Here is a 224651-nt window from a genome sequence, read left to right as displayed (position 1 = left end):
ACGCGACACCTGGCTCTGGCCCATGCCGTCGCGGATGACCTTGCCGCCGCCGAATTTCACCTCTTCGCCATGAATGGTGAGATCCTTCTCGACCTCGATGAACAGTTCAGTGTCGGCAAGCCGCACTCTGTCGCCGACCGTCGGGCCGTACATCTGCGCATAGGCGGCGCGGGAAATCCTTGCTGGCATTTAGAGCTTCCCCATCACCTTCTGCTGAAACCCATAGACTTCGCGTTTTCCCCCGAGCGGCACCAGAGTGACGTCGCGCTCCTGCCCGGGCTCGAAGCGCATTGCGGTGCCGGCGGCGATGTCGAGGCGCATGCCCCGCGCCTTGTCGCGATCGAACTTCAGACCCTCATTGGTCTCGAAGAAGTGGTAGTGGCTGCCGACCTGGATCGGCCGGTCGCCGCTGTTGGCAACTTTCAGCGACACAGTCGGCAGGCCCTTGTTCAGTTCGATGTCGCCGCCTGCGGTGATGATTTCGCCCGGGATCATCAGAACCTCACAACACGCCGAAGACGAGGCCGACACCGACGGCCGCACAAGCGGCACCGGCGGCACGGGCAAAGCCGCGGAAACGCATGCCGAGAGCGAGACCGGCGGCGATGCCGACGGCATGGAGAGCCACAGTGGCGACGGCAAAGCCGGCCATATATTCGAGCCCGCCGGCATTTTCAGGCACTTCGGTGCCATGGGCGTGGCCATGGAACAGGGCGAACGCGCCGATAATGGCGACGCCGGCCGAGACCGGAAGGTCGACGGCGAGCGCGACCAGCAGGCCGAGCGCCACAACGGAAGCCAAGATGCCGGGCTCGACGAAGGGCAACGGCACTTGCAGCATGCCAAGCGCACCACCGACCAGCATGACGCCGACAAAGGCGGCCGGCCATGCCCAAATCGCCTTGCCGCCCTTGAGCGCTGCCCACAGGCCGACCGCGAGCATAACCGTCATATGATCGAGGCCGGAGAGCGGATGCGCGAAACCGGCGGCGAAGGACGAGGTCGTGCCGATGCCGACATGGGCATAGGCGGGCATGGAAGCGGCCAGCAGCAGGATCGCCGAGAGGGCGGTGCGTTTCATCGGAGCTGATATCATCGACGTGCCTTCCGTTTTGAAAATCGTCTGCAGTTCAAGCAGCCTTGCGGGGACCGCAGCCCTCGGCCTTGAGAATGCGTTTGGTCGAGGCGGGATATTTCTTCAGCATGGCTGCCGGCCGGATGGGGCGCATGGAGAAATTGCCGCCGCAATTCGGGCAGACGCCGCCCAGCACGTTTTCCGAGCAATCGGCGCAAAAGGTGCATTCGAAGGTGCAGATCAGCGCATCCGACGCTTCAGGCGGCAGGTCCTTGTCGCAGCATTCGCAGTTTGGGCGCAGCTCCAGCATCTTCGTCTCCTCACCTGATGGGTTCGTGCACGGTGACCAGCTTGGTGCCGTCGGGAAATGTCGCCTCGACCTGCACGTCGTGGATCATCTCGGCGATGCCTTGCATCACCTGCGCACGGGTGACGACATGGGCGCCGGCCTCCATCAGTTCGGCCACCGGGCGGCCGTCACGAGCGCCCTCGACGACAAAATCGGTGATCAGCGCGATCGCTTCTGGGTGGTTGAGCTTGACGCCGCGCTCCAGCCGCTTGCGCGCCACGATCGCCGCCATGGCGATGAGCAGCTTGTCCTTTTCCCTTGGCGTCAGGTTCATGCGTTTTCCCGGAGTGGCAGAATCAGAGTGACCATAATTTGGGCAGACCCGCCCGCCCATTGAGCAATTCGACGAGCAGAACCAACCGCTTGCGGAGCTGGTAGCCGTCCTCGGCAAACAGCCTCGCAAGAAGCTTGCCAGATTTCTGAACGCTCCAGGCGCTGGCGTCGCCCTGGCCGCCGATGATGTCACGGGCCGGATCGAGTAAGGCCTCCGCCTGCGGCGAGATCATCAGCAGCGTCGCCACCGCGATGGCACCGCCGGCCACCGCCGGACGGTTCAAGGCGGCCGCTATGCCGGGGCCGATGCGGAAATCCTCGGCATGGGCGAGCGCGCCATCCTGATGGACGCGCCAGCGGTCGTGGAAATGGCCTTGGGTTGTACTTTCGCCCATCGCGAGGCGGCCGAAGACGGTGGCCTCAAGCAGCAGCGCCTCAGCACCGCCTGCGAGCTCGACATCGAGCGTGCGGGCAAAGGCCGATCGGTCAAAGACGATGGTTTCCTGCGGCAGCCAAGCGATGCGGCCGTTTTCGCCAACTGTCAGCCTGACCCGCACCTCGGCGCGGTCGGAAGCGGCGCGATAGACCTTCTCGCAGGCCTGGGTGGTTATGGAGGCGGAGGCGCCGGCGCCGACATCGATCTCCCAGCCGATCCGGTCGCCGCCCGTCAGCCCGCCGGCGGTGTTGATCAACACGGCTTCGAGCGGGTCAGCCGCCACGGCCGGCATGCGGATCTTGGCGGAGCCGTCCTGATAGAGGCGCTGAAGGCGCGTGCGGCCGCCAGAGATGGCGCAGGCAAGCCGCGCCATTCCGGCAGCGCGCTGGGCCGGCAGCGCAGTCGTCAAGCCATGTTCCAGCGTGTCCATGGCGCCAACGTTAAGCACTCCGGCGGCTTTGTCGATATATAGCTTGTTGCTTGACAACGTTTCCGTTTCTATAGAGGGAGCCACCTTGGAACGGTCATACAGCGCCTTGCTGGGTAAAAGGCGACGAGGATTCGAATCCGGGGACAGAGGGGCGCTGATCAGTTGGCGTCGGGAAACGACAGAGTTGGGGAAGAAACCGAATGGCTGACCAGCTGGCAACGGACATCATCGCCAAGATTAGGGCGCACGCTGAGCCCGGCGGCGAAGAAATCACCACCAGTACCGAATTGACCGCGCTTGGCATCCATTCGCTGGAACTGACCGAGATCATCTTCGATCTCGAGGAAGACTATGGCATCGAGATCGAGATGAACACGGTCGATGCCTGGAGCAATCTCAGGAATGTCGGCGACATGGTCGAGGCGGTTCGCGCGCTGATCGCGAAAAAAGCCTGAGCTGAATGCGCAAGCGCGTCGTCATCACCGGCATCGGCGGCATATGCGGGCTCGGCACCAATGCGCCTGCGATCTGGGGCGAAATGCGCGCCGGCCGCTCGGCCATCGGCCCGATCGTCAATTCGCAATTGCATGACCTGAGGGTCAGGGTCGGATGCGAGATCAAGACGCTTCCCGATCATGGCATCAGCCACAAGCAGACGGTGTCGATGGACCGCTTCAGCCTGCTGGCGACGATCGCCGCGCGCGAGGCGATGCAACATGCCGGACTGGCTTCGGACGAGGCCACCACTTACCGCATGGGCGCCGTGGTCGGCGTCGGCGTCTGCGGCTGGGAAGCGATCGAAGAGGCCTATCGCGCCATCCTGCTCGAGGGCAAGAGCCGCGCCGGCATCTTCACCGTGCCGAAAGTGATGCCGAGTGCGGCTTCCGGCCATGTCAGCATGGCGCTTGGCCTGCGCGGACCGGTGTTCGGCGTCACCTCCGCCTGCTCTTCGTCGAACCACGCTTTTGCCTCGGCGGTCGACCAGATCAGGCTCGGCCGCGCCGACGTCATGGTCGCCGGCGGCACCGACGCACCGCTGGTCTGGGGCATCCTGAAAGGTTGGGAGGCGCTCCGGGTGCTGGCACCCGACACCTGCCGGCCGTTCTCGGCCGATCGCCAGGGCCTGTCGCTTGGCGAGGGTGCTGCCATGGCGGTGCTGGAAACCTATGAACACGCGATGGCACGTGGCGCCAACATTTTGGCCGAGATTGCCGGCGCCGGGCTGTCCGCCGATGCGTCCGACATCGTCGCGCCGACCATCGAGGGACCAACGGCGGCGATGCGTGCATGCCTGGCCGATGCCGAGCTCAATCCGGAAGATGTCGACTATCTCAACGCGCATGGCACCGGCACCAAGGCCAACGACCAGATCGAGACGGCGGCGATCAAGCGTGTCTTCGGCGACCATGCCTACAAGCTTTCGATCTCCTCGACCAAGTCGATGCATGCCCACTGCCTGGGCGCATCAGGGGCGCTGGAGATGATCGCCTGCGTGATGGCGATCCGCGAAGGCCTGGTGCCGCCGACGGCCAATTTTCGGCAGGCCGACCCGGACTGCGATCTCGACATCACGCCCAATGTCGCGCGCGAGCGCAAGGTACGCGCCGCGATCAGCAACGGTTTTGCCTTTGGCGGCACCAATGCGGTGGTGGCGTTCAGGGCGATCTGACCGCTCCCGCAGACTGTGTGTGCAGCGCGAAACTTTCCTCCCCATATTGATCGCAGTGGCGTGCCCGCCTAACTCTTGGCGACCCCTCCGCGCGATGCCCGCGTAAAATCCCCGCCCAGGAGTTTTCGATGACCGATCTGTCCGCTTTTCCGATCGCCACGCGCTGGCCGGCCAGCCACCCCGACCGCCTTCAGCTGTATTCGTTTCCGACGCCGAACGGGGTGAAGGTGTCGATCGCGCTGGAAGAACTCGGCCTGCCCTACGAGCCGCATGCGGTGAACATCGGCAAGAATGAAAGCTGGACGCCGGAATTCCTGTCGCTGAACCCCAATGGCAAGATACCGGCGATCATCGACCCCAACGGCCCGGGCGGCAAGCCGATCGGCCTGTTCGAATCCGGCGCCATCCTGCTCTACCTCACCGACAAGACCGGCAAGCTGATCCCCGCCGACCCGACGCGGCGCTACGAGACCATCCAGTGGGTGTTCTTCCAGATGGCCTCGATCGGGCCGATCTTCGGCCAGGTCGGCTTTTTCAACAAATTCGCCGGGCGCGAGATCGCCGACAAGCGGCCGCTGGAGCGCTATCGCGACGAATCGCGGCGGCTGATCGGCGTGCTCGAGACACGGCTGAAGGGCCGCACCTGGATCATGGACGACGACTACACCATCGCCGACATCTCGATGCTCGGCTGGGTGCGCAATCTGATCGGCTTCTATGAGGCGCGAGAGCTCGTCGGATTCGACGATTTTCCCATCGTGGCGGCGTGGCTGGAGCGCGGCCTGGCGCGCCCGGCGGTGCAAAGAGGCCTCAACATCCCGGCAAGGGGCTGATTCGCGACGGAGGCCGCAGGACGCGGCCTCGCCGGTTTGTTCAGGCCTACTTTGCCTTGGCTTTGGCTTTTGAACCGCCCTTGCCCATCATAGATGCCGCAAGCGATGCGGCGCCTCTGGCGGTGGCGACAACCGCGCCCGCGGCAACATTGGCCGTCGCCTTGACCCTGCGCATGGCGCTGCCGGCGATCGATCCGCTGGATGCCGCCTTCCTGGGCTTGGCTGCCTTTGGCGCGGTGGTTTTTGCCGCCGTTTTGGCCGCAGCCGGCACCACCTTCCTGGGGGCTGCCTTGCCGAAAGCCGGCTTTGCGTCCTTGGAACGCTCCGCCATGGCCGGGCCAGCGCCCGCCTTTGCCTGGGTTGCCTTTTGTTGAGCTGTCTTGCCCTTGACGGGTTTTCTTGCCTTGGTTGCCATTGGACGTTTCCCTCATGGCGGCACGATTGCCGGTTTGGGCGATAACGACCAGAAAGTCTTAAGGTTCCCGTTCGGAAATCCTGAGAATTACGCGTGATCGCCGATTACCAGGTCGGCTGGGCGCCGGCGGGCCAGCACGCGGTCGATGTTGGGCATGTCGTTGGAGGCGATCCAGGCGCGCGCATCGGCGTCGGAACGGCCGTGGCCGTGCCATCGCTCCAGCAGGCGGCGCTCGAGCTCGGCGCGCGGCACATCGACGTAGATCGTGAAATCGAACAGCGGCGCCAGGCGCGACCACGGCTCTTCGTCGAGCAACAGGTAATTGCCCTCGACCAGGATGAATTTGGTCTCGGCGGCGACGATTCCGGCGGCGGCGCGCGACAATTCCATGCTGCGGTCGAACACCGGAATGGCGATGTCGGGCTCGCTGGCGCGGATGCGCTTCAGCAGCGCCTCGAAGCCGGAGAAGTCGAAGGTTTCCGGCGCGCCCTTTCTGGAGCGAAGACCACGGCGTTCGAGCACGGTGTCGTCATAGTGGAACCCATCCATCGGCACGACTTCCGCCGCACCTTCCGGCAAAAGGTCATGCAGGCTGGCCGACAGCGTCGACTTGCCGGAACCGGGAGGGCCGGCAATGGCGACGATGAAGCGCCGCGCCTTGCCGGCACGCTTGAAGATGGTGGCGGCGAGATGGGCGATTTCGGACATTGGGCGCTTCCAGTTATTCTTCTGCATCTTGTCGGCAGTTTGCGGAAATTTCAAACCGCGATTTGGTCGATTGGGGCGACATCTGTCGACTCAGCGGCGCCCCTCATCCCCTCCCCGTATAGTGACGGGGAGAAGGGGTTGGCTGCGGCATTGGCGCTATTCCTGCAGTGCTGGCGATTGGCGAAACCGCAGGCGAGAGCGTCCCTCTCCCCGTCCCTATACGGGGAGAGGATGCCGGCAGGCAGGTGAGGGGCAGCGCCGGCTTTCGAAAATCAGCCAGGCTGGCCGATGCGCAGGAAATCGCTGTCGAAGGCGATGTCGCGGGTCGAGCCGTCGGCTGCAGCGAGGCGCATGCGTCCATCCGACGTCGCGATGTCGCGAGGCGGCTCGCCGCCGGACTGTGGCACCGCGCCGATGACATGGCGGAACGACACGCTGGCGCCCTCAGCCAGCGCAAAGGCGGTCGCGACGCCTTCGCGCTTCAGCCAGTTGTCGCCGATCGATGCTGCGTGGCCGACTGCGGCGCGGCCGTCCTCGATGCCGAGCACACCGCGATGGCGGCCGCTCCACGGCGCGTAGTCGCGGCCGCCGTTGCTGAACCACAGCATGGTGACCGGCAATTCCGCCGGGTTCTTCAGCACCAGCACGAGATCCTGTTCGGCCCGGCGCGCCAAGGCGGTCCAGCCCGGTCCGCCATGATCGGCCTCGACCAAAGTGAGGAAATCCTCGCGCAGCTGATCGTTGCGGTAGTCGGCAAGGTCCGTCGTGCCGCCATCGGCGGTGGGAAAGTGCCTGAGGTCGGCGGAACGTGCAGGATAGGCGAGCAGAAAACGGCCGCGGGCGGGATCGGTCTCCAGCGGCTCGTCCAGCGTCGCCGCAAAGCGTTTTGGCGAAAACGCCAGCCTGCCGCCGTCCTGCATCGCCGTCATCGGATGATGGGCGACGGAAATGGCGCCAGCTCCACCGGAAAAGACATGTTCCTGGTAGAGAAAGAGATGGCCGTCGCGCAACGTGAGGATCTTGTCGACCGTTGCGCCCATGACCTTGTGCTGCAGCCGGAAGGTGGCCCGCCAGCCATCCGATGTCGCTTGGCTGTCGACGACATCCCAGGCGCTGTTGGCCGGCCAGCCATGCAGTGGCGCTTCCTCGACATCACTACGTGAGAACGGCGCGCAGAGGAAATCGCCGGACAGGCGAACCGTGCCCTCGGGCAGGTTTTGCGGCAGCGTTTCGCCCGTATCGACCCAAGGTGCGCGATGCAGCGGCTTCAGGCGACGGCCATCGATGTCGACCACCATGTCGGCGAGATGGCCGACGGCGAGGTCGAGCGCAACCGAAATGCCTTTTGCCTTGATCGTGACCGTATCCATGCGCGCACCTGCTGATTCTGCCCGCGCCAGCAAAAGCCGCTCAGGGCGGATTGCGCAAGCGTAGGGGTCAGCATTTTGCATCAGATGTCGCTTCACCCTCCCCCTTGTGTGGAGGGTGAGCGCACCCTACTGCCGCTTGTACTCCCGCACCGGCGACTGGGTGCCGTCCATGTAGGTGACCTGCACCGACATCGACTTCACGCTGTCGGCGACCTTGAAATAGGGCTGGTAGTCGTAGGGGATGGCGTAGGGGTCCTTCTTGTCGCAAGGCGGCATCTTGATCTCCTTGTCGAGCGCCGCGCCATTCAGGCCATAATGCACCTCCTTGATGGCGCAGCGGAACGACAGCATCTGGCTGAAATAGACCAGGCCGTGATTGCCGCTGGCGTCAAAGGCGATCCACGAGGTCCAGAACTGGTCGAGAATCTGCTTCGAGCCTTGCTGGAGGGCTGCGTCCGGATCGAAGTTGATGTCGAACGGACCGGTCTCGCGTCCCCTCAGATCGAGATATTTGATGGCGATGGTGCTGGCCGCGGTGCTGTCCGGCAGCTCGAAGCTCGGATTGGGCATCGGCTTGCCGGTCCGCGGGTCGTTGGCCGACAGGAAGCCGGTGTCGGTGAATGGGCCGCTGTTGCCTAATCGCCAGGAAATGGCGGTTGCCGGCTCGGGCAGCGAGATGGTCATCGACCAGCCCTGGTTCGACCGCATCGGCGTCAGCGTCGGGGCGAAGAGCGCGGGATCAAGCACGTCGCCAAGGGCGGCCAGCCGGCTGCGGCTGCGGTCCAGCCAGTCGGCGAGCTGGGTCTGGTCGACGAAATATTTCAGCAGCCCGCCATCCTTTTCGTAGGAGACGAATTTGGTCAGCGCCTGGGCTTCGCTGCGTTTGTCGGACAGCGACTGGCTGCCAAGGCGATCCTCGGAAAACTCCTGCGCTAAGAGGTAATAGGCCGGCGCGAAATCGGGATGGGCGGCGATGAAGGCGTTGAGTTTTTCCAGGCGCTGGGCATCGTCGAACTGTTCGAGATGGACGAGCTTGATCGACAGCGCCTTGCCCTTGTCGGCCAGCGCGCCGAACACTTCGCGCGAACCCGCCTTGCCGTCCTGCACGCGCAGCAGCGTGGCAAAGCGCGTGTAGGGGTCGATGGCGTCGACATCGAAGCCGGCGAAGGCGAGATAGGAGCGCCGCGCATTGAGCATGTCGCCCGACAGTTCGTAGACGCGGGCATTGTGGTAATATTCGTCGGGCCGCTTGGGATCGGCGATCGCCCCGCCCTGTGCGGCCAGTGCGGCAAACCCCTTGGCGATGGTGTCGATCGAGACGGCGATCTGCTCGGTGGTCGCCTGCAGCTTCTCGGCCTGCGCCGCCTGCTGCTGCTGGCCGGCGGCGAGCGTGTCAGTGGTCTGCTTGACCGCTTCGACGGTCTTTTGCGTCTGCGCGCCCTGCTCCGTCTGCTGCTGCTGCGCCGAGGCGATCTCCTCGGTCGTCTTCGCCACCGTGTCGGTCGACTGCTTGACCGCTTCAACGGTCTTTTGCGTCTGCGCGCCTTGCTCGGTCTGCTGCTGCTGCGTCGAGGCAATCTCTTCGGTCTTCTTGGCCACCGTGTCGGTGGTCTGCTTGACCGCCTCGACCGTCTGCTGCGTTTCGGTGACGGTTTTCTCGATCTTGGCCACCTTGGCCGAGACGATACCCATGCTTTGCTGCAACTGGGCGATGGCCGGCACCAGGCCGGCGATGATGCCGTTTTGTGAATCGGTCTGCTTTTGCAGGCCGTAGACGCCACCGGCGACGGCCGCCGCACTGGTGGCGAAGATCAGCGCCGGCAACGCCTTGGCCGCCAACACCAGCCGCAGCACGATGGCGACGGCGATGATGACCGCGGCGACCGAAGCGACCAGCGCGATATAGGCGGCGAACGGCGCCAGCGGGTTGAGGATGTCGGACGCCGCGCCACCGATAAAGGCGACGCTGCCGGCCCATTTGCCGGTGCGGCTAAGAGATGCCCTGATCAGCGACGGCGCCTGCGCGCCGAGTTCCATGCTCATATTCAACCCCCAAGCCAAATGTCGCGCTGAGCAATCTGGTGAACCAGACTTGGCGACAGCGCAACCCCGCAGGGAAGACAGAACAGGAAACAGGCGATTTCGGGGCGGGTGGGTGCGGGACGAGTTCTGTCTCTGTGGGCGGCCACGGAGCATGGGGGTCGGCAGTGACCGCCAATTGCCGAACGTCAGCGCTGCCCCTCATTGCCCTGCCGGGCATTTCTCCCCGTATAGGGACGGGGAGAAAGGGCTGGCCGCAATCTCGGCGCCCTTCTTGCAACGCTGGCGATTGGCGAAATCATCGATGGCGGCGCCCCTCTCCCCGTCCCTATACGGGGAGAGGATGCCGGCAGGCAGGTGAGGGGCAGCGCGAGCGGCCGGTACGAATCGGAAAGCGTTGGGCGAACTCCGCTTCAAGACCACTGTTAACCAAATGGACGAAGCAATCGGGTTAGGCTAGGTTCCGGCCCTCTCAGCAACAGCTTGCTTCGGAACCGACTTGCCCGCTTTCCGCTTCCCTTCCCTCGTCCAGAGATTTGTCGCGGCCTTCCTGATGCTGCTGTTTGTTGCCGGCTGCACCACCGCGCCGCCCGACAGTGTGCTGGCGGTGCCGGCGGCGCCGCAGAAATATGCGGCCATCGTCATCGACGCCAGCACCGGCAGGCAGCTGTTCGAGGTCAATTCGACGGCGCAGCGTTATCCGGCGTCGCTGACCAAGATGATGACGCTGTATCTCTTGTTCGAGGCGCTGGAGTCCGGCCGCGTCACAAAGGAGACGCAGATCCCGGTTTCGGACAATGCCGCCCGGCAGCCGCCGACCAAATTGCGCTTCAAGCGCGGCGAGACCATCGATGTCGATTCGGCGATCCGCGCCATCGTCGTCAAATCGGCCAATGACGTGGCGGTGGCCATCGCCGAATATCTCGGCGGCTCGGAAGAAGCGTTTGCCGACGCCATGACCGCCAAGGCGCGCCAGATCGGCATGACCGGCACCGTGTTCCGCAACGCATCGGGCCTGCCCGACGACGGCCAGCACACGACAGCCCGCGACATGGCGGTGCTGGGCATGGCGCTGCGCGCCCGCTTCCCGCAGCAATTCCACTATTTCTCCGAAAGCGACTTTATGTTCCGGGGCCGGCTGGTGCGCGGCCACAACGATATGCTGGGCCGGGTGCGCGGCGTAGACGGCATCAAGACCGGTTACATCAAAGCCTCCGGCTTCAACATCGTCACGTCCTACGACGCCGACGGCCGCAGGCTGATCGTGGTGGTGATGGGCGCCGACAGCGCCAGGCAGCGCAACGACCATGTCGAAGCGCTGATCCAGCGCAGCCTGTCGCCGACGATGGACGGGGCGAAGACCAGGCTGATGTACGCAGGGCAGCAGCCGACCGCTTCGCCGCTACCCGGTTTGCCGGAACCATAGAAGCTTTGAGACGCTGGCCCGAGGCGCCCCCCTCTGGCCTGCCGGCCATCTCCCCCTCAAGGGGGGAGATTGGCAGCTCGGCGGTGGCTCTCCTCCCAGCTATGTTGGCGATTTGCGAAAGCCGTGGCGACATCCGATCTCCCCCCTCGAGGGGGAGATGTCCGGCAGGACAGAGGGGGCGCGAAGGATCACTGCCGATCTCACCCTTGCGCCGCCTGATTCCTCGACCACGTCGCGGTAGGGTTCCACCCGCAAGGGTAATCACAAGAACTTGTTCGGTCACACCAGCTTCACAGTCGCGATGGATATGCCGCGCCGGCTTGGCGTATCGTATCGGTGAGCCCGAGAAACAGGAGCACTGACCATGGCCGGCGACCCCAAGGCATCCGCGCAGAAGGCGGCAGACAAGGAGAACCAGTCGGGCGGCGAGTATCTCGAGGCGGACACCGTGGCGGACGACGCGCACGAGACAGCGGACGAGCACCTCGAATCCCCCGAAGTGCCGGACTCCGAACCGGCGCTCCCCGGCTCATCCAGGGTCAGGCCAAAGAAGAAGCCGTCGGCGATATCAGGCCGGAAATTCCACAAGCGCGACCTGGTGCGCATCGACACACTGCGCCCGAGCCTCGCCGACCGCATTCGGTCGGATCATCCGGACCTGCCGGCCGGCGCCCGCGTCAGCCGCGCCGAGCTCGGCCGCTACCGCATGCGCTACATGGAGGAATTGCTGCAGCAGGAGCACGGCGAATTCTCCGAACTCGACCGCCAGGTGGTGGAATCGATCGCCAGGCAGGACACGATTTCGGAAAACTCGGAAGAGGAGTTCGAGGAGCACCGGACGTTTCCCGACCGCGTCTCCGATAACATGGCGGCGTTCGGAGGCAGCTGGTGGTTCCTGATCTCGTTCGCCAGCGTGCTTCTGGTGTGGATCGGCATCAACCTGTTCGAAGGCATGGGGGGCGCTTTCGACCCCTACCCCTTCATCCTGCTCAACCTGCTGCTCTCCTGCATTGCCGCCATCCAGGCGCCGATCATCATGATGAGCCAGAAGCGGCAGGAAACCAAGGACCGGCTGCGCTCCTTCAACGAGTACCGGGTGAATTTGAAGGCCGAGCTGGAAGTGCGGCATCTGCACGAAAAGCTCGACTACCTGATCTCGCGCCAATGGACACGGCTGGCCGAAATGCAGCAGATGCAGCTGGATGCGATGAACGAGCTGACGGGAGCGAAGAAGCCGAAGCGGGCGACGCGGGGGGCTCGGCGGAGGGTGGTGAAGGGTGAGGCGGCGGGGTGAGGACGCGCAGCGGACGAAAGCCCTGGCTGTTCGAATGACGAACGCCGCCTTTGGGCGGATCAAAAGGTCCAGTGAACCTTTTGAAGGGGATGAACGCCCAAAGGGCAGGGAGCCTGCTAAAGCCAGGGCGCGGCCAATCGCCAATTGCCCGTTGAAGCCCGCGCCGGCTTCCGCTAAGAAGCCGTGGCTGGCCGGTTCACCGGCTGGTTCGTTTTCAAGATCGCCGATCCTGAAGGCACCCGTAGCTCAGCTGGATAGAGCGCTGCCCTCCGAAGGCAGAGGTCACAGGTTCGAATCCTGTCGGGTGCGCCACTGACTTCAATCACTCATGTCCTACTTGGTTGCTCGATAGCCAGTTCCCGCACGGCAATCCCGCCAATAGCCATTGACTATGCTAGCTCGGCTGACAGGCGTTTGGAATTATCGATTCTTTGCAGCAATCGTGAACTATCCATGTCAAACAATCGGAAATACAACAACAACGATTTCCAGTAACGTCAATTCGGCAAGAAACTAAAACCGCTGCACTGGCGTAGTGATGTTGGTAACCGATGTCATTCAGCCTGTACCCGGGTAACCAACACGGGGAGCGTCATGACTGGTTTCTTGCGGAATTTTACCAACACCTTGGCTTGCGGTGCGGTTGTCGTCGCTTTGTCTTTTCCCGCTAGCGCGGCCGGGCTCGGGTTGGGCCTTGGCCTCGGTGGCGGCGGTGGGGTGAATGCCGGGGCCGGCGCCTCGCTCGGTGGCGGCGGGATTGGCGTTGGCGCCGGTGTTTCTGTTAGCGGAACCAGCGGCGTCAACGCCGGCGCCGGTGCCACGGTTGGCGGGACCGGCGGTGTTTCCGCGGGTGTCGGTGCATCGGTGGGGGGCACAAGCGGGGTCAGCGCCGGTGTTGGCATTGGTGTCACCAGCCCGAGAGATCCCAACCAGCCCGCGATAGCCACGCCACCAGCGGTGGCTGCGCTTTCCGCCATGTCGCCCGGCCAGATCGCCCGGATGAAGAAACGCTGCGCCAGCGTGCTCAGCGGCCAGGGCACCTTCGATCGCGACCTGAAGCAGCTCTGCCTGCTGCTGGCGCGCCGCTGAGTGTTCGCCGTGTAGAACCGGCCGTGAGACTTTGACGGCTCCATCCCGACGGCATCGGGATGGGGTTTTGTTTTCTCCCTTGAGCAGGCCGGCCCGCACCCGCCGCGAACGCGACTATGCGTGTACCGTCGCCTGCAGCCACCCCGTGATGGCGTCGAAATCGATCGGCCTGCTGGTGTCGACGTCGAACAGCGGGCCGCGCCGCAGCGGCTCGGCGCGTTTGGCCAGCTCGATCAGTTCGGGGATGTAGGCAGCGCCGGGATGGCCGGGAAGGCGGCGGTCGAGCCGGGCGCGATAGCGTTCGGCCAGCACTGCGCCGGGGGCGTGGCACCAGATCTCGGCGGTCTCGACGATTCCTGCCTTTTGCAGGTGGTCCTCGAGCAGCTGGCGCGGCTGGAAGCCGAACCAGGCGTCGACGACGAAAATGCTGCCCGCAGGCGCTTCAGCGACGACCGACCAGATGGCCTGGTAGCTGGCGCGGCCGAGCGTGCGGTTGAATTCGCGGTCGCCGCCGCCGAGCGCTTCGAGGAACGGGTTCTTGATCGTATCCAGCGCCAGCAACGGCCAGCCCATGCGTTCGGCAATGCCGCGCGAGACCGTGCTCTTGCCTGAGGCAGGGATGCCGTTGACCAGCACGGCGCGCCGGGCGGGCACGGCAGGCCGGCCCGGGCCAGGCCGGCCCGGCCTGAGCCGGGGCAAGGCCGCTGGCGAGACCTTCACTTGTGCCGCCAGTGCTTGCAGGCCGGCGCCGACGACGCCGGCGTCGTCGCCGAGCTGTGCCGGCTCCACCGGGCATTGGTACCAGGGCGCCAAAGCCGGGGCGCAGGCGAGCGCCCTGTGCGCCGCGTGGCCGAGGCCGCCGCCGAGCAACACCCGATCGGGGGCGAACATGGCGACCGCGGTATCGATCGCGGCGCGCAGCGGCCTCGCCCATGCCTCCAATATGCCGCGCGCGACAGCGTCGCCATCGGCATCGCGGGCAAACAGCTGATCGACCGAAACGTCAGGGCCGAGGCCGGCGCGCGCAATGTGGCGGCCAAGTGCTGTGCCGGAGCTGGTGGTTTCGACGCAGCCGCGCCGGCCGCAGATGCAGAGTTCGCCGTTCAGGTCGACGGCGATGTGGCCGAGCTGCCCGGCCGTCGCCTTGCCGCGCACGATCTGCCTGTTTTCAACCACCGCACCGCCAATGCCGGTGCCGATGGTGAACATGACGATGTTGTCGTGGCCCCTGCCGGCGCCGCGCGCCATTTCGGCCGTCAACGCCATGTTGCAGTCATTGTCGATGATGACGGGCTTGCCGGCCATGCTTTCCAGCCGTTGCGCCAGGGCGACCGAAGCGAGATCGACATAGCCGCCGGACAAGACCGCGCCGCGCCGCGCATCGACGCGGCCGGGCACGCCGACGCCGATCGCCGCCACCTCCGGACCGTCCAGCTGGTGCACCATGTCGGCGATGCGGCCGAGCACGAGCTCCGGGTCGGGCGCGCTTTTCTCGGACAGGCGTTTGAGGATTTCGCCGGTGGCGGAAATGCGCGCGGCACGCAGATTGGTGCCGCCGATATCGATCCCTATGGCCATCGATCTTTGAGGCATGACGTTCCGTACTTGTCTGGCGCCGTTTCGCTGCGGGATGCTCCAAGGTGTGTTGAGATTCAGGTCAGGCCGAGTCGAGGATGGCTGATACCGAGAACCGGAGCGGAGCGTACTTGTAGTACGTGAACACCGGAAGCGCAGGTATCCGTCATTCGCAGGCCGGCATCACCTGAATATCGACACAGCTTAGGCGGCTTTCTGTCGGTAGTTGCCGATAACCGCCTGAAGCTCGCGCAATCTCGACACGGCGATCGTCCTAAGCTTTTCACGCTGGATGTCACGGTCGAGCGAGATGCAGTCCTTCCACAGCGAGCGGCCGGCGATGACGCCCGAGGCGCCGTTCTGCATCGCGATCTCGACCTGGCCGAGGAAGGTCGCGTGGTTGACGCCGGCCGACAGCACCGCCCACGGCACGTCGCCGGCCATGCTGGTGATCCGGGCACAGGAGTCCGGCGTGCCGGGATAGGGAAGTTTCAACACCTTGGCGCCGCAGTCCAGCGAGATGCGGGTGCCTTCCTCGACCAGCGAGGGGATCTTGGCCGTATAGTCCTCAAGGCTTTCGCCTTCGAGCTGATAGGTCAGGAACTCGACGACGAGCAGCAGGTCTTCCTTGCCGAAATCGGCGATGCATTGGCGCAGAATGGCGATGTTGTGCGCGTTCGCCTCCGGCCTGTCGGCCCTGAGATAGACCATGATCTTGCCGCCGGTGCCGCCGAGTTCGCGCACGCGGCGCGCGTCGATGCCGGGCACCAGGCGCGACAGACGGTAACCCTGCGGCGAGACATCGAAGCCTGAGGCGTCGAGGCCGATGAGCAGCGCCGTATCGCGGTTGAGCACGCCTTCATCGACGACGCGCGGCACGGCGCAGAGCGGGTCGAGCAGCACGCAGGAGGCCTGGCTGGCGAGGTAGCGGGTGATGTCGGCCTTGGTGTCGCCCAGCATGTCGTTGGTGATCTTGGCCTGCTCCTCCGGGTCCGACGCCAGAAGCGTGCGCATGCCGCCGCGCTGGTCACAGGCGATGGCCATCATTGCCCCGTCCTTGCCGCAGATCTGCTGGTAGCCGCGCAACTCCGCAGTCGTCATCTTGGTCATGGTGCTTTGTCCGATGTTGGCGCCCGGGGCGCAATTTTGTGGAACAGAAGGTTCAATTTTTCCGGCCGGCCCACACGGGTGTCGTGGGAACGAACTCACGTTGCAGGTCTGCCCGATTTGCGCGATAACTCGATCAGTCGCCGACCCTGTAACACATTGCTGAAAGGAATTGCAAGCTGTCTGTCCCCTTAGCAAACGATGCGGCCGCATCGCGGACGATGCTGCATACGGTCGCCAAGATGCATTACGAGGCGGAGATGTCGCAGGTCGACATCGCGCGGCGGCTCGGCGTCTCCACCGCGACCATATCGCGGCTGCTGCAGCGGGCCAGGGCAGAGGGCATCGTGCGCATCGAGGTTCTCGATCTGGCAACGCCCGAAATCATCACCACGCAGCTGATCGACGGGCTCGGGCTGCGCACCGCCGCGGTCGTCGAGACGCCGGCAGCCGGCGGGCTGGCGGCGCTCGCCGCACCGCTCGGCGCCTTGCTCAGGCAAGCCGAGCTGGCGGCCGGCTCGGTGGTCGCCATCGGCTGGGGGCGCGCCATCCGCGAGGTGATCCGCGCCGGCCTGCCGCGCATTCCCGGCGTGCTGACCGTCGCCGCCACCGGCGGCATGCAGCAGCAGGCGGCGCATTTCCAGATCAACGAGTTTGTCCGGCTGGCGGCGGAGGAATTCGGCGGCACGCCGCATTTCATCCATGCGCCCTATCTGCCGTCCAGCGAATTGCGCGAGGTTTTTCTTGGCGATGCGGCCATTGCCGACAGTGTCGCGCTGTGGGACCGCACCGATGTCGCGATCGTCGGCATCGGCCTGCCGCATGCCATCAACCCGCCCGAGGCCAGTGCCGCGACGCTGAGCGAGCAGGCGCTGTTTCATGCCGCCGGCGACGTCATCCGCCACTATTTCGACGCCGACGGCACGCTTATCCCGTGGGAAGGCGAGAGCCGGATGATCGCCATGTCGCCGGCCCAGCTTCGCGCGGTGCCGCTGGTCATCGGCGTCGCTGCCTCGCCGGAAAAGGCAAGCGCCATCATCGGCGCCGTGCGGGCCAAGCTCATCAATGCGCTGATAACCGACACCAAGACGGCGCAGGCCATCCTCGACGCCTTGCCGCGATAGCGCGCCGACGCGCTGCCTCGCCCCCGTTGCTCTGGCGGCGGCCTGGCGGCTATTTCTGGACCAAGATCTCTCCCCAAAACCGGTTTCCCCTTTTCCGGATCATGCTCTAGTCTCCCGCGGGGGCTGCGCGGAGCAGACAGATGCCGTCCGGTTTGAAAAGCGTTTCGGCCCGGGAAATACCCGGTTGCAATTTCTTTCAGCAAAGTGTTACAACCTTCCAGCCAGGCACGCGTCAGCGCCGGGCAGCGCGGTTCTCTGGACCTTGCGGAGGCAAGGAAACGGGACTGCCGATATCGGGCCGGTCGGTTTCGACCGGCTGACCCAACGACTTGGGGGCGCCTGGGAGGAGCTGCCCGTAACAGCAAGCAGGCGAAACCCGCTTTCCGGCCGTCAGCCCACCTGAACAGATCGACGGCCATTCCAATCGCAACGGCAAATCTGCCAACACCATGAGGAGGATGTCATGAAGAAGATTGTTGCCGCGCTCGCGGCTCTCGCCATCAGCGCAACGGCGCTGATCGGGTCGGCTCAGGCTGAAGACAAGAAGTTCACCATTGCGCTCGTTCCGGGCCTGACCACCGACGGTTTCTACATCACCATGCGCAAGGGCGCGCAGGCGGCGGCCGATGCGCTTGGCGTCAACCTGGTTTTCCAGGGCGCTCCGGATTTCAATCCGGTCACGCAGGTCCCCGTGCTTGACGCGGTCATCGCCAAGAAGCCGGACGCCATCCTGATCGCGCCGACCGACAAGGTTCAATTGGTCGAGCCGCTGCGCAAGGCCAACGATGCCGGCATTCCGGTGATCACCGTCGATACCTTCATCGGCAGCGGCGTCTACCAGACCGGCGCCGGCGATGCCGACTTCCCGCTGGCCTATATCGCTTCGGACAACGTCTTGGGCGGCGAGATCGCCGCGCGCGCCTTGGCGACCGCCATTGGCGACAAGGGCAAGGTCTACGTTTCCAACGTCAAGCCCGGCATCTCGACGACCGACCAGCGTGAAGAAGGCTTCAAGAAGGAGATGGCCAAGCATACCGGCATCACCGTGCTCGAGACCCAGTTCAACGAAGACGACGCCAACAAGGCGGCCTCGCAGCTGCAGGCGGTGTTCGCGCGCAACCCAGACCTGGTCGGCGTGTTCGGCGCCAATCTGTTCTCCGCGCTCGGTGCCGCCAACGGCGTCAAGCAGGCCGGACAGAGCGGTGTCGTCAAGGTCGTGGCGTTCGACGCACCGACCAGCATCGTCGACAACATCAACACCGGCCTGGTCGACGTGGCGATTGCCCAGCACCCGGCCGAGATCGGCTATTTCGGCGTCGTTTCGGCCTATGCCCATCTGACCGGCCATTCGATCCCGGTTGCGATCGGCACCGGCTTCACGATCATGGACAAGTCGAACATCGCGGATCCGAACATCTCGAAGTATCTTTACTCCGAATGAGTCCAGACGGCGCTGGTCTCCTTCCGGTTCGCCGGGAGGAGACCAGCGCCGGACCCCAGTCGAGGCCGCGCCGCGGATCGGAAACCATTTTATGACCTCAACCTCCCCAACCCAAGGCGAGACCCACGTCGCCCCCCAGGCGGACCATGGTGATCCCGCCAGAACCCTGATAGGCCGCATCGCCGAAGGCCGCGCCTGGCTGTTCCTTGCCGGCCTGATCATCTGTTTCGAGGTCTGGTCGCGGCTCTCCTTCGGCGCCACTTTCGTGCTCAATCCGTTCAACGTGCAGTCGATCGCGATCTTTGCCGTGGCGCCGCTGCTGCTGGCGACCGGACAGACATTCGTCATCATTTCGGGAGGCATCGACCTTTCGCTGGGCTTCATCATGGGCCTGGCGGCCGTCATTGCCGCCCACGCCACCAACATGGCGGGCGCCGCAATCCCGCTGCCGCTGGCCATGCTGGCCGGCATTCTGGCCGCCGTGCTTGTCGCCGGCGTGCCCGGCGTCATCAACGGCCTGTTGATCTCGCGGCTCAGAATCCCGCCCTTCATCGGCACGCTCGGCATGTTCGGCGTGGCGCGGGGTGCTGCCTTCCTGCTCGCCGGCGGCACCACGGTGCCGGTGCAGAATTCCTGGTTCGCGCTGCTCGGCAACGGCAAGTTATACGGCGTGCCCTACCTCGTCATGATCACCGCCGTGTTCGTCATCGTGATGCACTACCTCTTGAGCCAGACCCGCTTCGGCCAGCACAATTACGCCATCGGCGCCAATGTGCAGGCGGCGCGCCGCGCCGGCATCGACATCAGGGGGCACATACTGCGCCTCTATATGCTTTCGGCGATGTGCGCCGGCCTTGGCCGTGAGCCCATGCGCAAGGCGTTCGGCTTCCTGCCGGTGCTCGACCGCAAGGCGATGGCCGTCGCCGCCAAGCAGACCATGGGCCGGCTGGACTTCCATGTCAGCCGGCTGGAAGCGCCGGTCAGCAATTTCTCCGGCGGCCAACGCCAGGCGGTCGCCATCGGCCGGGCCGTCTATTGGGACGCGCAGATCCTGATCATGGACGAACCGACGGCAGCACTTGGTGTGCCGGAGCAACGCAAGGTGATTTCGCTCATCCACCAGCTCAAGGCGCAAGGCCGCGGCGTGATCTTCATCTCGCACAATCTGCAGGACATCTTTGCGGTGTCCGACCGCATCGTGGTGCTGCGGCGCGGCGTCCAGGCCGGCGAGCGCAAGATCTCGGAAACCAACCATGACGAAGTCGTCAAGCTGATGGTTGGCGGATAAGGCGGCCGGACGCTGCGTGGCATGTCGCGATCGTGTCAGGCCGGGCTCGCCTCGACGAGTTCGGCGATGACGCTGTCAGTGCGCGATGGGCCAGGAACGGACCTGCCCTCAAGCAACTCATTTTCGGGGCTTCATATTCAGGGTTATTGCCTCTCCTCGTGGCCTGCTGATATTCGAGCCCCAGTCGCGGCTATTTGGGCCTCCATCCGATTGACAAGCGCGACATAACGGGGATGAGCGCGGAGCGAGTCGAGGTCGCTATCCTGACGCATCCAAGGCATGCGCAAAATGAGGTAGGCATGTGATGCCGTTAGCTGACGTTCCAGGCAATCGATAGCCTGTTCCGCCTTGCCCAGCCTCGCATAAAAACAGCCTATGTTGTACTGAACCGCAATGTTGTCTCCGGCGAACATTTCAGCACGGGAGACCCACGACAGCGCGCGTTCAATCTCGCCAATTTCCGCCAGCATTGAGGCGCCGTAACATAGCGCGGTGGCATTGTCGGGATGCGCTTTGACTTCCTTTTCCACTCCCAGCACACCTTGCCTTGCAGCTTCCTTGGCGTCGTCGCTGCGGCCAAGTGAAACATAGACCATATTTAGATTGGTCCAGACCCGATAGTCATCGGGTGACAACGATACGGCACGCTGGTACAGCGCGGCAGCTTTCTCGTATTGACCTTGAATGAAACAATTCCGGCCGTAAGAGAAATAGGTATCGGAAGAACTGGCGTCTAACTCTAAAGCTCGCTCGAATTCCACTTCCGCCTCGGCATACCGGCCATTTACGAAAAAGGCCCCGCCGCGTGATGCGTGGGCGTCGGCGAGACCTGGCTCAAGTTCCAGCGCCCGTGTGCTGTTGGAAAGGACTGCCTCGAAGCTGGCGTCGGGATCGTTGCAAGTCAACAGAAGCCACTCACAATCAGCCAAAGCGGCATAAGCGCGCGCATAATTTGGGTCAATTTCAACAGCTCTGGCAAACAGTCGCTGCGCTGTTTTGATAAACTTGGTCTCGACTCCCCTATTGAGGAACGACCTGCCCATCAACAGCGTCTCGTAAGCCTCTGGGTTGTCGGTCGAGCGGTTTGTAATTGTCGCCAGTTCTTCGGGCAACAGCTTCACTTTGAGCACGTCGACAATGCTTTTGGATATCTCGTCCTGAAGGGCAAAGATATCGTCCAGCGTCCGGTCATACCGCTCGGCCCAGATATGGTCACCGCTATGACCATTGATTAGCTGAGCCGTGATACGCACTCGCCCTCCAGCCTTGCGTACACTTCCTTCCAGGACGTAGGCGACATTCAGCTTCTTCGCCACCTCCTCGATCAATACCGCCTTGCCCTTGAAGGTAAAGACGGTATTGCGCGCGACGACGGAGAGTCCGGACGCTTTCGAAAGGTCGGTGATAATGTCCTCCGTGATGCCGTCGGAAAAGTACTCCTGCTCGGGATCGCCGCTCATATTCGCAAAGGGCAGGACAGCAATCGAGGGTTTTTTCGGGAGTGCAGCCGCGGGTTGCGCCGCACGTCTGCCGGTCCCGCCTGTTCCGGCGCGATAAACCCGCACTGGCATTGCGATGTTCTTGAGCATGTGCTCGCCCAGATCATCGAACGCCAACGCCAGCTTGCCGGTGACATGATCGTGCACGGTGGCGGAGACGTAGATGCCGCCGGGCTCAGCCAGACCCTCCAGCCGCGCGGCCACGTTGACACCGTCGCCATAGAGATCACTGCCCTCGACGATGACGTCGCCCAGATTGATGCCGATACGCAGGACGATGCGGTAGGCCTCCGCCACGCTCTCGTTGGCCCCGGCAAAACCCTTCTGTAATTCGACGGCGCATTGGACGGCATCAACCGCACTGCCAAATTCCACCAGCACACCGTCGCCCATCACCTTGACCACGCGGCCGTGGTGCTGGGCAACCACTGGAACCAGAACATCGCGCCGCCGCGCTTTGAGAGCGGCCAGTGTGCCAGCCTCGTCGTGCTCCATGAGGCGAGAAAAGCCAACGACATCAGCAGCCAGAATCGCGGCAAGCCGGCGTTGAGTTCGAATCTCGGCCATGCGGGTTGAATACTTTCAGAAAGCCCGGCAGTTGGGATTGTATTGGTACTCTGGCCTAGAGTCTATCCGGCCCGACTCCCGAGATGGGTCAATCTGAGAAGTGGATGAATGCCGAAGCCACTTCCGCTATAGCTCGTAAAGCGGTCAGTCAGCGGAGGCTCGCAAGCCTGCTCCCCCCGGCTCATCAGCATTGTGATCCCAATTTTGCAACCCGTTGCATGGGGAAAATCACCGCTGAGGACAAGCTGTTCGCAGCAGCAAATTTTGTCTATCACAGAGACGCAATGAGCGGGGCTGAAGCAATGCTCTATGGAGCTGGCTTGTCGTATAATTTGGACACACAAGGCCTAAGTGCACTTAATCTGCCTACCAAAAAGGTGAAGATTACCAGACGGCGAAAGATACTGATGAGGTGCATCCGGGCTTGGAATCAAGTATTGACCTCAATAACGGCCCTACCCCTCAATAACGGCCCTACCAAAGCAGTGCTCGCATGAGCTGTCAGCAAGGCGATCGGCCCGTCCAATGCTTTAGCCCCGTTAAGATAAGCTCGCCACCGCACTGACCGACTCCCGCTCTACCAGCGGGCACTCCAGCTTGGTGATGGGATACCGCCCCCTGCCGGGCGGAGCTGGAATTTCCAGCTGCTCGATCGCCCATTGGCCCATCGCCATATGCGGCAGGATCGACGTCGTCAGCGGCGGGAACAAATGGCGGGCGATTTCCTCGTCGTCATAGCCGACGACGGAAATATCCTGCGGAATGTGCAGGCCGGCTTCCTTTAGCGCCTCGTAGCAGCCGATCGCGGTGCGGTCGTTCTGGCAGAAGATGGCGGTCGGGCGATCCTTCAGCGCCAAAAGCTTGACGGTCGCGGCATAGCCGGCGCTGGCCGACCAGTCGCCCTCGACCACCAGTTCCGGATCGAACGGGATGTCGGCTGTCGCCAGCGCCCGGCGGTAGCCCTTCAGCCGGTCCTGCGCCGCCTGCATCCAGGGCTCGCCGGTGATGGTGGCGATGCGGCGATGGCCATGGCTGATCAGATGGCGGGTGGAACTCTGGCCGCCGGCAATCTCGCTCGGCACCACGGCGGGGAAGGCATAGTCGGCGGTGTAGCAATTGAGCAGGATGACCGGAATGTCGAGACCGTAGAGATAGTCGGGGGCGACGATTTCGCGGGTGAAGATGGTCATGTAGATCAGCGCCGAAATGCCCCGCTTGGTGAGTGCTGCAATGGCGCGCGGCTCCATGACGGAATCGCCCAGCGTCTGCGCCACCAAAAGCACATTGCCGGCATTCCACGAGGCCTGGCGCGCGCCTTCGATGGCGACCACCGCTTCCGGGCTGGTCGCCAACTGGTCGACGGCGAAGCCGATCACCCCATCCAGCCCGTCAAAGGCGAGCACAGGGCGCTGCAAGGCGGAAAAGGCCGGCGGTGAATAGCCAAGCGTGCGGGCGGCCTCGATCACCCGCTCGCGGGTCTGCTGCGACAGCCGGATGCCCGGCGTGTTGTTGAGCACGAAGGAAACCGTCGCCTGCGAGCAGCCGGCGGCCCTGGCGATGTCGGTCATGGTGACACGGCCCTTGGGATTTTTGCCCGTTGGCTTGCGGCGCCGGGAAACCTCGGGCGAGGGATCGCGCAATTCCGTCGGTTCGCTCATTGCAGTCTCGTCCCCCATCCCAGCCTGTCTAACCACAGGCCGGCACAACAGCAAGATGGCCTGGCGGCGTGCATTTATAAACTGACCCTTGCGCCAATGATTATTAGCATTCCGGTCGCTCCGCTGCCGACCGCGACGCATGGGCAAGCCAGGCATCGAGCAACGTTTGATAGGGCAAGGCCTTGCGACGGCTCATCTTTTTCGCTCCATCGCTGCCCGCCTCGACCCCAAACCTCCCGTTCACCGCCACCATGCCAACAGCCGATCTCGCAATTTCCAACCGGAAACTAATACTATTTACTAATACCCGTAAGCGTTCTAACGTCAAATGGTCATGCACTGCTCGGGATCGAGTGGCGATGACTGGAAGCAGGCGTATGGCACGATATCGGGCAGGCTGCGGCCGGCAGGACAATGCCACACGATCACGGAAATGTCAGACAAATCGGACTATTTACGAACAGCAAATGAGTCTCTAAAGTCGACGTCGTGGCTGGAATGGTGCCGTTCTTTCGCTGCCCTAGAAGCGCCTCGAGGAGGGGGCGTCCAAGCCACAACGACAATTTTCTGATCAGCGAAAATGTCTAAGCCAAATGGGAGGTTGAACATGAAATCTGCAATACGAAACGCATCCGTAGCCGCGGCTGCCCTGCTGCTGGGATTGTCGGCGACGGTGATCGCGCGTGCCGATGACAAGCCGACGCTGGCCTTCGTCGTCAACGGCGCGTCCGACTTCTGGAAGGCGGCGGAAGCCGGCGTCAAGAAGGCGCAAGGCGAACTGCCCGACTACAATCTCGAACTCAAATATCCGGAGCAGTCGTCGGTCGCCATTCAGCAGCGGCTGATGGACGATCTGGTGACCGCCGGCGTCAAGGGCATCATGGTGTCCGCCGTCGACCCCAAGACCTCGACCGACGGCCTGAACAAGATTGCTTCCGAAACGGCGCTGTTCACCACCGACAGCGACGCACCGCAGACCAAGCGCGTCGCCTATATCGGGTCGTCCAATGTCGACGCCGGCAAGCAGGCGGCCGAGATTGCCAAGAAGGCGATGCCCGATGGCGGCAAGTGCCTGGGCTTCGTCGGCCTGCTCGGTGCCGACAATGCTAAGGAACGCATCCAGGGCATGAAGGACGGGCTCGCCGGCAGCAAGATCGAGCTGGTCGACGTGCGCGGCGACGATATCGACCAGGCGCGCGCCAAGAAGAATGTCGAGGACGCGCTGGTCGCAAGCCCCGACATCACCTGCATGGTCGGCTTCTACTCCTACAACACGCCGCGCATCTATGAAGCGCTGCGCGACGCCGGCAAGCTCGGCTCGATCACCGTCGTCGGCTTCGATGACGATCCGATCACGCTGGGCGGCGTCAAGGAAGGCACCGTGGCGGCGACTGTCGTGCAGCAGCCCTTCGAATGGGCCTATCAGGGCATGAAGCTGATGGCGGCCTATCTCAAGGGCGACAAGTCCGGCATTCCGGAAGGCGGCCTGATCATCGTGCCGACCAAGATCATCGGCAAGGACGATGTCGACGCCTACGCCGCCAATCTGAAGGCGATGTCCGGAAACTAAGCGAATGAATTGCGCCGGCTCGGGGTTGATCCCGGGCCGGCGGTTCGCATTGACGAACCCGGCAAGGGTCGTCAGTCTGCAGATGGGACTATTTTGGCCCACCGGCTGCTGTCAGGCATGATGAATTATTCCGACACATCCATCGTTGCATCCACCCCGTTCCTCAGCCTCGAGGGCGTGCGCAAGACCTATCCCGGCGTTGTCGCGCTGGACGGGTTTTCGATGGAGGTCAGGCCGGGCGAAGTGATCGGCCTCGTCGGTGAAAACGGCGCCGGCAAATCGACGCTGATGAAGATCCTCGGCGGCGTGACGACGCCGGACACCGGCACGATCACCGTCGACGGCGTCGCGCATCACGGACTGACCGTCGAAGGCAGCCTCGGTTCGGGCATCGCCTTCGTCCACCAGGAACTCAACCTGTTCGAAAACCTTGACGTCGCCGCCAACATCTTTTTTGGCCGTGAGCCGTTGCGTGGCGGCCCGCTCAGACTGGTCGACCGCGCAAAACTGCGCACGATGGTGGCGCCATTGCTGAAGCGGGTGGGCGCCAATTTCTCGGCCGACACGCCGGTATCGGCGCTGTCGCTGGCGCAGCAGCAGATGGTCGAAATCGCCAAGGCGCTGTCGATCAAGGCGCGGCTGGTGATCCTCGATGAGCCGACATCGAGCCTGCCGCTCGCCGAAACCGACAAATTGCTCGATGTCATTGCAGCACTCAAGGCCGACGGCATCAGCGTCATCTTCATCTCGCACCGCCTGCATGAGGTCGAGCGGGTCGCCGATCGCGTCGTCGTTCTCAGGGACGGCATGCTTGCCGGCACCTTGCCGAAGAGCTCGATCAATCACGACCAGATGGTCAAGCTGATGATCGGCCGCATGCTGAAGGAGCGCGAAAAAGCCTCCGAGGCGGCGCGCGCGCCCGGTGCCGTTGCCCTGTCGGCGAAGGCCATCCGCACTCCAGCCTATCCCAGCCGGCCGGTCGATCTCGATGTTAGGCGCGGCGAAATCCTTGGCCTTGCCGGGCTGGTCGGCTCCGGCCGCACCGAATTGGCACGAGTATTTTTCGGCATTGACAGCCGCCTTGGCGGCACACTGGAGCTCGACGGCAGGCCACTTGTCCTCGGCTCCGCAGCGGACGCTGTCGCGCAAGGTATCTTCCTGGTGCCGGAAGATCGCAAGCTGACCGGCATCCTGCTCGACCTGTCGATCGCACAGAACATTTCGCTGCCTAACCTGCCAGCGCATGCCAAACGTTCCCTGGTTTCCGCCAGCACTGAGGCCGCCACCGCCGAGAAGCAGAAAACCAATCTCGGCATCAAGGCACCGTCCGTGCAGACGCGCACGGGCACGCTGTCGGGCGGCAACCAGCAGAAGGTGGTGCTGGGCAAATGGCTGGCGATGAACCCCAAGGTGATGATCCTCGATGAGCCGACGCGCGGCATCGATATCGGCGCCAAGGCGGAGATCTACGGGCTGATGCGGGCACTGGCCGATGCCGGCGTCGCGGTGCTGATGATCTCCAGCGACATGGAAGAGGTGATCGGCGTTTCGGACCGCATCGCCGTCATGCATGAGGGCCAGATCTCCGGCATTCTCGACAAGGAACACTTCAGCCAGGAAAACGTGCTGTTGCTGGCGGTCGGCAAGAAGCCGAACTAGGCTTTGTTTTTGCCGCAGTGGCAAAACGGCGGAACAGTTTTGCAGAACCTGCTCAAGCGGGCATTGGGGAGAAGACGATGAGCAAGAAAGATCTTGGGCTGCTGATCCTGATCCTGGTGGTGGGAACGGTGGTGGCGATCATCAACCCGCGCTTCCTGTTGCCGATCAACCTTGCCAACACCTCCAACCTGATCGGGCTGTTCGGCATCCTGTCTATCGGCCAGGCCTTCGTCATCATCACCGGCGGCATTGAATTGTCTGTGGGATCGGTGGTTGCGCTGCTCGGCACGCTGTTCATCGACTTCATCGCCGTGCGTGGTTTGGGATGGCCGATCGCGCTGCCGCTGATCCTGGTGCTCGGCGCCATCATCGGCCTGGTGCATGGCTGGCTGATCACGCGGCTGAAATTGCAGCCCTTCGTGGTGACGCTCTGCGGCTTGCTGATCTATCGCGGCGTGGCGCGCTTCTACACCGCCGACGGCACGGCGGGCTTCGGCTTCGGGCAGAATTTTCCGGAACTCGAATTCCTGACCGCCGGGCGATCCTGGGGCGTGCCGAACAGCTTCATCGCGTTGATCGTGATCGCCATCGTCATGTGGGTGGTGCTGCACCGCTCGGTGTTCGGGCGCTATCTCTACGCCATCGGCAAGAACGAGGAAGCGGCCAAATATTCCGGCATCCGCACCGGGCGCGTCGTGATGGCGGCTTACGTCATCTGCGGTGTGCTGACGGCGCTGTCGGCGATCTATTTCGCCATGTACACGCGCTCGATCTCGCCGGCCAGTCACGGCCAGTTCTACGAGCTTTACGCCATTGCGGCGGCGGTGCTCGGCGGCTTCTCGCTGCGCGGCGGCGAAGGCTCGCTGATCGGCGTTATCCTCGGCACGGTGCTGCTGCAGGAGCTGCAGAACCTGGTCAATCTGCTCGGCATCCCCTCCTCGCTCAACTTCGCGGTGATGGGCGGGGTTATCCTGATCGGCGTGCTGGTCGACCAGCAATGGGGTGTGTTCCGGGCGCGGCGGCTGATGATGGACGCCACGCGCAAAAGCGTGGCCGGTGCGGCGGCGGAGTAGCTGCTCGCAGAGGGCTAAATCATCCCCGACATATCGGAAAAGGCCATCGCCTTGCGCAGCACGTCGGCGAAACGTTCGCCGGCTGCCTCGCGCGGACCGCTGTTGTCGATCGAGGTGACGCCGGGTCCCGACAAGGTGACATTGGCGCTGCGGGCCAGCCGCGCCAGCACCTCGCCGCGTGACTCGCGGCCGCGCATTGCCAGCCGCTCGGCCAGCACCTCCGGCGAGGCGGTGATCTCGACAATGGCCAGATTGGCATAGCGTTCGCGCAAGACCGGGATGATGGCGCGGGAGACATTGGCGATCGCAACACGCCCATTGGCGACCGACCAATCAACATCGACGGGGATGCCATAGCGCAGGCCATGCGCTTCCCAGGAGACGGCGAAGGCGCCGTCGGCTTCGGCCTCGACAAAGGCGGCGTCGGCCAACGTGTCGTGGTCTTCGCTGGTGATGTCGCTCGGCCGGGTGATGACCCGCCGCACGAATTCCAGCCGCGTCTCTTCGGTGAAGCGGGTGCGGGCGTAGCCGATCACCGTGTCCTTGCCGGCGCCGCTTGGGCCGACAACGGCTACGAAGACGCCGTCGCGGATCGGAAACGTCTCGGCGGACAATTCACGCTCGATCAACGCCGACACCATCATGCGACCCGACGCCCCTGGCGCCAGACTGTGCGCACGACGGGAACGTGGTCATCGACGCGGACGCGAACCAGATCGGCGCGCCGGCCTTGTTCGATGACGCCGCGATCGGTGAGACCGACCGCATCGGCCGGATTCTTGGAGACCATTGCCACCGCCTGCGGCAAGGAAATCCCCTCGACCATGTCGCCGAGGAAGAAGGCCGACTGGATCAGGCTGAAGGGGATGTAGTCGGACGACAGTATGTCGAGCAGGCCCTCACCAGCCAGCGTGCGGGCCGAGACATTGCCCGAATGCGAGGAGCCGCGCATGACGTTGGGTGCGCCCATCAGCACACCGAGCCCGGCGTCCTTCGAGGCCCTTGCGGCCTCTTCCGTGGTCGGGAATTCGGCGACGCGCACGCCTTGCGCGATCGCCTCGTCGACATGGCCTGCCGTGGCGTCGTCATGGCTGGCAAGCACGATGCCGCGCTCATGGCAGGCGGCGGCGATCACCGCCCGATTGGGGGCCGAGTTGCGCTCCGATTCGGCCATTCGCTTTTCGCAGAACAGCTTGAAGTCACGGTCGGTCAGCTTCAGCTTGCGCTGGTAGTAATAGGCGTAGGTTTCGAGATTGACGAACTGGCGCTGGCCCGGCGCATGGTCCATCAGCGACGCCAGTTTGACCCGTTCGTCGCCGTCGAAATTGGCGAAGGCGGCGAGGCAATCGGGCGCCGAAACCTCGCAGCGCAGATGAATGAAATGGTCGGCCCGCAGCCGGTCCTGCTGGACGCTGTCCTCGATGGCGTCGGCCAGCTTGCGGGTGTCTAGGGATGTCAGGTCGGCATCTTCATCCATGCCGACGCGCAAGGCATCGAGCACGGTGGTGATGCCGGCGGTCGCCACCTGCGCGTCATGAGCGAGTACGGCGGCGATCGGATTCCAGCGCACCTTGGGCCGCGGCGCATAGTGGCCTTCGAGATGGTCGGTGTGCAGTTCGACCAGGCCGGGGATGATGTAGTCGCCGCCCATATCCTCGCCGGTTCGCCCAGCGCCGGCCTCGATGCCGGCGATGAAACCGTCGCGCAGCACGATCGAGCCTTCGACGATCTCGTCGGCAAGGACGATGCGGGCATTGTTCAGAACGGTTTCGGCGGTCATTGCAGGCAGTCCTTGCTAGTTCAGCGTCAGGCAGTTTTTCTGGCGGCGCGGCGCCCGAGCGCGTGATGGGAAAGCACCATGAACGGAGCGCCGGGTTCGGTTTCGACAAACAGCGTCAGCGCGTCGACCACTACCGGCTGTTGCAGCACCTGCGCAAACAGGCTGTCGATTGCTGCACGCAAACGGGGGCTTTCCTGTGACCCGGCGCGGCCGGACAGCGTCATGTGGAAGCGAAAGGTCTCGAAGACGTAGGGGTAGCCCCACTGGCAGAGATTGCGGAACTCGGCCGGCTTCAGCGAATCGGGGCTGCGGCGTTCGATTTCCGCTTCGGTCAACGGCGCGCGAAAACGGTCGAAGCCAAGCACGACATCGTCGGCGAAGCGGTTGAGCGCCGGCAGCGGTCCTTCCGGCACCAGCGCGAAGAAGCTGTCGATCTGGCTGACGACCAGGCGCGGGATGGTCACCACCGACGTCGCTTCGGCAAAAGCGTCAAGAGCTGCGCGAAGCGAGGCTTCCGTTTCGTTAGGAGTCAGCCGGAAGGGTGCCTTCAGCGTCGCATGAAAACCGTAGCGGCGGGCCGACGCGGTGTGGAAGGCGACTTCCGCCGCAGAAAGGTCGGCAACGGCCTCAACCGGTCTTGTCGCAGCACCAAACGGGTCGCGGCCGAGCCAGTTGGCGGCGATCCGCGCCAGCGGCTCGTCCTGCCTTGGGGTGAAATAGATGGCGTAGCGCATGAGAAAAACCTCGTCAGCCCGCTGCCATAGGTGATTTCCATGACGGATTGACGAAGCTTTGAAGGGTTTTCGATGGCAAATCGACCCAGCCGGTCGTTAGCCGACGATTTTTCCTTGCTGGACCAATGGCTTCAGCGATCAGGCCTTCATCAGCCATTCGTGCTCGGGCGCGTTGTGGAATTTCCACGTCCGCTTCGGCCCGGCCATGACGTTGAGATAATAGAGATCGTAGCCGTGGCAGGCGGCACAGGGATGGTAGCCCTCCGGCACCAGCACGACATCGCCGTCCTCGATCGCCATCGCCTCGTCCAGCGCCCGCGCACCATTCTTGTCGGCATCGGTATAGACGCGCTGGAAGGCAAAGCCCTGCGGCGGGTTGAGGCGGTGGTAGTAGGTTTCCTCGAGATAGGACTCGGCCGGCAGATTGTCCTGGTCGTGCTTGTGCGGCGGGTAGCTCGATGTGTGGCCGCCCGGCGTGATGACCTCGACCACCAGCAGCGAATCGGCCGGCTTGCCCTCCGGCAGGATGTTGGTGACATAGCGCGTGTTGGTACCCTTGCCGCGCACTTCCTGGCCGAGATCGTCGGGCGCGATGACACGGACAGGCAGGCCGCCGCCGAGGCCGGGCGCCGAGCAGACGGCGAGTTCGAGTTCGGTGTCTGCGGTCACCGACCAGTCGGAGCCCGCGGGCACATAAACCGACCACGGCTTGCCTTCGAAAGGCGACATGCGCTCGCCAAGCAGGCCGAGCTCCTTGCCGCCGGCGCTGGCTTTGCCCTTGCCGGTGACGAACACCAGGCAGATTTCCCGGTCGCCCGTTTGCCCGGAGGCGCTCTCGCCGGGCTTCAGCCGATGCAGGTCGAAGCCGACATAGGTCCAGCCGGCGCTTTTCGGCGTGACATGGGCGACGCGGCCATGACCCTTGTTGGCTTTGACGAGCAGTTTCGACATCTGGTCTATTCCTTCGGTTCGGCGTCGGTCGATGCCTTGTCCTCATCGACCGGCTTGTAGAGGTAGAAGAACTGCCAGACGGCGTAGCCGGCGAAACCAAGCGCGAGCACGCCCCAGAATGGCGTGCCGGTGGCAAATTCGATCACCGACCAGGCGAGGCAGACCACGACAATGGCAACGCGCCGCCACAAGGGCCGGAAGAAGGGGTGCTCATAGTCTTTCATCGGGCCAATCCGGGTTTCACCAACTGGGCATCAGATAAGCTGCCCGCCGCCGGGAATCCAGCATTCATGCGTTTGGGAAACCTTGCGTTTCAACCGTGTAGCCAGCGGCGGTCATCACCCGCATCAGTTCCTTGTAACCAACCTGCGCCATCTTCAGCGGGGGGTTCTTCTTCGGATCCTGCTCGGCCTCGACCACGAACCAGCCTTCATAGCCATGGTCCGCCAGCTTCTGCACGATGGCGCCAAAGTCGAGCGAACCGTCGCCCGGCACGGTGAAGGCGCCGAGCGCAACGGCATCGAGGAAGGATTGCTTGCTGCGATCGAGCTTGTCGATCACCGGCATGCGTACATCCTTCACATGGACATGGCTGATGCGCTGGTGATGATTGTCGATGGCGCGCAAAACGTCGCCGCCGGCAAAGGCGAGATGGCCGGCGTCGAGCAGCAGCGGAATGCCTTCGCCGGAATGGCGCATGAAGGCATCGAGCTCCGGCTCGGTCTCAACCACGGCCGCCATATGGTGATGATAGGAAAGCGGCATGCCTTGTTCGGCGCACCATTCGCCGAATTCGGTCAGGCGCCGGCCATAGGCCTTCATCTCGTCACCCGACAGTTTTGGCTTGGTGGCGAGCGGCTTGGAGCGGTCGCCCTGGATGGAGCGGCCAACCTCGCCATAGACGATGCAAGGCGCGTTCACCGCCTTGAACAGGTCGATCATCGGCTGGATGCGATCCTTGTTCTTTGACATGTCCTCATCGACCAGCGTGCCGGAGAACCAGCCACCGCAAAGGGTGACGTCGGCCTCTCGCAGGATCGGCAGCATGATCTTGGGATCGTTGGGGAAACGGCGGCCCATTTCCATGCCGGTGAAGCCGGCCGAACGCGACTGGCGCAAACACTCTTCCAGCGACACGTCATCGCTGAGTTCCGCAAGATCGTCGTTCCACCATGCAATGGGGGACATGCCCAGTTTGGCTTTCAAGTCGTCACTCCAGATTAGAACTGCTTATTACCTGTTGGTGGGCGCTGCCCCTCATCCGCCTGCCGGCACCTTCTCCCCGTCTAGGGACGGGGAGAAGGGAGCTAGCATCAATCGCCGATGGTCTGCATCTGGCGCTTTTCATCATAGGCCTTGCGCGCCGCGTTGACCTGGCTGCGCGCGCTGACCTCGGGTACGGCGACATCCCACCATGTGCCGCCGGCGTCTGTCGAAACCAGCGGATCGGTGTCGATGACCAGCACCGTGGTGCGGGTGTTCTTCTTTGCCTTTTGCAGCGCGTTTTCCAGGCCGGCGATCGACGGCACTTTCTCGGCAATGGCGCCAAGGCTTGCCGCGTGCGCCGCGAAATCGATATCCGGCAGCACCTCGTGGTGCGAGTCCTTCAAGAGATTGTTGAAGTTGGCCCCGCCGGTCGCCATCTGCAGCCGGTTGATGCAGCCATAGCCCCTGTTATCGAGCAGCACGATGGTGAGTTTCTGGCCGAGCATCACCGAGGTTGCGATCTCGGAATTGAGCATCAGATAGGAGCCGTCGCCGATCATGACGACGACGTCCTCATCGGGCTTGGCCATCTTGACGCCCAACCCGCCGGCGATCTCGTAACCCATGGTCGAGAAGCCGTACTCCGCATGATAAGAGCCGGGCGCGCCGGCTTGCCAGAGCTTGTGCAATTCACCAGGCAGGCCGCCGGCGGCATGAAGCAGCGTCACGCCGGAGCCCATGGCGCGCTGCACGGCGCCGATCACCTGCGCATCCGAGGGATAGGCGGCGTTGGTCGACGCCGTCACCTTGCCGGCATCGGCCTGCCAGTCCTTCTTGCCCTTGGCCGCATTGTCGGTCCAGGCGGCAGGCGCCTTCCAGCCTTTCAGCGCGGCACCCAGTTCGGCGAGCCCCTCGGCGGCGTCGGCGACAAGTGGCAGCGCCCGGTGCTTGCCGGCATCGAAAGGCTGGACATTGAGGCCGATGATGGTCTTGCCGGAATTCTTGAACAGCGACCACGAGCCTGTAGTGAAATCCTGCAGCCTGGTGCCGACCGCCAGCACCACGTCGGCTTCCTCGGCCAGACGGTTGGCGGCCGAAGTGCCGGTGACGCCGACGGCCGCCATGTTGAGCGGATGATCGTCCGGCAGCGAGGATTTGCCGCCTTGCGTCTCGCAGACCGGAATGCCGGCGCCCTGCACCAGCTTGGCCAGTTCACCGGAGGCCTGCGAATAAAGGACGCCGCCGCCGGCGATCACCAGCGGCTTTTTCGCGCCCTTGAGTGCCGCCACTGCGGCGGCCAGCTCATGGCGGTCCGGGCGTATACGGCGCTGGTTCCAGACGCGTTCGGCAAAGAAGCTTTCGGGATAGTCATAGGCCTCGGCCTGCACGTCCTGACAAAGCGACAATGTCACCGGGCCGCAATCGGCGGGATCGGTCAGCACTTGCATGGCACGGCTCAGCGCCGGGATGATCTGCTCGGGCCGGGTGATGCGGTCGAAATAGCGCGACACCGGGCGAAAACAGTCATTGACCGTCGCCGTGCCGTCGGAAAAATCCTCGACCTGCTGCAGCACCGGGTCGGGGATGCGGTTGGCGAAGACATCGCCCGGCAAAAACAGGACGGGCAACCTGTTTACATGTGCGAGCGCCGCCGCCGTCACCATGTTGAGCGCGCCGGGACCGATCGAAGAGGTCGCCGCCATGAAGCGGCGGCGGAAATTGGCCTTGCCATAGGCGATCGCCGCATGCGCCATCGCCTGTTCGTTGTGAGCGCGGAAGGTCGGCAATTCGCCGCGCACCTGGTAGAGCGCCTCGCCGATGCCGGCGACATTGCCATGGCCGAAGATCGCCCAGACACCGCCGAAGATCGGCACTTTCGTGCCGTCGATCTCGGTTATCTGCTGGCTGAGAAAGCGGGTCAGCGCCTGCGCCATCGTCAGGCGGATTGTCTTGGTCATGGTGTTTTCCTCCGCAGTCCTATGCCGCGCCTTGTTATGCTGCTTTGCGGCCACGCGCGGCAAGCCACGCCTCGGTCAACTTCTCGAAGCGAGACGCCATGTCGGCCACGGCCTCGTCGTCCGTCATCTTGCCTGCCAGCCATTGTTCGGCGGCGTTGATGAAGATGGTGCGACCGACGGCAAAACCCTTGACGATGGGCGCCTTGGCGGTGGCGGCAAAAGCCGCTTCCAGCTCGTCCTGCGGCGCTTCCAGGCCGAGCAGCACGACGCCGCGGCACCATGGATCGTGTTTCAGGATCACGGCCTCGATCTTGGCCCAGGCGCCGGCGGATGCCTGCGGCTCGAGCTTCCACCAGTCGGGCTTGATGCCGAGCGCGTAGAGTTCTTCCAGAGCGCGCGGGATCGTCGTGTCGTCGAGCTTGCCATGCTTGCCGGCGATGATCTCGATGAGAAGTTCCCGGCCAACCTTGCGCGCTGCCTCGAACAGAGCGCGCAGCTTCTGCTGCTGCTCTTCCTTCAGCGCCGCCGGATCGTCGGGGTGGTAGAAGCACAGACATTTGATGCAGTGGTCGACCGGCCATTCGACCAGCTGCGAGCCGATGTCCTGCGAGAACTCGAAGCGCAACGGCCGCGAGCCCGGCAATTCGACCGGGCGTCCAAGCCAGGCGAAGGAATGGCGGGCGTATTCGAACATCGCGTCGCGGCCGTATTTTTCGTCGAGCAGCATGCCGTAGCCGGCGCGGCCGGCGGCGACCTTGGCGGCGGCTTTCACCGTCAGCACCTTGAAATCCTGGATACGCGACGGGTCGGCGCCGGCCTTGGCGGCGACATCGTCGAGCTGGATGCGGTGGTCGCAGGCGAGCGCCATCAGCGAGGGAATGTCGCGGCGGCGCGTGGTCGCCCAATGGATATGGTTGATCGCCTCGTCCTTGCGCAGCGCCAGATGCTTGCTGCCGTTCTTGAGGAAGAACTGCAACTCCTCGAAGGTCGGGTATTCCGGCGCGCAGAGCAGGCGCGACACGGCGAAGGCGCCGCAGGCATTGGCCCAGGTCGCCGCCGTTGCATGGTCTTCACCACCGAGCCAGCCGCGCAGGAAGCCGGACATGAAGGCGTCGCCGGCGCCGAGCACGTTGTAGACCTCGATCGGAAAGCCGCTGCCGACGATGCCGTCCTCGAGATCGTCGCTGATCGGTCCGTCATAGACGATGCAGCCCATGGCGCCGCGCTTGAGCACGATGGTGGCCGAAGACAGCGAGCGGATCGTCTTCAGCGCGCTCAGGCAATCGTCGGCGCCCGACGCAATCATGATCTCCTCTTCGGTGCCGACGATGAGATCGCAATCGGGCAGCACCGTCTTCAGTTGGGCGGAGACCCGGTCGGATTTCACATAGCGCTCGAAGCCTTCGGCGTGGCCGGCGAGACCCCAGAGGTTGGGGCGGTAGTCGATGTCGAACACCACCTTGCCGCCCTTGGCCTTGATGATGCGGATGGCCTTGCGCTGCGCAGCGTCGCTGTTGGGCCGCGAAAAATGTGTGCCGGTAACCACGATGGCGCGGGCCGAAGCGATGAAGGCCTCGTCGATGTCCTCCTCCGAAAGCGCCATGTCGGCGCAGTCCGAGCGGTAGAAGATCATCGGCGAGACGCCCTCTTCCTCGACCGACAGCAGCACCAGCGCCGTCAGCCGGTCCGGATCGGTCTTGAGGCCGTCGACGCAAACGCCCTCGCGCTTCAGCTGTTCACGGATGAAGCGGCCCATCTGTTCGTTGCCGACGCGGGTAAGCAACGCCGAGCGCAGGCCGAGCCTGGCCGTGCCGACGGAGATGTTGGCTGGACAGCCGCCGACCGACTTGGCAAAGGAGGTGATGTCCTCCAGGCGTGAGCCGATCTGCTGGCCGTAGAGGTCAACGGAGGCACGGCCGATGGTGATGACGTCGAGCGGCGCCTGTTTCGCGTCCACGGCTTCGCTCATTGGAACCTCCCATCGGCCTTGTTGTCTTTGATAGCACGCGCGAGCGGCAGCGTGGCGCCTTCAATATGAAATAATAATTCCAATCCATAGTCAATATGGAATGAGCATTCCTTGGCTGAAAAGTGCCGCCAAATTCACAAATTCACCAGGCAAGCGCGCCGTCGTCGCTGAAATACCCGGCGGTCGGACCATCGGCGTCGAGGGTGGCAAGGCGGATGACAATCTCAGCCGCCTGCTGCACCGTGCGGTGGCCTTTGAACCCGTTGAGATCGGTGGCGGTGTAGCCGGGCGCCGCAGCGTTGATCTTGATGCCTTGCGGCGCGAGCTCCCTGGCAAAGGCCACGGTTATGGCATTCAGGGCAGTCTTGGAGCTGCCATAGCCCATCAGGTTGACGGCAGAATTGGCCGTGGCGGGGTCGAGCGCGCGTCCGATGGAGCCGGTGGAGCTGCTCACCATGACGATGCGGGCGGTCGGCGCTGCAAGCAGCAGCGGCAGGAACGCCTGGGTCACGCGGATCGGGCCGAAGACATTGACGTCATAGGTGGCCTGGATGTCGGCAACACGCTGCCGGCTTGGCGGCGGATCGTAGTTGATGGCGACGCCGGCATTGTTCACCAGCACGTCAAGGCAGGAGCTGTCCGCGCTGACGGTTTCGACCGCGGCCGCAACGCTGTCATCCTGTGTGACGTCGAGCCCGAGCCAGTAGACGTCCAGGCCTTCGGCGCGCAAGGCTTGCGCCGCCGCCATGCCGCGTTCGGCGTCCCTGGCGCCGAGCCAGACCTTGAAGCCCATCGTCGCCAGCCGCCGGGCGATTTCGCGGCCGATGCCCTTGTTGGCGCCGGTCACCACAGCGCTTCTCGTTGCCGTCATGTCTGTGTCTCCTGGGTTGGTGCGGAAGACATCCATTTGGGACAGCACGGGGAATTCCGCGCGCCGAAACCTCTCCCGCTCTTGCCTAATCCTCTCACGATGGTTGCGTGGCGCGTGGGGATGCGCGATGTTCGCGCCATGAGCGAGGCCCTACGAGAGCTGATCGACATTGCCGGCCGCCATGCGCGCGGGCGACGAACAGCAACGGCTATCCCCCGCGTTTCGATCGGCCGCAGCGAAGTCACCACGGCACCGGTGGCGGGCGTGTGGGGTTCGGGGATTCTGTTCGTGCTGCAGGGCGCGAAGACGGTTCTGATCGGCGACCGGGCTCTTCGTTACGATCCCGCCAGCTATTTCATCTACACTGTCGACACGCCGACCATCAGCCAGTTGGTCGAAGCGAATGCTGCCCGTCCCTACCTGGCCATCGGCTTCACCCTTGACCTGCAGGCTGTCGCCGCGCTGCTCGTCGAGCACGAGCCGGCCCTCGGCGGCGACAATTTCTCCACCTCTCCGGTCAATGACGAATTGCTGGATGCACTGCGTCGAATGATGCGGCTGCTTGACCGGCCAGCCGAGATTCCGGTGCTGGCGGCGATGCTCGAACGCGAGATGCTGTTTCGGCTGCTGCAAGGCCCGCAGGGCGGGAAGCTGCGCCAACTGGCGCGCGCCGATGGCCATTTGTCCAGGATACGGCAGGCGATCGCCTGGATCCGGATGCATTGCCATGAGCCGATCCGGGTCGAAGATCTGGCGGACATCGCGCATATGAGCAACGCCGCATTCTACCGCCACTTCAAGGCGGCGACGGCGATGAGCCCGATCCAGTACCAAAAGCAGATCCGGCTGCTGGAGGCCCGCCATCTGCTGGTTGCCCAGCCAGGCAACGTGGCACAGGTCGCCTTTGCCGTCGGCTATGAGAGTGCCTCACAGTTCAGCCGGGAATATGCCCGTCAGTTCGGATCGCCGCCCGCTCGCGACGCAGCGCGGCTTGTGGCGGGAGGCGAAGCGGCCGCAGAGGTCATCTAGACCCTGCGCTTCTTGCCCGTGTCACGGCGTTTCTCGCCAACGGCGACGGTCAGCGCCATGGCCAGCGCCATTGTCGCCGACAGCGAGCGGAAGCCGGCGAAATCGGCCTCGGCGACTTCGAACCAGACCCTGGCGAACTTGGCCAGCGGCGAAAAGGCGCTGTCGGTGATCGCCACGATCGGCACGCCTTGTTCCGAAATGGTCTGTGCTTCCTCGATCGTTGCCGGCGCGTAGGGCGAGAAGCTGATGGCGATGACGGCGTCTCTCGGTGTGGCAAAACCGATCATCTCGGCGTTGAGGCCAGCGGCGGACTCAATCAACTGGTTGCGGATCTTGAGCTTGCCAAGCGCGTAGGCGATGTAGGACGCGACCGGATAGGAGCGGCGCTTGGCCAGCACATAGATGGTTTCGGCCTTCGCCAGCAGAGCGATCGCCACTTCGAAATGGGCTTCGTTCAGCGTGCGTGAAATGTCGTTGAGCGAGGTGCTGGAGGCGGCGACAAAGCCGTCGAAGATCGCCCGGTGGCCGGCGCCCTCCTCGGCCTTGGCGCGCAACGCCAGCAGCCTTTCATCATAGGACGAATTGCGCTCGCGCAGGCGTTCGCGAAACACCGACTGCAGGCTGGTGAAACCATCGAAGCCGAGTTGCTGGGCAAAACGGATCAAGGTCGAAGGTTGGACGCCGGCCGAGGCAGCGATGCTGGCGGCGGTGCCGAAGGCGATGTCGTCGGGATTGTCGAGCGCATAGGCGGCGATCTGGGCGATGCGCTTGGGCAGGCTTTCGCGCCGCTCCAGGATCGTTGCCCGCAGCGTCTCAAAATCGCGAGGTACCCGTTCGTCCATCGTCGCTTTGCCCAGGCTCATTGGTCGGTACCCTCTCTGCCTCATCATAGCGAGCCTGCGCAAGAACACCATAAAAAATGAGGCAGGCGTTCCATTCCTGAGAAAAATGGACTAATTCATCCGCCAAGACTTTTCAGTCAGCGGAGACAAGGGAAATGGTCGGAGTCGGTCTTATCGGTACGGGCTTCATGGGCAAGTGCCATGCCATTGCATGGAGTGCCGTCGGCGCCGTCTTTCCTGATGTGGCCAAGCCGCGGCTGGTGCATCTTGGCGAGGTCAGTGAGGAGCTGGCCCGGCGCAAGGCGGACGAGTTTGGCTTTGCCAAGGCGTCCGGCGACTGGCGTGCCGTCGTCAACGATCCCGAGGTGGATATCGTCTCGCTGACCACGCCGAACCAGTTCCATCCGGAAATGGCCATCGCCATCCTCGCGGCCGGCAAGCATCTGTGGTGCGAAAAGCCGATGGCGCCGAGCTTTGCCGAGGCCGAAGCGATGGCGGCAGCGGCGAAGAAGTCGGGCAAGGTGGCCGCACTTGGCTACAACTACATTCAGAACCCGGCCATCCGCCACATCGGCGCGCTGCTCGAAGAAAAGATCATCGGCGAGGTCAACCTTGTGCGCATCGAGATGGACGAGGACTTCATGGCCGACCCGGAGGCGCTGTTCTTCTGGAAGCATGAGGCATCGTCCGGCTATGGCGCGCTCGACGACTTTGCCGTGCATCCGCTGTCGCTGATTTCGGTGCTGTTCGGCCGCGTCGGCCGCGTCATGTGCGACATGGCCAAGCCCTATGCCGACCGCAAGGTCGCGACCGGCGGCCGGCGCGCGGTCGAGACCTACGACATTGCCAGCGTGCTGATGCATCTCGAAAACGGTGTGGCCGGCACGCTGCTGGTCAACCGTTCGGCCTGGGGCCGCAAGGGCCGCATCGCCATCCAGATCTTTGGCTCGAAAGGCTCGATCCTCTACGACCAGGAACGGATGAACGAGTTCCAGCTCTACCTCACCGCCGACCGGCCGACCGAGCAAGGCTATCGCACCGTCCTGGTGGCGCCGCACCACAAGCCCTATGACAGCTTCCTGCCGGCGCCCGGCCATGGTCTTGGCTTCAACGATCTCAAGATCATCGAATGCCGCGAACTGTTGACGCGCCTCGCTGGCAAGCCGGCGCGCATCATCGACTTCGACGAAGGGCTGGAGATCGAGCGCACCGTGCATGCGATGGCGCGCTCGTTCGAGGAGAAGCGCTGGGTGGATGTGCGGTAATATCCGCTCGTCTCAGCCGCTGGCTGCCGGGGTCTCCCAGCCGTCCACCCATATCTGCCGCAAGCGGTCGCCTTCGCCCTTGAAGCGCAGCCCGGTCGGCTGGCAGTCCTCGATCCGGTCGCTGCGGAAATTGCGGATCGCCTGGCGCAGTTCGCACCAGGCGACGATGTTGGCTGTCTCGGCGTAGTAGATGAGCGCGATCGGGCGGATCAGGCGTTCGGAGGCACGGCCCATTTCGTCACGATAGGAAAGGTCAAGCTTCTCCTCGTCGCGGATGGCGCGGCGCACCAGCGCCAGATCGACAGCACCGATCGATGGCGCGGCAAAACCCCAGACATGCAACGCATTGGCGTCGAACGCCTGACGCAAGGGCGGCGGCACTGCACCCGCAACCTTGGCGCTGACGCGCTTGGCCGCCTGCTTGAGCTCGCTGTCGCCCGTGCGCTCGAGCAGCGCCAGCGACAGCACGATCGCCTCCATCTCCTCGATCGAAAACATCAATGGCGGCAGGTCGAAACCGGGGCGCAATATGTAACCGATGCCGCGCCCGCCTTCGATCGGAACCCGCATCGCCTGCAGCGCGGCGATGTCGCGATAGATCGAGCGCACCGTCACTTCCAGCTGTCCGGCAATCATTGCTGCCGTCACCGGCTGTCGTGCCAGCCGCAGAATCTGGATGATCTCGAACAGGCGCGACGCCTTGCGCATTTCCTCACCCGTCCGAACGCTACTGACACATCCCCGTCAGTTGGGGTGACCTATAGGACTGCCTATCGGATTGAAAATCAACAGATACCTCGGCAACACGCCGGCAGAAGGCGACAGGCAACTGACATGAGCTACGCGGAAAATCTATGGCTGTTTTTTCTTCTGTTGTTCGGCATCATCGTCGTGCCGGGCATGGACATGCTGTTCGTGCTCGCTAATGCGCTGACCGGCGGGCGCGACCGGGGGCTCGCCGCCACCGGCGGCATCATGGTCGGTGGCATCGTGCACACGCTAAACGGTGCCATCGGCGTCGGCCTGCTCATGCATTTCGTGCCGATCCTGTTCAAGCCGCTGCTGATCGCCGGCGCCGCCTATATGGCTTTCATCGGCATCACGCTGATGCGCAGCTCCATCACGGTCGGTCAGGATGGGCCGGCCGGCAGCCGCTCCGCCTGGAAGGCCTTTCGCCAGGGTTTTGTGACCTGCCTGATCAATCCGAAGGCGTATCTGTTCGTGCTTGCCGTCTATCCGCAATTCCTCAAGCCGGCCTACGGCCCGATCTGGATGCAGGCGACGGTCATGGGGCTGCTGACGGTGCTGACGCAGGCCGCGATCTATGGCGGACTGGCAATCTCGGCCGGCCGCAGCCGCACGCTTCTGGTCGCCAACCCGCGCGCGACCGCTTTTGCAGGCCGCGCGGCCGGACTGCTGCTCTTCGCGGTTGCCGTGTTTACCGCCTGGGAGGGGCTGAGGGCGGCGTGATCTCTGCAAGCGCCGCCCTCCCTTATGTGGCATCCGCGTCAAGCCGCTCCCTGCCGGCTCTCCAGCATGGTGCGGCGGGCCGAGCGGCGCCATTCCACGGCGCCGGCAAGGCCGTGCAGCACCGTCTCGGTGGTCGCCCAGTCGATGCAGCCGTCGGTGATGCTCTGGCCGTAGACCAGCGGCTTGCCAGGCACGACGTCCTGGCGGCCGGCGACGAGATTGCTCTCGATCATGACGCCGATAATGTGCTCGTCGCCAGCCGCGACCTGACCCGCCACGTCCGCGGCCACCTTGGGCTGGTTCTCCGGCTTCTTGGCTGAGTTGGCGTGGCTGACGTCGATCATCAGACGGGGCGCGACGCCGATGCGGGCGAGTTCCGCCGAGGCCGCCGCGACGCTTGCCGCGTCATAGTTGGGCTGAACGCCGCCACGCAGGATGACGTGGCAATCCTCATTGCCGGTGGTGGTCGCGATGCCGCTGCGTCCGCCCTTGGTCACCGCCATGAAATGATGCGGCTGGGCGGCCGATTTCACCGCCTCGGCGGCGATCCGCAAATTGCCGTCAGTGCCGTTCTTGAAGCCGACCGGGCAGGACAGGCCGGAAGCAAGCTCGCGGTGGATCTGGCTCTCGGTGGTGCGCGCGCCGATGGCACCCCAGGCGACGAGGTCGGCGATGTATTGTGGGATGGTCATGTCGAGGAACTCGGTTGCTGCCGGCAGGCCGAGATTGTTGACGGCCGACAAGACGTTGCGCGCCATCCGCAACCCTTTCTCGATATTGAAGCTGCCGTCCAGGTCGGGGTCATTGATCAAGCCTTTCCAGCCGACCGTGGTACGTGGCTTCTCGAAATAGACACGCATGACGATCTCGAGCCGGTCGGACAGGGTCTCGCGCAGCGCCGCCAGACGGCTGGCATAGTCAACGGCCGCGACCGGATCGTGGATGGAACAAGGGCCAACGATGACAAGCAGTCGATCGTCGGCCCCCGTAAGGATGGAATGGATCGCGTTGCGCGCGGTGGCGACGGTACGCGTCGCCGTCAGCGTGCGCGGTATCTCGCGCATCACCTCTTCCGGCGCGCTCAATGCTCTGATTTCGGTGACCCGAAGGTCGTCTGTGGTGGTCAACACGGCTTTCTGCTCCTGTTTTTTAGGAGACCTGCCGGCTGAAACAAAAAAGCCGCCAGGTCTGGCGGCTGTTCGGACTTGTTGCTGCAATCTTCAGATCGAGCGCAATCCTCCCGCCGCCAGCGAGCTCCTAAAGTACCAATACGAGGCGGTCAGGTTGATCATGAGGCTCATATAGTCGAAGCGGCGGCGTTTGTCACGTGCCGTAAATGAGTTGGCGAAATCGCTGGCGAGAGCGCCCCTCTCCCCGTCACTATACGGGGAGAAATGGGTCGGCCGCGGCGCTGGCTCCCTACTCCGGCGAAGCCCCGGCGACGCTCTGGTCGTAGTCGACCAGCGAGCCGGTCATGACGCCGGACTGCGGGCTGACCATGTAGCTGATCAGCCGGGCGAGCTGCGTCGGCTTGACCAACTGGCCCATCGGCTGCGCGGCCTCGGCCTTTGCCAGCCAGTCGTCCGGCGCGTCGTGCCATTTCTTCTGCACGATCGCCTCGCCCTCGGTGTCCATCCAGCCGGGCAGCACGGCGTTGCTGCGGATGCGGTTGCCGCGATAGGCGTTGGCGACATTCTTGGTCAGCGTCATCAGCGCGCCCTTGCTGGTCGAGTAGGGCGTCAGGAAAGACTGGCCGCAATGCGCCGACATCGACAGCACATTGACGATCGAGCCGGGAGCCTTGCGCGCCAGCAGATGCGCCACCACGCCTTGCATCAGGAAAAACGGTCCGCGCACATTGGTGGCGAAGATGGTGTCGAAAAGCTCTTCGCTGGTTTCGACCAGCGAACCGCGCGCCGACGTGGCGGCGGCATTGACCAGCGCATTGATGGTGCCGAAATGCACGATCGCGGTTTCGACTGCACGCTTGCAGTCAGCCACTTTTGAGACGTCGGTGCTGATGAAGATGGCGTCGACGCCCAATTTCTTGAAATGGGCGACTGCCTTGTCGCCCTTCTCCTGAGAGCGGCCAATGAGCGCCAATGCCCGGCAACCCTCGTCGGCTAACGCCTCGGCAACGGCAAAGCCGATGCCCTGTGCGCCGCCGGTGACGATGGCGCGTGTCTGTGAATTGCGATCGGCCGATGCGCTCATCGCTTTGCTCCTGGGTTGGATACCAAAATTAAGGTGTGTTTCAGATTCAGATCAGGCCGAGTCGAAAATGACGGTTTCCGAGAACCGGAGCGGAGCGTACTTTTAGGTACGTGAGCACCGGAAGCGCAGGAAGCCGCCATTTGCAGGCCGGCCTCACCTGAATATCAACACACCTAGTCGAGACGGACGGTCTTGCCTGTGGTCGCCGACTTCAGCGCCGCGTCCGCCAGTTTCAACGCCACGAGGCCGTCGGCCCCGCTCGGCGCCGCCTTCTTGCCGGTGGTTGCCGCGGTGATGAAAGCGGCGATCTCGATGGCATAGGCGTCGAGGTAGCGGGTCATGAAGAAGTCGTGCAGCGGCGGGCGTGTATAACCCTTTTCGTTGGCCAGTTCGATCGACACCGGGCGCTGGTTCTCGGCGGCGACCATGCCCTTCGAACCGTGCACCTCGATGCGCTGGTCGTAGCCATAGGTGGCGCGGCGCGAATTGGAGATGACGGCCTGCTTGCCGGAAGCGGTTTCGAGGATGACGCTGACCGAGTCGAAATCGCCGGCCTCGCCGATCTTCTTGTCGACCAGCACCGACGCATGGGCGCTGACCGCGACCACCTCTTCGCCGAGCAGGAAGCGCGCCATGTCGAAATCATGGATGGTCATGTCGCGGAAAATGCCGCCCGAACGCTTGATGTAGTCGATGGGCGGGGCGCCCGGGTCGCGCGAGGTGATGGTGACCATCTCGACGGTGCCGATGGCGCCGTCGTCGATCGCCTTGCGCACGGCGGCGAAGTGCGGATCAAAACGGCGGTTGAAGCCTACCATCAGCGTCGCCTTGGCCTTTTCGACCACGGCCAGGCACTTCTCGACGCGCTTGACGTTGAGGTCGATCGGCTTCTCGCAGAAGATCGCCTTGCCGGCCTTGGCGAAGCGCTCGATCAGATCAGCATGGGTGTCGGTCGGCGTGCAGATGACGACGGCGTCGATGTCCTTGGATTTTTCGATGGCGTCAATGGTGCGCACTTCGGCGCCATAGGCTATCGCCAGCTCCGTCGCCGCCTTCTCGAAGGCGTCGGCAACGGCGACCAGTTTGGCCTGCGGATTGGAGCCGACGGCGCGGGCATGGACCTTGCCGATGCGGCCGGCACCAAGGAGGGCGAAACGAACAGTCATGGAAATTCCTTTGAGGGTGGTTCGAAGCGGGGCGCCCGGTCATGGGCGCCGGTGATTTTCCGGTCAAGACAAGATCGACAGGGAGGCGATGACCACCGCCTCCGCGCCCGGCCTAGAGCCCTTTGTTTGAGCATGATCTCTGGACAAAACGGTTCCCGTTTTTGTCCGAGAAAACCGGATTCCACTTTTCGGGATCATGCTCTAGGCCGCGAGTTCCGCCTCCCCGGTCTTGGCGCCGGTGATGTAGGAGACGATATCGTTTCCGTCGGTGTCCTGCTTGCGCAGATTGGCGACGATCTTGCCCCGGCGGAAGACGACGATACGGTCGACCAGGTCGAACACCTGGCGCATGTTGTGGCTGATCAGGATCAGAGGCTCGCCATTTTCCTTCAGCGTGCGGATGATGTTTTCGACCTGCGCCGTCTCCTGCACGCCGAGTGCCGCCGTCGGCTCGTCCATGATGATGAGCTTGGAGGCAAAGGTCGCGGTCCGGGCGATCGCCACACATTGGCGCTGACCGCCCGACATGTGGCGGATGGTGCTGGACAGGTTGGGGATCTTGACCGCCGTGCGGACAAGAGCCGCCTCGGTCGCCTTGCGCATGAACTTGCGGTCGAGGATCGAGAACGGCCCGAGATTGAACAGCACCTTCTCGCGGCCGAGAAACAGGTTGGAGGGCACGTCGAGATCGTCGGCCAGCGCCAGGTTCTGGAACACGGTCTCGATGCCGGCCTCGCGCGCTTCGATCGGGCCGGAAAAGTTTACTTCCTTGCCGTCGAACCAGACCTTGCCGTCGGTGCGCTGTTCGACGCCGGTGATCTGGCGCACGAAGGTCGATTTGCCGGCGCCATTGTCGCCCATGATGGCGACATGCTCGCCCTTGCGCAGTTCGAAATTGGCGCCTTCGAGGGCATGCACGCCACCATAGCGCTTGGTCAGGTTTTCGGTCTTCAGAACGATGTCCGACATGATCAACCTCCTATCGCGCGGCGGCGCTGGCGCCATTGGTCGAGAACCACCGCGCCGACGATGATCACGCCCTTGACCATCTCCTGGTAGTAGGCGTCGAGGCGCAGGAAGGTGAAACCGGAGATGATGACGCCGAAGATCAGCGAGCCGATGACGGTGCCGATGATCGAGCCGCGGCCGCCCGACAGCGAGACGCCGCCGATGACCGCCATGGCGATGGCGTCGAGTTCGTACATCACGCCCATGCCGGATTGAGCGGTCAGGTTCTTGGAGCACAGCACCACGGCGGCGAGCGCGGCGAGGATGCTGGCGATGGCATAGACGAGGATCTTGTGGTTGGCGATCTTGATGCCCGACATGCGCGCGGCATCCTCATTGGAGCCGATGGCATAACAGTGCTTGCCGTATTTGGTGTAGGTCAGGATCAGCTGGAACAGTATCGCCAGCGAAATGAAGATGACGACCGGCATCAGGCCCTTGCCAATTGCCGCGAAACCGTCTGTCGGAAATGAGATTGGCTGGCCCTTGGACCACCATTTGGCGATGCCGCGCGCCGTCACCATCATGCCGAGCGTGGCGATGAAGGGTGGGATGCGCGTGTATGCGATCAGAAAGCCGTTGACCAGGCCAGCCAGCAGGCCGCAGCCGATCGCGACCAGCACCGGTACGATCACCGGCAGGTCGGTCCAGCCCTGCGCGAGGAACATCGCCTTGGGGTTGGGGTTGCCGTTGACCATCGCCACCTGGGCGAAGCTCATGGAGATCATCGCAGTGGCACCGACGATCGAGCCTGAGGACAGGTCGATGCCGCCGCAAATGATCACCTGCGTCACGCCGATGGCGATGATGCCGACGATCGACACTTGCAGGATGATGATCTCGAGCCGCTGCTGATTGAAGATTGCGTCGACATTGTCGCGGGTGTTGAACAGGAAACTGTCGCCGAGGAAGACCCGGCCGATCAGTTCGAAGGCGCCGACGAGGATGACGAGCGCCAGGAAAACGTTGAACTCGGCCGGCCATGCGCGTTTCTTCGCATCGTAGGTGAGCCCGCCGACGCCATGAGATGTCTGTGCCACGTCTTCTGTCCTCCGTCGGCCGCGTTCGCGCTCCCGCCACCCGCTCGGGCAAATCGGGAAAGGAGGAGCGGCGCTGTTTCACGCCGCTCCAAATCGGTCCGAAACTCAGTTCTTCTTCAGGAACTTGTCGATGTTTGCCGGCGTCACCAGCTGGAAGGGGACGTAGACCTTGTGTTCGACCTTCTCGCCCTTGGCCAGCTTGAGCGCAGCGTCGAGAGCACCGGCACCCTGGCCGGCGGCATCCTGAAATACCGTCGCGTCAAGGTCGCCCGCCTGCATTGCGGCAAGCGCGTCCTGGGTGGCATCGACGCCACCGACGACAACCGTCTTCATGTCGATGTTGGCGGCCTTCATTGCCTGGATGGCGCCGATGGCGCTTTCGTCATTGTTGGCAATGACGCCATCGAACGGCTTGTTGGTCGACAGCCAGTTGGTCATCAGGTTCTGGGCCTGGTCACGGTCCCAGTTCGACGTCTGCTTGTCGATGATCTTGATGAAGCTGCATTCCGGCGTGGCGATCACCTCTTCGATGTCCTTGGTGCGCTGCACGGCGGCCTGGTTCGACAGCTCGCCCATGATCACATAGACATTGGCTTCCTTCTTGCCGGCTTCCGTGAACAGGCGGCAGACTTCCTTGGTCTCAAGCGTGCCGGAATCAGCCTCGTTCGAAGCGACGAAAGCCTGGTTGTCCGGCAGCGTGTCGACATTGACCGGCTCGCGGTTGACGTAGACCAGCGGGATCTTGGCGGCGGCGGCTGCGTCGGACATCGCCTGCGTGGCCGAAGTGTCGACCGGGTTGACGATGATCGCGTCGACGCCCGAGGCGGCGAAGTTCTTGATCTGGTCAAGCTGCTTGGCGACGTCGTTCTGCGCGTCCTCTACCTGCAACTCGACGCCGCTCATGCCCTTGGCCTGCTCGATCATGCCGTTGCGCAGGACGGTCAGGAAGTTGTCGTCGAATTTGGCCATCGACACGCCGACCTTGGCAGCGAGTGCCGACGAACTCATCAGCGCCGCAAAGGCGACGCCCAAAAGCAGTTTCTTCATTTTCGTTCTCCTCCACACATTGGTGTCCGGCTGCACCGATTTACCCGGAATCCCCGATCTCCCAGGGAATCTCTCCCGATTGCTGGTTCAGCTCCGGCTGGCGTTTTCCCTGCAATTGGAACGCCAGGCGTTCAGTTTGAAACAGATGTTCCGGAACGAAAGAACCAAAATACCCAGTTGGTGAAATTTTTATTCCATTTTCCGCCGCGACGTCAAGGGTGATTCCGCGGTCGGATGGCGGATTTTCGGCTCGCTCTGATAGATTCTATCATTTCCGGGGCCGACTCTCGCCGACGAGGGGTCAAATGTTTTCCGGGAGATAGATGTCGAAAGGCAGAAAGGTCTGGCCCGGCGCGTTGGCGGCGCCAGCCTCGATGGCATGCGCCATCAGCCCGACAAGTTCGCGGCACAGTGCGGCTAGCGGCGTGGAGATCACCATGGTCAGGATGTTGTCGGCGAGCGCTGCGCGCGATTCAGCATTGATCTCATTGCAGACGACCACTGGCATGTGTTGGGGCCTTGCTGCCCGCAGCGCCGAGACGGCGCCTTCCATGCCGCCGCCGGCGACGTAGCAGCCGGCGAGATCCGGATAGCGCGCCAGAAGATCGATCATCGCATCGTGGGTCACCTGATTGGCTTCCAGATTGACCAGCGTTTCCATCACCGTGAACTCAGGCGCATGTTCGCGGAAAAAGGAGCGAAAGCCGATCTCGCGCAGCTCATGACCATGGAAGCGATGGCTGCCGACGAAAAGCGCGACCTTGCCGGGCTTCGGCGCCGCCTTGGCGATCATCCAGGCCGCGGTGCGACCGACCTTGCGGTTGTCGAGGCCGACATAGCCCTCGCGGATGCCGGCGGCAAAGTCGGACAGCAGGGAGAAGACCGGCTGCCCCCTCGCCTTCAGCGCCTCGACGGCCGCCGTCAGCGTCGGATGGTCCGGGCCGACAACGGCGATGGCCCTGGATTTCGCCGCCAGTCTGCGCATCTGGACGGCGATCTCGTCGGCGGCGAGCGAACGGGCGAAGTCGATGGTGGCGACGCCGCGGAAGCGCTGCGACTGCGCGACCGCCACTTCCAGTTCCCGCGCGAAATCGCCGTAGAAGACATCATTGCCGCGCAGCAGCAGAAAGCCGAGGCGGTATTCCGGCAATTCCTGGCGCATGCGCTGCTTGATCAGCCCGGCGGCGTGATAGCCGATGCCGGTCGCCGCCTCATAGACACGGCGCGCTGTTTCCTCGCGCACCGGCAACCGGTTGTTCAGCACCCGGTCGACGGTGGCGACGCTGACGCCGGAGATGCGTGCCAGATCGGTGATGGTGGGCCGCTTTGCCATGGATCCTCCACTAGATGCGGGCTGAGATTACCTCATTCTGATATGAAATGATAGAAACTATCTTTGTGATATTGAGACTATCATGGCTTGGCGCTATTTTGAAATCCGACGCCAGCCATTGCGCCCGAGCTTCCACTATGGGCTGATCGCAAGGCGCGGATGGAGGAACCTCGATGACGGCAGTGATGGACGCAGCACCGTCCCGGCGCGACTACAGCCTGATCGGCCGAGACGCCAAGCTCGCCGTCGAGACCGGGCTGTCGGCAGCCGAGTGGTATCACACCGATATTCCGCGCAAGCAGATGAAGGAGCTAATGCAGCGCTCGGACCAGCCGGCGATCCGCGACACCATAATCTGGCTCGGCGCGCTCATCCTCAGCGCTGCAGGCGGCGCCTGGTTCTGGGGCACATGGTGGTGCGTGCCGTTTTTCTTCGTCTACGGCACGCTTTACGGCTCGTCGACCGATTCACGCTGGCACGAATGCGGCCACGGCACCGCATTCCGGACTCAGTGGATGAATGATGCGATCTATCAGATCGCCTGCTTCATGATTATGCGCAATCCGGTGACCTGGCGCTGGAGCCATACACGGCACCACACCGACACCATCATCGTCGGCCGCGACCCGGAGATATCGGTCATGCGGCCGCCGGACCTGCTGCGCGTCATGCTGGCGTTCGTCGGCGTGCTCGACGCCTGGCATGCAACGAGCGACATGGTACGCAACGCCGCCGGCATCATCAGCCCGGCGGAAAAGACCTTCATCCCTGAGCAGGAGCAGCCGAAGGCGATCCGCGCCGCCCGCATTTGGACGGCGATCTACGCCGCAACCATCGCGCTGGCGCTTTATTCGGGCTCATTCCTGCCTTTGATGCTGGTCGGACTGCCAAGGCTCTACGGTGCCTGGCACCATGTGCTGACCGGCCTGCTGCAGCATGGCGGCCTTGCCGACAATGTCATCGACCATCGGCTGAACAGCCGCACCGTGCTGATGAACCCTATCAGCCGCTTCATCTACTGGAACATGAACTACCATGTGGAGCACCACATGTTCCCGATGGTGCCCTATCACGCGCTGCCGAAGCTGCATGAGCTGATCAAGCACGATCTGCCGGCGCCGACGCCGTCGATCCTGGCCGGCTACCGCGAGATGATACCGGCCTTCCTGCGCCAGTTGCGCAATGAGGATTATTTCGTCAAGCGCGAGCTGCCGCCGACGGCCAGGCCCTATCGTGACGAATTCCACAGCGACCATGCTGCTGCGAAAGCAGCGGAGTGACAGCAGCCCGCAACGGGGCAGCTGACGGGCCAAAATTCTACCGGGAGAGATCAATGAGCGACTGGGTCGAGGCCTGCGCGGCCGGAGACATCGACGAAGAGGATGTGATGCGGTTCGACCATGGCGGCCGCACCTTTGCCATCTATCGCAGCCCCGACGACGACTATTTTGCCACGGATGGGCTGTGCACGCATGAGAAGGTGCATCTGGCCGACGGGCTGGTGATGGACGACATCATCGAATGCCCCAAGCACAATGGCCGCTTCAACTACAAGACGGGGGACGCCAGGGGCGCACCGGTCTGCGTCAATCTGAAGACCTATCCGGTCAAGGTCGACGCCGGCAAAGTGCTGATCCAGATCGGGTGATGGCAATGACAAAGGGCATGGTCATCATCGGCGCCGGCGAATGCGGCGGGCGCGCGGCGCTGACGCTGCGCGAACTCGGCTATGTCGGGCCGGTGACGCTGGTCGGAGACGAGCCGCATTTGCCCTATGAGCGGCCGCCGCTGTCGAAAGACGCAATGGTCAGCGATGCGCCCGAGATCAAGGCGATCGCCAGCGAGGCGTTGCTGGCCGAAAAATCGATCCGGCATATCCATTCGGTCCAGGCAGTGGCGATCGACCGCGCCGCGCACAGCGTGCGTCTGTCGGACGGTTCGGTGCTGGCTTACGACAAGCTACTGCTGGCAACGGGCTCGACGCCACGCAAGCTGCCGATGCCAGGCCTTGGGTCGCGCTGCGTCTATCTCAGGACTTTTGCCGACGCGCTGGCCATTCGCGCCCATCTGCGGGCCGGCAACCGCATCGCGATTGTCGGCGGCGGCTTCATCGGCCTCGAGCTCGCCGCAGCAGCGCGCAGACTGCGCGCCGATGTCACCGTCCTCGAGGCGCTCCCGCGCATCCTGATGCGTGGCGTGCCGGCCGAAATCGCGCAGGTGATCCACGCGGCGCATGAAGCCGAAGGCGTCACCATTCTGTGCGGTGACGGCATCGCGGCGATCGCCGACGACGGTGCGCAGGTGCGCATCACGCTGGCCGGCGGACGCGACATCGTCGCCGACCTCGCGGTGATCGGCATTGGCGCCGTGCCGGTGACCGCACTTGCCGCGGAGGCGGGACTGACGATCGACAATGGCATCGCGGTCGATGGCGAGCTGCGCAGCAGCGATCCGGACATCTTTGCCGCCGGCGATTGCTGTTCGTTTCCGCTTGCCGTCTATGGTGGAAGGCGGGTGCGGCTGGAAGCCTGGCGCAATGCGCAGGAGCAAGGTGCCCTGGCGGCGAAGAACATGCTGGGCGCCGATGAGGCGCACGCTGCGGTGCCATGGTTCTGGTCGGATCAATATGGCCTCAGCCTGCAGATCGCCGGCCTGTCGGATGAAGGCCGCAGCACCGTACGCCGCGATCTCGACGACGGCGCCTTCATCCTGTTTCATTTGGCTGGGGATGGCAGGCTGGTGGCGGCGAGCGGCATCGGTCCCGGCAATGCGGTTGCCCGCGACATCAGGCTGGCCGAGATGCTGATCGGCAAGCGGGCGAAGCCGGCGCCGGAGGCGCTCGGCTCGCAGGCCGTCAAGCTGAAGTCGCTGCTGGCGGCGTAAGGGCTTAGAGCAGTTCATCGTTTCACAGAAACGCCGAACCGCTCTATGTCTTTGTTTTTACGCAATTCCGGACGGAAAACCGCTCACACTTTTCCTGGAATTGCTCTAGAACAGCGCCTTGAGCTCGGACAGTTTGTCGTTAACCAGCCAGCCGTAGTAATTTTCCTCGGGCAGCTTCACCGGCTCGCCGGCGGCGCGGCGCCTGTCGTTCTCGAGCTTCAGCTCATAGGCGTGCTGTTCGGGATTGCCGATGTTGTAGAGCGTCGAGGTGACGCCGGGGTTGCCTGAGATGTCGAAGCCGGCAATGCCCTTGTAGGCGTCGATCGATTTTTTGATCGTCGCCGCGACATAGGGCAGCGTCAGGTCCGGATCCATGATGGTCTTGTAAACGGCGTTCGGATCGCTGACGTCGAGCTTCGGCAGGCCGGACACCTTGTGCACGAGATCGCTCATCTGCAGCGCCGTCAGCGGATTGAGCTGGCCGAGGCCAAAGGTCTGGCCGGCGTAATAGGGCTGGAAGAAGGTGGCGCCGAAGCGGTCATTGGGGAAGCTCTCGCCGCCGACGCTCTTGCCGCGGAAAGAGCGGTTCCACACCTGCTCGCGGCATTCCCACAGATCGTAGCTGTCCGACTTGGCCGCGCATTTGGCGAATTCCGGCCGCTGCACGAAATCGGTGATGTCCTCGCCGTCATAGGCGAAGGACAGCTTGCTGGAGAGATAGGAGATCGCCTTGACGTAATAGGTCTGCAGCCGGTCATAGGCGTCGACATTGTAGGTATGCTCGCCGACGATGGCGCCGACGATGTGCATCGGGTCGATACCATAGGCGGAGGCCGCCTGCTTGATCTTGCCGCGCAATTCGGCGTCGCTCTCCAGCAGCGCGTAGACCTTGCGGTATTTCGCCTGGAAAGTGGTGTTGGTGGCCTGGGTGCGCCGGCTAGAAGCGCCCGGTATGTCGGGCTGCTCGACATTGCGGTTTCCCGGCGGCACCATGGTTGCCGCCTGGGCAGCGAGCATGGTTGTCGCCAGCGCCAAGCCGAGAATGACGAAGATCAGTTTTTTCATGCACCGCCGCCTAAATAGTCGGGGGGCAAACTAGGTAATGCTCCAAGGGGAGTCGATAGACCCCTTGGCCCGGCAGGTCGAAAGCTGGCCAGATGCTTCCATTTGGCCACACCTTCGCAAATCCTGCCGGCAATGTGTGCCGCCGCCCGCGCCGGGATCGCCCCGGCCCACCCTTCACAAGATGAATTGCCCTTTAAAGGATGAATCGCGACAAATCTGTGTTTCTGGAGAGGTCGCCGACATGCTTTTCCACATAGGCGGCGTCGATGGTCACCGAGGTGCCGTTGCGGTCGGGCGCATCATAGGAGATCTCGTCCAGCACCCGCTCCATCACCGTCTGCAGGCGCCTGGCGCCAATGTTTTCGACGCTGGCGTTGAGATCGACGGCGATGCCGGCCAGCGAATCGATGGCATCGTCGGTGAAGGTCAGGTCGACGCCCTCGGTCTTCATCAGCGCGATATACTGCTTGATCAGGCTGGCCTCGGTCTCGGTCAGGATGCGGACGAAATCGTCCTTCTCCAGCGCCCGCAACTCGACGCGGATCGGCAGGCGGCCCTGCAGTTCCGGCAACAGGTCGGACGGCTTCGAGACATGGAAGGCCCCGGAGGCGATGAACAGGATGTGGTCGGTCTTCAGCGGACCATACTTGGTCGCCACCGTCGTGCCTTCGATCAGCGGCAGCAGGTCGCGCTGCACGCCTTCGCGCGAAACGCCGGCGCCCATGCCGCCTTCCCGCGAGGCGATCTTGTCGATCTCGTCGAGGAAGACGATGCCGTCATTTTCCGTCGCATCGAGCGCCCGGCGCACCACCTCGTCCTGGTCGAGCAGCTTGTCGGACTCGTCGTTGACCAGAAGCGCGTAGGATTCCTTCACCGTCGTCTTGCGGGTCTTGGTCTTCTTGCCACCCATCGCCTTCGACAGCATGTCGTTGATGTTGAGCACGCCGATATTGGCGCCCGGCATGCCGGGGATCTCGAAGCCGGGCATGCCGCCAGTGCCGGTGTCGGCCACTTCGACCTCGATCTCCTTGTCGTCGAGCTCGCCGTCGCGCAATTTCTTGCGGAAGCTATCGCGGGTGGCCGGGCTCGCCGTTTTGCCGACAAGCGCTTCCAGCACCCGTTCCTCGGCATTGATGTGGGCGCGCGCCTTGACGTCCTCGCGCATCTTCTCGCGCACCAGCCCGATGGCGATCTCGACCAGGTCGCGGATGATCTGCTCGACATCGCGGCCGACATAGCCGACCTCGGTGAACTTGGTCGCCTCGACCTTGACGAAAGGCGCACCGGCCAGGCGTGCCAGGCGGCGCGAAATCTCGGTCTTGCCGACGCCGGTCGGTCCGATCATCAGGATGTTCTTCGGCATCACCTCTTCACGCATCTGGCCTTCGAGCTGCTGGCGGCGCCAGCGGTTGCGCAAGGCGATGGCCACGGCGCGCTTGGCGTCCTTCTGGCCGATGATGAAGCGATCGAGCTCCGAAACGATTTCGCGGGGAGAAAATGTCGTCATGTCACTAAATTCCACTTTGCCACTGCTTGATGGCCTCGAACGGATGCAGCAGCATGATCACGTTGAGTGTCAGATTGTCCCGGATGAGATAGCCGGTACCCAGTTCGAAGAGGATGGCGAGGCTGACGATCACCCATATAGGTAGCCTTCGCGCCATCACAAATCCCAGCACCATGGCCAGTGTGTCGGACACGGAATTGATGATCGAGTCGCCGTAGTAGTCGAGCGAGATGGTGCCGGCGCGGTAGCGGTCGATGATGAACGGGCTGTTCTCGAGCAGTTCCCAGCCGCCCTCGATGAGGACGGCGAAGGCCAGCCTGAGTCCAATCGGCGAGCGTGGGAACAGGAACCTTGCCAGGGCGTAGAACAGGAAGCCGTGGATGATGTGCGAGAAGGTGTACCAGTCTGAAATGTGCTGGGAATTCTCGGAACTCTGCACGACACCGTGCCAGAGTTTGACGTAGCCGCAGGTGCAGATCGGTGTTCGCCCCATGCCGTAGAGGGCGCCTGCCTGGAAGATGATCAACGCGAGGACGAGCAGCAGCCCCATCCGCCACGTGTCTTCATAGGCCGAATAGCTTTTATCGTCGCCCGATGCGTTCATGCCCTATTGCCTCTCTTCCGCGTCGCCGTCTCGATCATCACAAAGCCCGTCACGCTTTCAGCGGCGGTAGCCGGCGGATCATGGCTGCCGGCAAAGTGGGTTCGACGACAATCCGCCGGATACGCTGCCAGCCAGCCCCGAACAGAATAATCAGCGCGCCGACAACGACCAGGATCAAGGCAAAAGGCGGGATGCCCGTCGAATCGGAGGCGGAACTCACCAGATAATAGATGCCCAGCGAGCCGAAGTAAGCCAATGTAGGAACCAGAAGCGAACGGCGGTCTATGGCGAGCGCGACATAGAGGAAGCCAAGGATCAGGATCGTCAGCATGACGGTTGCATTGGCGTCCGGCGCGATATGTCCGAATACGACGTTCTGGCCGGTTGCCATGATAAAGAGCGGATGCACCAGCATAGGCGCCGAGACGACATGCAGCCAGAAAGCGCAATCGGACCAGATTTTGCGTCGATCCCTATCGTAAATGTCAAAAGCTACACCCGTTGCGAACACGATCAAGCCGCAGATCAGCGGCATGTAGAGTGCCGCGCGGAGCAATTCGGGAACATCCTCAAGGCGTGGCGGCGCAATCGCGCCCGTTGTCACACTGTCATATAGGATTATCGCCGTCTGCAGGAACGCAAGCAGCGTGAAAGCGATGGCGATAGCTCCAGCAAGAATGGGGACGCGAAAGCGCCAGAAATAGATCGCCGCCGCGATTATTCCTCCGCCCAGGAACAGATATCCGGCCCGGGACGCCGTCTGGCGCAACGCCAATAGCTGCCAGATAGTCTCCGGCTTGCGTATGCCGAAGCTGGCCTCCACTTGTAGCGCCAGAGCGACCAGAATGGCGGCCATGAAAATCAGGGCAAGCACGGACGACGATAGTTTCATTCGGTGCTGACGCGTGACAATTTCGGCGAGCCCCCAAGTGAAAACCGCGAGGATGCCAGCGATCCAGAGTGTCTGGCCCGGAAGTAAAGTGGTGAGGACAAAGAAGAAGCCGGCGCTGAGCAGAACGGTTCCCACAGTGACAAACAGATCGTTGCCGCCGCCGACCAGCCGCAGGTTTTCCTCGTCACCCTCGTCATCGGCGCGCCTAGCATCGGGGGCGAGTGCGACCGCCCGTTCCATAGCCTCCAACTGATCGCGCAGGGTCTGCGAGATCAAACCTTTCGCGACTGCCTTGTCGAGTGTTTCGGGGCTGATCAATCGGGCTCCTGCGGCGCGTCGCGCGCCATCATCAAGGCCGGCCCGTATTCCGTTGTTCTGGTGTCAAAGGCGGCAAAGCCGGCTTTCTCATAGGCGCGAATGGCGCGGCCATTGTCGGGATGCGGGTCGATGATGACGCGCGGCGCGCCTTCCTCGAACAGCTGCTCGACGAATTGCCGGACAATGGCCGAGCCATGTCCGGCCCCGACAAGCTCCGGCACGCCGATCGACAGGTCGATGCCGAGCGTGCCGAATGGCTGGTCGGCATAGGGATGGCCGTCCTCCAGATGCGGGTCATAGCTCTGCAGATAGGCGATCGGCTTGCCGTTGAGCTCGACGATCAGCGGTTCGACGGAAATCGAGTCGATATGCTCACGAATCTCAGCGATTTCCGTTTCGGGATCGTCCCACCACTGCGCGACATGCGGCTCGGCCAGCCAACCGGCGATCATCGGCAGGTCTTTTTCCGTCACCGGCCGAAAATCGTAGGGCACGACTGCCTCAGCCGGCATCGAGCGTTTCGATGACGAAATTGTTGTTGGTGTAGACGCAGATGTCGGACGCGATCTGCATCGCCTTGCGGGCGATCTCCTCGGCATCCTTGTCGCTGTCCATCAGCGCGCGCGCCGCGGCCAGCGCATAATTGCCGCCGGAGCCGATGGCCATGACGCCATGTTCGGGCTCGAGCACGTCGCCATTGCCGGTCAGCGCCAGCGAAACCGACTTGTCGGCCACCAGCATCATGGCTTCGAGACGGCGCAGATAGCGGTCGGTGCGCCAATCCTTGGCGAGCTCGACACAAGCGCGCGTCAGCTGGTCGGGATATTGTTCGAGCTTGGCTTCCAGTCGTTCCAGCAGAGTGAAGGCGTCGGCGGTGGCGCCGGCGAAACCGGCAATGACATTGCCGCCCTTGCCGATGCGGCGCACCTTGCGTGCATTGCCTTTCATGATGGTCTGGCCAAGGCTGACCTGGCCGTCGCCGGCGATCACCACCTTGTTGCCCTTGCGCACCGTCACGATGGTCGTGGCGTGCATGGTCAGTTCATTCGACATTTCCTGGGCTCCGAGCAGCACCATCCCAAAAGGCGATTGGCGCGTTACGAGTGACTTGATCGGCCATATGTATGCATAGGTCGAGCGATTGCAAACCGGCCTCGACGCCGGGCTCGATACCGCTTGGCATGGCAACTGGCAATCGCTGGATCATGCTGCTAGAAGGCTCTCGTTTTCAAGCACGTGAAGGCTGGAAAGCCTGTAAACCCTGGGACAAGGACAAGGTCATGCCGACCCGTTCCGCGCAAGCAAGCCGCAAGACCAAGGAAACCGATATCTCGGTATCGGTCCATGTCGACGGCTCGGGCAAGTCAGACATTGCGACTGATATCGGCTTCTTCGACCACATGCTGGACCAGCTGTCGCGCCATTCGCTGATCGACATGACGGTCAAGGCCAAGGGCGACCTGCACATAGACGACCACCACACGGTCGAGGACACCGGCATCGCGCTTGGTCAGGCGCTCAGCAAGGCGCTGGGCGAACGACGCGGCATCATGCGCTATGCCTCGATCGATCTGGCCATGGACGAGACGCTGACGCGGGCGGCGATCGATGTCTCCGGCCGCCCTTTCCTGGTGTGGAATGTTGCCTTCTCGTCGCCGAAGATCGGCACCTTCGACACCGAACTGGTGCGCGAATTCTTCCAGGCGCTGGCGCAGAATGCCGGCATCACATTGCATGTGACCAATCACTATGGCGCCAACAACCACCATATCGCCGAGACCTGCTTCAAGGCGGTGGCACGGGCGCTGCGCGCTGCCCTTGAACCCGACCCGCGCCAGCCGGACGCGGTGCCCTCCACCAAGGGATCGCTGAAGGGATAGCACCATGGCCATCTATGTCGTGATGGAGCCGCCGGGCCGCAGCGAAAAGGCAGATACGACCTTTGTCCGCGACGGCTTTTCCTGGCTCGGCTTCCTGGTGACGCCGCTATGGCTCGCCTGGCACCGGCTGTGGGTCGAGGCGGCGCTGGCCTTTGTCGCCATGGCCGCGCTGTCGATGCTTGGCGAGAAACTGGGTCTCGAATGGGCCGGCTCGGCTCTCTCGCTGCTGGTCTCGCTCTATGTCGGGCTGGAGGGGCAGGGTTTGCGGATTGCAGCACTTCGCCGCCGCGGCTGGCAGCAATGGGGCGTCGTCGAGGCCGATGGGATCGACGATGCCGACACCCGCTATGCGCTGGAAACCGAGGCACCGTCAGATGAAGGCGCGCCGGTGCATCGCATCGTTCCGGACGCCGCCCAGGCGCGCCCGGCGCAGATGGGCATGGTGCTGGGGCTGACCCACATTCCGGGAAAGACCTGAGATGCGTGTTGCCATCATCGACTACGGTTCGGGCAATCTGCGCTCGGCCACCAAGGCCTTCGAGCGCGCCGCGCATGAAGCCGGCATCGCCGCGGCGATCGAGCTGACCGCCGATGCCGAACGAGTACGCACCGCCGATCGCATCGTGTTGCCCGGCGTCGGCGCCTATGCCGATTGCGCGGCGGGCTTGCGTGCCGTCGCCGGCATGTGGGAAGCGGTGGAGGAGGTCGCCATCGCCAAGGGGCGGCCGTTCCTCGGCATCTGCGTCGGTATGCAGCTGATGTCGGAACGCGGCCTGGAAAAGACCATTACCAAAGGCTTTGGCTGGATCGCCGGCGACGTCAAGGAGATCACGCCGACTGACGCGGCGCTGAAGATTCCGCAGATCGGCTGGAACACGATCGACCTGGAGCGCAAGCATCCGCTATTTTCCGGCATTCTTACCGGACCCAAGGGGCTGCACGCCTATTTCGTGCATTCCTACCACCTCGATGCAACGAAACCGGCCGAAGTGCTGGCTGTCGCCGACTATGGCGGCCCGGTGACGGCAACCGTCGCCCGCGACAACCTGGTCGGCACGCAGTTCCATCCCGAAAAGAGCCAGGCGCTGGGTCTTGCCCTCATCACCAATTTCCTGCGGTGGAAGCCATGAGCAAGAAGGGCTACTGGATGGCGATGATCGAGGTGACCGATCCGGAAAACTATCCGCTGTACATCGCCGCCAACAAAGCGGCTTTCGACAAGTACGGCGCAAAATTCCTGACCCGTGGCGGCCAGTCGTCGAGCCCGGAAGGGCCGTCCGGCAGTCGCCACATCATCATCGAGTTCGAGAGCTACGCGGTCGCACTCGCCTGCTTCCATTCCCCCGAATACCAGGCGGCGCTGAAACTCCGGCGGCTTTATTCGACGTCGCATTTCGCCATTGTGGAAGGGGCTTGAGCGGTGATCCTGTTTCCAGCCATAGACCTCAAGGACGGCCAGTGCGTGCGGCTGAAGCACGGCGATATGGCGACCGCGACGATCTATAATGACGATCCGGCAGCCCAGGCCAGAGCCTTCGAAAGCCAGGGATTCGAGTGGCTGCATGTCGTCGACCTCAACGGCGCCTTCAAAGGCCAGAGCGTCAACAGCGCGGCGGTCGGCGCCATCCTCAAGGCGACGAAGAACCCGGTGCAGCTTGGCGGCGGCATCCGCACACTTGAACAGATCGAGGACTGGCTCGATCGCGGGCTCGCCCGCGTCATCCTCGGCACGGTGGCGGTGCGCGATCCCGATCTGGTTCGCCAGGCCTGCAAGGAATTCCCGGGCAAGATCGCCGTCGGCATCGACGCCAAGGGCGGCAAGGTCGCGGTCGAGGGTTGGGCCGAGGCCTCCAGCCTCGGCGTCATCGAACTGGCAAAGAAATTCGAGGGCGCCGGTGTGGCTGCCATCATCTACACCGACATCGACCGCGACGGCGTGCTGACCGGCATCAACTGGGATGCCACGATCAGCCTCGCCGAAGCGGTGTCGATCCCGGTCATCGCCTCGGGCGGCCTGGCCTCGATCGCCGACATCGTGCGCATGACCATGCCCGATGCACAAAAGCTCGAAGGTGCGATCTCCGGCCGCGCGCTCTATGACGGGCGCATCGACCCGACTGAGGCCCTGGCAATCCTGCGCGGCAAACCGATGGCGGAGGCGAGACCGTGAAAGTCTCGATCATCCTGGCCTCCTATGACAGCGGTCACTATCACGGCGGCATGGGCCAGGGACCGGACGCGTTGATATCCGGCGGGCTGGTCGAAGCCCTGACGCTGGCCGGCCACGACGTTGCCGTCGAGGACATTGGCAAGGTCGGAGATGAGCAGGAACGCGAGATCGCAACAGGCTTTGCCGTCTGCAACGCCGTCTCCGGCGAGGTGCGCATTGCTCGCGACCGCGGCCGGTTTCCCATTGTGCTCGCCGGCAATTGCCTGACATCAGCCGGCGCGGTCGCAGGCGGGGACGCCGATTCGATCATCTGGGCCGACCAGCATGGCGACCTCAACACGCCCGAGACATCCGTTTACGGCTTTCTCGACGGCATGGCGTTGGCGACGGTTCTGGGGCTCTGCTGGCGGCCGATGGCGAAAGCCATTCCCGGCTTTCATGCGATCGATCCGTCCCGCTGCGTGCTGGTCAACGCCCGCGACCTCGATCCGGCGGAAAAGCTGCTGCTGGAGACATTGCCGGTCATTCGAACGGAATGCCCGGACGGGGCAAAGGCGGCCGGAAGACTGAAGGCCACCGGCGTCAAGCGGACGCATATGCATCTCGACCTGGATGTCCATGACCCCAACGAATTGCAGGCCAATCGTTATACGCATTCGGGCGGGCCGCGACCGGCACAGTTGCGCCAGGCGGTTTGCGGCATGGCCGGCTTGCTGCCGATCGTCGGCATCACCATCTCTGCCTACGATCCGGCGTTCGACGCGCAAGGCGATGTTCCGCCGCTGGTCGGCCAATTGCTGACCGATCTGCTGGCTACGGTGGAGAAAAGCTGATGCTGAAAGCCCGCGTCATCCCTTGTCTCGACGTCAAGAACGGCCGCGTCGTCAAGGGCGTCAATTTCGTCGACCTGGTCGACGCCGGCGATCCGGTCGAGGCGGCCAAGGCCTATGACGCGGCCGGCGCCGACGAGCTCTGCTTTCTCGACATCACCGCCTCGTCCGACAATCGCGAGACGATCTTCGACGTCATCGCGCGCACCGCCGAACAATGCTTCATGCCCCTGACCGTCGGCGGCGGCGTGCGCCAGGTCGCCGACATAAGAAAGCTGCTTCTGGCCGGCGCCGACAAGGTGTCGATCAACACGGCAGCGGTGAAAAACCCGGATTTCGTCGCCGAGGCGGCGGACAAATTCGGCAACCAGTGCATCGTCGTCGCCATCGACGCCAAGAAGGTGTCGGCGCCCGGTGAGGCCGACCGCTGGGAGATATTTACCCATGGCGGCCGCGAAAAGACCGGCATCGACGCGGTCGAGTTTGCGCGGCAGATGGTCGATCTCGGCGCCGGCGAGATCCTGTTGACGTCGATGGACCGCGACGGCACCAAGGCCGGCTACGACATCGCGCTGACCCGCACCATCGCCGACGCGGTGCGTGCGCCGGTCATCGCGTCGGGCGGCGTCGGCACGCTCGACCACATGGTGGAAGGCATTCGCGACGGCCATGCCGGGGCGGTGCTGGCGGCCTCGATCTTCCATTTCGGTACCTATACGATCGCGCAAGCCAAGGCGCATATGGCGCTTGCCGGGCTGCCGATGCGCCTGGACTCGCCGTTTCATTCCAAACCACAAAGGCTGTAGGCTGCGTCATGGCTGAGTTTTCGCTGTCTGATCTGGAGAAAACCATCCGCGAACGCGCGCAGTCCGGCGATCCGGACTCGTGGACGGCAAAGCTGTTCGCGCGCGGCATGGACAAGGCGGCGCAGAAACTCGGCGAAGAGGCGGTCGAGGCCGTCATCGCCGCCGTCAAGGGCGACAAGAAAGCTCTCGTTTCGGAAAGTGCCGATCTTCTGTATCATTGGCTCGTCGTTCTCGGCATCGCCGACATTCCGCTGAGCGACGTGCTCAAGGAGCTCGAAACCCGCACCGGGCGCTCGGGCATCGCAGAAAAGGCGTCTCGGTCCTGAGACGCTGACCGGTGAGGAGGGCAGGAAACTCGATGGACCAGCTCGCTCCCACCGAGAAATATTCACCCTTTCGTTTCTTCTCGGCCGAACAATGGTCGCAGTTCCGCGCCGACACGCCGCTGACGCTCGGCGAGGATGAAATCAACCGGCTGCGTTCGCTGAACGACCCGGTCGATCTCGAAGAGGTCAAGCGCATCTACCTTTCGCTGTCGCGGCTGTTGTCGGCGCATGTCGAGTCGAGCCAGCTTTTGTTCCGCCAGCGTCAGGTCTTCTTCAACGCGCTGGATGTGGTCAAGACGCCATTCATCATCGGCATTGCCGGTTCGGTCGCCGTCGGCAAGTCGACCACGGCGCGCGTGCTGAAAGAGCTTCTCGCGCGCTGGCCGTCGAGCCCCAAGGTCGACCTCATCACCACAGACGGTTTCCTGCTGCCCAACGAGGTTCTGCGCCGCGAAAACCTGATGGAGCGCAAGGGCTTTCCCGACAGCTACGATGTCGGTGCGCTGCTGCGTTTCCTGTCGGGCATCAAATCGGCGCAGCGCAATGTCCGTGCGCCGGTCTATTCGCATTTGACCTATGACGTCATCCCCGGCGAGTTCGTCACCATCGACCGGCCGGACATATTGATCTTCGAAGGCATCAACGTGCTGCAGCCGGGCAAATTGCCGAAGGACGGCAAGATCGTGCCGTTCCTGTCGGACTTCTTCGACTTCGCCATCTATATCGATGCCGACGAGAAGCTGATCCACCACTGGTACATCGCCCGCTTCATGCGGCTGCGCGAGACCGCCTTCCGCAATCCGGACTCCTTCTTCCACCGCTATTCGCAGCTTTCGGAAAGCGCGGCACGCGCCATCGCCGAAGGGTTGTGGGCCAACATCAATCTGAAGAATCTGCGCGAGAACATCGTGCCGACACGGGCGCGGGCCGATCTCATCCTGCGCAAGGGCGCCAATCACCTGATCGAGGAAGTGGCGCTCAGGAAGCTGTGACGGCGGCCTCTGGGCGGTTCAAGATACCGGTCGACTGCTCGTCCTGCGTCCGCAGCCGCAAATAGGGCCGATCCGCGGGGATGAGCTTACGCGCAACGACATAGACCACGATCGCGACAGCGGCGGCGGCATAGCCGTCGATCGCATAGTGCCAGGCCAGATACACCGAACTGACGGCGACAAAGGCCACATAGACGAACGCTACTGCGCCAAGACGGCGACTGTACTCCCGCACGAAAAGGGCGTTGAGCATCGCCAAGCCGACATGCACGCTGGGAAAGGCCGAAATGCCTGAGCCGAAACCCGTCTGCCTGGCTTCATGGAGCGTCCACAAATATTGCTGATAGGAAACGGCGGAGTTGGGGAATCCGGCGCCGTGGGCCAGGAATGCCATCTGTTCGCCAAATCGTGCCGTGTCGCCCGTGACCGCACCGTAGAATGCCGGACCGGCTGACAGGAACAGCCCAGCCAGGATGTTACCGACGACAACCCAGACCACCATGAAGCAGGCGACATAGCGTGTTCGAACCGACGCCGTCAGGGGCGATGTCACGATGAAGAACAAGGCACCGAAATTGAGGGCGAACCACAAAACGTTGTAATTCCACTCGACGGCAATCCGCACGAAATCGTTCTTAGCGACCATGTAGAGCCAGCGCCACGGATCGGCGCCGAAATGCAGGAATGCGTCGATGTCGGCATGTGTCACGTCGAATGAAAAGCCATCCTGCCAGACCGGCATGCCGTTTTTCACCGAGGTGAATGTGCCCTGAAAGATCATGAGCGCCATCATGAGGCATAGACCCGAGAGCGAGTATGCCAGCCGCGATGTCGAAAACACATGTTTCGCCGCCAGACGGCGCCTGCCATCGAAGCGGTGCATGAGCAGGCTCACATCGACAAGAATGGCGAAGGCCGACGGCATCACGCAGTTCAACAATATCCAGCGCCCGAAATATACCGAATACGCGCTGCGGTCGGCCGCGCCGATCGCATGCAGAAAAACCAGTCCGGCCAATGTGTAGCCGACGATGAACAGATAGAGGCCGGAATCCCGGCGAACCAGCGGGATTGCTCCGTTGGTGACAGTCCACAGTTGACGCAGGATTACACTGCTGTCTGTCATAGCCCCCGTGCCGACGTTGCAATGCCCAGGCACGTTTATGAGAAAAACCTGTAGAATTGGTTAGTGTACCGCCCGCGTTACCCGCCGCAGCGTCAAGTTGATGCGCCCGCCGTTCTTCAGCAGCGCCGAGGTTGAGGGATAGATACGGTCGACGCCGTGGAAGCAGAGGCGGCCCTCGCCGCCAAGCACGACGACATCGCCGCTTTTCAACCTGAATGACTTGGTCGCCCCGTCGCGCGTGGTCTGGCCGACCCGAAACAGGCAATCGTCGCCGAGCGAGACGGAGACCACGGGCGCCGAGAAATCGGCCTCATCGCGATCCTGGTGCAAACCCATTTTGGCGTCCTGCGTATAGAAATTGACCAGGCAGGCCTCCGGCGGCTGCGGATAGGCCGATACTTCACGCCACAATTGCATGAGCACCTCGGGGATGGGCGGCCACGGCGTTCCGGTCGCCGGATGGGTCGGCTGGTAGCGATAGCCGTGCTCCTTGTCGGTGACCCAGCCAAGCGCGCCGCAATTGGTCATGCGCACGCTCATCTCCTTGCCGGTGCGTGGCATGGCCGGCACGAACAAAGGGGCTGCCTGCACCACGCTTCTCACATCCTCGACCAGCGCCTCCTGCATGGCGCGCGACAGATAGCCGGGCATGTGGCGAACGCCTTTGGGCAGGACGAGCATCAGATTGGCCGCTTCATTCGCTTCATCCCGCAACAATGCCATCGCCAGGCAAAAACGGCGACCCGAAAGCTGCCGTTCTTCAATTCCGCCGCTCCGACCAGAGAGGAAAGACGAGCCGCACTCAGTCGTCGCCGACGCGTCCGCGCAATTTCTTGATTGTGCCGCGCCCGGCCTTGGTCTTCAGCCGCCGCTCGACCGCGCCTTTCGACGGCCGCGTCTTCTTGCGCGGCGGCGGTGGCGGCTCAGCCGCCTTGGCGACCAGCGCCGTCAGCCGTGCGCGTGCGTCCGCCCGGTTCTGCTCCTGCGTGCGGAAGCGCCCGGCCTCGATGACGATGACGCCGTCCTTGGTGGCGCGCTGGCCGGCGAGCTTGATGGTCCGCTCGCGCACGCGCTCCGACAGGCCAGCCGCGTTGGCGGCGTCGAAGCGCAACTGCACCGCCGTTGCCACCTTGTTGACGTTCTGGCCGCCAGGCCCGGACGAGCGGATGAAATCCTCGTGCAGGTCGCCCGGGTGAATCACGGCTTCGTCGGCAATGATGATGTCGTCGATCGGCATGCCGCAGTCATGGCGCGGCGGGCCGAAAAAGAAAAGGCCCGATCGAGACCGGGCCTTTCAAGGATGGGACGACTATTCCGCTGCTTCCTGCAGGCGCGGCGCCGCGCCCAGCACGTTGGCGTCGACATGCGGCTCGAATTTCTCGAAGTTGACGGCGAACATGCCGACCAGCCTTGCCGCCTGTCGGTCGTAGGCAGCCTTGTCGGCCCAGGTCGAGCGCGGATCGAGAATGGCACTGTCGACGCCGGCAACCGCCACCGGCACGTCGAAACCGAAATTGGCGTCGGTGCGGAAATCGGCCGCCTTCAGCGAGCCGTCGAGTGCCGCGGCAAGCAGCGCCCGCGTCGCCTTGATCGGCATCCTTTTGCCGGTGCCGTAGGCGCCGCCGGTCCAGCCGGTGTTGACCAGCCAGCAATCAACGTCGTGGCGGGCGATCAGCTCGCGCAGCAGATTGCCGTATTCCTTGGGGTGGCGCGGCATGAACGGCGCGCCGAAGCAGGTGGAAAACGTCGCTTCGGGCTCGGTGACACCCTTTTCGGTTCCCGCCACCTTGGCCGTGTAGCCGGAGAGGAAATGATACATCGCCTGCGCCGGGGTCAGCCGCGCGATCGGCGGCATGACGCCAAAGGCGTCGGCGGTCAGCATGATGATGTTCTTCGGGTGGCCGGCGCGACCGCTCTTCGAGGCATTGGGGATGAAATCGAGCGGATAGGCGCAGCGTGTGTTTTCGGTCAGCCTTCCGTCGTCGAAATCCGGCACGCGGTTGGCGCCGAGGATGACATTCTCCAGCACGGTGCCGAAGCGCCGCGTGGTGGCGAAGATTTCCGGCTCGGCTTCGGCCGAAAGCTTGATCGTCTTGGCGTAGCAGCCGCCTTCGAAATTGAAGATGCCGTGCGGGCCCCAGCCGTGTTCGTCGTCGCCGACCAATGTCCGCGACGGATCGGCCGACAGCGTCGTCTTGCCGGTGCCCGACAGGCCGAAGAAGACCGCCGCGTCACCGGCCGGGCCTTCATTGGCCGAGCAATGCATCGGCATGACGCCCTTTTCCGGCAACAGATAGTTGAGCATGGTGAACACCGACTTCTTCATCTCGCCGGCATAGGAGGTGCCGCCGATCAGCACGATCTTGCGCGTCAGATCGACCGCGATCACCGTTTCGGTGCGGGTGCCGTGGCGGGCCGGATCGGCGCGGAACGACGGCAGGGCGATGATCGTCATCTCGGGCACGAAATGCTCGAGCGCGGCTGCTTCAGGACGGATCAGCAGATTGCGGATGAACAGCGAGTGCCAGGCCAGTTCGGTGACGACCCTGGTCGTCAGCTTCAATCCATCGTCGGCGCCGCCGACCAGATCCTGCACATAAAGGTCCTTATCCGCCGCATGGGCGCGAAAATCGGCAAGCAGCGCCTCGAACTCGGCCGGCGAGATCGCCTTGTTGTTGTCCCACCAGACATGCGGCGCGGTCGCCTCGTCGCGCACGACGAATTTGTCCTTGGGCGAGCGGCCGGTGTGCTGGCCGGTCTCGGCGACAAGCGCGCCATGTGCGGTCAGCCGGGCCTCGCCGCGGCCGATTGCCTGCTCGTAGAGGTGAGCCGCGCCGAAATTGTAGCGCACCACGCCTGTTGTCAGGAGGCCGATCCGATCGATCGCGCATGCGGGATTGCGTTTGCCGGCTTCCAACATGGATGTCCCTTCTTCGATTTGCCGCATCTTGCCGGCGAATTTCCGGAGTCCCCACTGCAGGGGCTGAAAGGCTCAGAACCAGAAAACCCGAATGATATCAAATCATTAATCGATTTAAAAATTTTAAAAGTTGTTTAAATCGTTTATATGTGCAAAAAGTCGGGTGGTTGCCCAAAGGATTGGCAGTCTTTGTTCGTCCAATCCGTGTAGTGGTGTGATTGTGGCCGCCGGCATGCCGCTCGTGACAGCGGTCTGAGCCTATGCCACATTTTGTACCTAATTTGTCCTGCAAAAGCCCCTTCTCTACGAAAGAAGGGACAGCTCATGAGGGAGCCGCTTGAAATGGCAACGATCGCGCTTGTCGATGACGACCGCAACATTCTGACTTCGGTGTCGATTGCCCTCGAATCCGAGGGCTACCGCGTCGAAACCTACACGGATGGGGCGTCAGCGCTGGAAGGCCTGGCGGCGCGCCCGCCGAACCTTGCCATCCTCGACATCAAGATGCCGCGCATGGACGGTATGGAGCTTTTGCGCCGCATGCGCCAGAAGTCCGACCTGCCGGTGATCTTCCTGACCTCGAAGGACGACGAGATCGATGAGCTCTTCGGCCTCAAGATGGGCGCCGACGATTTTATCCGCAAACCCTTTTCGCAGCGTCTTCTGGTCGAGCGGGTCCGCGCCGTGCTGCGCCGGGCCAGTGCCCGCGAGGCAGCAGCCAAGACACCCAGCCAGCAGGCCCGCTCGCTCGAGCGCGGCCAGCTTGTCATGGACCAGGAGCGCCACACCTGCACCTGGAAGGGCGAGCCGGTGACGCTGACCGTGACCGAGTTCCTGATCCTGCACTCGCTGGCGCAGCGTCCCGGTGTGGTAAAAAGCCGTGATGCGCTGATGGATTCAGCCTATGATGAGCAGGTCTATGTCGACGACCGCACCATCGACAGCCACATCAAGCGGCTGCGCAAGAAGTTCAAGGCCGTCGATGATGACTTCGAGATGATCGAAACCCTTTACGGAGTCGGATACCGGTTCCGCGAAGCTTAAGGTAGTGCATGTCGCCCAAAAGTGGTCCCGGTTTTGGGACAACGACATGCATCAAACCAAAGACTAGGCGGGAGCTGCTATTCGATGGCAGTTGATGTAGAGCGGAGCAGACGAACCGGCGCGGTCAGGCGGTCGCGGATTCTGCCCGCATTTCTGTCGAGGCTGACGGTGCCGATGCGCCGTTTCCTCGGCCACCACATCTTTTCCAGCCTGACCCGGCGCATCCTCTTCCTCAACCTGGCCGGCCTTGCCGTCCTGGTCACCGGCATCCTCTATCTCAACACGTTTCGCGACGGGCTGATCGATGCCCGGGTCGAGAGCCTGATGACGCAGGGCGAGATCATCGCCGGCGCGATTGCGGCGTCGGCGACGGTCGAGACCGATTCGATCAGCATCGACCCGGAAAAGCTGCTTGAGCTGCAGGCCGGCGAAAGCCTCGGCCCCGGCTCCGACCAGCTCGACAATCTGGATTTCCCGATCAATCCGGAGCGCGTCGCGCCGGTGCTGAGACGGCTGATTTCGCCGACGCGCACCCGTGCCCGCATCTACGATCGTGACGCCAATCTGCTGCTTGATTCACGCCATCTCTATTCGCGCGGCCAGATCCTTCGCTACGACCTGCCGCCGGTCGAGGAGGAAGAGCCCGATCTTGTCGAGCGCGTGCAGAAATTCGTCTTCGATTTCTTCCGCAACACCGAACTGCCGGTCTACCACGAACAGCCGGGCGGCAATGGCGCCGCGTTCCCGGAGGTGGTCAAGGCGCTGACCGGCAGCCCGTCGACCATCGTGCGGGTCTCGGAGCAGGGCGAGCAGATTGTTTCGGTAGCCGTGCCGATCCAGCGCTTCCGTGCCGTGCTCGGTGTGCTGATGCTGTCGACGGAAGGCGGTGACATCGACAAGATCGTCGCTGCCGAACGCAAGGCGATCCTGCGCGTCTTCGGCATTGCCGCCCTGGTCACCGCCATCCTGTCGATGCTGCTGGCCTCGACCATCGCCAACCCGCTGCGCCGGCTGTCGGCGGCGGCGGTGCGGGTGCGGCGCGGCGTCAAGAACCGCGAGGAAATCCCCGACTTTTCCGACCGGCAGGACGAGATCGGCAATTTGTCGATCGCCATCCGCGACATGACCAATGCGCTCTACGCCCGCATCGAGGCGATCGAGAGCTTTGCCGCCGACGTGTCGCACGAATTGAAGAACCCGCTGACGTCGCTGCGCAGCGCGGTGGAAACGCTCCCCTTGGCGAAGAACGATAATTCCCGCGCGCGTCTGATGGAGATCATCCAGCACGATGTCCGCCGGCTGGACCGGCTCATCACCGACATCTCCGACGCGTCGCGCCTTGACGCCGAACTGGCGCGTGAAGATGCCGGAACGGTGGATCTGAAGAAATTCATCACCGACCTCGTCGCTGTTTCACGTGAGGCGACGCGCAACAAGAAGGCGGTCGAGATCGAGTTCAAGGTCGCCAAGCTGCCGCAAGGCGTCAAAGGCTACTTCGTCGTCGGCCATGATCTCAGGATCGGCCAGGTCGTCACCAATCTGATCGAGAATGCCCGTTCCTTCGTTCCCGAAGAACACGGCCATATCGCGATTTCCCTTGCACGCGCGGGCAAGTTCAACATCGTCACCATTGACGACAACGGCCCCGGCATCAGGGCCGACAACATCGACCGTATCTTCGAACGCTTCTACACCGACCGGCCGGCCGGCGAAGCGTTCGGCCAGAATTCGGGCCTCGGCCTGTCGATATCGCGGCAGATCGTCGAAGCCCATGGCGGCACGCTGACCGCCGAGAACATCCCGGGCACCAAGCCCGGTGAGATCAAAGGCGCGCGCTTCGTGGTAACGCTGCCGGCCGAAGGCTGATCCGTGAAAGCTGAAAACATTCACGGGACGGCGCTCCTGATCGGCGAACGCGGTGTTCTCATCACCGGACCGTCCGGCGCCGGCAAGACGACGCTGGCGCTGGTGCTTATCGACCATTGCCGGGCGCGCGGATTGTTTTCACGGCTGATCGGGGACGACAGGCTGCTTGCGGCCACGTGCGCCGGGCGGCTGGTCTGCCGCGTACCCGCCACCATTGCAGGCCTCGCGGAAGTGCCAGGATTCATGCCACGGCCGCTGTCGTTCGAGCCAGGCGGGGTGATCGACCTCCATATCCGGTTGGTCCCTAGGCATGAGAGGGACCGCTTTCAGGAAGATCTCAGCGAGCCGATCGCGGGCTGTCCGGTGCCGCGGATCGATCTCATCGAGCGCAACGTTGCGACGGCCCTGCCGGCTGTAATGGCGCGGCTCTCGATCGCGCCTTTCGCATGATCCGGTTTCGATTTTTTGTTGCAATGCGTCAAAATGGCGTAGGTCGGCGCAATTTTGGGCTTGTCAACGCGCCTCGCGTCGACAAGATAGCGCTCCCGCCGCCTGGAATGGCCGGCGAGCATAAAATGCGCCTGTGAAGCGGCGATGACGGGAGCCACCAAAGAATGATCGGACTCGTGCTTGTAACGCACGGTCAACTGGCCACCGAGTTCCGCCATGCCGTGGAACATGTCGTGGGGCCACAAGACAATTTCGAAACCGTGGCGATCGGCGCCGATGACGATATGGAGCAGCGCCGCAGCGACATCGTCGAAGCCGTGGCGCGCGTCGACACCGGGTCGGGCGTCATCGTTTTGACCGATATGTTTGGCGGCACGCCGTCCAACCTCGCCATCTCGGTGATGGAATCCGGCCGTACCGAGGTCATTGCCGGCATGAACCTGCCGATGCTGATCAAGCTGTCGAGCATTCGCAAGGGCGACAATATGAGCGCCGCGCTCGACGAGGCGCAGGCCGCCGGGCGCAAATACATCAACGTCGCCAGCCAGCTGCTGAGCAGCAAATGAACGCGCTGTCGCCGGAAAAGGACCACATCGTCCGCGATTTTCCGATCGTCAACCAGCGCGGCCTGCACGCGCGCGCTTCGGCCAAGTTCGTCCAGCTCGCCAGCGGCTTCGACGCCGCGGTCCATGTCGAGAAAGACGGCGTCAAGGTCGGCGGCACCTCGATCATGGGCCTGATGATGCTGGCGGCAAGCCCAGGCTATTCGATCCGCGTCACCGCCAGCGGGCCTGAGGCCCTGGAAGTCATCGACGCGCTGGAGCAGTTGGTCGCTTCGCGCTTCGGCGAGGAGTCATGATGGGCACCTCCAAAGACATGCACGAATAAAGATTTCTTTATATCCCATTGTCGTACGGCCGGTGATCTGCTAGTCAGGCCGGCAATCCGCGCCCTTCGACGCGCCTTCCGGCGTGGGCGCATCCCTGAGATTTTTCACATCGGAGCACTGCCATGACGGGTAGCAAGGACTATGTGGTCGCCGACATTTCGCTTGCCGGCTGGGGCCGCAAGGAAATCGAGATCGCCGAAACCGAAATGCCGGGCCTGATGGCCTGCCGCGAGGAATTCGGCGACAAGAAGCCGCTGAAGGGCGCGCGCATCACCGGTTCGCTGCACATGACCATCCAGACGGCGGTGCTGATCGAAACGCTGAAGGCGCTCGGTGCCGACATCCGCTGGGCTTCCTGCAACATCTTCTCGACCCAGGACCACGCCGCCGCCGCGATCGCCGAGGCCGGCATCCCGGTGTTCGCCATCAAGGGCGAGTCGCTGGAGGACTACTGGGACTACACCGACCGCATCTTCCAGTGGACCGATGGGGGCACCTCCAACATGATCCTCGACGACGGCGGCGACGCCACCATGTACATCCTGATCGGCGCCCGCGCCGAAGCCGGTGAAGACGTGCTGTCCAACCCGCAGAGCGAGGAAGAAGAGTACTTCTACGCCCAGGTCAAGAAGCGCCTGAAGGCCTCGCCCGGCTTCTTCACCAAGCAGAAGGCGGCGATCCGCGGCGTTACCGAAGAGACGACGACCGGCGTCAACCGGCTCTATCAGCTGCAGAAGAAGGGCCTGCTGCCCTTCCCCGCGATCAACGTCAACGATTCGGTGACCAAGTCGAAGTTCGACAACAAGTATGGCTGCAAGGAATCGCTGGTCGACGGTATCAGGCGCGGCACCGACACGATGATGGCCGGGAAGGTTGCGGTCGTCTGCGGCTATGGCGACGTCGGCAAGGGTTCGTCGGCCTCGCTGAAGGGCGCCGGCGCCCGTGTCAAGGTCACCGAAGTCGATCCGATCTGCGCGCTGCAGGCGGCGATGGACGGTTTTGAAGTCGTCACGCTGGAAGATGCCGCGCCGACGGCCGACATCATCATCACCACCACCGGCAACAAGGATGTCGTCACCCTCGACCACATGCGCTCGATGAAGGACATGGTGATCGTCGGCAACATCGGCCACTTCGACAACGAGATCCAGGTGGCTGCGCTGCGCAATTTGAAATGGACCAACGTCAAGCCGCAGGTCGACCTCATCACCTTCCCGGATGGCAAGCGGATGATCCTGCTGTCTGAGGGACGCCTGCTCAATCTCGGCAACGCAACCGGCCACCCGAGCTTCGTCATGTCGGCGTCGTTCACCAACCAGGTGTTGGCGCAGATCGAGCTCTACAGCAAGCCCGGCCATTACGAGAACCAGGTTTATGTGCTGCCCAAGCATCTCGACGAAAAGGTTGCGCGCCTGCATCTCGACAAGCTGGGCGCCCGCCTGACCGAACTGTCGGGCGAACAGGCCGCCTATATCGGCGTGACCCCGCAGGGGCCGTTCAAGCCGGAACACTACCGCTATTAAGCAATGCGGAAATTACCACTAGATATTGAAGCCGGGCGATTGACTTTTCGCCCGGCTTTATTTTTGCGCTGAATGATTCTTCACGCCGATTCCAGCAAGCGCTATGGTGCTGATTCGCGGTCCGGGGACGAGGACCGACGAGCGCATTTGGGCGGTCTTGCATTCAGGCGGCGAAAAGGACCAAGACATGCCGGGGGAAAACCCGCCTCGCGCGGGACAGGCCGTTTCCGGCGGCCGCGACGATTCGGGTGTCACCGGTACCGCCGTCACGGGCGGCAGCCTTCCATGGCGCCTTGGCGCACGCGTCGGCTTATTCCTTGCCACCTCCGCACTGGCCGGCCCGCTGCTTGGCTTTGCGGCGCATGCCGAGCCCGGCATTGCCCAGAAAGCCGGATTGTCGGTCAGCACGGTCGAGGTCATGCAGCTGGCGATGTTTGCCGGTGTCATGGGCGCAGCACTTGTCTCGGCGATCTTCCTGATCCGCGAACGGGCGCGCACTTCGGCGCAGAATGTCGAACTCAGGGCCCGCATCGCCGACGTCAACGCAGCGCTGCAGCGCTCCGAAGCGATGCTCAATTTGCGCGACCAGCGCGTGATCGTCTGGACGTCGGAAAACAAGAAGCCCGAGCTGATTGGAACGCTGCCGCTGGAAAGCGGCGCCCCGGACGACCGCGCCGCTTTCCTGGCCTTCGGCCGTTGGCTGATGCCGCGTTCGGCGGCAGCGCTCGAGAACGCGGTGGCGGGATTGCGCGAAAAGGCGAAGTCCTTCGATCTGGTCATCGAATCGCAGGCCGGAGCGCCGCTCGAAGTACACGGCCGCAAGAGCGCTGCCCATGTGATCGTGCGTTTCGTCTCGCTTTCGGAGACACAGCGAAGCCAGGCCAGGCTGAAGATCGACAACCAGAGGCTGGCCGCCGACTATGACACGATGATCGGTCTCCTTGACGCGCTCAAGATGCCGACATGGCTGCGCTCCGCCGACGGACGGCTGAAATGGGTCAACCGCGCCTATGCCGAGGCGGTCGAAGCGAAGGACGCCGAAGCCGCCGTTCGCGACGCCAAGGAATTCCTCGGCGGCCAGGCGCGCGATGCGATCGCCGAGCAGCACAAATCGCGGCCGGTCTTTGAACAGACGCTGTCGACGGTGATCGAGGGCGACCGCCGCATGTTTGCGGTGACCGACTTTGCCGGTACTGAGGGTTCCGCCGGCATCGCCAGCGACACCAGCGCCATCGAAACCATTCGCGGCGAGTATGAGCGCACAGTGCGAAGCCACGCCGACACGCTTGACCAGCTGAACACCGCCGTTGCGATTTTCGACACCGACGAGAAGCTGCGCTTCTTCAACCAGGCCTTTCAGAAACTGTGGAGCCTCGACAGCGGCTTCCTGCACAGCGCCCCCGACAACGCCCTGCTGCTCGACCGGCTGCGCAGCGAAGGCAAGATCGCCGAGCAGCCCGAATGGCGGCGCTGGAAGGAAAGCCTGCTCGGCGCCTACCGCGCCGTCGAATCGCAGGAACATTGGTGGCATCTGCCCGACGGCAAGACCATTCGCGTGGTCGCCAACCCGCAGCCGAAAGGCGGCGTGACCTGGGTGTTCGAGAACCTGACCGAGAAGATGGACCTCGAAAGCCGCTACCAGACCGCGGTGCGGGTCCAGGGCGAAACGCTCGACAATCTTGCCGAAGGCGTAGCGGTGTTCGGCCCGGATGGACGGCTGCGCCTGTCCAACCCGGCCTTTGTCGCGCTGTGGGGGCTGGGCGCCGATGTCGTCAAGCCCAATGTCCATGTCTCGGCGATCCGCGATCTCAGCGACCAGCGTGCCGCCGACAGCCCGTGGGGCGGGTTTGTTGCCGCCATCACCGGTTTCGATGACGAGCGCCGCGACCGCCACGGCCAGACCGAACTCAACAATGGCAATGTGCTGCGCTATGCCGTCATCCATCTGCCCAACGGGCAAGTGATGATGACCTTTGTCGACGTCACCGACAGCGTCAATGTCGAGCGGGCGCTGAAAGACAAGAACGAAGCGCTGGAAAAATCTGACCAGCTCAAGAACGAGTTCGTGCAGCACGTGTCGTACGAGCTGCGCTCGCCGCTGACCAACATCATCGGCTTCACCGAGCTGTTGTCGCTGCCGACAACCGGGCCGCTCAGCCCGAAGCAGCGCGAATATGTCGAGCATGTCGGGTCGTCCTCTTCGGTGCTGCTGACCATCGTCAACGACATACTCGACCTGGCGACGGTCGACGCCGGCATCATGCAGCTCGACATCTCCGAAGTGAGCATTGACCGGACCATCGCGGCGGCGGCCGACCTGGTTGCCGACCGGCTGGAGGAGCATTCGATCAAGCTCAGCATCGATGCGGCTGCGGCGCCCAAGAGCTTCCACGGCGACGAGATCCGCATCCGCCAGATCCTCTACAATCTGCTCAGCAATGCCGCCAACTACGCGCCGGAAGCGAGCACCATCACGCTCGCCTGTCGCCCGCTGGCGCAAGGCGTCGAATTCTCCGTCCATGATGACGGCCCCGGCATGCCGCCGGATCTGCTCGATTCGGTGTTCCGCCGCTTCGAGCCAAAGACCAATGGCGGCCGCCGGCGTGGCGCCGGGCTCGGCCTGTCGATCGTCAAGAGCTTTGTCGAATTGCATGGCGGCAGCGTCCGCATCGAGACCGGCAAGGACAAGGGCACGACCGTCATCTGCACCTTTCCCGACGCCCCGTCGGGCATTCGCGCCGCGGCTGAGTAGCGCGCTGCATGGCAGGGCTGGAGCGTTTTCTCGCTGACGAAGCTGCGACGGCAAGGCTCGGCGAGGACCTCGCCATGGCGCTGCGGGCCGGTGACGTGCTGGCCCTCAAAGGCGATCTCGGCGCCGGCAAATCGACTTTGGCGCGGGCGCTGATCAGGGCCCTGGCCGACGATGCCGGCCTCGACGTGCCAAGCCCGACCTTCACCCTGGTGCAGAGCTACGACACACGCATTCCCGTGCATCATTTCGATCTCTACCGCCTGTCTTCGGCCGGCGAAATCGACGAACTGGGTTTCGACGACGCGCTGCTGCAAGGTGCTGCCCTGGTCGAGTGGCCGGAACGGGCAGAAGCCTATCTGCCGAAGACGTCGCTGTGGATCGAACTCGTCCACCAGGGCGACGGCCGTCTTGCCAGATTGTCGGGGCAAGGTGCGGCCTTCGAACGCGCGGTGCGGTCGCTGGCCATGCGCGACTTTCTTGACCATGCTGGGTGGGGTGACGCGCGGCGGCGCCATTTCGTCGGCGACGCCTCCGCCCGCTCCTACGAAATCGTCTCGCTTGCCGGCCATGCGCCGCGGGTTCTGATGAACTCGCCGCGGCTGGTGCTCGGGCCGCCGGTCCGCGACGGCAAGCCCTATGCCCTGATCGCCCACACCGCGCAGTCCGTTTCCGCCTTTGTCGCCATCGACCGCGCCTTGCTGGCCGCCGGTGTCAGTGTCCCGGAGATCCATGCGCAGGATCTCGAGCAGGGGTTCCTGCTGATCGAACATCTCGGCTCGGAAGGATTTCTCGATCCGCATGGCGAGCCGGTGGCCGAGCGCTACGCGGCGGCGGCCGAATTGCTGGCGATGATGCACGGCAAGACATGGCCGGCCCGCATGGAGGTCGTATCAGGCGTCTTTCACGACGTACCGCCCTTCGACCGCGACGCCATGATGATCGAAGCCGACCTGCTGGTCGACTGGTATGTGCCGATGGTCACGGGCAGCCCGCCAACCGATGCCTTGCGGGCCGGCTACCACCGGGAATGGAACGCGGTGCTGGACCGGCTGGCGGCCAGTGAATACACGCTGATGCTGCGCGACTACCATTCGCCCAACATCATCTGGCGTGGCGACCGTTCCGGCCACGACCGCCTCGGTATCGTCGATGTCCAGGACGCGCTGATCGGCCCTTCAGCCTATGACGTGGCGTCGCTGGCCATGGATGCCCGCGTCACCGTATCGCCTGACATCGAGGCGCAGACGCTCAAGGCCTACCTCGCGGCGCGCCATGCGGCGAGCGCCTTCGACGAAGACAAATTCACCGAGGCCTATGCAATCATGGCCGCGCAGCGCAATTCGAAGATCCTCGGCATTTTCGTCCGGCTCGAAAAGCGCGATGGCAAGCCTTATTATCTGAAACACCTGCCGCGTATTCGCGACTATCTGCGGCGGGCGCTGGCGCATCCGGCCTTGAGCGGGCTGCGCGACTTCTATGTCGCCAATGGCCTGCTGGAGGAACGAACCCCGTGACGGCAAAGCCCAGGACCGCGATCGTGCTCGCCGCCGGGCTTGGCAAGCGCATGCGGCCGATCACCGACACCATCCCTAAACCGTTGGTCAAGATAGCCGGCAAAACATTGCTCGACTGGGGTCTCGACAGCCTGGCCGCCGCCGGTGTCGGCAAGGCCGTGGTCAACGTGCATTATTTTCCCGAGCAGATCGTCGCCCATGTCGCCGCGCGCTACGCGCCGCACATCCTGATTTCCGACGAAAGCGAACAGCTGCTCGATTCCGCCGGTGGTATCGTCAAGGCACTGCCGGAATTGGGCGAGCAGCCCTTCTACATCCTCAACGCCGACACCTTCTGGATCGACCACGCTCCGCTCAACCTCGATCGCCTCGCCCTTGCATGGGACGCGGCGAAAATGGATATTCTGCTGATGCTGGCTGATCTCAATCAGGCAACCGGACATTGCGGCAGCACCGATTTCCTGGTGGCGCCGGATGGCGGCTTGCGGCGTTCAAGGGGCGATCCGGCCGGACTGATCTATGCCGGCGCTGCCATCGTCCATCCGCGTCTGTTCAAGAATGCGCCGGCCGGGCCGCACTCGCTCAATGCCTATTTCGATACGGCAATCGCCAATGGGCGCCTGTTCGGCATGCCGATGCACGGCCACTGGATCACCGTCGGCACGCCCGACGCCATTCCGCTGGCGGAAGCCGCGGTCGCCGGCGCGCTCACCGAGTCGCAATGAGCGGCTCCCGCCGCGTTTTCTCGATCCCGCCCGGAGCGCCGTTTCTGCCGACGCTGGCCGATGCGCTGCTTGCCGGCAGGCTGGTTCCCGGTTTCCGTTTCGACGGCGACCCGCTGGCGCTGGCCGACGTCACCATCTATGTGCCGACACGGCGCGCCGCCCGCGCGCTGCGCGGCGCCTTCGTCGACAGTCTGGGTGGCCGCTCGGCGATCCTGCCGGTCATCCGCCCGCTCGGCGAATTCGACGAGGACGAGGCGGCTTTCGACGCCGAGGCGTCCGCCGCAATCGACCTTGCGCCGCCGATCTCGGCAATCGAGCGGCTTTTGCTGCTGGCGCCGCTGGTGCGCGCCTGGAAACGCAATTTGCCGGCGCATGTCGCTGCCATGTTCGACGAGGAGATCGTCGTGCCGGCGTCCGCCGCCGATGCCATCTGGCTGGCGCGCGACCTTGCCCGGCTGATGGACGAGATCGAGACCGAGGATTCCAACTGGACAAGGCTGGCCGATCTGGTGACCGGGAACCTCGCCGGTTGGTGGCAGGTAACGTTGAGTTTCCTCGGCATCGTCACTGACGCCTGGCCGAATTTCCTGGCAGAGCGCGACCGCTCCAACCCGGCCGCGCACCGCAATGCGCTGATCCGGCTCGAAGCGGCGCGGCTGAAGCGCAATCCGCCCGCCGGGCCGGTGATCGCCGCCGGCTCAACCGGTTCGATCCCCGCCACCGCCGAATTGCTGGCCGTGGTCGCCGGCCTGCCCAACGGCGCCGTCGTGCTGCCCGGTCTCGACCGCATGCTCGACGAGCCGTCCTTTGCCGCGATTGCAGCACCGGGCGCGCGGCCGGCTTTGCTCGGTCACCCGCAATACGGCCTGGCCAAACTGATCGGCAAGATCGGCGTGCTGCGGGCCGATGTCGAGGAGGTCGTGGCCGCCGAAATGCCGCTTGCCATCCGCGCGGCTCTTGTCGGCGAAGCACTGCGGCCCGCCGAAACCACCGAGCTGTGGGCCGAGACGCGCGCGCGGTTCGACGCCGCAGATATCGCCGAAGCCTTTGCCGAGGTGACACTGGTGGAAGCCGCCAGCGAGCGCGACGAGGCCGTGGCGATTGCCGTGGCGCTGAAGACCGCCGTCGAACAGCCGGGCCAGCGGGCAGCTTTGGTCACCGGCGACCGCGCCCTGGCGCGGCGCGTCTCGGCCGAGCTGTTGCGTTTTGGCGTCGTCGCCGACGATTCCGGCGGCACGCCGCTCGCCAGCATGCCGGCGGCCAGCTTGCTGAGGCTGGCGCTCCAGGCGGCGTTCCGGCCCGGCGATCCGGTTGGCCTTTTGTCGCTGCTCAAGCACCCACTGCTCGGCCTTGGCCTGGAGCGAGCAAGTGTGCGCCACGCGGCCGAGCTCATCGAACTGGTGGCGCTGCGCGGCGGCACCGGTCGTCCCGATATCGTGTCGCTGCCGCAATTGTTCGAGGCCCGTCTTGCCGGGCTCAGCAGCGACAAGCGCCAGCCTTTCTGGTTTTCCAGGTTGACTGTCAGCGGCATCGAAGGCGCACGCGATCTGCTTATCCGTCTAACCGACGCGCTGGCCCCGTTGACTGCCTTTCGCGGGCGCGACGATGCCGATCTGGCCGCACTGACCCGAGCCAGCGTTGCCGCGCTGGAAAATCTCGGCCGGGCGGCGGATGGCAGTCTCACCGAACTCTATGCCGGCGACGCCGGCGAAAAGCTCGCCGAGCTTTTGCGCGGGCTGGTCGCCGCCTCGGCGTCGTTCACTTTCGCGGCTCAGGAATGGCCCGACGTGATGGACGCACTGATCGCGCCGGAAACGGTCAAGCCGGGGCAAGGCACCGACCGCAACATCGCCATATGGGGCGCGCTGGAAGCCCGGTTGCAGAGCGTCGACACGCTTGTCATCGGCGGCCTCAATGAAGGCGTGTGGCCGCGCAAGCCGGAAAGCGATCGCTTCATGTCGCGGCTGATGAAGACCGGCATCGACCTCGAACCGCCGGAAAGGCGCATCGGCCTTGCCGCGCATGATTTCCAGATGGCGATGGGGGCAAGAAAGGTGGTGCTGGCGCGCTCTGCCCGTTCCGGCGACGCGCCGGCGGTGCCGTCGCGCTGGCTGCAGCGTATTCTTACGTTCGTCGGCAAGGACCACGCGGCGGTGCTGCGCCGGCGTGGCGATGAATTGCTGGCCTGGGCGCGCACGCTCGATGCCGGTGAGAAGGAAAATTTCGCGCCACGGCCGCAGCCGAAGCCGCCGCTCGATATCAGGCCGCAGCATTTCTCGGTCACCGAGATCGAGACGCTGCGCCGCGACCCCTACGCCGTCTACGCCAAACGGATTCTTGCCCTGATGCCGCTCGATCCGGTGATCCGCGATCCGGGTGCGGCCGAGCGCGGCACGCTTTTCCACGCCATCCTGCATCTGTTCTCGGCGCGCGTCGCCGACCCGCGCGCGCCGGAGGCATTGGAGGGTCTCATCGCCGCCGGCCGGGCCTGCTTTGCCGAGGCAGCACTTCCCGCCGATGTCGAGGCGGTCTGGTGGCCGCGCTTCGAAAAACTGGCCAGCAGCATCATCGAGTGGGAACGCGGCCGCGCCGCTGCCGTGGCACGGCGGCACGCCGAGGAGCGCGCCGAAAAGATCGTCGTCGGCCAATCCGGGGTGACGCTGTCCGGCTACGCCGATCGCGTCGACCTGCTGGCCGGCGGCATGGCCGACATCCTCGACTACAAGACCGGCTCCTCGCCATCCAAGGCGCAGGCGCACACGCTGCTGGCGCCGCAACTGGCGCTGGAGGGCGCGCTGCTGCGGCGCGGCGCCTTCAAGGGGCTGGGCGCGCGCGAACCATCGCAGCTGGCCTTCGTCCGACTGAAGCCGAATGGCGAGGTGTTCGAGGAATCCATCCTCGAATACAACCGCAAGCCGCGCACCGCCGCCGATCTCGCCGAGGAGACCTGGGCGCGGCTGGAAAAGCTGCTGATCCACTATGCCGATCCGGCGGCCGGCTATCTGTCGCGGGCGTTGCCGTTTCGCGAAGGCGAGACCGATGGCGACTACGACCATCTCGCCCGCGTGCTCGAATGGTCCGCCGGCGGCGACACCGACGACGAGGGCGGGGAGGCATGAAGAAGGCCTATCCCATCCCGAGCGACACCGCGTCCAGCCAGGCCCGCGCTTCCGATCCGCAAAATTCGGCCTGGGTGTCGGCCAATGCCGGATCGGGCAAGACCCATGTGCTGGCCCAGCGCGTCATCCGACTGCTGCTGCGCGGCACCGACCCGTCGAAAATCTTGTGCCTGACCTACACCCGCGCCGCCGCCGCCAACATGTCGAACCGGGTGTTTTCGACACTATCGGAATGGACGGCACTGGGCGACCCGGACTTGGCGGCAAGGATTGAAGCGCTGGAAGGCCGCCGGCCGGATCGCGACACCATGCGCCGGGCACGGCGCCTGTTCGCCGAGGCACTGGAGACGCCGGGCGGCTTGAAGATCCAGACCATCCACGCCTTTTGCGAATCGGTGCTGCATCAGTTCCCGCTGGAAGCCAACATTCCAGCCCATTTCGAAATGCTCGATCCGCAGATGGAGGCGTCGCTGTTTGCCACAGCCCGCCGCGACATGATTTCGGGCACCACCGCCGGCGACATGGAATTGGCCGAGGCCTTCGCCGCCGTGCTGGAACGCAGCGGCGAGGCTGGGCTCGACGCGCTGCTGGGCGAGATCGTGCGCAAGCGCGACGGTCTGCGCGCCTTCATCGATGCTGCCGGCCGCGACCGCTTCCAGGCGCTGTTCGATGAATTCCAGTTCAGCGCCGGCCAGACGGCCGAAAACATAGCAGCGTCCGTCTGGCCGCTGCCGGGCTTTTTGCCAGATTATTTCGCCGGCTTCGCGCGTGCCGCCGAGGACGCCGATGCGCGCATCGTGTTGAACAACATCCTGCCCTATGCCCGTTCTGCCTTCGCCGAGGCCGATCCCATCCGCCGGCTGCAGCTCTTGGCCAAAGCCCTGCTGAAGGCGGATGGCGACCCTTACGATCCGGCAAAGGCCTTCAAGAAGGCGTTGCTCGACCGGCTGCCCGATCTGCCGGACCGCTATCTCTCGGCGGTCAGCGCTATTCTCGAGATCTCCGACCGGCTGGCTCTGTTCCGGATGCTGGAAGGCACGCGTGCTGCGGTGACCATCGCCGACTGGCTGATCGCCCGTTACGAGACGCTGAAGCGCGGCCGCGGTTTTCTCGATTTCAACGATCTCATCACGCGCACGGTCAATCTGCTGGCGCGGCCCGATGCCGGCCCCTGGGTGCAATACAAGCTCGACCAGGGCATCGACCACATCCTGCTCGACGAGGCGCAGGACACCAGCCCGGATCAGTGGGAGGTGGTGAAGCGGCTGACGGAAGAGTTCTTTGCAGGACTTGGCGCGCGCGACACGACGCATCGCACGGTGTTTGCCGTCGGCGATGAAAAGCAGTCGATCTACTCCTTTCAAGGTGCTGCGCCGGATTCCTTTGCCGACAGCCGGCTGTTGTTTGCCGGCCGTGTGCGCGATGCCGATGCCGCCTTTGCCGATCTCAAGCTGACCTGGTCGTTCCGCTCCACCGACGACGTGCTGGCTGCGGTCGACCGCGTCTTCGCCGAGCCGGGCGTGCGGCGCGGCATCAGCCATGATCCCGATCCGCTCGACCACAAGGCGATCCGCACCGACGCGCCGGGCTATGTCGAGGTGTGGCCATCGATCGGTACCGATGCCGTCGACGAGCCCGACGACTGGACGCAAGCCATCGACCATGCGCACGCACCAGCGGTGCGGGTTGCCGAAAACGTCGCCGCGACCATTGCCGGCTGGATCGGCAGCCGGGAAATCATCGAAGGCCGCGGCCAGAAACTGCGGCCCGGCGATGTGCTGGTGCTGGTGCGCAAGCGCGACCGCTTCGTCCATGCGCTGACGCGGGCGCTGAAGCGCCGCGACATCCCTGTCGCCGGCGCCGACAGGCTGAGCCTGCCCGGCCATATCGCGGTGAAGGACCTGATCGCGCTCGGGCATTTTCTCATCCAGCCGCAGGACGATCTGTCGCTGGCCGCCGTGCTGCGCAGCCCGATCTTCGATGTTTCGGAGGAGATGCTGTTCGCGCTCGCCGCAGAGCGGCGGTCGGGATTGTCGCTGATCGCCTCGCTCAGGCAGCATGCCGGCGAAAATCCTGCGCTGGCTAATGTCGTCACCCGGCTCGACGGCTGGGCCAGTGAAGCTGCCTTCAAGCCGGTGTTCGAATTCTATGCCGGCGTGCTGGCACGCGATCGCGTGCGCAAGAAGATGATTGCCAGGCTCGGTCCGGAAGCCGGCGACATCCTCGACGAATTCCTCAGCTTCTGCCTGGCCGAGGAGCGGACCGGCCTGCCGGGGCTGGAAGCCTTCCTGTCGACGCTGGAAAACACCGGCCCCGAGATCAAACGCGAGATGGACCAGACCCGCGACGAGGTGAGGGTCATGACCGTGCACGCAGCCAAGGGCCTGGAAGCGCCGGTGGTGTTCCTGGTCGATGGCGGCTCAGCGCCGTTCAGCGACCAGCATCTGCCGCGGTTGATGCCGTTCGAAGGCTCGGGCCGGCATTGGGACGGCAAGGGTTATCTTTGGCGCGCGACCAGCGAGGTCGCCAACGGCTTTTCGCGCGCCGCTGCGGCGCGGGCACGCGAACTCGCCGACGACGAATACCGCCGGCTGCTCTATGTCGGCATGACGCGGGCCGAGGACCGGCTGATCGTCTGCGGCTATCACGGCAAGCGGGCGCCCAGCACCGGCACCTGGCATTCGATCGTCAGCCGCGCGCTGGTCGGGGCGCCTGAAAGTGCGGAGCGCCGGCACCCCGCCATTGACGAACCCGTGCATCGCTTTCGCGTGACCAAGCTGTCGCCCGTGGCGCTGGTTTCCGGCGAGGACGCCCGGCAAAGGGAGATCTCCAGGCCCCTGCCGGCGACGCTGTTCCGGCCCCTGCCGCCTTACGAGGACTTGCCGCGACCGCTGTCGCCGTCCGGCGCTTCGGCGCTGATCGACGAGGCCAAGGAAGCGGTGGTCGACACACGCTCGCCGGTGCTTGACGGCGAGGTGGAGCCCGGCTTTGCAGTGATGCGCGGGCTGGCGCTGCACAAGCTGCTGCAGATGCTGCCCGGCCTTGCCGAAGGCGAACGCCGGGCGGCGGCGGAGCGCTATCTCACCCGCGCCGGCGCGGAATGGCCTGCAGCCGAGCGCGGAAAGGCGCTGGCCTCGGTGGCGGCGATCCTCGCCGACAGCCGCTTCGACCGGCTGTTTGGGCCGTCCTCGCGCGCCGAGGTGGCCATCATGGGGAGCCTGGAGGTGAAGGGCAAGAAACGCTCGATCTCCGGCAAGATCGACCGGCTGGCGGTGACGCCCGACCGCGTGTCGATCGTCGACTACAAGACCAACCGCCCGGCGCCCGCCAGCCTTGCCGATGTGCCGCCGGCCTATGTCCTGCAGCTTGCGCTCTATCGCGCGCTGCTGCAGCCGCTTTATCCCGGCCGCGAGGTCCAGGCCGCTCTGCTGTTTACCGAAGCGCCGCGGCTGATCGAGCTGCCGGCGGCGGCCATGGATGCCGCCCTTGCCCGACTCACGGGAGCGTGACACAACACCTGCTTGAAGAAGGGCTCGATCACCACCACATTTGGTGGGACAAAAACTTTCGAAAGGAATTTTCCATATGGCCACCGTCAAGGTCGACAAGAGCAACTTCCAGACCGACGTGCTTGACGCCAACGTACCGGTCGTCGTCGATTTCTGGGCGGAATGGTGCGGCCCGTGCAAGATGATCGCGCCGGCGCTCGAGGACATCGCCACCGAGCTGGGCGCAAAGGTGAAGATCGCCAAGCTCAACATCGACGAGAATCCCGAGCTTGCCGCGCAGTTCGGCGTGCGCTCGATCCCGACGCTGATGATCTTCAAGGGCGGCGAAATGGCCGACATGAAGGTCGGCGCGGCGCCGAAGACCGCGTTGTCGCACTGGATCAATGGCAACCTCGCCTGAGCGGACCGACATTCCCGACAAAAACCCGGCCATCGTGCCGGGTTTTTTGTTGGCGTCATCGCTGAGCCTCTCTGGCCCTCGCGCCGGCGCACGTCATGTCCTCTGTTTTGGCAAACAGGAGAAGCGACATGACCGGATCCGCCAAGGCCACCGTCTTCATCGACAATGAGCGCGTCATCGTCACTGAATATCGCTTCGCCCCGGGCGACAACACCGGCTGGCACCGGCATGGCCACGACTATGTCGTGGTGCCGCTGATGGACGGCAAGGTGAAGCTGCTGACCAAGGACGGCGAATCCTTCGCCGAGATGAAGAAGGGCGCGCCGTATTTCCGCAAGGAGGGCGTCGAGCACGACGTCATCAGCGCCAACGAAGGTGAGTACGCCTTCATCGAGATCGAGCTGAAATAACCCACCAAGGCCGCACCGGGTGCGACTACCAGTCGGCGACGCGGTCGCCGCCGGTGAATTGCGCGCTTTTGGCGGTGTATTCGAACAGCTCGATCTTCACCCCGTTTGGATCGCGGATCCAGGCCTGGAAGGTGTCGTCGCAGGCGTGCTTCTTGGCTGTGACGTCGATGCCCTTCGATTTGATATGGGCGATCGCCGCGTCAATGTTTTCCACCTCAAGGCAGAAATGGTTGATCTGGTTGAGCTCGCTGAAGCTCGTGCCGTCCTTCTGGAACACCTCAACATGGCTACGACCGCCGCAATCGAGGTAGAAGCCGAAGATCTTGCCGTCGCGCAGGAAATTGAACTTCGTGTCCATGCCCAGCACGTCGCGGTAAAAACCTCGCGTCGCTTCCAGATCATGCGCGAAGATGCAGGCATGGGCGAGCTGCTTGACCTTGATCATCCCTGCTCCTTGCGTTGGCCTAGGTGCTCAGGTCGGCGGCGTGCCGTTTTCGGCCAGCACCGCGCCAGCCAGGTACAGTGACCCGCCGATCAGGATGCGCGGCGGCGGTCCGTCCCAGGTGTCGCGCAACAGCATCAGCGCGCTGGCGACGGAACTCACCGGTTCGGCGGTCAGCCCGGCCTCCGTGGCGCGGATCGCCAGTTCGTCATTCGCCACACCGGCTTCACTCATGCTCACCGGCACGGTGTAGACATGGCGGACCAGGCCCTTGAAGGCGCGGAAATAGCCGCTCTGGTCCTTGGTGTTGATCATGCCGGCAATCAGGAACAGCGGCCGCGGGTTCTTTTCCTCCTGCTCGGCCATCGCTTCGGCGACAACGACGCCGGCGCCCGGATTGTGGCCGCCGTCGAGCCAGATGTCGGCTCCCTTGGGCGCCAGTTCGGTCAGCCTGCCCTGCGACAGTTTCTGCATCCGGCCCGGCCAGGCGACGCTGGCCATCGCCTTTTCGGCTGCACGGTGGCTGATCTCGAAACCCGCCGCCTTGACCGCGGCGATCGCCGCCGCCGCATTGGCAAACTGGTGGCGTCCCGGCAGTCGTGGTGGCGGCAGGTCCATGAGGCCGTCTTCGTCCTGGTAGACCATACGGCCGTTTTCCTCATAGGCGAGGAAATCCTGGCCGTAGACGAAGGTCGGGCAGTCGAGCCGCTCGGCGGTTTCGACGAGCACCTGCAGCGCCGTTTCGCTTTCCTGCGCGCCGATGACCACGGCGCAGCCTTGCTTGACGATGCCGGCCTTTTCGGCGGCGATCAGTTCGACCCGGTCGCCGAGATAGGCTTCGTGGTCGAGCGACACCGGCATGATCACCGAGACCGCCGGCTCCCTGATGACATTGGTGGCGTCGAAACGGCCGCCGAGGCCAACCTCGATGATCGCCACATCAGCCGGATGCTCGGAAAACAACAGGAAGGTGACGGCGGTCAAAATCTCGAAGACGGTTATTTTCTCGCCGCCATTGGCCTTGGCGACGCGGGCGATGGCGTCGGCGAAGACCTTGTCTTCGACCAGTTTGCCGCCGCCATCGGCGGCCAGCCGGTAGCGCTCATGCCAGTTCACCAGATGCGGTGAGGTGTGAACGTGGACGCGGTAGCCCGAGGCTTCGAGCAGCGCGCGCGAAAAGGCGGCGCAGGAGCCCTTGCCGTTGGTGCCGGCGATATGGATGACCGGCGGCAATTGGTCCTGCGGATTGCCCAGCCGTTCCAGCAGCCGCGAAATGCGGTCGAGCGAAAGGTCGAAGCCCTTCGGGTGAAGCGCCATCAGGCTTTCGATTTCGCGGTCGGCGGCAAGCGTGGTCATGGACGAATCCTAAGCGCGTCGCAAAGCGCGCGCAATCGCGGTTCGCGGCTAACGATGTCGCGTCAGGCCTGTGGCCTTGCTTCCGGCGGGATCAGCGCCGGCGGCAGGATTTCCGGCTCCAGCGGCTTTTGCTCTTCCGGCAGCTTGAGCAGCATTTTCAAGAGCCTGGAGATCGTTCCGCGCAGCTCGAGCCGCGACACCACCATGTCGACCATGCCGTGCTCCATCAGATATTCGGAGCGCTGGAAGCCGTCGGGCAGTTTTTCGCGGATGGTCTGCTCGATGACACGCGGCCCGGCAAAGCCGATCAGAGCGCCGGGCTCGGCAATGTGGACGTCGCCCAGCATCGCGTAGGACGCGGTGACGCCGCCGGTGGTCGGGTTGGTCAGCACGACGATGTAGGGCAGGCCGGCTTCCTTCAACCGGTCGACACCGACTGTGGTTCTCGGCAATTGCATCAGCGACAGGATGCCTTCCTGCATGCGGGCGCCGCCGGAGGCTGCGAACAGGATCAGCGGCCGCTTGCGCTGCAAGGCGACCTCGAAGCCATGCACGATGGCGTCGCCGGCGGCCATGCCGAGCGAACCGCCCATGAAGGCGAAATCCTGCACCGTCACCACCACCGGCAGGCCTTCGACTGACCCAACCGCGTTGACAATGGCGTCTTCCAGGCCGGTCTTGGCCTTGGCGTCCTTCAGCCGGTCAGTGTAGCGCTTCTCGTCGCGGAACTTGAGCGGGTCTTGCATGACCTTGGGGTTCTCAAGCTGCTCGTATTTGCCGTCGTCAAGGAAGAAGCGCAGCCGCTCCTTGGCCGAGATCTTCATGTGATGGCCGGATGACGGGATGACGAACTGGTTCTGTTCCAGATCCTTGTGGAACACCATCTCGCCGGTCTCGGGATCCTTGATCCACAGATTCTCGGGCATGTCGGTGCGCCGGCCGAGCATCGAATTGATCTTCGGGCGAACGTAGTTGGTGATCCAGTTCATCGCTTCGGCTCCTGTCCTGACGAAGAGTTAGTGCATGTCGCCCAAAAGTGGGAACCGGTTTTGGGAGAACGACATGCACCAGACCAGAGGTAAGAAGATTATTCGGCGGCAGCAAGGCGGGCCGAGCGCACGCCTTGTGCAAGGCCGCTGACCAGCGTGGCGACGGCTTCGGCCGGGTCGGCGGTCTTTTCGCCCTTCGGCCCCAGCACGTTGGCCACCGCGTTGACGATCGCGGTGCCGACGACGACGCCGTCGGCATTGGCGCCGATGACGCGCGCCTGCTCGGCGGTCTTGACGCCGAAGCCGACGCAGACCGGCAGGTCGGTGTGGCCCTTGATGCGCTTGACGGCGGAAGCCACCTTGCCGGTGTCGGCCAGTGCCGAGCCGGTGATGCCGGTCATCGAGACGTAGTAGACAAAGCCCGACGTGTTCTGCAGCACCTTGGGCAGGCGCTTGTCGTCGGTGGTCGGCGTCGCCAGCCGGATGAAGTTGATGCCGGCCTTGAGCGCCGGAATGCACAGTTCCTCATCCATCTCCGGCGGCAGGTCGACGACGATGAGCCCATCAATGCCGCTGGCAATCGCGTCCCTGAGGAAGCGGTCGACACCGTAGATGTAGATCGGGTTGTAGTAGCCCATCAGAACGATCGGCGTTTCATTGTCACCGACGCGGAAGTCCGCCGCCATCTTCAGCGTCTTGACCAGCGTCTGGCCGCCTTTCAGCGCCCTGAGGCCGGCCGCCTGGATCGCCGGGCCGTCGGCCATCGGATCGGAAAACGGCATGCCGAGCTCGATGATGTCGCTGCCGGCGCCGGGCAGCGCCTTCATGATCGACAACGAGGTGTCATAGTCGGGGTCGCCACCCATAAAATAGGTGACCAGCGCCGGGCGGCCTTCGGTTTTGAGTTTTGCCATGCGGCGGTCGATGCGGGTCGTCATGATCAGATCTCCATGCCCAGCATCGAGGCCACCGTATGCACGTCCTTGTCGCCGCGGCCGGACAGGTTGACGATGACAATCTGGTCCTTGTCCATGGCAGGCACGATTTTCACCGCGTGGGCGATGGCGTGCGCGGATTCCAGCGCCGGGATGATGCCTTCGACGCGCGTCGTCAGCTTGAAGGCCTCCAGCGCCTCGTCGTCGAGGATCGGCACATATTCGACGCGGCCACTGTCGCGCAGCCAGGAATGCTCCGGGCCGACGCCGGGGTAATCGAGGCCTGCCGAGATCGAATGGCCGTCCATGATCTGGCCGTCGGCATTCTGCAGCAGATAAGTGCGGTTGCCGTGCAGCACGCCGGGCGCGCCGGCATTCATCGAGGCGCAATGCTCGATGCCGTCGAGGCCGCGGCCGCCGGCTTCGATGCCGATGATGCGAACCTCCTTGTCGTCAAGGAAGGGATGGAACATGCCGATGGCGTTCGAACCGCCGCCGACACAGGCGATGATGGTGTCCGGCAGCCGGCCTTCCTGCTCGATGATCTGCGCGCGGGCTTCCGAACCAATGACAGACTGAAAGTCGCGCACCAGCTCCGGATAGGGATGCGGGCCGGCGGCGGTGCCGATCAGGTAGTAGGTATCCTCGACATTGGTCACCCAATCACGCAGCGCCTCGTTCATGGCGTCCTTCAGCGTGCCGTGACCGGCGGTGACCGGCCGCACTTCGGCGCCCAGCAACTTCATGCGGAAGACGTTGGGGCTTTGGCGGGCGACGTCGGTGGCGCCCATATAGACGACACAGGGAAAGCCGAAGCGCGCCGCCACCGTTGCCGATGCCACGCCATGCTGGCCAGCACCAGTCTCGGCGATGATGCGCTTCTTGCCCATGCGCTTGGCCAGCAGGATCTGGCCGAGGCAGTTGTTGATCTTGTGCGAACCGGTGTGGTTCAGATCCTCGCGCTTGAAATAGACCTTGGCGCCGCCGAGATGTTTGGTCAGGCCTTCGGCGAAATACAGTTTTGACGGCCGCCCGGCATAGTGGGTCGACAGGTTCTGCAGCTCGGCCTTGAATTCCGGATCGTTCTTGACCTCGTTCCAGTGTCGTTCCAGGTCGAGGATCAGCGGCATCAGCGTCTCGGCGACGAAACGGCCGCCAAAGATGCCGAACATGCCCTGCTCGTCGGGTCCGGTGCGGAAGGAATTGGGTGTCGCCGGCTGGTCCATCGCCGATCTCCTGGTTCGAAAAAATTGTTCAGGCGGCGCGGTTGTCGCGTGCTGCTCTGACGGCCCGGAAAAACTGTTCGATCAGCGCCGGATCCTTGACGCCCGGCGCGCTTTCCACGCCTGAGGAAATGTCTATTCCGGGCGGATTGGCAAGCCGAAGGGCGTCGCCGATGTTGGCGGCGTTGAGCCCACCGGAAAGCATGTAATCGACGCTTGCGTCAAGGCCGGCCAGAATATGCCAGTCAAAGGCGACGCCGTTGCCGCCCGGCAGTTGCGAACCTTTCGGCGGCTTGGCATCGAACAGGAAGCGGTCGGCAACGCCGATGAAGGGTATTATCCGCTCCAGATCGGCAGCCTCGCTGACCGACAGCGCCTTCATCACCGGCAGGCCATAGCGCGCTTTGATCTCGGCCACCCGCGCGGGCGTTTCCGAGCCGTGTAGCTGAAGCATGTCGGGATGCATCTTGTCGACGATGTCATCCAGAAACGCATCGCTGGCGTCGACGGTGACGGCCACCGCCTGGGCCTTGCCCGCTCCTGCCTGGCGCAAGCGGCCGGCTTCCAGGGGATCGACATAGCGCGGGCTCTTGGCAAAGAAAATAAAGCCGACATGGCTGGCGCCGCCGGCCAATGCCGCGGCCAGTGCCCCGTCGGTCTTCAACCCGCATATCTTGATGTCGAGCGCCATGGCGCGGGGATTGGCACGAAACGGCAAAAGAGTCGAGAAAAAGCATCCTGTTTGCCACCGGGGCGGAAAGCGCTACCTTCGTTCACGCAACAGGCGGGAGCATATGACCATGGCAGACGAAACCGCTGCGGAACTCAAACAAAAGATCGCGCAGGCCCGCGAGGTGATCGCGCATCTGATGGACAAGGCCGCCTTCAACGGCGCCGAGGCGCACCGCGCGCTCGATTATTTCGGCGGCGACGCCTTCGAGAAGAACTTTTTACCGTGGCCGCGCCATGGCGATGAAGGGCTGCGCCCCGAGGACCTCAACGCGGCGAATGATGATTGATAGGGCCAGCCACAACTGAGCCGACCGGCTCTACTCGAACACGATCGCCTGCAGCGCGCCGCCATTGCGCTTCAGCCAGTCCTTGCAACGGTCGGTGTCGGGGCAGAGTTTTTCACACAATTTCCAGAATTTCGGGCCGTGGTTCATCTCCTTGAGATGCGCCACCTCATGCGCCACGAGGTAGTTTATGACCGGCTGCGGCGCCATCATGATGCGCCAGGAGAAGGACAGATTGCCTTCGGACGTGCATGACCCCCAGCGGCTGGAAGTGTCCTTGTAACGGATCGCCTTGGCGCGCTTGCCGAGCGCCTCGGTGTGTTTGATCACCAGCTTCTCGATTTCCTTCTTGGCCTCGCGCTTCAAGAAATCGGCGATGCGGCGCGGCAGATGTATCCGCTCGCCATGCACGATCAGCAGCGGGCCGCGCTCGTCGCGCGACAGGGAGACGGTGCCGCGTTTGGCCGGTTCATGGACGATGCGATGCGGCACGCCGCGCAGCGGTATCTTGATGCCGGGCCGCACCTGCGGCCGGTTTGGCACCTTGGCCAGCCGCTGCTCCAGCCAATCCTGATGGCGATGCAGGAACTTTTCCACCTCGCCGCGGCGCAGGCCCGGCGGCACGGTGATGCGCAGCCCCCGGCCACCGGAATCGATGCGCAGCGTCAGCCGCCGCGCCCGGTCGCTCTCGACGATCTTGAGCGGCAATGAGCGGCCGGCAACAACATGCTCACGCTCTTCAACAGGGGAAGGCGTGGGTTTCGTCAGGTTGCGGAAGAAGCCGAAGGACATGGTGGAACGATACGCGATTCGAGGAAAACGACCAGAACAAAAAAGAAACGGCGCCGCTTGCGCGACGCCGTTTCTGCATGCCGAGCCCTGTCGCTGGGGCTCAGTCGTCGAGAAGGTTCGAACCCTTGCCGCGCTTGGCCGGCTTGCTCGGCTCGGTCGTCGTCGTCGGAGCCGTCGCCTTGTTGCGGTTGGCCATGAAACGGTCGAACTCGTCCTGGTCCTTGGCGCGGCGCAATTCGCGGGCGTACTCGTCGAACTGGGTCAGCATCTCGTCGAGCTTGTTGCGCTCTTCATTGAGACGCTCGAGTTCCTTTTCGCGCCAGTCGTCGAAAGCGACGTTGCCGGTGCGAGCCGAACCATGGCCCCAGCGGACAGCCTTGTCCGAACCGCGGCGGCAGCCGGCGAAGATGCCGTCGGTGGCACGATTGACGTCGCGCTTGAAGCCGTCGAGCCGGTCGCCCCAGATGATGTAGGCGAGCATGGCGAAGCCGAGCGGCCAGAACACCATAAAACCAACCACCATCAACGCGATGGTCGCCGGCGTCCACGCCGGACGGATCAATGCAGATGTGTTCATTTTCTCCCAATCCTTCAGTTGGAGACAGCCAAGATCGGGCTGCGTGGATTCGAAATGGGATGGGAAAAACGGCGATTCAAGACAATGTCCGCTAAAACCGGACAAGGTCCTGAAATGATTATCGCTTTTTGAGCATTTCCAGGAAAAGCACGACCAGTCCGGCGATCAGGCCCCAGAAGGCGGCGCCGACGCCGAACAGCGTCAACCCCGACGCGGTGACGACAAAGGTGACGGTGGCAGCCATGCGCTCGCCCTCTTCCTTCAGCGCGATCGACAGCGCGTTGGCGAGCGACGCCATCAGCGCCAGGCCGGCGACGAGCACGATCAGGCTCTGCGGCAGCACGGCGAAGATCGCCACCAGCGAAGCGCCGAACATCGCGAAGACGAGGTAGGCAAGCGCATAGAACGGGCCGGTCTTCCAGCGCTCGGCCGGGTCCGGATGGACGTCCGGCCCGGTGCAGATCGCCGCCGAGATCGCCGCCAGATTGGTGGTCGAGCCGCCAAACGGCGCCGACAGCAGTGAAAACAGGCCGGTGACGCCGATCAGCGGGCCGGGTTCGGGATGATAGCCGGCGGCGCGCAGCACGGCGAGGCCGGACAGGTTCTGCGAGGCCATGGTGACGAGGTACAGCGGCAGCGCCAGGCCGATGATCGCAGGCAAGGTGAAGTGCGGCATAACCAGCGTCAATGTCGACAGTTCCGGTGTCGGCAGGCCGCCGACGCGGCCGGTGAGGAAAGCTGCAAAACCGCCGCCGATCAGCACTGCCAGCACCGACAGCGCCGGATTGAACAGGCGGATGACGAAGAAGGCCGCGATCAGCGGCAGGATCAGCCATGGATCGACGGGAACGGTCTTGACCGCATTCAGCGCGAAGGTGACGACAATGCCGGCCAGCATGCCTGAGGCAACGGAGGGCGGTATCCTGGAGATCAGCTGCGTCAACGGCCGAAACAGACCGGTGGCGATCAAAAGGATGCCGGTGACGATAAAGGCGGCGACGGCCTCACCCATCGAAAAGCCGCTCGATGCCGCAATCAGCGCCAGGCCCGGCGTCGACCAGGCGGTGATAACAGGCATTTTCGTGCGCCATGACAGCCACAAGCTCTCGATGGCCATCGCCAGGCAGATGGTGGTGACCCAGCTCGCCGTCTCTGTCTGCGTCGCGCCGACCGCCTTGGCTGCGGCAATGACAATGGCCAGCGTGCCGCCGAAACCGACGATCGCCGCGACGAAGGCGGATACGGGAATGGAAATGCGCATTTTTCTACCCTGCCTGCTGGACCATGGCGCCCACGGCACGAACCAGCATGTCGAGGTCCTGTGGCCGTGACAGGCGGTGGTCGCCCTCGGGGATGAGCGATAGCGTCACGTCGTCGGCCGGCAGCAGGCCGACCAGCTTCAGCGCATGGCTTGCCGGTACGTCCGCGTCGGCCAGACCCTGCAGGATGTGGACGGGACAGTGGGTGTCGATCGGCCCGGTCATTGTCAGGTTGTTGCGGCCGTCTTGGATCAGCGCATTTGTGTAGATGTAAGGCTCGGCGGAATAGTCCGACGGCTCCTCGAAGAAGCCCTTTTCCGCGAGGTCGCGCTTCTGCGCCTCGGTCAGCGCCGGTTCGACCAGTTCGGCGGTGAAATCCGGCGCCGGGGCCAGCAGCACCAGGCCGGCGATGCGGTCCTCGCCCGCCTTGCGCAACTCCTGCATCATGCGCAGCGCGATCCAGGCACCCATAGAGGAACCGACCAGGATCTGCTTGCCTTGCGTGAAATGCCGGAAGACGGCGAGGCTTTGCCCAAGCCATTTCGAGATGGTGCCGTCGGCAAAGGCGCCGCCCGATTCGCCATGGCCGGAATAATCGTGGCGCAGGAAGGCGCGGCCTTCGCGATCCGCCCAGTCCGACAGCGTCTGCGCCTTGGTGCCCAACATATCGGATTTGTAGCCGCCGAGCCAAACGATGCCGGGCTCGGCACCTGCCATCTGCCTGACGGCGATGGCTGTTCCGTCGACGTCCAGAAAAACCGGGGGACTGACTATCATGGCTTGTTCCTTCGCGCCGGTCTCGTGGCACGCCGGTCTTTTGGCACAGCCGGGGGCTCAACGAAAAGTGCTTGGCGCGTTTCTTCGCTTGGCGCAGCCGAAGGTGGCGGACGCAGGGTGATTTCCTGTCAGCGCTGTGCTATTGACTCCGCCCGCGCGCTCACCACATTGGCGCGTTCACAGATTTGCACTGAAGAACCCTGAACGAAACGGCTCAAGGAGACCACGACCATTCGCAGACCTTTCAAAGCAGCGGCGCCCACCAAGGATGGCCCGCGCTCCAACCGTGATATCCGGGTTCCCCGGGTCCAGCTCATCGACGCCGAAGGCCAGAACCGAGGCGATGTCTCCATCAACGACGCATTGCTGCTCGCCGAAGAGGCCGGGCTCGATCTGGTCGAGATATCGCCCAATGCGGTGCCGCCCGTCGTAAAAATCCTCGATCTCGGCAAGCTGAAATACGCCAACCAGAAGAAGGCGGCCGAGGCGCGCAAGAACCAGAAGGTCATCGAGATCAAAGAGATCAAGATGCGCCCGAACATCGACAGCCACGACTACGAGACCAAGATGAAGGCCGTTCGGCGATTCTTCGAGGAAGGCGACAAGGTCAAGCTGACCCTGCGCTTCCGTGGCCGCGAGATGGCGCATATGGAACTCGGCATGCAGCTTCTGAACAAGGTTCGCGAGGAAGTGGCGACCATCGCCAAGGTCGAAGCGGAACCGAAGCTCGAAGGCCGCCAGATGATGATGGTGCTGGCTCCCCGCTAGATCACGATAAGTTCAGCGTGGTGATGGCGCTCTAAATCCGCCTTGATGATATTCCACGGCGTCCCGGCGATCGGCGGGACGCCTGTTTCTTGTCCAGATGCTGCGATCGCCGGCAAAGCTTTTCGACGATCGGATTCCGACATGGTCAATGAGGTCAAATACGAGACGGGCGACTATCAGCACACGCGCAGGATGGTGCTGGCCGTGCTCGTCGTCGTGCTGTTCGCGGCGCTGCTGTTCGGGCAGTCGACGTTTCCCCCGGATACACCGGTGCACGAAACCATCGAGATGTTCGGCGTGCTTTTGATCTTCCTCGGCGTCGTCGGACGCTTGTGGTCGACGCTCTATATCGGTGGACGCAAATCCTCCGAGGTGGTGACCGGCGGACCCTATTCGATCACCCGCAACCCGCTCTATGTCTTCTCCAGTATCGCTGCCGCCGGCGTCGGCGCGCAGATCGGCTCGATCACGGGCACGATCGGCTTCGGGCTGCTCTGCGCCGGGGCCTTTCACATCGTCATCCGGCACGAGGAGAAAGTCCTCAAGGAGGCGCTCGGCGCGCCATACCAGGCCTATCTGGCGAAAGTGCCGCGCTTCTTCCCGAAGCTGTCGCTTTACGAGGAAGGCGATACCGGCAGCTTCAAGCCGCGCCTGCTGCTGACCACGCTGCTCGACGGCCTGGTGTTCCTGGTGGCGCTGCCGGTCTTCGAAACCATCGACGGCGCCCAGCAATCGGGGATTCTCCCGGTGCTGTTCCGAATCCCCTAAAGCCACGGTCGGGCCGGACAGAGCGTCGCATCCCCTGAGGTGTTGCGCCCCGGCCTGCTTTGACGTATAGGACCGCCGTTCCAAGAAAACCGCCCGGCAGGGCATGCCGTGGCGGTTTCATTTGCTTTTCGGGCTTTGGTCGGCCTGAAGCGAACAAAAAGCGCGATCGTGCGCACTTAAACGGAGTAGCAAAATGCCCAAGATGAAGACCAAGTCGGCCGCCAAGAAGCGGTTCAAGATCACAGGTACGGGTAAAGTCCTGTCGGCTGCGGCCGGCAAGCGTCACGGCATGATCAAGCGTTCCAACAAGTTCATTCGAAATGCCCGCGGCACGATGGTTCTGGCTGAACCGGATGGCAAGAAGGTCATCAAGAATTTTCTGCCGAACGGCCTCTGAGGCATTCGGTCCGGACACGCATTTGTTTTACGCAATTCCGAACGGAAAGCCGCCAGGCACCTGGAATTGCTTTTAAGGAGATCATGACATGGCACGCGTAAAGAGAGGCGTCACCTCGCACGCCAAGCACAAGAAGGTCCTGAAAGCCGCGAAAGGCTTCTACGGCCGCCGCAAGAACACCATCCGCATCGCCAAGCAGGCGGTGGAAAAGTCGCTGCAGTACGCGTATCGCGACCGCAAGAACCGCAAGCGCTCGTTCCGCGCGCTGTGGATTCAGCGCATCAACGCCGCGACGCACGAGCATGGCCTGACCTATGGCCGCTTCATCGACGGCCTCAACAAGTCGGGCATCGAGATCGATCGCAAGATCCTGTCGGACATGGCCATCCACGAGCCACAGGCTTTCGCAGCCCTGGTTGCCAAGGCCAAGGTCGCGCTCGAATATCTGAAGAACACCACGCCGAACGCTTTTGAAAGCGCTGTCGCTTAAGACCAGCGCTTCCCAAGCATTCGAAATTCTGATTTGGGGAACCCGCGCTGGCACGGCTGGCGCGGGTTTTTCTTATGCCTGATGTAACCAAAATGGTGACGACGAACCAAAATGGTGTCGGTCGCCCGATCGAGAGAGCTTCGCCGTGAACGCCACCGCTGGAAATCTTGAAGCCCTGGAAGCTTCGCTGCTTGCCGACATAGCGTCAGCCGCGGACGAGGCCGCTATCGAAGCCGTGCGGGTTTCGGCCCTTGGCAAGAAGGGCTCCGTCTCCGAGATGCTGAAGACGCTCGGTGCGATGAGCGCCGAAGAGCGCCAGCTGAAGGGGCCGGCGATCAACGGCCTCAAGAACCGCGTCACCGACGCGCTCACCTTGCGCCGAGCCGAATTGAAGGATGTGGCGATCACCGCCCGCCTTGTGGCCGAAAAGGTCGATGTGACGCTGCCGGTGCGGCAATCGCCGGCCGAGCGTGGCCGCATCCACCCGATCAGCCAGGTCATCGACGAGATCGCGGCGATCTTCGGCGATCTCGGCTTTGCCATCGCCGAAGGGCCGGATGTCGAGACCGACTATTACAATTTCACCGCGCTGAATTTCCCCGAGGGACATCCGGCGCGCGAGATGCACGACACTTTCTTCTTCCAGCCGGACGAGAAGGGCGAGCGCAAGCTTTTGCGCACCCACACCTCGCCGGTGCAGATCCGGACCATGGAGACGCAGAAGCCGCCGATCCGCATCGTCATCCCCGGCAAGACCTACCGGCAGGATTCGGACGCCACCCACTCGCCGATGTTCCATCAGGTCGAGGGGCTGGTGATCGACAAGACCGCCAATGTCGCCAACATGAAGTGGGTACTGGAAGAATTCTGCAAGGCGTTCTTCGAGGTGCCGCAGGTGAAGATGCGCTTCCGGCCGTCCTTCTTTCCGTTCACCGAGCCAAGCCTCGAGGTCGACATCCAGTGCGACCGCTCAAGGCCGGGCGAAGTGCGCTTCGGCGAAGGCTCCGACTGGATGGAGATTTTGGGCTGCGGCATGGTGCATCCCAATGTGCTGAAGGCTGGTGGGCTCGACCCCGACGAATATCAGGGCTTTGCCTGGGGCATGGGCATCGACCGCATCGCCATGCTGAAATACGGCATGCCGGATTTGCGCGCCTTCTTCGACGCCGATGTGCGCTGGCTGACGCATTACGGTTTCAGACCGCTCGACATGCCGACGCTGTTCGGGGGCCTGAGCGCATGACAGCCCTCCACACCGGTGGCTGTCGCTGCGGCGCCGTGCGGTTCGAGGCTTCGGCCGAACCGCACCATGTCAGCTATTGCCATTGCGGCGATTGCCGGCGGGCCAGTGGCGCGCCGGTGTCGGCCTTTGTCGGCTTTATGACCGAACAGGTCGCCTTCACCGGCAAGGCGCTGAAGATGTTCGAGAACGGGCCGGTAACGCGCTCGTTCTGCGGCATTTGCGGCTCGCCGATCGCCTATGTCGACGAGCGGCTTGAGGACCACATCTATTTCGCGCTCGGTGCCATGGACGTGCCGGCCGATTTCACGCCGACGCTGCATGCCTATGTCAGCGAACAGCTGCCCTTCCTGCACATGCCGGACGACTTGCCGCGCCATTTGAAAACAAGCGTGCCCCGACCAAACGGAACAGAACCATGAAATTCACCCTCTCTTGGCTCAAGGATCATCTCGAGACCGACGCCACGCTCAACGAGATCGTCGAGCGGTTGACCTCGATCGGCCTCGAAGTCGAGCATGTCGACGACAAAGCGAGCCTGAAACCCTTCGTCATCGCCAAGGTGCTGACGGCGGTGCAGCATCCCGACGCCGACCGGCTGCGTGTGCTGACTGTCGACACCGGCGACGGCAAACCACCCGTGCAAGTCGTCTGCGGGGCGCCGAACGCCCGCGCCGGACTGATCGGCGCCTTTGCCGCGCCCGGTACCTACGTGCCCGGCATCGACGTGACGCTGACGGTCGGCAAGATCCGTGGTGTCGAAAGCCATGGCATGATGTGCTCCGAGCGCGAGCTGGAACTGTCCGACGAGCATAACGGCATCATCGACCTGCCCGAAGATGCGCCGGTCGGTACCAGCTTTGCCGCCTATGCGCATCTTGATGATCCGCTGATCGAGATCAACCTGACCCCGAACCGGCCGGACGCGACCAGCGTCTACGGCATCGCTCGCGACCTGGCGGCGAGCGGGCTTGGCCGCCTCGTCGGTGGCGCCATCATGCCCCATGTCGGCAGCGGCATGTGCCCGGTCAAGGTGACGATCGAGGCGCCGGAGCTCTGCCCCGGCTTCGCGCTCAATCTGGTCAAGGGCGTCAAGAACGGCCCGTCGCCAAAATGGCTGCAGCAAAGGCTGATCGCGATTGGCTTGCGGCCGATCAGCGCGCTGGTCGACATCACCAACTACGTCACCTTCGATCGTGGCCGGCCGCTGCATGTGTTCGACGCCAGCAAGGTCGCCGGCAATCTCGTCGTGCGCCGCGCGTGCGACGGCGAGAAGGTGCAGGCGCTCGACGGTCGCGAATACACGCTGACGCCGGAAATGTGCGTCATCGCCGATGACAATGGCGTCGAATCGATTGCCGGCATCATGGGCGGCGAACATTCCGGCTGCGACGAGAACACCACCGACGTGTTGATCGAATCGGCCCTTTGGGACCCGATCACCACGGCGCGTACCGGACGCTCGCTCGGGATCATCACCGATGCGCGCTATCGGTTCGAGCGTGGCGTCGACCCTGAATTCATGGTTCCGGGCGTCGAGCTGGCGACCAGGCTGGTGCTTGATTTCTGCGGCGGCACGCCGACGGAGATCGAAGTCGCGGGCTATGCCGGCCATGCGCCCAAGATCGTCTCCTTCCCGCTGTCGGAAGTGAAGCGGCTGACCGGCATCGAGGTGCCAAGGGACGAGAGCCTCGACATCCTGTCGCGCCTCGGCTTCAAGCCGAAGGGATCGGGCGATGTCGTGAAAGTCGCCGTACCGTCCTGGCGGCCGGATGTCGACGGGAAGGCCGATCTGGTCGAAGAGGTGATGCGCATCCACGGCGTCGACAACATCGCGCCGCAGCCGCTCGGTGCGCATGACGCGGTCAATGCGAAAATCCTGACCACGCTGCAGGTTCGCACCCGCACGGCCAAGCGGGCGCTTGCCGTGCGCGGCATGATGGAAGCCGTCACCTGGTCGTTCATTCCGGCCAAGCATGCCGAACTGTTCGGCGGTGGCCAGGCGGCGCTGAAGCTCGCCAACCCGATCGCCGCCGACATGTCCGACATGCGGCCATCGCTGCTGCCGGGGCTGATGGCTGCCGCGCAGCGCAATGCCGACAAGGGCATCGGCGATGTGGCGCTGTTCGAAGTGTCGGGCACCTATGAGGGCGACGGCGCAGATCAGCAACGGCGCGTGGCCGCCGGTGTGCGGCGCGGTACCGCCAAGCTCGACGGCTCCGGCCGCAACTGGGCCGGCAATTCCCAGAATGTCGGCGTGTTCGACGCCAAGGCCGACGCGATCGCGGCGCTCGAAGCCTGCGGCGCGCCGGTCGAGCGGCTGCAGATCGAGGTCGGCGGGCCAGCCTGGTATCACCCCGGCCGCTCCGGCACGATCAAGCTCGGGCCGAAGACCGTGCTCGGCACGTTTGGTGAATTCCATCCGAAGACGCTGGAAGGGCTCGATGTTTCCGGGCCGCTTTGCGGCTTCGAAGTGTTCGTCGATGCCGTGCCCGAGCCGAAGGCCAAGCCGACGAAGACAAAGCCGAAGCTGGAGCTGTCCGCCTTCCAGGCGGTGAAGCGCGACTTTGCTTTCGTCGTCGACAAAGCGGTCGAGGCCGGCACTCTTGTTCGTGCTGCATTGGCGGCCGACAAGAAGCTGATCACTGCGGTTTCAGTGTTCGACATCTTCGAGGGTGCGTCGCTCGGCGCTGACAAAAAATCGATCGCCATCGAAATGTCGATCCAGCCGGTCGAGAAGACGCTGACCGACGAGGATTTCGAGGCGCTGGCCAAGCGCATCGTCGAGAATGTCGGCAAGCAGACGGGCGGCGTGCTGCGCGGCTAAAGACTTGCAAGCAGATGGCGAATCGCCCTCCAAAGGGCGATGGACCATCTGCGCTACTCCGGCCTGCCTTTCGAAACGCAACGGACGGCGTTTCTCGATATCGTGTCGCAAGAGCCGCTGATCCGTGAGGCGCTGGTTCGGTCAAGAGACCTTGCCCTGCCGGACTGGCTGATCGTTTCCGGCGCGCTCTACAACAGCGTCTGGAACCAGCTGACGGGAAAGCCGTCTGGCTACGGCATCAAGGACGTTGATCTGTTCTATTTCGATGATCGCGACCTGTCCTACGAAGCCGAGGATGCGGTGATTGCCCGCGCAGTGCCGGTCTTTGCCGGGCTGCCGTTGCCGGTCGAAGTGCGCAACCAGGCGCGGGTGCATCTGTGGTATCCGCAAAAATTCGGACGATCCTGCCCTCGTTATACAAGCTCCAGCCACTCGCTCGGCTTTTTCGCTTCGAGGACCCACGCAGTTGGCGTTCGCTACGGCGCGGATGGGCAGCTTGAGCTGGTGGCACCGTTCGGTCTCGACGATATCTTTTCGTTTCGCATCACGCCGAACCGGGTGATGGACAACCAGCAGACGCATGAGGCGAAAGGGGCTCGGGCGAGAGAGACTTGGCCCGAGACTACGGTGGTGCCTTGGTAGGAAATGTCGGCGGGACAGCGCCCCCCTCTACCCTGCCGGGCATCTCCCCCTCAAGGGGGGAGATTAACAGCTTCGCCGTCCTACCTCTCTTTCAACGTTGGCGATTAGCGAAAGCCGAGGCGACATCCAATCTCCCCCCTTGAGGGGGAGATGTCCGGCAGGACAGAGGGGGGTGTCTCGCGCCAACGTTTCGTCTCCTTCTTCCCAGCATGAGATACAAAAAAGGGGCGCCGAAGCGCCCCTTCCTCTGTTGATCATCGCTCACCCATTGACCAGCGCCAGCAACTCCTCGGTGTAGCGCTTGCCGGTGACCTTGTCAGGCGACAGCGCATCGCCGATCGCAGCGACCTCAGTCGCGCTCAGCTCGATCCCGGCGGCTGCCGTGTTCTGCTCGAGATGGCGTATCTTTCGCGCACCCGGGATCGGCACGATGAAATCGCCCTGGTGCAACACCCAGGCCAGCGCCAGCTGCGCGGAGGTCACGCCCTTTTGCGCCGCCAGCTTTTCCAGCGTAGCGATGACAGCGGCGTTGGCGGCCATGGCGTCGGCCTGGAAGCGCGGCAGGCCGCGGCGCCAGTCGTCGTCACTCAAGGCCTCGGGCTTGGCGATGGTGCCGGTCAAAAGACCGCGGCCGAGCGGACTGTAGGGGACAAAGCCTATGCCGAGTTCGCGGCAGACGGCGAACACCTCGTCTTCGGGATCGCGGCTCCACAGCGAGTATTCGCTCTGCACGGCCGATATCGGATGCACGGCATGCGCCCGGCGGATGGTCGCGGCACTGGCCTCCGACAGGCCAAGTGCCCGCACCTTGCCCTCTCGCACCAGCTCGGCCATGGCGCCGACCGTGTCCTCGATCGGCACGTTGGGGTCGACGCGATGCTGGTAGTAGAGGTCGATCACATCGGTGTTCAACCGCTTCAGCGAGGCCTCGGCCACCGCCTTGACGTGCTCGGGACGGCTGTCGACGCCGGCCATGCGTTCGATGCCGGTGCCCTCCTCCAAAATCTTGAAGCCGAACTTGGTGGCGATCGTCACCTTGTCGCGCACCGGCTTCAGCGCCTTGCCGAGCAGAATCTCGTTTTCGTAGGGGCCATAGACTTCGGCCGTGTCGAAGAAGTTGACGCCGATCTCGACGGCGCGGTGCAAGGTGGCGATGGCGTCGGCTTCCGGCTGGCCGCCATAGACAAAGCTCATGCCCATGCAGCCGAGGCCGACGGGGTAGACGTTCAACTCAGTTCCTAGCTTGCGGGTTTGCATCACGCATCTCCTCGTTGTGATGCAGCAGAGATAGTGCCTTGCCTTATGTTCGATAATCGGTTCCCATTTGCACGGCCTGTTCTAGAAAATAGATCAATGAATCGAACTCATCTCTCCCAATTGGCTGTATTGGCGACAGTCGCCCAGTGCGGCAGCTTCCGCGGCGCAGCCAGGGAACTGGCCATCGCGCCTTCGGCGGTGAGCCATGCGGTGTCCAGCCTGGAGGCACAGCTTGGCGTGCGGCTGCTGGCCCGCAGCACACGCAGCGTCGCGCCGACCGAGGCGGGCGCGCAGTTGCTGGAGCGGCTGCGGCCGGCGCTGTCGGAGATCGATCTGGCACTGGAAACAGCGATCGAGGCGCGCGACCGGCCAGCCGGCAATCTGCGGCTGACCGTGCCGCGTACCGCAGCCCACCTGACGCTGACCCCACGGTTCGGCGCCTTTGCATCCGCCTATCCCGACATAGTCCTGGAGATCGTCATCGAGGATCGCTTCACCGATGTGGTCGAAGGCGGTTTCGATGCCGGCGTGCGGCTTGGCGAGAGCCTGCAACGCGACATGATCGCCGTGCGCATCGGGCCTAATCTGCGCGGCGCCGTGGTCGGCGCGCCGTCCTATTTCGCGACCATGCCCAGGCCATCGCATCCGCATGATCTCGCCGATCACCGCTGCATCCGCTTCCGCTTTTCCAGCGGCATTCTCTACCGCTGGGAATTCGAGAAGGACGGCGAGGAGATCGGGTTTGCCGCGCACGGCCCGCTGATCCTCGACGAGGATCATCTGATCGCGCAGGCGGCGGTCGACGGTGCTGGGCTGGCCTTCGTGTTCGAGGATTATGTGCGGGCGCCGCTCGCCGACGGCAGGCTGATCCGCGTGCTGGAGGACTGGTGCCCGACTTTCGACGGTTTCTTCGTCTACTATCCCAGTCACCGCCAGATGCGGCCGGCGCTGCGCGCCTTTGTCGATTTCTTCAAGGTGGGTGGGTAGCTCACCCTCCCCCTTGTGGGGAGGGTCGATCCGCGCGGCGGATCGGGGTGGGGGTCCTCGTAGGGTGCTACCCCCACCCCGTCGCTTCGCGCCGACCCTCCCCACAAGGGGGAGGGTGGAAGAAACTCGCCCTGCCATTCGTTCTTCCCCCATGCAGTCCATCACCAACAGCACCACCCGCTATGGCTGGGCGATGATCCTCGTTCACTGGCTGATCGCAATAATCTTCATCGGCCAGTTCGGGCTTGGCTTCGTCATGGTGCGGCTGACCAGCCAGCGCACCGCCTTCGAGCTGATCCAGCAGCACAAATCCTTCGGCTTTGTGCTGCTCGGCCTGGTCATCCTGCGCATCGCCTGGCGTCTAAGCAATGCCACGCCGGTGCTGCCGCGCTCGGTCGGCGCCCTGGAGCGCCGGACAGCGCCGCTCGCGCATTTTGCTCTTTACGCGTTTCAGCTTGCCTTGCCCTTGTCCGGCTGGGCGCTTGTCTCGGTGTCGATGCTGGAGATCCCCAGCATGCCGTTCAACCTGTTCGTGATGCCGAACCTGCCGCTGGCAGAATCGGATGCCAGCGAAAGCCTCTGGACGGCAGTGCACTGGTATCTCGCCTATGCCGGCATCGGACTTGTCGCCCTGCATCTCGCTGCTGCGCTGCGCCATCATTTCTGGCTGAAGGACGCGGTGCTCACGCGCATGATCACACCTTCGTCAGATCCGGAATAGAGCGGACGGCTCATTCGTTTGTTGGGTGAGGACGCGAAAGCGTTGCCTCCAAAAAAGGAATAGTCCTATGTATGCGCGCATCCTCGGATTCGCGGCTGTTGCCGCTTGCCTTGCCATGCCTGTCTTCGCCGCGGTGGACCTCGGAAACGCCGCCGGCAGCTACACGATCAACCCGACCAGTTCCAGCATCCGCTTCACCATCGGCAAGGTCGGTGGCGGCGGGCTCAACGGCGCCTTCGGCCGCTTCAGAGGCTCGATCCGCATCGACAACAGCGATGTCGGACGCTCGCAGGTCAATTTCACCATCTTTCCCGAAAGCGTCGGCACCGGCCAGGGCCGCATCGACGCCTTCCTGCGCTCCGACGCCGTGTTCGACGCCGCTAATAATCCGGAAATCCAGTTCCGCTCGACCAGCGTCACACGCACCAGCGACACGTCAGCCCTGGTCACCGGCCGGCTGACGGCGCGCGGCAAGACGTTTGCGGAAAAGTTCACCGCCGAACTCGGCGGCCTCAAGGCCGGCACGATCAAATTCCACGTCACCGGCAAAGTGCTGCGCTCACGCTACAGCATGGATGTCGGCACGCCGATCTATTCGAATGTCGTCGATTTCGACATGACGCTGACGGGGAAGAAGGGCTGAGCCTCGCTTGGGTTCCTCGCCCCCGCAAAGCGGGGGGTCCGAAGGACGGGCGAGACCCGTGGCTCGCCCCGGCAAGGTGGCCCGGCGCAGCCGGGACGGAGCGGGCGACGACGGTCGCGACGGCAGAGCCTTTCGAGAGCCACGTGTACATGCGACGGCCGCCTTATTGGCAAGCCCTGGCACTCTACGATGGCCCCTCTCCGTCCCGGCTTCGCCGGGCCACCTCTCCCCACTTCGTGGGGCGAGGAACGAGCGCCAGTAGCCAATTGGCTTTTCCGTCGATTTCGGGCAAACCTCGTCGCCTGTAATCGAGATGGAGAAGCGTTATGTTCCGATGGGGTGTTTTGTCGACGGCCAAGATCGGGCGCGAGCAGCTGCTGCCCGCAATCGTCGATGCCGAGAACGGCGTGCTGTCGGCGATCGCCAGCCGCGACCTGTCGAAGGCCAAAGCGCTGGGCGACCGTTTCGGCGCCCGCCATGCCTTCGGTTCCTATGAGGAATTGCTTGCTTCCAAGGATGTCGACGGCGTCTACATCCCGCTGCCGACCTCGCAGCATGTCGAATGGACGGCCAAGGCCATCGAAGCGGGAAAACATGTGCTGGTCGAGAAGCCTCTGGCGCTCGACGCCAAGGATATTTTGCCGCTGATCAAGCTGCGCGACGCCAAGAAGGTGCTGGTCTGCGAAGCCTTCATGGTCATCTACCATCCGCAATGGATCAAGGTGCGTGACCTCATCGCCAGCGGCGCCATCGGCCGGCTGCGCCATGTGCAGGGCGCGTTCTCCTACTACAATGTCGACCCCAACAACATGCGCAACCAGCTCGATCTCGGCGGCGGCGCGCTGCCCGACATCGGCGTCTACCCGACGGTGTCGACACGTTTTTCCACCGGCAAGGAGCCTAGCCGTGTGCAGGCGACGATCGAGCGCGACAAGAAATTCGGCACCGACATCTATTCCTCGATCCGCGCCGATTTCGGCGACTTCGAACTGTCCTTCTATCTGTCGACGCAGATGGCGGCGCGGCAGGTGATGGTGTTCCACGGCGAAAAGGGTTTCATCGAGGTGTTCTCGCCCTTCAATGCCGGGCTCTATGACCATCACCGGGTCGAACTGCACAACCAGAACCACACCGAGGCGCAAGTGTTCCGCTTTCCCGGCACGCAGCAGTACCGGCTGGAGGTCGAGACTTTTGCGCGGGCGGCACAAGGCGGCAAGGAGCGCGTCTTCACACTGGAAGAATCGGTGCTCAACCAGAAGGTCATCGACGCCATCTTCCGCGCCGGCGGCAAGGACGGCTGGGAACCCGTCTGACCATTTTGTCAAAGCCGGGGGAGCAAAAGAATGGCTGACGACGCGGATGTGATCATTGTCGGCGCCGGCCTCGCCGGGCTGGTTGCCGCGGCCGAGCTGGCTGATGCCGGCAAGAAAATCATCATCGTCGACCAGGAGCCGGAGCAGTCGCTGGGCGGCCAGGCGTTCTGGTCGTTCGGCGGGCTTTTCCTCGTCGATTCGCCCGAGCAACGGCGCATGCGCATCCGCGATTCGCATGAGCTGGCGCTCGAAGACTGGCTGGGCACCGCTGCCTTCGACCGGCCGGAGGATTTCTGGCCGCGCAAATGGGCCGAGGCCTATGTTGGCTTTGCCGCCGGCGAGAAACGTTCGTGGCTGGTGCAGCGCGGCCTGAAATTCTTTCCGGTGGTTGGCTGGGCCGAGCGCGGCGGCGGCAATGCAATCGGCCACGGCAATTCGGTGCCGCGCTTTCACGTGACGTGGGGCACCGGCCCCGGTGTGCTCGAACCGTTTGTTCTGCGTGTGCGTGAGGCGCAAAAGCAGGGGCTGATCCGCTTCAAATTCCGCCACCGGGTCAACGAATTGGTCCGCACCGGCGCTGTCGTCACCGGCGTGCGCGGCGACATCTTGCAACCGAGCTCGATCGAGCGCGGCCAAAAAAGCTCGCGCGATATCGCCGGCGATTTCGAACTCAAGGCGCAAGCCGTCATCGTCGCTTCCGGGGGCATTGGCGCCAATCACGAGCTGGTGCGCAAGAACTGGCCGCAACGGCTGGGCGCGCCGCCAGAGCGCATGATCACCGGTGTTCCCGACCATGTCGACGGCCGCATGCTGGCGATATCAGAGGCGGTGGGCGGTTCGATCATCAACCGCGACCGCATGTGGCACTATGTCGAGGGCATCAAGAACTGGGCGCCGATCTGGACCGACCATGCGATCCGGATCCTGCCGGGACCGTCGTCGCTGTGGCTCGATGCGCGTGGCAAGCGCCTGCCGGTGCCGCTCTATCCCGGCTTCGATACACTGGGCACGCTGAGCCACATCATGAGCACCGGTTTCGACTATTCCTGGTTCATCCTGACCAAAAAAATCATCCAGAAGGAGTTCGCGCTGTCGGGCTCCGAGCAGAACCCAGATTTGACGGGCAAGAGCTGGCGCCAGGTGATCGGCCGCGCCACCTCGGGCATTCCCGGCCCGGTGAAGGCGTTCATGGAGAAGGGCGAGGATTTTGTTGTCGAGGCGGAGCTGCCAGCGCTGGTCGCGCGCATGAATGCGCTGGCCGGCGGTGAGCCGCTGCTCGAACTCGCCCAGGTCGAGCGCGAGATCCGCGCCCGCGACCGGCAGCTCGACAACCCGTTCTCCAAGGACATGCAGATCACTGCGCTGCGCGGGGCGCGAGCCTATCTCGGCGACCGGCTGATCCGCACGGCCAAGCCGCACAAGATGCTCGACCCGGCAAACGGCCCGCTGATTGCGGTGAAGCTCAACATCCTGACCCGCAAGACGCTGGGCGGCCTGCAGACCGATCTCGACAGCCGCGTGCTCGGTGCCGACGGCCAGCCGATCGAGGGGCTCTATGCGGTTGGCGAGGTCGCCGGCTTCGGCGGCGGCGGCGTGCATGGCTATGCCGCGCTGGAAGGAACATTCCTTGGCGGTTGTATTTTCTCGGGCCGCAGTGCGGGCCGGGCAGCGGCTGCTTCTGTGGGGTGAGTGGCGCCCGCATCGGATGCGGACGCTCTCGCTCTCTCAAATTGCGACCGGGAAGAACCTCACGTGCCGCTGAGCGCCCTGTGCAAGGTCTCGGCGAACCGGTCGGGATAAGGGGCAAAGCCCATATGGTCGCCGGGGAAAGCGACCCGCTCGGTGCCGAGCTTTTCGGCCAGGGCCTTGCCCATGCCGTCGATCGGCCGCCCGATGGACTCTTCGCCAATGCCAACCAAGACCGGGGTGCCGCGCAGCGTCTCGACGGGGGGCCGGTAGAGCGACAGTGGCATGAGGCCATGCGCCAACCAGTATTCGAAATTGCCGCTGACCCGGGCAAAGGTCTCCGCCTCCTCTTGTGTCGGCACGAATTGCGGCGGCGCTTTCTGCGGCCCGGCTTCTTCCTGCTCCGGGCCTGCGGACAGGCCGTGGTCGCTGAAGAATTTCTGCATCGCCGCCTCGACGCCTTGGCTGCGGTAGGTGTCATGCAGATCGCACATGCCGGCCAGCGGCTGTGACGGGTCTTCGAGCAGCATCATGCTCGGCGGTTCATGCGCCACCAGTACACGCACGCGCTCAGGATGGCGGGCGGCGAGATTGAGCCCGATCTGGGCGCCGCCGCTGGTGCCGAAGACATAGGCCGGCCCGGCGCCCAGCGCTTCGATCAGCCGCGCGGCATCATCGCCATGGACATCGAGATCCTGCGTTTCAGGCTGCCCGTCGAAGATGCTGCGCGAATTGCCACGCGGGTCGTAGGCGACCACCGTATAGCGGCCGGCGAGATGGCGCGCGACATCGGCGAACACGCCGGCATCCTGCGGCCCGCCAGGGATGATCAGCAGCAGAGGTCCAGTGCCCCTCGTCTCGTAATAGAGGCTGGCGCCCGGCACTTTCAGCGTCGATGCCGTCATATCCTCTGGGGTCGCATGCTTCAGGCTCGCGGATTGGGGGCTCATGGCATTTCTTCTCTTGGGTTTGAAATTGAGTGGTCAGGATTCGGTGCGGCTCAGCCGATGAGGCCCAGTCGGCTCATCGGCTGGCAACCACCATGCGGTTGCCCTCGCTGTCGCGGAACTCGGCGACGGTGCGGCCCGGCTGCCACGGCGCTTCCTGCGGTTCGGTGACGATCTCGACGCCACGCGCCTTCAGGGACGCGACCGTTGCCTTGACATCGTCGTCGACCAGAACCAGCACCGGCTCCGCACTTGCTGCTGCGTCGGCCCGCCTGACGAAATGCAAGTTGGTGACCGCATGAGGAAGCGCCAGTTCGATCCAGCGCCAGCCACTGTCGCCCATCGGCTGGTCGGCTATGACCTGGCAGCCGAGGTGATCGGTGTAGAAGGCCTTGGCGCGGTCCTGGTCGATGACAGGCAATTCGGCAAACTGGATATGCATGACATGTCTCTCCTGCTCTTTGATGGCCGCGGCGCAGCCCCCACCAGTGAAAGACGATGCGGGTGGTCAAAAAGATTCTCAGGCGTGCGAGAATCTTTCCGGCGCTGCGAAACGTCCTTTGAGCAGACCAACCAAACAGGAGACGGACGATGGGCTACACATTCATTCGCTACGGCGTGAACGACACCAGCCTGGCGGAGAACCGCGCGCTGGTGACCAAGGTCTTCGAGGCGCTCGCCGAGGCTGCGCCGCCAGCCGTGGGCTATCTCGTGCTCGAACTGGACAATGGCGAGTTCATCCACGTCGTTGGCCACGACCAGGACAGTTCCGCGATCACCGGGCTGCCGGCCTTCAAGGCCTTCAGCGCGGATCATGAGGATCGGCGCGCGACGCCGGTTGTCAGATCGTCCGCCAAGATCATCGGCAATTACCGTATGCTGGCTGAACACTGAAGTCGGGATCAACCGCGTGGGAATGACGATGAGCACAGCAAAACTCGACCGGCCGGCCCTGGAAGCGATGCTGGCCGGGCTGCGACCAAAGCTGCATCGCTATTGCGCGCGCATGGCCGGCTCGGTGATCGACGGCGAGGACATTGTGCAGGAGACGCTGGTGAAGGCGCTGCAGGCGATCGACGGCGTTGCCGCGGTCGAGCGCCCCGAGCAATGGCTGTTTCGCATCGCCCACAATGCCGCGCAGGATCATCTGCGCCGGCGCAACCGGGAAAGGTTGCGCATCACCGAGGCCGACATGACGACGATCGAGGACCCCTCCAGCAGCGCCGACGCCAGGCTAGCCGCGGCGACCGGCCTGCGCTCCTTCATGCAGCTTTCGGTGCCACAGCGCAGCGCCGTGATCCTGGTCGACGTGCTCGGCCTCAGCCTGCACGAGACCTGCGACGTCTCCGGCGCGACGCTGGCTGCGACCAAGGCGGCACTGCATCGCGGACGGGCGCAGCTTCGCTTGCTGGCGGCGGCGCCGGACGAGGTCCCGGTGCCGAAGCTCGATCCAGACGATGAGCGGCGCCTGCGCCGCTACGTCGATCTGTTCAACGCGCGCGATTTCGACGCCGTGCGGGCGCTGATCGCCGAGGATATCCAGCTCGAAGTCGTCAACCGCACGCGGCTGCATGGCAAGGCGCAGGCATCGACCTATTTCGGCAATTACGACCGCGTCAGCGACTGGGTCCTGTCGCTCGGCTTTGTCGAGAGCAGGCCGGCGATCCTGATCCGCGACCCGCAAGCGAAGGACGCCGCCGTGCGCGGTTTCATGCTGGTCGAATGGCTGGACGAGCAGGTCATCGCGATCCGCGATTTCCGCTATGCGGCTTATTGCGTTGTCGATGCGGATATTCGGTTGATCGACGGATGAACCGAAACCCCTAGCCGTTGAACTTCTTGATGGCCTCGGCGCTGACGGGCGTGAAGAAATTGACCAGGTTCCCGTCAGGGTCACGAAACAGCAAGGAGCGGTTTCCCCATGGCATGGTTGTCGGCTGCTGGACAAATTCGCCGACGACGTTCGCCAGTCTCGCAAAATCCTTGTCCACGTCTTCGACGCGGAACTCGATTATGCAGCTGTGGTTGTCGGCCGGGCGCGCGGAGCCGGCGCCGAACAGAGCCACGGTGCGCTCGCTGCCTATTGCCAGAGTGCAGGCCGGCGTCGCCAGCTCGGCAAAATCGTCGGTGTAGCGTGTCGCCGACAGGCCTGTGACGGCCTCGTAGAATTCAACGAGGCGGCTGACGTCGCTGGTAATTATCCGCACCGAGACGAAATTCATGGTGTTCTCCTTCTGCGGGTGATGTTCCCGACTTTGCGTCGCGGGGTGCGGCGCTGGTCGGCTTGTGGCAGGGTCCTGCTGACAGCTTCCCGTCAGCAGCGAGACCGAACATGCGCCGAGCCGACCGCCTGTTTCAGATTATCCAGATCATGCGGCGCTCCACCCGCCCGGTCACCGCCGGCATGCTGGCCGAAGAGCTGGAGGTGTCGAAGCGGTGCGTCTACCGCGACATGGCGGATCTGATCGGGCAAAGGGTGCCGATCCGCGGCGAGGCTGGGCTCGGCTATGTCCTCGACAGCGATTTCGACATGCCGCCGCTGATGCTGACGCCAGATGAGATCGAAGCCGCGGTGCTTGGCGCGCAACTGGTCGCCGAGCGGGGCGACCCTGTGCTGGCGCTTGCGGCGCGCGACCTGATCGCCAAGATCGCCACCGTCGTGCCCCAGCGACTGCGTCCCTTCATCGCCGAGCCGGCCACGGGGGTGGCGCCGGCCAGGGTGCTCGCCCCTGACGTCCTGGACATTGCGAAAACCCGCTTGTGGATCCGCAGCGGGCGAAAGATACGGATCCGCTATCGAAACCAGGAGGCGCAAGACAGCGAGCGTGTCATCTGGCCGGTGATCATCGGCTATGCCGAGACGGTGCGCCTGCTGGCGGCCTGGTGCGAGCTGCGCCAGGCGTTTCGCAACTTCAGGACAGATCGCATTGTCGCCGCCGAATTTCTTGACGAGAACCATGGCAGCCGCCTCGGCGAGCTGAGAACCCGATGGAAACGCCATATGGAGACCGAGCGCGGCGTGCGCTTGTCATAGCGGGTGTGAAATTTGATGCTGGTCTAAAGCGACCTCGTCAAGGTCGCAGCCGCGCACGGACAGCCGTTCACTCCGGCAACCCAGCGAACCGCATCTGTTCGATCCAGCGGTCGAGGCTTCCGGGTGCGGTCCAAATCTTGTCCCACTCCCTGCGTTCTTTACTGATGGATTCACCGGGAGTGTTCTGGAGGAAGACCGCAAGCGCTTCCTTTGCCTCTCGCTTGTTTCCCAGGCAGGCGTGGATCCCCGCAAGCATGCGCTGTGCGCCGCTCGGGATTCTGGCCATTTTCCGCATCGCCGCCAGCGCCGCCCCACAATCATTCTTTTCCCAGAGCGCCCAGCCCATCTGCCAGTGGAACCAGTCCGGGTGGAAGGGATCGATGCCCTTGGCCTGCTCGATCCGATCGATCGCTTCGTCGGCGCGGCCAACATACAGCAGCACGTCCGTACTCATGACGAGGATATGCGAGTCGCTGGGGTTCAAGGCGATCGCCTGATCGTACTGGGCAAGGGCCTGCTCGACCTCTCCGGCTTCGGTGTGGATGCTGGCGCGGACCTCATGCGCTTCAGCGTCATCAGGGGCGAGCACGATGGCCTTGTCGGCGTATTCGGCAGCGCGTTTCAACGCCTCGTCCCGGTTGTGTTCCTGCGCGCGCCACCCGAATACCGCGTCATTGCGATAGGACCAGGCCAGCCCGATATAGCCGAACTGGGAGTTCGGATCAGCTTCGAACGCCTTGAGGCTGAACTGCCTTAACAGCTCAGTCCCCTCGGCTGTGATATTGTCTCCGATCAAGGCCCTCCCCGTCAGGTAATAGCTGAGCGCGCTGACCTGCGCGGCATCGCTCTGTGGCAAGGGTCGCTCGATCCTCACTCCGACCCGATCCGCAAGCGTGCGGATGATTTCCTCCTGGACGACGAAAAGATCGCCGATCTCCCGGTTATAGGAGTTGGCCCAGACATGTGATCCGTCACGCGCATTCAGCAACTGGGCGGACACTTTCAGCCGGTCTCCGACCTTCTGCTGGCTGCCTTCGAGCAGGTAGTCGACACCGAGTTCATCTCCTATCTGTCTGGCGTCGATCGGCTTGCCGCGGTACTTGAAGCTCGAGTTCCGGGCAATGACGGCATAAGTCTTGCTCCGCGCCAGCGCGGTGATGATGCCCTCGGCAACGGCATCGCTGAGATATCCCTTGTCCGCACCGGCACTCATGTCGTCGAAGGGAAGGATCGCAATCCTCGGCATGTCGCTCGAACGAACCGGGGCGGCTCGCCACGTTTCCGCGCCGTAATATGCGCCGATCGCTGCCGCGACGAGAACGATCGCAGCAAGAATGAACCCGCGTTGCGAAAACCGTGTCTTGGCTCGTTCCATGACGGCCGCGGCGTTTGGGTCGGCTGGGTCCGATGGATCGGCATTCAGCCGGTAGCCTCTCCTGGGGAGGGTTTCCACCATCGCATGCGCGTCGTCCCCCAAGGCGCGGCGAATATCGGCAATGCATTGGGTAAGGCTGTCGTCGGTCACGAAGGTATCGGGCCAAACGGCCTGCATCAGCGCATCCTTGGACACGATCTCGCCCGGTCGCTCCGCGAGCACGGAGAGCACCTCGGCGGACTGGCTGCGGAGATCGACCGCTTTGCCCTCAACCCTTCGGAGTTCGTTGATTCTGGTCAGGAAAACAAAACCGCCAAACGTGATCGTTTCGGCAGATTTCGGGTCAATTTCAGGAGCCTTTCGGGACATTTCACCCTCATGGCGCGCTCCCTAGCCTAGCCCATTCGGCCGCCGCATCCAAGCGATCCTGGCGGCACTGGATTGGACAGGAGGCTGACATGAAACGGACCAGGTTCATCATCGCTCTCGCTCTCCTTTTGACAGCGCAAACGGCTGCAAAAGCGGACTCCCAAAGTGTGAATGCAACCGCGCATGTTATTTCTCTTACATTTGCAAATGGCGGTATTGAAGAACGGCGAGAACAGAAACCCTTCGGTACATACGCCCTCTGTCTCGCATGGAAACATCAGCAGGAATTCCTTCCGCCGGATCCGCCTGCTTTTGTTTCTTTCGTATATTGTGCGCAAACAGAGGCGACGCTCGCATCATCCTGAGCACGAATGACTGAGGCGACGTTTCGCGGGGTGGCGCGAATGTTTGGTATGAGCTGAGGCGGGCGCCCCAGCGAAGAAACCCAGACGAGAATAGACGACTGGGCAACTGCGAACTGATGTGCCCGGTTTTATTCCCGGGGGCCCAGAAGGCTTCCAATGTCAAATCAGTGAATTGCGAAATGGCGCGCCCGAAGAGATTCGAACTCCTGACCCCCAGATTCGTAGTCTGGTGCTCTATCCAGCTGAGCTACGGGCGCGCAACAGGCCATGCTTGGCATAGCCCCGCGAACCGATCCTGACGACCGGCCGCGACAAGACGTGTTCCCTAGCGACTGAAATTCCGAAAAGCAAGCCGATCCGGCAAAAGTTTTGTTATCCGCGCGCTGCGGCTCTTTGCCCTCGGGCAATCGCGGACGGAGCCTGCCCCATGCTTTTCCTGAAATTGCTCGGGATCAGGCCGGGCGGCGCAGGCCGTTGCGGGCCTGGTCGAGCCGGACCGGCTGGTCGGGAATGGTGACGGCGAAGGTGGTGCTGCCGCCGATCGATTCGACAAGTTCGACCGTGCCGCCATGCGCGCGGATCAGTTCGTGGGCGATCGCCAGGCCAAGGCCGGTGCCGCCGCTGCGCGCCGAACCGCGAAACGCCGCAAACAGGTTTTCGCGGGCTTTCGGCGGCAGGCCGGGGCCGGTGTCGCTGACGGCGATGCGGCTGACGCTGCCCAGGCGCACCGCCGACACGGCCAGGCGTCGCACCAGCGCGCTTTCGGTGTCCGCCGCCATCGCCTGCACGGCGTTGCGGCAAAGGTTGGTCAGCACCCGGAACAGCTGGTCGGAATCGGCGTCGACCTCGAAGGTCAAGTCGACGGCGTTGACGAATTCGATGCCGTCCTCGATGTCGAGCAGGCCGTGCACGTCCTCGACCAGCTGGCGCAGCCGCAAGCGGCGGCGCGACGGCGGCGGCTCCTGGGTGCGGCCATAAGCCAGCACGCCTTCCGAATAGGAGACGGCGCGGTCGAGCGCGCGCAGCAGCTTCGGCGCGAAGGACTGGACGGTCGGATCCTTAACCTGGCGCAAGCGGTCCGACATCAGCTGCGCCGAGGCCAGGATGTTGCGCATGTCGTGGTTGATCTTGGACACGGCGAGGCCAAGATCGGCCAGATGCTTCTGCTCCGACAGCATTTTCTGCAGCCGCTCCTGCATCAGCGACAGCTCGCGCTCGGCGACACCGATCTCATCGGCGCGGGCGGCGGGGCGAATGATGCGCCCGGGGTCGTCGGGCGCCTCGGAGAAGGCCAGCATAGAGCGCGTCATGGTGCGGATCGGGCCGATCATGATCAGGTCGATCGCGGCATAGACCAGCATGGCGGTGAACAGCGAGATCAGCAGCGAGACGAAGGCGACGTTGCGCGAATAGACCAGCATGGCATCGCGCAGGCTGCGGTCGGGCATGATCAGCTCGAATTCCTTGTCGCTTTCGCCAACCGGCCCGAACACGCGCAGCATGCGCCTGCCGCCGAAAAACAGCGTGTCGAGCGCGCCGGTCATGCCCTTGATCATGCCGACACTGGCGATATCGATGTGTTCGTCGACCTGCGGCGGCATCTCGGCCACCACCAGAAGCCGCGAGACGCCGCCGTCACGCACCGCGATCGCCTTGGCGCCGATCGCCATCAGCACGTCGTTCTGGGCGGCGCGGGAGAGTGAATTGGGTTCTCCCTGCACCAGCACGATCGACACCGCCGCCGCGGTGCCCAGCCGCTCCTTCAGCCAGCTCAGCCGGTAGCTGGCAATCCAGGGCAGGAAAATGAGAACTTCGGCCAACAGCACGAAGACGATGGTGAGCAGCAGCAGTTTCGTCGACAGGCCGCGCGACAAAGGCACCGTGCGGACGGCGGTTTTGGCCGGGCCAGTGCTTTCATCCACGGGTGAAACTTCGCTCATTGAGACCTGTCTTCACAATCCCTTGATCGCCCGAGACTAGGCGATCACGGCTTTTTTGCCAATTTCATCCTTCGTCGCACAGCGGCAGCGGCACAAAAAACCGCGTCCATCAGCCCGACAGCGCCGAGACGAACTGCTAGTTCGCACCGCGACGAACTGCTAGTTCGCGCCATGACGAACTGGCAGTTCGCACTGGATTGACTCCCAAAAGCCTTCTTTCTATAAGCCGCTCACGCTCGGGCCATTCGTCCCGGCGCGGTTTCGATCGCGCCAAAGCCGGCCCGGCAAAGCTCCTGTTACAAAGTGACAGAATCAAGAAGGGCCGCACCCCGCGGTATTAAAACAAATGAAGCGTACCTACCAACCGTCTAAACTCGTCCGCAAGCGCCGGCACGGTTTCCGTGCCCGCATGGCCACCAAGGGTGGTCGCGGCGTCGTCGCAGCCCGCCGCAACCGCGGTCGCAAGCGGCTGAGCGCCTGAACGGAAGACGAGATCGTTGCCCGCAACCGGCAAGCCAGTGGGACCACATCCCAAGCGGCTTCTGAAGCGCGCGGAATTTCTGGCCGTCCGCCGCGGTGAAAAGCGGCGCGGGCGGCTTTTTCTCGTTGAGGTTCTCGACCGCGGCGACGGCCTGTCGCCGCGCGTCGGCTATACCGTCACCAAGAAGGTCGGCAATGCGGTCGTGCGCAATCGCGTCCGGCGGCGGCTGAGAGAGGCCGTGCGTACGCATGCGGCCAGTGACATGGCGCCTGGCAATGACTATGTCATCGTCGGGCGCGAAGACGTGCTGACCATTCCGTTCGGCCAGTTAAAGGCCGAACTCTCCCGCCGACTGCGCGGAACACGATAGGCCAAGGGCTTTCGATGGAAAACAACCGGAACTTCTTCATCACCATCGCACTGTCGGTGCTGATCCTGGGGCTGTGGCAGTATTTTTACGTGCTGCCGCGCAGCGAGCAGCAGCGCGAGGCGGCCCGTATCGAAGAGCAGCGGGTGGCGGAGCAGAAGAAGGCCGCCGAAGGCGCCAATCCCGGCGATACCACAACGCCGGCAGCGCCGGGCGCCATTCCCAATGCGCCGGGCACCGACGCGGTGACGCCGGCCGGCCGCGAGCAGGTGCTGGCGACCAGCAAGCGCGTCAAGATCGACACGCCGAGCCTGGAAGGTTCTATCAACCTGACCGGCGCGCGGCTCGATGACCTCAGGCTCAAGCACTACACCGAGACCGTCGACAAGAACTCGCCCGAGATCAGCCTGCTCAACCCGCAGGCGCTGCCCAATGGCTACTATGCCGAGATCGGCTTTGTCGGCAACGACAAGACAGGTGCAGTGCCGGGTCCCGAGACTGTGTGGGCCGTCGATGGCAATGCGACGCTGACGCCGGCAACACCGGTCACGCTGACTTTCACCAACGACAAGGGCCTGACCTTCAAGCGCACCTTTTCGGTCGACGACAACTACCTGTTCACGGTTTCCGATACGGTGCAGAATTCGGGCGCGGCTTCGGTCTCGCTGTCCAACTACGGTCGCGTCACCCGTTTCGACAAGCCGGCCGTTGCCAGCACCTATGTGCTGCATGAAGGCCTGATCGGCTTCACCGGCACGGAAGGCCTGCAGGAACACAAATACGCGTCCATCGAAAAGGACAAGCAGTTCACGCCGGGCAAGTCGACCGATGGCTGGCTCGGCATCACCGACAAATACTGGGCGGTGACGCTGGTTCCGACCGAGAAGCAGCCGTTCCAGCCGCGCTACGCCTATTTCGAGGACGGCCGTCATCGTTACCAGTCCGACTTCCTGACCGACCCGATCACGGTTGACGCCGGCCAGTCGGCGACGGTGGAGAGCGAAATCTTTGCCGGTGCCAAGGAGGTCGGCAAGATCAACGCCTACGCCGAAGACCGCCACATCAAGCGGTTCGACCTGTTGATCGACTGGGGCTGGTTCCACTTCATCACCAAGCCGATGTTCTGGCTGATCGACACGCTCTACAAATTGTTCGGCAATTTCGGCCTGGCCATTCTGGCCACCACCGTCATCGTCAAAGCCCTGTTCTTCCCGCTCGCCAACAAGTCCTACGCGTCGATGGCGAACATGAAGAAGGTGCAGCCCAAAATGCTCGAGATCCGCGAGAAATACGCGGACGACAAGATGGCGCAGCAAAAGGCGATGATGGAGCTCTACAAGACCGAGAAGATCAATCCGCTGGCCGGCTGCTGGCCGGTGGCGCTGCAGATCCCGGTCTTCTTCTCGCTCTACAAGGTGCTTTACATCACCATCGAGATGCGGCACGCGCCGTTCTTCGGCTGGATCCAGGATCTGGCCGCACCCGATCCGACCTCGCTGTTCAATTTGTTCGGCCTGATTCCGATCACGCTACCGCATATGCTGATGATCGGCGTTTGGCCGTTGATCATGGGCGTCACCATGTTCCTGCAGATGCGCATGAACCCGACGCCGCCGGATCCGACGCAAGCCGCGATCTTCACCTGGATGCCGATCATCTTCACCTTCATGATGGCGAGCTTCCCGGCCGGCCTGGTCATCTACTGGGCCTGGAACAACTCGCTGTCGATCCTGCAGCAAGGCGTGATCATGAAGCGCCAGGGCGCCAAGATCGAATTGTGGGACAATCTGGTGGCATTGTTTCGAAAGAAACCGTCGCCGGCCGAATAGAAGGCGCCCCTTTGGTTAAATCAAAAAAAGCCCCGGTCCGTCCGGGGCTTTTTTGATGGGCGAACCTCGCATCACGTTCCCGTGAGCCGCGAAACTAGAGGCGCCCGACCGGCGTGACTGCCTTTGACTTTCCAGGGCGCTCGAAATCGCTCAGCCCTCATCCGGAGACCGCTTGGTTTGATCCAATATCCTCGCGACTCGCGTCGCGGGGACGCTGGCTGTGGGCAGGTAGTGCCCAATATAACTATTTGTTTTTGTTATATTTTTTCTTCACAAGACAGAAACTATCCTTTCGCCGCCGCGTAACTCTCCCCGACAATCGAATCAACAATTGTCGCATCAGAAGGGTTCTCCAATGGCAAAGTCCATCCTCAAGGCATTCTGCATTTCCGCCGGTCTGGCTATCTCCGGCCTCGCCGCCACCACGGCCTATACGCTCGCTAACCCCGCCGTCGGCGGCGCCGCGATGCTGACCTCGAAGAACATCGTCGAGAACGCCGTCAACTCGCCGATCCACAAGACCCTGGTAGCAGCCGTCAAGGCGGCCGGCCTGGTCGAGACGCTGGAGAGCGCCGGTCCCTTCACCGTATTCGCGCCGACGGATTCCGCCTTCAAGAAGCTGCCCGCCGGCACCGTCGCCACACTGGTGAAGCCCGAGAACAAGGCCCAGCTTACCAAGATCCTGACCGCCCATGTCGTTGCCGGCAAGATCTCCGCCAAGGACATGATGACCAAGGCCAAGGCGATGGGTGGCAAATACGAGATGAAGACGGTAAGCGGCGACACGCTGACTGCCGAAGTCAAGGGCGGTTCGCTCTACATCGTCGACGAGTCCGGCGGCACCGCCAAGGTTACGGTCGCCGACGTCAACCAGTCGAATGGCGTCATCCATGTCGTCAACAAGGTGCTCTTGCCGAAGTAACGGTTCCGACAACGGAAAGGGCAGCCGTCCCGTCGGCTTTCTGGGACCCTGCCTTTTCGACCTCATGAGAGGTCAAGTCTAAGGAGCCGTCCCGGCACGGCCGGGGTCCTGCAGTCCCTCGCAGAGCCCCGGTTTTTCCGCGAAGAGACCCCGGTTCATCCGGGTTTTTGTTTGCCGGGTCACCTGTTTGAGCATGATCTCCGGACAAAACGGTTCCGTTTTTGTCCGAAAACCGGTTCCCACTTCTAGGGATCATGCTCTAGCCGGCGAAACTTTGGCTTGCCGCGCGCCGTAACTGCACCGTTGCCGCGGCGAACCATCGCGTGTTCGCGACGCCGCCAAGATGCCCTTGCCATAACGGCTTCCGGCGCACAGGCGTCGGTGTTTGGGAAGCCGTGCCGGCAGACCGGGGTCCTGAAGGTCCTTCTCAGGACCCCGGTTTCTCCGCGAAACCGGGCGACATCCGGCATTTCGGGCGGCTTCAGGACAACGCGCCACGGCGGTAGACGCGGCTGCAGCCCATCCCTATACACTGCGTTTCGTTTCAGGAGCGCTTCGTCGATCAGAACCAGGGTTGATCCGTTCCGCACGCCGTTGGTGCCGCCGGGCGGATCGCGCTATTTTGACCTTGCCTGTTATTGACGGAGCCAGACCATGATCGGACCCAACCCCAACATCAAGCATCCGATCCCGATGCATATGCGCGTCGGTTTCCTGAAGGGCTTGGTGACGGCGCCCAACATCGAGATCGGCGACTACACCTACTACGATGACCCCGACGGGCCTGACAAATTCGCCGAGCGATGCGTGCTGCATCACTATCCGTTCATCGGCGACCGGCTGATTATCGGCAAGTTCTGCGCCATCGCCGAGGGCGCGCGCTTCATTATGAACGGCGCCAACCATGCGATGTCCGGTTTTTCGACCTATCCGTTCAACATCTTCGGCCATGGCTGGGAAGAGGGTTTCGACCCGAAGAGCTGGTCGACGGAATTGCGCGGCGACACGGTGCTCGGCAATGATGTATGGATCGGCATGGAAGCGGTTATCCTGCCCGGCGTGACAATCGGCGACGGCGCCATCATAGCGGCAAAATCGGTGGTGACGCATGATGTGCCGGCGTATGCGATCGTCGCCGGCAATGCGGCCAAGGTGGTGAAGATGCGCTTCGACGACAGGACGATCCGGCGGCTTTTGGCGGTGGCCTGGTGGGACTGGCCGGTGGAAAAGGTCAGCCGTAACCTCAATGCCATTCGTGGCGCCGACATTTCCCTTCTGGAGGCAGCGGTTTGAACGCGTTGAACAAGACTATGATCGGTACCGAACTGTTTACCCGCGCCTGGATCTTCATCCGCGGCGTGCCGGCGATGAAGTTCCTGCCGCCGGAAGGGCCGCCGGAGATCGCCTTTGCCGGCCGCTCGAATGTCGGCAAGTCGTCGCTGATCAACGCGCTGGTCAACCAGAAAGGGCTGGCGCGCACCTCCAACACGCCGGGGCGCACGCAGGAGCTCAACTATTTCGTGCCGGATGGATTTTCGGGCGAAGGCGCCGACCTGCCGCCGATGGCGCTGGTCGACATGCCGGGCTACGGCTACGCGACCGCGCCAAAGGAAAAGGTCGACGAATGGACCAAGCTGGTCTTCGACTATCTCAAGGGCCGCGTTACGCTGAAGCGCGTCTATGTGCTGATCGACGCCCGCCACGGCATCAAGGCCAAGGACGAAGAAGTGCTGTCGCTGCTCGACAAGGCGGCGGTGTCCTATCAGATCGTGCTGACCAAGACTGACAAGATCAAGGCGGCCGGCGTGCCGCGGCTGATCGAAGAGACGCTCTTGAAAATCAAGAAGCGGCCGGCCGCGTTTCCGTTTGTGCTCGCCACGTCGTCGGAAAAGGGCGAGGGCCTCGAGGACTTGAAGGCCGCGATCGTGCTCGCGGCCAATGGCGGGTAGAGCTGTTCAGTGCTTGGTAGAATCGCTGAACCGCTCTAAGTATTTGTTTTTACGCAATTCCGGACGGAAAACCGCTGCGCACTTTTCCTGGAATTGCTCTAACCCCTTGCCTCCAGGGCAATCCTCGGGTGGCTTTCTTCCGCAGCAAGAGCTTCGGTGCCGTAAGCCTTCAGGAACATGCTGACGCCTGACCTGACGACGTGGTCGATTTCATCCTCGCTCGGGGCTTCCGTGCGGTAGGCGAAGATGCACTGGCGGAAAAGGCCGGCCAGGCACAGATCGGTGAACTGATAGGCGGCAAGATCGACATCGTCGATCTTGAGCAGGCCGCGCTCGATGGCGGTATTGAGAAAGACCACGAACTTGTCATGGCCGCGTTTGGGGCCGCGCTCGTAAAAACGAGCGCCCATGTCGGGTATCCTGTCAGAGGCGCCGATCACCGTGCGCTGCGCCTGGATGACCTTGGCCGAGGTGATCTTGAGGGACAGCACCTTGCCGAACTTCACCAGCGTCTCGTGCAGATCGTCGGCGCGATCCAGCACGTCGTACATGTTCTTGAAGATGGTGCCGCGCTCTTCTTCGATCAGCGCTTCGAACAGCTCTTCCTTGTTGGCGAAATAGACATAGATCGTGCCCTTGGAGACACCGGCCTCGCGGGTGATGTCGTTCATCGACGCGGCTTCGAAGCCCTTGTCGATGAAGACACGACGGGCGCCGTCGATGATCTGGCTGCGTTTGAGCGGATCCTGTCCCGCTGCCGGGCGGCCGCGACGCAGGCTGTCCAGAACATCGCACTGTTCCTCGCCGGCATCGGGTAATATTTCGGCCATAAAAGTCACACCTCGCAAAATAATTCGAACCGAGCGGTTCGATTGCCCTTGATATGGGCCTCTCTCCGCGCTAAGTCAATATCCGTATCGAACCGAACGGTTCAGTATAACAGATTTTCCTCATATAGACCCGTTGAGAGATTACCATGTCCTCGAATGCGCCCGCCACTGCCGAAGTTCGCCCTTTCCCCAATGCCAAGGTCGCTCCCGCGACCGAAGCGCCGGAAGTGCCCGTCCGGCCCGCAACCGCCACGCCCGTTGAAGCGCCGGCGAAGAAGAAGCGTTCGGTGCGCTCCTTGCTGCTGCCCATCATCGGGCTTGGCTTGCTGAGCGCCGGCGGCTGGTATGGCTATAATTACTGGATCGATGGCCGTTTCATGATCTCGACCGACGACGCCTATGTCCAGGCCGACATGGCGTTCATCTCGCCCAAGATTTCCGGCTATGTCGACCAGGTCAAGGTGACCGAGAACCAGCTGGTCAAGGCTGGCGACCCGCTGCTGGTCGTCGATGATGGCGACTACAAGATTGCCGTTGCCCAGGCCGAGGCGCAGATCGCCACGTTGAGCAAGACGCTAGACCGCATCGACGCCCAGACCGAAGCCGCGCGCGCCTCGCTCAGCCAGGCGCAGGCGCAGAAGACCGCCGACCAGGCCGCGGCCGACAACGCCGCCCGGGCCCAGTCGCGCGCCGCGCAATTGCTGAAGACACATGTCGGCACGCAGGCGCAGCTGGACGACGCCCAGACCGCGGTCGACCAGGCCAATGCAGCCCTTGTCGGCGCCGATGCGCAGATCGCGGCAGCGCAGGCCAATATCGGCGTGCTGCAGGCACAGCGCGCGGAATCGGCAAGCACGCTGGCCTCGTTGCAGCTTGGCCGGGACAAGGCCGTGCGCGACCTCTCCTTTACCGTGCTGAAGGCGCCTTATGACGGCGTCGTCGGCAACCGCTCGGTCGAGCAGGGCGACCTGATCAGCCCCGGACAGAAGCTCGCCGTCATCGTGCCTATGGACAAGCTTTATATCGTCGCCAATTTCAAGGAGACGCAGCTTGCCCGCCTGGTGCCTGGCGAGAAGGTCAGGATTTCGGTCGATGCGACCGATGGCCAGGATTTCGAGGGCACCGTGTCGTCGCTGGCGCCGGCCTCGGGTGCGGTGTTCTCGATGCTGCCTCCCGAAAACGCCACCGGCAACTTCACCAAGGTCGTGCAGCGCGTTCCGGTTCGCATCGACGTGCCAGCCGACGTGCTGAAGACAGGCAGGCTGCGCGCCGGCTTGAGCGTCGTCGTCGCCGTCGACAGCCGCACGGCACCTTCGGCGTCGAAGTAAGCGGAACCCGGGAGCAAGGGTCATGGCGACCGCAACCCTGACAGCAGGATCGGCGCCGGCAATGCCGGCCATGCCGACCACCATCTCGACGCGGCGCGTCATCGCCTTCCTGGCGATGGTGTTCGGCATGTTCATGGCCATCCTCGACATCCAGATCGTCTCGGCCTCGCTGGCCGAGATCCAGGCCGGCCTGAGCGCCAGTTCCGACGAAATCCCGTGGGTGCAGACCGCCTATCTGATCGCCGAGGTGATCATGATCCCGCTGTCGGGCTTCCTCAGCCGGATGCTGTCGACACGCGTGCTGTTCACGGTTTCGGCGGCAGGCTTCACCGCGGCGAGCGCGCTTGCCGCAACCGCCACCAACATCGACCAGATGATCGTCTACCGCGCCATCCAGGGCTTTATCGGCGGCGGCATGATCCCGAGCGTCTTCGCCGCAGCCTTCACCATCTTCCCGCCGTCGCGCCGCGCCGTGGTGTCGCCGATGATCGGCCTGGTGGCGACACTGGCGCCGACCATCGGTCCGACCGTCGGCGGCTATATCAGCCACGCCATGTCCTGGCACTGGCTGTTCCTGGTCAACGTCGTGCCCGGCATCATGGTGACGGTGGCCGCCTGGTCGCTGATCGACTTCGACAAGCCAAACCTCAAGCTGTTCAGCAAGTTCGACTGGTGGGGCCTTGCCGGCATGGCAGCCTTCCTCGGCTGTATGGAATATGTGCTCGAGGAAGGCCCCAACAATGACTGGCTGCAGGACCAGGCGGTGCTGATCTGCGCCATCATCATGACCGTTGGCGGGGTGCTGTTCTTCTGGCGTGTGTTCACCGCCGAAGAGCCGATCGTCGACCTGAGGGCGTTCAGCAACGTCAATTTCGCCTTCGGCTCGCTGTTTTCCTTCGTCATCGGCATCGGTCTCTACGGACTGACCTATCTCTACCCGGTGTTCCTCGGACGCATCCGCGGCTACGATTCGATGATGATCGGCGAGGCGTTGTTCGTCAGCGGCCTGGCGATGTTCTTCACCGCACCGATTTCCGGCATCCTGTCGGGCAAGATCGACCCGCGGCTGATGATGATGATCGGCTTCTTCGGTTTTGCCACGGGCACCTGGTGGATGACCCATCTCACCGCCGACTGGGATTTCTATGAACTGCTGATCCCGCAGATCCTGCGCGGCTGTTCGATGATGCTGTGCATGGTGCCGATCAACAACATCGCGCTGGGCACATTGCCGCCCGACCGGCTGAAGAACGCGTCCGGCCTGTTCAACCTGACCCGCAACCTCGGCGGCGCCGTCGGCCTTGCCGTCATCAACACGGTGCTGATCGACCGCAATGCCTTCCACTACGCAAGGCTGGCCGAGCATGTGGAATGGGGCAGTGCAGCGGCACAGCAGAAGCTGCAGAACATGACGCTGAACTTCGAGCAGACTGCCGGCATCGACGCCACAAGTGCGGCGATCTCCAAGCTGTCCGCCATGGTCCACCAGCAGGCAGCGCTGCTGTCCTTCATGGATGTGTTCTTCATGCTGACGGTGCTGTTTGCGACGCTGGGCCTGTTCACCATGGTGATCCGCAAACCCGTCGCAGCCGGCGGTGGCGGCGGAGGTCATTGAGGCCGTCAGAACCCCCCTGGCGCCCTCACGCATGACCCCGGAAATTGGAAACGATTTCCGGGGTCATGTTTTATCAAGCCGCTTCCATCCGTCACGACTGTCCGAACTACCTGGTCAACGCTTCGGTCAACCCCGCCGTTTCAGGGTCGCCGACCCAGGCGACATACCCGTCGGGCCGGACCAGCACGGCGCCGGGAGCCGTGACCGCACCCAGCACCGGAAGCTCCCAGGCGCCATCATAGCTGGCGTCGACCTGCCGAACCCGATCCGCCCATGCGCCGATATCGAAAGCGCCTGATGGACTGAGGTTGAGCAGCAGCGGCCGGGCGTCGTGCAGCAGGGTGAAGACCCGCATGGGCCCGTCAGCGGTGACGAGGTCGAGGTCCGGCATGCGGCGGCCAAGCAGCTCGTGCCCCTCGCCAAAGTCGTAGTGGATGTCCAGGCCGGACAGCATGCCGGCAAAGCGCTTGCGCGGCTCCGCCATGGCGAGAAGCTCGGCCATCGTGTCGCGCAACGCCTTGGTTCGCTCGTCTTCGCGGCGGAGCGCGACCGACGCCATGGTGTTTTTCAATACACGCGCGGCAACCGGATGGCGCTCGGCCTGGTAGGTATCGAGCAGGCTTTCCGGCGATGTTTTCTTGATCACCTGGGCGAGCTTCCAGCCAAGATTGACGGCGTCCTGCACGCCGGTCTGCAGGCCTTGTCCGCCGTCCGGCGGATGCACGTGCGCGGCGTCTCCGGCGAGCAGCACCCGTCCCTTGCGGTATAAAGCCGCCTGCCTTGTCATATCGGTGAAGCGGGCCAGCGACGTCGGACTGTGAACGCCATAATCGGTGCCGTAGACGGCAATGAGCGCCTCGCTGAGTTCATGCAGCGTAGGCTCGCCGCCAGCCCCGACCTCGCGCTCGGTTACCAGCACCCGCACCGTTCCGTCGTCCAGTCTGCCAAAGCCGTGAATGCCGATGGCGTCGCGGTGGAGGACACCCCATTGCGGCTCTCCAGACAGTTCGACCTCGGCGATCAAATTGCTGACGGTCGGATCCGAGCCCGGGAACTCTATCCCGCTTGCCTTGCGCACAAGACTTCTGCCGCCGTCGCAGCCGACGAGATAATCGGCGCGAAGCGACCGGCCGTCGCTGAGCGCGACATCGACGCCACTGTCATCCTGCACGAAGCCCGTCACCTCGCGGCCACGGTAGACGGTGACGCCGCGCTCATCGACCCAATCGGCAAGGATGCGCTCTATGTGCTTTTGCCAGAGCGCCAGCCCGTAATTGTGGCGGGTGGGAAAGTCGCTGATATCAAGGGTAACGCCGGCGAAGGATGCGACCTGGGCGGTCTTGCCCTGCGACAGGAACCGATCGGCAATGCCGCGCTGGGCGAAGACCTCGATGGTGCGCGCGTGCAGACCGCCCGCACGCGTGCCCGTGATTGCCTGGCTGTCGCGCCGCTCGACGACGGCGACATCGATGCCGGCCAATGAAAGCTCGCCGGCCAGCATCAACCCCGTCGGACCGCCTCCGGCGATCACCACTTGATGGGAGATCTGCGACCGGCCGGCATCAACGCGGCCGGTCGACTTGCGCTCGCCTTGGCGAACGCGTTCTTCGGTTCTTTGCATAGGTTCTGGCCCTCTCGATCAGGGCTGCGAAATCTACGCATAAAAAGCCGTTTGCCAATTCTTGAACTTAACTGTTTCGGCCCCATTTCTAGGGTAGGCGAGGCAGTCAAGCCGTAGCCGAAATTCCCGACACGCCGAGAAACTCCAGTTCGTAGGCTCACACGGAGCAGGCGGCGCGTTGGGCCGGTTGGATCATGGCGAGGACATTGTCGCCCAAGCCGCCGGAAAACGCCCCATACGTTCGACCGTAGACCGGGCTTTGCCTGTAAGCGGTTGCTGGCAGGCAGCTGTTGATCCATGCCAAATCGCAAGATCGGTCGAGCGCGGCACGTCCGGAAGGGCCTAGCTGGTGTCGCCACGGAGCAAGAGACGATGAAGGCGGCGCTTGAAAACTACCATGCCCGAATGCAGCGGGTGCTGGACCACATAGACCAGCATCTGGACGACGATATGGGCCTGGAAGCGTTGAGCGGCGTCGCGGCGTTCTCGAAATACCATTTCCACCGGCAGTTCATGTCGACCTTCGGGTTGTCTGTGCATCGCTATGTCCAGCTCGCCCGTATGAAGCGCGCTTCGTACCGGCTGGCCTACAGGGACGCCGAAAGCGTCACGGATATTGCGATGGATGCCGGTTACGATGCACCCGATGCCTTCGCCCGCGCCTTTCGGCAACGGTTCGGGCAATCGCCTTCGTCGTTCCGGAAGTCTCCCGACTGGGAGCCGTGGCTTGCGGCCTTCGGGCCTCTCGACAACGCCAGGAGCAAGCTCATGCAGAAGACTTTTACCACTGACGACGTGACGATTCGCGATGTGCCCGCCACGCCGGTGGCGATCATGGAGCATCGGGGCGATCCGGCGACGATCGGCGCCACCATCCAGCGGTTCATCGCCTGGCGCAAGGCCGCTGGCCTGCACCCCACGACAAGCCCGACCTTCAATGTCTGGCGTTCCGAGCGGCGTCCTGCGTCGCCCGCCGATTATAGCCTCGACCTTTGTGTCGGGACCGACCAACCGATCGAGGCGAATGGCGAGCAGATCAAAGCCGGCGAGATCCCTGGCGGGCGCTGCGCGGTGCTGCGCGTCGTCGGCAACACGCACAATCTGGAGCCCGCCGCGCTCTACCTTTATCGCAACTGGCTTCCGGCCAGCGGCGAGGAAGCACGCGACTTCCCGATCTATTGCCAGCGGCTGAGCTTCTTCCCGGAGTTGCCGGAGCATGAGGCGGTCGCGGAACTGTTTCTGCCGCTGAAATAGCGCCCTCTGAAGGCGCCCTGTCCCGGCGCCGTCAGGCCGACGCCGGCTTGAAGGTCAAGGCGACGCCGTTGATGCAGTGGCGCAGGCCGGTCGGGGCAGGACCATCGTCGAAGACATGGCCGAGATGGCCGCCGCAACGGCGGCAATGGACCTCGGTGCGGGTCATGCCGAGCGACCGGTCGGTGGTCTTGCCGATGCCATTGGCGATCTCCTGCCAGAAGCTCGGCCAGCCGGTGCCGGAATCGAACTTGGTGTCTGAGGGATAGACCGGCAGGTCGCAGCCGGCGCAGGCGAAAATGCCCTTGCGATGCTCGTTGAGCAGCGGGCTGGTGCCGGGATATTCGGTGCCTTCCTTGCGCAGCACATTGAAAGCTTCATCGGACAGGATGGCGTGCCACTCGGCGTCGGTCTTGGTGACCTCGAATTTTTCCGCTGCTCGCGCGTCCTGCGCTCCGCCCATGCGCAGCACGGCTGCCGTGCCCGCCAGCAATGCCACAGCGGCGGCACCGCTCCAAAGAAAGTCGCGACGGTTCATAACCATTTCTCCTGCTGTCCTTTGCCAAATTCGACCGCCACAGGGAAATCAAATGCCAGTGACGATCATGTCCCCTGAAAACGGACACTCCGCAACGGCTCCGCGCTTGAGCGGACGGTGCGGAGTGTACGCTTGTCGATTGCGCGGGTCACGAGGGGACGGTAGCCGCGCAATCTACATGGAGCCTTGGTCGTAGCTTCGCCAGCAGCGAAGCTTTTGTTACATCTTCGGCAGAAGAACCTTGTCGATGACATGGATGACGCCGTTCGACTGCTCGACATCGGCGATCGTCACATTGGCGACGTTGCCGTTCTCATCGGTCACGGTGACCTTGCCGCCTTCGGCCTTCAGCGACAGTTCGCAACCGCCAACGGTCTTGACCTTGTGCGTGCCGCCATCGGCCTTGGCCATCGCGGCGACGTCCGCGCCCATCGCCTTGGCGCCAATGACGTGGCAGGTCAGGATCTTGGTAAGCTTGTCCTTGTTCTCAGGCTTGAGCAGCGTCTCGACGGTGCCGGCCGGAAGGGCTGCAAAAGCCTCGTTGGTCGGCGCGAAGACGGTGAACGGACCGGCGCCCTGCAGCGTCTCGACCAGGCCGGCTGCCTGGACGGCGGCGACCAGCGTCGTGTGGTCCTTCGAATTGACCGCATTTTCGACGATGTTCTTGGTGGCAAACATGGCGGCGCCGCCGACCATTGGATTTTCGGCATAGGCGACGGTGGCGAGTGCAGAAACAGCGATCGTACCGGCAAGCAAAAGGGTGGCGAATTTACGCATGATGTCGAACTCCTCGGGGTTATCGGTTCCCATATTTGGGACGCGAGGGAGTTACGGGATAGAAATGCGCAAGTTTCACCAAATTAGGAGATTTTTTATTTTTACACGCCGGCGCGCAGAATTTTTCTGCATTGCCTTTGCCGGCTCATATGCTTTTCGCAGCTAGGCCACGAGCCAAAATATACTTTCTATGGGAAACTGGCGCCGAGAGCCTATCAGATGCTCTTCAGATCGCCCGCCGCGACCACCGGTCCGGTTGGCTGACCGGTCGGCGAACCGCCGGTGGGCTCGACGCTGACTGCCAGCACGGCGCCTTGCGCAAGCTTTGCCTGCACGGCCGGCGAAACGACCAGGTGTGCCGCCCCGCCAGCGGGAATGACGCCCATCGAGACCGGGTTGTTCTTGCCTTCGATCATCCACAGCTCGAAGTCCTTGCCGGCGGCGCGTTCGCCGGAGACGTGGGACAGGCTGACATCGTGATGGGCGGCGTCGTAGACGACCAGATATTTGACATCGCTGCCTTCGGCGCCCAGCGAAGCGACGAGGCGTGTCTGCGGCTGCTCGACCGGCGGGTTGATGTACGGCACGGCAATGTAGATCGCCAATGCCGCGACGGCCGCGGTGGCAAGACCGCGCCAGAAGGCAAGGCTGGCCCAGAGACCGGCGCTCGGTTGAGCGGTTGTGGTGGAGCTTCTCGCGGTGGAGGAGAACAACCGGCGGTCGACCGCGACCTTGACGGTCGCCGGAGGTGCGACTTCCGGATAGGCGGACGCCAGCGGCGAAAAATGCACTTCCCAGCCGTCAACAAGACGGGCGAAGCCGGTTTCCGCGTCGATACGGCTGGAAGCGATCTGGCGTTCGTCCGCTGCCAGGACGCCGAGAACGTATTCGGCGGCGAGCAAGTCGTCGCCTCCACGTTCCGGTCCGTTGTCTTGTGCCAGCGTCATCTTTCCAGACATTCTCTAAGTTTCAGCAGACTGCGCCGTAGCCAGGTCCGCATCGTGTTCAACGGAACGCTGTGGCGCTCCGCCAATTCGGCATAGCTTTCGCCATTGAGATAGGCGCCCCGGACAGCCGCTGCCCGATCCTTTTCCAACTCATCGAGACATTGATAGATGCGTTCGGATTCACCACCCGCCACAACCATCGCCTCAGGTCCCGGAGCCGGATCGGCCACGTCGAGCGCGGCATCGATATCGGCAGCAGGCTTGCGCCTCGCCCTGATGCGATCGATCGCGTGATTGCGCGCGATTGCCACCAGCCAGGAGATCGGACTCAGATCGGAAACAGCGAAACGGTCTGCCTTCGTCCATATTTTGACGAAGACCTCTTGCAGCGCTTCTTCCGCATCTCCCCGGTCATGCAATACACGAAGGCAGACACCGAAAAGTTTCGCACTGGTCTGCCGATAGAGCAGATCGAACGCTGCCCGATCCTTCATCGAAGTCCGGACAATCAGCGTGGTGATGTCCTGCGGCGTCATGCTGACAAATTAGGCGATTGCCGTGTATTTGCAACGGTGGAAACGTTGTTGTCCACGCAAACCGTTGTTGCGCACGGCTCGCCAGTATTTCCTATCGATTGCCAAAGAAATCGCCGGCCGCTAGCCTTCCCGGAGGTGGAGGACTTCCGAAATGTCGGTTGAACGGGTTCTGTGGGAACAAGATGCAACCGGCCTCGCCGCTCTTGTGCACAAGGCAGAGATCTCGCCACAGGAGCTTGTCGATGCCGCGATTGCGCGCGCCGAGGCGACCCGTCCCGACATCAACGCCATTGCCGAGACGCTCTATGACGCGGCCCGGACACGCGCCAAAACCATCGACCGCAAGCTGCCGCTGGCCGGCGTGCCGTTTGCGCTGAAGGATCTCGGTATCGCCATCAAAGGTGTGCCGACGCATACGGGCAGCCGCATCCCGGCTTTCACCGCCGATTTCAACTCGGTGATGACCGAGCGTCATCTCGCCGCCGGCCTCATTCCGATCGCCACCAGCACCACGCCCGAACAGGGGTTGAGGCTGATGACCGAATCGGCCGCCTTCGGCATCACCCGCAATCCGTGGAACACGGCCCATACCAGCGGCGGTTCTTCCGGTGGCGCGGCCGCGCTTGTTGCTGCCGGCGTGGTGCCGGCGGCGCATGCCTCGGATGGCGGCGGCTCGATCCGGGTGCCGGCGGCCTGCAGCGGGCTGGTCGGCCTGAAAACCTCACGCGGTCGCGTGCCGCAGACGCCGCTGGTCAGCGAGAGCTGGTACGGCATGGTCGTCGAGCACGCCGTCACCCGCTCGGTGCGCGATTGCGCCTTGCTGCTCGACCTGACGCACGGCCCCGATCCGCTGGCGCCCTATGCCGCGCCGACGCCGCAAGGCAGTTTCGTCGCCGCGGCAGGGCGCGATCCGGGCAAACTCAAGCTCGCCGTCTACCGGGGATCGCCGCTTGGCCTGCCGATATCGGCAGAGACGCTGAAGGCGTTGGATATCGCCGTGGCGCTGTCCCGTGAAGGCGGCCACACGGTGGAGGAGATCGACCTGCCCTATATCGATCGCGATTTCATGGCCGATTTCGCCAGGTCGGTCGCCTCGGCGGTGGCCGGCACGATGCGCAGCGAGGCCTTGCGCGTCGGCCGCCCGGTCCTGGGCGACCTCGAACGCGCCACGCGGATCATTGCGCGCTTCGGCGAGATCGTCTCGGCCGGAGATATCTATGCCAGCCTGCAGCGGCTCAATGCGACATCGCGCCGGCTGATCGCCGACACCGCCCGCTATGACGCCGTGCTGATGCCGATCATCGCGCACCCGCCACTCGCCTGCGGCGCCATGGATCCGAAAGGGGCCGACGAGTTCATTGAAAACGTGCTCGACAAACTGCACCTCACCCGGCTCTTGAGACTCAAGCCATTGCTGGGGCAGTTGATGGACAAGAGCCTGTGGTTCACCCACTGGCCGGCGATCCAGAACGTCACCGGCCAGCCATCGATCGCGTTGCCTGTCCATGTCACCGATGCCGGCCTGCCGCTCGGCATCCAGGCGGTGGGACGGCCCGGCGACGAGGAGACGCTTTTGTCGCTGGCCGCGCAGATGGAGAAGATTTCGGGGTGGTTGGCGCGGCGGGCGCCGCTGAAGGTGCCAGGCTAGATCTCGCACACTCCCAGATTTCATCATTGTGATAGCAAAGCCGTTTGCGGCCTGTCCCAATTCCCGCTAAGACGCCGCCGTTCATGCCAAGCTGGGAACCATGCCGATGACGGAGATCACCGCCACCGCCGAAATGCAGGCAGCCCTGCTATCGCGCGCGCTGCCCTATATGCAGCGCTACGAGAACAAGACGGTGGTGGTGAAGTATGGCGGCCACGCCATGGGCGACATAGAGCTCGGCAAGGCTTTTGCCCGCGACATCGCGCTGCTCAAACAGTCGGGCGTCAATCCGATCGTCGTGCATGGCGGCGGCCCACAGATCGGCGCCATGCTGGCCAAGATGGGCATCGAATCCAAATTCGAAGGTGGCTTGCGCGTCACCGACCAGAAGACGGTCGAGATCGTCGAGATGGTGCTGGCCGGCTCGATCAACAAGGAGATCGTGGCGCTGATCAACGCCGAGGGCGAATGGGCGATCGGCCTGTGCGGCAAGGACGGCAACATGGTTTTTGCCGAAAAGGCGCGCAAGACCATGATCGACCCGGATTCCAACATCGAACGGGTGCTCGATCTCGGTTTCGTCGGCGAGCCGGTCGAGGTCGACCGCACGCTGCTCGACCTTCTGGCGCGCTCGGAAATGATTCCGGTGCTGGCGCCGGTGGCGCCCGGCCGCGACGGCCATACCTACAACATCAATGCCGACACGTTTGCCGGCGCCATTGCCGGCGCCTGCCAGGCGACACGGCTTTTGTTCCTGACCGATGTGCCCGGCGTGCTCGACAAGAACAAGAAGCTGATCGACGAGCTGACCGTGGCCGAGGCCAAGGCGCTGATCAAGGACGGCACGGTTTCGGGCGGCATGATCCCCAAGGTCGAGACCTGCATCGAGGCGATCGAGCGCGGCGTCGAAGGCGTCGTCATCCTCAACGGCAAGACGCCGCATGCGGTGCTTCTGGAGCTGTTCACCGAGCATGGCGCCGGCACCCTAATCGTACCCTGAGCAACGAAGGCCGATAGCGCCTCAGGCGCTCGGCGAAATCCCGATAGCGGGCTGGGCCGGCTTGGGGGCCGGGCGCGCGAACACCATCGATTCCTCTTCCGCGTCCTGCGGCGCGCCCCAGAATTCGGCCAGCGTCGGGCCGTCTTTCACCCTGATGTCGCGCGCAAGAAAACCCCAGACTTCCCTGAACCAGACACGGCGGCCCATTTGCGTGTACCAGCGCATCGAATGGCGCTGCTCGGGGTCCTTGTGAAACAGGATGCGCGCCAGCGCCTTGGGCCGCGACTGCACCGCGACCTCGATCAGCTTGACCGAGAAGAACAGCATCCACGGTTTCAGCCGGGTCATCTGCAGCACCTGGTGCTTGTAGTCCCAAAGGCGGGCGTCCTGCTGGATCACCTTGCGGTCCCTGGCGATGCGGAAGAACGGCGTCCAGCGATGCGGGGTGACGTAGAGCGCCTGGATCTGGTCGGGGTCATAGGCAAGCAGCTGCCGAAAACCGCGCCACAGGTCGCGAAGCGTCTCGTCCTCGAAACCGGCCACCCAGGTCGCCATCGACAGGATGCCATGCTGGCGCAGCAGCCTTATCGCCTCGCGGTCGGAAGAGGTGCTGCCGCCCTTGCGGATCAATTGCAGCGTCTGCTCGTCGGTGTTCTCCATGCCGAGCAGCCAACGGATGACACCGGCCTTGCGGTAGAGATGCAGGATGTCGGCGTCGCGGACGATGTCGTCGGCGCGGGTGGAGCCGACGATCAGCACCGGCACGTTCTCGGCGATCAACGCATCGAGAAAGGCGCGCCACGCCTTTTTCGAAACGGTCGGATTCTCGTCGGCCAGGTTGATCAGTTCGACGCCATGTTCGCGATGCAGCCAGGCAATCTCCCTGGCGAATTTCACGGGATCGCGATGGCGCCAACGGGTCCAGAAACCGCGCTGGCCGCAATAGTTGCACAGATGCGGGCAGCCGCGCGAAAACTGCATGACCACGGCGCGCTTGCCGCCCCAATAGCTGTAGCGCCTGTGGTCGATCAGTTCCCAGCCGACGCGGTAGGCATCGAGGGTGGCTATGGTGCCGGCCGCCTGCGTGGCGAAGGGGCGGCGCAAATCATCGCGGAAAGCGATGCCGGCGACTTCCGCCAGCGGCTGGCGTCTCGCCAGCGCCTCGACCAGAGCGACGATGGTCGCCTCGCCTTCGCCGCGCACGATGAAGTCGAAGACATCCGTTGCGCAGAGAATATCGCGCCAGTGATAGGTCGGGAACACGCCGCCATAGATCACCATCGTTGACGGTTCACGCGCCTTGATCATCTGCGCGATCTGCAAGGCGGTCGGATGCGCCGAGGTCGAGCCGGAGTGACCGATCAGGATGCAGTCGGGCTGGTCGCTCAAGGCGTCGCGGACGAGCGAGGCGAGCGGCATCGGCCCGAATTCGGCATCGACCAGGCGCACGGCGTGGCCGGCATCGATCAGCGGGCCGCCCAACGCCAAGAGGCCGAGCGGCGGCAGATGGTCGTCCGGCACGCGGCTGCCGATGGCGGTGTGCGGCGGATTGATCAGCACGATTTTCATGACGGACCTTTCGCTATTCGGTCCGCATGTCCTAGCCAGCGATCTGGATGGCGAATTGGCTCGCTTCAGCAGTTTGTGTGCAGCTTTTCCGCAGAAATGCTTAGCGCCTCAGATGTGCGAGCGGCACGTGACCCGGCCCCTTGATGTTCTGCAGCACGAGCTGGGTGTGGACGTCACGCACACCGTCTAGCCGCATCAGCCGGTGCATGACGAAGGCGTTGAGCTCGTCGACCGACGGCACCATCACATGCAGCAGGAAATCGTGGTCGCCGGTCATCGTCCAGCATGACGACACTTCGTCCATGCGCTGCACAGCGGCGATGAAGGCTTCGGGCGAGCCATCGCTGTGGCTGGTCAGCCGCACCTCGATGAACACCTCGACCATCAGGCCTACGGCGCGGCGGCTGAGCACGGCGGCAAATCCCTTGATGATCCCGGTGTCCTGCAGCGCCTCGAAACGCCGCGCGCAAGGTGTCGTCGACAGGCCGATCTCGTTGGCCAGCTCGGACACAGGCTTGCGTCCATCGCGCTGCAGGATGTCGAGCATCTTGATCTCGAACTCGTCAAACTGAGGCATTTTCACTCTCCGTTGGCGTGGATTGAGTGAATATTATCTCGAATACTCCGTTTGAGCCATCATCAAAACCGATTTGCCTCGGCAAGTCCGGTTAGCCTCGCGGCAGAATTCGCCATTGATGATTTGCGAGGAGAACAGCCATGACGATGAGTGTTGCCGATTACGCCCGCGACTGCGCGGCACAGGGCCTGCGCGGCGACTATTCGGTCTGCCGTGCCGATTTCACCGTGGCGCAAGGCTACGACTACTCTGCCAGCGAACAGGCGGTGTGGCGCACGCTGTGCGACCGCCAGACGAAGCTAACGCAGCAACTGGCGCATCATTCCTATCTCGACGGCGTTGCCGCCCTTGGCCTGCTCGACCGGATCCCGGATTTCGGTGCGGTCAGCGAAAAGCTGCGCAAGCTTACCGGCTGGGAGATCGTCGCCGTGCCGGGGCTCATTCCGGCGGCGCCGTTCTTCGACCACCTCGCCAACCGCCGCTTCCCGGTCACCAACTGGCTGCGCACGGAGCAAGAACTCGACTATATTGTCGAGCCCGACATGTTCCACGATTTCTTCGGCCACGTGCCGATCCTGACGCAGCCGGTGTTTGCCGATTTCATGCAGATGTATGGGCAGAAAGCCGAGAGCGTGATCGCGCTTGGCGGCGACGAGATGATCACCCGCCTCTACTGGTACACCGCCGAATACGGGCTGATGCAGGAGCCGGGCCAGCCCCTGAAGGCGTTCGGCGCCGGGCTGATGTCGTCCTTCACCGAGTTGCAGTTCGCTGTCGCCAGCAAGGACGCGCATCACGTGCCGTTCGACCTGGAAACAGTGATGCGCACCAGCTACGAGATCGACAAGTTCCAGCGCGCCTATTTCGTGCTGCCGTCCTTCGACGTCCTGCGCGACGCCTTCCAGACCGCCGATTTCAACGCGATCGTCACTCGCCGCAAGGGACAGCCAGCGCTCGACCCGGCAACGGTATAGCAATCCAGGACCAGTGTTTAAGGCGCTCCGCCCGGCCTGCATAAGACGAAACCCAAAGCGCGTCGCATGATCCGTTTCAATGCGACGCGCTTTGGACGTTTTGATCCGCTTGGCTACTGCATGGCAGACGGGTTCATCCACAGCAACTCCCAGACGTTTCCGTCCGGGTCTTCGATGTGGCGGTTGAACATGAAGCCGAGGTCCTGCGCAGGGTTGGGATCGGCGCGGCCGCCGGCCGCCACACCCTTCTCGATGACGGCATTGACCTCGTCCTTGCTGTCGGCGGTCAGCGCGATCAGCATCTGGCTTTCCCGCCTGGCGTCGCCGATCTGCCGCGCCGTGAACTGGCTGTAATGCTGGTGCGTCAGCAGCATGACCCCAATGGAGTCCGAGAACATGATCGAGCTGGCCTGGTCGTTCGAGAACTGCGGATTCAGCGTGCCGCCGATCGCGAGATAAAAATTGGTCGCTGCCTGCAGATCGCGCACCGGCAGATTAATAAAGATCATCTTGGTCATCGGTCTAGCCTTGCCTTCGTTGACAGGTACTAGTCAGTCCAGTACCGTTTTCATGGCTACCATGTGGGAACGGTACCGTCTAGTACTTGTTTGGGGGCGTAATGAAAATCGACGGTGAGACCAGATCAGAACGCAAGGATCGTGAAATCATCCAGGCGGCCACAGCGGCGTTCGTCAGCAAGGGTTATGACGGCACCAGCATGGAGGAAATTGCCACCAGGGCGGGGGCTTCCAAGCAGACCGTCTATAAACATTTCACGGACAAGGAGACGCTTTTCGGCGAGGTCGTTCTGGCAACCGCTGCCCAGGCCAACGATATTATCGAGTCCGTGACGACACTGCTTTCCGAGGCGAAATTCATGGAAGGTGGCCTGCAGCAGCTTGCCCGACGTTTGATAGCGGTTCTCATGGATGAAGAGTTGCTGAAGCTGCGGCGCTTGATCATCGCCAACGCGGATCGAATGCCGCAGCTTGGCCGCAGCTGGTACGAAAAGGGCTTCGAGCGCATGCTTGGCTCAATGGCTTCCTGCTTTCAAAAGCTCACCAGCCGAAGACTTATACAAACCAGTGACCCCTATCTGGCTGCCAGCCATTTTTTTGGAATGCTTCTTTGGATCCCCATGAATGAAGCTATGTTCACTGGAAGCAACCGGCGCTCCAAGGCCGAACTTGAACGGCACGCGGATGCCTCGGTGGAGGCGTTTCTTGTCGCCTATGGGGTTCAGCCGAAATAGTCCCGCTCTCTGCCGTTGCGATGAAGCCGCGAACACAACGTCCCCTTATCGCCCGTTTGGGGTGTCCGCTCCCTCGGCCTTCAGCCGCGCCAGCTGGTCGCGCTGCAGGTCGAGTGCGGCGTGGACGAAACGCGAGATGGTGGCGAGTTCCGCATCGCTGAAGGTGGCGATGACTTTTTCGCCTTCCCGCGCAATGGCGCCGTAGTACCGCGCCGACAGGTCTCGCGTCGCCTCGGTTCCCTCGATCACCACCTTGCGTCTGTCCTCCAGACTGCGCGTGCGCGTGAGCAGGCCGCGCGCCTCCAGCCTGTCGATCAGCGCCGTCACCGCGGCCGGCGTCAGCCCGGTTGCCGTGGCGATCGCACCCGCCGATTGCGGGCCGCCGTAGAGCAGCCCGATACAATGGCGTTCCGCCATGTTCAGCCCAAGCCTGACCCCCACAGCTTCGTCATAGGCCTGCGTTGCGTCCTGCCATTGCATGATGGCCAGGCCGATAGCCGTCGTCATTTCGTGGCGATTCTCGCTTGACGAATTTAATTCGATCATCTAACTATCAATCTGTCTAACATTTAGACCGTAACAACAATATGCGGCGACGGCACGGACATAGCAAGGGCCAGCCGCAGGCAAGGAGTGAAAAATGAGCTTGATTCAACAGCGAGGCCCTCTCACGCATGAGGAGGAATTCAAATACGCCAAGCTGGCGATGGAATGGTATGGCTGGGGCTCCCCCATCGGCCTCGGCATCCTGCTGGTGGCGCTGGCCGCCGCCGCCGTGCTGGTGCGTATCGCCGTCTACGGCTTTTAGTCCAATTCCGTCAGGACGATCTCCCCAAAGGCGCGCCAAGGCGGCGCCGGCTGCCGTCACAGGCGCCGGCGCCGCTCGCTTTTTGGGCGTCAGACAGTGATGATTTTCGTCACACCGAGACGACTTCGTCGCGCCGGGATGACTTCGTCACTCCGGTGATGACTTGCGTCACACCGCAATGATCTTGCTGAGATGATCGCCGAGCCGGCAGGCCAGGGCCGTGATGGTCGTCGTCGGATTGCACTCGCCCGAGGTGCAGAACACCGACGAGCCGCCGATATAGAGGTTGTCCATGCCGTGCACCTTGGAGTTGGCGTCGACGACGCTTTTGGTCACGTCGGTGCCCATGCGGGTGCCGCCCATGTGATGGTGGCCCGCCAGCTCCTCATTGGTCGGATAGTCCTCGCCCTTGGTGAGCCAGTCGGCGATGCGCACCCGGCCGAGATCCTTCTGCACCAATGTCGTGCCGAACAGCCGCAGTCCTTCCAGAATGGTGCGGCGTTCCAGCTCCGATTTCTTCCAATGCAGTTCGATGCGCGGCACGCCGGCATGGTCGACGTCGGTCTTCGACAGTTCGATCTGGTTCGAGGCCAGCGGCACCTGTTCCCAGGCGACATAGAGTTGGGCGGCGCAGCGCAGGTTCTGGCTGAGCTGGTAGGCGACCCATTCGGCCGCGTCGGGCGCCGTGCAGGCGAGGTCGGCGATCAGACCCTTGACGCCGGCATAGGGCGTCTCGATCAGCCTGATGCCGAAATTCATGATCTGCAGGCGCTCCATGGCGGCAAGCGTCGGCGAGAAGAAGGCCTCGTTGACGGCGTCGACCTGGAACTCGCCATAGTCGGCCAGGATGGCATTGCCGCCCTCGAAGGTCGGATGCTCCATCCAGTAGCGGCCGAGCGCGGTCGCATTCGGCACCACGCCGCCGTTCGAGCGCTGGTTCGACCACAAAAGCAGCCGTGAATTCTCCAATCCGCCGGTGCAAGAGATGAAATAATCGGCAGTGAACGAGCCGGCATCCTGGCCGTTCGACCAGATCTTGGCGCCCGTCACCTTCTTGCCGTCGCCGGCAAGCTCGGTGGCATAGGTGTTGAGCACGACGGCGATGTTCTTGCTCTTGTCGAGCTCATCGGCGAATTTTTCGCCAAAGCGCACCGCCGGGCTCTTGATCAACTGCACCCAGCGGATGTCGTCCGAAATTGGCACATCCGGCTGGAAGGCCGGCAGTTCCAGAATATCGTGCACTTCCGACAGATAGGGCTCGATATCGGCGCGGCTGATCGGCCAGCCGGTATCGGGCGCCCAGGCCTTGGGCTCGAAATCCTGCTTGTCCAGCACGCGGCACCAGCCGGCCCAGTGGTTGGAGCTGCCGCCCATGAAGCGCAGCCGGGTGATGTCGAGATCGAAATAGGGGTCGCCGACCGTAGTGCCGCGGTAGAAATCCTGCGAATCGTCACTGAATTCCCGCGAACCCGCCTCCAGCACGACAACCGGAATGCCGGCGGCGCCAAGCTTCCTGGCGATCGTGGTGCCGGCAGGCCCCGAGCCGAGGATGCAAACCCTGGCGGCAAAATTCGAGGCTTTGAACGTCTCGTAGCTGTCGAAGATCATGCCAGATCGCTCCGCTTGAGGATCCAGCCATTGACCTCGACGATCTCATTTGGGTCGGCGTAAAGGGGTTCGGTATCGGCCTGCCGGCGCAGCAGCGACAGGGCCGGCAGCGCAATCAGCGCCTGGACGATCGCGCGGCGCGATATTTTCTTGACGAAGAAACTCATGACACGTCTCTCGATGCAGCTTCGATCCCGCGTGGCGTTCCCTGAACGGCACACGTGCCCCTGCGATATGCCAATCTCGTGCCAACCTAGCCGGAACCTGATTTCCGGGGGGTAAACGGCATGGTTGAGTGAAAACAAGGTTAGCAATTGCTTAGCAAGCGCGGGGCGCTTGAGCGGGACTTCAGGCGGCTTCGGAAATGTCCCGGTCGAGGATCGACAGATTGCGGCCGCGATGCTTGGCCTCGTACAGCCGCCGGTCGGCGGCGCGCATTAGCTCCGACACGTTGACGTCTTCGCCGCAGGTGGTGCCGCCGATGCTGACGGTCAGCGGAACCGTTCGTTCGTCGACCGGACGGAAGCGGATCAGTTCGACTTCGCGGCGGATGCGCTCGGCGACACGCTTGGCTTCCTGTTCGGTGGCGCCGACCAGGAAGGCGCCGAATTCCTCACCGCCGATGCGGCCGAGCACGTCGCCGCTGCGCACGCCGCGCTCGATGGCGCTGGCGATCAAAAGCAGCGCGTCATCGCCAGTCAGGTGGCCGAAACTGTCGTTGATCGCCTTGAAATGGTCGGCATCGATGATCAGCAGCGCGCCGCGGTCGGACTTGCGCCGGGAGCTGTCGAGTGCGGCAAAAAAGCTCTCGCGATTGAGCATGCCGGTCATGTCATCGCGGCTCGCCTTTTCCGACAGCCGCCGATGGGCGGCGGCGAGCTGGGCGTGGGCGCGGGCGAGTTCGCGATGCGCGCTTTTCAACCTGTCGCTCTGCCAGAAGGTGCTGGCGGTGGCGAGCCAGGCGAGGGCCAGCGGACAGACCGTCGAGCTCAGCCAGATGGTGCGGCTGACCGGGAATCCCATCGCGGGAACGATGATCAGCGTCAACAGAAGCGAGGCTGCAACGGAAGCGAAAGCGACGGCGGCGGACTTTAGAAATATGCGGTTCATCGCTGGCTCCCACTAAACCGTCTCTGTGCCAGCAAGCCCTGAAGGTCACCTTTCGGCGATGGCTAAAATTTGAATCTTGCCGCAACTTTCGTCACGTTCGACGCGTATAAGTTGTGGATAAATCCCCCTGTCAGGGAAATCGTTTCGTGCCATAAGACGGGTATGACCACGCTCCCTGATCCCGCCCGCTTCGCCCACGTCACCGACTGGGTGTTCGACCTCGACAACACACTCTATCCGCATCACTCGAACCTGTTTTCGCAAATCGACGTCAAGATGACCGCCTATATCGGCGAGCTGCTGACGCTGCCGCGCGACGAGGCGCGCAAGCTGCAGAAGGAGCTCTATCAGGAATACGGAACGACGCTGAACGGGCTGATGACGCGCCATGGCATCGACCCCGACGATTTTCTCGAGAAGGTCCACGACATCGATTATTCATGGCTGGTGCCCGACCCGGTGCTCGGCACCGCGATCCGCCAGCTTCCCGGCCGCAAGTTCATCTTCACCAATGGCGACCGTCGGCATGCCGAACGCACCGCGCGCCAGCTCGGCATACTCGACCATTTCGATGACATCTTCGACATCGTCGCCGCCGGGCTGAACCCCAAGCCGGCGCGCCAGACCTACGAGAAGTTTGCCGAACTGCACGCCGTCACCGGTCACAATGCGGTGATGTTCGAGGATCTGGCCCGCAATCTGGCGGTGCCGAAATCGCTCGGCATGACCACGGTGCTCATCGTGCCGCGCAATTTCGAGCCGACCTTCGCGGAAATCTGGGAACGCGATCCGGCCAATGAGGACGATGTGGATTTCGTCACCGACGACCTCGCGACGTTTCTCACGGCGATTGTGGAGGGGGTAGAGCAATTGAAGACCTGAGGAACTGGGGAACTGACCCCGAACGCAGAGACCGCAATGCCCCTTCATTCTTCAATTCCCCATTTCCCCACCCTACTCCCCTAATTTGTAGAAGCGCCTGATGATCCCCCAGGCTTCGTCGGCGGTGTCGACGAAATCGATGATGTCCTGGTCGCCGGGCGTGATCGTGCCTTGCTCGGCGAGGAAATCGAGATCGATCGCCCGCTTCCAGAACGACTTGCCAAACAGGATCACCGGAACGCGCTCCATGCGGCCGGTCTGGATCAGGGTCAGCGTCTCGAAAAATTCGTCCATCGTGCCGAAGCCGCCCGGAAACACTGCGACGGCCTTGGCGCGCATGACGAAATGCATCTTGCGGATGGCGAAATAGTGGAAGTTGAAACACAGCTCCGGCGTCACATAGGCGTTCGGCGCCTGCTCGTGCGGCAGCACGATGTTGAGGCCGATCGACGGGGCGCCGACATCATCGGCGCCACGGTTTCCGGCCTCCATGACGCCCGGCCCGCCGCCCGTCACCACGACGAATTCGCGGTAGTAGGAGGCAGCCGACTGCTGCGAGCAGAGGCGGGCGAATTTGCGCGCCTCCTCGTAATATTTGCTGTTTTCCTCGAGGTTCTTCTTCTGCGTTTCGTTCTTGGCCGCCCAGGCTTCACCGCCTGGTTCTGGAATGCGCGCGCCGCCGAACAGGATCACCGTCGAGCGGATGCCGCGCTCGGCCAGGATCATCTCCGGCTTCAGGAGTTCGAGCTGCAGCCGCACCGCGCGCAATTCGCGCCGCGTCATGAAATCAGGGTCGTTCCAGGCCAGACGATAGGTTTCGGCGCGCGTCTGCGGCGTGTCCGGTACGCTTTTCGACCGCTCCAGATCCTCGTCCGAATGCGGCAACGGCGTCCATCCCGCCTTTTCCATAGGTGTCATATCAGTTTACCCGTCCAAATAATTCACTTGCGCCGTCCCGTGACGCAGCCGCGATTGACCCTCCCCATGCCTTCACATAAGCAGGTTCCGCAAAAGTGTCCTGCGGTTTTGCGACAAGAACCTGCTACATGCAAAGACCTGAGCAGACGAAGCATGCCCAGGGTCCGCGCGACTTTCAAAACAGGTTAAGGCGCTGCCCCTTAACAGCTTGGTAATGGAGCGAATTCATGTCGAAGCCCGATCTGGCGAGCCTCGAAAAGACCATCGAAAAGGCCTTCGAGGAGCGCGATACGATTTCGACCGCAACCCGCGGCGAGACGCGCGACGCCATCCAGTCGGCGCTCGACCTGCTCGACCAGGGTGCCGTGCGCGTCGCCGAGCGTCAGGCCGATGGCAAATGGCACGTCAACCAGTGGCTGAAGAAGGCCGTGCTTTTGTCCTTCCGGCTCAACCCGATGGAGATCATCAAGGGTGGTCCCGGCGAAGCCGTGTGGTGGGACAAGGTGCCGTCGAAGTTCGACGGCTGGAGCGCGGTCGATTTCGAGAAGGCTGGCTTCCGCGCCGTGCCGTCGTCGATCGTGCGCCGCTCCGCCTATGTCGCGCCGGGCGCCGTGCTGATGCCGTCCTTCGTCAATGTCGGCGCCTATGTCGATACCGGCACCATGGTCGACACCTGGGCCTCGGTCGGCTCTTGCGCCCAGATCGGCAAGAACGTGCATCTGTCGGGCGGCGTCGGTATTGGCGGCGTGCTGGAGCCGATGCAGGCCGGCCCGACCATCATCGAGGACAATTGCTTCATCGGCGCGCGCTCCGAAGTGGTCGAAGGCTGCATCGTGCGCGAAGGCTCGGTGCTCGGCATGGGCGTCTTCATCGGCCAGTCGACCAAGATCGTCGACCGCGCCACCGGTGAGGTCTTTTACGGCGAAGTGCCGCCGAATTCCGTCGTCGTCGCCGGCTCGATGCCGGGCAAGGCTTTCCCGAACGGCGAGCCGGGCCCGGGCCTCTATTGCGCCGTCATCGTCAAGCGGGTCGACGCCAAGACGCGGTCCAAGACCTCGATCAACGAATTGCTGCGCGATTGACCTTTTCCGACAATGCGAGCGTTCCCGATTGACCGATAGACCGCAACTTCCCTGGCTCTTCTTCAGCCTCTCGGGCCGCGTCAGCCCGAGCGCATACGTGCTTGCGGGTTTGCTGCTGCTGGTCGCGCAGTTTTTCCCGCTTTACCAGTTCGCCAGACTGGAGCCCGGCACTCAAAACAGTCAGATCTGGGCGGTTGTGTTCTGGTCCGTCCTGCTGATTTCGACCTGGTCGAGCTTCGCCGTGACCGCAAAGCGCTTCCATGATTTCGGCAAACCGACCTACTACGCGTTGATCTCGCTTGTCATCGGCCCCATTCTTCTCATCATCCTGTTTCAGGAGCGATCCTGGGCCCAATCGCTACGGCAAACGCACCAATGCACCTGGTGAACCCTGAGCGCCGATCGGACCTCTCGTCATGCGCTACCGCACGCTTGATCCGAAACTGATCATCGACACCGCCGAGCGGCTGGAAAGCCGCGTCGCCGAGCGTTTTCCCGATGCCGGCCTGCGCGGCGTCGCCGCCGAACTGGTGTCGCTGTCGCGCGATCTGACCAAGGCGGCCAAGGCGCTCGAAGCGCCGATCTGGTGGCTGCGCGGCCTCATCGTCGCGGCCGTGGTCGCCGGCGCCCTGATCTTCCTGTTCGTCGGCACCATCCTGCCGCTCATTCACATCTCGCAGGCCGACGATGCGGTGCAGTCGGTGCAAGGCATCGAAGCCACGATCAACATGATGATCCTGGCCGTGCTCGGCTTTCTGGCGTTGATCCGCACCGAGGAGCGCATCAAGCGCAAGCAGGTGTTTCGCCAGCTGCACGGCCTGCGCTCGCTGATCCATGTCATCGACATGCATCAGCTGACCAAGGATCCGGCGGCGCTTTCGGCCAGTTTCAAGCCGACGTCGCAGTCCCCGGCTCGCATCACCAACGCCGCCGATCTGGCGCGCTACCTCGACTATTGCTCGGAAATGCTGTCGATCACTGGCAAGATAGCGGCGCTGTTTGCGCAGTCGGTCAATGACGACGTGGTCATCGACGGCGTCAACGACATCGAGAACCTGGCGTCCAACCTGTCGCGCAAGATCTGGCAGAAGATCACGCTGATCGAGAACCATCCGGCCGCGCAACCTGCTCCGGCGTCAGGCCCGGCGAGCCAAGCTGCGCCGCCTCCGCCGCGCGCACCAAAGCGGTAACGCCGTTCAGCAGCGGCGCCGGCGTGCCCGCTTTTTCGGCAAGGCGCAGCGCCGCGCCCTGCAATTCGCCGATCTCGGTCGGCCGGCCGCGCTGCAGATCGTCCCACATCGACGAGCGCGCTTGCGGGTCGATGGCAAGCATGCGCCGCGCCAGCCGCCTGAACAGCCAGTCCGGCAGCCTCAGCACCTTTGGCAGCAGCGCGGGCCGCAGGCCGGCGATGCGCGCCGGCTTGATGCTCAGCGCCTTCATGGCCGCCAGCGCCTCGTCGATCTGACCGGCCAGGATCAGGCGCCAGCGGCGATCGGCGAGCTCCGTCGCCAGCGGCAGGCCGGAAAGTGCGGCAAGCGCGTTGTTCAGGTTCATCAGCAGCTTGCCCCACAGCACCGCCGTCATGTCGGCATGCGTTTCGACAGCGAGCCCCTCGACATCGAGGCGCTCGGCAAGGTCGGCCATGCCGCCCTCGACCATCACCTTGCCCTCGCTGGCGCGGTGCACGCGCAACGGCGACAGCCCGTCTGGGGACTGGACGACGTTGAACGGCACCATGCCGGCGAGCGCAAGCCGCTGGCCAAGCCCGGCCCGCAATATGCCGGCATTGTCGACGCCGTTCTGCAGGCTGACCACCACCGCGTCCGGACGGGCATGGGCGGCAATCAGTGCGGCCATCTCTTGCGTCGCGCCGCTCTTGACCGTCACCAGGATTATTTCGGCGTCGCGCAAGGCGGTCGCCGGATCGGCGGTCACCGAAATCGCGTCCGACTTGATCAGGCGATCGCGGCCATCAAGGTCGGTGATGCGCAATCCGCCTTGCCGCAAAGCCGCGTCGATGCGTGGCCGCGCCAGCAGAATCACCGGCCGGCCGGCGAGCGCCAGGCACCCGCCGACGTAGCAGCCGATGCTGCCGGCGCCGGCAATGGCGATTGCTTTGTCCGTATTGGCCATCCGATAATCCTGGTGTGGCCTGCAACTATACGACATGAAAACCATAATGTCGGCGGCATGGCCGGTCTTCATGTCTGGTCGTGACAGGCCTTTCGCTTTCGACTATCGCTTTGCCCATGATGCTGCCGACAGACCCCGCCGCAAACCTCGCCGCCCTCATCCGCTGCGCCTCCGTAACCCCCGCCGAGGGCGGTGCGCTGAGCGCGCTGGAAGATATGCTGAAGCCGCTCGGCTTTTCCGTCGAGCGGCCGGTGTTTTCCGAAGACGGCACGCCTGACATCGAGAACCTCTACGCGCGGCGCTCCGGCAACGGCCCGCATCTGATGTTTGCCGGCCACACCGATGTGGTGCCGGTCGGCGACGAAGCCTCCTGGACCCACCCGCCCTTTGCCGCCGAGATCGCCAAGGGCGAGATGTTCGGCCGCGGCGCCGTCGACATGAAGGGCGGCATCGCCTGTTTCATCGCCGCGGTGGCGCGCCATGTCGAGCAGAAGGGCGGCCCGAAGGGCTCGGTCTCGCTGCTGATCACCGGCGACGAGGAAGGGCCGGCCATCAACGGCACGACGAAGCTGCTCGATTGGGCGGCGGGCAAGGGCGAGAAATGGGATGCCGCGATCGTCGGCGAGCCGACCAATCCGGACGCGCTCGGCGACATGATCAAGATCGGCCGCCGCGGGTCGCTCTCCGGCAGCGTCACCGTCAACGGCCGCCAGGGCCACGTCGCCTATCCGCAGCTTGCCGACAATCCGGTGCGTGGGCTGATGAGCCTGGTCGATGCCTTGCTGCACCCGGTCTTCGACAAGGGGACAAAGGACTTCCAGCCGACCAATCTGGAGGTGACCTCGATAGATGTCGGCAATCCGGCGACCAATGTGATTGCGGCGAAGGCGACAGCCACCTTCAACATCCGTTTCAACGACACATGGACCGCAGAGACCGTCCAGGCGGAAATCCACAACCGCCTCGACCAGGCGTCCAGGCGCAAGAAATACCGGACGGCCAAGACGCCGGTCGACTATGAGCTCGTCTGGCGCGACCGGCCGAGCCATGTCTTCCTGACCCGCGACGACCGGCTGATCAAGACGCTCAGCCAATCGGTCAAGGCGACGATCGGCAGAAAACCGGGACTGTCGACCTCCGGCGGCACCTCCGACGCACGCTTCATCAAGGACTATTGTCCCGTGGTCGAGTTCGGGCTGGTCGGCAAGACCATGCACATGGTCGACGAACGTGTCGCGCTCGCCGACCTCGAGACGCTGACGCAGATCTACCTGCGCTTCATCGATGACTGGTTCGAGCGAGGCGTGGCGTAGATGCTTTCGGCGGACGAAACCTACACATCGCTGACCGGCGCCTGGCGGCTGATGCTCGGCAAGGCCGACGGATTGCGGCTGCTCGACCTGTCGGCGGACGGTTTCTGGAATTCCTTTTTCGCTCTCGTCGTGGCGGCGCCGGCGCTGATCGTCGGTTGGGTCGGCATTGCCAATGTGATCGCCGATCCCGAGGCCATAGCGGGTCGCTTCGGCATGCTCACCCGTCTTGCGACTGTTGAGATCGGCGGCTGGGTGCTGCCGCTTGTCGGGCTTGCCCTGATCGCACCGCGCGTCGGCATTGGCGGGCGATTCGTCCATTATGTCGTCGCCTACAATTGGGCGATGGCAATTGCTGCCTGGGTGTCGCTGCCGTCAGCGTTGCTCAGCCTCTTTGTGCCCTTCACCGATCAGTTCGTCCTGTTGACGATGCTGGCGCTGTTTGTGTTCTCGCAGGTGCTGATCTGGCGGATGACCAATGCGGTCATCGGCAGGGGCGCGGCAGTCGGCAGCGCCGTCTTTTTGGGCATGTTTGTCGCGTCGCAGCTTGTGTCTTACGCGCTTCAGGTGCTGCTCGGCATTTCCATGCCGGATGTGTCCGTCTCCGGATAATCGACACCGATAAGGAAAAGCCCATCGGGCGGTGCGACCTGGCCGCATGCCGCGCGGTCGTGCGCTTCGAGCGCGGCCTTGAGATCGGCAATCGTCCAGCCGCCTTCGCCGACGCGCTTCAGCGAGCCGACCATCGAGCGCACCTGATTGTGCAGGAACGAGCGCGCCGAGGCCCTGATTTCGATCACATCGTCGACCCGGCTGACATCCAGGCGGTCGAGCGTTCGAACCGGGCTGTCGGCCTGGCACTGGGTCGAACGGAAGGTGGTGAAATCATGCCGCCCGAGCAGCACTTTTGCCGCTTCGTGCATGGCAGCGGCGTCGAGGCGCTTCGGCACCCACCACACCTTGCCCTTGTCGAGCGCTGCCGGCGCGCGGCGATTGACGATGCGGTAGAGATAGTGACGGCCGATGGCCGAGAAACGCGCGTCGAAGCCATCCGGAACAGCGGCTGCCCTAAGGATGGCGATGCGGGCGCCGGCCATTTGCAGATGGGCGTTGAGGGCGTCGCGCACCTTGTCGTTCGGCCACGCCTTGACGAGGTCGACATGCGCCACCTGGCCGGTGGCGTGGACGCCGGCATCGGTGCGGCCGGCGCCGCGCAGCGAGACCTGCTCGCCGCAGAAGCTCTCGATGGCTTGCTCTATCGCCTGCTGCACCGAAGGCTGGTCGGCCTGGCGCTGCCAGCCGGCAAACAGGCTGCCGTCATATTCGACGTCGAGGCGAAAACGCGGCATCCCCTGCGGTTACTCTCGCCTAGGCGGCGAGAGCGGAACTGAAGGCCGAGGCGTAGACCAGCTTGCCGGTCTCGGGCGCCTCGCCCCAGGTCAATGCCTGCAGCGCTTCGCCCTGGTATTCGCTGTCGAACTTTTCGGCACGCGCATGGGTGTAGCCGAAGCGGCCATAGTAGGCGGGGTCGCCGAGCACGACGGCCAGGGTCTCGCCGGCGTCCTTGAGGCGGATGTGCGCCTCGCGGATCAGCGCGCCGCCAATGCCCGAGCCATGGAAGGACGGCTCGACCGCCAAGGGCGCCAGCGCCACGGCTGCAAATTGCTTGCCGCCGTTCTGGACGAACAGCCTGGAAAACAGGATGTGGCCGACCACTTGGCCGTCTTCTTCCGCCACCAGTTCGACGACGGCATCGCCGCCGGTGACCAGCGCGTCGACCAGCCCGGCCTCCGCCTGCTGGCCGAATGCATGTTCCTCGACGAGGCGGATCGCCTCGCGATCCCGCGGCATTGCCGCGCGTATCGACATCATGCTCATGAGAATTTCATTCCTTTTTCGAGCTTGGTTCCGCGCAGAAACTCCTGCACGGCAGCGGGCCTTCGGCCCGCGCGTTGAACTTCGACCAGCCTCACCGCGCCTGACCCGCAGGCGACCGTCAGCCGGTCATCGAGAATTCCTCCCGACACGCCCAAATCCTCGGAAAGCGACAGGCCATCCGAAAGCGTCGAGCGAAGCAGTTTCAGCCGTTCTGTGCGGCCACCAATTTCAGTTTCGCACCATGCGCCGGGAAAGGGCGACAGGCCGCGAATGTGATTGTGGACTTCGCCGGCAGGCCGCGTCCAGTCTACGCGCGTCTCCGATTTATCTATTTTTCGGGCGTAGGTCACCCCCGCAATCGCCTGTAGGGTAAATGTCAGACAATTTGTCGCCAACTGCGCGAGTGCTTCCACCATCAGCGAGGCGCCGATCGCCATCAGGCGGTCATGCAGGTCGCCGGCCGTCATATCGGGTTCGATGGCGCATTTTTCAACCATTGCCACCGGACCGGTGTCCAGACCTTCTTCCATTCGCATCACCATCATGCCGGTCTCAGTGTCGCCAGCCATGATGGCGCGCTGGATGGGGGCAGCACCGCGCCAGCGCGGCAACAGCGACGCGTGGCCGTTCAGGCAAGCGAGCCGTGGCGCCTCGAGAATAGCCTTGGGCAACAGCAATCCATAGGCGACGACGACGGCGACATCAGCCTGCAAGGCGCTAAAGGCCTGTTGCTCGGCCTCGCCTTTCAGCGATACCGGCGTCCGCGTCTCGATACCAAGCCGTTCCGCCTCGCGCTGCACCGGCGATGGCGTCAGCTCTAGCCCCCGCCTGCCGGCGGCGCGCGGCGGCTGTGTGTAAACGGCAACGATCTCGTGCCCGGCCTCGGCGATTGCCCGCAGCGTCGGCACGGAAAATTCAGGCGTGCCCATGAAGATGACGCGAAGGGGCATTTCCCGACCCCTATCCCACCAGCTTGCCTGGCACCTTGTCCCTGGCGAGCTTCTTGAACTTCTTCACCACCATGTCGCGCTTCAGCTTCGAGATGTGGTCGATGAACAGCACACCATTGAGGTGGTCGATCTCGTGCTGCAGGCAGGTCGCCATCAGCCCCTCGGCTTCGAGTTCCTGCGACTTGCCGTCGCGGTCGAGATATCTCACCCGCACGGCCGCCGGCCGCTCGACCTCGGCATAGTAGTCGGGGATCGACAGGCAGCCTTCCTCGTAGACCGAGCGCTGGTCGGCGCTTTCGAGGATTTCAGGATTGATGAAGACATGCGGCGCCGGCGTCTCGTCCTCCTTGGCAAGGTCGATCACCAGCATGCGCAGCGGTTCGCCGATCTGGATCGCCGCCAGGCCGATGCCGGGCGCGTCATACATAGTGTCCAGCATGTCGCCGGCCAGCTTGCGCAAAGCGCCGTCAACGCGCTCGACCGGCTTGGAGAGCTGGCGCAGGACGGGATCGGGAAGGATGATAAGTGGCTTGATCGACATGCGTTCTCACCTAAGACCTCGCGCGAAAAGCGTCAACCGGGGCGCTTGCGGTGTCGTTCACGTTTTGATCTGTGCCGATGGGCCGAATCATCTATGCTGCCCGAATGAATGATCTGACATCAATCCTTTCCGAGCCTGTTGCCCGGCTCGGTGCAACGACGATCACGCTCGGCCACGCGCTGGCGTTCGGCGCAGTGCTGTTTCTCGGCCTGTTCCTGGCGCTGGTCATAGCGCTGTGGCGGTCGGCCAGGGCGCGGACCATTGCCGCCGCGGAGGCAGCCGACCATGCCCGCGACGCCGAGGCGCGGATGGCCGGTATCCTGCAAAGCCAGGCCGAAATGCAGGGCCGCATGGGCGCCATCGCCGACGTGTTCGGCGCAAGACAGGCCGAACTCAACCAGTCGATCGGACAGCGCCTTGACGCCATGACCGGCCGCCTCGGCCAGACCATGACCGAGCAGACGAAATCGACGCATGATAGCCTGGCCAAGTTGCAGGAGCGGCTGGCGGTCATCGATACCGCGCAAGGCAACATCCAGTCGCTGGCCGGCCAGGTCGTGCAGCTGCAGGCGATCCTGTCCAACAAGCAGACGCGCGGCGCCTTCGGCCAGTCGCGCATGGAGGCGATCGTCGCCGACGGCCTGCCGATGGGCGCCTACGAGTTCCAAGCGACCTTGTCGAACGGCAGCCGGCCCGACTGCCTGGTGAAGATGCCGAACGGCGCGCCGTCGCTGGCCATCGACGCAAAATTTCCGCTGGAGGCCTGGAACGCCATCCGCGCTGCCGACGGCGCCGATTTGCAGAAGGTGGCCGCGCAAGCCTTCCGCCGCGACATCGAGATCCATGTCCGCGATATCTCGGAAAAATACCTGATCCAGGGCGAGACGCAGGACACCGCCTTCATGTTCGTGCCGTCGGAATCGGTGTTTGCCGAAATCCACGAGAATTTCGATGCGCTTATCCAGAAGGCGCACCGCGCCCGTGTCATCATCGTTTCGCCGTCGCTTTTGATGCTGTCGATCCAGGTCATCCAGGCGATCCTCAAGGACGCCCGCATGCGCGAGCAGGCGCATCTGATCCAGGGCGAGGTGATCCGGCTGATGGAGGATGTCGCACGCGTCGACGAGCGGGTGCGCCGGCTGCAGACGCATTTCGGCCAGTCGGCCAAGGACATTGACGACATTTTGGTGTCGACGTCGAAGGTGACCAAGCGCGGCCAGAAGATCGAGGCGCTGGAGTTTGGCGAAAGCGAAGTTGAGCCGCGCGGTGGACCGGCCAAGGCCGAGCCCGGGGTGCGGGTGGCGGATTCCAAGACCGGGCAGTTGAGGCTGCGGGTCGTCGAAGGCGACGACTGAGAAGGCCCCGCGCCGGGGCTACTGTTCTTCCACGACGCTGATCCACTCGAATTCCGGAAGCCAGTGCAGCGCCGATCGGTGCCACTTCTGTTGTGTCGGGACCAGATCCTCGCGCTGCCGTGCGGTCCCCGCTCTGATTCCGTAGACCTTCGGGCCGTCGCCAACCGACGTTGCGTAAAGGTGCGAACCGCAGTCGCCGCAAAAGCCCTGCGCGCGCTTGGCGCCGCTCGACCCTGTCTTGATATAGACCTTGGGCGTACCCCTGGTAGTCCGGTACTGGCTCTCAGGCGCGGGAACGGTGACGCGAAAGGCTGTGCCGGTCAGTTGCTGGCAATCCGTGCAATGACAGATAGAGGTCTTTTCCGGATCGACCTCCGCCTCGTAGGTGATGGCGCCGCAATGGCAACCGCCGTCGATTTTCATGCTGGTTTCCTCCGAAATCCGTCCTGCGATCTTAGCGCGGCGGGGTCGTCAGGCAATGGCTGGCGGCTAGTCCAGAGCCTCTCCGGATGCTGCCTCGACCGCCTTGCGCCGCCGTTCCCAGGTCCCGGTCGTCTGCGGCTTGACGAACAGTCGCGTGATATCAGGCATTTCCTTTTTCAGCCGCGCTTCGATGCGCTCGACGCAGGCCTCGATCTCAGGCGCCGCCAGATGATCCTCGAACTCGATGCTCAAGCCGGCAACGATTTCCTGCGGACCCAAATGCAGCGTCAGCACACCGTTCGCGCGCTGCACCGCCGGGTCCTGCTGGGCAATGGCCAGCACTTGTCTCTGCACCTCGGGCGACGCCGGTTCGCCCAGCAGCAGGCTCTTGCTTTCACGCGCCAGGAAGATCGCGGTGGCGCCCAGGATCAGCGCGATGCCGATCGAGGCGGCGCCGTCGAGCTGCGGCATCTCCAGCAGCTCCGCCGCCAGTATGCCGACGAAGGCGACGATCAGGCCTAGCAGGGCGGCACTGTCCTCGAACAGCACGGTGTAGACGCTGGGGTCCTTGCTGCGCTGGACCGCTTCGAGCCAGCCGAGCCTGCCCTTTTCCCGTCGAAACTCCTTGAGCGCCACCCACCAGGAACTGCCTTCGAACAGGAATGACAGGCCAAGGACGATGTAGTTCACCATGGCATTGGCGACCGGCTCGGGCGCCAGCATGTGGATCACGCCTTCGTAGAACGACACGCCGGCGCCGAGCGCGAAGACCAGCAGCGCAACGATGAAACTCCAGAAATAGAGCTCGCGGCCATGGCCAAGCGGATGCGTGCGATCCGGCGGACGGGCGGCGCGGTGCATGCCGTAGAGCAGCAGGCCGCCATTGCCGGTATCCACCAGCGAGTGCACGCCTTCAGACAGCATCGCCGAACTGCCGGTGAAGAAGGCGGCGGCGAATTTGGTCAGCGCGATGGCGAGATTGCCGGCGAGCGCCGCGTAGATGACCTTTTTCGACCCGCCATGCGCCGCCATGGTGTGCTGCCCGGTTGATGTCAGGAGCTTAGCGGAGCAGCCGCCCAAGCTCCACAGCCTTCACAAGGCGCGACGGGTCCGCCGTTCAGGGACGGCACCTACTCGACGATTTCGTCGGTCCAGACCTTGAAGCCGGTGAGCAGGCCCGGACCGAAAATATGGGTCAGCGGCACATCGGCTGCGTCGCGGCCGGAGGCGATCAGGATGCGGCCGATGCGCGGCGCATTGTTGCGCGGGTCGAAGACATGCCAGCGACCGCCGAGATAAACCTCCATCCAGGCGGCGAAATCCATGCTCGACCACGGCTTTGGCGTGCCGATGTCGCTGATGTAGCCGGTGCAGTAGCGGGTCGGAATGTTGAGGGCGCGGCAGAAGGTGACGGCAAGATGCGCGAAGTCGCGGCAGACGCCGCTTTGCTCGCGATAGGCTTCGGCGGCGGTGCGCGTCGGCCGCGCGTTGCCGTAGTTGAAGACGATGTGGTTGTGGACGAAATCGCAGACCGCCTGCACGCGCGCAATGCCGAGCGGCGTCTGGCCAAACAGCCGCCAGGCCTCACTGGCCAACAGGTCGCTCTCGCAAAAGCGGCTGGGCAGCAGGAACAAAAGCGTATCCGACGGCAGGTCGCGCACCTCGTGCTGCCAGGCCATCAGGTCGCCCATCTCGAAGGTGCCGGGGTCGCGGATAACCGCATCGGTGCCGAAGGTGAAACGGCCGGGCGGGGCGACAAAACGGTTGCACCAATTGCCGAAACTGTCGCGATAGCTCTGGATCGGCACCGGCGGATTGGAGGTCAGGAAATCCGGGCGCTCAAGATCGGACGCTCTGCTATAGTGGACGTTCAGCATCGCGATCAGCGGCGTTTCCTGCGGAAAGTCGAAGCTCATCTCGCAGCCGATGTGGATTCGCATCTTTGTCCTGACCGGCCTGCCTGATCATCACCCGGCGAAGGCACGGGCCGATGCTGCAGTGCGAAAACAACCCTGACACGGATCGACATGGTTTACGAGCAAATTAGAAACTGGTTGAAAGCGGCCGGCTGGCGGCGGCGGCAGGTGCTAGCCTCTTGCAGTCAGGCGTTTCTCTTGTTTCACTTGCCGTCTCGCAATTGGAGGAACGAATCATGGCTAAAGGTGCGATGAAGGCAGGCAAGGAAGCCCGCAAGCCGAAGAAGGACGCCAAGAAGCCCGCCGCGGCTCCGGCCCTGAAGGCGCCACCCGTCAAGGCGATGAAGCTCAAGGAGCGGTAGGCCTCGGCCATTCGTTTCGGCAAAGGTTTTAGCCGGCGGCACCCGATGCCGCCGGTGTAGTCATTGATTGGGCGCTCGCAGGGTTCTATATCCCGCCCGACGAAGACGACTTCGCGCTTTCCCCGAAAACGGCCGGGACGACCCGCCATTGTTTGATTGAGCATCAGATCCTGCGAAAACCGGATTCCGGTTTTCGGTCCGATGCCCTGATGGAGCGCTCCGATGTCGTGGATACTTCTTTTCTTCGCCGGCCTGTTCGAGATCGGCTGGGCGATCGGCCTCAAATATACCGACGGATTCTCAAAGCCGCTGCCGACCCTGCTGACTGTCGCCTCGATGATCGTCAGCCTGACCTTGCTCGGCCTGGCGCTGAAGACGCTGCCCGTCGGCACCGCCTATGCGGTGTGGACCGGCATCGGCACCGTCGGCACGGCGCTGCTCGGCATCTGGTTGCTGGGCGAGCCGGCGACCGCGATCAGGCTGGGCTGCATCGCGCTGATCGTCTGCGGCATCATGGGGCTGAAGCTGGCGGCCTGAACATACCTGCGGACAAACACATTCAGGGCCGCTGCGAAGCGACCCTGATCTCGAAGCAGATGCTTCGGTAGCCTTGAGGCTAGCGGGCGGAGAAGCCCGGAGGCGTTCTGCCGGTACGCTGCTTGCGCGCCGCATAGCGCGCGTCACGCTTGGCCTTGCGTTCAGCTTCGTCGGCAAGCAGACGAGCAATGCGCTCGTTCTCTTCGGCTTCCCGGATTTTTGCTTCCGCCTGCGCGGCTTCTTCGGCGGCGATACGCGCCGCTTCAGCTGCTGCCTCGCGCTCGGCCTTCTCGACCGCCTCGCGTGCCAGCTTTTCCTGCTTCAGCCGGGCCTTTTCAGCCTCGCGGATTTCGCGGGCCTGGAGGATCGCCTTGCGTTCGGCCTGTCGTGCCAGCACTGCGGGATCGTCTGCCGCCGGCTTTGACTTGAAGCGCTCCAGAAGCGCCTTCTTTGCCTCGTTTGCGGCGTTGCGCCGCTCGAAAACGTCTTTTTCCCTGTAAATAGCCAAGTCCACTTCCCTGAAGTCAATTCGCGACGCTTACATACGCGCGAAAACCGAGAGTTCAAGCGCCAAAACGGCATGGCAGCCATGAAATTCCTGGCTGTTGCAGCCGGGAGACGCCTTTTCGAGGCGAAACCGACATGCACTGTTCACCGTCCGCCCCTCTGGCGGCGGGGCGGGCGCATCGCTACCTCTAGCGCAACAATCAAAACATTGGATGACAACTCATGGAACTCGGTCTCTATACCTTTGCCGACGTCAGCCCGGAACCCGGCCCCGGCGCAATCGGCCCGCATCAGCGATTGCGCAATCTGATCGAGGAGATCGAGCTCGCCGACCAGGTCGGGCTCGACGTGTTCGGTCTGGGCGAGCATCACCGCCCCGACTATGCCGCCTCGGCACCAGTCGTGGCGCTGGCCGCAGCTGCCGAACGCACCAAGCACATCAAGTTGACCAGCGCCGTCACCGTGCTGTCGTCCGACGATCCGGTGCGTGTCTTCCAGCAGTTTGCGACGCTCGACCTTCTGTCCGGCGGCCGCGCCGAGATCATGGCCGGGCGCGGCTCGTTCATCGAATCCTTCCCGCTGTTCGGCTACAATCTCGAAGACTATGACGAGCTGTTTGCCGAGAAACTCGACCTGCTGCTCGCCATCCGCGATCATGTCAAGGTGAACTGGTCCGGCAATCTGCGGGCAGCGATCAACGATCGCGGCGTCTATCCACGCCCATTCCAGGACAAATTGCCGATCTGGATCGCGATTGGCGGCACGCCGCAATCTGCGGCACGCGCGGGTGTGCTCGGCCTGCCGCTGGCGCTGGCCATCATCGGCGGCGAGCCGGCGCGGTTTGCGCCGCTGTTCGATATCTACCGCGACGCCGCCAAACGGGCCGGCACCGATCCGACCAATCTCGCCACCAGCATCAACGTGCACGGCTTCATCGCCGAGACCACCGCGCAGGCGGCCGACGACTTTTATGGACCGCAAGCCGAGGTGATGAACCGCATCGGCCGCGAACGTGGCTGGGGGCCGACGTCGCGGGCGCATTTCGACCAGTCGCGCGGCCCCAACGGAGCCTTGTTCGTCGGCAATCCCGAGCAGGTGGCCGAGAAGATCGTCGCCCAGCACAAGATCTTCAACAATGACCGCTTCCTGCTGCAGATGGCGATCGGCACCATGCCACACGCCAAGATCATGAAAGCGATCGAACTCTACGGCACCAAAGTGGCGCCGATCGTGCGCAAGGAAACGGCGACGGCCGTTCCCGCCATCACAGCATCGGTCGCCTGATCCAAGGCTGAGGATTGCCGGACAAGGCTCACACGAGCCTTGTCGCTGCCGGCTAAAGGAACTTTGAGGATGCACCGGCGTTTTCGCCGATCGGCTGCACCAATTGCGGTGCCCGATCGAGGGAACCAGAATGAAAGTCGAACCCGCCGCTTTGGGCGCAGCCGAAAGCCCGGATCCGCGCGTCGAGGCGCGCGCGGACACACGGCTGATGCGCTCGCTGCTCATCGGCATATTCATCCTGATGATCATCTACGCGCTGTATTTCGCTCGCGCCTTCTTCATGCCGGTTATCCTGGCTTTCCTGCTGACACTGACGCTGACGCCGATCGTGCGCTATTTGCGAAAGCATGGTGTGCCCGACGTGGTGTCGGCGACCCTGTTGGTGCTGCTGTCGGTCTGCCTCTTTGCCAGCGCCGGCTATCTGCTCAGCGGCCCGGTCATCGACCTCGTCAACAACAGCTCGTCGATCGGCCAGCAATTGACCGAGCGACTGGCGCAGTTGCGTCGTCCTTTCGAAAAGATCATGCATATCTCGCATGAGCTTGAGGGGCTGACCAACACTGGCCAGGAGCCCGGCATACAGAAGGTGGTGATGTCGCAGTCCGGCATCCTGTCGCAAGCCGCCGGCAACATACTTTCAGCGGGAACCAGCCTGACCATCATCTTCGTGCTGTCGCTGTTCCTGCTGGCGTCAGGTACGATGTTCTATGAAAAGATCATCCAGTCGTTTGCCAGCCTCAGCGAAAAGAAGCGGGCGCTGCGCGTCGTCTACGACGTCGAGCGCGAGATCTCGAACTATCTGCTCACCGTCGCTCTCATCAACGCCAGCCTCGGAACGGTCATCTTCCTCGGCCTGTGGGGGCTCGGCGTGCCCAACCCGCTGGTCTGGGGGGCGGCGGCAGCGCTGCTCAACTTCCTGCCCTATGTCGGGGCGCTGATCACAATACTGCTCGTCGCGGTCATCGCGCTGATCAGCTTCGATAGCATCTCCTATGCGTTGCTGGCGCCCGCCTTCGTGCTGTTGTGCGACATCGTCGAAGGCCAGTTCGTGACGCCGATGGTGGTTGGCCGCCGGCTCGAGATCAACGCGGTGGCGATCTTCATCGCCATCGCCTTCTGGTCCTGGCTATGGGGTTTCGTCGGCGCGCTGATGGCGGTGCCGCTGCTGGTCGTCATCAAGGTGTTTTGCGACCATTTCGATGGGCTGAGCCATGTCGGCAATTTTTTGGCGGCACAGCAGACCGTTGTCGTCGAGGAGGAACCAACCGAGGCTGTCGAGAAGGCCTCGACATAAACCGGCGCACAGTTTGCGGCTCCCGATCCGAGTGCCTATATCGAGCCGGTCAAGCCGGACTCCTTTTCATGACCGACGCCTCATTTGATCTCGATGCCTATTTCGCCCGCATCGGCTACACCGGCGCGACAGATGCTTCGCTGCCAACGCTGAAAGCACTGCATCTCAAGCACCCGCAAGCGATCGCGTTTGAAAATCTCGATACGCTGCTGGGCACTCCCGTTCATCTCGACCTCGCCTCGCTGCAGGACAAGTTCTTCGCGCGGGGTCGCGGCGGCTACTGCTTCGAGCACAATCTGCTCCTGATGCAGGCACTGAAGGCGCTGGGTTTTACCGTCAGCGGCCTTGCCGCACGGGTTCTGTGGGGCCAGGCTGAAGATGCCATCACGGCTCGCAGCCACATGCTGTTGCGTATCGAGCTCGACGGCCGAACCTACATCGCCGATGTCGGCTTTGGCGGGCTGACGCTGACGGCGCCGCTGCTGCTCGAGCCCGGTCTCGAACAGCAGACTCCGCATGAAACCTTCCGCATCGTCGAGGCCGACGACCATTTCCGCTTGCAGGCCAATCTTGGCGGCGACTGGCGCACACTCTATCGCTTCGACATGCAAGAAGCCCATGAGGTCGACTATGCGGTCGCCAACCATTTCGTCTCGACCCACCCGACCTCGCATTTCCTGTTTTCCATCATTGCCGCCCGCGCTTTGCCGGACCGGCGCTACGCGCTACGCAACAACAGGTTGTCGATCCATCATCAGGGCGGCCGCAGCGAGCAGCGCGAGATAGGGACAGCCTCCGAGCTCGCCGACGTGCTGGAGGGCGTGCTCGACATCACCATTCCCGACCGTGCCGCCTTCGAGGCCAAAGTGCGGCAGAAGAATATCGTAGGAAGCTGACCATGACCGCTCTTTCCGTTCTCGACCTGTCGCCGATCATCGAAGGCAGCAACGCCTCGCAGTCGCTGGCCAATTCGCTCGACCTTGCCCGCAATGCCGAGCGCCTCGGCTACAAGCGCTACTGGCTGGCCGAGCATCACAACATGCCGGGCATCGCCAGTGCCGCCACGGCGGTCGTCATCGCCCACGTCGCCGGCGGCACAAAGACGATCCGCGTCGGCGCCGGCGGCATCATGCTGCCCAACCATGCGCCGCTGGTCATCGCCGAGCAGTTCGGCACGCTGGCGGCACTGCACCCCGGCCGCATCGACCTTGGCCTTGGCCGCGCGCCGGGCACAGATATGGGCACGGCGCGGGCACTGCGCCGCAATCTCGAGGCCTCAGACAATTTCCCGCAGGACGTCGTCGAGCTGATGGGCTATTTCCGGCCGGCCGAGGATGGCCAGCGCATTCGCGCCGTGCCCGGCGAGGGCCAGCAGGTGCCGGTGTGGATCCTTGGCTCCAGCCTCTATGGCGCGCAGCTCGCCGCCATGCTTGGCCTGCCCTACGCCTTTGCCTCGCATTTCGCGCCGGCCGAACTCGACCATGCGCTGGAGATCTATCGCTCGCGCTTCCAGCCGTCGGAACAGCTGGAAAAACCCTATGTGATGCTCGGCCTCAACGTCTTTGCGGCCCCCACCGATGCCGAGGCAAAACTGCTGTTCACCTCGCTGCAGCAGGCCTTCGTCAATCTGCGCACCGGCCGGCCCGGCCGCTTGCCGGCGCCGGTCGAGGGTTACGAGCGCGACCTCGACCCGATGGCGAAAACCATACTGAGCCAGGCGCTGTCCTGCGCCGTCGTCGGCTCGCCGGAAACGGTCCGGCAAGGCGTCGATGCCTTCATTCGCCGCACCGGCGCCGACGAATTGATGGTCACCGCGCAGATGTACGATCATGCGGCGCGGGTGCGGTCGTTCGAGATCCTGGCCGAGGCCCACAAATCGCTGTCGCAAGCCGCGTAGGTGGTTGGCTTTTGCCTGACATGTGCGTCTGCTAAGGGCAGACTCCTCTTTTGTTTATTCGCAATTCCGGACGGAAAAACCGCTTTACACTTTTCCTGGAATTGCTCTCAAGCGCGAGCTCTCCCGTGACCCATGATCTCGACCAGCGCATGCGCTTTGCCATCGACCTTTCGCGGCGCGCCGGCGAGCTCGGGCTAAGATATTTCCGCGACCTCGACAGCCTGACCATCGAGAGCAAGGGGCATCAGGACCTGGTCTCGGAAGCAGACCGCGAGGTTGAGCTGTTTGTCCGCGCGGCCATCGCCGCCGACTATCCGCAAGACGGCATTGTCGGCGAGGAACATGCCTCGGTGGGTGGCTCCACAGGATATGTCTGGGTGATCGATCCCATCGACGGCACCGCCAATTTCGTCCGCGGCATTCCGGCCTGGTGCGTGGTGATCGCTTGCGCCAGGGATGGGGAGACCGTTGTTGGCGTCATCCATGAGCCATCGACCGGCGAGACCTTTCATGGCCGGCGCGGCGGCGGCGCCTTCATCGACGGCAAGCCGATCAAGACAACCACCACCGGCAGCCTCGAGGAAGGCTCGGTCGGAACCGGACTTTCAAACCGCGCCAGAACCGAAAATGTCGCCGTGCTGGTCCGCCTCATCCTGGCGGAAGGCGGCGTGTTCTTCCGCAACGCGTCAGGCGCCCTGATGCTGGCCTAATGTCGCCGCCGGCCGGCTGCTTGGCTACGTGGAAGAGCACATGAATGCCTGGGATTGCCTGGCCGGCATGCTTTTGGTCGAAGAAGCCGGCGGCACGATCGTAAAGCCAGACCCGAAGACCGTGCTGCGGGACGGAACGCTGGTGATTACTGCCGGCAAGGCTATTTTTCCTAAATTGCACACGCTTTGTTCAGAGGCGTTCAGGTTCTGATCCGACGCGTGACAATTGGTCCGTTCTCCACCGACCAGTATGGCGGTGGACGCCTTGCGCAGAATGCTTGCGCCCGATGCAGCCTGTTCTTATATACGCGCCAAGCCGTTCGGTGCCGGAATGCCGGTTGCCGGAGCGGAATTTCTTGTGAACAGGGGCTTTCGTCGGAACGCCTGTAACGGGTCCTGAGAGCCTGCTTAGCGGAGAGACTAGAAAAATGGCAAAAGTAATCGGTATCGATCTGGGAACCACCAACTCCTGTATCGCCATCATGGATGGCAAGGAGCCGAAGGTTATCGAGAATGCGGAAGGCGCGCGTACGACCCCTTCCATTGTCGCCATCTCAGGCGACGGCGAGCGCCTCGTCGGCCAGCCGGCCAAGCGCCAGGCGGTCACCAATCCTGAAAACACCATCTTCGCGGTCAAGCGCCTGATCGGCCGCCGCTATGACGATCCGGTGACGGAGAAGGACAAGAAGCTTGTCCCCTACAAGATCGTCAAGGGCGACAATGGCGATGCCTGGGTCGAAGCCGGCGGCAAGAAGCAGTCGCCCAGCCAGATCTCGGCCATGATCCTGCAGAAGATGAAGGAAACGGCGGAAGCCTATCTCGGCGAAAAGGTCGAGAAGGCGGTCATCACCGTTCCGGCCTATTTCAACGACGCCCAGCGCCAGGCGACCAAGGATGCCGGCAAGATCGCCGGTCTGGAAGTGCTGCGCATCATCAACGAGCCGACTGCGGCGGCGCTTGCCTATGGCCTCGACAAGAAGGAAGGCAAGACCATTGCCGTCTATGACCTTGGCGGCGGCACGTTCGACATTTCGGTGCTCGAGATCGGCGACGGCGTGTTCGAGGTCAAGTCGACCAACGGCGACACCTTCCTCGGCGGCGAGGATTTCGACATGCGCCTGGTCGAATATCTGGCGGCCGAGTTCAAGAAGGAACAGGGCATCGACCTGAAGAACGACAAGCTGGCCCTGCAGCGCCTCAAGGAGGCGGCTGAAAAGGCCAAGATCGAGCTGTCGTCGACGACGCAGACCGAAATCAACCTGCCCTTCATCACCGCTGACGCGACCGGACCGAAGCACCTGACGCTGAAGCTGACGCGCGCCAAGTTCGAGCAGCTGGTCGACGACCTCGTCCAGCGCACCATCGACCCTTGCAAGGCGGCGCTCAAGGATGCCGGCCTGAAGGCTGGCGAGATCGACGAAGTGGTGCTGGTCGGCGGCATGACCCGCATGCCCAAGATCCAGGAGATCGTGAAGCAGTTCTTCGGCAAGGAGCCGCACAAGGGCGTCAACCCCGATGAGGTTGTCGCGCTGGGTGCTGCCATTCAGGCCGGCGTGCTGCAGGGCGACGTCAAGGACGTGCTGTTGCTCGACGTGACGCCGCTGTCGCTCGGCATTGAGACGCTGGGTGGCGTGTTCACCCGCCTGATCGAACGCAACACGACGATCCCGACCAAGAAGAGCCAGGTGTTCTCGACGGCTGAAGACAGCCAGTCGGCGGTGACCATCCGCGTCTTCCAGGGCGAGCGTGAAATGGCCGCCGACAACAAGGCGCTCGGCCAGTTCGACCTGGTCGGCATCCCGCCGGCGCCGCGCGGCGTGCCGCAGATCGAGGTCACCTTCGACATCGACGCCAACGGCATCGTCAACGTCTCGGCCAAGGACAAGGGCACCGGCAAGGAGCACCAGATCCGCATCCAGGCTTCGGGTGGTCTTTCCGACGCCGACATCGAGAAGATGGTCAAGGACGCCGAGGCCAATGCCGAGAGCGACAAGAAGCGGCGTGCGCTGGTCGAAGCCCGCAACCAGGCCGAGGCGCTGGTGCATTCCTCGGAGAAGTCGCTGAAGGAATATGGCGACAAGGTCTCGGAAGCCGACCGCACGGCGATTGCCGATGCGATTACGGCGCTGAAGGCTGCGGCCGAAGGCGACGACGCGGCCGAGATCGAGGCCAAGACGCAGGCGCTCGCCGAAGCTTCGATGAAGCTCGGCCAGGCGATGTACGAGGCTTCGCAGAAGGAAGCCGCGGAAGCCGATGCCAAGGCGGACGCCGCCAAGGACTCTGACGTGGTCGATGCCGATTTCGAGGAAATCGACGAGGACGACGACAAGAAGAAGTCGGCCTGACCGTCTGACGGCAGAATAAGCGAAAAGCCCGGCGCAAAGCCGGGCTTTTTTGCAACCCTTGGCCAAAAAAGTGCGAGCCCGGCCGAAAAAACACGGACAAACCGGTGTCGACACTGGCATCCCGGCCCCATCGCACCTAAATCGACACAACGTGCCGGCAAGCGACGCATAAAGCTTCAAGACGTTGAGCATCCGGACTGCGGGAAAAGATGAAAGCTGATTTCTACGAAACGCTGGGCGTGCAAAAGGGCGCCGACGAGAAGGAGCTCAAGAGCGCTTTCCGCAAGCTCGCCATGCAGTTCCATCCAGACCGCAACCCGGGCGACCATTCCTGCGAGCACAAGTTCAAGGAAATCAACGAAGCCTACGAGACGCTGAAGGACCCGCAGAAGCGCGCGGCCTATGACCGTTTCGGCCACGCCGCCTTCGAACAGGGCGGCATGAATGGCGGCGCGCAAGGCTTTGGCGGCGGGGGCTTCGCCGATATTTTCGAAGACATTTTCGGCGACATGATGGGCGGGCGCCAGCGCCGCTCGTCGGGCGGCCGCGAGCGCGGCGCCGATTTGCGCTACAATATGGAAATCTCGCTGGAAGAGGCGTTCGCAGGCAAGACCGCGCAGATCCGTGTGCCAGCCTCGATCTCCTGTTCGGAATGCTCGGGCAGCGGCGCCAAGCCGGGCACGCAGCCCGTGACCTGCGCGATGTGCAACGGCCACGGCAAGGTGCGGGCGACGCAAGGTTTCTTCTCGATCGAGCGCACCTGCCCGCAGTGCCAGGGCCGCGGCCAGACGATCAAGGACCCGTGCCCGAAATGCGCGGGACAGGGCCGTGTCGTCGAGGAGCGTTCCCTGTCGGTCAACATCCCGGCCGGTATCGAGGACGGCACCCGCATCCGGCTTGCCAATGAGGGCGAGGCCGGTCTGCGCGGCGGCCCGTCGGGCGACCTCTATATTTTCCTGGCGGTCAAGCCGCACGAATTCTTCCAGCGCGACGGCGCCGATCTCTACTGCAAGGTGCCGATCTCGATGACGACGGCCGCCCTTGGCGGCTCGTTCGAGGTGGCGACGCTGGACGGCACGCAGACCAAGGTGAAGGTGCCGGAAGGCACTCAGAATGGCCGCCAGTTCCGCCTCAAGGGCAAGGGCATGCCGGTGCTGCGCCAGCCCAATGTCGGCGATCTCTATATCCAGACCGCGGTCGAGACGCCGCAGAACCTGTCGCGCCGCCAGCGCGAATTGCTGGAAGAGTTCGAGCAGCTGTCGTCACAGGACAATTCGCCCCAGTCGAGCGGCTTTTTCGCCCGCATGAAGGATTTCTTCGAGTCCTTCGGCGAGCACTGATATCTATCGCTCCAAAGCGAGAGCCGGCTTGGGGCATCCAGCGCGAAACCAACTTTGCCGCGTGAGTCCGTGAAAAACGTCGCGCCTTGAGACGCGACAAAAACTATCTTATCCACGCCATTGGCGCGACCGCGCCTTGCCTTGGACTGCCTAGGTGCTAAGTAGCGTCAGGGAAGCCCTCAGGAGAACTTGCATGGCACGTGGTCCGGGATTGCGGAAAGCACTGGCGGAAAAGTTCGACGACGAGCTGAAGTTCTTCAAGGGCTGGATCGACAAGCCGAAGACAGTCGGATCGATCGTCCCGACCAGCTCCATCACCGCCCGCAAGATGGCCTCGATCGTCAATCCGAAGTCCGGCCTGCCGGTGCTCGAAGTCGGCCCCGGCACCGGTGTCATCACCCGCGCCATCCTGGCGCTCGGCGTGAAGCCTGAAAATCTCTACGCGGTCGAATATTCCACCGATTTCGTCCGCCATTTGCGCCGCATCTACCCGGGCGTCCATGTGATCGAGGGCGACGCCTTCAATCTCAACGCCACGCTCGGTGACAAGAGCGAGATGGTCTTCGATTCGGTCGTCTCGGGCGTGCCGCTGCTCAACTTCCCGGTGGCACAGCGCATCGCCTATATCGAAAGCCTGCTCGACCGTATCCCTGAGGGCCGGCCGATCGTGCAGCTGACCTACGGCCCGCTGTCGCCGATCCCGCCCGGCCGCGGCGACTACACGGTTGAGCATTTCCACTTCGTCATCCGCAACATCCCGCCGACGCAGCTATGGATCTACCGCCGCAAGGCACATTAGGGTATGCCGATACTCAGGTGAGGCCGGCCTGCAAATGGCAGCTTCCTGCGCTTCCGGTGCTCACGTACTTTGAGTACGCTCCGCTCCGGTTCTCGGTATCAGCCATTTTCGACTCGGCCTGACCTGAATCTCAACACACCCTGAAGCGGTCCGCTTCCTCCGGATGCCAATGGCAGTAACCCCGAAAATCCTCGTCTTCGCCGGCTCGATCCGCACCGGCGCCTTCAGCGGCAGGACCGCCGATGTGGCGCAGAAGGAGCTGGCCATGCAGGGCGCCGAGGTGACGCGCATCTCGCTCGCCGACTATCCGCTGCCGATCCTCGACGAGGACCTGGAAAAGGAAAAGGGCGTTCCCGACAACGCCGTCAGACTCGCCCGACTGATCGCCGCCCATGACGGGCTGCTGATCGCCACGCCCGAGTATAACGGCTCCATCCCGCCACTGCTCAAGAACAGCATCGACTGGGTAAGCCTGGTGCGCAAGGATGGCGGCCGCTCGTTCAGGCCGCTTGCCGGCAAGGCCGCCGGCCTCTGTTCGTCTTCCAATGGACATTTCGCCGGGATACGCTGCATCAACCATCTGCGCGCTGTGCTGGTGCGCTGCCAGATGGAGGTGGTGACGCCGGAGTGCTCGGTGCCGGAGGGCGGCAACGCCTTCGACGACAGCGGCAATTTCAGGGACGCAAGACTGCATAAATCGATGGAGCACCTATGCCGCACGCTGATCGAAACCTCGCGTCTGCTGTCGACCCGGATCGAGGCATGATCCACGCGCAAGAGACGATGCGCGACAGGCTGATCGTCGGCCTCGACGTGCCGACGCTGAAGCAGGCCGAGGAAGCGGTGCGGGAGCTCGAAGGCGTCGTCTCCTTCTACAAGATCGGCTATCAGCTGGCCTTCGCCGGCGGGTTGGACTTCGCCAGGGAATTGGCCAGCGGCGGCACAAAAGTCTTCCTCGACATGAAGCTGCTCGACATCGACCACACCGTGGCCAAGGGCGTCGAGAACATCGTCAAGATGGGCGTCAGCATGCTGACTATCCACGCCTACCCGAAGGCGATGCGGGCGGCGGTGGAAGCCGCCAGGGGCAGCGAGCTTTGCCTGCTTGCCGTCAGTGTGCTGACCTCGATGGACGAACAGGACATGATCGATGTCGGCTATGAGTATGACCCGCATACGCTGGTGCTGCGGCGCTCGGAACAGGCGCTGCATGCCGGCATGGGCGGCATCGTCTGCTCGGCCGAGGAAGCGGAAGCGGTGCGCCGCATCGTCGGGCCAAACATGGCCGTGGTGACGCCGGGCATCCGGCCCAAGGGCAGCGACCATGGCGACCAGAAGCGCGTGGTGACGCCGGCGCAAGCGATCCGCAACGGTTCCAGCCACCTCGTCGTCGCCCGCCCCATCGTCGCGGCAAGCGACCGGCGCGCGGCGGCGGAAGCCATTCTTGATGAGATGCGCTCGGCATAAATCCCAGGAACAATTTTTGGAGAAAAAGCATGCCCAAGGGATATTGGATTGCCCGCGTAGAAGTGCGCGACGCAGAAGGCTACAAGGAGTATGTTGCAGCAGCCAAGCTGGCCTTCGACAAATTCGACTTGAAATTCCTGGCGCGCGGCGGACCCTACGAATTTGCCGAGGGCTCCGGCCGCGCCCGCAACGTCATCATCGAGTTTCCGTCGCTTGCCGCCGCGCATGATTGCTACCACTCGCCGGAGTATCAGCGCGCCGCCGCCATCCGCCAGAAAGTGGCCGACGGCGAAATCGTGCTGGTCGAAGGGGTTTAGCGTCTTATCGTTTGACCATGATCTGTTCCGAAAACCGGTTCCCACTTTTCGGGATCATGGTCTGAACCGGTTCGCGGCGGTCTCGGCCATCGCATCCGCAAGGCTCAGCCCCCATTGCGAGCCGCAATAGGCGCGGAAATCGAAGCAGGGCAGGCCGGGGCAGACCTCGAATTCGATGAGATGGACATGATCGTCCGCCTCGACCCGGAGATCGATGGAAAACACGTCGCGCAGGCCAAGCCCGCTGATCAGCCTCTGCGCGATACGGCGGATTGTTGCGGCGGCTGCCGGCTGGGTGTCGGCGACCGGCAGCAGCGCAGGCTCAGTGTAGTGTCCCGCCGCTTTGGCCGCCTCGCCAGTGTCGCCATAGAGCGCCAGGCTATCGGCCATGGTCTGGAAATCGGCGCCTGAATCGACAAAGACGATGCCGAGCGCCTCGGCGCCGGTGTCCGGCTTCAGGCTGAGGAAACTGGCGCGCACGTTGCGGCCGGCAACATAGGGCTGCACGACGACATCGTCGCGATAGGCGGCGAAAACACGCCGGCTAAGTTCCAGCGCGTGGCCGAGATCGGTGCAGCGCGAATCCGGCCAGATGCCGATCTTGGCGCCGAGACGGTTCGGCTTGACGAACCAGCCGGCAGAAGAGGCCGGCGGCTCGGACAGCCAGTGGCCATCGCGGGCGAGGCCGGCCGCCGGCGCCGGCAGGCCGAGTGCCCCAAGCACGGCGCCGGAGCGGAATTTGTCCTGGCAGAGCGCAAACAGCGAATCGTCGGCGCCGATGGTTCTCAAGCCGTTCAGCCTTGCCAAAGCAGGTGCTGCGCCACCGCGGAAATAGGCGATGCCGTCGGTCAGTGTCCAGACCAGCGTGGTTTCCGCGTCTTCATCGGCGAGTGCCCTCGCGGCATCGTCGAGCGCCAGCGGCGCGAAGGACAGGCCGCGCTTCTGGCAGGCTGCGGCAAGCGCGTCGAACTCAGGCACGAGATCGGTCGACTGCGCCAGATAGGAGGCGATCTCGGCGGCGCGCTCCGGCGCGTGGCCGTCGGCGACCAGCCGGTCGAGGCAGGCTTTTTCCGGCTCGTAGACAAGGATCAGCTTCTTGCTCGTCATGAGTTGAACGGTTTCCAGCAACGGGACGGTCTACCATCGCACGGCCAAGCCAATCGGCTCTCGCGAAACCGACACCGTCCGGACGCCTGCGTGACAGCGTCCGTAGTCCCAGGCCGCGCTCAGGCGATCAGCACGCGCGGCTCAAAGCGGCCGTTGACCTCGATGTCGAGCAGGAAGGTCATGCCGCCCTGCGGGTCGAGCTTGCGTTGCTTCTCGTCCTTGCCCTTCCAGGCCGAGGTCACCGCCAGCCGGTTGGCCTTGGCGCCGACAAAGGCCGGGCAGGATGGTTGCGTCACCGGCATGGCGACCGAGCGCAGCAGTCTGCCGTCGGGGCCATAGGCTTCGATGACCTTGCCGCCCCAGACGGCGTTCCACAGCACGCCGTCGCGGTCGAGCACGGAGCCGTCGATGTAACCCTTGGCCGCGCGGTGATCGACGAACACTTTCGGCTCGTCGGACGGCAGGCCAGTCGCTGGATTGCAGGCGACGCGCATCAACAACCCGGTCGAGGTGTCGGTGTAGTAGGCGATGGCGCCATCTTCAGAAAAGCAGATCGAGTTCGACACGGTGATGTCGGAGAACAGCTTGCGCAATTCGCCCTTGAAGAACCAGTAGATCGAGCCGGCGCCTTTCGCCTCGCTTTTGCCCATCGTGCCGACCCAGAAGGCGCCGCAAGGGTGGACGCGCGAATCGTTGGAGCGGGTGAGTGGATTGTCGGCCTCGATGGCGGTGTGCAGCGTCAACTTGCCGGTCGCCACGTCGCGCACATGCAGGCCGGTCTCGGTGGCGATCAGCTGGCGCTGGTCGTCGATGATGGCGATGGCACTGGCCATCTGGCCAAGCTCATGGATCTTCAGCGCACCGCCAGAAAAGCGCTTTTCCAGCAGCTGACAGTTGACGATGTCGAACCAGTAGAGCGTATCGGTGGCCGGATCGTAGCTTGGCCCCTCGCCGAGATGGCAGACATGGTCGGAAAAAACGGAAACGACTTTTTCGTTCATGAGGACGCTCCGAAGGCTGCATCCCAGGCAGTAACGGCGGCCTGAGCCCGCGCTGCCACCTCGTCAACGCTCATGCCCGGCTTGAACAGGCTGGAGCCGAGACCGAAGACGCTGACGCCGGCCGCTTTGTAGCCGGCAAAGTCTTTTTCCGAAACGCCGCCGACGGCGCCGACCAGCGTCTCGACCGGCAGCACGGCGCGCATCGCCGAAATGCCAGCCGCGCCCAGCACGCTTGCCGGGAAGAATTTCAGCGCCGAGGCGCCGAGCCGGATCGCCTGAAAAGCCTCGGTGGGCGTGAACACGCCGGGCATCGTGACCATGCCGTGTTGCATGGCACGACCCATGACTTGCGCATCGATGTTGGGGCTGACCAGCAGCCTGCCACCGGCTTCGTGCAAGCCGTCGACATCGGCCGGCGTCAGCACCGTGCCGGCGCCGACCAGCGCCGAGCCGGGAAGCGCTCTGACGATGCTGGCGATCGACGCGAACGGATCCGGCGAATTGAGCGGCACTTCGATGGCCTCGATGCCGGCTTCGAACAGCGCCTTGCCAACCGCCACCGCCTCCTCAGGCTTGAGGCCGCGCAGGATGGCAACCAGACCACGCCTAAGCTTTGGGAAAGGTGCGGTCTGGTTCATGCGACAACTCCGTTCTTGGCGATCATGCCTTGTCGATCAGTCACGTTCGGCCGATCATGCCGTTTTCGCGCGCGGCCTCGATCAGGCCGGCACGCACCGCCTCGTCGGCGTCGACAGCCCTGACCGCAAGCCCGGCAAGGCCGAGCGCCTCAGTATAAAGCGTGCCCAGCGCGCCTGAGGCAACCAGCACGACGGGCGCCGCATTTGCGCCATAGCGGCGGTTTGCCGAGGCGATCTCGCCGCCGATCAGCAGGCCGGAGAGACAGGCAGCAGCATCGTCGGGCTTTAGGTCCTGCAGCAGGCCGGCGGCGCGGATCGAAAACAGTCTTGAGGTGACATCGCCGCCCTCAGCCAGCGCCTTGCGGCACCAATCCCGGAAAAACGGATTGTCTGAAGTGACCGGCTTTGGTTGCTCGCCCAGCGAATGACGCAGGATCGAATGCGCGGCCAGCACCGAAAACAGCTCGCCGGTCGGCCAGGTGCCGAAACCGGCGACAGCGCCGTCCTCGACCAGAACCCATTTCGAATGCGTGCCCGGCATGCAGACAAGCTGGCGGCCCTTTGCCGGCAAACCAGCGCCGGCCAGTTGCGTTTCCTCGCCGCGCATCACATCCGGCGCGTCGAGCGATCGCTGGGCGAGGCCCGGCACGATGCGGATATCGCGGCGCTGGCCGGGAACTTTGGCAGCGCCGGCAAGGATGGCATTGAGCGGCGACGGCACGGTGACGTAGGGCGCCTCGAGCCAGCCCTGGCGTGAGCCGGCCATGCCGCAGATGATGACTGGCAGTGCTTCCGGCGCGCCCATGGCCGCCAGATGGCCTTCGAGAATGGTCGCAAAGCCCTTCTGTTGCGCGGTGATCAGCCCGTCATCGCCGCGGCGCTCGGCAAGAACCTTTCCGCCGGCGTCGACGAGCCAGACCCGCATGCGGGTGGTGCCCCAGTCGACGGCGGCGACAGCAGGCGTCTTGCTTCCCGGAACCTGGCTCACAGGAAGCCTCCGTCGACGATCAGCATCTGCGCGGTCAGCATGCGCGAGGCGTCCGACGCCAGGAACAGCACCGTTCCAACGATGTCTTCCGGCTGCATCACTTGCTTGATGCACTGCTTGGCGACATGGGCGGCGAGCGCCTGTTCGGTCACCCAGAGTTCCTTCTGCCGCTCGGTGATGACCCAGCCAGGCGCGATGGCGTTGACGCGAATACCGTCTACACCAAGCTTGCCGGCGAGGCCCTTGGTGAGACCCAGGATACCGGCCTTGGCGGCGGTGTAGGCCGGCATGTCGGGGTGGTTGATCAGGTAGGATGTCGAGGTGAAGTTGATGATCGAGCCGCCGCCGGCCCGCTTCATGCCCGGCGCCACGGCTTGCGCGGTGAAGAAATGCGGCCGCAGATTGATGGCCTGGTTGTTGTCCCAGAACTCGACCGTCACGTCTTCGACGGCGTGGCGTTCGTCCCACGCGGCATTGTTGACCAGCACGGTGACATCGCCATGCGCCGCCGCAGCGCTGGCTGCCGACGTCCGCAAGGCCTCGACGTCGCGCAAATCGGTCTTGAAGTAGAGCGGCCGAAAGCCGGTCTCCTTTTCGACGCGATCGGCAAGCGCTGTGCTTGGCCCGTCGGCGATGTCGATGAAGGCGACTTTCGCGCCTTGGCGCACGAAACCCTCGGTCAGTGCCGCGCCAATGCCGGAGCCGCCACCGGTGATCAGCACCGAGGCTCCCCTAAGGTCGGCAAAATCCGCCGATGGCATCATATCTGTTCTCTCCCAGCCTAACCGGCGCGCATCCTAGCCAGACACGTCGTGTGGGCAAGGGCGAAACGTCGGATTTGCCGGCATATGTCAGACAAAACGACAATGCGCCGCACCGGGCGTGCGGAGCGAATGCTGGCTAAGTCGAGATCGCCGGTTCAGACCGCCTTGGCGTGCAGGGCGCCGCGATAGGAATCGCGGAGGTAACCGAGCGTGGCGTCGGCATCGACCGGCCTGCCGAACAGATAGCCCTGGCCGCCAGCGCAGCCGAACTGGACGAGGCGGTCGGCCTGCGCCTCCTGTTCGATGCCTTCGGCGACCACATCCATGCCGAGCCCCTCGCACATGGCGAGAATGGCGCGGATGATGTGTTCCGACGGCCGGTCGTCGAGGATGGAGGAAACGAAGGCGCGGTCGATCTTGAGCTTGTCGAAATGGAACTCGCGCAAGCGGCCGAGCGAGGACTGGCCGGTGCCGAAATCGTCGAGCGAGACGCGGATGCCGACGCGGCGCAGATCCTCGACAATCTTCTCGGCCGAGGCCGGATCGTTCATCAGGCCGGTCTCGGTGATTTCGATCTCCAGCCGGCGCGGATCGAAGCCGCTGCGGTCGAGGATGGCCAATATGTGCAATCCGGTGTTCTGGTCGACGAGCTGTGACGGCGACAGGTTGAAAGACAGGAACAGGTCCTTGGGCCAGCTCCGGGCCGCTTCGGTGGCCTTGCGCAGCACCAGCTGCGACAGCGGGCCGATGATGCCGCGCTCCTCGGCGATGGGGATGAAGACCGTCGGCGGCACCGAGCCGAGGTCGCGGTCAGTCCAGCGCGCCAGCGTCTCGAAGCCGATGGTGCGGCGGGTGTTCAAGTCGACGATGGGCTGGAAATGCGGCTCCACCTCGCCGGCCGAGACCGCGCGGCGCAGCGCCTGCTCGATGCGGGTGACGCGCTTGGCGGCTTCTTCCATCTCGCGGGTGTAGACGACAACCCGACCGCGGCCGGAACGCTTGGCATGATAGAGGGCCGTTTCGGCCTTGTTGACGAGGATTTCCGTGGTTTCGTCGCCGGAGTAGAACAGCGAGCAGCCAACCGAGGCTGAAAGCCTGGCCGTGCGTTCGCCGACATCATAGGGCGCCGAAAGGATCTCGATCAGCATGCGCGACTTTTCAGCCGCGGCCTCCTCTGAGAACACCATCGGATAGAGGTAGGCGAATTCGTCGGCGCCGATGCGGCAGACGGTGGAATAGCTGTCCATCGACGCGCGCAGCCGCATCGCCACCTGGATCAGGATATCGTCGCCGGCCTTGTGCCCGAACAAGTCGTTGATTGGCTTGAAACCATCAAGATCGAGAATGCCGACGGTGAACGGCGCCGGGTCCTCGGACCGATCGCTGATCAGGCGGTCGACCTTGTCGAAGAAGCGGCGGTGATTGCCAAGTCCGGTCAACGGATCCGTGAAGGCCTGATCCGAGCTTTCCCTGCTTGCCTGCCCGGTGCCAAACGTCGTTTGCATCGGTGTCCCTGTTTTGAATATCGGAATTTATGGCCAGACTGCCAGCAAACCCTTTAGTAAACGTATCGCGAAATCGATTTTTTCGTCGGCTGAAGAAAAGCTGCCGATGGCATGAAATGTCCGACCCTTTTCAGGGACGGATGCCTTCAGGCACCTTGCCGGACACGATAGAGTTCGACGGGAGCTCCCTTGGTTTCCATTACCGGCTCGAGCCATTCGGGCACGCTGCCGTGCATCAGCCCGGCAAGAAAGCCTTGCGGCGCCCTGGCGGCGAGAAGCTCGCTTTCCGGGCTGCCACGGCACAGCGCCACCAGGCCAACATGGTGCGCCGCCACGATTGCCCTGGCGTCAGCGGCTGATCCCAGGAAAGCATCGAGCGCAAGCAGATCGCCGGCGATGTTGCGGTGATAGGGTCCGGCGAATGCGCGGTGTCCGGAATAGGCCAGGATCGGCGAGCCGAGGTTGGAAATGGCGAGCACGGTGGTGTCGGGCTGCCGCGCCAGCGCTGCGAACGATGCCTTGGCCTCGCACACGGCGTCTATACCTGCGTCCTTGGTAGCAACCTTGTTGGCGTCAAAGGCGATCGAGGTCGCGGCGGCGGCGCCGGTCCAGACGGCGTTCATCGACACCAGCCAGACTGCGGCCATGCGCAGCGACACGCTGCGTGAGGGACTGGTTTGCGCCCGCTCACGCCATTTGGCGATCCAGGCAGAAAGTGGGATCACCGCAAAGGCAATCGAGAATGTCGAACCGCGAACCTGCCAGGCGCTGACGATGAACGCCACGACAAGAAGAGCGCCGACAAGGCTGTCCCGCCGGCGCCAGCCGCTGCGGCCGCGGCCGAGGCGAAGCGCCATCAGGACGATCGCCACCAGCGGGGTGACATAGCGCGCCACCACCCTGGCCGGATCGTAGACGAAGAGTTTGAACAGCGACTGCGCCTCGTCGATGTGATCGAGCCACAAATCCTTGAGGCGCGGATCAAGGTTCGCATAAGGAGCTACCAGGCATTGCGGGAACAGCGCCACCACGACAGCGCCCAGCACGACGGCAAGCAGGCCGAGCGAGATCAACCGCCGCCGGCGCGTGCGGCCGGTCGCGTCGACCGAAACGATGGCTGCAAGGCCGGTTCCGGCGAGTGCCGCGACCACGAACTGCACGGTCGAGAACGCGTCGCATTGCGCCTGACCCCAGGCCGAGATCGGAATGGTGGTGACGAAGACGAGCGCTGAAACCCCGGCAAAGCCGAGGCCGAAATCCCTGGCGATCAGCCGTTCGCCGCCTGGGTCGACGACAAACAGCAGCGCGACGCAGGCACCGATGGTGGCGACATAGGGTGCAGTTTCCATGCCGACGGCCAGCGTCAAGGCAGCACACAGGCCGGAGAACAGTGCAGCCCACCGGCGCACAGGTGCCTCGAGCAGCAGGCTGAGGCTGGCGATGGTCAGCGTCAGCTGGACATTGTGGTGATCAAGGGCCCCCGGCAAAAAGATGCCGATGAAATGCAGCGCCGCCGCGCCGACGACGATCGCTGGCAGCACGGCGCCCGAGCCGCCGAAACTGCGCGCCGCGCGGGCGATGAAAAACACAGCCACACAGAAGAGCAGCGCCGGCCAGAGCACTTGCACGACGTTTTCGGCGACAGCCATGCTGCCGGTCAGGGCCTTTGCCACCAGGATGATGCCGGCAAGCGGCGCATCGACCAGCCGCGACCAGTGCATGACGAAACCACCTTCCGGCCCCATCCTGTATTGATGCAGATCGAACCAGCCCTGGCCGGCCAGCATGTCGCGAACCTCGACCATGCGCAGAAGGCTGTCATTGTCGCCGCCGGCATTGGCCAAATGCGGGAAACCCGTCCAGGCGTTGACGGCAAACGCCACCAACGTGGCAAGCAAAGCCAGCATGACATCGGGCTTCCAGGTGGAAGCGCCATCCTTGACTGTGCTCATCTTCATGACCTTTGGGGGAATGCGAGGCGGTTTAAACCTAGCCTTAACAGCTTCAATAAATAGTAAAGCCGCCTGAGCGCAGCCGATATTCGGCGCGGCCATGGAGCGCCACTTGGCATCCGGAGACCAAAATGCCGCACGAAGTTCGCTATGAACCCACCATCGCCGTGCTCCTGCCTTGCTACAATGAGGAGTTGACGATCGCCGAGGTGGTGCTGCGTTTTCGCGAAGCCCTGCCTGCTGCCGTCATCTATGTCTACGATAACAATTCCAGGGATCTCACGGCGCTGAAGGCACGCGCCGCCGGCGCCATCGTCATCCGCGAGCCGCGCCAAGGCAAGGGCAATGTGGTGCGCCGCATGTTCGCCGATGTCGACGCCGACATCTACCTGATGGCCGACGGCGACGGCACCTATGCGCCGGAGGACGCGCCGCAGCTGATCAACACGCTGCTGACCGAACGCTGCGACATGGTGGTGGGCACCAGGCGCGGCGTCACCGACGATGCCGGTCGCTCCGGCCATGCCTTCGGCAACCGCGTCTTCAACAGCCTCTACAAGCGCCTCTTCGGCACCGACTTCACCGACATCTTTTCGGGCTATCGCGTCTTCACCCGACGCTTCGTCAAAAGCTTCCCCGCCGTTTCCGGCGGCTTCGAGATCGAGACCGAAATGTCGGTGCATGCCTCGCAGCTCAAATTGCCGGTCAGCGAGATCGCCCTCGACTATGGCCGCCGGCCGGAGGGTTCGTCGTCCAAGCTGTCGACCTTTCGCGACGGCGCCAGGATCCTGTGGATGTTCGCCATGCTGATGAAGGAGACGCAGCCGCTGCGCTTCTTCGGCGCCTTTGCCGTATTCTTCCTTGGGTCGAGCCTGTTCCTGATGACCCCGGTGCTGATCGAATTCGCCCAGACCGGGCTCGTGCCGCGCATGCCGACTTGGGTGCTATCGGTCGGCCTGCTGCTTCTGTCGATGCTGGCGGCGGTGACCGGGCTGATCCTCGATTCGGTATCGCGCGGCCGGGCCGAGCAGAAGCGCATCTTCTATCTGTCGATGCCGTCGGGCCGCGTCGAACGCGCCGGCCCGCACGCAAATGTGAAGGCCGAGCCGGGCAAGACCCCCCGGGCGGCCTAGAGCTTGTCGTGAACCGCCTCGTCCGCTTCCTCTTTGCCGGCGGCGTCGGTTTCGCCGCCGACGCTGCGGCACTGTGGCTGCTGCTGGCCGTCACGCCGCTTGGGCCGTTCGTCGCCCGCCTCCTCTCGATCGGCTTTGCGCTCACCGTCACCTGGCTGATCAACCGCCATTTCACCTTCTCGCCGTCAAGCCGCGGCATCGCAAAAGAGGGCGCGCGCTATGGCGGCGTCGGCATCGCCACCAGCATCGTCAACTATCTCGTCTACTCAGCCATCCTGCTTACCTTGCCGGCGATGCCGCCGCTGGCAGCCCTTGCCATCGCCTCGCTGATCGCCATGGCGCTGTCCTTCCTTGGCTACTCCAGGCTGGTCTTCGACCGCTGAGGCGCTGGTCCGAGGAAGGTGACCCGCGGAGCGCATGACCCCGCGAGCCGCATTGACTGCATGAGCCTACGCTGGCGCAAAGCCCGAAGATACCGCCGCTCTTACGTCCTGCAAGGATCGCATCTGACGGCCATTGACGAAATTGTCGGGGGACAGCCAGGCATCAAAGGCCGCGCCGGCGACCGACCATTCGCGTGCCAGCATCGAATACATGCAGATATCGCGTGCGTGGCCCTTCAGCACCAATCCGTCGCGCAATATGCCCTCAAAGGCAAAGCCTAACCTGTCGGCCGCTCGCCTCGATTTCGCATTGTCCGTAGTGCACGTCCACTCCAACCGCCGATAGCCGAGGTCGTCGAAGATGTGCCGCATGATCAGGAGGAGAGATTCGCTGGCCGCGATCGTCCGCTGCAGCGCTGGCGAGAAGAGCACGTAGCCCAGCTCAATCACCCTGTGCGCCGGTCTAGCCTCCATCAGACAAAGCCAGCCGACCGGCCCCGCCGCTTTGGTGCGTAGCGTCAGGAATGTGCGCGATTGGTCGTTGAGTATGGCGCCTACATGAGCCCGGAAAGACTCGATCCCGTCGAATGGTCCCACCTTCATTTCAGCCCAGATTTCGTCGCGCTCGCGGGCGTGGGTGAGCCGGAAGATATCCTCCGCATCTTCAAGGCAGAGTGGGGCGAGGCTGATATGGTTTCCGGTCAGCGTTGTCGCCGAAGGCAAAGTAGCGCCGCCTACCGAATTCGACATTGCAATCCAACTTTCCTGCGTGGCCATCTCCCCTCCTGTTCAGACTTGGATCTGCCCCTGCCTCGTCGCCCCTGGCTTTGAGTGTCTGCACGACGCGTTTGTGAAGCGATGCCTGGTAGCTGTCGGCGAGTGGGTGCGCGTAGACGACATTGACTTTCATTCACGGTTCCCCCGGCGTAAGCGTATATTAGCCAATACTCAATCAAAGGAAATTGGCTGAGGGCCGAACCGCGCTGCCTTGACAGCCGCCGGCCGGGTCAGGTCGTCGAACCCGACAAGGGGATGAGATGCGTATTGCAGTGATGGCCGCCGGCGCCATCGGCGGATATTTCGGCTCGCGGATGGCAGCAGCGGGGCACGATGTGTTCTTCGTCGCGCGAGGTGCCAATCTCGAGGCACTTAAGGCGAACGGATTGAGGATCCAAAGCGTGCTCGGCGATCTGCACCTGCCGAATCCGAATGTTACCGACGACCCTGCCTCGATCGGCCCGGTCGATATCGTGCTTTTCGCGGTGAAGCTCTGGGATACCGAAAAAGCGGCCGAGCGGGCGCGTTCGCTCGTTGGGCCCGCCACGCGCGTAGTTACCCTCCAGAACGGTGTGGACAGCATAGAGCGACTGAGCCCGATCCTCGGCGCCGGGAATGTGGTTTCCGGCTGCGCCTATATCGCGGCGACGATCGCCGCGCCTGGCGTGGTGGCGCATACAAGCAAATTCGCGCGCCTCATCTTCGGGCGCGCGGACGGCAAGCCTGACGCAATGCTGAAGGCCTTTGCCGATGCCGCCTTGGCAGCGAAGCTCGACAGCGCATTGTCCGATGCGATCGAGCGCGAGAGGTGGCAAAAATTTGTTTTCCTGATCGGGCTTTCTGGAGCGACCGCAGCGACCCGCAAACCTCTTGGCGCGATACTTGGCGATTCCGACACGCGCGCCTTCTTCTACAATCTCATGCGCGAAGTGGTGGAGATCGGTCGCGCCAAGGACGTATCGCTGCCTGCTGATTTCGCTGACGACCGGATGAAGTTCGGCGAAGCCTCGCCACCGGGCTTCAAGGCATCCATGCTGCATGATCTGGAGCGCGGCAACCGGCTTGAACTCGATTGGCTCGCGGGCAAGGTGGTTCAACTCGGCCGGGAGTTCGGGGTCCCGACACCGGCGAACGATGCGGTTTATGCGGTGCTCAAACTACACCGCCCGGGCAGATTTGCCGCAGACGACACCCAATAGGGCTGGGCCAAGCAAGCGCGATTGGCAGACGCCGCCGAGTTCCGTATATCGGCACCTTGCCTTGCCGCAATTCCGGACGCTACGCACTTTTGCTGGAATTGCTTGATCCCACCGGAGACACGAGATGCCGCTGAAAATCGCCGTCCAGATGGACCATGTCTCCACCGTGTCGATCGCCGGCGACACGAGCTTCGCGCTGTCGCTGGAGGCGCAGCGGCGCGGCCACCAATTGTTCCACTACACGCCCGACCGGCTGTCGCTGCGCGACGGCAAGGTGTTCGCCCGCATCGAGTCTATGCAGGTGCGCGACGAGAAGGGCAACCATTTTTCGCTGGGCGAGCAGGTGCGTACGGATCTCGCCGAAATGGACGTGATCCTGCTGCGCCAGGATCCGCCCTTCGACATGAATTACATCACTACGACGCATATTCTCGAGCGCATCCACCCGAAGACGTTGGTGGTCAACGACCCGGCCTGGGTGCGCAACAGCCCGGAAAAGATTTTTGTCACCGAGTTTTCCGACTTAATGCCGGACACGCTGATCACCAAGGACCCGGCTGAAGTCGCCGCCTTCCGCAAGGAATTCGGCGACATCATCGTCAAGCCGCTCTACGGCAACGGCGGTGCCGGTATCTTCCATCTGCACGAGGCCGACCGCAACCTCGCCTCGCTGCTCGAAATGTTCGGCCAGATGTTCCGCGAGCCCTATATCGTGCAGCGCTATCTCAAGGACGTGCGCAAGGGCGACAAGCGCATCATCCTGATCGACGGCGAGCCGGTGGGCGCCATCAACCGGGTGCCGGCCGAGCACGATTCCCGCTCCAACATGCATGTCGGCGGCCGCGCCGAGAAGACCGAACTGACGGCGCGCGAGCGCGAGATCTGCGCCCGCATCGGCCCGTCGCTGAAGGAACGTGGCTTCATCCTCGTCGGCATTGACGTCATCGGCGACTACATGACCGAGATCAACGTGACCTCGCCGACCGGCGTGCGCGAGGTCAAGCGTTTTGGCGGTGCTGATATTGCCAGCCTGTTCTGGGATGCGGTCGAGGGCAAGCGCTAGGAGCGCAGGACCGCTTGCCTCTTCCACTGGGCGGAATTGCGGAACAAACGACCGTCACACCGACGACGATCGCATCCGGCTCTCACTTAGTTCCGATTTCAGAAGGCGCTCCGCCAACTTCTTCAACACCACTCGATCAACCTTATCCGTGGCGCTGAGGGGCATCTCATCGAGCAAGAAAACGCTCTCCGGTGCCTTATAGCCAACGCTGGCGCGAGCGAAATGGATAAGCTCCTGTGGGGTTGGCTGCGCGGCGCCTGGCTTGAAAGTTACGAACGCGTGGACATTTTCGCCATGGACGGTGTCAGGGACCCCGACAACTCCGGCGATTGCCACCGCGGGATGCCGCATAAGCGTTTCCTCGACGTCCTGCGGGCTGATGTTCGAGCCATCGTGTACGATGATCTGTTTTCGCCGCCCGCAGAACCAAAGGTATCCGTCCTCGTCTATCTTCATCACATCGCCGGTGTCCAGCCAGCCATCCCTGATGGTTGCACGCGTTGCTTCTGCATCACCCCAATAGCCGACCATGTTGCATGGCGAGTTGATCCAGAGGCGCCCCTGAGCGCCGGGAGGCAGTTCATTGCCGTTATCGTCCCGGATGGATATCTGGTAGCCGACAATCTGACGCCCGATCGAACCCGCTTTGTTGAGCCCGTCAGGAGGGTTGATCGTGGCAACTCCAATTTCAGACATGCCGTACAGCTCATTGACGGACAAGCCGCTGAGCGCAGTAACTTCGAGCGCCAGCTCGAGCGGCACTTTATCGCCGCCGGCACAGAGCAGTCTGAATGACGAAAAGTCTTCGCGCCTGGCATTCTTCGCCCGAACCAACCCGAAGAGGACCGAGGGCAAAGCGATGAGTATGGTTGGGCGATGCTCGCGCAGCATCGACAGGAGCCCGGGTCCATCGAAGCTTGGCGGGACGACGACACGAGCGCCGGCTGCGAGTCCCATGAGGGCGTCCAGGAGCGCTCCGATGTGCGACATGGATCCGCTTAGCAGAACGATGTCGTCTGCCGCGGTTTGGCAGCCCTGTGCGAAGCTGGCAATCATACTGCCCAGACTTTCGAAACTATGGGCTACGCCCTTTGCCGGGCCGGTACTGCCCGAAGTGAAAAAGATAACCGCAGGATCAGTAGGCGCAGGCATAGGCGAATTTTCGGGCGCGATCGGGCTCTCCAACAGCGTCGCGAAGTTTGAATGGCGATCGTGCTCGGAGCCGTAGTCGATGACCCCAAGTGGCAAGTCACGCGCGACACTGGAAGCGATGTCTTCCTGACGGTCAACATGGGCCAACAGCGCCCGAGCGCCGCTCGTCTTGAGTCCATGATCGATCTCGGGAGGCGTGTATCGGTAGTTCAAGGGTACTGCCACGATCCCCGATTTGAAGCAGCCCAGATAGTGAATCATCAGCGCAGCGCTATTGGGCATGAGCGACGCAATTCTATCGCCCGGCTTCAGCCCATAGGCCAGCAAGCCAGCGGAATAGCGTTTGCTGGCGCCCTCGAGTTCTTGCCAGCTCAAGCTACCCTCGGGGGTGACCAGTGCCACATCATCCGGTTTGCGCTTTAGCCCAAGGTCGAGCAGGCGTGGTATTGGCTCGCCCTGCTTGGCTCCTGACCGAGGCACTTCGTTCCCCCAATGCCTGCCGCCGTATTGACGACGCCGACGTTAGGATATCTCACTCGCTGGCTGAGAGAAAGAATTCAAGGCGCGGCCAAGGTGTGTCCTCGCCCGACATTGCGCGACCACCGTCCCAATGCGATCGAACGCGAGATCTACACCCGTATCCGCCATACGGCGCCGCATGCCGCCCACCGCGTCTAGACCACGAAGAAATCGTCCGCGGTGAGCCATGTGCCCGGGCTTATGGCGGCGAACTTGACAGCCGCTGCGCCGCCCGCCCCGTCCACATCGAACAGCAGATCGCCTGTCGCGTCGTCATAGAGAATGTGGTCGCTGTCATCGATGGCCGTCTTGCCGATCGCGAAGACCGCAGTCGAAAGCGGGCCGGCCGACAGCCCGACGAATACGGAGCTGTCCAGCCGGAACACATCATCTTGCGCATCGAAGTCGACGATACTGTCGTAGTTCGCCGGCCCAAGCGCTTCGAACACGAAGACATCCCTGCCCGCGTCGCCGGCCAGCCGGTCGCGGCCGGCACCGCCGTTGAGGATGTCGTCGCCGGCGCCGCCCCGCAGGTCGTCGGTGCCGGCGCCGCCGTCGAGGAAATCGTCGCCCACGTCACCGCGAATGCCGTCCGTGCCCGCACCGCCGCTGATCTCGTCATTGCCGGCGTCGCCCTTCAGCCAGTCGGTCCCCGCGCCGCCGATGATCGTGTCGGCACCGGCGCCGCCGAACAGCTGGTCGTGGCCGGCGCCGCCGTCGAGCGTATCGTTGAATGAGGTGCCGGTGATGCGGTCGCCGCCCCCCAGCGCGTCGATGAGCACGGCACGATCATGGCTTCCATAGTTCACGGTGTTCGTCGCGTCGGTCAGCGTGACGGATTCGGCCGGTGGCGTGACCGTGATCGTAATCGTCGCCACATTGCTGTTGCCCTGGCCGTCTGTGGCGTAAACCGTAAAACTGTCGGTGCCGACGAAGCCGGCCTCGGGCGTGTAGTCGAACAGATTTCCGCTCAGAAAGTCCGCATGATAGTGCAGGCTGGTGCCGACGTGACCTTGGTGAAACGGGTAGTGGTTGCCGTCGAAACGCGTGCTCTGCTCAAAACTGCCGTGGTCCGGCCCGTCTACAATGATAAAGCTCAAGAGATCGTAGTCGGCATCGGCCGCGCTGAATTTGACGTCGTCGAGAAATTGCCCCTGCGAAACCGACACATTCAGGTTGGCGGCTGAGGGCGCATGATTGACGAAGGTGTCGGGCTGAAGCGCGCCGCCGGCCAGGATGATCTGATGCTGGCCGTACTGGGTGTTTTCGCCACCGAAATAGTCGTTCGCCCCGATCCATGTCACCGTGATGCTGTCTGGGCTGTCGGCGTTGACAGAGACGATCCGGGCCGACAGGAAGGCCGCCTGGTCGGACACGGTGCGGATAAAATTGCCTTCGTTGTCGAAGACCTGCGTTTCCACCGTCGTCCAGGTCTCGGTCCTGCCCTCATGGGTGAAGCTGGTGATGGTGAAGAAGCCGTCGAAGACATCGACGGAAGCGAGATCGATCCCACCGAATGGGAAATCCGGCTTTGCCCCTATCGGGCCGATGACGTCGCCGTCGGTTTCCGCAATGCTGAAAAGGACCGCGTCAGGGCTTGGATTGGGATTGTCGGGTTCTTTCCATACGGTGAGTTCACTGCCATTGCTTAAGGTCGGCATCCTGGTCTTCCTCGCCTTTGCGCCTGGACGCGCTGCGGATGTCCCCCGATCCAACGATACCATGGTACGCGAGTCGGATCGGTGACAAAGCCAACTGGCTTTTGCCGTTTTCCAATGTGGTTAATTCTGTCTCCCGGGTGGGGCGTGTGAAGCTCGGCCTCGCTTGGTGCCGCAAAAGCCGTGCGCTGTCGGAAGGTGGCCTGGCGGCCGCGGGCGCTCCTCTGTTCCCGTAATGTTCTTGCCTAACCCAAAAATCTATGCTTGTCTTCCTTTGACGTCGCTCACGGCCCGGTTGCATCGGCTTTGAGCGAGCCTGTATCCGGGGGCAGAGAAAATGGTGGCGCGGGTTCGCACGGTCGCTTTCCAGGGCATCGAGGCCGTGCCGGTCGACGTGCAGGTGATGATCGCGCCGGGCAAGGTCAACATGCAGATGGTGAGGCGGATTAATTTTCCTTCTTTCGGGTGACGAATGAGGAAGGATAGCCTGCGTTGAGCTTAGATCGGGGCCGGTCTACATAGCTCGTATGGATTCTGCAAATTCCAAGCCTCTGGCATATTCGTACATCCGAATGTCGACAGACATTCAATTGAAAGGGGACAGTCTCCGTAGGCAACAACAGGCATCCAAGCTCTACGCGGAGCAAAACGGCCTGGATCTCGTTGAAGGCTTCAAGCTTGAGGACATTGGCATCTCGGCGTTCAAGGGCCTGAACGTATCATCAGGCGCTCTCGGCAGATTTCTCGATCTAGTGAAGACGGGGGTGATCGCCAAAGGGTCGTTCCTGCTGGTCGAGTCTCTGGATCGCATCAGCCGTCAGCAAGTGCTCGATTCTGTTCCTGTGTTTTTCGACATCGTCAAAAGCGGGATCAATGTCGTCACCCTCGCTGACAACCATGTCTATAGGGCTGGCGATACCAATGTTGCCGACGTGATCTACTCAGTCGTCGTGCTTGGTCGAGCTTATGAGGAGTCCAAGACTAAGAGCATGCGTATTGGAGCAGCCTGGGAAAACAAGCGGAAGAATGCTAGTCAGAAGAAGGTCACCAAGGTCGCCCCGGCATGGTTGTCATTGCGAGAAGATCGATCCGACTTTGATTTGATTCCTGAACGTGCTGACGTCGTCCGCCGGATTTTTCAAATGGCAGACACCGGACACGGATCATACGTGATTGCACGACAGCTGAATCAGTCAGGCGTGGCGACATTCACTAAATCCAACGGCTGGCATGAGTCCTACGTGACCAAGATTCTGAACAGCCGTGCTGTGCTTGGCGAATTCCAACCTCACCGGTATGAGGAACATGGGGAACGCGTCCCGTCGGGTGATCCGGTGTCAAACTACTTTCCCAAGATCATCGACGAAGGTCAGTTCCTTCGAATTCAGGCATCTCGCCGAAAAAGGCTAGTCGAGGGAGCGGGACGAAAAGGACCGGAATACCGCAACCTCTTCACCCAAATAGCCAAGTGCGACTATTGCGGCGCACCCATGAGGTTTGTGAACAAGGGGCTCCCGCCGAAGGGGTCTCAAACCCTAAGATGCACGAATGCGGTACGCAATCTTGAGTGCGTGAGCAGCAGCTGGACATATTCCGACTTCGAGACGTCGTTTCTGTATTTCGTTAAGGAGGTCGACCTAACCGCCACCTTGAAGGCGGCAGCGGAGAAGTCGGAACGCGCCTCGATTGAACAGCAAATCGCGGCCGTTGAGGAAAAGATTCATCAGCTAAAAGCGAAGCGCGAATTGATATTCGAAATGTTGACCGAACCGGGGTCATCCACCCCTTTTATCAGGAGCAAGCTTGATGAATGTGAGGCGCAAATCGAGTACGAAGAAGGGCAGATTGGCGATTTTCGGGCGCAGATATTGGATGCCGAAGCAATGCCAGTTATCACTGCCGCCGAACTAAGATCGCTGATCGACGCTGTTCAGGATATGTCCGCTCCGGACATTTTTCACCGCCGTGCTGCAGTGGCTAACCGTCTTAGAATGATGATCAGTTCATTGAGGGTGGCGGTCGAGGGAACCCGTCCGAAAACTAAGCGGATCAAGGATTTTCTTGCAAGCGAGAATCTTGACCCGATTGAACATCATAAGTTGCTCGACTACGTCGACCAGTCCAACAAAGAGGGACAGCGGTACAATCGAAGCTTCACCGTCGTTCTAGCCGACGGAATTTCACGCAGAATCGTGCTGAACAATGACGACCCAACGGACTTCATCGCTGAGGTCACCGTCGATGCAGCAGGCAATCCGGCTGGCAGCGAACGTGGCATCGACCTGGAAACGCTATTCCGCTTGGATTAGAGACATTAAATTCGCACACGTTGCACACCTGGTGCGTTCCTCCGAGACTACTAGAGTGCTGCGGACGACTTTGAATTCAGCAATGAAGGTGACACGTGTCGAATCATCGCGCTGCGTATGACTTCTTTGAGAGTGTTCAACACCACCTAAACGGCAGGTTGCCAGGCCCAATCCAACTCAAGGCAGAAATATCCGCGCGTTGGGACAAGCCTAAGGAGGAGAAATCACCGCAGGAACTTCTGGCCTGCAAAGAGAACATCTTCATTTATCATTTTGTCTTGCCAGAGATATGGAAGTGCACCGCGACCGTTGACGGCATGAATCCTTCGATGGCAAGGCAGTCCATACGCTGCGAGTACCATTCAAAGTTTCCCCATATTTCTTCGGCGAATGCATATCGCGTTCAGGGGTACCCCTTTCCAAAAAACTTGGGGGTCTCGCAGAAGGACATTTTTGCAAAGTGGACAAAACAGAGCGGTGGCATCCCCATAAACCAAGCGTACCCAGATTTTGCCCTTGGTCATCCGTTTCCATTTCGAACGGTTTTCGACGGAAAGCTCTTCGAGGACGGAAGCTACGAGGATGCCAAACGGGCTCTGGTAGCTGGGGTGTATGAGGCCGCTTTCTATCGCGGCCTTCCCGCTAGCAGTCCGCTGGGGACTGGTTGGGGTTACGATTTCGGCTGTCTCTTAGCCTACGACGCTTCCGACGGCGCGCACCTTCAGCATGCGTGGAATTCGATTCGTCATAAGCAAACGTTCTGGAGCGATGCCAACGTATACGTCATGATACTTCGGGGTGCCGACTAACCACAACATCGCGATGCACTACGAACGATCATCACACGAGCTAAATGCCATCCCGAGATCGGTAGAGGGTCGGTTCACGCTACTCCCTTGATCTCCGCCGTGAAAAGACGGCGGCCCACTCGGCAAACCTGTCCGAGTCCGATAGCGCGCGCGACGGGTGACTCACACACTGGTGGGAGATACGTCGACTCTTGAACACGTTCTGAAACCCGCCAGCCAATAGAGCTTTGTGAGCATCGTCGCCCATTGTTACGACAGTCTGCAGATTGGGCATATTGTCGATCGTGTGTCGAACGACGGGAGCAGACAAATTGAGCGCCTCGTCGCCGGCGGGCAGCGGACCTCTAACGAGCCCATCATTTCGGAGAAGAAAGCAGGCAGATATGTAAAGAAACCCGCAATCTGTATTGTTCGCTGCTGGGCTCAGAAAACCGAAATGTTTGAGAGTTTTGACCAGATTGCGGTTCGTGGGCGCTTCGGGCTTGTGGCTGTAAGGGCTCTTTATTCCGCGTTCGATTGCTTCTGCAACATAGGACGACGGGTAAAAATCCTTCGCAATGAGCAGATATCTCCCGCTCCAGTCACCGAGGAGAGTCTCGGTACCCCACAGATTTCGTTGTCGCAACTTGAAAGAAAAGACATTCGTGTATAGTGGATGTTCAATTTTCATGATCCATTTTGGAATGGGCGGCGTTCTGAATTCTGTCATATCGTGTCCCCTAAGCCGATCGATTATTACCTTACAACGTCATCCCGCCTGTTTTTTTAAGATTGCCAAAGCTCCTGTTACTCAACTGACCAATCCAGGGTATTCGCATCGAGACGTGTTGCGCACGTGGTCCGACGTTGGCTACCGCTCACCTTCACCTCGCCACCTCGCCACCAATGCGGCAGTCTGCTGCTGCAGGAGCGCGTCATTCTTGCTTTGAAATTCCGTCAACTTCCGTTTGAGGCGCTGGCTTTCAGCCGCCAGTGCGGTTTCTATGGCTCCTGTATGAAGCGCAGTCTCGAGTGCACGGCAGCCTTGGGACGGAAAGCGGAAGACTTCTGGTGGGGGATAGGGGCCGACTCGCGGACTGAGCCAGCACCAGCCGAGTGGTAATTGGAGCTGCGGTGGCCACTCCTCCGCCTCTGCCTGCGAAAGGAGCTGTACAAAATGGCTGACGGAGCCCGGATCTAACGGGACGAAATATGTGCTCCACTCTGCGCCGGTCGGCGTTTCCGGGCCGAGTAGCGGATCAAACCAAATGCCGCCATCAAGCGTCATTCCAAACCAGTCAGGATCGCGTTCTAAAGGGCCAACGGGCGATGTTGGATCGAGCAGATGCGAGGTGTTATTGGTTGCATACGCGCCAGCGACGAGCTCCCAGCCAATTTTCCCAAATCCTGCAACTCTCCGCCAGCCGCTCTCAAAGCAGGCAGCAACTGATCCGACGTAGTGGTCGAGATCGCTGAACTCCAGATCGACGTCCGCGCGAGCGGAGAGTCGGAAAGATGATAGATCGAAGGTGAGGTCGCGGGGCTTACCGCCGGTGCTAAGCTCGACGTGAGTAGTCACCTGAAACAGCGGCCCCATATCACCGGGTCGGCTGCGAGGACCAACTGCCAACGAAATGTCGCTTGAAAGAGTTATCTCTGCAGCAATAGTTTCCGTAGGACCGAACACATGGCCGCGATAATCCCTGGCCGGAAATTTATCAAACTCCGATTGAACCATCTCGGGGGCACGGTGACTGGGCTCGCATTGAGCGGCGACGTCGGCGCGTGACATTTTGCGGGCCGCGATCGGGTCCTTCTCGACATCCAGTGGCCCACGCAGCGTAGCGCGGTGTACGCGGATTAGCGGAACCGCCGGAACGGGCACCTGTCCCGCTAGGTCGTACCAGTAATCGTACGCGCATTCGCTAGCCGGTATATCGCTCGGTCTGAGCGCAAATTCGCCCGAAAGGTCCACAACAAGACCACGTTTTTGGATAATTTCAAAATAGTCGATAAGGGACTGCGAGCGGCTCACTGAACCGGCCATCTCTTGTAGGAGCCAGCTCAGAACCGCCACTGGCTCGTCTATCGGAACCATCGAGGAGAGTTCGTCTACGCCTGGAACTTGCACCGCACAGTCCTGAGAACGACGAAATTTGGTTTCGCGGAAAGCGTCAAAAATCACATCGTCGGGCTCCTGGGAGAGCAGGCGGGAAAGCGCTTCGAGCATAAAGACGTAGGGCTGGATCTTTCTCACCAGCGGGTCTTTGCGAGGCCTCTTCTTGATGTCAGCTGGTGGTAGCTCATGGTTTTCACGAAGCCGATCGAATTTGCGAATATTTCGCCCACTTTTGCGCAGCTCCCGTTCGATATCGACCTGTGCGATCCCTCGAAGTTTGGCCTGCACTATCAGCTTGTTGACGACCTGCGCTGCCGCGATCTCGCCATCGCGTTCAAACTTTGCGTTGGGATTCTCGGCAACCGCCCGCACATTAGCAAGGAGTTCCTGCCGGTTTCGTGCAAGCTCTTTCTGGTGATCCTCCGGGTTTCGGGTACCGGAATGTGGACGCCACTTCGCCAATTCTATAACATCTGCACACATTCTTTGCCCCTATCTGCCCGTTCTATAGCGCCGACCACATCGTGATCGTGCGGGCGTCAAAAGTGTCACCAGTTTTCCCGTTGTGTCGCTCACTATCAGGCTGAAGCTCGCCAGTCCGTCAGAACCGCGGATCGATCTGGCCATCTGATGGCTAATTCTCAACAGGCGACAGTTCCCCCCAATAGGGCGATCGATGTCCGCATATTCCAGAATAGTGCGGAGGCGCTTACTGCTAAAACCACGCTGCCGGCACCGGGCTTCTGCATGTTTCGAGTTTTTCATCACGCGCCCTCCGTTTCAACACGACGGAGCGTCTCAGCTGTTGGGACAATTGTCGATAAATTTTTCAGGGATTATGCATAATAACACTGGGAGAAAAATGGGGAATCACTGGGAGATTCCGCAAAGAAAACCCATGACACTCATCCATTGACACCTATATGCGAGCTAATTTGTTGGAATATCGGCAGATTTTTCAATTTCAACCCGATGTTGCGCCGCCGATGGTCGGGTGTGTGCTGATTGGTTGATTTTGTGCGGGGGGCGGGGATCTCGGCAGCAATCAGCTATAAATACGTACGCCATCTCCAAACCGCTAATACCCTAGAACCGCATTTATCCTTCAGAACCATCCGCATTTCACATCGGTTTTCGATCTGTGCCGACGGCTATCCTCGCACGGCTTCAAACATCCAAACGCAATTTCCGCCCATCAATTTGATGGGTTTATACCCATATGACAGAAGTCCAACTCACATGCTGCAAAGACACTCACACGCCTCTTCACACTCCATCTCATCTCAATATGCATCCTGGTTCGATGACAGGATCGAGCAGTTCATCGAAGCTCACAAAGGCAGATTCGAACCACCCTCATTCTTCAAACGACGGAACGGGTTTTTCATCACGATCTCATTCGATCACAGCAGTCGCAAGCAGCGGCTGGAAGGTTCCGACCTGATCAAAAGTCCCAGTACCAAAACGGAGATGGACACGTTCACCGACCTGTACAACGTGATCTGCCGCGACCTGGTCGGAAGGAACTACCATCGACCGTCATTCCACGACCTGAAACCTCTCGCGATCGGTTGTCTGGATATGAACGGATCTAGATACTGGAGATCGATGGGAGAGCTTGAGAACGCTCATATCCATTCGATCTGGATTTTCACCGATCAAACCAGAGATGGATTTCAAAAGTTATTAGCCGACAAATCACGTCTCCTATCCATCAAAGAACGGTTCTCGATTCGAGAATTAGATATCCAGCAGCTTGATCATGACCATCGAAATTCGACGGGTGACAGTCGTGCATCCTCGTACATGGCCAAATTCATGGTGCACAATAATCACGAGCTGAAGGTCGCTGACGATTTCAGGGTGCTGCCGTTTCAGGTCGAGAAAACGATCAACTGAGGCAGGGTGCAGGCAGGGTGCTGGGAGCCTGGAGGCAGAATAACTCCGGGTGGGATCGGGCGAGGTCGCAAAACGACGAATTTCGATGAACGTCGTGACACCCTGCCCTGATTTCTGGAGTTCAAAAGAGCCCTGGTAAACCCTGCGTGTGTGTCTTGGTGGTCGGTTCTCAACGAATAATCTCCACATATAACCCGCCTGAGCCCGTCCAGTTTTCAATCCTCATCGTCGCCATCTTCATCATCGTCGTCGGGCTGCTCCTCGAGGCCGTCAACACCGACAACTTCGATCCAATCCCAATTCTTAGCTGTGACCTCGGCCGTGAAGCGTTCCATCATAGGAATGGGGATCTTGTATCCTGGCTTTAGCAGGTCAACGAGATCACCGATCCTGACGACCTCCGCCGTGAAGGCAAAATCGAACGCCTTGGTCTGAATTCCGCGCATATTCGATGCGGTCACCTCGACATCGACAACGAACGGGCCATCATGGTGAGGATCGATCGTCGCAATCCCCCCGAATTCCCAGCTGCGACCATGTCTGAAATCGGCGCAATGGATCTCGATTACCGGACCACGGTCGGGACCAATAGCAAACTGCATCTCATGCCTGCCGACGACAGATGGACGAATTGAATTTAGATCGAAACGGATGCCATCAAGGAGGTCCGTTTTTGGCCTAGGGGCAGGCGGGCCGAATATCGGGTAACAGGTGAAGCGATTGTGGAGGGAGCCACCCCTGCCTACCAGTCTGAGCACCAGGCTCTCAGCCTGCAGATTACCGATGTTGCTGAGACAGAAAGTGAAGGGAACTTGAGCGTAGTGAACCTCAAGGAACCGATGGACAGAGGCAGTGTATCTCGGAACGATCTTGGTCAGATAATCGCGATACCGATTATCGTAGCTGTAATCGCGACGGAAGTTGAATGGAGAATCGTCCTCCTGGCTGGGGTTCTCTCGGATCACGCGTGATGCGATGACCTTCTTGGCATTTTCAGGCATTGGTTCGATGCGGAAAAGCTCTTGAGGCTGAGCCAGGCCAAAATCCAATGAGACCGCGATTTTAGGTTGCGCCGCTTCGAACTCGCGAACACGTGCTTTGAGCCGCTCCGCTTCCTTCTCAATGGGGCTGGGCTCCGGATCCAGCAACCAGTGATCAGGCAAGCGGCGGCACTTAAGGCCGTGGCGAGACGCAATCGCCATCGGGTTAGTGTCATTGGTTAGCAGCAGCTTGCGTTGATCAGGTACATCGACAGTGTGGAGAACTTGGGCAACAACACGATCGTCACCCTCGCCGGGATCGAGGGTGTCATAATGATCCCAATCGATACGTTTGTGACGGGCGACGGCGATAGCGACCGCCGGAGCGCCTCCAGTTATCGTGTGGGGAACTCCAGACTCGGCAGCATGGGCTATTAGCCGATTGAATGCCCTCGCGCGCTTACCAAGACGCCCGTCACGCTTCCGCTTATCGATTTCGGAGTTTACCTGCGGAACGATCAAGATGAGGATGGGGCCGGTTGGATCGATCTCGTGCCACGGCATCGTTTCCAGGGGTTTGCCTTCAAGGGCAACCATGCTGTCGATGAAAACGACAGACGAATAGACCGCGTGATCGAAGCCTGATTCCATCCATATATTTTACGCGTTTTCCTCACTCGCTACTGGTAAATTCCTGACAGGTCCACTATTTGCTGACCACCAGCAGCGGAGGGACCAGGTTGGGCACAGCTAACGAGCAAACATATTTCGCCACGATCGATCCAAACGATCCGCCCGTTAGAAGTCCTAATCCGGTATGCTGCCAGCAATTGGCAGCCGCCTTGCCCGAGCCACCCAGCTAAGCCTCGTCTTGTGAATTCCAAATGAGCCGTTCGGAGCAATCTGTCGGCCGTTTATTGTTCGTCGACACACAGGACCCGATACATGACGGAATGGCTTTCCAAACCGCTCTACGTCTCCATAAATCAGCGCCTCATCAACAAAAACAGCTCGAAAAACAAGGGCAACTACAATCACTTTCAACCCAATACGCTGACCGCTCGGGAACTCGCCGAGCAGATAAAGTCCGGATTTGCGTATTCCTATGTGTTTCGGGGCGACAAACGCTCCAAGAAAACCTTTGTTGAAGCGAACATAGTCTCCGTAGACGTTGATCATGGGATGACCCTTGATGAGGCGTTCAAGCACGAGCTGGTCAGCAAATACGCGACGATCGTATATACGACGTACAAGCACACGACCGAGGCCCACCGCTTTCGAATTGTTTTCGCGCTGGAGCAGCCAATACACTCCCTTGAGAAACTGGAGGTCTTGGCGTCGGCTTTGGCAACGCGTCTCTCAGGCGATCCTATACCGACGACCAGCGCAAGCCTGTTCTATGGAAACACCAACGCCGATGTTTGGTTGTTCAACAATGGCCTTCATTCCGAGATTGCAGACCAGTTAATCTCTGAGGCTCCTCGCGAGGACAAGAGAGCCACACGCGATCCCAGTGCGCTTGCGCCGACCACAGCCTCATCCACCGGCGTTCTTGATCTGGACCTGATTATCGAGACCGCAGATGGACGGAAACTGACAGCACGAGAGATCAGCGAAAAAACGCAGGTCCTCTGCCCGTTTCATGACGACGAAAACCCGTCGGCGATCTTTAACATCACACAAAGTGGCAGACGAAACATCTACTGTTTCGTCTGCAAGGAGGTATTTGCCGAAAGACATCATACGCCAGGCTATGATTTCCACGGATTTGAGACTGCAGTCCTGTCGCTGAAGAAGGGAGAGCAGCCACAAATACCTGAATGGGTGGCTGAAATCGCAAAGTTGGCCCTCCTCGACGCAAAAACGGTTGTGACGAACACAGGGTTTGTGCAGGATTTGAAACCTGCCGCTGGTCTGACCTTCGTCAAAAGCCCTAAATCCACTGGCAAAACTACGGCGCTGGAAAAGTTAGTCGCGGCTGTCCCCAAGGCGCGAATTCTCCTGATCGGCCATCGCAGATCCCTGATCAGGGCAATGTGTCGGCAGTTGAGGCTGGACTGCTACCTGGACGTCAAATCAAAGGGGGACGCGTCGCGCCAAAACCGGTTTGGTGTGTGCTTGGACAGCCTCCGCACCATAGATATGAAGAAGACATATGATTACGTCCTAATCGATGAATCTGAGCAGGTTCTCGCTCATTTCTTTTCGGACACAATGGCCGACAAACGACCGGCCATTCTGCGCCAATTGATTAGCATTATCGGCAGGGCATCAAATGTCGTGGCTTTGGATGCAGACCTGTCTTGGGTGTCCTATGGGTTTCTCACGGACTGGTTCAACCGACGTACAGTTCGGCCAGTCTCCATCTGTTTGAACCAATATGTTCCCGCCACTCGGCCAGCTGCGCTTTTTCAATCGCTGAACCATCTCATCGGAGATCTGGTCACAAGCTTGCGGGACGGTAAGCGCTGTTATGCGGTCTCGAATAACAAAGCCTTTATTGACAACCTCTCTGCCGCCGTTGCGTTGAACGATCCGGAAGTCAAGGCTGTAAGCATCACGGCTGATACAGTGCGGACCAAAGGGGACTCAGCTTTAGCGTTCATAGGCGACCCATTAGCGCAATCCCGTCGGTATCAGTTGGTTCTCTCCTCACCAGCGCTCAGCTCTGGAGTGGACATCCGGTTTGAGAATAAGGAACAGTATTTCGATATCGTTTATGGGTTCTTCCATTCGATAACGACAAACCACCTTGATTGTGACCAACAGCTTGCTCGCGTTCGCGACCCCGGTAGTGTCAAGTTGTTCTTAACTCCGGAAACGCAAAACTTCGAAACGGATGTCGACGTGATCTCGATGGAGTTGCGAAACTCAAAAATATTCTCATATCTCCCCACCGAGTTTCTGGACGACGGAACGGAGACGTTCGCAGAAAGTGATGATCTCCTTCAACTTGCGCTCCCAGTCCACGCTTTAAATAGAGCATCCAAAAACAGGTTCCGGGACAATTTCTTGGAATACAAACGCCGGACTGGTTGGCAGTTCGAATACATCGCCCCGGACGCCGGTGTATCGGATCTCGGTGGAAGTTACCTCTCGGTTGGTAAAGCCGAGGCGCACGATCGCTACGTCGAGCGGTTGATGAATTCACCAAAGCTCACTGACTATGAAATCGACCTGCTGAATCGCAAAAAACGTGCCGGCGAAAAGCTAACCCTTCTGGAGGCTGACAGCATCCGTAGGGCATACATCGAGCGCTTCTATCGCCGTGAAATCTTCCCAGGGCTGATCGAATTGGACAAAGAGACGCGACTTCGTGAAAAGGTGCGAGCGTTCGAACAGGTCATTGATATCAAATTTATCGATGTCGACCACGCCGCGCTGCAGGCTCGACTTGTGTCTGGCGGTGCAGCAGCGCTCGTTACACCAGATGACAATGTGAAGATTTTTTTGCTCAGGGAGGCGCTTTCTCGTACGCCAGTTTTCGATGGTCGAAATTTTCGGTCAGACGATTGGTTTCACAGAAGCGATCTTCATCAGTTTCGTGATTTCATAGTAGATAATAATGCAGTGTTTGAAGCTCAATTTGGCAGGACATTTGGCAACGTTGTCACCGAAAACGAGACCAAGGTGCTTTCTGACCTCCTGAAATACGTGTTCTTGCCCTTGAAGAGGCAAAGGAGGACTAATCCTGATGGGACGAGGCCCATCTTCTACAAGTTGAATGACGTGAAATTGACTGGTTTAATCAAGTTATCTGCAATCCGAGCGAAAAAAGGGGTCGACTATGGAGATGAAGTGGAAGTAACCCGGTAGGAGTACCATCAAAAACGAGGAGTTTCTTTAAGCAAAATGGTCGATTCCCCTATCCCCTATTTCGGCATTTTTGAATATATCGATCCCACCGTGTGAGGAATCTCGTCTCTTTTCAACCTGGAAGGCCGTTTCCCCTATCCCATCTCCCCATGACTTCGTGGCCGGCCTTCTCGTTGACCTTCTCAGTCGTTCGACCGGATGCCCGCGTCGATCAACAAGGAAGGAGATCACAATGGCATTCGAAGGATTGAAGCTGGTCGCCACCCCGAAGCAGGACGCATCGGACCCCGCATCCAAGCGTCGGCAAAGGCTGGTCATGCAGATCGACCATCAGTTGTATATGGCCGAACCGGAAAACCAGGGTCGCAAGTTCCGTGGCCGCTGGTGGACGATCGGCATCGATGGCAAGCCCACGCTGGCGATCAAGTACGGCAAAATCCCCCTGGAGCTTGCCAAGGGCAAGCATGCGATCGCGTGTGCCGATATCGCAGGCGTTGTCGATGCCCAGTTGGCGACCGTGTCCGAGCAGGTCAGGGCTCGGTTCAAGAAGGGCCGCTGACTTCACCGAAACCTCTGACCTATCCCGCCTGAAACAGCGGGATAGGGTCGACTTTAGCCGGCCCTTTTGCGTCCGGGGCTCAGCGTTGAAGGAACGACTTCGCCTGGCTCAGGCTCCCGAAACAGCTGTGAAATGTGGATATCGAGCGCCTTCGCAATCTTCCCCAATGTGGTGATCGTAGGGTTGCGCATTCCACGTTCGAGATAGCCCACATAAGCCCGCTCGACACCTGAACTGTAAGCAAGATCGTCCTGAGAGATGCCGCGTCGCACTCTCAGCTGCCTCAGATTCCAAGCTACCAACGATTGGACTTCCATCCATAGGAAGCAATCATTTGGACTTGTCCGAAACCACGTAATATAGGACCATGATATTGATTTGCGCGACGGCGATTGGCCGTTCGAGTTTTGATTTCAGAACCGTTGGGGGACCACTTGGAAGAAGCAGCAGCTCCAGTAAGCACGATCGACTGCCCTTATTGCGCCGAGCCGATCAATCCCAAATCCAAGAAATGCAAACACTGCGGCGAAATCCTCGATGTGCAAATGCGTGAAATCGAGTTCCTAAAGAGCCAGAAGCATGCTCCTCACGTGTTTATGAATGCCGGCGGAGGGGCGGCAGCCGCGGCTGCATCAGGGGTCGGAACCTTGAGACGGTTTCCTCACTGGTTCCATATCCTGCTGTCGATCATTACCAGTGGCCTTTGGCTACCGGGCTACCTGTTGATGTATCTGTTTCGAAATAAGCGGTACTACTATTGACGGGCGCAGCCCCACGGATCCTCCTACCGTCAAACCTTCCGCAGCCAAAAGATCTCCACGTTAACGGCGGGCAATACCTGTTGGCGGCGCGAGTCTCCGCGACGTGACCGCCTCAGTAAGGATAGGTTGCAAGCAGAAAACCGGCTCGCCGCCGAATATAGGAAAGGTCATGGGCTGCCAGTCAATTCGATCATAAAAACGTTGTAGAACGGAGGGCATGGCTATGGTGTCCTCGAAATGTGCGGACGCCTCCTTTTCGTTTTGATAGAAGACGGTTCTGAGTTGACGGCGCTGACCTGACTTCGGCTCAAAGATAACGCCTGAAATGATGGCGCCCGCACTAAGATAGTTGGCTAAGAAGGTTCGGTCGGTAACCCGACACTCCTCTACCTCTAAGGACATCCCGAAGCCCTGATTGGTGACTACCAATGGGATAATTCTTAGGTTTTGCAACTGCTCTATAGGAAGACACAGCGCGTTGGCAGCCACATCTCGGCGTTTATCAAGGGCGGCTGCCTTACGTGTCGCTTGGAGCGCCGCTTTCCTCAATTTGCCAAAGTATTCCTGGCGCTCGAACGGATCTGCCGGAAACAGCCAGCATTTGACCTCACCGACGATGAGTATGTTGCCCAACTTGATAAGGATGTCGATTTCCTCAGGAAATTCGCCCTTCTTAATGGAATGCTCCGCGCATCTCGATGTCGGCAAGAGCTGATTGCGCTCGATAAGCTCCCGCAACTCCGTGCGAGTTTGGGTCTCATAATCACCGCCGCGAGCGCTCCTTGCGAGAGAGTCGTCTAAGCCGCCCTTCTCCAGCCAAGCCTCCACTTTGCGCAGCGGGCTACTCGCAAGAAGAGCCCCATAGCTCAAACCGAAATTCTCTTCAGACGGAATGGCTACCAACGGTGCGGTCCAAAGTCCCCTGTGTCCCTTTGCCGTTCCCCGTTTCGCCTGGAAAGTTAGGAAGTCGATCACGGCAAGCCCCGTATCTACATCCAAATCCAATGCCCGTTGTAGGATATCGAGCAATTCACTGCGGCTAACGGTCAATGCGAGATCGCGGGCTTCCTTCGCCGCCAGCTCGCCCACCGGTAACGGAGGCTTCATTGATGCTGCGAGATCGGCGATCACGTGCCAAGCCTGCAACAACAACTTTGCGGTAAGAGGAGCTACTTTGGGCAGAATACGATCAAGAAATGGCGCTAGGTAGCTGCCCTCAAGTGCAGCCTTATCTGTCACATACCGGGAGGGAATGTGGGACCGGCATTGAGGCTTTCCGATCCGGATCGTCCGATGGCGACCTCGGCTACTAACTTCTGTGACGGTACGCGGCAACGAGTGGGCTTGTCGCATCTTCGGTGTCATGGTTGGCCAGGAAGCGAAATCAATCAGGGGTATATTGCCCATGTTCTCTTCATGACGAACAAGGTTGGCCTCGATAAGCGTTGCAAAGTGCCGATCGCTAGGCTGCCAACAAGGCTTGCTGTTCATTGCATCAAACTGCCAACCTTCCCAATAGGCCTGGTTCCACATGACGTTCAGCTGACGTTGTATGCTGTACTTCTGAATGGCGCCAATGCATGCGCCGGAAATGTCGGGCGGAGGCTGAGAAGTGCCTGTTGTCGGCAATGCCGCCGCGTCAAAAATCCAGTTCTCAACTAAGTCTACAACGCTCTCTGTCAGACCGTCGATGGTGACCTTTCTCCCTGACTGATCAGAGAGGATTCTTGTCTCTCCAAGGCTGATGGGTGTCTGTTTGTCGCGGCTTGACCAATCATCAGCTTGCAGTTCGAGACCAGTCCGAAACTCCCTGTTGGTCGCGGCAAGCGCAAGCACAGTCCAGGTTCCGGCATTTGCCCAAGCCGGCGGAAGGTTCGCGAAGCTGGACCGCAGCATTTCGGATTGCGCAAAAATCCAAAGCGCTGACATCATCAACCGTGTGTCTTCGGGCGTCTTGTCGCCAGAAGCAGAGTCGTAGGCGGCCTTCCAGAGATTGACGTCGAAAGCGGCGCTGGTGGGTGACTTTAAAGTTCTAACGGCCGCTGCAAATGACGTCGTCCGACCGAGCATCGCTAGTCCTTCTCTGCAGGGGTAATTGCGCCGCTGTCTAGCACAGCCTGGAACCAAAGTGCCCCCTATTATCTGACATCACTAGCCGCAAATGATGCCCGGTGTTGATCAGGCGGTGTCACCACCTCATGAGCATACCGCAAGAGTTCGCACAGGCCGATAATCGCCTCGTCAATTCCTGCCTCGTTCCTCTTGTAGAAAACGCGTGTCCCAACCTTCGTTGCAGAGACCAATTTGGTCTCAGTGAGCCAACGCATGTGAAGGCTGACAGACTCTTGCGTGACACCAAGCCTGCCGCAGATCAGCTTGTTCGTCAGCCCGGTCTGTCGCGCGTTGGGAACGTCTGGGAAATTCAGCTCCGGCCAGTTAAGAAAATCCAGGATCTTCAGCCTGCTTTCGCAAGCCAATGCCTTGATGACGCGAGGATCCATAGCCGTTCTCCATCAGGTGGTCCGATGGATGGCGCTATCCCCAAGGGTTCGGCTATCGACAACGGCGAAGTCGGCTGGTCGAAGATTTTAACCGCGTTAGTAGTGGAGATCGGCCTGAGTTCGGTCAAACACCGTTGTCCTTCCTGAACCGACAGAAGACGCCCTCCGTAACAGGAGGTATCCAATGTCACAGCAGGATCATACAGGTGTGGGTCCCAAGGCCTTCGACCAGGCCAAGCTTTTCCAGCTGAACTTCAATCCAACGCACAATTCGGTTCTTTCCCTCGTTGCGGGACCGTTTGCCGATCGAGTGATCAAAATTTGGGGCAAAGATCGGGTTCACGAATATCTGGCCGCACCGGATGCCCGCCGGCACGTCTGGAACAGTTGGCTTGCGGCACAGCCGAGCGCCGACGATGCTTACACGGTTCTGTCGCGCGCTAAGTCAAGCCAGATCGTCCAGAAAGGATATGGTTTATGCCCTGCCGGGATGGTGAGCACCTTGGGACGACTCGGCCCTGCATCGAGAACGGTCAAGTTCTACCCAGCGCTGTTCAAGGTGATCGCCTCTGGAGGCCCCTTGGCCCAGTGGCTGTTCTACCAGAAGGAAATCCCAAACGAGTTGGTGTTTGTGCTTTCCCAGCTCGATGACGACGGCCTCTCGCGAAGGGCGGTTTCCAAGCTAATTGGCAGGTCGGTAAAACCAAGACTGTTTCGCGCTGTTATCTGGTTGATCCGCCGGCTGGTGGCCCAGTCAGGCGATTCCAACGCAGTGGATGCCGTCCTGAACTCTAACGATCCGGTCCAATCGGCTCGAAAATTGGCGGCTCAATTGCCATTTCCACCGGCACCCTGGCGCCAGTTAGGTTCACTTGAGCCGGTGGAGAGCCCGGCCATCCTGGCATCGCTGGGCAAGAGCTTTCGAAACTGCCTATCTGATCGCAACCGCTGGATTGATGCTGCCATTTCGGTTCAAAGCGGTCGCCGCTACTATTATTATTGGACCGGCGAGCAGCCGGCATTGCTGATGTTCGCTAGGTGCGGGGCGCTGGGATGGTCGCTTCAAGAGGCTGCAGGCCCAAGCAACACGCCGATACACCCCGACACTGAAATGGAGATCCAGAACGCACTGTGTTCAATCCCGAATATCTGGCCGATCGACCTGCACTACTCCAGCGCAGTCATGTTTGACGACTTTTGAATCGCTACCTCTGCTTCTTCTGACCCCTACGGATGATGCGGATGAGTCGGGAGTCGCCTCCCGGTCGATGCCAAAGCACTCTACATTTACGGTGGTGATGCCGGGATGGCAAAACGCGGCGAATCTCATTCCTGCCATCGACCTACCGTCTCAGATTACGAGCCCCTTTTAGTGCCGGGCAGTCTATCGTCGTCACGCTTCTTCCAGCAGAATATCAGCCGGAATGTGTTACGCTTGCAGCGTCAGAATGGGTTATGTGTTTTCGACGAAAAGACCGCTCCAATTCCTTCTATCTTGGACCGTTCGAGAGCACCAGCGAGGCCTTCAAGGGAAAGCGGTTCCTTGCTGTCGATTGCGATATTGGACTGACCCAGCGCACGCATTTCAATGTCTTGGGAGGCCTCTTGTCCAAATATCGCTACTGAGTTTGCCTCAATGTCCTTAAGCACGTCATTCGCCGACTTCGAAGAAGGTTTAAGCTCTATCAACAGACGATCGGAGGTCGCATTTTCGACCAGTATTCCAGTCGGCGTAGCGCTTCCATTGTCATCGTTGGTTACCAATTGAGTATGATCGCGCAGCACTTTGAACGAGGCCATTGCATCAATAAAGGGAAATTGGAACCCCGAGGCATCGTCGGCGATTAGATGCCCGCCCTGCTTCAAAGCCAGTTCGATATCCTGCGAAGATCTGTCGGGAAAGCGTTGCGAAAGAATTGCGAATACTCCAGCTGCGACAGCAGTCGCCATTGACGTCCCACTCTCCTCATGGAAAGTTCCATCGTTAAACGAAGAGTAGATCCCAACGCCCGGCGCTACAGCGTCAATTAGCCCAACGGTTGACCGGTTCGATTTAGTCCAGATTTTCCCGACCTTAGTCGAGGCTGCAACAGTGAAAGCTGTACTTATGCATCCGGGCTCAGCCACGCCTAGAACGTCGCCGTGGTTTCCGGAAGCGATAAAGGTAGGAATCCCCAGACCCCGAAGATTGTTGATTGAACGCGTTAGAGGACTGGTGGTATCGCATGGTGTCGTGCGCCGGCCACTAGCAAGGCTCATGTTGACGGCAACGATCCTAGGTCCAATCTTCATTATGCGGCGCTGAAGCTCGATAAACTGAATGTATTCGAGCGCCCGTATTAAAGCTGGATCGGACGTTTTCGCGCATGGGGCTGGGAAGCTCGACGAGCAGTCGATAGAGTTTTCGTATTTACTGTACACCTGGATGGCCGCAATTGACACGAGGGGGTCTATACCTGAGATCGCCCGCCTCGCATTGCGCGGATCGGGCACTGGATTGCCCGCGATAATTCCAGCGATGTGATTGCCATGTCCGCAGCCCGAGATAGATGAGACGCAAGAAGGCGCCGAATTAGCGGAGAGATCTGTAACATAGCCACCATCATCTTGCCCGCCCACGCATAGGGACGTGATTCCCTTCGCAGGAAAATTCTCGGAGAAGCATGCCTGGAGGACAACCTTTCCCGACAGAAAAGGATGGCTTGAGTCCACGCCGGTATCTATCACCGCAACGGTTGGTTTGTCAGCCGGCTGAGTGCCGGCTGTGGCCTGCTGCAAAATTTGCGGATTTGCCGTGAAGAAATCTCCTACCCCTACAAGCTGTGATGATTCTATTAGCGCGGGCTCGTAGGTGTTTATCGGGGACACCAGCTCGACGCGTTCGTCAGCGAGCAGTTTGTCTAGCCCCTGACCATCCACAGTTACAACAGCTGCATTGCCGCTTCCAATGCTTCTGACTGCACCACTTTGGTCGGCATCGAGTTGCAGCGATTGAGCAACGAACTTACCCGAATCCGAAAACCCTGAGTACGCACTCGTTCCGGTCTCGCCCTCCGATTTGTAAATGACAATCACTTCAGCGGCACCGGTTCGCCCGATGCTGTCACGAATGGGTCCCTGCGATTCTTGCGCCGCTAGAGAAGAGATGTTGGCCAAAAACAACAACATCGCGGCAGCAGCTCGACGCTGACCTAAACAAGCGCAGGTCAAGTACAGGGTTCGATTGCGATTTTCTTGTGACAAGGAGGCGCCGCGCCTTTTTACGATAAGAACGACTCTTTCGAAGAAAACTAAAAACTGGATGAGTATTGACGCCTAGTTAGGTTAAAAGTAACATTAGCTACCTGTCAATAGTAACTTTGGGGGACTTAAATGGCACGGCTGGCTTTTGCCGCCTTGGTGGCGGTCGTATGGTCGTTTTCCGGAGATGCAGTTTTTGCGCAGGCTGACCCTTGCCCTGGACTTCAAAATACGGCTGAGGCAATTATTAGTCCCGACAAGTATGCTTGGCAGCTTTTTGTTGAGCTCAACACCCCAGTCGATCCGACAACCAAATGTCCCGACCCCGGGAAACCCTTTGGCGCTGAGGGTACTGTGGTTTGGGAGGCTTGGAGGAATGTTCGATCGGGCGCAGCAGACGCTGTCTTTCCGCCAATGGGTGCCGACCCAGGTGAATGGCTGAGCACACCAGTTGTCACAGCGCGACTTGAGTCCGACATGGAGCCCCTGCGAAAGCAGCTCGTGCTTACCACCTTGCAAAACTTCGGCATCAACGGACTTCAGGTCGCCTTCGATCCCGTTGTCGGCGAAGGCAACGAGGTGAGGATGAATAGGGCCGCCTTTGAGTTCGTTCGGTCAAACAAGCTTTTTGACAAGCGAGAGCAGATGAGATTGGCGGGCCAAGGAACGGCCTTGTTGGCGTTTCCTTTGGCGGCGAAGGAGGTGAAGGCGACGTGGAGGCGGATTCGGGAGCAGGATAAGCCGCGCTACCATTGGGCCGTTGTAAAGGATCAGAACGGCAACGAAGAAATTTGGGGACTAGTGGGACTGCATATAATTACGAAAGACCTCCCTAAGTGGTTCTGGGCAACGTTTGAACACGTTGACAATAAGGTGGAGAATGCGCTGCCGCCAGGTGGCGGCACACCGAATGAAGGCTGGAGACTTCGGTCTGTTGACAGATATTCCTGTCCGAAAGCTCCTTATGATTGCGAAGCTATTCCGAAGAACATAGGCATTGAGGGGACCAAGTGGGAGAATTATCGGCTGCGCGGGACGCAAGTGGATTTTGTTACACCTGCGGGGCGACCAACGTTGTTGGCCGACTCCACGATAGAAAGAGGATTTCAGGAGCGGTCTTCATGCATCACGTGCCATTCCCGAGCAACGATAGACAAAGATGGGAAGGGCGCGGGGTTTGGATTGGACGCTGGTGTGCCTAATCCTGACTGGTTTGAAGACCCAGCCACAGGCGCGATGCGTTTTATGCAAAATGACTTTGTTTTTTCCTTGGACAGGGCGTCAGAATCGCCGAACTAGTGAGTTGGAAAGATGAAAACGCTCGTAAGCCTAATAGCATGTGCGATGGTTTGTTTGTCGGCCGGATCTTCATCGTCGGCAGGGCCGGATGTCATTCTCGGTGAGATTGATGGTTCCGTGAGTGCCATCATAAACGATGATGTGTTCGCGGGCTTCGGGACGACCTCATGCAACGCCGGAGACATGCCGTTGCAATGGACGGCACTTCCAAGCAACGAGCATCCCGTAATTGGGCTCAGCCTTTATCGCCTCGCCGATGGTCGGCTCGAGCAACTAGGGCAGTCTTGGGTGAAACATGGTGTATTCGCGCTGGAGCAAGACATCTGTAATCTTGGGTGCCAAGCCACCGGCGGAGGCAATCTTTTGGGTCCCGGCTGCTCCGATCCTTACGGTGCCACGATGAATCGCGGTCCGAAGCTTGGATCGCGCTCGGAAGTCAATCCCGTGACGGGAAACTACGATGGCGCAAAAGTGAAGGGCACCCTGGACCGCATTGGTGGCAGCGGATGGGAACGGAGTATCCAATTAAAAATAGCGGATGTTGTGCGCCAAAACGCCAAATATTTTGTCGAGGGTCAATATATTACAAGAGACGACGCGATTGCCGGAAACGGACTAAACAATGTGTCGTATAGGCAATTCGACGTTATTGAACGAAATCAACGAATATTTTTCGCAAGTGAAGGTGAGACTGTGCGTGAGAGGCCAGCGATTTACACGTGGGACGGCGCTGAGCTTGAAAGCATTGACACCCCCGAGGCGGAATTCCAAGGAAAGCCAATACTTGCCAGGGTCATCGTTGCGTCCAAGGCAACTAGGCTAACCGAGACACGGTATCGGTATGACTATGCGGTCTTTAACATGAACAGCGAACGAGGCATTGGATCGCTCAACATCGCAATTGCAGGCTCGAATCCTGAAGCCTTCGGGTTCCATGCTCCAACTATCTATGAGGACGGCTGGTCACAGGACCCATGGAAGGTTGAGACCGACAATGGAAAGGTAGTCTGGTCTACCACCCAAAAATCCGCTGCCGGCGAACTGGGAAACCCTGTGAGATGGGGCAGTATGTACAACTTCTGGTTTGAGGCTGAAGCGAAACCTGTGCAGGTCGCGGCGTCCGCAGGCAAGTACAGTTCGGGCGAGGGCCCAGACGCCATCCAATTCAACGTGCTGGCACCTGGGCAACAGTAGATAATGTAACGTAACCCGGCCAAAGTGGCAGAGTTGATACCAGTTCGTCATTTTATGAGCGCCGGGGTTGGTGCTCTATTGCGTACCTGACAAGGAGGCAAACCTGTGACCTCTGCCTTCGGAGAGCGTTTTTGGCGTTCAAACTGAATTGCTGCTGGCAACGATGGCGCCGAAATCAGATCTTTTTTTAAATTCTGAGGGTGAAGCGGTTGCCGTTGGTGGAGGCATGACTCGCTTCATTCAGCTATCTAGCTACGCCCGATTAGGACATCGACCGCCAATTCTTTGGCGGCATGTCGCAGCAATATCTGCATGAATTACGATCGCGGTTGCAAACAACACTGAAATGCGCCAACTTGACGAAGCCTTTGGTTCGCTAGCCGGCGGGGTCGGGCAACTTTACACGCCGTGTCTTACGCTTGCGCAGGCTGTGGGGGGTCGATCGATGAAATCTTCGATTGCGGTGACGTTGGCCGTAATTGGCATATTCGGGGCGGCGACCGCAGCGGCTGCCGATGACAAGATTGTCTGGGTCGAATACCCCGAAAGTGGCGTCGTGCTAGGGCAGGGCTATGACCTACTCGAGGATAGGCCCGCAACTGGCACCTGTGTGGACTTTGTACCGGTGCAGGATCCCTCGCAGTCGATGCAGTACCGCTTCGACGAGGTCACTTCGAACACCCAGGTGCAGAGCGTTACCAACATAAGTGCTTCGGGCAGCATGAAAATGGCGGTCCTCAAGGCGACCGCCAAACTGAGCTTCCTGTCGGATGAGAAGTTTAAGCTTGAGACGCAAAAGTTTCTGCTAAGTGCAAACGTCATCAACTCAGCACTTTTCGCGGCTCCGTCGGTCGACTTCAAGAAGGGTGGCGAGGTGGTCGGCGGGAAAACCAAGGAAAACCCGGCGGGCAAAGACTATTCTGATTCGTCCAAGATGGTGCTCAAGTCGGATGCGTCAATTTTCGACGCTGAGCGGTGCGGCCAAGGCTATGTCGGCGCCATTGTGAGTGGGGCGTCGCTAGACGCGTTCCTCACCATGAGCAAGTCGGACGCTGAGAGCTTGGCCGACATCAAGGGAAGCCTTGAGGCGGACATCGGCGGAATTTTCCAGGTGAGCGGGAGCTTCGGCCAGAAACAGACATCCTCTTCCATCCAACAAAATACCTCGGTGTCGGTGTTCAAGACCGGCGGTCAAGGCTCTCAAATTGCTTACGACCTAGCCGGGCTAAAGGCGGCCGTCGCGGCGATGCCGCTTGAGGCGGCGACAACTCCGAAGCCAATAAAGATTGCGATAGTCCCGTACCAGATGTTGGACAAGATCCCGAGTCAGCAGACTTACAGCGCGGAACTCTTCAGCCAAGCCGTCGCGGCTTACTTTCTGGTTTCGGATGTCTTCCAGAACACCGGCAGTGCGATCGACAGCTACCAGAAATTCTCGGAAGCGGCGACGGCGAAGCAGCCGCTCTTTCGCAAAGATCTCCACACTTATGTCGACCTCAATGGCCGGGCCATGAAGAGCGCGAACCAACTTTCACAAATTCTGGTGATGTGTCAGGCGGCGATGGTTAAAGCCAACAAATCGCTTAACGATTCCGATGCTAAATCGAACGCTGCGCACGCCCAACTCCTTGCGACAAAAGTAGGTGTCGATCCCGAGCACGAAAAGCGACCACCTTGGTTGCGTGCAGTGACGATGGCCCAAGGTTCGAGCGTGGACGAAAAATTCATTGATGCTGTGCGCGTTCTGACGACTTCTGTAGCAGCTGGACAAACGGACGACGACACCAAGCAACTCCGGGAATGCGGTTCCAACGAACCGGGGACGTTTCTTGGCCTTGCCATCGATGACGCGATATCGCTCGCGGCCGAGGAATTGAGCGACCGCCCGATCTACTGGGCTGATCTCGACATTTATCAAAAGGAGATGCTTCGTCCGATCGCGGCTGAGGTAGGTCTTACGAAAACTGTCGCTGAACTCACCAAAGAAGCGGCGCCAATCCTTACGACTTACTCGGCCGACTACCGGACCCAAAAGATGCTTCGCGACATATGCGGCAAGAGCTTTGCGCATCCGATCTGCGGAGTGAACATAGCCAGCTTCGTTACTAGCGCCGCGCCCAAGATTGTCGAGGGCGATTTCAAACCGCTGCAGCTTGCGCAGGATGTCATGAACGAAGAAAAGACCGCAGGCACAAGCACACCGTAGCCGAGGAGATCTACTTGAGCGCGCGATTTCTTGGCCTTCTGTTTGCGTATGCCCTGCTCGCGGTTACGGCGCGAGGCGCCCAGCTCGAGCAGGTGGTCGCCCCCTCCGGAGCTCCGATAATACCCGCAGCAGAACCGTCCGTCCCCCCAGATTCTTCATCGTCATCCGTCCAGTCGCCGGCCACGTCGCCATCGAGCGAGCCTTCGGAGGCCACCGAGTTGCCGACTCCAAAACCAGCTATCGTCGAGACCTCGTGCGTGTTTAAGGCCGGATCCCGTCAAACATTCTCGTTGACGCAGACGGAAGGCAAGAAAGACAGGCTTCTCGACCTTATCTACAAGCGTTGCGCGCTTAAGATCGACGATGACGGGGTTATCTCACTATCGGTGGACGTGCAGGCACAACTCAACGTAACGGCCGACGTCGCGAGCTGCAGTTCTTTTCAAATTGGAATGCTGTTCGAGGGTGAAGCTGACAGCGCCCATATCGGATGGCCCGGCTTCAGAAAGCTTATCATCGCCTTGCCCGTCGCGAACATTGACGGAGACAAGCAGGATCTGAGCTATTTTGTTCTCAACGACCACTCGTCCGACCAGCCGATCACGATCGCAGACACCATTCTACAATCGCAAAGTTCGCCGAACTATCCCGATCTTTATTGGGGAACAGCCCTGATATTACAGGAAGAGCGAACTGGCCCTCTTGCTACGGCTATTCGTAACAATACGCCGGTGCTGAGCAATGCAAAGGATGGAAAACCCGACCTCAAGGTCGAGGTTGCAGTCGCCCCATTCACTCCACGCGGTTGGTGCGTTGTACGGGAACCGAATGGACAGTTGCACAAAGCGGTATTGAATGCATCGTAGGAGTCCAGGATGACGCGGCGGTTACTCGTTCGAAAAATCTTCGGCGCCTTGGCTTTCGCAATCGTGGGGTCTGCCACGGCGGCTTGGAGTGCGGACATTGCGACTCCGGACCTGGTGGGTCATTCTAAGAGAGAGGCGATCGCCACGCTCAAAAGTGCGGGGCTGGCCTACGACCTGACCATCACTAACGAATGCGGGCAAGCCGACGTCGTCTTTAAACAACAGCCTCCCCCGAACACCCCTGTGAAGTCCGGTGCGCATATCCTGCTCTGGATTACTCGGGGGAGCAAAATCGTTCCAGATGTGGTCGGAAAGACGCTAGATCAGGCTACGGCGATTTTGCAGGGACAGGGCCTAGCAATCGACTCCAGGGAACGCTTGCTGGAAACGGGTGACCTTAAGTGCCCCGCCCTTACTCCGACGGACTTTGGCGTTGAACTAAATATCGTTTCCTCACTGCCGGCGGCGGGGGATCTTCTTTGCAGTCCCACCGTGCAGGTTTTCAGAATTCACAGGATCAATGTCGGTTCGATGAGAAACGCCAGCGGCATTTGCCCTTAGAGTGTCGGTTTTTAAACCGCTTAAGGCCCGGCACCGATAGCGGGCGCGCGGACTGATGGATACGACGGTCCATGCGGAGGGTAGGTCGAGTTGCGATTGTTGAGTTGCCCTGACGTGCCCCGCTTCCGTAAACTGCCGGTCGGCTGTCGGCCCCTGCCGATCTCCAGCCCGTACGCCTCAGTTGAAATGCGACGTTGCACACGAGCTCGCATCTGCGTCTGCGAAACGGTCGTGTTCCAGACATAAGTCAGCAACTTCGACGGACTTTTTCCAGACTAACGTCCTGGCGCCGGGCTACCTTCCGGCTACGGCGCGCTCGATGACACTGCGGATTTGGCAAGGCATAAGCGGCCGTGACGGCCATCGTTCGTAGCGCCGCTCAGTTCCATATGGACTCCTTCGACACGGGCAGCGCCGCACCACGAAAGTATCGAACAACTAACCGGGAATACGGAGGCAACTTCCGGCCGTCCGGCAACTCACCGTCATCCCATCCGCTTCTCGACACGTACCGACCTGGCCCGATCTCGACGACCTCTTCGGAGATCCGCTCGTAGCGCGAGGATAGCGGCTCCGGCCCCTTTCCTCGTCATGTAGTGGGGCGTCACCCTTTGCCAAGTAAAGTAAACTTGAGGTTCAATGACTCATTGTACGTCTGCGCGGCTCCGGCGCCCAAGGAGATTTCCTTGACCGGCTCGACAAACGATATTGTGCCACCGGCTGAAACATTGACGGTGAAGTCAAAATTATACTCCTCTACGCTAACAATGCCAGGACTTGTCTTAAGTTCGCCGAGTGTTGTGGTCAGCCGTTGCAATATGCCTAAGTTTTGGCTAATCCCGAGCAAATTTATACGTTTGTCAGAGCAATTCCTATAAAAGCTCGTGTCCTGCTGACCAGGTGAAGGTTTCGGCTTTTTAAAATCTGCCACGATGTCTTTGACCAGAAGCAGCCTTGTCCCATTGTTGTATTGGAAGTCTGTGCTAGATACCCCCACACCTGGAAAAGCACCCGATCCAAATAGCAGTCCTTTGGACTTCCCAGTGTTATAAATGTTTCCTCCGATGGCAGCTCCCGATTCCGACGTGGATTTCTCGCCTAGAGTCAATTCCACGGCGTACTTTCCGAGCGGAAATTGCTTGGCGACGTCCTTGTAGTCCCCCTCTTGCAACGTGTTTACACTCACAACGGCTCGGTACAGTTCACATTTGATGCGAGCGAACACCTGCGCTCGTGGAAGTGAATTGGGCGTTCTAAACGACGGAGCGCCGCAGCCGGAAACGATGAACGAAACACACAGGGCAAATGCTAAGCTCTTAGACGTCGATTTCATGTGCCTCCCCCGAAAGCCAGAATGTTGACGTATTTTAGTTGTATAGTAAGTTACGACTGAGTAAAGCCTAGTTTCATAGGAGAAACTGCAATGAGAACCATTATTTTTTCTGTGATGTGGCTCGCAATCGCTTTTACGCTATCGCCGACGTCGTCGCGCGCCGATGGTAATAGCAACCTAGACAAGGTTGCCACATGCGTGCAAAAGGCCAACGATACGATTAGCGATGGGGAGAAGCTGCAGCAAGCTATTAAGGCCTGTCAGAGCAAAGGCGCTCTCCCCGCAAATCCGGGCTATGGCACCGAGATTCCCGGGCAAGACACGCTGTTTATACTTAGGAATGGTGATAGCAAGTAAGTGCGCCGGGTGCCCTCCTCCGAGCCGGGCCAAAATCCGTCACGTCGTGAGAAACCGTTGATCGCGCCGATTAACCGTAGACTTCAGAGAAATCTAATTAGGTTCTTTGCCGTTTGTGGATGGAATCTCTTACCGAGGCTGGTGACTGCGCCCTTGCAATTTAAATGCCGGGCCAAATCTGAGTAGGACATCATTTGCCACGTTTCGGGCAAAGAATGCCGAATTTGGTTGGCAAAATCTACTGCCCTCGCTTTGTTAGCCGCTGCCAGCACGCTCCCATTCTTTCCAAGCACGGTTCCTCGGCGTTTGGCCTGGGCAAGCGCTGCCTTCGTCCTCTCGGAAATTAGCCGTCGTTCTTCCTGGGCCAGCGCCGCAAAGATATGCAGCTGAAAGTCGGTTGCGTTGGGCATTTCAGCGACGACAAGCTGGACTCCCCTCTCCATCATAGATGCGATGAAGCTGACACGTCGTGAAAAGCGGTCTAGGCGGGCGATCAACAGGGATGCTCCCACTCTTTTTGACGCGATCATCGCTTTTGCCAGTTCAGATCGTTGATCGTTCCTTCCTGACTCCACCTCAACGAATTCAGCGATCAGTGCCCCATGGGTCGCGGCAAACTGCCGGACCACCAGCTGCTGGGCCTCTAAGCCGAGCCCGGACCTTGACTGCCTTTTCGTGGAAACCCGGTAATAGCCGACATATTTCATTGAGCCTCGTCAAACATAAACGCTGGTTTATGTTTTAAGGACTCCTCCCTAAATGCGGTCCGAGACAACACCGCTGGTGTTCTCACGATGGCTTTGAGCCGCGCAGCAGTCGTTCGGTGATCATGCCAAAAGTTCTGCAAGCAGACATCTTGGGAACGACAGGGCATAGCCGGCAGGCGCGAGCGACCAACCGAGCGCTGGCGTGGCTTCATTCCACCAGTCCAGCGTCCGGTTGCGTCTGCGTCAAGCGGTTGCCTGACTTCGGCTAAAGAGGAGCTGAAACATGTCGCGCAGCGTCGCAGTGCGGGCAGCGTGACAAGTTTTTTCGGCACTGTCCAAACGCCTGCCAGTAAATAGTGCTACCAGCCGGTACTCATCAACTGGACGAAATCACGTCGAGACAAGACTTCTGTGCAGTCACGCCAGTCCTTATCCGTAGGCTCTGCGGTCGGCTTATAACGAAGATCAAAGCCGGTGGCTTCCCGCTGAGCATTTATGTACTCGTCCATCTTCTCGCCAAGGGTCTCGATATCTTCGATCCACTCGTCTTTGATCGTGTCCGGCAACGAGCCGAACAGGTTGAAGCGGTCGCGCATGCGTTCTGATAGCCGGTCGTAAACTTTTTCGTCGACGGTCTGCTCATTCACGAGATTCAGCATGTCGACTTTCTCGCGGGTTTGCCCGAAGCGCTTGATTCGGCCAATGCGCTGCTCAAGGCGTGTTGGGTTCCAGGGCAAGTCTATGTTGATGAGAGTGCCCAACGTTTGGAGGTTAAGGCCTTCGCAAGCTGCGTCAGTTGCTACCATGATTTTTATCTCATGCTCGGCAACCATCTTCTTTAACGTTTCGCGTTCTATGCTGACGCTTTCTCCGCTCTGATACAGGCGACTGCGTGAAGCGCCGGCATAGAGACCGATTGCTTGCTCTGGGTTTCTGCTCGCCAGCTCATCAGCGACCCACTTCGCTGTATCGTAATATTGGCTGAAAATTATCACACCATGGTCCACCCATTTCTCGTGGTCCAAGAAATGGATCACCGCCTGAAGCTTTGGATCGCTTTGAATTCGCTCTAAACGTTCAATAAGCCGCTCCAAGGCAACCTTCTCGTCCGAGGTTTCGACTGCCAGCTCGATGACTTGTTCTTCCGTCTCCTCTTCGACGGTGTGACCCGATAGGAGCATTCTAGCCGTGTTGAGGCCCGCAGCGATACTGGAGCAAATCCGTTGCTCCATGAGGTTCTTCATGAACCCACTCCCCTTGCCTCTGCGCGAGAGAGCTTTCCCGAAAGCCCTCGCCTCCCGGTAGGCTTCCCGGAAATCATCATTGGTACGAAGCGCCTTTCCTTCGAACAGGGCATCAAAGCGCTGGACATCCCGGATGAATTGCCGGTCAGGATGCAGATCGACGCCAATCCGAGGAAGGAGCCCGGCATCTTCGAGGTCGGCTCGCTTTCGCAATACGATGTGGCGCGTGAACGGGTTTTCGCGCTGGAAAAACGTAGCGCCGGACATTTCGCGCTCCAGCTCCTCCTCAAAGATCTCCCGAGTGTCTTCCGACAAATCTATCAGTGCTGCGCTGCACTCCGTCTGCATGTCTGGAAGGCCAAGATCCTGCCGGACGGCGCTGAAAAGCCTTCTCGCTCTGGGCTCATCCGTCGAGTTGAGGACGGGCAATGGCGATCGGAGAAGCTCCCAGCCTTGATCGGGGTCAACAATTTCAGTTTGCCCAGAAATAATGGGAAGAACCGCATCAGGCTGATGCCACCTAGCAAAATCGTTTCCTAGAACAAAGCGCCCCTTCCCCTGATGGAGAATACGCATCAGATCCCACAGATCCTCCGATCGTGTCTGGATGGGGGTGGCAGTTCCTAGAAGCACATGATCGCTTCGCTCCGCGACAGCCTTTGCAAACGCTAGAAGCTCATTAGGTGTGCCTGCGTTCCGCCCGAAGCCTTGGCGACTGCGCGCCTTGTGCGCTTCATCAAGGATGACAAGACCAAAGCGGAGTCCCAGCAGATGCTGCTTCTCCAGGCTATCGCGCATCATAAGGCCGGTAGACACGATACCAATCCGCAGTGGACACCGTGCGATGTGCTCTCGTCCAGCCGGGGAGATGGCGCGGTCGTCATAGTCTAGCCAGATCTTCCTTTGGGTCTCCCAGCGGGCGCAGGGAATACCCAGCTTGTCGATCATTTCGGTCTGCCATTGTTCGCAAAGTGTTGCGGGCGCAAAGATGACGACCGGTTTCTGCCCAGCTTTCGCTTGATCCTGAAGGAGGCATAGAGCGAGAGCTGCAGTGCCTAGGGAGAGGGTTTTTCCAAGGCCAACTTCATCTGCCAGTAACAGCCGGACGATCCCGTGATTATAGAAGTGACGCAGGCACTCGGTCAGAAACCCTTGCTGCCAAGGCTGGAGTGAGAAGCCCTCTCGATAAAGGGGCGATTCGATCAGGGCTGCCGGCGCGATGTCTTCCGGATCGTCGATCTCGTCAAACAATACCTCGCGACGATAGCCGCGCCGATGAATCTCTCGAATGACGGCGCGCGGCAGCTCCCTGGAAGCTCTCCAGAGGAATTCAAACTCTTCCTCAATCCAAGCGACGCCTTCGGGAGATGAGTCCTCCCATAGGATTTCATAGTGACGCTGCCAGCCACTTCGAGTCTCGTTCATTGACCCCATGAAGCCGAGCTTCCGTCCGTTGGCACATTCGATCACACCAGCTTTCCCGTGCAGGAAGCCGCACACATCGTTGGGTGCCACACGTATCGCCTGACCGTGGTTCTGAAGAAACGCGTCCAGCCGACGGTACCGCTCGCGGTTCAGAAGCGCCTCCGCCTCGAGAGAACGTTCGTTCCAGCGCCCGATCATCTTGGCTTCGCGCAGCTTTGCAACCCTCAGGTCGTCCGGGTGTATGTCGACGTTGCAGACGATCTTCACTTCCGGAATATGATCAAGCAACTCGCCGGCCACTTCGAAAAGCGAGCTGGTGAAGTAGCCAGCAATCCGCTTGTAGCTGCGGGCGCCCTTGAGGTGTTCGAGTAGCACCGTCTGATCGAGACGATGTGTCCGTGAAGAGAACCTACGGATAGTCATGTGCTCGGTCCCTCCCCGTGCGCGCTATTGGCTGAACGCGCGGAGGTTCTTCAGACGCCCGCCTAGGATCTCGGCAGCGTCCCGCACCTTTTGCTCAAGAGCCTTCCGTTCGATGAACGAAAGTAGGTTAATCAGCAGCGGACGGACCTCCAGGAAGTCTGGTAGATCTTCCTGGATTTGGCTCGCGACCACGGGGGGCTCGACTTCTGCTAGAAGTTGCTGCAGTCCGATGATCAGCCGCCCGAGCCAGGTCGGCCCGATCTCAGTGCTGTCCGTAAGGTCGCGAGAGGCGAACTCGGTCACGCGCTTGAGGCGCGCGCTGTTTGCAGCCATGTTCGCCATTACCTTGGCATAGTCGGCAACCCGAAACGCCTTCGCGAAATTTTGGTAGTTGTCGAGCTTGCTAGCGCCTGTCGTCTCCATATCCATCATACGGAAGTAGAACCGTTGGATGCCGGTCAGTCGGGACCATGTTTCCGTTTCCAGCCCCTCAGGCACGAGAAGGCTGTTGGCCGCTTCGGCCGCTTGTTGGACGATCTCATCGACGACCGTCTCCTCGCCGCGTTGACGCGGGCGCAGCGCGAAACTCGTCACGTCGTCTCCGCCGATATGGGTATAGGCCGTGAGCACCTTCAGCGCAGCGGCGTACCCCGCCATCTGGAGGTCGGAGTCGTTGAAGACCGGCTCGCCAAACTTGTCCTTCACCTCTTCATTGAGGTGCATCATGCTTTCGATTTGCCGCTCCACCTCGGTGCGGACGGCGGGTAAAATGCGTTGCTTGAAGCCGGAGCGCTCGCCGGCCGGGCGCTTGCGCAGCATCAGGATAACGGTGCCCTGGACGTAGCCGCCCTTTTTGAGCTCGGAGGTCGTCTCCGTCGCGATGTACCAGGCTGCCACAACCTGAAGGCCGGCGGCCCAGAAGATGCCAACCATGTCGGACCATACACCGGAGTCCTGATGGGTGAACATCACACACTGCATGCCGTTGTCCGGCATGTGCTCGGCCATAGCCCGATACGCATCGACCATGCCGCGTCTGAAAACGTCCCCCGATCCCTTTATAGCTAGCGCCCGGCGTGAGTCCCACGTCCAGTCGCGGAACTCATCGGGCGGGTTCCGCCGCAGCCAGGCAATGAAGAACTCGGTTATTTCGTGATACATCACTGCATCCGCGTATGGCGGATCAGTAATCCAGTATTCACAAATCCCTGGCGCCTCGGAGGCTGGGTGAGCTTCGATCGTCGCCTTGCGGTGAGGTATGCTGCTTAAAGAGTAGTCCGGAAAGAGAAACTTTTCCAACGATGCGAAGCTTCTGCAGCCGTAATTGTAGATTGTGTTGAGTGCTTGGTTTGTGAACACATTTTTTGGACCCTCTCTGCCTCGATCAGAGCTATCCCAGGAGCAAAGTCGGGAACTCCAGCTCAGCCCTGAACTCAACCCCAGCATGAGTGCCGGATGGCCAGCTTCCATCATCTTTTCTTTAGCGATTGCAAAGAGGAGGATCTGTCTAGGGTTAAATAGGTGGTGCCAGTAAGACCATCCCCGTGCAACGATGAGGTCCCGGCCCTGATAGCGCGGTGGACCGCCGACCTCTATCTCCATATCTGGGACAAGGCCCTTCTCCTGCCAGTCGATCAATCGCTCGCAGACGATTGACGTGATCTTTTGCTCTACCGAGAGATCCTTTTCGGTGGGAGCGGCAAAGAAGGTCTCTCGACGACCACCTAGTGTTTCATGCTTTATCCATTGAATGCAGAACAAACGCTCTTGGTAGATATCGGTTTCGGCCGGGGCCACATCCGACTTCGTCCACCGGCGAAGGTTGTTCTCGAATGCCCCATGGACGTTCTGGCGGTCACCTCTCAGCGTCTTAACTGGGGTTCGATAGGTTTTCCCATCTATTTCGTAAACGAGAGTTCCGTCTCGCACAGTCCCAAGATCTGCGGCATCCATTTCTTCCTGGCTTGCGCCGGATGCGATTTCGATATCAAACCTCCTGTTCTCGCGATCGGGAACGAGTCGTGCAACAACGTTCCACGTTCTTGATATGACCCAAGTCCATGACATTGGGATGAGCCACCCCGTTTCAGGACACATTGTTTCAAGACAGTAGAGGTATGCCTTTGCTCGGTTGCCCTCAGAATCATGCTCGACTCCCAATTGCTGAATGGTCGCCTCAATCGACCCAGAGACATCGCGCTGAACCAGCCTGAGCGCTTCGTTCTCATCCGGCTGCGCGCCAATGACGTTGATAGCTCCCCAGCTCAACATGCAAGCAATTGGGTTAAGATCAGAGGCTGCTACCTCCGCGCCCAATCGCGCAGACTCAAAGGGAATTGATCCTCCTCCGGAGAACGTGTCGCCAACTCTTGGACGCCGTCCATATCGCAGAATGCCGAATTGCTCGACAAGTTCATGGAAGGAATTGGCGCTTACACCAAGTTCTGCATAGTATGAATTAACGACCTGCCAAACTGGCTCATACAGCCACGCTTCATCTACTTCTTCTGGTCTTTTGCACAGAATTGCTTTTGACTCGTAGGTCTTATAGGTTCTTAGAGCCTTTTCAATAACAGTAAGCTTCTGGATCTCGCTCAGGTCGCGGCGCCACCGAAGTGATGTTCCATGCTCCGCCGGATCGAACGAACCTTGGATAGAAGCGATGGGGTCTTCGGCGCCTAGGCTGTTTCTTCCGGAGAGCGTAAAGTAATCCCATAGGTTTCTCAGCTCCACGCGCTGTGCAATTTCATTCGGTTTAATGCCGTTGTGTTCGAGCGCGCGCCGGGCCAAGCTGTGATCGTCAAGAGCCAGCAGTTTCTCGAATATTTCGAGATCCATCTTACTGTCGTCGCCCCTTGGCAGTATCGTTCCGAGCAGTATTGCCCGGACAAGAATTAGAGGTTTTCGCCCCTTCCAATACGATCCGAGAGACGTCAAGGTTTGACCTGCGCCTGCTTTCCTCTCACGCTGCGCCTCAAAAGAAATTTTTTGCGCCGGAAATACCGTCTCAATCAGTGCGGGCGCATCTTTGAGCGCAAGGGGCCTTAGTTTGGTCATTTAGCTCTCTTCATCGAATAGATCCAGGGTGGGCCGGTAACGGTCCCTCTCGATTTGTCGCCTGGCGCGGGGCTGCATGACATCGCTCTGCGCGACGTCTCCCAGCGCATGCCTGAGGGCAAGTCGCCAGCCGCGGCCGGCGTCCTTGACCGTTCCGGTGGCCACGGCAGTCATGCCGAAGAGCCACCAACGTTCCTCCGGCCGAAGCGCCAGCCAGTTGCGGACAGCTATGGGGATCGTATCGACCTCCATCTCCTCCACTGCCCACGCCAAAACGCACAGCTCCTTCCCGAGCAGACGGTCGACCGGGTTTTCACCAACTTTCCAAGCGGATGTCTTGAGCCCGTGCGCCTTTAGCCGCGCGTTAAAGGCGCGTTGGACTTCGCTACGGATTGCTGTCCAGCGTGGGCGGTCAAGCACGACGCGATCCATGACTGCGAACTCGTCGCTGCTGGCCTGCATCCCGAGGTACTCGCTGATCTGGACCTTGCCAGAGTTGGCGGAGGGGATCGTGACCTTGAAGTGATGAGGGTTCGAGGTCGCAGGTACGCCAAACCCGAGCGTCGGCTTACCATCACGGCTGTTCCCGGCGTCCTGGTTTGTTTTCTTGTCTGCTGCCTGCCCCCTCGGCATGCTCTACGCCTCCTGTACCAAGTCACCCGGTTTGAGGTCGAGACCCGCGATTTTGGCGAACTCCTTCACGGCAAACCCGTTCTCGAACTGGATGCCGTCGCTGATGGTTATGGCGACAGGCGCCTGATTTTCCTGAAGGACTTCGCGAAGGCTGTTGACCACGCCTTCGATCATGGCTGCCGTCACAGCGCGCTCTTGGAAACGGACAGTAACGGTGTTCTCGCCTTCACCAATCTCAATACGAACGCCCTTGAAGTGTGTACTCGTGTTGTCCTTGAACTTGTTGATGACCGCGTAGACCCGGTCGGTCGTATCGAGGGAAACGCGCTTTCCCTGAAGTCGTGCTGGCTTTGTGTCGTCGATCTGAACCCGTTTGTCACCGCTCGCGGGAATTTGGAAATCGGCCGTCTTGTTAGCCTCGCCAGCCCGGGCGTAAACGAGCAGACGGATAGCTTCGGGTCCGATCTCGAACGGCTCAATGTACTCGATGCCGTCCTTGGGATTGGACCCGTCAAGCGAATAGGTGATGGCCGCTCGGGGAGTGGATTGCAGGGTGACATGGCGCTTGTCAGCAGCGGGGTCGACCTGGTGCCGGATCTTCAGCTCCGCTATCCAACGAACTGGCAGGCCGCTCTCAAACTTCCCCGTTGGGTCTTTCACCCAGAAATAGAGCGACCCTTCACCTGTGGAAAAGTTATCCAGGTCTTCCACCTTTGGATCGGCTTCAGTGACCGCCGGCCTTGGCGAATAGTGGACAATAGGGCTGTCGCCCGCGTTTCGCGGTGTCAGGCTGAGTTGGGAATCCCCCGTATCTGGGTTGCTGCCATGAAGGGACACGTTCACCGCAGTTGTTTCTTTCGGGAACGGCCCTTTCTCGATGTAGCCGTCCTCTCCAAGGCGCCACCGTCCTTGCTTGAGGGCCTCAGCCTTTAGAGTGTCCAAGCCTCCGGAGCCTGGCATCCATGGCCACACGGGGAGGCTTTTCGCGCGACTAAGTACGTCTTTCCACGGAGTTCGACGATTGTTTTTCCCGGAAGGCCACAGGTATTCCTCGGCCATAGCGAAGTACTGGCTGAAGTCCTCTGCCAAATCTAGCGCTAGCTTGTAATTGGCGCGTGGGCTGGCGAGCAATTTCTCGATCTGAACTTCGGCCGACTGATCCCCTTCACCAATCTTGAGTCCGTTATCGATAGTCACGGCCACTAGCCGCTCGCTTCCATCAGTCTCCTCAAGCGCAGGGTAGTAAAGACGATTATAACCGGCCGATAGGGCCTTGTGGAAACGGTCGGCCGCATCCTCGAAACGATCCCGCGCCTCTTCATAGAGAGTGTCTCCAGGCTTCAATCTTTTGGAAATCTGCTCGATCGCGTATAGCTCGCGGAGGCGGTCTTCCACAGCGTCCGCCAGATGACTGTCCTGACCTGTCAGAACCAGTAGATTGTTCTTCTCTTGCTGATAATCGAAGAAGTTCTGAAGCTCACTTGGAGGCACGCGCCCATCTGGACGGATTACGATCAAGATTCTTGGTCCGGTAAGGCGTAGTTCGTCCAGTTTCGGAAGGACCTGCAGCTCTTGGTATGCGCGCTTGCTGGCCGGTTGCAGAATGCCGGTCAGCCGATTGATCAAAGCCTGATCGATCTTCGGCTGCGGAATTTCCTTGGCGGTCCGCTCGATTTGGCGCGAAAGGTTCTCAGTCTCCTTGACGAAGAAGCGCTGCTCCTCACGATGCAGGTACCAGGCTTGTTCGCGCAAACGTTCAAGCGCAGTCAGGAACTCATCGGGCTTCCGGTTTGGAGCCGCGAGAAACTCAATGATTTCGCTGTCAAATAGACCAATTCTCCCGCCAACCGCACGCGAGAGCGATGATGCCAGCAGCAGGGTCATAACCTGCTGAGCGGCGTCTGCGCCCAACTCATTATCAACGGTCTCCGAGATCGCGTTTCCACTATCTGCAATGTCTCGGGTAACGGCAGGCAGTAGCTTGGGGGCAATACGCTCGATCTCATCCCTGACTTGGTCGTCATTCAGATCAAGGTGTTGGGTGCCTATCAGGAAGACATCATCCAATGGCCGCTGCTCAACGCTCTTCAGTAGACGAGCAGTGAACTGCATGAGTCCACGCGTCTGGCGGAAACCCTCGTTTTCCTTGAAGAGTGCGACAAGGTGCTTGAAGGAGGGATGGAAAGGGTAGGTCTCTCGAACCTGTTCGGCGATTTGCTCGATGCTTGAAGCAACGATATATCCGCCATCCTCCGCCTTCTTGACCTGCTGCGCGTACTCCTCTGCAACTTCAGAAATCGTCCTCTCATCAGGTAGCTTGTCGATCAGTCTTTTTTTGAGAATCTCGTAGATTTCGTTCCCGGCGAGCTGCACCGGAGTAATTGTCATTGCTTGACGCCGCGCCTCCTGCTGAAGGTTTGCAATAGCTTCAGCCAACGCCTTAGTCTGCGATTTGTAGCTTCCTGACAGGTTAGCAATCACGATTGCACAGTTGGGGAGCTCGAGAGCCGCGCTCATCAAAGAGCTCAGGCTGTAGACGACCATATCTGCCAATGTACCGGCACCTACCGCTTGAGTCGCAGCATTTTGGAGATACGGCGGGAGCTCATCGAGGAGTATCAGCGTAGGGACGTCACCGATAATTTCCTTCCATTTCCGCTGATCAACGGCCTTGGGGCCGTTCGCCCAATACGACCGGATCGCCTCCTCGGCATCGAGTTGAGAGGCGATTTCCCCCCAGATATAGTTGTTCGGACTGTTTCGACCGTTGAATGCGGCAATACGTGCCTCTCCGAACGAAATTCGTTCGTTGAGATCGCTCGGAAGAACTTCCGGCCGGAGATGTTGATGACGCGCCAGAAGGCCGAGGGCGATCATCATGTGCGTCTTACCACCACCCATGGCCTGGGTCAGTTCAAAGACCGCTTGATCCGATTTTCCCGACAGACGCAGCATCCCCTCCTTGAAGAGCTGCTCCATTCCGTGCGTGACGTAATTTCGCGCGAAGAAGTTCCTCCCGTCGCCATTGTCAGCAATCAAGTCAGCAAGATTCTCGATGCCTTCGGCCATCCGGTAGTCGCGGATCACCTGATTAAATGCGCATGCCTGCTTGACCGTCCTAATCATTCTGCCTGGTCCCCCTGACTCTCGGACTTGGTTGCGCCGTTCACACGAAGGCCATGTCGATGGCAGTAATCGAGGATCATCACCTCGACCATATTTGCGATGGAGCGATGCTCCTCCTGCGCGGCCGCGCGAAGCACTTCTTTCACGCTTGGCTCGATTCGGAGCGTAAGCGTTGCGGTCTTGTTCACCCCCATCAGGGCCTCCCAAGAAGCTGCGGATGTACTGCACATTGCAGTATCAGACTGCAGTCCCTAATGCGAGGGCCGGCAGAGGAGTATCGACCCGCTGTCTGAAACCCGGCTGCACCGCAAACGAAGGCAGTAACCGTTGGGGACCCAGCACGGGCGCAACGCGGACTTGCAAAGGTCCGGCAGTTTTCGGACCATCACGTTTGGATCAACGTCTTGGGCATGTCCAGTCACGAAGGATGAGGTACAGGCCAGCGCTAATTAGCCGATTCGCCGCCCGCAAGAATCCGTTTCTCAACTGCGGATAAGTCACTCTTGCCTAGCAACAAGTTGTCTCAAAAGACCTCAATGACGAGCTCCGGTGGCAATCCTTGCTCGCCGCTTAGTTAGCTATAATGTTGAATAGAACCCGCCACCGGCCGAGTCAGGCTTCTGATCGATTCTGCGACTTGCCGTCTAACGGTGATCTGCAGTTGAACTCGCGATTGCGCTTGCGTTCGTCGCAATAATATGCAATTATTTGTAATGCATCGCTTTTAAAGGATCTTCTCGTGCAGACGGATTTCGATACCCTCACGCACTTCGTCGGCCAGCAGCTCATTCGTGGCAAGCTCACCCCGAACACCGCGAACTCGTACTACAGCTCTCTCAACCGCGTTTTCGAAAGTGCAACCGATCCCGAAAAGGCGAACGTGTTCAACATCGACCTCGACACCTTGTTTGCCCGGTTTCGTAACTCCAACACCGACCTGGGGGACACCACAGCTGCATCGTATGAAAGCCGCGTTCGCGCCGCCATCAACCGCTTTGCCGAGTACGCTAAGACCGAAGGCATGGCCAGCGGACCTGCTACGATGGGCACTCTTGCAATCCCGATCCGGGCCGGCCTGGTCAAGATCGATGGCCTGCCCAGCGACCTCACACCCGCAGAGGCCGCCCGTATCGCCACCATGATCACAGCGATGGCCACTTAAGACCGGCTTTGCACAACCCGTGCAGGCTTAGATGGAGACTGAAACTGTCAGATTGTGGACGCGAGTTATCGAAGCCCGAAGGACCGAGACAGCTCGTCCAGCTCGATTCACGAGAACCCAGTCCGAATAGCACGCTAATACTATTGTCTGGACGAATGTAGTTGGTCATCCTGACGGCATGCTCATGTTTCTGGCCAGCGTTCTCGAACAAATGGATCTCGCATCGGAGCATGTCGCCAAGCGTGACGTGCACAATGCGAGGTTCGGACTCATGCTGACAGACAACGCGGTGGAATTGGTCCTACATCGCATTGCGAGAGATCAGGCAGCGAAGCTCAAGGCCTACTCGTACCTACGCGAGGACTACCCGCACAAGGGAAAGCTGGAAGAAGCTCTCGGTGTGCTCTTTGACCCGAAGGTCAGTTTCGCGCGACTCTCCGGCGCCCTATCCGATGAGCACGGCCAAACCATCGCGATCCTGCATAGTTTCCGCAACGAGGTTTATCACGTCGGGATCCAACACGAAGCGATCCTGCCGGACTTGGCCGCCTTCTACTTTGACACAGCTTGTCGCTTCCTTGCAGACTGGAAGCCGGGCGGATTTTGGTGGTCGTCCAATCAGCGACTGCCGGAGCGAGCGAGGAAGTACTTCAACGGATCGTCACAGTTTTTTCCTGGAGAGCCGGAGGATTTCGCCGCCGCATGCAAGACGCTCGCTGAAGCCTTAGGCCATGATCACCACGTGACAGTCGCCGCGCTTGCCGATCATGCAGATCAGGTCATTTCAGAAGCCGACACAAGTTTGGATGTGGCGGCAGGCGGTGTTTACGACAACCAGCGCCGGCACCGCGACCAAGCAATTCGTGAGTGTCAGGCGTGGCCACTCGCGTTCACCGACAAGGGTCAGACGTTTGCCAATTCGCACGGTTGGAAAGGTAAGAACCTCATCCAGCTGAG

At 61.8% G+C, this 224651-nt stretch carries 215 protein-coding genes, 2 tRNA genes and 2 pseudogenes (2 of these 219 cut by a window edge); 113 read left to right on the top strand and 106 right to left on the bottom strand.

Annotated elements, in window-relative coordinates; translation table 11 throughout:
- The 6 genes in view from ureC to AC1DX6_RS02520 are tightly spaced (at most 34 nt apart) and all read right to left on the bottom strand, a layout consistent with a single transcriptional unit that may run on beyond the window.
- Positions 1–189 carry the beginning of an urease subunit alpha gene (gene ureC / locus AC1DX6_RS02545; protein ID WP_477310893.1) on the bottom strand. 1527 nt of this gene lie to the left of the window's left edge, so the window shows 189 of its 1716 coding nt (coding positions 1–189); the start codon lies at positions 187–189; the stop codon falls past the left edge of the window.
- On the bottom strand, positions 190–495 hold the full coding sequence (locus tag AC1DX6_RS02540; protein ID WP_477310891.1) for an urease subunit beta: 306 nt from the start codon (positions 493–495) through the stop codon (positions 190–192).
- Positions 496–502: 7 nt separating this feature from the next.
- Positions 503–1096, bottom strand: coding sequence for a HupE/UreJ family protein (locus tag AC1DX6_RS02535; RefSeq protein ID WP_477310889.1), 594 nt, complete (start codon positions 1094–1096; stop codon positions 503–505).
- Between the two features lie 34 nt (positions 1097–1130).
- Positions 1131–1385 carry a DUF1272 domain-containing protein gene (locus tag AC1DX6_RS02530; RefSeq protein WP_477310887.1) on the bottom strand — a complete coding sequence of 85 codons (255 nt, stop codon included), beginning with the start codon at positions 1383–1385 and terminating at the stop codon, positions 1131–1133.
- Positions 1386–1395: 10 nt separating this feature from the next.
- A complete protein-coding gene (locus AC1DX6_RS02525) occupies positions 1396–1698 on the bottom strand; it encodes an urease subunit gamma (RefSeq protein ID WP_095203050.1) in 303 nt (100 codons plus the stop codon).
- Between the two features lie 22 nt (positions 1699–1720).
- Complete coding sequence (locus tag AC1DX6_RS02520) at positions 1721–2563, bottom strand: urease accessory protein UreD (RefSeq protein WP_477310885.1); 843 nt, start codon at positions 2561–2563, stop codon at positions 1721–1723.
- A gap of 200 nt (positions 2564–2763) precedes the next feature.
- On the opposite strand from AC1DX6_RS02520, the gene AC1DX6_RS02515 reads away from it, so the two are divergent.
- The 3 genes from AC1DX6_RS02515 (at position 2764) to AC1DX6_RS02505 (ending at position 5065) form a co-directional block, all read left to right on the top strand.
- Positions 2764–3018, top strand: coding sequence for an acyl carrier protein (locus AC1DX6_RS02515; protein ID WP_477310883.1), 255 nt, complete (start codon positions 2764–2766; stop codon positions 3016–3018).
- 5 nt (positions 3019–3023) lie between these two features.
- The gene (locus AC1DX6_RS02510) at positions 3024–4232 is read left to right on the top strand and encodes a beta-ketoacyl-[acyl-carrier-protein] synthase family protein (protein ID WP_477310881.1); all 1209 of its coding nucleotides are present in this window, start codon (positions 3024–3026) and stop codon (positions 4230–4232) included.
- A gap of 128 nt (positions 4233–4360) precedes the next feature.
- On the top strand, positions 4361–5065 hold the full coding sequence (locus AC1DX6_RS02505) for a glutathione S-transferase family protein (RefSeq protein WP_477310879.1): 705 nt from the start codon (positions 4361–4363) through the stop codon (positions 5063–5065).
- A gap of 46 nt (positions 5066–5111) precedes the next feature.
- Here the strand turns inward: AC1DX6_RS02505 and AC1DX6_RS02500 are convergent, their stop codons facing one another.
- The 4 genes from AC1DX6_RS02500 to AC1DX6_RS02485 all read right to left on the bottom strand — a co-directional run bounded on the left by AC1DX6_RS02500 (position 5112) and on the right by AC1DX6_RS02485 (position 9595).
- A complete protein-coding gene (locus tag AC1DX6_RS02500) occupies positions 5112–5480 on the bottom strand; it encodes a hypothetical protein (protein WP_477310877.1) in 369 nt (122 codons plus the stop codon).
- A gap of 87 nt (positions 5481–5567) precedes the next feature.
- Positions 5568–6188, bottom strand: coding sequence for a nucleoside triphosphate hydrolase (locus tag AC1DX6_RS02495; RefSeq protein WP_477310875.1), 621 nt, complete (start codon positions 6186–6188; stop codon positions 5568–5570).
- Positions 6189–6460: 272 nt separating this feature from the next.
- On the bottom strand, positions 6461–7558 hold the full coding sequence (locus tag AC1DX6_RS02490) for a hypothetical protein (protein WP_477310873.1): 1098 nt from the start codon (positions 7556–7558) through the stop codon (positions 6461–6463).
- A 126-nt stretch (positions 7559–7684) separates the two neighbouring features.
- Positions 7685–9595, bottom strand: a complete 1911-nt coding sequence (locus tag AC1DX6_RS02485) for a methyl-accepting chemotaxis protein (RefSeq protein WP_477311883.1) — start codon at positions 9593–9595, stop codon at positions 7685–7687.
- Positions 9596–10151: 556 nt separating this feature from the next.
- Here AC1DX6_RS02485 and AC1DX6_RS02480 point away from each other — a divergent pair.
- The 4 genes from AC1DX6_RS02480 (at position 10152) to AC1DX6_RS02465 (ending at position 13407) form a co-directional block, all read left to right on the top strand.
- Complete coding sequence (locus AC1DX6_RS02480) at positions 10152–11024, top strand: D-alanyl-D-alanine carboxypeptidase family protein (RefSeq protein ID WP_477311882.1); 873 nt, start codon at positions 10152–10154, stop codon at positions 11022–11024.
- A gap of 364 nt (positions 11025–11388) precedes the next feature.
- A complete protein-coding gene (locus tag AC1DX6_RS02475; protein ID WP_477310872.1) occupies positions 11389–12318 on the top strand; it encodes a DUF1003 domain-containing protein in 930 nt (309 codons plus the stop codon).
- Positions 12319–12553: 235 nt separating this feature from the next.
- Positions 12554–12630, top strand: a tRNA-Arg gene (locus tag AC1DX6_RS02470).
- A 282-nt stretch (positions 12631–12912) separates the two neighbouring features.
- Positions 12913–13407, top strand: a complete 495-nt coding sequence (locus AC1DX6_RS02465) for a hypothetical protein (RefSeq protein ID WP_477310870.1) — start codon at positions 12913–12915, stop codon at positions 13405–13407.
- 114 nt (positions 13408–13521) lie between these two features.
- On the opposite strand, the gene AC1DX6_RS02460 is transcribed toward AC1DX6_RS02465, so the two are convergent.
- Complete coding sequence (locus AC1DX6_RS02460; protein WP_477310868.1) at positions 13522–15000, bottom strand: ROK family protein; 1479 nt, start codon at positions 14998–15000, stop codon at positions 13522–13524.
- Positions 15001–15186: 186 nt separating this feature from the next.
- Positions 15187–16092, bottom strand: a complete 906-nt coding sequence (locus tag AC1DX6_RS02455) for a tagatose-bisphosphate aldolase (RefSeq protein WP_477310866.1) — start codon at positions 16090–16092, stop codon at positions 15187–15189.
- Positions 16093–16310: 218 nt separating this feature from the next.
- Between AC1DX6_RS02455 and AC1DX6_RS02450 the strand changes: the two genes are divergently transcribed.
- From AC1DX6_RS02450 to AC1DX6_RS02440, 3 genes are all read left to right on the top strand, one after another.
- Entirely contained in the window at positions 16311–17213 is a 903-nt protein-coding gene (locus AC1DX6_RS02450) for a sugar-binding transcriptional regulator (RefSeq protein ID WP_477310864.1), read from the top strand.
- Positions 17214–17676: 463 nt separating this feature from the next.
- Entirely contained in the window at positions 17677–18654 is a 978-nt protein-coding gene (locus AC1DX6_RS02445) for an ABC transporter substrate-binding protein (RefSeq protein WP_477240675.1), read from the top strand.
- Between the two features lie 91 nt (positions 18655–18745).
- Positions 18746–19942 carry an ABC transporter permease subunit gene (locus tag AC1DX6_RS02440; RefSeq protein ID WP_477310862.1) on the top strand — a complete coding sequence of 399 codons (1197 nt, stop codon included), beginning with the start codon at positions 18746–18748 and terminating at the stop codon, positions 19940–19942.
- 143 nt (positions 19943–20085) lie between these two features.
- On the opposite strand, the gene AC1DX6_RS02435 is transcribed toward AC1DX6_RS02440, so the two are convergent.
- Positions 20086–22008, bottom strand: coding sequence for a tetratricopeptide repeat protein (locus tag AC1DX6_RS02435; RefSeq protein ID WP_477310860.1), 1923 nt, complete (start codon positions 22006–22008; stop codon positions 20086–20088).
- Positions 22009–22547: 539 nt separating this feature from the next.
- Positions 22548–23666, bottom strand: coding sequence for a LacI family DNA-binding transcriptional regulator (locus AC1DX6_RS02430; protein ID WP_477310858.1), 1119 nt, complete (start codon positions 23664–23666; stop codon positions 22548–22550).
- Positions 23667–24273: 607 nt separating this feature from the next.
- Between AC1DX6_RS02430 and AC1DX6_RS02425 the strand changes: the two genes are divergently transcribed.
- The 3 genes from AC1DX6_RS02425 to AC1DX6_RS02415 all read left to right on the top strand — a co-directional run bounded on the left by AC1DX6_RS02425 (position 24274) and on the right by AC1DX6_RS02415 (position 27968).
- The gene (locus AC1DX6_RS02425) at positions 24274–25236 is read left to right on the top strand and encodes a sugar-binding protein (protein ID WP_477310856.1); all 963 of its coding nucleotides are present in this window, start codon (positions 24274–24276) and stop codon (positions 25234–25236) included.
- 120 nt (positions 25237–25356) lie between these two features.
- Positions 25357–26895, top strand: a complete 1539-nt coding sequence (locus AC1DX6_RS02420; protein WP_477311881.1) for a sugar ABC transporter ATP-binding protein — start codon at positions 25357–25359, stop codon at positions 26893–26895.
- 77 nt (positions 26896–26972) lie between these two features.
- Complete coding sequence (locus tag AC1DX6_RS02415; RefSeq protein WP_477310854.1) at positions 26973–27968, top strand: ABC transporter permease; 996 nt, start codon at positions 26973–26975, stop codon at positions 27966–27968.
- 14 nt (positions 27969–27982) lie between these two features.
- On the opposite strand, the gene phnN is transcribed toward AC1DX6_RS02415, so the two are convergent.
- The 9 genes from phnN to AC1DX6_RS02370 form a co-directional block, all read right to left on the bottom strand.
- Complete coding sequence (gene phnN, locus AC1DX6_RS02410; protein WP_477310852.1) at positions 27983–28612, bottom strand: phosphonate metabolism protein/1,5-bisphosphokinase (PRPP-forming) PhnN; 630 nt, start codon at positions 28610–28612, stop codon at positions 27983–27985.
- Positions 28609–29748: an alpha-D-ribose 1-methylphosphonate 5-triphosphate diphosphatase gene (locus AC1DX6_RS02405; RefSeq protein WP_477310850.1), complete on the bottom strand. Its 1140-nt coding sequence runs from the start codon at positions 29746–29748 to the stop codon at positions 28609–28611. Before AC1DX6_RS02405 ends, phnN begins: the two co-directional genes overlap by 4 nt.
- 26 nt (positions 29749–29774) lie before the next feature.
- On the bottom strand, positions 29775–30482 hold the full coding sequence (locus AC1DX6_RS02400) for a DUF1045 domain-containing protein (RefSeq protein ID WP_477310848.1): 708 nt from the start codon (positions 30480–30482) through the stop codon (positions 29775–29777).
- 138 nt (positions 30483–30620) lie between these two features.
- Positions 30621–31433 (bottom strand): 5-deoxy-glucuronate isomerase, encoded by an 813-nt coding sequence (iolB, locus tag AC1DX6_RS02395; RefSeq protein WP_477310846.1) that lies wholly within the window; start codon positions 31431–31433, stop codon positions 30621–30623.
- A 5-nt stretch (positions 31434–31438) separates the two neighbouring features.
- A complete protein-coding gene (locus tag AC1DX6_RS02390) occupies positions 31439–31657 on the bottom strand; it encodes a DUF3329 domain-containing protein (RefSeq protein WP_477310844.1) in 219 nt (72 codons plus the stop codon).
- Between the two features lie 64 nt (positions 31658–31721).
- Positions 31722–32639: a myo-inosose-2 dehydratase gene (gene iolE, locus AC1DX6_RS02385; RefSeq protein WP_477310842.1), complete on the bottom strand. Its 918-nt coding sequence runs from the start codon at positions 32637–32639 to the stop codon at positions 31722–31724.
- A 107-nt stretch (positions 32640–32746) separates the two neighbouring features.
- Positions 32747–34597, bottom strand: a complete 1851-nt coding sequence (gene iolD / locus AC1DX6_RS02380) for a 3D-(3,5/4)-trihydroxycyclohexane-1,2-dione acylhydrolase (decyclizing) (RefSeq protein ID WP_477310840.1) — start codon at positions 34595–34597, stop codon at positions 32747–32749.
- Positions 34598–34631: 34 nt separating this feature from the next.
- A complete protein-coding gene (locus tag AC1DX6_RS02375; protein ID WP_477310838.1) occupies positions 34632–36566 on the bottom strand; it encodes a bifunctional 5-dehydro-2-deoxygluconokinase/5-dehydro-2-deoxyphosphogluconate aldolase in 1935 nt (644 codons plus the stop codon).
- Positions 36567–36708: 142 nt separating this feature from the next.
- Positions 36709–37437: an SDR family oxidoreductase gene (locus tag AC1DX6_RS02370; RefSeq protein WP_477310836.1), complete on the bottom strand. Its 729-nt coding sequence runs from the start codon at positions 37435–37437 to the stop codon at positions 36709–36711.
- Positions 37438–37575: 138 nt separating this feature from the next.
- Between AC1DX6_RS02370 and AC1DX6_RS02365 the strand changes: the two genes are divergently transcribed.
- Positions 37576–38466: an AraC family transcriptional regulator gene (locus AC1DX6_RS02365; RefSeq protein WP_477310834.1), complete on the top strand. Its 891-nt coding sequence runs from the start codon at positions 37576–37578 to the stop codon at positions 38464–38466.
- On the opposite strand, the gene AC1DX6_RS02360 is transcribed toward AC1DX6_RS02365, so the two are convergent.
- On the bottom strand, positions 38463–39308 hold the full coding sequence (locus tag AC1DX6_RS02360; RefSeq protein ID WP_477311880.1) for a MurR/RpiR family transcriptional regulator: 846 nt from the start codon (positions 39306–39308) through the stop codon (positions 38463–38465). The genes AC1DX6_RS02365 and AC1DX6_RS02360 overlap by 4 nt on opposite strands.
- A gap of 155 nt (positions 39309–39463) precedes the next feature.
- Between AC1DX6_RS02360 and AC1DX6_RS02355 the strand changes: the two genes are divergently transcribed.
- Positions 39464–40573 carry a Gfo/Idh/MocA family protein gene (locus AC1DX6_RS02355; RefSeq protein ID WP_477310832.1) on the top strand — a complete coding sequence of 370 codons (1110 nt, stop codon included), beginning with the start codon at positions 39464–39466 and terminating at the stop codon, positions 40571–40573.
- A 12-nt stretch (positions 40574–40585) separates the two neighbouring features.
- Here AC1DX6_RS02355 and AC1DX6_RS02350 read toward each other — a convergent pair whose 3' ends face one another.
- Positions 40586–41281, bottom strand: coding sequence for a helix-turn-helix transcriptional regulator (locus AC1DX6_RS02350; RefSeq protein ID WP_477310830.1), 696 nt, complete (start codon positions 41279–41281; stop codon positions 40586–40588).
- A gap of 126 nt (positions 41282–41407) precedes the next feature.
- Here AC1DX6_RS02350 and AC1DX6_RS02345 point away from each other — a divergent pair, with 126 nt between their 5' ends.
- Entirely contained in the window at positions 41408–42043 is a 636-nt protein-coding gene (locus tag AC1DX6_RS02345) for a LysE family translocator (RefSeq protein WP_477310828.1), read from the top strand.
- A gap of 38 nt (positions 42044–42081) precedes the next feature.
- On the opposite strand, the gene AC1DX6_RS02340 is transcribed toward AC1DX6_RS02345, so the two are convergent.
- The 7 genes from AC1DX6_RS02340 to AC1DX6_RS02310 all read right to left on the bottom strand — a co-directional run bounded on the left by AC1DX6_RS02340 (position 42082) and on the right by AC1DX6_RS02310 (position 49851).
- The gene (locus tag AC1DX6_RS02340) at positions 42082–43173 is read right to left on the bottom strand and encodes a 3-deoxy-7-phosphoheptulonate synthase (RefSeq protein ID WP_477310826.1); all 1092 of its coding nucleotides are present in this window, start codon (positions 43171–43173) and stop codon (positions 42082–42084) included.
- Between the two features lie 289 nt (positions 43174–43462).
- Positions 43463–44257: an SDR family oxidoreductase gene (locus AC1DX6_RS02335; protein ID WP_477310824.1), complete on the bottom strand. Its 795-nt coding sequence runs from the start codon at positions 44255–44257 to the stop codon at positions 43463–43465.
- A 173-nt stretch (positions 44258–44430) separates the two neighbouring features.
- Positions 44431–45423 (bottom strand): inositol 2-dehydrogenase, encoded by a 993-nt coding sequence (iolG, locus tag AC1DX6_RS02330; RefSeq protein ID WP_477310822.1) that lies wholly within the window; start codon positions 45421–45423, stop codon positions 44431–44433.
- 201 nt (positions 45424–45624) lie between these two features.
- Positions 45625–46392, bottom strand: coding sequence for an ATP-binding cassette domain-containing protein (locus tag AC1DX6_RS02325; RefSeq protein ID WP_477240637.1), 768 nt, complete (start codon positions 46390–46392; stop codon positions 45625–45627).
- Between the two features lie 2 nt (positions 46393–46394).
- Positions 46395–47471: an ABC transporter permease gene (locus tag AC1DX6_RS02320; RefSeq protein ID WP_477310820.1), complete on the bottom strand. Its 1077-nt coding sequence runs from the start codon at positions 47469–47471 to the stop codon at positions 46395–46397.
- A gap of 105 nt (positions 47472–47576) precedes the next feature.
- Positions 47577–48518: a sugar ABC transporter substrate-binding protein gene (locus AC1DX6_RS02315; RefSeq protein ID WP_477310818.1), complete on the bottom strand. Its 942-nt coding sequence runs from the start codon at positions 48516–48518 to the stop codon at positions 47577–47579.
- A 301-nt stretch (positions 48519–48819) separates the two neighbouring features.
- Positions 48820–49851 (bottom strand): LacI family DNA-binding transcriptional regulator, encoded by a 1032-nt coding sequence (locus AC1DX6_RS02310; RefSeq protein WP_477310816.1) that lies wholly within the window; start codon positions 49849–49851, stop codon positions 48820–48822.
- 185 nt (positions 49852–50036) lie between these two features.
- Between AC1DX6_RS02310 and AC1DX6_RS02305 the strand changes: the two genes are divergently transcribed.
- From AC1DX6_RS02305 to AC1DX6_RS02295, 3 genes are read left to right on the top strand one after another with little or no spacing between them, the layout of a single operon-like run.
- On the top strand, positions 50037–51131 hold the full coding sequence (locus tag AC1DX6_RS02305; protein ID WP_477311879.1) for a fatty acid desaturase family protein: 1095 nt from the start codon (positions 50037–50039) through the stop codon (positions 51129–51131).
- 53 nt (positions 51132–51184) lie between these two features.
- On the top strand, positions 51185–51499 hold the full coding sequence (locus AC1DX6_RS02300) for a MocE family 2Fe-2S type ferredoxin (RefSeq protein ID WP_477240629.1): 315 nt from the start codon (positions 51185–51187) through the stop codon (positions 51497–51499).
- Positions 51499–52734, top strand: a complete 1236-nt coding sequence (locus AC1DX6_RS02295; protein WP_477310814.1) for an NAD(P)/FAD-dependent oxidoreductase — start codon at positions 51499–51501, stop codon at positions 52732–52734. The genes AC1DX6_RS02300 and AC1DX6_RS02295 overlap by 1 nt, the downstream gene beginning before the upstream one ends.
- 105 nt (positions 52735–52839) lie before the next feature.
- Here the strand turns inward: AC1DX6_RS02295 and AC1DX6_RS02290 are convergent, their stop codons facing one another.
- The 6 genes from AC1DX6_RS02290 to hslV form a co-directional block, all read right to left on the bottom strand.
- On the bottom strand, positions 52840–53799 hold the full coding sequence (locus tag AC1DX6_RS02290) for a DUF1402 family protein (RefSeq protein WP_477310813.1): 960 nt from the start codon (positions 53797–53799) through the stop codon (positions 52840–52842).
- Positions 53800–53992: 193 nt separating this feature from the next.
- Positions 53993–55306, bottom strand: coding sequence for an ATP-dependent protease ATPase subunit HslU (hslU, locus tag AC1DX6_RS02285; RefSeq protein WP_477310811.1), 1314 nt, complete (start codon positions 55304–55306; stop codon positions 53993–53995).
- A 4-nt stretch (positions 55307–55310) separates the two neighbouring features.
- Complete coding sequence (locus AC1DX6_RS02280; protein WP_477310809.1) at positions 55311–55910, bottom strand: DUF2585 domain-containing protein; 600 nt, start codon at positions 55908–55910, stop codon at positions 55311–55313.
- Between the two features lie 49 nt (positions 55911–55959).
- Positions 55960–57120 carry a hypothetical protein gene (locus tag AC1DX6_RS02275; RefSeq protein WP_477310807.1) on the bottom strand — a complete coding sequence of 387 codons (1161 nt, stop codon included), beginning with the start codon at positions 57118–57120 and terminating at the stop codon, positions 55960–55962.
- Positions 57117–57632 carry a GNAT family N-acetyltransferase gene (locus AC1DX6_RS02270; protein ID WP_477310805.1) on the bottom strand — a complete coding sequence of 172 codons (516 nt, stop codon included), beginning with the start codon at positions 57630–57632 and terminating at the stop codon, positions 57117–57119. The genes AC1DX6_RS02275 and AC1DX6_RS02270 overlap by 4 nt, the downstream gene beginning before the upstream one ends.
- On the bottom strand, positions 57622–58173 hold the full coding sequence (gene hslV, locus AC1DX6_RS02265) for an ATP-dependent protease subunit HslV (RefSeq protein ID WP_477310803.1): 552 nt from the start codon (positions 58171–58173) through the stop codon (positions 57622–57624). The genes AC1DX6_RS02270 and hslV overlap by 11 nt, the downstream gene beginning before the upstream one ends.
- A 227-nt stretch (positions 58174–58400) precedes the next feature.
- On the opposite strand from hslV, the gene hisB reads away from it, so the two are divergent.
- From hisB to coaA, 9 genes are read left to right on the top strand one after another with little or no spacing between them, the layout of a single operon-like run.
- The gene (hisB, locus tag AC1DX6_RS02260) at positions 58401–59000 is read left to right on the top strand and encodes an imidazoleglycerol-phosphate dehydratase HisB (protein ID WP_477310801.1); all 600 of its coding nucleotides are present in this window, start codon (positions 58401–58403) and stop codon (positions 58998–59000) included.
- Between the two features lie 4 nt (positions 59001–59004).
- Entirely contained in the window at positions 59005–59478 is a 474-nt protein-coding gene (locus AC1DX6_RS02255) for a DUF2628 domain-containing protein (RefSeq protein WP_477310799.1), read from the top strand.
- Between the two features lies 1 nt (position 59479).
- Positions 59480–60130, top strand: a complete 651-nt coding sequence (gene hisH / locus AC1DX6_RS02250) for an imidazole glycerol phosphate synthase subunit HisH (RefSeq protein WP_477310797.1) — start codon at positions 59480–59482, stop codon at positions 60128–60130.
- Positions 60127–60417 carry a DUF1330 domain-containing protein gene (locus AC1DX6_RS02245; RefSeq protein WP_477310795.1) on the top strand — a complete coding sequence of 97 codons (291 nt, stop codon included), beginning with the start codon at positions 60127–60129 and terminating at the stop codon, positions 60415–60417. The genes hisH and AC1DX6_RS02245 overlap by 4 nt, the downstream gene beginning before the upstream one ends.
- A 3-nt stretch (positions 60418–60420) precedes the next feature.
- On the top strand, positions 60421–61170 hold the full coding sequence (gene hisA, locus AC1DX6_RS02240; protein ID WP_477310793.1) for a 1-(5-phosphoribosyl)-5-[(5-phosphoribosylamino)methylideneamino]imidazole-4-carboxamide isomerase: 750 nt from the start codon (positions 60421–60423) through the stop codon (positions 61168–61170).
- Positions 61167–62003, top strand: a complete 837-nt coding sequence (locus AC1DX6_RS02235; protein ID WP_477310791.1) for an arginase family protein — start codon at positions 61167–61169, stop codon at positions 62001–62003. Before hisA ends, AC1DX6_RS02235 begins: the two co-directional genes overlap by 4 nt.
- The gene (gene hisF / locus AC1DX6_RS02230; RefSeq protein ID WP_477311878.1) at positions 62000–62806 is read left to right on the top strand and encodes an imidazole glycerol phosphate synthase subunit HisF; all 807 of its coding nucleotides are present in this window, start codon (positions 62000–62002) and stop codon (positions 62804–62806) included. Before AC1DX6_RS02235 ends, hisF begins: the two co-directional genes overlap by 4 nt.
- Positions 62807–62814: 8 nt before the next feature.
- Complete coding sequence (locus AC1DX6_RS02225; protein ID WP_477310789.1) at positions 62815–63132, top strand: phosphoribosyl-ATP diphosphatase; 318 nt, start codon at positions 62815–62817, stop codon at positions 63130–63132.
- Between the two features lie 32 nt (positions 63133–63164).
- Positions 63165–64124, top strand: a complete 960-nt coding sequence (gene coaA, locus AC1DX6_RS02220; RefSeq protein ID WP_477310787.1) for a type I pantothenate kinase — start codon at positions 63165–63167, stop codon at positions 64122–64124.
- On the opposite strand, the gene AC1DX6_RS02215 is transcribed toward coaA, so the two are convergent.
- The 4 genes from AC1DX6_RS02215 to AC1DX6_RS02200 all read right to left on the bottom strand — a co-directional run bounded on the left by AC1DX6_RS02215 (position 64111) and on the right by AC1DX6_RS02200 (position 68170).
- Positions 64111–65250 carry a phosphatase PAP2 family protein gene (locus AC1DX6_RS02215; RefSeq protein WP_477310785.1) on the bottom strand — a complete coding sequence of 380 codons (1140 nt, stop codon included), beginning with the start codon at positions 65248–65250 and terminating at the stop codon, positions 64111–64113. The genes coaA and AC1DX6_RS02215 overlap by 14 nt on opposite strands.
- A 60-nt stretch (positions 65251–65310) precedes the next feature.
- A complete protein-coding gene (locus AC1DX6_RS02210; protein WP_477311877.1) occupies positions 65311–65931 on the bottom strand; it encodes an alpha-ketoglutarate-dependent dioxygenase AlkB family protein in 621 nt (206 codons plus the stop codon).
- Between the two features lie 121 nt (positions 65932–66052).
- Positions 66053–66487: an alternative ribosome rescue aminoacyl-tRNA hydrolase ArfB gene (gene arfB, locus AC1DX6_RS02205; protein WP_477310783.1), complete on the bottom strand. Its 435-nt coding sequence runs from the start codon at positions 66485–66487 to the stop codon at positions 66053–66055.
- A 72-nt stretch (positions 66488–66559) separates the two neighbouring features.
- Positions 66560–68170 (bottom strand): phosphoenolpyruvate carboxykinase, encoded by a 1611-nt coding sequence (locus tag AC1DX6_RS02200; RefSeq protein ID WP_477310781.1) that lies wholly within the window; start codon positions 68168–68170, stop codon positions 66560–66562.
- Between the two features lie 342 nt (positions 68171–68512).
- Between AC1DX6_RS02200 and AC1DX6_RS02195 the strand changes: the two genes are divergently transcribed.
- From AC1DX6_RS02195 to AC1DX6_RS02135, 13 genes are all read left to right on the top strand, one after another.
- Entirely contained in the window at positions 68513–69214 is a 702-nt protein-coding gene (locus AC1DX6_RS02195; protein ID WP_013528337.1) for a response regulator transcription factor, read from the top strand.
- An 84-nt stretch (positions 69215–69298) separates the two neighbouring features.
- A complete protein-coding gene (locus AC1DX6_RS02190; RefSeq protein ID WP_477310779.1) occupies positions 69299–71080 on the top strand; it encodes a stimulus-sensing domain-containing protein in 1782 nt (593 codons plus the stop codon).
- A 3-nt stretch (positions 71081–71083) separates the two neighbouring features.
- Complete coding sequence (locus AC1DX6_RS02185) at positions 71084–71530, top strand: HPr kinase/phosphorylase (RefSeq protein WP_477310777.1); 447 nt, start codon at positions 71084–71086, stop codon at positions 71528–71530.
- Between the two features lie 164 nt (positions 71531–71694).
- A complete protein-coding gene (locus tag AC1DX6_RS02180) occupies positions 71695–72096 on the top strand; it encodes a PTS sugar transporter subunit IIA (protein WP_477310775.1) in 402 nt (133 codons plus the stop codon).
- Positions 72093–72389, top strand: a complete 297-nt coding sequence (locus AC1DX6_RS02175; protein WP_477310773.1) for an HPr family phosphocarrier protein — start codon at positions 72093–72095, stop codon at positions 72387–72389. The genes AC1DX6_RS02180 and AC1DX6_RS02175 overlap by 4 nt, the downstream gene beginning before the upstream one ends.
- A gap of 152 nt (positions 72390–72541) precedes the next feature.
- Positions 72542–73942 carry an adenosylhomocysteinase gene (gene ahcY, locus AC1DX6_RS02170; protein WP_477310771.1) on the top strand — a complete coding sequence of 467 codons (1401 nt, stop codon included), beginning with the start codon at positions 72542–72544 and terminating at the stop codon, positions 73940–73942.
- Between the two features lie 187 nt (positions 73943–74129).
- Positions 74130–76694, top strand: a complete 2565-nt coding sequence (locus AC1DX6_RS02165; protein WP_477310769.1) for a sensor histidine kinase — start codon at positions 74130–74132, stop codon at positions 76692–76694.
- Positions 76695–76702: 8 nt separating this feature from the next.
- On the top strand, positions 76703–78208 hold the full coding sequence (gene tsaE / locus AC1DX6_RS02160; RefSeq protein ID WP_477310767.1) for a tRNA (adenosine(37)-N6)-threonylcarbamoyltransferase complex ATPase subunit type 1 TsaE: 1506 nt from the start codon (positions 76703–76705) through the stop codon (positions 78206–78208).
- Positions 78205–78933, top strand: coding sequence for a nucleotidyltransferase family protein (locus AC1DX6_RS02155; RefSeq protein ID WP_477310765.1), 729 nt, complete (start codon positions 78205–78207; stop codon positions 78931–78933). Before tsaE ends, AC1DX6_RS02155 begins: the two co-directional genes overlap by 4 nt.
- Entirely contained in the window at positions 78930–82052 is a 3123-nt protein-coding gene (gene addB / locus AC1DX6_RS02150) for a double-strand break repair protein AddB (protein ID WP_477310763.1), read from the top strand. The genes AC1DX6_RS02155 and addB overlap by 4 nt, the downstream gene beginning before the upstream one ends.
- Positions 82049–85561: a double-strand break repair helicase AddA gene (gene addA / locus AC1DX6_RS02145; RefSeq protein ID WP_477310761.1), complete on the top strand. Its 3513-nt coding sequence runs from the start codon at positions 82049–82051 to the stop codon at positions 85559–85561. Before addB ends, addA begins: the two co-directional genes overlap by 4 nt.
- Before the next feature lie 76 nt (positions 85562–85637).
- Entirely contained in the window at positions 85638–85961 is a 324-nt protein-coding gene (gene trxA / locus AC1DX6_RS02140; protein WP_127380281.1) for a thioredoxin, read from the top strand.
- A gap of 128 nt (positions 85962–86089) precedes the next feature.
- The gene (locus AC1DX6_RS02135) at positions 86090–86371 is read left to right on the top strand and encodes a cupin domain-containing protein (RefSeq protein WP_227343825.1); all 282 of its coding nucleotides are present in this window, start codon (positions 86090–86092) and stop codon (positions 86369–86371) included.
- 25 nt (positions 86372–86396) lie between these two features.
- On the opposite strand, the gene AC1DX6_RS02130 is transcribed toward AC1DX6_RS02135, so the two are convergent.
- The 6 genes from AC1DX6_RS02130 to AC1DX6_RS02105 form a co-directional block, all read right to left on the bottom strand.
- A complete protein-coding gene (locus AC1DX6_RS02130; RefSeq protein WP_477310758.1) occupies positions 86397–86816 on the bottom strand; it encodes a VOC family protein in 420 nt (139 codons plus the stop codon).
- Positions 86817–86843: 27 nt separating this feature from the next.
- Positions 86844–88169, bottom strand: coding sequence for a bifunctional folylpolyglutamate synthase/dihydrofolate synthase (locus AC1DX6_RS02125; protein ID WP_477310756.1), 1326 nt, complete (start codon positions 88167–88169; stop codon positions 86844–86846).
- A gap of 62 nt (positions 88170–88231) precedes the next feature.
- Positions 88232–89158, bottom strand: a complete 927-nt coding sequence (gene accD, locus AC1DX6_RS02120; RefSeq protein ID WP_477310754.1) for an acetyl-CoA carboxylase, carboxyltransferase subunit beta — start codon at positions 89156–89158, stop codon at positions 88232–88234.
- Positions 89159–89256: 98 nt separating this feature from the next.
- Positions 89257–90096: a tryptophan synthase subunit alpha gene (gene trpA, locus AC1DX6_RS02115; RefSeq protein ID WP_477310752.1), complete on the bottom strand. Its 840-nt coding sequence runs from the start codon at positions 90094–90096 to the stop codon at positions 89257–89259.
- A 2-nt stretch (positions 90097–90098) separates the two neighbouring features.
- On the bottom strand, positions 90099–91319 hold the full coding sequence (trpB, locus tag AC1DX6_RS02110) for a tryptophan synthase subunit beta (protein ID WP_477259856.1): 1221 nt from the start codon (positions 91317–91319) through the stop codon (positions 90099–90101).
- Between the two features lie 28 nt (positions 91320–91347).
- Entirely contained in the window at positions 91348–92007 is a 660-nt protein-coding gene (locus AC1DX6_RS02105) for a phosphoribosylanthranilate isomerase (protein ID WP_477310750.1), read from the bottom strand.
- Positions 92008–92116: 109 nt separating this feature from the next.
- Between AC1DX6_RS02105 and AC1DX6_RS02100 the strand changes: the two genes are divergently transcribed.
- Positions 92117–92335 carry a hypothetical protein gene (locus AC1DX6_RS02100; RefSeq protein ID WP_477310748.1) on the top strand — a complete coding sequence of 73 codons (219 nt, stop codon included), beginning with the start codon at positions 92117–92119 and terminating at the stop codon, positions 92333–92335.
- A gap of 30 nt (positions 92336–92365) precedes the next feature.
- Here the strand turns inward: AC1DX6_RS02100 and AC1DX6_RS02095 are convergent, their stop codons facing one another.
- The 4 genes from AC1DX6_RS02095 to AC1DX6_RS02080 form a co-directional block, all read right to left on the bottom strand.
- Positions 92366–93124, bottom strand: coding sequence for a M48 family metallopeptidase (locus AC1DX6_RS02095; protein WP_477310746.1), 759 nt, complete (start codon positions 93122–93124; stop codon positions 92366–92368).
- Between the two features lie 100 nt (positions 93125–93224).
- The gene (locus tag AC1DX6_RS02090) at positions 93225–93701 is read right to left on the bottom strand and encodes a DUF2852 domain-containing protein (RefSeq protein ID WP_477310744.1); all 477 of its coding nucleotides are present in this window, start codon (positions 93699–93701) and stop codon (positions 93225–93227) included.
- A gap of 118 nt (positions 93702–93819) precedes the next feature.
- Positions 93820–94962, bottom strand: a complete 1143-nt coding sequence (locus AC1DX6_RS02085; protein WP_477310742.1) for a benzoate/H(+) symporter BenE family transporter — start codon at positions 94960–94962, stop codon at positions 93820–93822.
- Positions 94963–94966: 4 nt separating this feature from the next.
- Positions 94967–95737 (bottom strand): alpha/beta hydrolase, encoded by a 771-nt coding sequence (locus AC1DX6_RS02080; protein WP_477310740.1) that lies wholly within the window; start codon positions 95735–95737, stop codon positions 94967–94969.
- A 231-nt stretch (positions 95738–95968) separates the two neighbouring features.
- Between AC1DX6_RS02080 and infC the strand changes: the two genes are divergently transcribed.
- The 8 genes from infC (at position 95969) to AC1DX6_RS02040 (ending at position 102869) form a co-directional block, all read left to right on the top strand.
- Positions 95969–96505 (top strand): translation initiation factor IF-3, encoded by a 537-nt coding sequence (gene infC / locus AC1DX6_RS02075; RefSeq protein WP_010912915.1) that lies wholly within the window; start codon positions 95969–95971, stop codon positions 96503–96505.
- A gap of 141 nt (positions 96506–96646) precedes the next feature.
- Positions 96647–97273, top strand: a complete 627-nt coding sequence (locus tag AC1DX6_RS02070; RefSeq protein WP_477310738.1) for a methyltransferase family protein — start codon at positions 96647–96649, stop codon at positions 97271–97273.
- Between the two features lie 193 nt (positions 97274–97466).
- Positions 97467–97670 (top strand): 50S ribosomal protein L35, encoded by a 204-nt coding sequence (gene rpmI, locus AC1DX6_RS02065; RefSeq protein ID WP_006201248.1) that lies wholly within the window; start codon positions 97467–97469, stop codon positions 97668–97670.
- 88 nt (positions 97671–97758) lie between these two features.
- A complete protein-coding gene (gene rplT / locus AC1DX6_RS02060; protein WP_013528310.1) occupies positions 97759–98160 on the top strand; it encodes a 50S ribosomal protein L20 in 402 nt (133 codons plus the stop codon).
- A gap of 145 nt (positions 98161–98305) precedes the next feature.
- Positions 98306–99403 (top strand): phenylalanine--tRNA ligase subunit alpha, encoded by a 1098-nt coding sequence (pheS, locus tag AC1DX6_RS02055; RefSeq protein ID WP_477310735.1) that lies wholly within the window; start codon positions 98306–98308, stop codon positions 99401–99403.
- Positions 99400–99822, top strand: coding sequence for a GFA family protein (locus AC1DX6_RS02050; protein WP_477310733.1), 423 nt, complete (start codon positions 99400–99402; stop codon positions 99820–99822). Before pheS ends, AC1DX6_RS02050 begins: the two co-directional genes overlap by 4 nt.
- Positions 99819–102227, top strand: coding sequence for a phenylalanine--tRNA ligase subunit beta (pheT, locus tag AC1DX6_RS02045; RefSeq protein ID WP_477310731.1), 2409 nt, complete (start codon positions 99819–99821; stop codon positions 102225–102227). Before AC1DX6_RS02050 ends, pheT begins: the two co-directional genes overlap by 4 nt.
- A gap of 39 nt (positions 102228–102266) precedes the next feature.
- Complete coding sequence (locus AC1DX6_RS02040) at positions 102267–102869, top strand: nucleotidyltransferase family protein (protein ID WP_477310729.1); 603 nt, start codon at positions 102267–102269, stop codon at positions 102867–102869.
- Between the two features lie 261 nt (positions 102870–103130).
- Here AC1DX6_RS02040 and AC1DX6_RS02035 read toward each other — a convergent pair whose 3' ends face one another.
- Entirely contained in the window at positions 103131–104126 is a 996-nt protein-coding gene (locus tag AC1DX6_RS02035; RefSeq protein ID WP_477310727.1) for an aldo/keto reductase, read from the bottom strand.
- 96 nt (positions 104127–104222) lie between these two features.
- On the opposite strand from AC1DX6_RS02035, the gene AC1DX6_RS02030 reads away from it, so the two are divergent.
- The 5 genes from AC1DX6_RS02030 to AC1DX6_RS02010 all read left to right on the top strand — a co-directional run bounded on the left by AC1DX6_RS02030 (position 104223) and on the right by AC1DX6_RS02010 (position 109479).
- A complete protein-coding gene (locus tag AC1DX6_RS02030; protein ID WP_477310725.1) occupies positions 104223–105113 on the top strand; it encodes a LysR family transcriptional regulator in 891 nt (296 codons plus the stop codon).
- A gap of 151 nt (positions 105114–105264) precedes the next feature.
- Positions 105265–105834: a cytochrome b gene (locus AC1DX6_RS02025; protein WP_477310723.1), complete on the top strand. Its 570-nt coding sequence runs from the start codon at positions 105265–105267 to the stop codon at positions 105832–105834.
- A 67-nt stretch (positions 105835–105901) separates the two neighbouring features.
- Positions 105902–106477, top strand: coding sequence for a YceI family protein (locus tag AC1DX6_RS02020; RefSeq protein ID WP_477310721.1), 576 nt, complete (start codon positions 105902–105904; stop codon positions 106475–106477).
- Positions 106478–106803: 326 nt separating this feature from the next.
- Entirely contained in the window at positions 106804–107790 is a 987-nt protein-coding gene (locus AC1DX6_RS02015) for a Gfo/Idh/MocA family protein (protein WP_477310719.1), read from the top strand.
- Positions 107791–107820: 30 nt separating this feature from the next.
- Positions 107821–109479, top strand: coding sequence for an FAD-binding dehydrogenase (locus AC1DX6_RS02010; protein WP_477310717.1), 1659 nt, complete (start codon positions 107821–107823; stop codon positions 109477–109479).
- 59 nt (positions 109480–109538) lie between these two features.
- Here AC1DX6_RS02010 and AC1DX6_RS02005 read toward each other — a convergent pair whose 3' ends face one another.
- Together AC1DX6_RS02005 and AC1DX6_RS02000 are read right to left on the bottom strand one after the other, a co-directional pair.
- Entirely contained in the window at positions 109539–110426 is an 888-nt protein-coding gene (locus AC1DX6_RS02005) for an alpha/beta fold hydrolase (RefSeq protein ID WP_477310715.1), read from the bottom strand.
- Positions 110427–110499: 73 nt separating this feature from the next.
- On the bottom strand, positions 110500–110865 hold the full coding sequence (locus tag AC1DX6_RS02000; protein WP_477310714.1) for a VOC family protein: 366 nt from the start codon (positions 110863–110865) through the stop codon (positions 110500–110502).
- A 149-nt stretch (positions 110866–111014) separates the two neighbouring features.
- On the opposite strand from AC1DX6_RS02000, the gene AC1DX6_RS01995 reads away from it, so the two are divergent.
- On the top strand, positions 111015–111317 hold the full coding sequence (locus AC1DX6_RS01995) for a hypothetical protein (RefSeq protein WP_477310712.1): 303 nt from the start codon (positions 111015–111017) through the stop codon (positions 111315–111317).
- A gap of 28 nt (positions 111318–111345) precedes the next feature.
- The gene (locus AC1DX6_RS01990) at positions 111346–112236 is read left to right on the top strand and encodes a sigma-70 family RNA polymerase sigma factor (protein ID WP_477310710.1); all 891 of its coding nucleotides are present in this window, start codon (positions 111346–111348) and stop codon (positions 112234–112236) included.
- A gap of 10 nt (positions 112237–112246) precedes the next feature.
- Here AC1DX6_RS01990 and AC1DX6_RS01985 read toward each other — a convergent pair whose 3' ends face one another.
- A complete protein-coding gene (locus AC1DX6_RS01985; RefSeq protein ID WP_477310708.1) occupies positions 112247–112645 on the bottom strand; it encodes a VOC family protein in 399 nt (132 codons plus the stop codon).
- 110 nt (positions 112646–112755) lie between these two features.
- Here AC1DX6_RS01985 and AC1DX6_RS01980 point away from each other — a divergent pair, with 110 nt between their 5' ends.
- Positions 112756–113457 carry a helix-turn-helix transcriptional regulator gene (locus AC1DX6_RS01980; protein ID WP_477310706.1) on the top strand — a complete coding sequence of 234 codons (702 nt, stop codon included), beginning with the start codon at positions 112756–112758 and terminating at the stop codon, positions 113455–113457.
- A 67-nt stretch (positions 113458–113524) separates the two neighbouring features.
- Here AC1DX6_RS01980 and AC1DX6_RS01975 read toward each other — a convergent pair whose 3' ends face one another.
- Positions 113525–115201 carry a winged helix-turn-helix domain-containing tetratricopeptide repeat protein gene (locus AC1DX6_RS01975; protein WP_477310704.1) on the bottom strand — a complete coding sequence of 559 codons (1677 nt, stop codon included), beginning with the start codon at positions 115199–115201 and terminating at the stop codon, positions 113525–113527.
- 89 nt (positions 115202–115290) lie between these two features.
- On the opposite strand from AC1DX6_RS01975, the gene AC1DX6_RS01970 reads away from it, so the two are divergent.
- Entirely contained in the window at positions 115291–115566 is a 276-nt protein-coding gene (locus tag AC1DX6_RS01970; protein ID WP_477310702.1) for a hypothetical protein, read from the top strand.
- 180 nt (positions 115567–115746) lie between these two features.
- On the opposite strand, the gene AC1DX6_RS01965 is transcribed toward AC1DX6_RS01970, so the two are convergent.
- Together AC1DX6_RS01965 and AC1DX6_RS01960 are read right to left on the bottom strand one after the other, a co-directional pair.
- Positions 115747–115823 (bottom strand) — tRNA-Arg (locus AC1DX6_RS01965).
- Positions 115824–116018: 195 nt separating this feature from the next.
- Entirely contained in the window at positions 116019–117506 is a 1488-nt protein-coding gene (locus AC1DX6_RS01960) for a sensor histidine kinase (protein ID WP_477310700.1), read from the bottom strand.
- Positions 117507–117852: 346 nt separating this feature from the next.
- On the opposite strand from AC1DX6_RS01960, the gene rpmH reads away from it, so the two are divergent.
- The 6 genes from rpmH (at position 117853) to yihA (ending at position 123054) form a co-directional block, all read left to right on the top strand.
- Positions 117853–117987 carry a 50S ribosomal protein L34 gene (gene rpmH / locus AC1DX6_RS01955; protein WP_008833937.1) on the top strand — a complete coding sequence of 45 codons (135 nt, stop codon included), beginning with the start codon at positions 117853–117855 and terminating at the stop codon, positions 117985–117987.
- A 16-nt stretch (positions 117988–118003) separates the two neighbouring features.
- Positions 118004–118357, top strand: a complete 354-nt coding sequence (gene rnpA, locus AC1DX6_RS01950; RefSeq protein WP_477310698.1) for a ribonuclease P protein component — start codon at positions 118004–118006, stop codon at positions 118355–118357.
- Between the two features lie 14 nt (positions 118358–118371).
- Positions 118372–120183, top strand: a complete 1812-nt coding sequence (gene yidC, locus AC1DX6_RS01945) for a membrane protein insertase YidC (RefSeq protein WP_477310696.1) — start codon at positions 118372–118374, stop codon at positions 120181–120183.
- 355 nt (positions 120184–120538) lie between these two features.
- A complete protein-coding gene (locus tag AC1DX6_RS01940) occupies positions 120539–121105 on the top strand; it encodes a fasciclin domain-containing protein (protein WP_477310694.1) in 567 nt (188 codons plus the stop codon).
- A gap of 654 nt (positions 121106–121759) precedes the next feature.
- A complete protein-coding gene (locus tag AC1DX6_RS01935) occupies positions 121760–122398 on the top strand; it encodes a CatB-related O-acetyltransferase (protein WP_477310692.1) in 639 nt (212 codons plus the stop codon).
- A 17-nt stretch (positions 122399–122415) separates the two neighbouring features.
- Positions 122416–123054 carry a ribosome biogenesis GTP-binding protein YihA/YsxC gene (yihA, locus tag AC1DX6_RS01930; protein ID WP_477310690.1) on the top strand — a complete coding sequence of 213 codons (639 nt, stop codon included), beginning with the start codon at positions 122416–122418 and terminating at the stop codon, positions 123052–123054.
- Positions 123055–123152: 98 nt separating this feature from the next.
- On the opposite strand, the gene AC1DX6_RS01925 is transcribed toward yihA, so the two are convergent.
- On the bottom strand, positions 123153–123884 hold the full coding sequence (locus tag AC1DX6_RS01925) for a TetR/AcrR family transcriptional regulator (RefSeq protein ID WP_477310688.1): 732 nt from the start codon (positions 123882–123884) through the stop codon (positions 123153–123155).
- Positions 123885–124030: 146 nt separating this feature from the next.
- Here AC1DX6_RS01925 and AC1DX6_RS01920 point away from each other — a divergent pair, with 146 nt between their 5' ends.
- Entirely contained in the window at positions 124031–125212 is a 1182-nt protein-coding gene (locus AC1DX6_RS01920; protein ID WP_477310686.1) for an HlyD family secretion protein, read from the top strand.
- Between the two features lie 61 nt (positions 125213–125273).
- The gene (locus AC1DX6_RS01915; protein ID WP_477311876.1) at positions 125274–126827 is read left to right on the top strand and encodes a DHA2 family efflux MFS transporter permease subunit; all 1554 of its coding nucleotides are present in this window, start codon (positions 125274–125276) and stop codon (positions 126825–126827) included.
- Positions 126828–126933: 106 nt separating this feature from the next.
- Here AC1DX6_RS01915 and AC1DX6_RS01910 read toward each other — a convergent pair whose 3' ends face one another.
- Positions 126934–128448, bottom strand: a complete 1515-nt coding sequence (locus AC1DX6_RS01910) for an FAD-dependent monooxygenase (protein WP_477310684.1) — start codon at positions 128446–128448, stop codon at positions 126934–126936.
- A 372-nt stretch (positions 128449–128820) separates the two neighbouring features.
- On the opposite strand from AC1DX6_RS01910, the gene AC1DX6_RS01905 reads away from it, so the two are divergent.
- Positions 128821–129702, top strand: a complete 882-nt coding sequence (locus tag AC1DX6_RS01905; RefSeq protein ID WP_477310682.1) for an AraC family transcriptional regulator — start codon at positions 128821–128823, stop codon at positions 129700–129702.
- A 31-nt stretch (positions 129703–129733) separates the two neighbouring features.
- Here AC1DX6_RS01905 and msrB read toward each other — a convergent pair whose 3' ends face one another.
- The 4 genes from msrB to AC1DX6_RS01885 all read right to left on the bottom strand — a co-directional run bounded on the left by msrB (position 129734) and on the right by AC1DX6_RS01885 (position 132497).
- Complete coding sequence (gene msrB / locus AC1DX6_RS01900) at positions 129734–130237, bottom strand: peptide-methionine (R)-S-oxide reductase MsrB (RefSeq protein WP_477310680.1); 504 nt, start codon at positions 130235–130237, stop codon at positions 129734–129736.
- Between the two features lie 219 nt (positions 130238–130456).
- The gene (locus tag AC1DX6_RS01895) at positions 130457–131014 is read right to left on the bottom strand and encodes a fasciclin domain-containing protein (RefSeq protein ID WP_477310678.1); all 558 of its coding nucleotides are present in this window, start codon (positions 131012–131014) and stop codon (positions 130457–130459) included.
- A gap of 215 nt (positions 131015–131229) precedes the next feature.
- Positions 131230–131961, bottom strand: coding sequence for an anti-sigma factor (locus tag AC1DX6_RS01890; protein ID WP_477311875.1), 732 nt, complete (start codon positions 131959–131961; stop codon positions 131230–131232).
- Entirely contained in the window at positions 131958–132497 is a 540-nt protein-coding gene (locus AC1DX6_RS01885; protein ID WP_477310676.1) for a sigma-70 family RNA polymerase sigma factor, read from the bottom strand. Before AC1DX6_RS01885 ends, AC1DX6_RS01890 begins: the two co-directional genes overlap by 4 nt.
- Before the next feature lie 151 nt (positions 132498–132648).
- On the opposite strand from AC1DX6_RS01885, the gene AC1DX6_RS01880 reads away from it, so the two are divergent.
- Positions 132649–134145 carry an amidase gene (locus AC1DX6_RS01880; RefSeq protein ID WP_477310674.1) on the top strand — a complete coding sequence of 499 codons (1497 nt, stop codon included), beginning with the start codon at positions 132649–132651 and terminating at the stop codon, positions 134143–134145.
- Positions 134146–134251: 106 nt separating this feature from the next.
- Positions 134252–135145, top strand: a complete 894-nt coding sequence (gene argB, locus AC1DX6_RS01875; RefSeq protein WP_109667770.1) for an acetylglutamate kinase — start codon at positions 134252–134254, stop codon at positions 135143–135145.
- Positions 135146–135166: 21 nt separating this feature from the next.
- Here argB and bchE read toward each other — a convergent pair whose 3' ends face one another.
- A complete protein-coding gene (gene bchE / locus AC1DX6_RS01870) occupies positions 135167–136714 on the bottom strand; it encodes a magnesium-protoporphyrin IX monomethyl ester anaerobic oxidative cyclase (protein ID WP_477310671.1) in 1548 nt (515 codons plus the stop codon).
- 100 nt (positions 136715–136814) lie between these two features.
- Positions 136815–137291, bottom strand: a complete 477-nt coding sequence (locus tag AC1DX6_RS01865; protein ID WP_477310669.1) for an Lrp/AsnC family transcriptional regulator — start codon at positions 137289–137291, stop codon at positions 136815–136817.
- Between the two features lie 140 nt (positions 137292–137431).
- On the opposite strand from AC1DX6_RS01865, the gene phhA reads away from it, so the two are divergent.
- Entirely contained in the window at positions 137432–138265 is an 834-nt protein-coding gene (phhA, locus tag AC1DX6_RS01860; RefSeq protein ID WP_477310667.1) for a phenylalanine 4-monooxygenase, read from the top strand.
- A gap of 113 nt (positions 138266–138378) precedes the next feature.
- Here the strand turns inward: phhA and AC1DX6_RS01855 are convergent, their stop codons facing one another.
- Positions 138379–138783: a VOC family protein gene (locus AC1DX6_RS01855; RefSeq protein WP_477310665.1), complete on the bottom strand. Its 405-nt coding sequence runs from the start codon at positions 138781–138783 to the stop codon at positions 138379–138381.
- Positions 138784–138884: 101 nt separating this feature from the next.
- Between AC1DX6_RS01855 and AC1DX6_RS01850 the strand changes: the two genes are divergently transcribed.
- Positions 138885–139517: a TetR/AcrR family transcriptional regulator gene (locus AC1DX6_RS01850; RefSeq protein ID WP_477310663.1), complete on the top strand. Its 633-nt coding sequence runs from the start codon at positions 138885–138887 to the stop codon at positions 139515–139517.
- A 45-nt stretch (positions 139518–139562) separates the two neighbouring features.
- On the opposite strand, the gene AC1DX6_RS01845 is transcribed toward AC1DX6_RS01850, so the two are convergent.
- Positions 139563–140063, bottom strand: a complete 501-nt coding sequence (locus AC1DX6_RS01845; RefSeq protein WP_477310661.1) for a MarR family winged helix-turn-helix transcriptional regulator — start codon at positions 140061–140063, stop codon at positions 139563–139565.
- A gap of 94 nt (positions 140064–140157) precedes the next feature.
- On the opposite strand from AC1DX6_RS01845, the gene AC1DX6_RS01840 reads away from it, so the two are divergent.
- The gene (locus AC1DX6_RS01840) at positions 140158–140325 is read left to right on the top strand and encodes a hypothetical protein (RefSeq protein WP_477310659.1); all 168 of its coding nucleotides are present in this window, start codon (positions 140158–140160) and stop codon (positions 140323–140325) included.
- Positions 140326–140493: 168 nt separating this feature from the next.
- Here AC1DX6_RS01840 and AC1DX6_RS01835 read toward each other — a convergent pair whose 3' ends face one another.
- The 3 genes from AC1DX6_RS01835 to AC1DX6_RS01825 all read right to left on the bottom strand — a co-directional run bounded on the left by AC1DX6_RS01835 (position 140494) and on the right by AC1DX6_RS01825 (position 143043).
- Positions 140494–141933 (bottom strand): GMC oxidoreductase, encoded by a 1440-nt coding sequence (locus AC1DX6_RS01835; protein ID WP_477310657.1) that lies wholly within the window; start codon positions 141931–141933, stop codon positions 140494–140496.
- Positions 141930–142100 carry a hypothetical protein gene (locus AC1DX6_RS01830; protein ID WP_477310655.1) on the bottom strand — a complete coding sequence of 57 codons (171 nt, stop codon included), beginning with the start codon at positions 142098–142100 and terminating at the stop codon, positions 141930–141932. Before AC1DX6_RS01830 ends, AC1DX6_RS01835 begins: the two co-directional genes overlap by 4 nt.
- 181 nt (positions 142101–142281) lie before the next feature.
- A complete protein-coding gene (locus AC1DX6_RS01825) occupies positions 142282–143043 on the bottom strand; it encodes a GGDEF domain-containing protein (protein ID WP_477310653.1) in 762 nt (253 codons plus the stop codon).
- Positions 143044–143205: 162 nt separating this feature from the next.
- Between AC1DX6_RS01825 and AC1DX6_RS01820 the strand changes: the two genes are divergently transcribed.
- Positions 143206–143925 carry a pyrimidine 5'-nucleotidase gene (locus tag AC1DX6_RS01820; protein ID WP_477310651.1) on the top strand — a complete coding sequence of 240 codons (720 nt, stop codon included), beginning with the start codon at positions 143206–143208 and terminating at the stop codon, positions 143923–143925.
- 72 nt (positions 143926–143997) lie between these two features.
- Here the strand turns inward: AC1DX6_RS01820 and AC1DX6_RS01815 are convergent, their stop codons facing one another.
- Entirely contained in the window at positions 143998–144843 is an 846-nt protein-coding gene (locus AC1DX6_RS01815) for an LOG family protein (protein ID WP_477310649.1), read from the bottom strand.
- Between the two features lie 227 nt (positions 144844–145070).
- Here AC1DX6_RS01815 and dapD point away from each other — a divergent pair, with 227 nt between their 5' ends.
- Genes dapD through AC1DX6_RS01800 form a run of 3 tightly spaced genes read left to right on the top strand, consistent with a single transcriptional unit; the run spans position 145071 to position 147115 of the window.
- A complete protein-coding gene (gene dapD / locus AC1DX6_RS01810) occupies positions 145071–145925 on the top strand; it encodes a 2,3,4,5-tetrahydropyridine-2,6-dicarboxylate N-succinyltransferase (RefSeq protein ID WP_477310647.1) in 855 nt (284 codons plus the stop codon).
- Between the two features lie 28 nt (positions 145926–145953).
- Positions 145954–146313 (top strand): DUF805 domain-containing protein, encoded by a 360-nt coding sequence (locus tag AC1DX6_RS01805; protein WP_477310645.1) that lies wholly within the window; start codon positions 145954–145956, stop codon positions 146311–146313.
- A 28-nt stretch (positions 146314–146341) separates the two neighbouring features.
- The gene (locus AC1DX6_RS01800) at positions 146342–147115 is read left to right on the top strand and encodes a hypothetical protein (RefSeq protein ID WP_477310643.1); all 774 of its coding nucleotides are present in this window, start codon (positions 146342–146344) and stop codon (positions 147113–147115) included.
- On the opposite strand, the gene AC1DX6_RS01795 is transcribed toward AC1DX6_RS01800, so the two are convergent.
- Positions 147018–148058 (bottom strand): 2-dehydropantoate 2-reductase, encoded by a 1041-nt coding sequence (locus AC1DX6_RS01795; RefSeq protein WP_477310641.1) that lies wholly within the window; start codon positions 148056–148058, stop codon positions 147018–147020. The genes AC1DX6_RS01800 and AC1DX6_RS01795 overlap by 98 nt on opposite strands.
- A gap of 116 nt (positions 148059–148174) precedes the next feature.
- On the opposite strand from AC1DX6_RS01795, the gene dapE reads away from it, so the two are divergent.
- Positions 148175–149371, top strand: a complete 1197-nt coding sequence (gene dapE / locus AC1DX6_RS01790; RefSeq protein ID WP_477310639.1) for a succinyl-diaminopimelate desuccinylase — start codon at positions 148175–148177, stop codon at positions 149369–149371.
- On the top strand, positions 149372–149980 hold the full coding sequence (locus AC1DX6_RS01785; protein ID WP_477310637.1) for a transporter: 609 nt from the start codon (positions 149372–149374) through the stop codon (positions 149978–149980).
- Here AC1DX6_RS01785 and truA read toward each other — a convergent pair.
- From truA to def, 4 genes are read right to left on the bottom strand one after another with little or no spacing between them, the layout of a single operon-like run.
- A complete protein-coding gene (truA, locus tag AC1DX6_RS01780; RefSeq protein ID WP_477310635.1) occupies positions 149932–150717 on the bottom strand; it encodes a tRNA pseudouridine(38-40) synthase TruA in 786 nt (261 codons plus the stop codon). The genes AC1DX6_RS01785 and truA overlap by 49 nt on opposite strands.
- Positions 150718–150736: 19 nt before the next feature.
- Entirely contained in the window at positions 150737–151246 is a 510-nt protein-coding gene (locus tag AC1DX6_RS01775) for a GNAT family N-acetyltransferase (protein ID WP_477310633.1), read from the bottom strand.
- Positions 151243–152196, bottom strand: coding sequence for a methionyl-tRNA formyltransferase (gene fmt / locus AC1DX6_RS01770; protein WP_477310631.1), 954 nt, complete (start codon positions 152194–152196; stop codon positions 151243–151245). Before fmt ends, AC1DX6_RS01775 begins: the two co-directional genes overlap by 4 nt.
- Before the next feature lie 10 nt (positions 152197–152206).
- A complete protein-coding gene (gene def, locus AC1DX6_RS01765) occupies positions 152207–152737 on the bottom strand; it encodes a peptide deformylase (RefSeq protein WP_477310629.1) in 531 nt (176 codons plus the stop codon).
- Positions 152738–152841: 104 nt separating this feature from the next.
- Here def and AC1DX6_RS01760 point away from each other — a divergent pair, with 104 nt between their 5' ends.
- Positions 152842–154092, top strand: coding sequence for a DNA recombination protein RmuC (locus tag AC1DX6_RS01760; protein ID WP_477310627.1), 1251 nt, complete (start codon positions 152842–152844; stop codon positions 154090–154092).
- An 18-nt stretch (positions 154093–154110) separates the two neighbouring features.
- Here AC1DX6_RS01760 and AC1DX6_RS01755 read toward each other — a convergent pair whose 3' ends face one another.
- From AC1DX6_RS01755 to AC1DX6_RS01745, 3 genes are all read right to left on the bottom strand, one after another.
- The gene (locus AC1DX6_RS01755) at positions 154111–154515 is read right to left on the bottom strand and encodes a GFA family protein (protein ID WP_477310625.1); all 405 of its coding nucleotides are present in this window, start codon (positions 154513–154515) and stop codon (positions 154111–154113) included.
- A 66-nt stretch (positions 154516–154581) separates the two neighbouring features.
- Positions 154582–155547 (bottom strand): cation diffusion facilitator family transporter, encoded by a 966-nt coding sequence (locus tag AC1DX6_RS01750; protein ID WP_477310623.1) that lies wholly within the window; start codon positions 155545–155547, stop codon positions 154582–154584.
- Positions 155548–155645: 98 nt separating this feature from the next.
- Positions 155646–156455, bottom strand: coding sequence for a transglutaminase-like domain-containing protein (locus tag AC1DX6_RS01745; protein WP_477310621.1), 810 nt, complete (start codon positions 156453–156455; stop codon positions 155646–155648).
- Between the two features lie 212 nt (positions 156456–156667).
- Here AC1DX6_RS01745 and AC1DX6_RS01740 point away from each other — a divergent pair, with 212 nt between their 5' ends.
- Together AC1DX6_RS01740 and sugE are read left to right on the top strand one after the other, a co-directional pair.
- The gene (locus tag AC1DX6_RS01740) at positions 156668–156793 is read left to right on the top strand and encodes a hypothetical protein (protein WP_477274112.1); all 126 of its coding nucleotides are present in this window, start codon (positions 156668–156670) and stop codon (positions 156791–156793) included.
- A gap of 222 nt (positions 156794–157015) precedes the next feature.
- Positions 157016–157330 (top strand): quaternary ammonium compound efflux SMR transporter SugE, encoded by a 315-nt coding sequence (gene sugE, locus AC1DX6_RS01735; RefSeq protein WP_477310619.1) that lies wholly within the window; start codon positions 157016–157018, stop codon positions 157328–157330.
- Between the two features lie 79 nt (positions 157331–157409).
- On the opposite strand, the gene AC1DX6_RS01730 is transcribed toward sugE, so the two are convergent.
- Complete coding sequence (locus AC1DX6_RS01730; RefSeq protein ID WP_477310617.1) at positions 157410–157838, bottom strand: DUF6481 family protein; 429 nt, start codon at positions 157836–157838, stop codon at positions 157410–157412.
- 221 nt (positions 157839–158059) lie between these two features.
- On the opposite strand from AC1DX6_RS01730, the gene AC1DX6_RS01725 reads away from it, so the two are divergent.
- The 11 genes and pseudogenes from AC1DX6_RS01725 to AC1DX6_RS01675 all read left to right on the top strand — a co-directional run bounded on the left by AC1DX6_RS01725 (position 158060) and on the right by AC1DX6_RS01675 (position 169290).
- Positions 158060–159121: an LLM class flavin-dependent oxidoreductase gene (locus tag AC1DX6_RS01725; RefSeq protein ID WP_477310615.1), complete on the top strand. Its 1062-nt coding sequence runs from the start codon at positions 158060–158062 to the stop codon at positions 159119–159121.
- Positions 159122–159251: 130 nt separating this feature from the next.
- The gene (locus AC1DX6_RS01720; protein ID WP_477310613.1) at positions 159252–160415 is read left to right on the top strand and encodes an AI-2E family transporter; all 1164 of its coding nucleotides are present in this window, start codon (positions 159252–159254) and stop codon (positions 160413–160415) included.
- 68 nt (positions 160416–160483) lie between these two features.
- Positions 160484–161311 carry an arylamine N-acetyltransferase family protein gene (locus AC1DX6_RS01715; RefSeq protein ID WP_477310611.1) on the top strand — a complete coding sequence of 276 codons (828 nt, stop codon included), beginning with the start codon at positions 160484–160486 and terminating at the stop codon, positions 161309–161311.
- Positions 161312–161313: 2 nt separating this feature from the next.
- On the top strand, positions 161314–162312 hold the full coding sequence (locus AC1DX6_RS01710) for an LLM class flavin-dependent oxidoreductase (protein ID WP_477310609.1): 999 nt from the start codon (positions 161314–161316) through the stop codon (positions 162310–162312).
- Between the two features lie 125 nt (positions 162313–162437).
- Positions 162438–163233: pseudogene (locus AC1DX6_RS01705) on the top strand (inositol monophosphatase family protein).
- Between the two features lie 217 nt (positions 163234–163450).
- Positions 163451–165367 carry a molecular chaperone DnaK gene (gene dnaK, locus AC1DX6_RS01700; protein WP_477310607.1) on the top strand — a complete coding sequence of 639 codons (1917 nt, stop codon included), beginning with the start codon at positions 163451–163453 and terminating at the stop codon, positions 165365–165367.
- A 209-nt stretch (positions 165368–165576) separates the two neighbouring features.
- Positions 165577–166707, top strand: coding sequence for a molecular chaperone DnaJ (dnaJ, locus tag AC1DX6_RS01695; protein ID WP_477310605.1), 1131 nt, complete (start codon positions 165577–165579; stop codon positions 166705–166707).
- Between the two features lie 193 nt (positions 166708–166900).
- Positions 166901–167506, top strand: a complete 606-nt coding sequence (gene pmtA, locus AC1DX6_RS01690) for a phospholipid N-methyltransferase PmtA (RefSeq protein ID WP_477240424.1) — start codon at positions 166901–166903, stop codon at positions 167504–167506.
- 169 nt (positions 167507–167675) lie between these two features.
- Positions 167676–168272 carry an NADPH-dependent FMN reductase gene (locus AC1DX6_RS01685; RefSeq protein ID WP_477310603.1) on the top strand — a complete coding sequence of 199 codons (597 nt, stop codon included), beginning with the start codon at positions 167676–167678 and terminating at the stop codon, positions 168270–168272.
- Complete coding sequence (pyrF, locus tag AC1DX6_RS01680; protein WP_477240420.1) at positions 168269–168973, top strand: orotidine-5'-phosphate decarboxylase; 705 nt, start codon at positions 168269–168271, stop codon at positions 168971–168973. The genes AC1DX6_RS01685 and pyrF overlap by 4 nt, the downstream gene beginning before the upstream one ends.
- Positions 168974–169002: 29 nt before the next feature.
- The gene (locus AC1DX6_RS01675) at positions 169003–169290 is read left to right on the top strand and encodes a DUF1330 domain-containing protein (RefSeq protein WP_477310601.1); all 288 of its coding nucleotides are present in this window, start codon (positions 169003–169005) and stop codon (positions 169288–169290) included.
- A 54-nt stretch (positions 169291–169344) separates the two neighbouring features.
- Here the strand turns inward: AC1DX6_RS01675 and AC1DX6_RS01670 are convergent, their stop codons facing one another.
- The 7 genes from AC1DX6_RS01670 to AC1DX6_RS01640 form a co-directional block, all read right to left on the bottom strand.
- A complete protein-coding gene (locus AC1DX6_RS01670; RefSeq protein WP_477310599.1) occupies positions 169345–170397 on the bottom strand; it encodes a D-alanine--D-alanine ligase family protein in 1053 nt (350 codons plus the stop codon).
- A 119-nt stretch (positions 170398–170516) separates the two neighbouring features.
- A complete protein-coding gene (locus AC1DX6_RS01665) occupies positions 170517–171398 on the bottom strand; it encodes an SMP-30/gluconolactonase/LRE family protein (protein ID WP_477310597.1) in 882 nt (293 codons plus the stop codon).
- Complete coding sequence (locus AC1DX6_RS01660; RefSeq protein WP_477310595.1) at positions 171395–172036, bottom strand: 2-dehydro-3-deoxy-6-phosphogalactonate aldolase; 642 nt, start codon at positions 172034–172036, stop codon at positions 171395–171397. Before AC1DX6_RS01660 ends, AC1DX6_RS01665 begins: the two co-directional genes overlap by 4 nt.
- Before the next feature lie 40 nt (positions 172037–172076).
- The gene (locus tag AC1DX6_RS01655) at positions 172077–173024 is read right to left on the bottom strand and encodes a 2-dehydro-3-deoxygalactonokinase (RefSeq protein WP_477310593.1); all 948 of its coding nucleotides are present in this window, start codon (positions 173022–173024) and stop codon (positions 172077–172079) included.
- The gene (locus AC1DX6_RS01650) at positions 173021–173788 is read right to left on the bottom strand and encodes an SDR family NAD(P)-dependent oxidoreductase (RefSeq protein WP_477310592.1); all 768 of its coding nucleotides are present in this window, start codon (positions 173786–173788) and stop codon (positions 173021–173023) included. The genes AC1DX6_RS01655 and AC1DX6_RS01650 overlap by 4 nt, the downstream gene beginning before the upstream one ends.
- A gap of 155 nt (positions 173789–173943) precedes the next feature.
- Complete coding sequence (locus AC1DX6_RS01645) at positions 173944–175293, bottom strand: putative bifunctional diguanylate cyclase/phosphodiesterase (protein WP_477310590.1); 1350 nt, start codon at positions 175291–175293, stop codon at positions 173944–173946.
- A 146-nt stretch (positions 175294–175439) separates the two neighbouring features.
- Complete coding sequence (locus tag AC1DX6_RS01640; RefSeq protein WP_477310588.1) at positions 175440–177245, bottom strand: GtrA family protein; 1806 nt, start codon at positions 177243–177245, stop codon at positions 175440–175442.
- A gap of 131 nt (positions 177246–177376) precedes the next feature.
- Between AC1DX6_RS01640 and AC1DX6_RS01635 the strand changes: the two genes are divergently transcribed.
- Positions 177377–178378, top strand: coding sequence for a glycosyltransferase (locus AC1DX6_RS01635; RefSeq protein WP_477310586.1), 1002 nt, complete (start codon positions 177377–177379; stop codon positions 178376–178378).
- A gap of 8 nt (positions 178379–178386) precedes the next feature.
- Positions 178387–178761, top strand: coding sequence for a GtrA family protein (locus AC1DX6_RS01630; RefSeq protein WP_477310584.1), 375 nt, complete (start codon positions 178387–178389; stop codon positions 178759–178761).
- A gap of 66 nt (positions 178762–178827) precedes the next feature.
- Here the strand turns inward: AC1DX6_RS01630 and AC1DX6_RS01625 are convergent, their stop codons facing one another.
- The gene (locus tag AC1DX6_RS01625; RefSeq protein WP_477310582.1) at positions 178828–179538 is read right to left on the bottom strand and encodes a GNAT family N-acetyltransferase; all 711 of its coding nucleotides are present in this window, start codon (positions 179536–179538) and stop codon (positions 178828–178830) included.
- Positions 179539–179798: 260 nt separating this feature from the next.
- On the opposite strand from AC1DX6_RS01625, the gene AC1DX6_RS01620 reads away from it, so the two are divergent.
- Both AC1DX6_RS01620 and gshB read left to right on the top strand, forming a co-directional pair.
- Positions 179799–180737: a ketopantoate reductase family protein gene (locus AC1DX6_RS01620; RefSeq protein WP_477310580.1), complete on the top strand. Its 939-nt coding sequence runs from the start codon at positions 179799–179801 to the stop codon at positions 180735–180737.
- Between the two features lie 124 nt (positions 180738–180861).
- Positions 180862–181800: a glutathione synthase gene (gshB, locus tag AC1DX6_RS01615; RefSeq protein WP_477310578.1), complete on the top strand. Its 939-nt coding sequence runs from the start codon at positions 180862–180864 to the stop codon at positions 181798–181800.
- Between the two features lie 54 nt (positions 181801–181854).
- Here the strand turns inward: gshB and AC1DX6_RS01610 are convergent, their stop codons facing one another.
- Together AC1DX6_RS01610 and AC1DX6_RS01605 are read right to left on the bottom strand one after the other, a co-directional pair.
- Positions 181855–183432, bottom strand: a complete 1578-nt coding sequence (locus AC1DX6_RS01610; protein WP_477310576.1) for a class I adenylate-forming enzyme family protein — start codon at positions 183430–183432, stop codon at positions 181855–181857.
- A 194-nt stretch (positions 183433–183626) separates the two neighbouring features.
- The gene (locus AC1DX6_RS01605) at positions 183627–185132 is read right to left on the bottom strand and encodes an Ig-like domain-containing protein (protein ID WP_477310574.1); all 1506 of its coding nucleotides are present in this window, start codon (positions 185130–185132) and stop codon (positions 183627–183629) included.
- A 334-nt stretch (positions 185133–185466) separates the two neighbouring features.
- Here AC1DX6_RS01605 and AC1DX6_RS01600 point away from each other — a divergent pair.
- The 3 genes and pseudogenes from AC1DX6_RS01600 to AC1DX6_RS01590 all read left to right on the top strand — a co-directional run.
- Positions 185467–185568, top strand: a pseudogene (locus AC1DX6_RS01600) (ATP-binding protein); the annotation flags it as partial.
- 88 nt (positions 185569–185656) lie between these two features.
- A complete protein-coding gene (locus tag AC1DX6_RS01595) occupies positions 185657–187438 on the top strand; it encodes a recombinase family protein (RefSeq protein ID WP_477310572.1) in 1782 nt (593 codons plus the stop codon).
- Between the two features lie 95 nt (positions 187439–187533).
- A complete protein-coding gene (locus AC1DX6_RS01590) occupies positions 187534–188247 on the top strand; it encodes a hypothetical protein (RefSeq protein WP_477310570.1) in 714 nt (237 codons plus the stop codon).
- A gap of 79 nt (positions 188248–188326) precedes the next feature.
- On the opposite strand, the gene AC1DX6_RS01585 is transcribed toward AC1DX6_RS01590, so the two are convergent.
- Together AC1DX6_RS01585 and AC1DX6_RS01580 are read right to left on the bottom strand one after the other, a co-directional pair.
- On the bottom strand, positions 188327–188956 hold the full coding sequence (locus tag AC1DX6_RS01585) for a hypothetical protein (protein ID WP_477310568.1): 630 nt from the start codon (positions 188954–188956) through the stop codon (positions 188327–188329).
- Positions 188957–189097: 141 nt separating this feature from the next.
- On the bottom strand, positions 189098–190828 hold the full coding sequence (locus tag AC1DX6_RS01580) for a hypothetical protein (protein ID WP_477310566.1): 1731 nt from the start codon (positions 190826–190828) through the stop codon (positions 189098–189100).
- Between the two features lie 522 nt (positions 190829–191350).
- On the opposite strand from AC1DX6_RS01580, the gene AC1DX6_RS01575 reads away from it, so the two are divergent.
- Positions 191351–192244 (top strand): hypothetical protein, encoded by an 894-nt coding sequence (locus tag AC1DX6_RS01575; protein ID WP_477310564.1) that lies wholly within the window; start codon positions 191351–191353, stop codon positions 192242–192244.
- 215 nt (positions 192245–192459) lie between these two features.
- On the opposite strand, the gene AC1DX6_RS01570 is transcribed toward AC1DX6_RS01575, so the two are convergent.
- Complete coding sequence (locus AC1DX6_RS01570) at positions 192460–193875, bottom strand: PIN domain-containing protein (RefSeq protein WP_477310562.1); 1416 nt, start codon at positions 193873–193875, stop codon at positions 192460–192462.
- Between the two features lie 294 nt (positions 193876–194169).
- Here AC1DX6_RS01570 and AC1DX6_RS01565 point away from each other — a divergent pair, with 294 nt between their 5' ends.
- The gene (locus AC1DX6_RS01565; RefSeq protein ID WP_477310560.1) at positions 194170–197040 is read left to right on the top strand and encodes a plasmid replication protein, CyRepA1 family; all 2871 of its coding nucleotides are present in this window, start codon (positions 194170–194172) and stop codon (positions 197038–197040) included.
- Between the two features lie 232 nt (positions 197041–197272).
- A complete protein-coding gene (locus AC1DX6_RS01560; RefSeq protein WP_477310558.1) occupies positions 197273–197599 on the top strand; it encodes a hypothetical protein in 327 nt (108 codons plus the stop codon).
- Between the two features lie 53 nt (positions 197600–197652).
- On the opposite strand, the gene AC1DX6_RS01555 is transcribed toward AC1DX6_RS01560, so the two are convergent.
- The gene (locus AC1DX6_RS01555; RefSeq protein ID WP_477310556.1) at positions 197653–197916 is read right to left on the bottom strand and encodes a helix-turn-helix domain-containing protein; all 264 of its coding nucleotides are present in this window, start codon (positions 197914–197916) and stop codon (positions 197653–197655) included.
- A 117-nt stretch (positions 197917–198033) separates the two neighbouring features.
- Between AC1DX6_RS01555 and AC1DX6_RS01550 the strand changes: the two genes are divergently transcribed.
- A complete protein-coding gene (locus AC1DX6_RS01550; protein ID WP_477310554.1) occupies positions 198034–198360 on the top strand; it encodes a hypothetical protein in 327 nt (108 codons plus the stop codon).
- Positions 198361–198420: 60 nt separating this feature from the next.
- Here the strand turns inward: AC1DX6_RS01550 and AC1DX6_RS01545 are convergent, their stop codons facing one another.
- Both AC1DX6_RS01545 and AC1DX6_RS01540 read right to left on the bottom strand, forming a co-directional pair.
- Positions 198421–200430 carry a hypothetical protein gene (locus tag AC1DX6_RS01545; RefSeq protein WP_477310552.1) on the bottom strand — a complete coding sequence of 670 codons (2010 nt, stop codon included), beginning with the start codon at positions 200428–200430 and terminating at the stop codon, positions 198421–198423.
- Between the two features lie 68 nt (positions 200431–200498).
- The gene (locus AC1DX6_RS01540) at positions 200499–200861 is read right to left on the bottom strand and encodes an ArsR/SmtB family transcription factor (protein WP_477310550.1); all 363 of its coding nucleotides are present in this window, start codon (positions 200859–200861) and stop codon (positions 200499–200501) included.
- A 184-nt stretch (positions 200862–201045) separates the two neighbouring features.
- Here AC1DX6_RS01540 and AC1DX6_RS01535 point away from each other — a divergent pair, with 184 nt between their 5' ends.
- A complete protein-coding gene (locus tag AC1DX6_RS01535) occupies positions 201046–202062 on the top strand; it encodes a hypothetical protein (RefSeq protein ID WP_477310548.1) in 1017 nt (338 codons plus the stop codon).
- Positions 202063–202304: 242 nt separating this feature from the next.
- Here the strand turns inward: AC1DX6_RS01535 and AC1DX6_RS01530 are convergent, their stop codons facing one another.
- Positions 202305–204104: a S8 family peptidase gene (locus AC1DX6_RS01530; protein ID WP_477310546.1), complete on the bottom strand. Its 1800-nt coding sequence runs from the start codon at positions 204102–204104 to the stop codon at positions 202305–202307.
- A gap of 129 nt (positions 204105–204233) precedes the next feature.
- On the opposite strand from AC1DX6_RS01530, the gene AC1DX6_RS01525 reads away from it, so the two are divergent.
- The 5 genes from AC1DX6_RS01525 to AC1DX6_RS01505 all read left to right on the top strand — a co-directional run bounded on the left by AC1DX6_RS01525 (position 204234) and on the right by AC1DX6_RS01505 (position 210227).
- Entirely contained in the window at positions 204234–205400 is a 1167-nt protein-coding gene (locus tag AC1DX6_RS01525; RefSeq protein WP_477310544.1) for a hypothetical protein, read from the top strand.
- A 12-nt stretch (positions 205401–205412) separates the two neighbouring features.
- Positions 205413–206594 (top strand): hypothetical protein, encoded by a 1182-nt coding sequence (locus tag AC1DX6_RS01520; protein ID WP_477310543.1) that lies wholly within the window; start codon positions 205413–205415, stop codon positions 206592–206594.
- A 445-nt stretch (positions 206595–207039) separates the two neighbouring features.
- A complete protein-coding gene (locus tag AC1DX6_RS01515) occupies positions 207040–208800 on the top strand; it encodes a hypothetical protein (protein ID WP_477310541.1) in 1761 nt (586 codons plus the stop codon).
- A 14-nt stretch (positions 208801–208814) separates the two neighbouring features.
- Positions 208815–209666 (top strand): hypothetical protein, encoded by an 852-nt coding sequence (locus tag AC1DX6_RS01510; protein WP_477310539.1) that lies wholly within the window; start codon positions 208815–208817, stop codon positions 209664–209666.
- 9 nt (positions 209667–209675) lie between these two features.
- On the top strand, positions 209676–210227 hold the full coding sequence (locus tag AC1DX6_RS01505; protein ID WP_477310537.1) for a PASTA domain-containing protein: 552 nt from the start codon (positions 209676–209678) through the stop codon (positions 210225–210227).
- Positions 210228–210831: 604 nt separating this feature from the next.
- Here the strand turns inward: AC1DX6_RS01505 and AC1DX6_RS01500 are convergent.
- On the bottom strand, positions 210832–211560 hold the full coding sequence (locus tag AC1DX6_RS01500) for a hypothetical protein (RefSeq protein ID WP_477310535.1): 729 nt from the start codon (positions 211558–211560) through the stop codon (positions 210832–210834).
- 90 nt (positions 211561–211650) lie between these two features.
- On the opposite strand from AC1DX6_RS01500, the gene AC1DX6_RS01495 reads away from it, so the two are divergent.
- Positions 211651–211917, top strand: coding sequence for a hypothetical protein (locus AC1DX6_RS01495; RefSeq protein WP_477310533.1), 267 nt, complete (start codon positions 211651–211653; stop codon positions 211915–211917).
- Between the two features lie 83 nt (positions 211918–212000).
- On the opposite strand, the gene AC1DX6_RS01490 is transcribed toward AC1DX6_RS01495, so the two are convergent.
- The 6 genes from AC1DX6_RS01490 to AC1DX6_RS01465 all read right to left on the bottom strand — a co-directional run bounded on the left by AC1DX6_RS01490 (position 212001) and on the right by AC1DX6_RS01465 (position 222726).
- Positions 212001–212624: a recombinase family protein gene (locus tag AC1DX6_RS01490; RefSeq protein WP_477310531.1), complete on the bottom strand. Its 624-nt coding sequence runs from the start codon at positions 212622–212624 to the stop codon at positions 212001–212003.
- A gap of 359 nt (positions 212625–212983) precedes the next feature.
- Complete coding sequence (locus AC1DX6_RS01485) at positions 212984–215716, bottom strand: phospholipase D-like domain-containing anti-phage protein (protein WP_477310529.1); 2733 nt, start codon at positions 215714–215716, stop codon at positions 212984–212986.
- A gap of 24 nt (positions 215717–215740) precedes the next feature.
- Positions 215741–218773, bottom strand: a complete 3033-nt coding sequence (locus tag AC1DX6_RS01480) for an anti-phage-associated DUF1156 domain-containing protein (RefSeq protein ID WP_477310527.1) — start codon at positions 218771–218773, stop codon at positions 215741–215743.
- Complete coding sequence (locus tag AC1DX6_RS01475; RefSeq protein ID WP_477310525.1) at positions 218774–219406, bottom strand: anti-phage-associated DUF3780 domain-containing protein; 633 nt, start codon at positions 219404–219406, stop codon at positions 218774–218776. It abuts the gene before it with no gap.
- A gap of 3 nt (positions 219407–219409) precedes the next feature.
- Positions 219410–222532, bottom strand: a complete 3123-nt coding sequence (locus AC1DX6_RS01470; protein ID WP_477310523.1) for an anti-phage-associated DUF499 domain-containing protein — start codon at positions 222530–222532, stop codon at positions 219410–219412.
- On the bottom strand, positions 222529–222726 hold the full coding sequence (locus tag AC1DX6_RS01465; protein WP_477310521.1) for a type II toxin-antitoxin system antitoxin: 198 nt from the start codon (positions 222724–222726) through the stop codon (positions 222529–222531). The genes AC1DX6_RS01470 and AC1DX6_RS01465 overlap by 4 nt, the downstream gene beginning before the upstream one ends.
- A 545-nt stretch (positions 222727–223271) precedes the next feature.
- Here AC1DX6_RS01465 and AC1DX6_RS01460 point away from each other — a divergent pair.
- Positions 223272–223694, top strand: coding sequence for a hypothetical protein (locus AC1DX6_RS01460; RefSeq protein WP_477310519.1), 423 nt, complete (start codon positions 223272–223274; stop codon positions 223692–223694).
- 184 nt (positions 223695–223878) lie between these two features.
- A protein-coding gene (locus tag AC1DX6_RS01455) for a hypothetical protein (protein WP_477310517.1) crosses the window boundary here: on the top strand, positions 223879–224651 show its 5' portion. Its footprint extends 226 nt past the window's final position; 773 of the gene's 999 nt are visible here — the first part of the coding sequence; the start codon lies at positions 223879–223881; the stop codon falls past the right edge of the window.

It is taken from the genome of Mesorhizobium sp. P2_C4 (genome assembly GCF_056404575.1).
The sequence above is the reverse complement of the archived record's forward strand: the minus strand, read 5'-3'. Positions and strand labels throughout refer to the sequence as shown.

Excerpts from the sequence above, each read along its gene's own strand:
- AC1DX6_RS02540 (WP_477310891.1), bottom strand. The coding sequence starts at position 495 with ATGATCCCGGGCGAAATCATCACCGCAGGCGGCGACATCGAACTGAAC.
- AC1DX6_RS02535 (WP_477310889.1), bottom strand. The coding sequence starts at position 1,096 with ATGATATCAGCTCCGATGAAACGCACCGCCCTCTCGGCGATCCTGCTG.
- AC1DX6_RS02530 (WP_477310887.1), bottom strand. The coding sequence starts at position 1,385 with ATGCTGGAGCTGCGCCCAAACTGCGAATGCTGCGACAAGGACCTGCCG.
- AC1DX6_RS02525 (WP_095203050.1), bottom strand. The coding sequence starts at position 1,698 with ATGAACCTGACGCCAAGGGAAAAGGACAAGCTGCTCATCGCCATGGCG.
- AC1DX6_RS02520 (WP_477310885.1), bottom strand. The coding sequence starts at position 2,563 with ATGGACACGCTGGAACATGGCTTGACGACTGCGCTGCCGGCCCAGCGC.
- AC1DX6_RS02515 (WP_477310883.1), top strand. The coding sequence starts at position 2,764 with ATGGCTGACCAGCTGGCAACGGACATCATCGCCAAGATTAGGGCGCAC.
- AC1DX6_RS02510 (WP_477310881.1), top strand. The coding sequence starts at position 3,024 with ATGCGCAAGCGCGTCGTCATCACCGGCATCGGCGGCATATGCGGGCTC.
- AC1DX6_RS02505 (WP_477310879.1), top strand. The coding sequence starts at position 4,361 with ATGACCGATCTGTCCGCTTTTCCGATCGCCACGCGCTGGCCGGCCAGC.
- AC1DX6_RS02500 (WP_477310877.1), bottom strand. The coding sequence starts at position 5,480 with ATGGCAACCAAGGCAAGAAAACCCGTCAAGGGCAAGACAGCTCAACAA.
- AC1DX6_RS02495 (WP_477310875.1), bottom strand. The coding sequence starts at position 6,188 with ATGTCCGAAATCGCCCATCTCGCCGCCACCATCTTCAAGCGTGCCGGC.
- AC1DX6_RS02490 (WP_477310873.1), bottom strand. The coding sequence starts at position 7,558 with ATGGATACGGTCACGATCAAGGCAAAAGGCATTTCGGTTGCGCTCGAC.
- AC1DX6_RS02485 (WP_477311883.1), bottom strand. The coding sequence starts at position 9,595 with ATGGAACTCGGCGCGCAGGCGCCGTCGCTGATCAGGGCATCTCTTAGC.
- AC1DX6_RS02480 (WP_477311882.1), top strand. The coding sequence starts at position 10,152 with ATGCTGCTGTTTGTTGCCGGCTGCACCACCGCGCCGCCCGACAGTGTG.
- AC1DX6_RS02475 (WP_477310872.1), top strand. The coding sequence starts at position 11,389 with ATGGCCGGCGACCCCAAGGCATCCGCGCAGAAGGCGGCAGACAAGGAG.
- AC1DX6_RS02465 (WP_477310870.1), top strand. The coding sequence starts at position 12,913 with ATGACTGGTTTCTTGCGGAATTTTACCAACACCTTGGCTTGCGGTGCG.
- AC1DX6_RS02460 (WP_477310868.1), bottom strand. The coding sequence starts at position 15,000 with ATGCCTCAAAGATCGATGGCCATAGGGATCGATATCGGCGGCACCAAT.
- AC1DX6_RS02455 (WP_477310866.1), bottom strand. The coding sequence starts at position 16,092 with ATGACCAAGATGACGACTGCGGAGTTGCGCGGCTACCAGCAGATCTGC.
- AC1DX6_RS02450 (WP_477310864.1), top strand. The coding sequence starts at position 16,311 with ATGCTGCATACGGTCGCCAAGATGCATTACGAGGCGGAGATGTCGCAG.
- AC1DX6_RS02445 (WP_477240675.1), top strand. The coding sequence starts at position 17,677 with ATGAAGAAGATTGTTGCCGCGCTCGCGGCTCTCGCCATCAGCGCAACG.
- AC1DX6_RS02440 (WP_477310862.1), top strand. The coding sequence starts at position 18,746 with ATGACCTCAACCTCCCCAACCCAAGGCGAGACCCACGTCGCCCCCCAG.
- AC1DX6_RS02435 (WP_477310860.1), bottom strand. The coding sequence starts at position 22,008 with ATGGCCGAGATTCGAACTCAACGCCGGCTTGCCGCGATTCTGGCTGCT.
- AC1DX6_RS02430 (WP_477310858.1), bottom strand. The coding sequence starts at position 23,666 with ATGAGCGAACCGACGGAATTGCGCGATCCCTCGCCCGAGGTTTCCCGG.
- AC1DX6_RS02425 (WP_477310856.1), top strand. The coding sequence starts at position 24,274 with ATGAAATCTGCAATACGAAACGCATCCGTAGCCGCGGCTGCCCTGCTG.
- AC1DX6_RS02420 (WP_477311881.1), top strand. The coding sequence starts at position 25,357 with ATGAATTATTCCGACACATCCATCGTTGCATCCACCCCGTTCCTCAGC.
- AC1DX6_RS02415 (WP_477310854.1), top strand. The coding sequence starts at position 26,973 with ATGAGCAAGAAAGATCTTGGGCTGCTGATCCTGATCCTGGTGGTGGGA.
- phnN (WP_477310852.1), bottom strand. The coding sequence starts at position 28,612 with ATGATGGTGTCGGCGTTGATCGAGCGTGAATTGTCCGCCGAGACGTTT.
- AC1DX6_RS02405 (WP_477310850.1), bottom strand. The coding sequence starts at position 29,748 with ATGACCGCCGAAACCGTTCTGAACAATGCCCGCATCGTCCTTGCCGAC.
- AC1DX6_RS02400 (WP_477310848.1), bottom strand. The coding sequence starts at position 30,482 with ATGCGCTACGCCATCTATTTCACCCCAAGGCAGGACGAGCCGCTGGCG.
- iolB (WP_477310846.1), bottom strand. The coding sequence starts at position 31,433 with ATGTCGAAACTGCTCGTCAAAGCCAACAAGGGTCATGGCCGCGTCGCC.
- AC1DX6_RS02390 (WP_477310844.1), bottom strand. The coding sequence starts at position 31,657 with ATGAAAGACTATGAGCACCCCTTCTTCCGGCCCTTGTGGCGGCGCGTT.
- iolD (WP_477310840.1), bottom strand. The coding sequence starts at position 34,597 with ATGACCAAGACAATCCGCCTGACGATGGCGCAGGCGCTGACCCGCTTT.
- AC1DX6_RS02375 (WP_477310838.1), bottom strand. The coding sequence starts at position 36,566 with ATGAGCGAAGCCGTGGACGCGAAACAGGCGCCGCTCGACGTCATCACC.
- AC1DX6_RS02370 (WP_477310836.1), bottom strand. The coding sequence starts at position 37,437 with ATGACGGCAACGAGAAGCGCTGTGGTGACCGGCGCCAACAAGGGCATC.
- AC1DX6_RS02365 (WP_477310834.1), top strand. The coding sequence starts at position 37,576 with ATGAGCGAGGCCCTACGAGAGCTGATCGACATTGCCGGCCGCCATGCG.
- AC1DX6_RS02360 (WP_477311880.1), bottom strand. The coding sequence starts at position 39,308 with ATGGACGAACGGGTACCTCGCGATTTTGAGACGCTGCGGGCAACGATC.
- AC1DX6_RS02355 (WP_477310832.1), top strand. The coding sequence starts at position 39,464 with ATGGTCGGAGTCGGTCTTATCGGTACGGGCTTCATGGGCAAGTGCCAT.
- AC1DX6_RS02350 (WP_477310830.1), bottom strand. The coding sequence starts at position 41,281 with ATGCGCAAGGCGTCGCGCCTGTTCGAGATCATCCAGATTCTGCGGCTG.
- AC1DX6_RS02345 (WP_477310828.1), top strand. The coding sequence starts at position 41,408 with ATGAGCTACGCGGAAAATCTATGGCTGTTTTTTCTTCTGTTGTTCGGC.
- AC1DX6_RS02335 (WP_477310824.1), bottom strand. The coding sequence starts at position 44,257 with ATGAGCGCATCGGCCGATCGCAATTCACAGACACGCGCCATCGTCACC.
- iolG (WP_477310822.1), bottom strand. The coding sequence starts at position 45,423 with ATGACTGTTCGTTTCGCCCTCCTTGGTGCCGGCCGCATCGGCAAGGTC.
- AC1DX6_RS02325 (WP_477240637.1), bottom strand. The coding sequence starts at position 46,392 with ATGTCGGACATCGTTCTGAAGACCGAAAACCTGACCAAGCGCTATGGT.
- AC1DX6_RS02315 (WP_477310818.1), bottom strand. The coding sequence starts at position 48,518 with ATGAAGAAACTGCTTTTGGGCGTCGCCTTTGCGGCGCTGATGAGTTCG.
- AC1DX6_RS02310 (WP_477310816.1), bottom strand. The coding sequence starts at position 49,851 with ATGGCAAAGCGGCCCACCATCACCGATCTGGCACGCATCTCCGGCGTC.
- AC1DX6_RS02305 (WP_477311879.1), top strand. The coding sequence starts at position 50,037 with ATGGACGCAGCACCGTCCCGGCGCGACTACAGCCTGATCGGCCGAGAC.
- AC1DX6_RS02300 (WP_477240629.1), top strand. The coding sequence starts at position 51,185 with ATGAGCGACTGGGTCGAGGCCTGCGCGGCCGGAGACATCGACGAAGAG.
- AC1DX6_RS02295 (WP_477310814.1), top strand. The coding sequence starts at position 51,499 with ATGGCAATGACAAAGGGCATGGTCATCATCGGCGCCGGCGAATGCGGC.
- AC1DX6_RS02290 (WP_477310813.1), bottom strand. The coding sequence starts at position 53,799 with ATGAAAAAACTGATCTTCGTCATTCTCGGCTTGGCGCTGGCGACAACC.
- hslU (WP_477310811.1), bottom strand. The coding sequence starts at position 55,306 with ATGACGACATTTTCTCCCCGCGAAATCGTTTCGGAGCTCGATCGCTTC.
- AC1DX6_RS02280 (WP_477310809.1), bottom strand. The coding sequence starts at position 55,910 with ATGAACGCATCGGGCGACGATAAAAGCTATTCGGCCTATGAAGACACG.
- AC1DX6_RS02270 (WP_477310805.1), bottom strand. The coding sequence starts at position 57,632 with ATGCCGGCTGAGGCAGTCGTGCCCTACGATTTTCGGCCGGTGACGGAA.
- hslV (WP_477310803.1), bottom strand. The coding sequence starts at position 58,173 with ATGTCGAATGAACTGACCATGCACGCCACGACCATCGTGACGGTGCGC.
- hisB (WP_477310801.1), top strand. The coding sequence starts at position 58,401 with ATGCCGACCCGTTCCGCGCAAGCAAGCCGCAAGACCAAGGAAACCGAT.
- AC1DX6_RS02255 (WP_477310799.1), top strand. The coding sequence starts at position 59,005 with ATGGCCATCTATGTCGTGATGGAGCCGCCGGGCCGCAGCGAAAAGGCA.
- hisH (WP_477310797.1), top strand. The coding sequence starts at position 59,480 with ATGCGTGTTGCCATCATCGACTACGGTTCGGGCAATCTGCGCTCGGCC.
- AC1DX6_RS02245 (WP_477310795.1), top strand. The coding sequence starts at position 60,127 with ATGAGCAAGAAGGGCTACTGGATGGCGATGATCGAGGTGACCGATCCG.
- AC1DX6_RS02225 (WP_477310789.1), top strand. The coding sequence starts at position 62,815 with ATGGCTGAGTTTTCGCTGTCTGATCTGGAGAAAACCATCCGCGAACGC.
- coaA (WP_477310787.1), top strand. The coding sequence starts at position 63,165 with ATGGACCAGCTCGCTCCCACCGAGAAATATTCACCCTTTCGTTTCTTC.
- AC1DX6_RS02215 (WP_477310785.1), bottom strand. The coding sequence starts at position 65,250 with ATGACAGACAGCAGTGTAATCCTGCGTCAACTGTGGACTGTCACCAAC.
- AC1DX6_RS02210 (WP_477311877.1), bottom strand. The coding sequence starts at position 65,931 with ATGCTCGTCCTGCCCAAAGGCGTTCGCCACATGCCCGGCTATCTGTCG.
- arfB (WP_477310783.1), bottom strand. The coding sequence starts at position 66,487 with ATGCCGATCGACGACATCATCATTGCCGACGAAGCCGTGATTCACCCG.
- AC1DX6_RS02200 (WP_477310781.1), bottom strand. The coding sequence starts at position 68,170 with ATGTTGGAAGCCGGCAAACGCAATCCCGCATGCGCGATCGATCGGATC.
- AC1DX6_RS02195 (WP_013528337.1), top strand. The coding sequence starts at position 68,513 with ATGGCAACGATCGCGCTTGTCGATGACGACCGCAACATTCTGACTTCG.
- AC1DX6_RS02190 (WP_477310779.1), top strand. The coding sequence starts at position 69,299 with ATGGCAGTTGATGTAGAGCGGAGCAGACGAACCGGCGCGGTCAGGCGG.
- AC1DX6_RS02180 (WP_477310775.1), top strand. The coding sequence starts at position 71,695 with ATGATCGGACTCGTGCTTGTAACGCACGGTCAACTGGCCACCGAGTTC.
- AC1DX6_RS02175 (WP_477310773.1), top strand. The coding sequence starts at position 72,093 with ATGAACGCGCTGTCGCCGGAAAAGGACCACATCGTCCGCGATTTTCCG.
- ahcY (WP_477310771.1), top strand. The coding sequence starts at position 72,542 with ATGACGGGTAGCAAGGACTATGTGGTCGCCGACATTTCGCTTGCCGGC.
- AC1DX6_RS02165 (WP_477310769.1), top strand. The coding sequence starts at position 74,130 with ATGCCGGGGGAAAACCCGCCTCGCGCGGGACAGGCCGTTTCCGGCGGC.
- tsaE (WP_477310767.1), top strand. The coding sequence starts at position 76,703 with ATGGCAGGGCTGGAGCGTTTTCTCGCTGACGAAGCTGCGACGGCAAGG.
- addB (WP_477310763.1), top strand. The coding sequence starts at position 78,930 with ATGAGCGGCTCCCGCCGCGTTTTCTCGATCCCGCCCGGAGCGCCGTTT.
- addA (WP_477310761.1), top strand. The coding sequence starts at position 82,049 with ATGAAGAAGGCCTATCCCATCCCGAGCGACACCGCGTCCAGCCAGGCC.
- trxA (WP_127380281.1), top strand. The coding sequence starts at position 85,638 with ATGGCCACCGTCAAGGTCGACAAGAGCAACTTCCAGACCGACGTGCTT.
- AC1DX6_RS02135 (WP_227343825.1), top strand. The coding sequence starts at position 86,090 with ATGACCGGATCCGCCAAGGCCACCGTCTTCATCGACAATGAGCGCGTC.
- AC1DX6_RS02130 (WP_477310758.1), bottom strand. The coding sequence starts at position 86,816 with ATGATCAAGGTCAAGCAGCTCGCCCATGCCTGCATCTTCGCGCATGAT.
- AC1DX6_RS02125 (WP_477310756.1), bottom strand. The coding sequence starts at position 88,169 with ATGACCACGCTTGCCGCCGACCGCGAAATCGAAAGCCTGATGGCGCTT.
- accD (WP_477310754.1), bottom strand. The coding sequence starts at position 89,158 with ATGAACTGGATCACCAACTACGTTCGCCCGAAGATCAATTCGATGCTC.
- trpA (WP_477310752.1), bottom strand. The coding sequence starts at position 90,096 with ATGACGACCCGCATCGACCGCCGCATGGCAAAACTCAAAACCGAAGGC.
- trpB (WP_477259856.1), bottom strand. The coding sequence starts at position 91,319 with ATGGACCAGCCGGCGACACCCAATTCCTTCCGCACCGGACCCGACGAG.
- AC1DX6_RS02105 (WP_477310750.1), bottom strand. The coding sequence starts at position 92,007 with ATGGCGCTCGACATCAAGATATGCGGGTTGAAGACCGACGGGGCACTG.
- AC1DX6_RS02100 (WP_477310748.1), top strand. The coding sequence starts at position 92,117 with ATGGCAGACGAAACCGCTGCGGAACTCAAACAAAAGATCGCGCAGGCC.
- AC1DX6_RS02095 (WP_477310746.1), bottom strand. The coding sequence starts at position 93,124 with ATGTCCTTCGGCTTCTTCCGCAACCTGACGAAACCCACGCCTTCCCCT.
- AC1DX6_RS02090 (WP_477310744.1), bottom strand. The coding sequence starts at position 93,701 with ATGAACACATCTGCATTGATCCGTCCGGCGTGGACGCCGGCGACCATC.
- AC1DX6_RS02085 (WP_477310742.1), bottom strand. The coding sequence starts at position 94,962 with ATGCGCATTTCCATTCCCGTATCCGCCTTCGTCGCGGCGATCGTCGGT.
- AC1DX6_RS02080 (WP_477310740.1), bottom strand. The coding sequence starts at position 95,737 with ATGATAGTCAGTCCCCCGGTTTTTCTGGACGTCGACGGAACAGCCATC.
- AC1DX6_RS02070 (WP_477310738.1), top strand. The coding sequence starts at position 96,647 with ATGGTCAATGAGGTCAAATACGAGACGGGCGACTATCAGCACACGCGC.
- rpmI (WP_006201248.1), top strand. The coding sequence starts at position 97,467 with ATGCCCAAGATGAAGACCAAGTCGGCCGCCAAGAAGCGGTTCAAGATC.
- rplT (WP_013528310.1), top strand. The coding sequence starts at position 97,759 with ATGGCACGCGTAAAGAGAGGCGTCACCTCGCACGCCAAGCACAAGAAG.
- AC1DX6_RS02050 (WP_477310733.1), top strand. The coding sequence starts at position 99,400 with ATGACAGCCCTCCACACCGGTGGCTGTCGCTGCGGCGCCGTGCGGTTC.
- pheT (WP_477310731.1), top strand. The coding sequence starts at position 99,819 with ATGAAATTCACCCTCTCTTGGCTCAAGGATCATCTCGAGACCGACGCC.
- AC1DX6_RS02040 (WP_477310729.1), top strand. The coding sequence starts at position 102,267 with ATGGACCATCTGCGCTACTCCGGCCTGCCTTTCGAAACGCAACGGACG.
- AC1DX6_RS02035 (WP_477310727.1), bottom strand. The coding sequence starts at position 104,126 with ATGCAAACCCGCAAGCTAGGAACTGAGTTGAACGTCTACCCCGTCGGC.
- AC1DX6_RS02030 (WP_477310725.1), top strand. The coding sequence starts at position 104,223 with ATGAATCGAACTCATCTCTCCCAATTGGCTGTATTGGCGACAGTCGCC.
- AC1DX6_RS02025 (WP_477310723.1), top strand. The coding sequence starts at position 105,265 with ATGCAGTCCATCACCAACAGCACCACCCGCTATGGCTGGGCGATGATC.
- AC1DX6_RS02020 (WP_477310721.1), top strand. The coding sequence starts at position 105,902 with ATGTATGCGCGCATCCTCGGATTCGCGGCTGTTGCCGCTTGCCTTGCC.
- AC1DX6_RS02015 (WP_477310719.1), top strand. The coding sequence starts at position 106,804 with ATGTTCCGATGGGGTGTTTTGTCGACGGCCAAGATCGGGCGCGAGCAG.
- AC1DX6_RS02010 (WP_477310717.1), top strand. The coding sequence starts at position 107,821 with ATGGCTGACGACGCGGATGTGATCATTGTCGGCGCCGGCCTCGCCGGG.
- AC1DX6_RS02005 (WP_477310715.1), bottom strand. The coding sequence starts at position 110,426 with ATGAGCCCCCAATCCGCGAGCCTGAAGCATGCGACCCCAGAGGATATG.
- AC1DX6_RS02000 (WP_477310714.1), bottom strand. The coding sequence starts at position 110,865 with ATGCATATCCAGTTTGCCGAATTGCCTGTCATCGACCAGGACCGCGCC.
- AC1DX6_RS01995 (WP_477310712.1), top strand. The coding sequence starts at position 111,015 with ATGGGCTACACATTCATTCGCTACGGCGTGAACGACACCAGCCTGGCG.
- AC1DX6_RS01990 (WP_477310710.1), top strand. The coding sequence starts at position 111,346 with ATGAGCACAGCAAAACTCGACCGGCCGGCCCTGGAAGCGATGCTGGCC.
- AC1DX6_RS01985 (WP_477310708.1), bottom strand. The coding sequence starts at position 112,645 with ATGAATTTCGTCTCGGTGCGGATAATTACCAGCGACGTCAGCCGCCTC.
- AC1DX6_RS01980 (WP_477310706.1), top strand. The coding sequence starts at position 112,756 with ATGCGCCGAGCCGACCGCCTGTTTCAGATTATCCAGATCATGCGGCGC.
- AC1DX6_RS01975 (WP_477310704.1), bottom strand. The coding sequence starts at position 115,201 with ATGTCCCGAAAGGCTCCTGAAATTGACCCGAAATCTGCCGAAACGATC.
- AC1DX6_RS01970 (WP_477310702.1), top strand. The coding sequence starts at position 115,291 with ATGAAACGGACCAGGTTCATCATCGCTCTCGCTCTCCTTTTGACAGCG.
- AC1DX6_RS01960 (WP_477310700.1), bottom strand. The coding sequence starts at position 117,506 with ATGAGCGAAGTTTCACCCGTGGATGAAAGCACTGGCCCGGCCAAAACC.
- rpmH (WP_008833937.1), top strand. The coding sequence starts at position 117,853 with ATGAAGCGTACCTACCAACCGTCTAAACTCGTCCGCAAGCGCCGGCAC.
- yidC (WP_477310696.1), top strand. The coding sequence starts at position 118,372 with ATGGAAAACAACCGGAACTTCTTCATCACCATCGCACTGTCGGTGCTG.
- AC1DX6_RS01940 (WP_477310694.1), top strand. The coding sequence starts at position 120,539 with ATGGCAAAGTCCATCCTCAAGGCATTCTGCATTTCCGCCGGTCTGGCT.
- AC1DX6_RS01935 (WP_477310692.1), top strand. The coding sequence starts at position 121,760 with ATGATCGGACCCAACCCCAACATCAAGCATCCGATCCCGATGCATATG.
- yihA (WP_477310690.1), top strand. The coding sequence starts at position 122,416 with ATGATCGGTACCGAACTGTTTACCCGCGCCTGGATCTTCATCCGCGGC.
- AC1DX6_RS01925 (WP_477310688.1), bottom strand. The coding sequence starts at position 123,884 with ATGGCCGAAATATTACCCGATGCCGGCGAGGAACAGTGCGATGTTCTG.
- AC1DX6_RS01920 (WP_477310686.1), top strand. The coding sequence starts at position 124,031 with ATGTCCTCGAATGCGCCCGCCACTGCCGAAGTTCGCCCTTTCCCCAAT.
- AC1DX6_RS01915 (WP_477311876.1), top strand. The coding sequence starts at position 125,274 with ATGCCGGCCATGCCGACCACCATCTCGACGCGGCGCGTCATCGCCTTC.
- AC1DX6_RS01910 (WP_477310684.1), bottom strand. The coding sequence starts at position 128,448 with ATGCAAAGAACCGAAGAACGCGTTCGCCAAGGCGAGCGCAAGTCGACC.
- AC1DX6_RS01905 (WP_477310682.1), top strand. The coding sequence starts at position 128,821 with ATGAAGGCGGCGCTTGAAAACTACCATGCCCGAATGCAGCGGGTGCTG.
- msrB (WP_477310680.1), bottom strand. The coding sequence starts at position 130,237 with ATGAACCGTCGCGACTTTCTTTGGAGCGGTGCCGCCGCTGTGGCATTG.
- AC1DX6_RS01895 (WP_477310678.1), bottom strand. The coding sequence starts at position 131,014 with ATGCGTAAATTCGCCACCCTTTTGCTTGCCGGTACGATCGCTGTTTCT.
- AC1DX6_RS01890 (WP_477311875.1), bottom strand. The coding sequence starts at position 131,961 with ATGACGCTGGCACAAGACAACGGACCGGAACGTGGAGGCGACGACTTG.
- AC1DX6_RS01885 (WP_477310676.1), bottom strand. The coding sequence starts at position 132,497 with ATGACGCCGCAGGACATCACCACGCTGATTGTCCGGACTTCGATGAAG.
- AC1DX6_RS01880 (WP_477310674.1), top strand. The coding sequence starts at position 132,649 with ATGTCGGTTGAACGGGTTCTGTGGGAACAAGATGCAACCGGCCTCGCC.
- argB (WP_109667770.1), top strand. The coding sequence starts at position 134,252 with ATGACGGAGATCACCGCCACCGCCGAAATGCAGGCAGCCCTGCTATCG.
- bchE (WP_477310671.1), bottom strand. The coding sequence starts at position 136,714 with ATGAAAATCGTGCTGATCAATCCGCCGCACACCGCCATCGGCAGCCGC.
- AC1DX6_RS01865 (WP_477310669.1), bottom strand. The coding sequence starts at position 137,291 with ATGCCTCAGTTTGACGAGTTCGAGATCAAGATGCTCGACATCCTGCAG.
- phhA (WP_477310667.1), top strand. The coding sequence starts at position 137,432 with ATGACGATGAGTGTTGCCGATTACGCCCGCGACTGCGCGGCACAGGGC.
- AC1DX6_RS01855 (WP_477310665.1), bottom strand. The coding sequence starts at position 138,783 with ATGACCAAGATGATCTTTATTAATCTGCCGGTGCGCGATCTGCAGGCA.
- AC1DX6_RS01850 (WP_477310663.1), top strand. The coding sequence starts at position 138,885 with ATGAAAATCGACGGTGAGACCAGATCAGAACGCAAGGATCGTGAAATC.
- AC1DX6_RS01845 (WP_477310661.1), bottom strand. The coding sequence starts at position 140,063 with ATGATCGAATTAAATTCGTCAAGCGAGAATCGCCACGAAATGACGACG.
- AC1DX6_RS01840 (WP_477310659.1), top strand. The coding sequence starts at position 140,158 with ATGAGCTTGATTCAACAGCGAGGCCCTCTCACGCATGAGGAGGAATTC.
- AC1DX6_RS01835 (WP_477310657.1), bottom strand. The coding sequence starts at position 141,933 with ATGATCTTCGACAGCTACGAGACGTTCAAAGCCTCGAATTTTGCCGCC.
- AC1DX6_RS01830 (WP_477310655.1), bottom strand. The coding sequence starts at position 142,100 with ATGAGTTTCTTCGTCAAGAAAATATCGCGCCGCGCGATCGTCCAGGCG.
- AC1DX6_RS01825 (WP_477310653.1), bottom strand. The coding sequence starts at position 143,043 with ATGAACCGCATATTTCTAAAGTCCGCCGCCGTCGCTTTCGCTTCCGTT.
- AC1DX6_RS01820 (WP_477310651.1), top strand. The coding sequence starts at position 143,206 with ATGACCACGCTCCCTGATCCCGCCCGCTTCGCCCACGTCACCGACTGG.
- AC1DX6_RS01815 (WP_477310649.1), bottom strand. The coding sequence starts at position 144,843 with ATGACACCTATGGAAAAGGCGGGATGGACGCCGTTGCCGCATTCGGAC.
- dapD (WP_477310647.1), top strand. The coding sequence starts at position 145,071 with ATGTCGAAGCCCGATCTGGCGAGCCTCGAAAAGACCATCGAAAAGGCC.
- AC1DX6_RS01800 (WP_477310643.1), top strand. The coding sequence starts at position 146,342 with ATGCGCTACCGCACGCTTGATCCGAAACTGATCATCGACACCGCCGAG.
- AC1DX6_RS01795 (WP_477310641.1), bottom strand. The coding sequence starts at position 148,058 with ATGGCCAATACGGACAAAGCAATCGCCATTGCCGGCGCCGGCAGCATC.
- dapE (WP_477310639.1), top strand. The coding sequence starts at position 148,175 with ATGATGCTGCCGACAGACCCCGCCGCAAACCTCGCCGCCCTCATCCGC.
- AC1DX6_RS01785 (WP_477310637.1), top strand. The coding sequence starts at position 149,372 with ATGCTTTCGGCGGACGAAACCTACACATCGCTGACCGGCGCCTGGCGG.
- truA (WP_477310635.1), bottom strand. The coding sequence starts at position 150,717 with ATGCCGCGTTTTCGCCTCGACGTCGAATATGACGGCAGCCTGTTTGCC.
- AC1DX6_RS01775 (WP_477310633.1), bottom strand. The coding sequence starts at position 151,246 with ATGAGCATGATGTCGATACGCGCGGCAATGCCGCGGGATCGCGAGGCG.
- fmt (WP_477310631.1), bottom strand. The coding sequence starts at position 152,196 with ATGCCCCTTCGCGTCATCTTCATGGGCACGCCTGAATTTTCCGTGCCG.
- def (WP_477310629.1), bottom strand. The coding sequence starts at position 152,737 with ATGTCGATCAAGCCACTTATCATCCTTCCCGATCCCGTCCTGCGCCAG.
- AC1DX6_RS01760 (WP_477310627.1), top strand. The coding sequence starts at position 152,842 with ATGAATGATCTGACATCAATCCTTTCCGAGCCTGTTGCCCGGCTCGGT.
- AC1DX6_RS01755 (WP_477310625.1), bottom strand. The coding sequence starts at position 154,515 with ATGAAAATCGACGGCGGTTGCCATTGCGGCGCCATCACCTACGAGGCG.
- AC1DX6_RS01750 (WP_477310623.1), bottom strand. The coding sequence starts at position 155,547 with ATGGCGGCGCATGGCGGGTCGAAAAAGGTCATCTACGCGGCGCTCGCC.
- AC1DX6_RS01745 (WP_477310621.1), bottom strand. The coding sequence starts at position 156,455 with ATGCGAATCCACATCGGCTGCGAGATGAGCTTCGACTTTCCGCAGGAA.
- AC1DX6_RS01740 (WP_477274112.1), top strand. The coding sequence starts at position 156,668 with ATGGCTAAAGGTGCGATGAAGGCAGGCAAGGAAGCCCGCAAGCCGAAG.
- sugE (WP_477310619.1), top strand. The coding sequence starts at position 157,016 with ATGTCGTGGATACTTCTTTTCTTCGCCGGCCTGTTCGAGATCGGCTGG.
- AC1DX6_RS01725 (WP_477310615.1), top strand. The coding sequence starts at position 158,060 with ATGGAACTCGGTCTCTATACCTTTGCCGACGTCAGCCCGGAACCCGGC.
- AC1DX6_RS01720 (WP_477310613.1), top strand. The coding sequence starts at position 159,252 with ATGAAAGTCGAACCCGCCGCTTTGGGCGCAGCCGAAAGCCCGGATCCG.
- AC1DX6_RS01715 (WP_477310611.1), top strand. The coding sequence starts at position 160,484 with ATGACCGACGCCTCATTTGATCTCGATGCCTATTTCGCCCGCATCGGC.
- AC1DX6_RS01710 (WP_477310609.1), top strand. The coding sequence starts at position 161,314 with ATGACCGCTCTTTCCGTTCTCGACCTGTCGCCGATCATCGAAGGCAGC.
- dnaK (WP_477310607.1), top strand. The coding sequence starts at position 163,451 with ATGGCAAAAGTAATCGGTATCGATCTGGGAACCACCAACTCCTGTATC.
- dnaJ (WP_477310605.1), top strand. The coding sequence starts at position 165,577 with ATGAAAGCTGATTTCTACGAAACGCTGGGCGTGCAAAAGGGCGCCGAC.
- pmtA (WP_477240424.1), top strand. The coding sequence starts at position 166,901 with ATGGCACGTGGTCCGGGATTGCGGAAAGCACTGGCGGAAAAGTTCGAC.
- AC1DX6_RS01685 (WP_477310603.1), top strand. The coding sequence starts at position 167,676 with ATGGCAGTAACCCCGAAAATCCTCGTCTTCGCCGGCTCGATCCGCACC.
- pyrF (WP_477240420.1), top strand. The coding sequence starts at position 168,269 with ATGATCCACGCGCAAGAGACGATGCGCGACAGGCTGATCGTCGGCCTC.
- AC1DX6_RS01675 (WP_477310601.1), top strand. The coding sequence starts at position 169,003 with ATGCCCAAGGGATATTGGATTGCCCGCGTAGAAGTGCGCGACGCAGAA.
- AC1DX6_RS01670 (WP_477310599.1), bottom strand. The coding sequence starts at position 170,397 with ATGACGAGCAAGAAGCTGATCCTTGTCTACGAGCCGGAAAAAGCCTGC.
- AC1DX6_RS01665 (WP_477310597.1), bottom strand. The coding sequence starts at position 171,398 with ATGAACGAAAAAGTCGTTTCCGTTTTTTCCGACCATGTCTGCCATCTC.
- AC1DX6_RS01660 (WP_477310595.1), bottom strand. The coding sequence starts at position 172,036 with ATGAACCAGACCGCACCTTTCCCAAAGCTTAGGCGTGGTCTGGTTGCC.
- AC1DX6_RS01650 (WP_477310592.1), bottom strand. The coding sequence starts at position 173,788 with ATGATGCCATCGGCGGATTTTGCCGACCTTAGGGGAGCCTCGGTGCTG.
- AC1DX6_RS01645 (WP_477310590.1), bottom strand. The coding sequence starts at position 175,293 with ATGCAAACGACGTTTGGCACCGGGCAGGCAAGCAGGGAAAGCTCGGAT.
- AC1DX6_RS01640 (WP_477310588.1), bottom strand. The coding sequence starts at position 177,245 with ATGAGCACAGTCAAGGATGGCGCTTCCACCTGGAAGCCCGATGTCATG.
- AC1DX6_RS01635 (WP_477310586.1), top strand. The coding sequence starts at position 177,377 with ATGCCGCACGAAGTTCGCTATGAACCCACCATCGCCGTGCTCCTGCCT.
- AC1DX6_RS01625 (WP_477310582.1), bottom strand. The coding sequence starts at position 179,538 with ATGGCCACGCAGGAAAGTTGGATTGCAATGTCGAATTCGGTAGGCGGC.
- AC1DX6_RS01620 (WP_477310580.1), top strand. The coding sequence starts at position 179,799 with ATGCGTATTGCAGTGATGGCCGCCGGCGCCATCGGCGGATATTTCGGC.
- gshB (WP_477310578.1), top strand. The coding sequence starts at position 180,862 with ATGCCGCTGAAAATCGCCGTCCAGATGGACCATGTCTCCACCGTGTCG.
- AC1DX6_RS01605 (WP_477310574.1), bottom strand. The coding sequence starts at position 185,132 with ATGCCGACCTTAAGCAATGGCAGTGAACTCACCGTATGGAAAGAACCC.
- AC1DX6_RS01595 (WP_477310572.1), top strand. The coding sequence starts at position 185,657 with ATGGATTCTGCAAATTCCAAGCCTCTGGCATATTCGTACATCCGAATG.
- AC1DX6_RS01585 (WP_477310568.1), bottom strand. The coding sequence starts at position 188,956 with ATGACAGAATTCAGAACGCCGCCCATTCCAAAATGGATCATGAAAATT.
- AC1DX6_RS01580 (WP_477310566.1), bottom strand. The coding sequence starts at position 190,828 with ATGTGTGCAGATGTTATAGAATTGGCGAAGTGGCGTCCACATTCCGGT.
- AC1DX6_RS01570 (WP_477310562.1), bottom strand. The coding sequence starts at position 193,875 with ATGGAATCAGGCTTCGATCACGCGGTCTATTCGTCTGTCGTTTTCATC.
- AC1DX6_RS01565 (WP_477310560.1), top strand. The coding sequence starts at position 194,170 with ATGACGGAATGGCTTTCCAAACCGCTCTACGTCTCCATAAATCAGCGC.
- AC1DX6_RS01560 (WP_477310558.1), top strand. The coding sequence starts at position 197,273 with ATGGCATTCGAAGGATTGAAGCTGGTCGCCACCCCGAAGCAGGACGCA.
- AC1DX6_RS01555 (WP_477310556.1), bottom strand. The coding sequence starts at position 197,916 with ATGGAAGTCCAATCGTTGGTAGCTTGGAATCTGAGGCAGCTGAGAGTG.
- AC1DX6_RS01545 (WP_477310552.1), bottom strand. The coding sequence starts at position 200,430 with ATGCTCGGTCGGACGACGTCATTTGCAGCGGCCGTTAGAACTTTAAAG.
- AC1DX6_RS01540 (WP_477310550.1), bottom strand. The coding sequence starts at position 200,861 with ATGGATCCTCGCGTCATCAAGGCATTGGCTTGCGAAAGCAGGCTGAAG.
- AC1DX6_RS01535 (WP_477310548.1), top strand. The coding sequence starts at position 201,046 with ATGTCACAGCAGGATCATACAGGTGTGGGTCCCAAGGCCTTCGACCAG.
- AC1DX6_RS01525 (WP_477310544.1), top strand. The coding sequence starts at position 204,234 with ATGGCACGGCTGGCTTTTGCCGCCTTGGTGGCGGTCGTATGGTCGTTT.
- AC1DX6_RS01520 (WP_477310543.1), top strand. The coding sequence starts at position 205,413 with ATGAAAACGCTCGTAAGCCTAATAGCATGTGCGATGGTTTGTTTGTCG.
- AC1DX6_RS01515 (WP_477310541.1), top strand. The coding sequence starts at position 207,040 with ATGAAATCTTCGATTGCGGTGACGTTGGCCGTAATTGGCATATTCGGG.
- AC1DX6_RS01505 (WP_477310537.1), top strand. The coding sequence starts at position 209,676 with ATGACGCGGCGGTTACTCGTTCGAAAAATCTTCGGCGCCTTGGCTTTC.
- AC1DX6_RS01500 (WP_477310535.1), bottom strand. The coding sequence starts at position 211,560 with ATGAAATCGACGTCTAAGAGCTTAGCATTTGCCCTGTGTGTTTCGTTC.
- AC1DX6_RS01495 (WP_477310533.1), top strand. The coding sequence starts at position 211,651 with ATGAGAACCATTATTTTTTCTGTGATGTGGCTCGCAATCGCTTTTACG.
- AC1DX6_RS01490 (WP_477310531.1), bottom strand. The coding sequence starts at position 212,624 with ATGAAATATGTCGGCTATTACCGGGTTTCCACGAAAAGGCAGTCAAGG.
- AC1DX6_RS01485 (WP_477310529.1), bottom strand. The coding sequence starts at position 215,716 with ATGACTATCCGTAGGTTCTCTTCACGGACACATCGTCTCGATCAGACG.
- AC1DX6_RS01480 (WP_477310527.1), bottom strand. The coding sequence starts at position 218,773 with ATGACCAAACTAAGGCCCCTTGCGCTCAAAGATGCGCCCGCACTGATT.
- AC1DX6_RS01475 (WP_477310525.1), bottom strand. The coding sequence starts at position 219,406 with ATGCCGAGGGGGCAGGCAGCAGACAAGAAAACAAACCAGGACGCCGGG.
- AC1DX6_RS01470 (WP_477310523.1), bottom strand. The coding sequence starts at position 222,532 with ATGATTAGGACGGTCAAGCAGGCATGCGCATTTAATCAGGTGATCCGC.
- AC1DX6_RS01465 (WP_477310521.1), bottom strand. The coding sequence starts at position 222,726 with ATGGGGGTGAACAAGACCGCAACGCTTACGCTCCGAATCGAGCCAAGC.